Source organism: Peribacillus sp. NPDC056705 (assembly GCF_043656335.1).
This window is the reverse complement of the sequence record NZ_JBHTYI010000005.1, coordinates 115,343-294,831: the sequence shown is the minus strand read 5'-3', so window position 1 is coordinate 294,831 and position 179,489 is coordinate 115,343. Positions and strand designations below refer to the sequence as shown.

At 39.9% G+C, this 179,489-nt stretch carries 173 protein-coding genes, 1 other RNA gene and 2 riboswitches (1 of these 176 cut by a window edge); of the genes, 154 read left to right on the top strand and 20 right to left on the bottom strand.

The features are described from left to right. The 10 genes from ACFRAK_RS09910 to ACFRAK_RS09865 form a co-directional block, all read left to right on the top strand. On the top strand, positions 1–422 hold a 422-nt coding region (locus tag ACFRAK_RS09910; RefSeq protein ID WP_394571691.1), incomplete at its 5' end, for a hypothetical protein. A gap of 177 nt (positions 423–599) precedes the next feature. Next, entirely contained in the window at positions 600–824 is a 225-nt protein-coding gene (locus ACFRAK_RS09905; protein WP_394571690.1) for a hypothetical protein, read from the top strand. After that, positions 825–2,339: an AAA family ATPase gene (locus ACFRAK_RS09900; RefSeq protein WP_394571689.1), complete on the top strand. Its 1,515-nt coding sequence runs from the start codon at positions 825–827 to the stop codon at positions 2,337–2,339. After that, positions 2,336–2,494, top strand: a complete 159-nt coding sequence (locus ACFRAK_RS09895; protein ID WP_394571688.1) for a DUF6906 family protein — start codon at positions 2,336–2,338, stop codon at positions 2,492–2,494. Before ACFRAK_RS09900 ends, ACFRAK_RS09895 begins: the two co-directional genes overlap by 4 nt. Next, positions 2,487–2,705, top strand: a complete 219-nt coding sequence (locus tag ACFRAK_RS09890) for a YqaI family protein (RefSeq protein WP_394571687.1) — start codon at positions 2,487–2,489, stop codon at positions 2,703–2,705. Before ACFRAK_RS09895 ends, ACFRAK_RS09890 begins: the two co-directional genes overlap by 8 nt. 14 nt (positions 2,706–2,719) lie before the next feature. Further along, positions 2,720–3,619 carry a RecT family recombinase gene (locus tag ACFRAK_RS09885; RefSeq protein ID WP_394571686.1) on the top strand — a complete coding sequence of 300 codons (900 nt, stop codon included), beginning with the start codon at positions 2,720–2,722 and terminating at the stop codon, positions 3,617–3,619. A gap of 10 nt (positions 3,620–3,629) precedes the next feature. Further along, positions 3,630–4,367 (top strand): MBL fold metallo-hydrolase, encoded by a 738-nt coding sequence (locus ACFRAK_RS09880; protein WP_394571685.1) that lies wholly within the window; start codon positions 3,630–3,632, stop codon positions 4,365–4,367. A gap of 9 nt (positions 4,368–4,376) precedes the next feature. Further along, positions 4,377–5,264, top strand: a complete 888-nt coding sequence (locus ACFRAK_RS09875) for a conserved phage C-terminal domain-containing protein (RefSeq protein ID WP_394571684.1) — start codon at positions 4,377–4,379, stop codon at positions 5,262–5,264. Further along, positions 5,245–6,537, top strand: a complete 1,293-nt coding sequence (locus tag ACFRAK_RS09870) for a replicative DNA helicase (protein ID WP_394571683.1) — start codon at positions 5,245–5,247, stop codon at positions 6,535–6,537. The genes ACFRAK_RS09875 and ACFRAK_RS09870 overlap by 20 nt, the downstream gene beginning before the upstream one ends. A 105-nt stretch (positions 6,538–6,642) precedes the next feature. Then, the gene (locus ACFRAK_RS09865) at positions 6,643–7,215 is read left to right on the top strand and encodes a hypothetical protein (RefSeq protein ID WP_394571682.1); all 573 of its coding nucleotides are present in this window, start codon (positions 6,643–6,645) and stop codon (positions 7,213–7,215) included. 195 nt (positions 7,216–7,410) lie between these two features. Here the strand turns inward: ACFRAK_RS09865 and ACFRAK_RS09860 are convergent, their stop codons facing one another. Continuing rightward, entirely contained in the window at positions 7,411–8,340 is a 930-nt protein-coding gene (locus ACFRAK_RS09860; protein ID WP_394571681.1) for a hypothetical protein, read from the bottom strand. A 325-nt stretch (positions 8,341–8,665) separates the two neighbouring features. On the opposite strand from ACFRAK_RS09860, the gene ACFRAK_RS09855 reads away from it, so the two are divergent. From ACFRAK_RS09855 to ACFRAK_RS09840, 4 genes are all read left to right on the top strand, one after another. Further along, a complete protein-coding gene (locus tag ACFRAK_RS09855) occupies positions 8,666–9,130 on the top strand; it encodes a hypothetical protein (RefSeq protein ID WP_394571680.1) in 465 nt (154 codons plus the stop codon). A 116-nt stretch (positions 9,131–9,246) separates the two neighbouring features. Next, entirely contained in the window at positions 9,247–9,699 is a 453-nt protein-coding gene (locus ACFRAK_RS09850) for an ArpU family phage packaging/lysis transcriptional regulator (RefSeq protein WP_394571679.1), read from the top strand. Positions 9,700–9,701: 2 nt separating this feature from the next. Then, complete coding sequence (locus ACFRAK_RS09845; protein WP_394571678.1) at positions 9,702–9,899, top strand: DNA-binding protein; 198 nt, start codon at positions 9,702–9,704, stop codon at positions 9,897–9,899. Between the two features lie 217 nt (positions 9,900–10,116). Next, positions 10,117–10,253, top strand: a riboswitch (FMN riboswitch). Between the two features lie 164 nt (positions 10,254–10,417). Continuing rightward, positions 10,418–10,999 (top strand): ECF transporter S component, encoded by a 582-nt coding sequence (locus ACFRAK_RS09840; protein WP_192205378.1) that lies wholly within the window; start codon positions 10,418–10,420, stop codon positions 10,997–10,999. A gap of 123 nt (positions 11,000–11,122) precedes the next feature. Here the strand turns inward: ACFRAK_RS09840 and ACFRAK_RS09835 are convergent, their stop codons facing one another. Then, positions 11,123–11,371, bottom strand: coding sequence for a ferredoxin (locus ACFRAK_RS09835; RefSeq protein ID WP_034308087.1), 249 nt, complete (start codon positions 11,369–11,371; stop codon positions 11,123–11,125). Positions 11,372–11,661: 290 nt separating this feature from the next. Between ACFRAK_RS09835 and ACFRAK_RS09830 the strand changes: the two genes are divergently transcribed. The 20 genes from ACFRAK_RS09830 (at position 11,662) to fni (ending at position 30,487) form a co-directional block, all read left to right on the top strand. Beyond that, positions 11,662–12,723 (top strand): YpbB family protein, encoded by a 1,062-nt coding sequence (locus ACFRAK_RS09830; protein ID WP_387597702.1) that lies wholly within the window; start codon positions 11,662–11,664, stop codon positions 12,721–12,723. Between the two features lie 2 nt (positions 12,724–12,725). Then, positions 12,726–14,231, top strand: a complete 1,506-nt coding sequence (locus tag ACFRAK_RS09825; RefSeq protein ID WP_387597699.1) for a RecQ family ATP-dependent DNA helicase — start codon at positions 12,726–12,728, stop codon at positions 14,229–14,231. Next, a complete protein-coding gene (locus tag ACFRAK_RS09820; protein ID WP_387597696.1) occupies positions 14,221–14,847 on the top strand; it encodes a CPBP family intramembrane glutamic endopeptidase in 627 nt (208 codons plus the stop codon). The genes ACFRAK_RS09825 and ACFRAK_RS09820 overlap by 11 nt, the downstream gene beginning before the upstream one ends. Beyond that, positions 14,825–15,607, top strand: coding sequence for a LysM peptidoglycan-binding domain-containing protein (locus ACFRAK_RS09815; RefSeq protein ID WP_387597693.1), 783 nt, complete (start codon positions 14,825–14,827; stop codon positions 15,605–15,607). Before ACFRAK_RS09820 ends, ACFRAK_RS09815 begins: the two co-directional genes overlap by 23 nt. Before the next feature lie 142 nt (positions 15,608–15,749). Beyond that, on the top strand, positions 15,750–16,208 hold the full coding sequence (locus ACFRAK_RS09810; RefSeq protein ID WP_387597690.1) for a YpbF family protein: 459 nt from the start codon (positions 15,750–15,752) through the stop codon (positions 16,206–16,208). Positions 16,209–16,303: 95 nt separating this feature from the next. Continuing rightward, positions 16,304–17,119 carry a metallophosphoesterase gene (locus ACFRAK_RS09805; protein WP_387707419.1) on the top strand — a complete coding sequence of 272 codons (816 nt, stop codon included), beginning with the start codon at positions 16,304–16,306 and terminating at the stop codon, positions 17,117–17,119. Positions 17,120–17,217: 98 nt separating this feature from the next. Next, complete coding sequence (locus ACFRAK_RS09800; protein WP_387597684.1) at positions 17,218–18,111, top strand: MerR family transcriptional regulator; 894 nt, start codon at positions 17,218–17,220, stop codon at positions 18,109–18,111. A 91-nt stretch (positions 18,112–18,202) separates the two neighbouring features. After that, positions 18,203–18,778: a genetic competence negative regulator gene (locus ACFRAK_RS09795; protein WP_098370799.1), complete on the top strand. Its 576-nt coding sequence runs from the start codon at positions 18,203–18,205 to the stop codon at positions 18,776–18,778. Positions 18,779–19,032: 254 nt separating this feature from the next. Beyond that, on the top strand, positions 19,033–20,310 hold the full coding sequence (locus tag ACFRAK_RS09790) for a Glu/Leu/Phe/Val family dehydrogenase (protein ID WP_192205370.1): 1,278 nt from the start codon (positions 19,033–19,035) through the stop codon (positions 20,308–20,310). Positions 20,311–20,461: 151 nt separating this feature from the next. Continuing rightward, entirely contained in the window at positions 20,462–21,430 is a 969-nt protein-coding gene (locus tag ACFRAK_RS09785; RefSeq protein ID WP_260286055.1) for a YpdA family putative bacillithiol disulfide reductase, read from the top strand. Between the two features lie 27 nt (positions 21,431–21,457). Next, the gene (locus ACFRAK_RS09780; protein WP_387708202.1) at positions 21,458–22,423 is read left to right on the top strand and encodes an asparaginase; all 966 of its coding nucleotides are present in this window, start codon (positions 21,458–21,460) and stop codon (positions 22,421–22,423) included. A gap of 97 nt (positions 22,424–22,520) precedes the next feature. Then, positions 22,521–23,207 (top strand): glutamic-type intramembrane protease PrsW, encoded by a 687-nt coding sequence (gene prsW / locus ACFRAK_RS09775; protein WP_192205367.1) that lies wholly within the window; start codon positions 22,521–22,523, stop codon positions 23,205–23,207. 125 nt (positions 23,208–23,332) lie between these two features. Beyond that, a complete protein-coding gene (sleB, locus tag ACFRAK_RS09770; RefSeq protein ID WP_387597676.1) occupies positions 23,333–24,172 on the top strand; it encodes a spore cortex-lytic enzyme in 840 nt (279 codons plus the stop codon). Between the two features lie 14 nt (positions 24,173–24,186). Beyond that, positions 24,187–25,542 carry a germination protein YpeB gene (ypeB, locus tag ACFRAK_RS09765; protein WP_387597673.1) on the top strand — a complete coding sequence of 452 codons (1,356 nt, stop codon included), beginning with the start codon at positions 24,187–24,189 and terminating at the stop codon, positions 25,540–25,542. 160 nt (positions 25,543–25,702) lie between these two features. Continuing rightward, positions 25,703–26,365 carry a flagellar brake protein gene (locus ACFRAK_RS09760; protein WP_394571677.1) on the top strand — a complete coding sequence of 221 codons (663 nt, stop codon included), beginning with the start codon at positions 25,703–25,705 and terminating at the stop codon, positions 26,363–26,365. Positions 26,366–26,431: 66 nt separating this feature from the next. After that, positions 26,432–26,617, top strand: coding sequence for a YpfB family protein (locus ACFRAK_RS09755; protein ID WP_192205363.1), 186 nt, complete (start codon positions 26,432–26,434; stop codon positions 26,615–26,617). Positions 26,618–26,808: 191 nt separating this feature from the next. After that, positions 26,809–27,483: a (d)CMP kinase gene (cmk, locus tag ACFRAK_RS09750; RefSeq protein ID WP_192205362.1), complete on the top strand. Its 675-nt coding sequence runs from the start codon at positions 26,809–26,811 to the stop codon at positions 27,481–27,483. Between the two features lie 2 nt (positions 27,484–27,485). After that, on the top strand, positions 27,486–28,067 hold the full coding sequence (locus tag ACFRAK_RS09745; RefSeq protein ID WP_260286092.1) for a lysophospholipid acyltransferase family protein: 582 nt from the start codon (positions 27,486–27,488) through the stop codon (positions 28,065–28,067). A gap of 214 nt (positions 28,068–28,281) precedes the next feature. Further along, entirely contained in the window at positions 28,282–29,421 is a 1,140-nt protein-coding gene (rpsA, locus tag ACFRAK_RS09740) for a 30S ribosomal protein S1 (protein WP_260286050.1), read from the top strand. A 19-nt stretch (positions 29,422–29,440) separates the two neighbouring features. Beyond that, on the top strand, positions 29,441–30,487 hold the full coding sequence (gene fni, locus ACFRAK_RS09735; RefSeq protein ID WP_387597665.1) for a type 2 isopentenyl-diphosphate Delta-isomerase: 1,047 nt from the start codon (positions 29,441–29,443) through the stop codon (positions 30,485–30,487). A 65-nt stretch (positions 30,488–30,552) separates the two neighbouring features. Here fni and ACFRAK_RS09730 read toward each other — a convergent pair whose 3' ends face one another. Further along, a complete protein-coding gene (locus tag ACFRAK_RS09730; RefSeq protein WP_192205359.1) occupies positions 30,553–30,684 on the bottom strand; it encodes a YpzI family protein in 132 nt (43 codons plus the stop codon). Positions 30,685–30,795: 111 nt separating this feature from the next. On the opposite strand from ACFRAK_RS09730, the gene ACFRAK_RS09725 reads away from it, so the two are divergent. The 32 genes from ACFRAK_RS09725 to ACFRAK_RS09570 all read left to right on the top strand — a co-directional run bounded on the left by ACFRAK_RS09725 (position 30,796) and on the right by ACFRAK_RS09570 (position 63,676). Further along, positions 30,796–31,416 carry a YphA family membrane protein gene (locus tag ACFRAK_RS09725; RefSeq protein ID WP_387706855.1) on the top strand — a complete coding sequence of 207 codons (621 nt, stop codon included), beginning with the start codon at positions 30,796–30,798 and terminating at the stop codon, positions 31,414–31,416. A 499-nt stretch (positions 31,417–31,915) separates the two neighbouring features. Further along, the gene (gene der, locus ACFRAK_RS09720) at positions 31,916–33,226 is read left to right on the top strand and encodes a ribosome biogenesis GTPase Der (RefSeq protein ID WP_192205357.1); all 1,311 of its coding nucleotides are present in this window, start codon (positions 31,916–31,918) and stop codon (positions 33,224–33,226) included. Between the two features lie 16 nt (positions 33,227–33,242). Further along, entirely contained in the window at positions 33,243–34,295 is a 1,053-nt protein-coding gene (locus ACFRAK_RS09715) for an NAD(P)H-dependent glycerol-3-phosphate dehydrogenase (RefSeq protein ID WP_387597658.1), read from the top strand. A 385-nt stretch (positions 34,296–34,680) separates the two neighbouring features. After that, positions 34,681–36,018 carry an APC family permease gene (locus ACFRAK_RS09710; RefSeq protein ID WP_394571676.1) on the top strand — a complete coding sequence of 446 codons (1,338 nt, stop codon included), beginning with the start codon at positions 34,681–34,683 and terminating at the stop codon, positions 36,016–36,018. Positions 36,019–36,790: 772 nt separating this feature from the next. Further along, the gene (locus tag ACFRAK_RS09705) at positions 36,791–38,896 is read left to right on the top strand and encodes a sigma 54-interacting transcriptional regulator (RefSeq protein WP_394571675.1); all 2,106 of its coding nucleotides are present in this window, start codon (positions 36,791–36,793) and stop codon (positions 38,894–38,896) included. A 299-nt stretch (positions 38,897–39,195) separates the two neighbouring features. Continuing rightward, entirely contained in the window at positions 39,196–40,569 is a 1,374-nt protein-coding gene (locus ACFRAK_RS09700; RefSeq protein WP_260286040.1) for a putrescine aminotransferase, read from the top strand. 222 nt (positions 40,570–40,791) lie between these two features. Continuing rightward, positions 40,792–40,989: a DUF2768 domain-containing protein gene (locus ACFRAK_RS09695; protein ID WP_048681698.1), complete on the top strand. Its 198-nt coding sequence runs from the start codon at positions 40,792–40,794 to the stop codon at positions 40,987–40,989. Positions 40,990–41,002: 13 nt separating this feature from the next. Further along, positions 41,003–41,728: a hypothetical protein gene (locus ACFRAK_RS09690; RefSeq protein WP_387597651.1), complete on the top strand. Its 726-nt coding sequence runs from the start codon at positions 41,003–41,005 to the stop codon at positions 41,726–41,728. A 232-nt stretch (positions 41,729–41,960) separates the two neighbouring features. After that, positions 41,961–43,439, top strand: coding sequence for a stage IV sporulation protein A (spoIVA, locus tag ACFRAK_RS09685; RefSeq protein ID WP_214789416.1), 1,479 nt, complete (start codon positions 41,961–41,963; stop codon positions 43,437–43,439). Between the two features lie 505 nt (positions 43,440–43,944). Beyond that, positions 43,945–44,217, top strand: a complete 273-nt coding sequence (locus ACFRAK_RS09680; protein WP_034308023.1) for an HU family DNA-binding protein — start codon at positions 43,945–43,947, stop codon at positions 44,215–44,217. A gap of 306 nt (positions 44,218–44,523) precedes the next feature. Continuing rightward, positions 44,524–45,090 carry a GTP cyclohydrolase I FolE gene (gene folE, locus ACFRAK_RS09675; RefSeq protein ID WP_076365641.1) on the top strand — a complete coding sequence of 189 codons (567 nt, stop codon included), beginning with the start codon at positions 44,524–44,526 and terminating at the stop codon, positions 45,088–45,090. Positions 45,091–45,110: 20 nt separating this feature from the next. After that, on the top strand, positions 45,111–45,359 hold the full coding sequence (gene mtrB / locus ACFRAK_RS09670) for a trp RNA-binding attenuation protein MtrB (protein ID WP_076365643.1): 249 nt from the start codon (positions 45,111–45,113) through the stop codon (positions 45,357–45,359). A 247-nt stretch (positions 45,360–45,606) separates the two neighbouring features. Continuing rightward, positions 45,607–46,437, top strand: a complete 831-nt coding sequence (locus ACFRAK_RS09665; protein ID WP_387597646.1) for a heptaprenyl diphosphate synthase component 1 — start codon at positions 45,607–45,609, stop codon at positions 46,435–46,437. A 3-nt stretch (positions 46,438–46,440) separates the two neighbouring features. Then, entirely contained in the window at positions 46,441–47,151 is a 711-nt protein-coding gene (locus ACFRAK_RS09660) for a demethylmenaquinone methyltransferase (RefSeq protein ID WP_098370781.1), read from the top strand. 34 nt (positions 47,152–47,185) lie between these two features. Continuing rightward, a complete protein-coding gene (gene hepT, locus ACFRAK_RS09655; protein ID WP_387597643.1) occupies positions 47,186–48,148 on the top strand; it encodes a heptaprenyl diphosphate synthase component II in 963 nt (320 codons plus the stop codon). A gap of 96 nt (positions 48,149–48,244) precedes the next feature. After that, entirely contained in the window at positions 48,245–48,691 is a 447-nt protein-coding gene (gene ndk / locus ACFRAK_RS09650) for a nucleoside-diphosphate kinase (protein WP_076365651.1), read from the top strand. Positions 48,692–48,877: 186 nt separating this feature from the next. Continuing rightward, a complete protein-coding gene (locus ACFRAK_RS09645) occupies positions 48,878–49,651 on the top strand; it encodes a CheR family methyltransferase (protein WP_387707568.1) in 774 nt (257 codons plus the stop codon). Positions 49,652–49,906: 255 nt separating this feature from the next. Then, entirely contained in the window at positions 49,907–51,079 is a 1,173-nt protein-coding gene (gene aroC / locus ACFRAK_RS09640) for a chorismate synthase (RefSeq protein ID WP_387597636.1), read from the top strand. Positions 51,080–51,082: 3 nt separating this feature from the next. Beyond that, positions 51,083–52,162 carry a 3-dehydroquinate synthase gene (aroB, locus tag ACFRAK_RS09635; protein ID WP_394571674.1) on the top strand — a complete coding sequence of 360 codons (1,080 nt, stop codon included), beginning with the start codon at positions 51,083–51,085 and terminating at the stop codon, positions 52,160–52,162. A 25-nt stretch (positions 52,163–52,187) separates the two neighbouring features. Further along, positions 52,188–52,556 carry a chorismate mutase gene (gene aroH, locus ACFRAK_RS09630; RefSeq protein WP_394571673.1) on the top strand — a complete coding sequence of 123 codons (369 nt, stop codon included), beginning with the start codon at positions 52,188–52,190 and terminating at the stop codon, positions 52,554–52,556. An 84-nt stretch (positions 52,557–52,640) separates the two neighbouring features. Next, positions 52,641–53,753 (top strand): histidinol-phosphate transaminase, encoded by a 1,113-nt coding sequence (gene hisC / locus ACFRAK_RS09625; RefSeq protein WP_192205344.1) that lies wholly within the window; start codon positions 52,641–52,643, stop codon positions 53,751–53,753. Between the two features lie 47 nt (positions 53,754–53,800). Beyond that, entirely contained in the window at positions 53,801–54,904 is a 1,104-nt protein-coding gene (locus tag ACFRAK_RS09620; protein ID WP_387597623.1) for a prephenate dehydrogenase, read from the top strand. A 23-nt stretch (positions 54,905–54,927) separates the two neighbouring features. Next, positions 54,928–56,214, top strand: a complete 1,287-nt coding sequence (gene aroA, locus ACFRAK_RS09615; protein WP_394571672.1) for a 3-phosphoshikimate 1-carboxyvinyltransferase — start codon at positions 54,928–54,930, stop codon at positions 56,212–56,214. A 369-nt stretch (positions 56,215–56,583) separates the two neighbouring features. Beyond that, positions 56,584–57,855: a tetratricopeptide repeat protein gene (locus ACFRAK_RS09610; protein WP_387597617.1), complete on the top strand. Its 1,272-nt coding sequence runs from the start codon at positions 56,584–56,586 to the stop codon at positions 57,853–57,855. A gap of 41 nt (positions 57,856–57,896) precedes the next feature. Beyond that, on the top strand, positions 57,897–58,448 hold the full coding sequence (locus ACFRAK_RS09605) for a ReoY family proteolytic degradation factor (protein WP_063233222.1): 552 nt from the start codon (positions 57,897–57,899) through the stop codon (positions 58,446–58,448). Between the two features lie 161 nt (positions 58,449–58,609). Continuing rightward, positions 58,610–59,071 (top strand): YpiF family protein, encoded by a 462-nt coding sequence (locus ACFRAK_RS09600; RefSeq protein WP_394571671.1) that lies wholly within the window; start codon positions 58,610–58,612, stop codon positions 59,069–59,071. A 160-nt stretch (positions 59,072–59,231) separates the two neighbouring features. Beyond that, positions 59,232–59,738 (top strand): QcrA and Rieske domain-containing protein, encoded by a 507-nt coding sequence (locus tag ACFRAK_RS09595; RefSeq protein ID WP_260286015.1) that lies wholly within the window; start codon positions 59,232–59,234, stop codon positions 59,736–59,738. Between the two features lie 3 nt (positions 59,739–59,741). Further along, a complete protein-coding gene (gene qcrB / locus ACFRAK_RS09590; RefSeq protein ID WP_034307974.1) occupies positions 59,742–60,416 on the top strand; it encodes a menaquinol-cytochrome c reductase cytochrome b subunit in 675 nt (224 codons plus the stop codon). A 56-nt stretch (positions 60,417–60,472) separates the two neighbouring features. After that, entirely contained in the window at positions 60,473–61,240 is a 768-nt protein-coding gene (locus tag ACFRAK_RS09585) for a menaquinol-cytochrome c reductase cytochrome b/c subunit (protein ID WP_192205337.1), read from the top strand. A 176-nt stretch (positions 61,241–61,416) separates the two neighbouring features. Then, a complete protein-coding gene (gene lhaT / locus ACFRAK_RS09580) occupies positions 61,417–62,010 on the top strand; it encodes a lipoprotein heptaprenylglyceryl N-acetyltransferase LhaT (protein WP_387597610.1) in 594 nt (197 codons plus the stop codon). A 120-nt stretch (positions 62,011–62,130) separates the two neighbouring features. Then, positions 62,131–62,916, top strand: coding sequence for a sporulation protein YpjB (gene ypjB / locus ACFRAK_RS09575; RefSeq protein ID WP_192205335.1), 786 nt, complete (start codon positions 62,131–62,133; stop codon positions 62,914–62,916). 85 nt (positions 62,917–63,001) lie between these two features. Then, complete coding sequence (locus ACFRAK_RS09570) at positions 63,002–63,676, top strand: zinc metallopeptidase (RefSeq protein ID WP_387597607.1); 675 nt, start codon at positions 63,002–63,004, stop codon at positions 63,674–63,676. A gap of 137 nt (positions 63,677–63,813) precedes the next feature. Here ACFRAK_RS09570 and ACFRAK_RS09565 read toward each other — a convergent pair whose 3' ends face one another. Further along, positions 63,814–64,686 (bottom strand): YitT family protein, encoded by an 873-nt coding sequence (locus tag ACFRAK_RS09565; RefSeq protein WP_260286012.1) that lies wholly within the window; start codon positions 64,684–64,686, stop codon positions 63,814–63,816. A 167-nt stretch (positions 64,687–64,853) separates the two neighbouring features. On the opposite strand from ACFRAK_RS09565, the gene ACFRAK_RS09560 reads away from it, so the two are divergent. The 21 genes from ACFRAK_RS09560 to ACFRAK_RS09460 all read left to right on the top strand — a co-directional run bounded on the left by ACFRAK_RS09560 (position 64,854) and on the right by ACFRAK_RS09460 (position 85,587). After that, complete coding sequence (locus tag ACFRAK_RS09560; protein WP_076366321.1) at positions 64,854–65,213, top strand: nucleotide pyrophosphohydrolase; 360 nt, start codon at positions 64,854–64,856, stop codon at positions 65,211–65,213. After that, a complete protein-coding gene (gene dapB, locus ACFRAK_RS09555; protein ID WP_098370765.1) occupies positions 65,206–66,006 on the top strand; it encodes a 4-hydroxy-tetrahydrodipicolinate reductase in 801 nt (266 codons plus the stop codon). Before ACFRAK_RS09560 ends, dapB begins: the two co-directional genes overlap by 8 nt. 18 nt (positions 66,007–66,024) lie before the next feature. Continuing rightward, positions 66,025–66,450 carry a methylglyoxal synthase gene (locus ACFRAK_RS09550; protein WP_192205332.1) on the top strand — a complete coding sequence of 142 codons (426 nt, stop codon included), beginning with the start codon at positions 66,025–66,027 and terminating at the stop codon, positions 66,448–66,450. Next, entirely contained in the window at positions 66,434–67,147 is a 714-nt protein-coding gene (gene bshB1, locus ACFRAK_RS09545; protein WP_192205331.1) for a bacillithiol biosynthesis deacetylase BshB1, read from the top strand. Before ACFRAK_RS09550 ends, bshB1 begins: the two co-directional genes overlap by 17 nt. Positions 67,148–67,151: 4 nt before the next feature. Beyond that, a complete protein-coding gene (gene bshA / locus ACFRAK_RS09540) occupies positions 67,152–68,291 on the top strand; it encodes an N-acetyl-alpha-D-glucosaminyl L-malate synthase BshA (RefSeq protein ID WP_387597601.1) in 1,140 nt (379 codons plus the stop codon). A gap of 13 nt (positions 68,292–68,304) precedes the next feature. Next, positions 68,305–69,486 carry a CCA tRNA nucleotidyltransferase gene (locus tag ACFRAK_RS09535; protein ID WP_387706707.1) on the top strand — a complete coding sequence of 394 codons (1,182 nt, stop codon included), beginning with the start codon at positions 68,305–68,307 and terminating at the stop codon, positions 69,484–69,486. Continuing rightward, on the top strand, positions 69,471–70,451 hold the full coding sequence (locus ACFRAK_RS09530) for a biotin--[acetyl-CoA-carboxylase] ligase (protein WP_387597595.1): 981 nt from the start codon (positions 69,471–69,473) through the stop codon (positions 70,449–70,451). The genes ACFRAK_RS09535 and ACFRAK_RS09530 overlap by 16 nt, the downstream gene beginning before the upstream one ends. 331 nt (positions 70,452–70,782) lie before the next feature. Then, positions 70,783–71,619 carry a 3-methyl-2-oxobutanoate hydroxymethyltransferase gene (gene panB, locus ACFRAK_RS09525; RefSeq protein WP_387597592.1) on the top strand — a complete coding sequence of 279 codons (837 nt, stop codon included), beginning with the start codon at positions 70,783–70,785 and terminating at the stop codon, positions 71,617–71,619. Beyond that, positions 71,616–72,464 carry a pantoate--beta-alanine ligase gene (gene panC / locus ACFRAK_RS09520; RefSeq protein ID WP_387707985.1) on the top strand — a complete coding sequence of 283 codons (849 nt, stop codon included), beginning with the start codon at positions 71,616–71,618 and terminating at the stop codon, positions 72,462–72,464. The genes panB and panC overlap by 4 nt, the downstream gene beginning before the upstream one ends. Positions 72,465–72,490: 26 nt before the next feature. Continuing rightward, complete coding sequence (panD, locus tag ACFRAK_RS09515) at positions 72,491–72,874, top strand: aspartate 1-decarboxylase (RefSeq protein WP_260286003.1); 384 nt, start codon at positions 72,491–72,493, stop codon at positions 72,872–72,874. Between the two features lie 160 nt (positions 72,875–73,034). After that, complete coding sequence (gene dinG, locus ACFRAK_RS09510; protein WP_387597585.1) at positions 73,035–75,815, top strand: ATP-dependent DNA helicase DinG; 2,781 nt, start codon at positions 73,035–73,037, stop codon at positions 75,813–75,815. Positions 75,816–75,970: 155 nt separating this feature from the next. Further along, entirely contained in the window at positions 75,971–76,141 is a 171-nt protein-coding gene (locus ACFRAK_RS09505; RefSeq protein ID WP_065310840.1) for a YpmA family protein, read from the top strand. Between the two features lie 18 nt (positions 76,142–76,159). Beyond that, complete coding sequence (locus ACFRAK_RS09500; RefSeq protein ID WP_387597581.1) at positions 76,160–76,636, top strand: cell wall elongation regulator TseB-like domain-containing protein; 477 nt, start codon at positions 76,160–76,162, stop codon at positions 76,634–76,636. 19 nt (positions 76,637–76,655) lie between these two features. Then, complete coding sequence (locus ACFRAK_RS09495) at positions 76,656–77,840, top strand: pyridoxal phosphate-dependent aminotransferase (protein WP_394571670.1); 1,185 nt, start codon at positions 76,656–76,658, stop codon at positions 77,838–77,840. A gap of 197 nt (positions 77,841–78,037) precedes the next feature. Further along, positions 78,038–78,715: a GntR family transcriptional regulator gene (locus ACFRAK_RS09490; RefSeq protein ID WP_394571669.1), complete on the top strand. Its 678-nt coding sequence runs from the start codon at positions 78,038–78,040 to the stop codon at positions 78,713–78,715. Between the two features lie 108 nt (positions 78,716–78,823). Next, on the top strand, positions 78,824–79,741 hold the full coding sequence (gene hpaI / locus ACFRAK_RS09485; protein ID WP_260285998.1) for a 2,4-dihydroxyhept-2-ene-1,7-dioic acid aldolase: 918 nt from the start codon (positions 78,824–78,826) through the stop codon (positions 79,739–79,741). Between the two features lie 78 nt (positions 79,742–79,819). Further along, positions 79,820–81,334 (top strand): 5-carboxymethyl-2-hydroxymuconate semialdehyde dehydrogenase, encoded by a 1,515-nt coding sequence (gene hpaE, locus ACFRAK_RS09480; protein WP_387597572.1) that lies wholly within the window; start codon positions 79,820–79,822, stop codon positions 81,332–81,334. Positions 81,335–81,365: 31 nt separating this feature from the next. Then, positions 81,366–82,349: a 3,4-dihydroxyphenylacetate 2,3-dioxygenase gene (gene hpaD, locus ACFRAK_RS09475; RefSeq protein WP_387597569.1), complete on the top strand. Its 984-nt coding sequence runs from the start codon at positions 81,366–81,368 to the stop codon at positions 82,347–82,349. Between the two features lie 220 nt (positions 82,350–82,569). Continuing rightward, complete coding sequence (locus ACFRAK_RS09470; protein ID WP_394571668.1) at positions 82,570–83,451, top strand: cytidyltransferase; 882 nt, start codon at positions 82,570–82,572, stop codon at positions 83,449–83,451. A gap of 228 nt (positions 83,452–83,679) precedes the next feature. After that, positions 83,680–84,018 (top strand): DUF485 domain-containing protein, encoded by a 339-nt coding sequence (locus ACFRAK_RS09465; RefSeq protein WP_387706923.1) that lies wholly within the window; start codon positions 83,680–83,682, stop codon positions 84,016–84,018. Positions 84,019–84,021: 3 nt separating this feature from the next. After that, entirely contained in the window at positions 84,022–85,587 is a 1,566-nt protein-coding gene (locus ACFRAK_RS09460) for a solute symporter family protein (RefSeq protein WP_387597560.1), read from the top strand. A 178-nt stretch (positions 85,588–85,765) separates the two neighbouring features. Here ACFRAK_RS09460 and ACFRAK_RS09455 read toward each other — a convergent pair whose 3' ends face one another. Then, a complete protein-coding gene (locus tag ACFRAK_RS09455) occupies positions 85,766–86,635 on the bottom strand; it encodes a LysR family transcriptional regulator (protein ID WP_387597557.1) in 870 nt (289 codons plus the stop codon). Between the two features lie 165 nt (positions 86,636–86,800). Between ACFRAK_RS09455 and hpaB the strand changes: the two genes are divergently transcribed. Next, on the top strand, positions 86,801–88,273 hold the full coding sequence (gene hpaB, locus ACFRAK_RS09450) for a 4-hydroxyphenylacetate 3-monooxygenase, oxygenase component (protein WP_387597554.1): 1,473 nt from the start codon (positions 86,801–86,803) through the stop codon (positions 88,271–88,273). A 78-nt stretch (positions 88,274–88,351) separates the two neighbouring features. On the opposite strand, the gene ACFRAK_RS09445 is transcribed toward hpaB, so the two are convergent. Genes ACFRAK_RS09445 through ACFRAK_RS09435 form a run of 3 tightly spaced genes read right to left on the bottom strand, consistent with a single transcriptional unit; the run spans position 88,352 to position 90,329 of the window. Continuing rightward, a complete protein-coding gene (locus tag ACFRAK_RS09445) occupies positions 88,352–88,738 on the bottom strand; it encodes a 5-carboxymethyl-2-hydroxymuconate Delta-isomerase (RefSeq protein WP_387597551.1) in 387 nt (128 codons plus the stop codon). Between the two features lie 17 nt (positions 88,739–88,755). Further along, positions 88,756–89,544 carry a fumarylacetoacetate hydrolase family protein gene (locus ACFRAK_RS09440; protein ID WP_387597548.1) on the bottom strand — a complete coding sequence of 263 codons (789 nt, stop codon included), beginning with the start codon at positions 89,542–89,544 and terminating at the stop codon, positions 88,756–88,758. Further along, positions 89,541–90,329: a fumarylacetoacetate hydrolase family protein gene (locus ACFRAK_RS09435; protein WP_394571666.1), complete on the bottom strand. Its 789-nt coding sequence runs from the start codon at positions 90,327–90,329 to the stop codon at positions 89,541–89,543. Before ACFRAK_RS09435 ends, ACFRAK_RS09440 begins: the two co-directional genes overlap by 4 nt. A 204-nt stretch (positions 90,330–90,533) precedes the next feature. On the opposite strand from ACFRAK_RS09435, the gene ACFRAK_RS09430 reads away from it, so the two are divergent. The 6 genes from ACFRAK_RS09430 to ACFRAK_RS09405 all read left to right on the top strand — a co-directional run bounded on the left by ACFRAK_RS09430 (position 90,534) and on the right by ACFRAK_RS09405 (position 97,655). After that, positions 90,534–92,048, top strand: coding sequence for a 4-hydroxyphenylacetate 3-hydroxylase family protein (locus ACFRAK_RS09430; RefSeq protein WP_387597542.1), 1,515 nt, complete (start codon positions 90,534–90,536; stop codon positions 92,046–92,048). Positions 92,049–92,218: 170 nt separating this feature from the next. After that, positions 92,219–94,078 carry a XylR N-terminal domain-containing protein gene (locus ACFRAK_RS09425; RefSeq protein ID WP_394571665.1) on the top strand — a complete coding sequence of 620 codons (1,860 nt, stop codon included), beginning with the start codon at positions 92,219–92,221 and terminating at the stop codon, positions 94,076–94,078. A gap of 257 nt (positions 94,079–94,335) precedes the next feature. Further along, positions 94,336–95,628 carry an asparagine--tRNA ligase gene (gene asnS / locus ACFRAK_RS09420; protein WP_260285978.1) on the top strand — a complete coding sequence of 431 codons (1,293 nt, stop codon included), beginning with the start codon at positions 94,336–94,338 and terminating at the stop codon, positions 95,626–95,628. 116 nt (positions 95,629–95,744) lie between these two features. Then, positions 95,745–96,440, top strand: a complete 696-nt coding sequence (locus tag ACFRAK_RS09415; protein ID WP_192205307.1) for a DnaD domain-containing protein — start codon at positions 95,745–95,747, stop codon at positions 96,438–96,440. A gap of 22 nt (positions 96,441–96,462) precedes the next feature. After that, positions 96,463–97,119 carry an endonuclease III gene (gene nth / locus ACFRAK_RS09410; protein WP_076365732.1) on the top strand — a complete coding sequence of 219 codons (657 nt, stop codon included), beginning with the start codon at positions 96,463–96,465 and terminating at the stop codon, positions 97,117–97,119. Next, the gene (locus ACFRAK_RS09405) at positions 97,116–97,655 is read left to right on the top strand and encodes a YpoC family protein (RefSeq protein ID WP_394571664.1); all 540 of its coding nucleotides are present in this window, start codon (positions 97,116–97,118) and stop codon (positions 97,653–97,655) included. The genes nth and ACFRAK_RS09405 overlap by 4 nt, the downstream gene beginning before the upstream one ends. Before the next feature lie 40 nt (positions 97,656–97,695). Here ACFRAK_RS09405 and ACFRAK_RS09400 read toward each other — a convergent pair whose 3' ends face one another. Continuing rightward, positions 97,696–100,434 carry a PBP1A family penicillin-binding protein gene (locus tag ACFRAK_RS09400; RefSeq protein ID WP_394571663.1) on the bottom strand — a complete coding sequence of 913 codons (2,739 nt, stop codon included), beginning with the start codon at positions 100,432–100,434 and terminating at the stop codon, positions 97,696–97,698. 26 nt (positions 100,435–100,460) lie between these two features. Beyond that, the gene (gene recU / locus ACFRAK_RS09395; RefSeq protein ID WP_076365738.1) at positions 100,461–101,072 is read right to left on the bottom strand and encodes a Holliday junction resolvase RecU; all 612 of its coding nucleotides are present in this window, start codon (positions 101,070–101,072) and stop codon (positions 100,461–100,463) included. A 144-nt stretch (positions 101,073–101,216) separates the two neighbouring features. On the opposite strand from recU, the gene ACFRAK_RS09390 reads away from it, so the two are divergent. From ACFRAK_RS09390 to ACFRAK_RS09375, 4 genes are all read left to right on the top strand, one after another. Next, positions 101,217–102,164: a DUF2515 family protein gene (locus tag ACFRAK_RS09390; protein WP_387707071.1), complete on the top strand. Its 948-nt coding sequence runs from the start codon at positions 101,217–101,219 to the stop codon at positions 102,162–102,164. A 355-nt stretch (positions 102,165–102,519) separates the two neighbouring features. Beyond that, positions 102,520–102,795 carry a hypothetical protein gene (locus ACFRAK_RS09385; RefSeq protein WP_260285968.1) on the top strand — a complete coding sequence of 92 codons (276 nt, stop codon included), beginning with the start codon at positions 102,520–102,522 and terminating at the stop codon, positions 102,793–102,795. Positions 102,796–102,864: 69 nt separating this feature from the next. Beyond that, positions 102,865–103,233, top strand: coding sequence for a YppE family protein (locus ACFRAK_RS09380; RefSeq protein WP_192205301.1), 369 nt, complete (start codon positions 102,865–102,867; stop codon positions 103,231–103,233). 77 nt (positions 103,234–103,310) lie between these two features. Further along, on the top strand, positions 103,311–103,895 hold the full coding sequence (locus tag ACFRAK_RS09375) for a YppG family protein (protein ID WP_387707074.1): 585 nt from the start codon (positions 103,311–103,313) through the stop codon (positions 103,893–103,895). Positions 103,896–103,964: 69 nt separating this feature from the next. Here the strand turns inward: ACFRAK_RS09375 and ACFRAK_RS09370 are convergent, their stop codons facing one another. Further along, entirely contained in the window at positions 103,965–104,417 is a 453-nt protein-coding gene (locus ACFRAK_RS09370) for an Hsp20/alpha crystallin family protein (RefSeq protein WP_387597524.1), read from the bottom strand. 141 nt (positions 104,418–104,558) lie between these two features. Here ACFRAK_RS09370 and ACFRAK_RS09365 point away from each other — a divergent pair, with 141 nt between their 5' ends. The 13 genes from ACFRAK_RS09365 (at position 104,559) to ACFRAK_RS09305 (ending at position 120,197) form a co-directional block, all read left to right on the top strand. Further along, positions 104,559–105,320 carry an alpha/beta fold hydrolase gene (locus tag ACFRAK_RS09365; protein WP_394571662.1) on the top strand — a complete coding sequence of 254 codons (762 nt, stop codon included), beginning with the start codon at positions 104,559–104,561 and terminating at the stop codon, positions 105,318–105,320. Positions 105,321–105,442: 122 nt separating this feature from the next. After that, positions 105,443–107,719, top strand: a complete 2,277-nt coding sequence (locus ACFRAK_RS09360; RefSeq protein ID WP_394571661.1) for a DEAD/DEAH box helicase — start codon at positions 105,443–105,445, stop codon at positions 107,717–107,719. A gap of 36 nt (positions 107,720–107,755) precedes the next feature. Next, positions 107,756–109,012, top strand: coding sequence for a ribonuclease H-like domain-containing protein (locus ACFRAK_RS09355; RefSeq protein ID WP_394571660.1), 1,257 nt, complete (start codon positions 107,756–107,758; stop codon positions 109,010–109,012). Between the two features lie 449 nt (positions 109,013–109,461). Further along, entirely contained in the window at positions 109,462–109,968 is a 507-nt protein-coding gene (locus tag ACFRAK_RS09350; RefSeq protein ID WP_387597514.1) for a CotD family spore coat protein, read from the top strand. Positions 109,969–110,034: 66 nt separating this feature from the next. Further along, positions 110,035–110,586 (top strand): SLOG family protein, encoded by a 552-nt coding sequence (locus ACFRAK_RS09345; RefSeq protein WP_387597511.1) that lies wholly within the window; start codon positions 110,035–110,037, stop codon positions 110,584–110,586. 202 nt (positions 110,587–110,788) lie between these two features. Next, positions 110,789–111,103 (top strand): cell division regulator GpsB, encoded by a 315-nt coding sequence (gpsB, locus tag ACFRAK_RS09340; protein WP_192205295.1) that lies wholly within the window; start codon positions 110,789–110,791, stop codon positions 111,101–111,103. 81 nt (positions 111,104–111,184) lie between these two features. Further along, positions 111,185–111,574, top strand: an RNA gene (gene rnpB, locus ACFRAK_RS09335) — RNase P RNA component class B. 864 nt (positions 111,575–112,438) lie between these two features. Further along, positions 112,439–113,587, top strand: coding sequence for a THUMP domain-containing class I SAM-dependent RNA methyltransferase (locus ACFRAK_RS09330; protein ID WP_387707824.1), 1,149 nt, complete (start codon positions 112,439–112,441; stop codon positions 113,585–113,587). A gap of 193 nt (positions 113,588–113,780) precedes the next feature. Beyond that, positions 113,781–113,981, top strand: coding sequence for a cold-shock protein (locus tag ACFRAK_RS09325; RefSeq protein ID WP_034307871.1), 201 nt, complete (start codon positions 113,781–113,783; stop codon positions 113,979–113,981). A 223-nt stretch (positions 113,982–114,204) separates the two neighbouring features. Beyond that, positions 114,205–116,121 carry an ATP-dependent DNA helicase gene (locus tag ACFRAK_RS09320; RefSeq protein ID WP_387597503.1) on the top strand — a complete coding sequence of 639 codons (1,917 nt, stop codon included), beginning with the start codon at positions 114,205–114,207 and terminating at the stop codon, positions 116,119–116,121. A gap of 133 nt (positions 116,122–116,254) precedes the next feature. Then, positions 116,255–117,772, top strand: a complete 1,518-nt coding sequence (locus ACFRAK_RS09315) for a carboxypeptidase M32 (protein WP_387597501.1) — start codon at positions 116,255–116,257, stop codon at positions 117,770–117,772. Positions 117,773–118,029: 257 nt separating this feature from the next. After that, a riboswitch (purine riboswitch) is annotated at positions 118,030–118,131 on the top strand. Positions 118,132–118,291: 160 nt separating this feature from the next. Beyond that, positions 118,292–118,891 carry a xanthine phosphoribosyltransferase gene (locus ACFRAK_RS09310; RefSeq protein ID WP_387597498.1) on the top strand — a complete coding sequence of 200 codons (600 nt, stop codon included), beginning with the start codon at positions 118,292–118,294 and terminating at the stop codon, positions 118,889–118,891. After that, positions 118,884–120,197, top strand: a complete 1,314-nt coding sequence (locus tag ACFRAK_RS09305; protein ID WP_387597496.1) for a nucleobase:cation symporter-2 family protein — start codon at positions 118,884–118,886, stop codon at positions 120,195–120,197. Before ACFRAK_RS09310 ends, ACFRAK_RS09305 begins: the two co-directional genes overlap by 8 nt. A gap of 421 nt (positions 120,198–120,618) precedes the next feature. Here ACFRAK_RS09305 and ACFRAK_RS09300 read toward each other — a convergent pair whose 3' ends face one another. Beyond that, positions 120,619–120,783 carry a hypothetical protein gene (locus ACFRAK_RS09300; RefSeq protein ID WP_387706826.1) on the bottom strand — a complete coding sequence of 55 codons (165 nt, stop codon included), beginning with the start codon at positions 120,781–120,783 and terminating at the stop codon, positions 120,619–120,621. A 366-nt stretch (positions 120,784–121,149) separates the two neighbouring features. Between ACFRAK_RS09300 and ACFRAK_RS09295 the strand changes: the two genes are divergently transcribed. The 8 genes from ACFRAK_RS09295 (at position 121,150) to ACFRAK_RS09260 (ending at position 129,963) form a co-directional block, all read left to right on the top strand. Then, positions 121,150–122,238: a type III polyketide synthase gene (locus ACFRAK_RS09295; protein ID WP_387597493.1), complete on the top strand. Its 1,089-nt coding sequence runs from the start codon at positions 121,150–121,152 to the stop codon at positions 122,236–122,238. Continuing rightward, positions 122,238–122,768, top strand: coding sequence for an isoprenylcysteine carboxyl methyltransferase family protein (locus tag ACFRAK_RS09290; protein WP_387597491.1), 531 nt, complete (start codon positions 122,238–122,240; stop codon positions 122,766–122,768). Before ACFRAK_RS09295 ends, ACFRAK_RS09290 begins: the two co-directional genes overlap by 1 nt. Positions 122,769–122,918: 150 nt before the next feature. Then, the gene (locus ACFRAK_RS09285) at positions 122,919–123,077 is read left to right on the top strand and encodes a hypothetical protein (RefSeq protein ID WP_260285944.1); all 159 of its coding nucleotides are present in this window, start codon (positions 122,919–122,921) and stop codon (positions 123,075–123,077) included. Positions 123,078–123,268: 191 nt separating this feature from the next. Continuing rightward, a complete protein-coding gene (locus tag ACFRAK_RS09280) occupies positions 123,269–126,982 on the top strand; it encodes a dynamin family protein (protein ID WP_394571659.1) in 3,714 nt (1,237 codons plus the stop codon). 16 nt (positions 126,983–126,998) lie between these two features. Beyond that, complete coding sequence (locus ACFRAK_RS09275; protein WP_394571658.1) at positions 126,999–127,760, top strand: nucleotidyltransferase domain-containing protein; 762 nt, start codon at positions 126,999–127,001, stop codon at positions 127,758–127,760. Positions 127,761–127,772: 12 nt separating this feature from the next. After that, positions 127,773–128,600, top strand: a complete 828-nt coding sequence (locus ACFRAK_RS09270) for a sulfurtransferase (protein ID WP_394571656.1) — start codon at positions 127,773–127,775, stop codon at positions 128,598–128,600. An 85-nt stretch (positions 128,601–128,685) separates the two neighbouring features. Next, positions 128,686–129,561 carry a 5'-3' exonuclease gene (locus tag ACFRAK_RS09265; RefSeq protein WP_387598195.1) on the top strand — a complete coding sequence of 292 codons (876 nt, stop codon included), beginning with the start codon at positions 128,686–128,688 and terminating at the stop codon, positions 129,559–129,561. 120 nt (positions 129,562–129,681) lie between these two features. Beyond that, on the top strand, positions 129,682–129,963 hold the full coding sequence (locus ACFRAK_RS09260; protein WP_228467451.1) for a DUF6123 family protein: 282 nt from the start codon (positions 129,682–129,684) through the stop codon (positions 129,961–129,963). A gap of 44 nt (positions 129,964–130,007) precedes the next feature. On the opposite strand, the gene ACFRAK_RS09255 is transcribed toward ACFRAK_RS09260, so the two are convergent. Continuing rightward, entirely contained in the window at positions 130,008–130,916 is a 909-nt protein-coding gene (locus ACFRAK_RS09255) for a DMT family transporter (RefSeq protein WP_387597478.1), read from the bottom strand. Beyond that, a complete protein-coding gene (locus ACFRAK_RS09250) occupies positions 130,900–131,313 on the bottom strand; it encodes a reverse transcriptase-like protein (RefSeq protein ID WP_260285938.1) in 414 nt (137 codons plus the stop codon). Before ACFRAK_RS09250 ends, ACFRAK_RS09255 begins: the two co-directional genes overlap by 17 nt. A gap of 220 nt (positions 131,314–131,533) precedes the next feature. Here ACFRAK_RS09250 and ACFRAK_RS09245 point away from each other — a divergent pair, with 220 nt between their 5' ends. The 3 genes from ACFRAK_RS09245 to ACFRAK_RS09235 all read left to right on the top strand — a co-directional run bounded on the left by ACFRAK_RS09245 (position 131,534) and on the right by ACFRAK_RS09235 (position 133,431). Continuing rightward, on the top strand, positions 131,534–132,205 hold the full coding sequence (locus tag ACFRAK_RS09245; RefSeq protein ID WP_394571654.1) for a reverse transcriptase-like protein: 672 nt from the start codon (positions 131,534–131,536) through the stop codon (positions 132,203–132,205). Between the two features lie 5 nt (positions 132,206–132,210). Then, the gene (locus tag ACFRAK_RS09240; RefSeq protein ID WP_387597471.1) at positions 132,211–132,396 is read left to right on the top strand and encodes a zinc-finger domain-containing protein; all 186 of its coding nucleotides are present in this window, start codon (positions 132,211–132,213) and stop codon (positions 132,394–132,396) included. A gap of 84 nt (positions 132,397–132,480) precedes the next feature. Continuing rightward, positions 132,481–133,431 carry an HD-GYP domain-containing protein gene (locus tag ACFRAK_RS09235; protein WP_387597468.1) on the top strand — a complete coding sequence of 317 codons (951 nt, stop codon included), beginning with the start codon at positions 132,481–132,483 and terminating at the stop codon, positions 133,429–133,431. A 15-nt stretch (positions 133,432–133,446) separates the two neighbouring features. On the opposite strand, the gene ACFRAK_RS09230 is transcribed toward ACFRAK_RS09235, so the two are convergent. Further along, complete coding sequence (locus ACFRAK_RS09230; protein ID WP_076365790.1) at positions 133,447–133,911, bottom strand: RrF2 family transcriptional regulator; 465 nt, start codon at positions 133,909–133,911, stop codon at positions 133,447–133,449. A 171-nt stretch (positions 133,912–134,082) separates the two neighbouring features. Here ACFRAK_RS09230 and hmpA point away from each other — a divergent pair, with 171 nt between their 5' ends. The 13 genes from hmpA (at position 134,083) to ACFRAK_RS09165 (ending at position 151,223) form a co-directional block, all read left to right on the top strand. Beyond that, complete coding sequence (gene hmpA / locus ACFRAK_RS09225) at positions 134,083–135,291, top strand: NO-inducible flavohemoprotein (protein ID WP_394571653.1); 1,209 nt, start codon at positions 134,083–134,085, stop codon at positions 135,289–135,291. 334 nt (positions 135,292–135,625) lie between these two features. Continuing rightward, positions 135,626–136,714 carry a glutamate 5-kinase gene (gene proB, locus ACFRAK_RS09220; protein ID WP_387597461.1) on the top strand — a complete coding sequence of 363 codons (1,089 nt, stop codon included), beginning with the start codon at positions 135,626–135,628 and terminating at the stop codon, positions 136,712–136,714. 37 nt (positions 136,715–136,751) lie between these two features. After that, a complete protein-coding gene (locus ACFRAK_RS09215) occupies positions 136,752–137,999 on the top strand; it encodes a glutamate-5-semialdehyde dehydrogenase (RefSeq protein ID WP_394571652.1) in 1,248 nt (415 codons plus the stop codon). A gap of 80 nt (positions 138,000–138,079) precedes the next feature. Further along, positions 138,080–138,514, top strand: coding sequence for a general stress protein (locus ACFRAK_RS09210; RefSeq protein WP_192205276.1), 435 nt, complete (start codon positions 138,080–138,082; stop codon positions 138,512–138,514). A gap of 665 nt (positions 138,515–139,179) precedes the next feature. Further along, the gene (locus ACFRAK_RS09205) at positions 139,180–141,114 is read left to right on the top strand and encodes a sigma 54-interacting transcriptional regulator (RefSeq protein WP_394571651.1); all 1,935 of its coding nucleotides are present in this window, start codon (positions 139,180–139,182) and stop codon (positions 141,112–141,114) included. Between the two features lie 200 nt (positions 141,115–141,314). Further along, positions 141,315–142,277 carry a hydroxyacid dehydrogenase gene (locus tag ACFRAK_RS09200; RefSeq protein ID WP_387597450.1) on the top strand — a complete coding sequence of 321 codons (963 nt, stop codon included), beginning with the start codon at positions 141,315–141,317 and terminating at the stop codon, positions 142,275–142,277. Positions 142,278–142,369: 92 nt separating this feature from the next. After that, entirely contained in the window at positions 142,370–142,552 is a 183-nt protein-coding gene (locus ACFRAK_RS09195) for a DUF3311 domain-containing protein (protein WP_370662591.1), read from the top strand. Then, a complete protein-coding gene (locus tag ACFRAK_RS09190; protein ID WP_387706914.1) occupies positions 142,552–144,045 on the top strand; it encodes a sodium:solute symporter family protein in 1,494 nt (497 codons plus the stop codon). The genes ACFRAK_RS09195 and ACFRAK_RS09190 overlap by 1 nt, the downstream gene beginning before the upstream one ends. Positions 144,046–144,129: 84 nt before the next feature. After that, positions 144,130–145,794 (top strand): thiamine pyrophosphate-dependent enzyme, encoded by a 1,665-nt coding sequence (locus tag ACFRAK_RS09185; protein ID WP_394571650.1) that lies wholly within the window; start codon positions 144,130–144,132, stop codon positions 145,792–145,794. Between the two features lie 80 nt (positions 145,795–145,874). Next, positions 145,875–147,050 (top strand): Glu/Leu/Phe/Val family dehydrogenase, encoded by a 1,176-nt coding sequence (locus tag ACFRAK_RS09180; protein WP_387597441.1) that lies wholly within the window; start codon positions 145,875–145,877, stop codon positions 147,048–147,050. Positions 147,051–147,149: 99 nt separating this feature from the next. Further along, positions 147,150–148,583, top strand: coding sequence for an amino acid permease (locus ACFRAK_RS09175; protein ID WP_394571649.1), 1,434 nt, complete (start codon positions 147,150–147,152; stop codon positions 148,581–148,583). 99 nt (positions 148,584–148,682) lie between these two features. Further along, the gene (locus ACFRAK_RS09170; RefSeq protein WP_394571648.1) at positions 148,683–150,125 is read left to right on the top strand and encodes an aldehyde dehydrogenase family protein; all 1,443 of its coding nucleotides are present in this window, start codon (positions 148,683–148,685) and stop codon (positions 150,123–150,125) included. A gap of 66 nt (positions 150,126–150,191) precedes the next feature. Further along, entirely contained in the window at positions 150,192–151,223 is a 1,032-nt protein-coding gene (locus ACFRAK_RS09165; protein ID WP_387597432.1) for an aromatic ring-hydroxylating oxygenase subunit alpha, read from the top strand. Between the two features lie 180 nt (positions 151,224–151,403). Here ACFRAK_RS09165 and ACFRAK_RS09160 read toward each other — a convergent pair whose 3' ends face one another. Further along, complete coding sequence (locus ACFRAK_RS09160; protein WP_387597429.1) at positions 151,404–151,850, bottom strand: DUF5392 family protein; 447 nt, start codon at positions 151,848–151,850, stop codon at positions 151,404–151,406. Between the two features lie 508 nt (positions 151,851–152,358). Here ACFRAK_RS09160 and ACFRAK_RS09155 point away from each other — a divergent pair. After that, on the top strand, positions 152,359–152,739 hold the full coding sequence (locus ACFRAK_RS09155; RefSeq protein ID WP_228467446.1) for a hypothetical protein: 381 nt from the start codon (positions 152,359–152,361) through the stop codon (positions 152,737–152,739). Continuing rightward, the gene (locus ACFRAK_RS09150; RefSeq protein WP_394571647.1) at positions 152,729–153,199 is read left to right on the top strand and encodes a hypothetical protein; all 471 of its coding nucleotides are present in this window, start codon (positions 152,729–152,731) and stop codon (positions 153,197–153,199) included. Before ACFRAK_RS09155 ends, ACFRAK_RS09150 begins: the two co-directional genes overlap by 11 nt. Before the next feature lie 242 nt (positions 153,200–153,441). On the opposite strand, the gene ACFRAK_RS09145 is transcribed toward ACFRAK_RS09150, so the two are convergent. Beyond that, positions 153,442–154,017 carry a DUF2238 domain-containing protein gene (locus ACFRAK_RS09145; protein ID WP_387597423.1) on the bottom strand — a complete coding sequence of 192 codons (576 nt, stop codon included), beginning with the start codon at positions 154,015–154,017 and terminating at the stop codon, positions 153,442–153,444. A gap of 20 nt (positions 154,018–154,037) precedes the next feature. Then, positions 154,038–154,607 (bottom strand): DUF2238 domain-containing protein, encoded by a 570-nt coding sequence (locus ACFRAK_RS09140; RefSeq protein WP_394571646.1) that lies wholly within the window; start codon positions 154,605–154,607, stop codon positions 154,038–154,040. A 1,957-nt stretch (positions 154,608–156,564) separates the two neighbouring features. Between ACFRAK_RS09140 and ACFRAK_RS09135 the strand changes: the two genes are divergently transcribed. From ACFRAK_RS09135 to ACFRAK_RS09110, 6 genes are all read left to right on the top strand, one after another. Next, on the top strand, positions 156,565–157,518 hold the full coding sequence (locus tag ACFRAK_RS09135) for a 2-hydroxyacid dehydrogenase (protein WP_387597418.1): 954 nt from the start codon (positions 156,565–156,567) through the stop codon (positions 157,516–157,518). Positions 157,519–157,541: 23 nt separating this feature from the next. Next, entirely contained in the window at positions 157,542–158,708 is a 1,167-nt protein-coding gene (locus ACFRAK_RS09130; RefSeq protein WP_394571645.1) for a saccharopine dehydrogenase family protein, read from the top strand. Between the two features lie 460 nt (positions 158,709–159,168). Further along, positions 159,169–160,536, top strand: a complete 1,368-nt coding sequence (locus tag ACFRAK_RS09125; RefSeq protein ID WP_349728119.1) for an MFS transporter — start codon at positions 159,169–159,171, stop codon at positions 160,534–160,536. A gap of 1,156 nt (positions 160,537–161,692) precedes the next feature. Further along, positions 161,693–162,409, top strand: a complete 717-nt coding sequence (locus ACFRAK_RS09120) for a FadR/GntR family transcriptional regulator (protein ID WP_394571643.1) — start codon at positions 161,693–161,695, stop codon at positions 162,407–162,409. A gap of 1,038 nt (positions 162,410–163,447) precedes the next feature. After that, positions 163,448–164,641, top strand: coding sequence for a M14 family zinc carboxypeptidase (locus tag ACFRAK_RS09115; protein ID WP_387597410.1), 1,194 nt, complete (start codon positions 163,448–163,450; stop codon positions 164,639–164,641). Positions 164,642–164,893: 252 nt separating this feature from the next. Next, positions 164,894–165,958: a M14 family zinc carboxypeptidase gene (locus ACFRAK_RS09110; protein WP_387597407.1), complete on the top strand. Its 1,065-nt coding sequence runs from the start codon at positions 164,894–164,896 to the stop codon at positions 165,956–165,958. Between the two features lie 186 nt (positions 165,959–166,144). Here ACFRAK_RS09110 and speB read toward each other — a convergent pair whose 3' ends face one another. Next, positions 166,145–167,113, bottom strand: coding sequence for an agmatinase (speB, locus tag ACFRAK_RS09105; protein ID WP_387597404.1), 969 nt, complete (start codon positions 167,111–167,113; stop codon positions 166,145–166,147). A gap of 416 nt (positions 167,114–167,529) precedes the next feature. On the opposite strand from speB, the gene ACFRAK_RS09100 reads away from it, so the two are divergent. The 5 genes from ACFRAK_RS09100 to ACFRAK_RS09080 all read left to right on the top strand — a co-directional run bounded on the left by ACFRAK_RS09100 (position 167,530) and on the right by ACFRAK_RS09080 (position 171,295). After that, positions 167,530–168,876, top strand: a complete 1,347-nt coding sequence (locus tag ACFRAK_RS09100) for an APC family permease (RefSeq protein WP_387597401.1) — start codon at positions 167,530–167,532, stop codon at positions 168,874–168,876. A gap of 106 nt (positions 168,877–168,982) precedes the next feature. After that, positions 168,983–169,177: a hypothetical protein gene (locus ACFRAK_RS09095; RefSeq protein ID WP_387707437.1), complete on the top strand. Its 195-nt coding sequence runs from the start codon at positions 168,983–168,985 to the stop codon at positions 169,175–169,177. A 249-nt stretch (positions 169,178–169,426) separates the two neighbouring features. Beyond that, complete coding sequence (locus ACFRAK_RS09090) at positions 169,427–170,704, top strand: Glu/Leu/Phe/Val family dehydrogenase (RefSeq protein ID WP_387597398.1); 1,278 nt, start codon at positions 169,427–169,429, stop codon at positions 170,702–170,704. Positions 170,705–170,738: 34 nt separating this feature from the next. Next, a complete protein-coding gene (locus tag ACFRAK_RS09085) occupies positions 170,739–171,029 on the top strand; it encodes an SAV0927 family protein (protein ID WP_387597395.1) in 291 nt (96 codons plus the stop codon). A 17-nt stretch (positions 171,030–171,046) separates the two neighbouring features. Next, positions 171,047–171,295, top strand: coding sequence for a biotin/lipoyl attachment domain-containing protein (locus ACFRAK_RS09080; protein ID WP_141993502.1), 249 nt, complete (start codon positions 171,047–171,049; stop codon positions 171,293–171,295). A 76-nt stretch (positions 171,296–171,371) separates the two neighbouring features. On the opposite strand, the gene ACFRAK_RS09075 is transcribed toward ACFRAK_RS09080, so the two are convergent. Next, the gene (locus tag ACFRAK_RS09075; RefSeq protein WP_387597392.1) at positions 171,372–172,112 is read right to left on the bottom strand and encodes an IclR family transcriptional regulator; all 741 of its coding nucleotides are present in this window, start codon (positions 172,110–172,112) and stop codon (positions 171,372–171,374) included. A 175-nt stretch (positions 172,113–172,287) separates the two neighbouring features. Here ACFRAK_RS09075 and ACFRAK_RS09070 point away from each other — a divergent pair, with 175 nt between their 5' ends. The 6 genes from ACFRAK_RS09070 to ACFRAK_RS09045 form a co-directional block, all read left to right on the top strand. Further along, complete coding sequence (locus ACFRAK_RS09070) at positions 172,288–173,166, top strand: dimethylarginine dimethylaminohydrolase family protein (RefSeq protein WP_387598192.1); 879 nt, start codon at positions 172,288–172,290, stop codon at positions 173,164–173,166. Further along, positions 173,163–174,779 (top strand): M20/M25/M40 family metallo-hydrolase, encoded by a 1,617-nt coding sequence (locus tag ACFRAK_RS09065; protein WP_394571642.1) that lies wholly within the window; start codon positions 173,163–173,165, stop codon positions 174,777–174,779. The genes ACFRAK_RS09070 and ACFRAK_RS09065 overlap by 4 nt, the downstream gene beginning before the upstream one ends. A gap of 166 nt (positions 174,780–174,945) precedes the next feature. Continuing rightward, entirely contained in the window at positions 174,946–176,289 is a 1,344-nt protein-coding gene (locus tag ACFRAK_RS09060) for a YfcC family protein (protein ID WP_387598190.1), read from the top strand. Positions 176,290–176,337: 48 nt separating this feature from the next. Then, complete coding sequence (locus ACFRAK_RS09055) at positions 176,338–177,519, top strand: amidohydrolase (RefSeq protein ID WP_387597386.1); 1,182 nt, start codon at positions 176,338–176,340, stop codon at positions 177,517–177,519. A gap of 225 nt (positions 177,520–177,744) precedes the next feature. Then, positions 177,745–178,506, top strand: coding sequence for a dimethylarginine dimethylaminohydrolase family protein (locus ACFRAK_RS09050; RefSeq protein WP_394571641.1), 762 nt, complete (start codon positions 177,745–177,747; stop codon positions 178,504–178,506). Between the two features lie 50 nt (positions 178,507–178,556). Next, a protein-coding gene (locus tag ACFRAK_RS09045) for an amino acid permease (RefSeq protein WP_387597380.1) crosses the window boundary here: on the top strand, positions 178,557–179,489 show its 5' portion. It continues 483 nt past the right edge of the window; the window shows 933 of its 1,416 coding nt (coding positions 1–933); it begins with the start codon at positions 178,557–178,559; the stop codon falls past the right edge of the window.

Genomic DNA, 179,489 nt, shown 5'->3' with positions numbered 1-179,489 from the left:
ATATACCGAAAATTATGCGAGAACGCAATGATTTTGTTATGCGTGCTCGATGTATTTTTGGCGTTTTTCAATTGTTTTTGGAAAAAAAAACGATATTAATATTGCGTTCGCATAAGTATTTGGTTTATGATTTGTTCAAGGAGGTGAAAAAAATGGAAGAAAGACCAACTAAAATTTCAATCAGATTGAATAAGAAAGAACTAAGAAAAGCTGCATTTGATTCTGAATTGGAAACGCGCGCTCAAATAGCGGAACATATCGGTGTGAGTGTAACTCAATTATACAGGGCTTGCTTATCACCTGATCATCCAAATTATAACTCTCCAGGTCCAACTTTTATTGCGGGTGTTCTTAAAGCTTTTGGGGAACCATTCGAACGATTCTTTTTTTTAGATGAAAATTATGCGAGGACGCATAACTAATAAACTAAGGGCAAATGTTTTAGGTTTAAGTTCTCAAACTGTGCAGGAGAGGTGGTGAGTAAGTTGAGGATCATCCCTAATGAATGGCTATCTATGTCAAAGGTAGAGCGGTACATGGAAATTTATCGAGCTTATATCCGGAATCAAAAATTTCAACAATAAAAGGAGCAGAATAATATGGGTGAAAAAGTAATCAAATCTTTTGAATTAATTGCTGAAGCGACTACTCCTTTTATTTATAAAATTGAGGTTGGTAAGGAGTTCGGTGGAGAAGTTGTGGCCGACATTATCGAGCATGATGGAGTATTCAAATTGTTTAATCGTCATGACGAACTAATCACAGAATTTTTTTTACCTGTTGTCGTTATTGAATACGAACATCTAGTAAGTGAGGTGCTGTAAATGCGGGTGATTTTTAAAACACTGACACTTGTAAACTTTAAATCCCTCCGCGATATCACTGTTAACTTTGGCGAGAGAACAGATATCACGGGGGACAATGCAATAGGAAAAACTTCTATAACAGAAGCTATCCCATGGTTATTGTACGGCATGGATGCCTTAGGAAGCAAATTGGATCCTACTCCAATTACTTACGAAGCAGAAGAAACAAAGGTTTCACTTCTGTTAGAAGTTGATGGGAAAGAATTAATGCTTGGTCGTAGCCTGAAGAAAAATAAGACCAGCTACTATGTAAATGATGTTCCATCAAAAGCTGGAGAATTTAATGAAGTTGTAGCAAGACTTTTTGACAAAGACTTGTTCCTTTCTCTTTACAACCCTAATTATTTTCCATCAATGCATTGGGAAAAACAGAGGTCTATGCTTCTGCAGTATGTCACATCACCAGTAAATAAAGAAATATTAAAGCATATGCCGGACGAGCAAAGAAAAAGCCTATCTGCACTATTAAAAAAACATAGTTTAGAAGATATAAAGAAAATCCATGCTGAGAATAAAACCAACTTGGATAAAAAATATATTGCTGCACAAAGCAAGACAAAGACATTAAAAGAACAGTTGGACTATATATCTCCGACAGTTGCTCTTGATTCGTTGAAGGTGGAAGAAAGTCAGCTACTTAAACAGATTAAAGAGATTGAGAAGGTTACAGATTCCGCAGGAGACATTAATCGGAGAATAAATACTCTCAATACTCGGATCAGTTCAATGTTAGCTGAACGTGACCAGATGAAAGATGATTTTCAAAGACTTAAGGATGAAGAGATACAAGGCTCTTGCCGAGTATGTAAGCAACCATTAATAGAAGAATCTTTACAATCTGCTGAATTAGAAAAGCAGGAAAGAATTAAAAAGTTCAAAGAAAACTACAATGTACACGTCAAGTTGCGTAAAGAACTGGAAGAGGAACTTGCCGAGCTAGAATACATTGACGTCTCTGAACAGCTCGAAAAGGTAAGAGAACTTGAGCAAGAACGCGAGCCTTTGCTACAAGAAATCAGAAATCATGGTCAGTATGAGCAGCTTCTCTCTCAGGTTAATCTAGCACAAGCTACCGAAAATGAAACGCTAAAATCCCTAAATGAGTCCATCTTTATCCTGGACTGCGTTAAGGCATTTAAAGCCAAAGAAGCAGAGCTTCAAGCCGAAAAGGTACAGGCTCTTTTTAAAACATTGTCTGTCCGTCTTTTTGAAGAACAGAAGAATGGTGAGATGAAAAACACCTTTGAAATTGAGATGGATAAGAAGCCTTACAGGAAACTGTCATTGTCAGAAGGTATTAGGGCAGGCTTGGAACTTCGGGATGTTTTATCACAGCAGAGCGAACTTATAACTCCTGTTTTTGTAGATAATGCCGAATCGATTACTAGCTTTAAACAGCCGAGTGGTCAGTTGATTGTTTCTAGGGTTGTTGCTGGTCAGGTATTAAAGATTGAAGGGGTGGAAGCTGAATGAAATCAGGAAGAAAACCCACGTTAAATCAACGTAAAGCAATGGAATGGACTGGGGTCAAAGACACAAATCATTGGTTAGTCGTTAAAAACCTTCCCGGAGAACTGCACATTGTCCATCGGCTTACAGGTCAAATAAAGGAGTTGCCCAATGGCTAAACAACCAAAAATCATTGAACACCAAAAAGCCGGCTATGCAAATCATGTTGCACAGCCGGAACACTTTGGAACTGATTATTTTGGAAATGAAGTCCTTGTCGGTGATCCAGTTGTCGTTGATCCTAGTAACGGTGAAATGATACTAGAAGAAAATATGGAAGACTATTTAATAGAAGAAAAGAGGTTTTTATTTCAATTAGCAGGTAAATAGGAGGGAATAATATTGTGAAAAATCAATTAGCATTCTATCAAAGTTTAGTATTCGGTGAATTAACAGAACAAGACGTTGTAACTATTCGTGAAACAATTGGCAAAGACTGCAATGAGTCTCAATTCAAATTGTTTATGTCTATCTCAAAAAGTGCTGATGCAAACCCTGTGCTAAACGAAATCTATCCTGCTGTAAGAGGCGGTCAATTAACTGTACAATTCGGTATTGATTTCTATGTTAGGAAGGCCAAAGAAACACCTGGATATTTAGGTTATGATGTTCAACTGGTACATGAGAATGATGAATTTAAAATGCATCAAGAAATGGATGAGGACGGAAGATATTTCATTGTGATCGATGAGCACTCTTTCGGGTTTCCAAGAGGAAAAGTAATTGGCGGTTATACATTTGCCTATAAAGAAGGGTTAAAACCTTTTTCGGTAATTATGGAAGTTGAAGAGGTTGAACATTATAAAAAGTCTAATATCGGAATGCAAAAGACCATGTGGACAAACAACTTTAATGACATGTTCAAAAAGCATATGGTTCGAAGGGCATTGAAAGCTGCCTTTGGTCTGAACTTTGATGATGGGTCTGTAGAAAATAGGGATTCTGATGTTATTTCAGAATACAAACAAAACGAGCGCAAAGACATCACACCTTCCCCAGAGGTGATTGATAAGCCAAAGAATGATGAAACAGATGCCATCGATGAAGCTAAAACAGAACTTAATGCCAAGTTCAGACGTCTTGGAATCACTGGTAAGCAAGCTAAATCCGATTACATCAAAACGAACGCACCGGATATTAAAGGTGACCCAACTTTGTCCCAGCTGCTAGGGTTGCTTGAATTAATGGAGATGCATATTGACATGCAGGGAGCCCAGCTTTCAGATGATGACGAATTGGAATGAGGGTTGAACTATGAGAGTAGACATCTTAGCTAGTGGTTCGGGCGGCAATGTGATTGCTGTCCAATCCTCTGGCAATACCATCTTAGTTGACGTTGGAATTGCTAAAACAAAGATTGAAAAAAGGCTGCTGGAGGTCGGGATTCGTCCCGACTCCATAGATGCCATTCTAATAACTCATGCTCATTCGGACCACGTAAAAGGTCTTCCGTTAGCCAATAAATATCACATTCCTGTTTTTGCTTCAGAGGGAGAATGGAAAAGCATTAAGGGAGTTGATTCAGAGCTTAAAAGGATAATGATCAGCAATCAATTGATAAGTGATTTTGATGTAACGTCTTTTAACGTTTATCATGATGCTTTTCAACCTCTAGGATACTCAATTGTTGATAGGGTCGGTGACAAGGTTTCTGTTTGCTTGGACACTGGAAAGGTAGATTCAGAAATGATAGAGGCTATGCAATATAGTGAATTTTTTATATTTGAGTCGAATCATGAAACTGCTATGTTGGAACATTCCAATTATCCAAACAGCGTGAAGGCACGTATCCTTTCCGATACTGGACATTTAAGTAATAAACAAACCGCAGAAGCCCTTTCAAAACTTGTAAAAGGAATCGGGGAAAAGATATATCTTACTCACTTATCAAGTAACAACAACCTTCCAGAGTTGGCTAAATTAACGACAATAAGTGTGTTGTCCAAAAATGGATTCAAAGTTGATGAGGATTACGAAATTCAAGTTTTTTGAGGTGATGACATGGCGAGGCCGACAAAAGAAGGTCTTGATTATTTTCCTTTAGATACAGATATTGATCAAGATGAAAAAATAATAGTTGTTGTAGCCAAATATGGAATGAGAGGATTCGGGGTTATCATTCGATTCATGATGGAGGTCTATAAAAGCGGGTACTTCTATCGTTGGACGGAAAAAGAGCATTATGTTTTTTCTATGAAAGTCGCCGAGCCTGTCGAATTCCTAAATGAATTGGTTGAAGAGTGTTTAAAGTGGGGATTCTTTAATCAAAAAATGTTTGAAGAGTATGGGATTCTTACTTCAAAGGGGTTTCAAAAACGGTTTTTGCTTGCTTCTACTCGTCGTAAAGGACACTCAATAAAACCAGAATACAACTTAGTTAATGTAGACATTAATCATAGTTCTGAAGTGGTTAATGTTAACAATAACTCCGTTAATGGCGGGGATAATGTAGACAATAACTCAGTTTGTAGTGGAGTTAATGTGGACAATAATGCCACAAAGGAAAGTAAAGTAAAAGAAAGTAAAAGAAATAGAGATATAGGCATCTACGAAGAGATTATCTCTTTTTTAAATGACAAGACTGGAAAGAGATTCAGTTCGAAGTCAGTAGCAAATAAAAAGCTAATAAATGGTCGAATGAGTGAAGGAAGGACATTAGATGACTTTATTCATGTTATAGAAGTTAAATGTAGCCAATGGTTAGATGATTCTAAAATGAATGAGTATCTACGACCATCTACTTTATTTGCTCAAAAGAACTTTGAAAACTACGTAAACGAAAAGCCTAAAAGTGAAAAGAAGAAGTCAATAGATCCACGTGATAAGGATATAGAGTTCCAGCGCTGGATAGCAGATGGGAATGATCCAGATGAATTTACCTGGAACTAATATATCTGCTGAACAGTCTGTCTTAGGTGCAGTATTTCTGGATTCAAATGTCCTTGATGATATTGTCTTTTTGGAAGAGCGGGATTTCCTGAGCCCTAAGCATAAAGAAATTTATAAAGTAATGAGGATCTTAGAAAAGCGTAGAAAACCTGTGGATATTATTACTGTAACGGAGGCTTACGTTAGGTTTGGAAATATCGAAAAAATTGGTGGTGTTCAATACCTATCTGAATTAGCTGCATCATGTCCAACCACAGAAAATGTGAAGTTCTACGCTGAGATTATTCGCTCAAAAGCAATGGAACGTAGGATTAAGAATACAGCTCAAATTATCGAAGGAATGTCCCGAGATGATTATGAAACGGATGAAGAATTCTTTTCATATGTGGAACAGCTGGTGGCTGAATTAAGGCCAGTAGATAATGCGAAAATGTTAAGCTTCTCAGAAACAAGGGATGAATATTACACACATCTAAAAACGCCGGCAGAGTTCATAAAGACTGGATTTTCAGAATATGACAAGTGGGCACAAGGTTTATGGAGAGGTTGGCTTTTTATTAGTGCCGGGCGCCCTTCAGTTGGTAAGACTGCATTGGCCCTTCAAAGAATAAACGGGGTTGCTAAGCAAAAAGAAGGCGTCGTCCTTGTTTGGAGTCAAGAAATGAAAAGGAATTCTTTAAAGGATCGGATGGTATCTGCAGAAACAGGTATCCCATTCCGGAGGATAAAAATGAAAGACCTAAATCAAAATGAACAAAAGCTTGTTGATATGGCTTATGACAATTTTGAGTATTTACCAATCTTTATGGAGGATAGTTCAGGAGTGACCATCGATGAAATTAAGGCTACCGCAAAGCAGTTTAAGAGGAAGCACGGAAAAATTGCGATGATCGTAGTGGATTACCTTCAAATCATGAACATCCCTCAGACAAAAGGCGATACCAGGGCCCTTGCAATAGGTCGTGTAACGGGTCAAGCGAAACAAATTGCCATGGACATGAATTGCTGTTTTATGATGCTTTCCCAAATGACAAGGGAGTCGGATAAAAGGGGGAGGCCATTGCTTTCAGATTTGAAAGAATCCGGTTCCATTGAACAAGATGCAGATGTAGTTGAATTTTTATGGAGTGAGGGTGAAACCACATCTCAGGGAAAAATCATCAATCAAACCTTCGCAAAGGGTCGAGATGTTGGAGTGAATGAATTTAAATTACTTTTCCTGAATTGGAAGCAGAAATTTACTGAGGTTCCAAGGGAGGTAAAACAGTCATGAAAATAATCTAGCTAACATTCAAATTATCAAATAGCCAGGGGTGAAAATAAGATTAAAGAAATCATAGTGCAGCTGAAAGTTTGTTGCAGGAGAGGGGAAAAAAACATGCGTTTTGTAGGGATAGACCCAGCAAGCAAAACAGGTTTTGTCGCCTTAGCTGAAGCTGGTGTTGTTCTCAGAGAAAAAGAACTTACTGGTTTAGGAGATAAGGACCCGAAAAGGATGTCTACACTGATCGATGAAATTATCGCGCATATTCGCAAGGGTGACATTATTTGCATTGAAGGGTTTCCCTTTGATACTCAGAAAGCCATGTTCGCAGGTGGATTGCATTGGGGAATCCGTAACGCACTATTCAAACAAGGTTATAAATATTATGAAGCTGCTCCTAATGGTGTTAAAAAGTTTGTTAATGTTACTGGTTGGGTCGGAGAGGTAGGGCACAAAAAAAGGCTAAAAGGTAAAGATAAAAAATTAGCTATTAAGAAGGCTGTTAAAGAACATTTTGGTTTTGTTCATAAAAGTGACAACGTCGTGGATGCGTACATTCTTGCTGAAATAGCTAAGAGTTTATGGACAGTCGAAAGTGGCATTGAGTGTTTAATGAATGCAGGCTATTTTCCAAGCTATCAAGCTGAGGTTATTGATGTCATCTTAAATCCTGTTGCCAAACCATAGAAAAAGAAGGTTACTGAGGTATGAAGGAAAAGTTAAACAGCGTAAAAAAATTAAATGACAAGTAAAGCGCGTGGTAAAACATTCTTTAAAAATGTGGTAAAGCAGTTGAAGTGGTTAGTCGTAATTTCAGCTATTAGTTGTAGGAAAAATTAAAACGGACTACTTGGACAAGATAGCCCGCTTCAAATACTACTATTACTTTTTGGTTAATAAGCTGTAACGAGTAGTGTTAATAACATCAGCTAAAAAGCCGGGTGAGATTTCATCGAGTTCCGCACCAAGCCTATTTCTCATATAACTATTGAAAAATGGGTCCAAAATAATTTCTTCAGCTGTTCTACTTTTATCATCAGTCTGCCTCAAGTAATCACGTATGATTCTATGCAAATTATAAGTTGAAGAGCTGTGCCTTAATTCTTGGTCAAGTATGTCTGCGAAGTTTGTGCCATTTTCAATGTTTTTACTTTTCTTTTGGGTTGTAGTTATGGATTTTAGTTCTGATTGTAAACTATCGAGTCTATCAAGAATTATTTTTTGAGGATCGCTAACCTCTTCTTGATTTAATTTAGGAACTAGAAACCTTCCGAAATTACCCAAAAATGGCGAATAGCCATCGATATTAATAGATGCCTCATACGTTTGTTTGATCTTTATGGCCAATTCTTCTTTAAACTCTACGATTTGGTCATATCTTAAATCTTTAGGATATTCAAGTGTTTGTATGTTGCCAGTGTCAAACATGAAAGGGGTTGGGATATCCTTGATAACTATTGTCGGTTTATCAAAAGTTAAACGCATACCTAATTCAAAAAGAACATTTGGATTTCTGCCGCTAATATCACAGATGACTATATCAGAGTTATAGACGTTTTGAATAATATTCCTATGTATAACATTAGTTTCTTTTGAATCACTCACCATACTTGTTTCAAATAATAATCCGTCCACTTGTTGTGAAGCTTCAATAATTATCTTTTTAACATCTTGCCAATGTTTTTCAGTGTAGCTATCCATTGCGGCGATAGGCATTATAATTCCGCATTTTAAGTTAGGTGTTTGATTACTAACCATATTCTTATCTACTTCTTTTTGTTTTTCAATATTTCCTTTAAAATTTTCAGCCAACCATTGCACCTGCTTTCTTTTTCTAAATCTATATTACTAGAATTAACCATGTATTTGTACATTTTTTTCAATTACTAGAATTAAATAACTTGTTAAGAAAGGGGGGCAAAGAATTGGTGGTCGTAGACCATTACAGTCAAAGAACTTTTAAGGAAAAACAAGTTCTTTGAAGTAACCTCCAGGATTTATTGCAGATACAAGTACTGAAAGACTTTCTTAAGCTAGCGACGTTATATCTAGACAGTAAAGCTACAATTGTTTTTCTTTTCGAGAGTAACTAGTCTGGTTTGCATCTTAAAAACACTTAAAAAAGGAGCTAATCATTATGACTAAAACTATTTTGAATGTCTTATTCAAGAAAATGCAAAAGGATGACAAAAAAGAAATACTTCATTTTCATGTACAGGGAAACGATCTGCCAAACACTCAGGAGCTTGTCGGTTTAGCCGGATCTATTGTTATCTTAAATGTGAATGAGAGTGAAGCTGGAACTTTCAATGCAGAGTTTGTTTCTGTACAGAAGGATTCAAAGAAAACTGCACTCAAATTTAATATTAAAGGTGATTCTGATGATAAAGTAATCAAGCTTTACCCACACGCTGGAAGAAGCGTTACATTGTATATGGAGCCGTCACAAAAGTCCTTCGATGATTTCAATGAGGAAGACGAACATGAAGGTATTGAATACAAGATTAATACAGACGGTACCGCAGTTATTTCTCCAAACCAGATGAGTATAGAAGATGTGGTACCTGAGGACAAGAGTGAGGTTCTAAAATCTAAGCTTTAAGAAGAAGACGATGATCTGATTGCCGAAGTAGATCTAAGTGATGATGATTCTCTAGAATAATCTGCTTGGCCCTGGGCTTCGGCCTAGGGAACCTCTTTGAAAAATGGGGGAAAACAATGAGCTTTGAATTACCCGAATTAGACAGAAGAGAAACCCAAAAGGCAGTGGAAGAAACACTTGAGAAATATAGATTATATAAATACCTATTATATGAAGAAAGAGAACCTTCACTAACAACAAACTCAGAAATTAGATATCATGGTCCCACTAATCAAATTGGCGACCAGACAGGAAGTATAGCGATCTATAATGCTGATCAAAGGATATACAGAAAAAATTTCTGCGAGCGAATAGAACGTGCTGTCAGCCGTTTACCTAAAAAGGAGAGGTCACTGATACAAGAAAGATACATGCAGCAGGAATCGGACTATCTGACTGATTACAATGTGTACTGTTTTAAACTCCAACCACCTATTTCTGAAAAAACATATTCTAAAATCCGGTGGAAGGCTTTTTATAAATTAGCCTTAAATTTAAACTTAGCTGTCGTTAAAAATAAGGAGGATTAAAAATGGGGCTGATAAACAGAAACGACTATCCCGAGGTGCTTGAACCTAAAGAGATACAAGAAATCCTTAAGCTTGGAAGAAGACAAACCTATGAGTTATTAGCCGATGCTCCGTTTAGAGTACTAAAGGTTGGTAGGAATTATAAAATACCAAAGCATGTCTTTTTTAATTGGTTTGAAGGAAATGAAAAAAAGGATTAAGCAGGAAATTTATTTCTTGCTTTTTTTGATTTCCGTGGTAAACTCAAGTAAATTAGGTGGTTTTAAAACGGTAGGTTTTTGGTAGGAAACTTGGTAGGGAAATCGAGTTTCTAATGTGATTAGAGGAAACTTAATAAATCACCAATTCCAATAAGATGCTTATATAGAGCCACTTGAAGCACCTTTCGGAAACGAAAGGAAACAAAAAATTTTATAGGTCTATCTTCGGGGCGGGGCGCAATTCCCCACCGGCGGTGATGAAGGAATTTCTTCTTCTAAGCCCGCGAGCCTTACAAGGCAGGATTTGGTGTGATTCCAAAGCCGACAGTATAGTCTGGATGGGAGAAGATGGAGGTTCCTGAGTGCGTTTCAACAGTTATTTGCTGAACGTTTGTTTGATGTAGCCTTTAATTTATCCCTTTAATTCTATTGGAATTAAAGGTTTTTTATTGAGCATCAGCATATTTTGGAACCCAAACCTCTTTTTCAGGTAGATCGGAAAAGAAGGAGAGAGAACTATGAATAAGAACAAAGTGAAAAAAACGGTCACACTTGCGATGATGGGAAGCATTTCTTATTTATTGATGCTTTTAAATTTCCCGTTTCCAGGATTCCCGCCTTTTCTCAATGTCGATTTTAGCGACATACCGGCACTGATGGCGGCATTGATTTTCGGTCCGATGGCTGGAATTCTAGTCGAATTCATTAAAAACCTTTTGGATTTAGTCATGACTGGGACCATGACTGCTGTACCTGTGGGGCATATCGCTAACTTCATAGCCGGAATACTGTTTGTCTTGCCAACTTATTATGTATTTAAGAAAATCAATTCAAAAAAAGGGATGACGTTCGCTTTACTTGCGGGGACAGTTTCCATGGCAGTATTCATGAGTGTTTTAAACTATTTTGTCTTTTTACCGGCATATACCTTCTTTATGGGATGGGATGCAATGTCGGCGCCAGAGTCAAGAAAGTTCGTTACGACGGCAATCTTGCCTTTCAACGTGATTAAAGGCGTGCTCATCACATCTGTATTCATGTTGCTGTTCATTAAATTACAGACATGGATCAATAAACAAACATTATATAAAAATGCTTAACGGCATTGACGATAGAAATGAAAAAACAACCGGATATCCATATTCGGTTGTTTTTTTTTTATGTTTGTTATTTAGGTATGAGACAAAAGAAAAGCCATTCTCGATTGAAAATGGCTTGTACCGTTATTCGAATTTTAGTGCGTCTCCGTCAAATGCCTCGTCAGCAACTTTAATGGAATCCGTTGGGCATCCTTCAAATGCATCCATCATGTCGTCTATAAGTACATCTGGAATTTCAACGATTCCCTCGTTATCGTCAAGGGTAACAAATGCAATCCCTTCGTCATCATAATCATATATATCTGGTGCGGCTGCTCCGCAAGCTCCACAAGCTATGCATGTTTCTTTATCCACAATAGTAAATTTAGCCATGAATATAACCCCTCCTAAGTTGTTTAACAACTGATAATCTTTTTATTTCAGATTATTATCTCTTTCTTATTGTAAGACCGAATGCCAAACTTTTCAATAGAAATTGTATTGATAATAACTATCATGTAGCTGAATGTCAACGAAAAACATCGTAATAATTAATTTGGTTCTTTCCGTGGTTCGTCATTTAGTCACATATTTTTCCTTGTATTCATCATTAATAACGGCGATTTATGCAGTTTTTTGTTACAATGGGGTTATTGGTTAAATGAAACAAGGATGTGAGTCCCATGAATAATTATCTACAGGCCATCATTCTATATGCGATAAAAAAATTTCAAGGCGAACGTTCCATTTATGCTATATACCATATGCTGCAGGGTAAGAAATCGTCACAAACAATCCAGGATGCCCATTTATTCGGCTTAACGGATATTTTTGGGACAATACCCCGATTTACCCGTCAGCAATTAAATCAAAACATTGATCATTTACTTAAGCATGAGATGATTAATTTAACGGATAGATCAGATGCGTATGAAATTAGTATGCAAGGTGAGGGAATGTTAGGCGATTACTTTAAAAAATATCCTTTTCCGGCGTATATAAATGGTTGGAAGTATAACAATATAACCCCGGTTTTCTGGGGAAGGTTAAACTTACTCATTCAAACCATATCCCATATTGTCCACAATGATAGACGTTTTTATCCGATTCAACGAAATCCCAAAATCCAATTCTTCGTAAAGGAATTTTTACATGTCAATCGTCAGGATCGAACGGTGATTGCCCAACATCTATATGATGAACTGGTATTCCTTTTAGAAAGTCAAAGTGATATGAAACGAGACATTTTCATATTGAGGTTAACCGGAATAAACAGGATTGGACTTACGTTTGAACAGATTGCAAAAAGGAAAGAGGTAGAAGAAGAGTATGTTCGCTTTACATTTCTTGACACATTGCATCAAATGCTTGCGGAAATGGAATCGGGAAAGGATTACCCACTCTTGTCATCATTAACCAATGATTGGAAAAGCAGTGGGAATCCTCAATTGACACAATCTACCAATACAACTTTACGATACATCCAGGAAGGGAAAAATCTGGATGAAATAGCTGGAATCCGCAGATTGAAGGTCAACACCATCGAAGATCACCTCGTAGAAATTGTCTTATCGGAAAAGGATTTTCCGATTTCCGATTATGTAACTATCGAGGATGAGAGGGAAATTGCTGACGCTATTAAGGAACTTGATACGAAAAAGCTTAAAGCAATCAAGCAGATGGTCGATAATAAACAAATAAGCTTTTTCCAAATAAGACTTGTACTTGCGAAAATAGGTGAGTGATGATGAACATAGAACGGGTCCTCAAAGAAAAATTCGGATTTAATGAATTCCGCCCTGGGCAAAAGGAAGTGGTTGAATCATTGATGTCCGGCCGTCATACCTTAGCTATGCTCCCAACCGGATCAGGCAAATCATTATGTTACCAGCTGCCTGCTTATCTCTTAAATAAGACTGTCCTAATTGTCTCCCCGTTATTATCTTTAATGCAAGATCAAGCAGATCAGTTGAAGATGAGCGGCGAAAAAAGTGTATTGACCCTCAACTCTTTTTTGACGCTAAATCAAAAAAGGAAAGCTTTTGACCGGTTACATAGTTATCGTTTTATCTTTTTATCCCCTGAAATGCTAAGCCTGGACGGTGTGATAAAATCCTTGAAGTCCATAGACATAGGTTTATTCGTCATAGATGAAGCACATTGCATCTCACAATGGGGGTATGATTTCCGTCCGGATTATTTGAATTTAGGAGAAGTGAGGCGTGAATTGAACAATCCGTTGACTCTTGCCCTGACGGCAACTGCAACCGATGAGGTCCGGAGGGACATCGTTGGTAAACTCAACATTGGGAAGGTCAAGGAAATGGTCTCATCTGTTGATCGGGAAAATATTGCAATTATTGTCGAGCGGATGTTCAGCTACGAGGAGAAGCTAGCCCGTGTGCTGGAACTTGTCAGGAAATTTACCGGAAGCGGAATTATTTATTTTTCCTCTAAAAAAGTGGCGGAATCAGTCACTGGGTTTTTACAGGATAACGGGATCGATAGTGTCAATTATTATCATGGTGGAATGGAACAGGAGCAAAGGATGCTCATTCAGCAGCAATTCATTTCCGGCCAGTTGAAAATTATATGTGCAACAAGTGCTTTTGGAATGGGTGTGAATAAATCGGATGTCAGATATGTTGTCCATTTTCATATCCCGTCCACGATGGAAGCGTATCTTCAGGAGATAGGCAGGGCGGGACGAGATCGGAAACAAAGTGTGGCTGTCTTATTATATACCGAAGGGGATGAAGGGCTTCCCCTGCATTTGATGGAGCAACAGTTGCCTACGGATTCGCAAATCGATGGTGTATGTTCGTTCCTTAATGCATCACACAAAAATATGGCGAATTTGACCGTCGCTGAAAAAGATCGGCTGTCCCAATCCTATTCGTTGAACGAAATCCAGCTCCGGTTTTTTACGCAGCTTAGCACGGGCAATAACCTAAATCAAATGGAAGAGATGAAAGAGTATTGTCAAAAGAGAAAATCAAGGAATCAGGAAAAGCTGCATAAATTCCTTCACTGGATACATGCCCAGGAATGTCGCCGTTTAGGGATACTGGACTACTTTGGAGAAATGCATCGGGAAGTGAATCCCATCTGCTGTGATATTTGTGGGATGGATGTCGAAAAAATGGCTGATGTATGGCCGGAAGTGAAGATGGATCCGGTGAATTCCTTTTCCACTTGGAAAAAGGAATTGGCTTATATCTTATTAAAGAAGGAAAATGGCAATGAAAAATAAGCAAGCTGAAATAATTAAACAACTTACAGATAAACAGTTGCTATATAATTTGTTTCTTACGCAAATTATTCTCTTAACGTTAGCCATCTTTTTAGGTATTATTTTATTTAAAGACCGTTCAGCTTTTTTTGACTTATTTATCTTTGATGACCTGAACATTTTGCTAATTGGAATTCCCGCTGGAGTCATTGTCGTGTTATTGGACATATTGTTTATGAAAGTGACTCCATCTTCCTATCAGGATGATGGAGGTATTAACGAACGCATTTTCAGTAATTTGTCATACCCGATAATTTTTGCCGTTACTTTAGTGGTTGCGCTAAGTGAAGAAGTATTATTCCGCGGAGTGCTGCAAACACATTTTGGTTTGCTTCTTACGAGCCTAATTTTTGCAGCCGTTCATTATCGTTACCTATTTAATTGGTTTTTATTTTTAAATGTTTTGGTTTTGAGCTTCTTTATCGGTTTTCTATTTGAAATGACCAATAATCTCATCGTGACGATAACCGCTCACTTTTTAATTGACTTTATCCTTGGTATTTTAATCAGGAACAAAAAGCAAAGAGGGTTTAGCAAGAAAGGGGGTGACTTGAATGAGCCGAGTGCAAAAGAATGAAAATGAAAACGATCAGGCTGGTGAACTCCGTTCGCGAATTGAACGTCAGAAGGCAAAGTCCTCATTGCCCAAGCGGAGCAAAGTCCACCAGAATAAAAAGAAAAAAAGTAAAGTGAAGAAGTTCCCAATGATACAATTATTAGCATTATTTTTTATTTTACTTCCAATTGGTTTTTACACCCTTTATACATATATGCAGGGTAGGCCTGTACCTGATGTGAAAAGTGACCAAGTCGTCTTTAGTGAGGAATCGATTCCAACTACAGCTACTGCAGATGATTTAAAGGAAAAAGAATCGGCAAAGGCTAAAGCGGAGAAAGAAAAAGAAGAAGCTGAGGAAAAAGCCAAAGCACAGCGAGAAGCTGAAGAAAAAGCCAAAGCACAGCGAGAAGCTGAGGAAAAAGCCAAAGCACAGCGAGAAGCTGAAGAAAAAGCCAAAGCACAGCGAGAAGCTGAAGAAAAGGCTAAAGTACAGCGAGAAGCTGAGGAAAAAGCCAAAGCACAGCAAATAGCTGACGAAAAAGCAAAGAAGGCAGAAACAGAAAAGCAAAAGGCTTCCGAAAATGTTCAAGCTGCGACACCGGATAAAGAGGGATACAAAGTTGTCTTACATACTGTTCAAGGTGAAGAAACATTATTTCGCATTTCCATGAATTACTACAAATCACAGGAAGGGATTGCTCTGATCAGGGAGTGGAATGGGCTGAATGGCAATGAAATTTCCAAAGGTCAGGTATTGAAAATTCCTATCAAGAAATAACGATGGCACTCTGTCTTTATAGGCAGAGTGTTTTTAAGATTGTATGACTTAGTTCAGTTTAAAGATAAACGTGGCAGGTACTTTATCATTTTTTCCTCTGCTTTTTCATATCATGATTTGAAAGAGTAGAGGAGGAAATGCGATGGAATCGGCAATCATTTTATTGGATGAGAAAACGGATCAAGCAACAAAGCAAATGCTGCAGAATGTCGTGGATCGAAAGAAAAAATTCGAGGCACTTAAAAAGAAGCACCTTCAAAGCTTATGGGCAACTATGATCGTTGCTGCCCTTTTTATGATTTATCTATATTTTTATATCGTTGTACCCTATTCCTATTCCTTTTTCAGTATGTTTAGTGTTTTCGTCGACCATTTTAGCCATTTTCTCTTTTTGGCGGCAGCAATTGGTTTATATGGATATATGGTATTAATTAAAAAAAAGCTGGACAAAGCTGAAAAGGAGTTTCAACTGCTACGCTGTGAAATCATTAATAAAAGTAAGCAATTGTGGGAAAAAGAGGAAGAATGGAAAAGCCGCCATAAGGTTTTTGAAATGATGAAGAAGAATTATGATATTAACTTATATCATGAAAATAAATGATGATCGCGTTAAATCATATTTAATTGCGGGTAATATGGTTTTATGGTTATATGAAAGTACGTTTGGGAAAAGGATGGAAAGAAGGTTTAACTTAGATGTTATGGTTATCTGGATTATTTTTAGTCATCATTATGCTGTCATTTGCCATGATCATTTACATGTGGCGTACGGCTATGCAAGATAGGGTGATTTATCAAGACTTATATTTTAAAGACTTTCCTGAAGGCTTTGGAGATGTCCGGATCTTTTTTATATCCGATATTCATCGGAGGATCGTTGCGGATAAATTAATTGAGGAATCTCGTGACAAAGCAGATTTGGTGATAATCGGCGGTGACATTAGGGAAAGCGGGGTTCCCTTAGAACGTGTAGAAAAAAATATATTGAAATTAAAAGAACTTGGTCCCCTTTATTTTGTTTGGGGTAATAATGATTATGAGGGAGACTTCCATGAACTGGATGCGACTCTTTTGAAACATGGTGTGAAAATCCTTGATAATACAGCTGTTTCTTTTGAGTCTCAAAATGGCAGCAAAATCGCTCTTCTGGGCATTGATGATATATCGGAAGAACGTGATAGGCTTGACCTTGCCCTGTCGGATTGCGGGAATGAAGACTTTCGTATTTTGGTGAGCCATAATCCATTGGTCAAGAAACAGTTGACCCCGGAACACCATATTAGTCTTGTCCTGTCAGGTCACACCCATGGCGGGCAAATTCGTATATTCGGATTCGGGCCCTATCAGATCGGCAGCATTGAAAAAGAGGGGGACTGTTTATATATGACGAGTAATGGTTATGGGACAAGCGAAGTGCCATTAAGGCTCGAGGCAAAGCCAGAAACGCACCTCTTCACCCTGAAAAGGGGGACAGACACTAAAATAGGCGAAGCTGAGGAAAAGACCTATTAGGCTCATATTAATCGAGCATATCGGAATTTTACAGACCATGAAAAATCCACTATAATTTCAACAAATGATCGTATAGTTATTGGAGGCCTTGTAAAACCATGCAAGAAGGTAAATATAATATAAAGGCAGTTTCAAAACTGCTGGACATTCAGTCGGGAACCCTTAGGGCTTGGGAAAGGCGCTATAAATTTATCGAGCCTGTCAGGAATGAATCGGGCCACCGGCTGTATACTGAAAAACATCTGCAAATCCTTAAGTGGCTCATCAATAAAACAAAGCAAGGTTTTACAATAAGCCAAGCCGTTTCACTTCTCGAAAGTACTGGCACTCTAGCTCCTGGAGTTCCTGAAACGAACCGTAAGAATGAACAAGCGATTAAGTTATCGGAAGAATTAATCGAAGCTCTATTGAATTTCAATGAAAATAAAGCTCATATGCTGATAAGCCAAGCATTCAGTATGTATACCATCGAACAAACCATAGTTGATGTACTTGGTTCCATATTGGTTCAGATTGGGGATAAGTGGGAAAGGGAAGAAATTACTTCCGCTCATGAACACTTTGCTTCGAACATCCTGAAATCCAGGATCAGTTCAGTTATGCATACCATTCCGACTAATGGTTTTCTGCCGAAAGCCCTTACTGTTTGCGCTCCAGGTGAAAAACATGAATTTGGACTGTTGGTCTTTACCGTTTTTTTGAAGAGGAAAGGGTATGAAACCATTTATTTAGGTGAATCCATTGCTGATAATGACCTTCTCACCGTCTTAAACATCATAAAACCTACTTACCTATTCATGTCATGTTCACTGAAAGAGAATCTTGATGGAACATTTAGGCTGGTTGAAACATTAATAAAGGATTTCCCGGATTTGAAGGTGGGTCTTGGCGGTGCGGCGCTAAGCTTCATTTCCGAGGAAAACCGTACGGCCTTCAGCGGAGTTTTAATGGGGGACACGCAGTCGAAATGGGAGGAATGGCTGAAAGGTTAGCGGCCGCCTGCTTAAGAGAAATAATGGATATGCACCCTGCGACCAAGGCTTCATATGATGTATGAAGATGGTAACCAGGGGGCATTTTTTTATGAAGCTGGAGCGATTAACTAATAATAAAATCAAGATTTTTTTGACCCTTGATGATTTAATTGATAGAGGCATAACAAAAGAAGATATTTTAGGGAATTCCTTAAAGGTCCACAAGCTATTTCAGGATATGGTCGAGGAAGCGTGCGAAGAACTCAGCTTTAAAATGAGCGGTTCCATTGCAATTGAAATTTTCTCTTTGCCTGCACAAGGGTTGATAATCATTGTGACAAAGGACGAAGAGGAATTATTGACCGACGAAGAGGAATTCTTGGATTTACAAGTGAAAATAGATGACTTCCCCCATATCCTGTATGTTTTCAATGACTTTGAAGATATCGTCCAATTATGTCGTAGATTATCTTTTCAAGGATTGCTTAATAGTACTCTTTATCATTTTGAGGGAAGATATTATTTGCTTATCGAAAATGTTAAAGACACGACCTATGACACAGTCATATCTTTAGCGGCTGAGTATGGCCATGCATCTACATTGACACTAAGCCGCATCAATGAATATGGAACATGTATAATCGAAAATGAAGCGATACATGTTTTGCTCACACATTTTAGCTGATGACAAGGCAGCCACATTATGGTAAAAACAATGTGGTTTGCCTTTTATGCCTCAACTTTCCGCCGAAGAAAATATACGCTAAAAGAGTGAGAAAACAGTTTATATGATAACGTTTTCATTTTTAGAATATTTCCAACTTTTAAATTCCCATTTTTACTCTTGCATTAATGTAACGAAGGTGTATACTAGCACATGAAGAGGACTATTTGTACATTATAATTTTATATATGGAGATTTTCTAGGAGGTACTTTCAATGGAATCGGCAAAAGGCAATAGCCATGTAAATGAAGAAGAAAAACATGACGTATTGAGGTCTACCCAAACTGTAATACATAAAGCTTTGGATAAACTGGGTTACCCGGAAGAAGTTTTTGAGCTGTTGAAGGAACCATTGCGTTTATTAACGGTGAAGATACCGGTCCGCATGGATGATGGCTCGGTTAAAATTTTCACGGGTTACCGTGCACAGCATAACGATGCTGTTGGGCCTACAAAAGGTGGTATCCGTTTTCACCCGAATGTAACGGAACGTGAAGTGAAGGCATTATCCATTTGGATGAGCTTGAAATGCGGTATCGTTGATTTGCCATACGGCGGCGGTAAAGGCGGCATCGTTTGTGATCCTCGTAATATGTCATTCCGTGAACTTGAAAGGCTGAGCCGGGGCTATGTTCGCGCAATTAGCCAAATCGTGGGGCCGACTAAAGATATCCCGGCACCTGATGTATTTACGAATTCCCAAATCATGGCTTGGATGATGGATGAATACAGCCGTATGGATGAATTCAACTCGCCAGGATTCATTACGGGTAAACCGCTAGTGCTTGGTGGTTCTCATGGCCGTGAATCAGCCACTGCCAAGGGTGTGACGATTTGTATCAATGAAGCTGCCAAGAAACGCGGCATCGATATTAAAGGTGCACGGGTAGTCATTCAAGGTTTTGGTAACGCAGGTAGTTTCTTAGCTAAATTCATGCATGACGCAGGTGCTAAAGTTATTGGGATTTCTGATGCATATGGTGCTCTTCATGATCCTGAAGGATTGGATATCGATTATCTTCTCGATCGGAGAGATAGTTTCGGAACTGTAACGAAATTGTTTAAAACCACAATTTCAAATAAAGAACTGCTTGAATTGGAATGTGATATTTTAGTTCCAGCAGCAATTGAAAACCAAATCACTGAAGAAAATGCTGCTGATATCAAAGCATCGATTGTTGTCGAGGCAGCTAACGGACCTACAACGATTGAAGCGACACAAATCCTAACGGATCGCGGAATCCTACTCGTTCCTGATGTCCTTGCTTCTGCTGGCGGTGTAACGGTTTCTTACTTCGAATGGGTACAAAATAATCAAGGGTATTACTGGTCTGAAGAAGAAGTTGACGAAAAGCTGGAAAAAATCCTTGTAAAATCTTTTAATAACATTTATGAACTTGCACAATCAAGACGTGTTGATATGCGTCTAGCAGCTTATATGATTGGCGTAAGAAAAATGGCTGAAGCTTCTCGCTTCCGTGGTTGGATCTAAAAGATTCAAATCAAGTATTGATTTATAGTTAAATCATGTTCATTGCATTATCATTGAAATGATTTGTAAAAACTCCTATCATGTATTGATAGGAGTTTTTATTTTTTGGACGAACGAATTACATAGTGCATGGAAAGGCAGTGGAATAAAGATGAATGTTGAAGAAGTCATTATCATAGGTGGGGGCCCTTGCGGATTGGCTGCTGCGATCGCTCTTAAAGAAGTGGGAATACAGTCCTTGGTCATTGAAAAAGGCAATGTGGTTGATTCCATTTACCGTTATCCGACACATCAAACATTTTTCAGTTCGAGTGAAAAACTTGAGATTGGTGATATTGCTTTTATAATCGAAAACCGTAAGCCGGTCCGCAATCAGGCCCTAGCCTATTATAGGGAGGTAGTCAGAAGGAAGGAATTGCGGGTCAATAAATTCGAAAAAGTGGAAAAGGTGGAGAAACGTGAAGATGGGAAGTTTTTAGTCAAAACATCCAAAGGGGAGTATACAGCTTTGCATGTGATCATATCGACCGGTTACTATGATCATCCTAATTATATGTGCATACCGGGTGAACAGCTCCCTAAAGTGTTTCATTACTTCAAGGAGGGCCATCCCTACTTCAATTGTGATGTTGCAGTCATCGGGGGCAAAAACTCAAGTGTGGATGCAGCTCTGGAATTGGTCAAATCAGGTGCAAGGGTTTCAGTCCTTTATAGAGGATCGGAGTACTCTCCAAGTATCAAACCTTGGATTCTTCCTGAATTTGAATCATTAGTCCGCAATGGAACCATCAAGATGGAATTTAATGCAAATGTTGACAGGATAACGGAAGACAGCGTCATCTATCATGTGGGGGATGAGGAAAAAGTCATTAAAAATGACTTTGTATTTGCAATGACTGGTTACCATCCTGACCATTCCTTTTTAGCTTCAATGGGCATTACTATTGATAAGGAGACTGGAAGGCCAGCATATAATGAGGAAACGATGGAGACGAACGTTAAAGGTCTTTATATTGCAGGGGTTCTGGCAGCCGGAAATAATGCGAACGAAATCTTCATCGAGAACGGCAGGTTTCATGGTGGATTGATTGCCTATCATTTGGCTGTTAAAGAAAAGTGAATTATTTAAATGAGGAGCAGTGACCGTATGGAAAAAATATCATTAATAACCACTGGTGGGACTATTGCCAGTAAAGAAACTGTGAATGGTATGTTGGCCTCTGGTGCATTGACTGGCCATGAGTTGGCAGCACTTTGCGAATTGCCCAAAGATATCGAGGTTAAAGTGGTTGATCTTTTCCAGATTTCAAGCATGTCCATGTCCTTTGAAAAAATGCTACAGCTTAAATCAGCCATTCAAAAGGAATTGGACGATCCAGATGTTACGGGAATCGTCGTGACCCACGGTACGGATACACTTGAGGAAACGGCTTATTTCCTTGATGTCACGAGTAAGGATCAACGACCTATCGTATTAACCGGCTCCCAGCGTTCTCCTCATGAGGTGGGCACCGATGTATATTCCAATCTAAGGAATTCGATTTTATGCGCTGCGAGTGATCTTATTAGGGATGTTGGTGTAGTGGTTGTTTTTAATGAGCGGATCTATTCTGCAAAGTATGTCAAAAAAGTTCATGCTTCCAATTTGCAGGGGTTCGAATCTTTTGGTTATGGATATTTGGGGATAATTGACAATGATGTCGTTAGCATCTATCAAAAACCTTTACATAGGGAGTGTTATGATATTCAGAATCTTATCCCAAGGGTGGATATCATCAAGTGCCATACAGGCGCTGATGGCCTCTTCATTGATGCTGCGGTTGCAAATGGTGCGAAAGGCATTGTGCTCGAAGGTGTAGGAAGGGGACAAGTTACCCCTGTAATGGTAACTTCCATACAAGCTGCAATCGATGAAGGAATTACGATCATCATGACCACAAGTGCAGAAGAAGGAAAAGTTTACCCCGCATATGATTATGAAGGCAGCGCATTTGATTTAAAACAACGCGGTGTGATATTAGGTGCTGATTATGACAGCAAGAAGGCTCGAATCAAGTTAGCTGTCATTCTGGCAAGCGAAAACCTTATAGATGAGACCTTCTTTAAGAACTGAAGAATAAAATAAAATTTGGAAGACTTTATTCTTGGATTCAGTTTTTCTTCATTCCATGGTACGATTAAAGAAATGAAGATGAAAAGAGGGTCAGCTAATGCTGGTCATGTTGTCAGCTGCTATTGCGCCAGGATTGGCGTTACTGAGCTATTTCTATTTGAAAGATCAATATGAAACCGAACCGATATCGGTTGTGGTCAAAACTTTTTTATTCGGTGTATTTCTTGTATTGCCGATTATGTTCATACAGTATGTGCTCGAAACCGAACATATCCTGGATACTGATTTAGCAAATGCTTTTTTATGGGCTGCACTGCTTGAGGAATTCTTCAAGTGGTTCATACTCATTTATGTTATTTATCAGCATGTGGCATTCGATGAGCCATATGATGGGATTGTTTACGGAGCCGCAGTTTCCCTTGGATTCGCCACAATGGAGAATATTTTGTACCTGTTGGCCAACGGGGTGGAACACGCTTTTCTTAGGGCGGTACTACCTGTATCCAGTCATGCTTTGTTCGGTGTGATCATGGGATATTATTTGGGCAAGGCGAAATTTTCGGCTTCGAATAATAGGGTCTATTTATTATTGGCATTGATCATACCGATTTCGTTACATGGGGTTTACGATTATATTTTAGTTTCCCAAAAATTTTGGGTGTACTTTATTATGCCATTCATGATTTATCTATGGTGGTTAGGCATGAAAAAAGTAAAGAAAGCACGTTTGTTGTCTGACTTTCACGCAAAAAAACTTTCACAAAATCATTACCTTAGCAAATGACGAATACTATCAAAACGGAGTGCTGGCATATTTTGCCCGCTCCGTTTTTTTTATGTTGGGAATAAAAAAACCCGTAAAGAAGAAAATAGAATTACATTAATTCAAGAAAAAGAGGAGTGTTTTTGATGAAAGGAATTTCGTCAAAATGGAAATGGCTTTTGCTGTTTTCGTGTATAACTATTTGTTTCGTAATTTACCCGGAAACAAGATCAAATGCCTTTTCGGGCCAAGTCATTCAAAAAGGTGCGGTTGGGGATGATGTAATTGAACTGCAGGCACGCCTGCAAAACATCGGCTACTATAATGGAAAGATTGATGGAGCCTATGGATGGGGCACTTATTGGGCACTTCGAAACTTTCAACAAGATTTCGGACTTCCAATCGATGGTTTGGCAGGGACAACAACAAAACAGAAGTTGACGAAAGCGTCTAATTTCAATAAACAATTTGTTCACGAACAGATCAATAAAGGGAACGAGTTCACCTATTATGGGGGAGTCCCCATTGAAAAACAGGTAAAAGCGAAAGGAAATCGATCTACGTCCGGAGGGGCCGCTTCCGGAAATGCCCCTTCCAAAAAAACGACATCAGCCAATCTTCCAGGAGGATATTCTCAAAATGATATACAACTGATGGCCAATGCCGTTTATGGGGAGGCACGAGGGGAGCCATATACTGGTCAGGTTGCTGTTGCAGCAGTAATTCTGAATAGGGTGGAAAGTGCTGCCTTTCCTAATACCATTTCGGGAGTGATTTTTGAACCCGGGGCATTTACGGCTGTTGCGGATGGGCAGATTTGGCTGACACCGAACGAAAGGGCGAAAGAAGCCGTGGTGGACGCCATCAATGGGTGGGATCCAAGCGGTAATGCAGAATATTACTTTAATCCCGATACAGCAACAAGCAAATGGATCTGGTCAAGGGAACAAATTAAAAGAATCGGAAAACATATCTTTTGTAAGTAAAGAGGTGAAGGGAAATGATCAGGAATATAGTGATTGCCCTGCTTGTTGTAGTTGTTGCGGGAACTGCATTCTGGGGCTATCAAGAACATAAGGAAAAAAATGCAGTATTAATCAATGCGGAAAATACGTATCAGCGAGCCTTTCATGATTTAAGCTATCAAGTGGATATATTGCATGATAAGGTCGGCAGTACTTTGGCTATGAATTCACGTTATTCATTAAGTCCGGCTTTAACAGATGTTTGGCGTATCACTTCCGAAGCCCAAAGTGATGTCGGGCAGTTGCCATTGACCTTACTTCCTTTTAATAAGACAGAGGAATTTTTATCCAAAATTGCGGACTTCAGTTATAAAACAGCGGTACGTGATCTTGAAAAAGAACCATTGAATGATAAGGAATATGCGACTCTCCAATCCTTGTACACACAGGCAGGGGACATCCAGGGCGAGTTAAGAAAAGTGCAGTATCTAGTCCTTAAAAACAATTTAAGATGGATGGATGTCGAAATGGCTCTTGCATCAGGGAAAGAAAATTCTGATAACACGATCATAGACGGATTAAAGACTGTAGAGAAAAAAGTATCTGGGTACGGGGAAACGAATGAGATGAATCCGACCTTTACTTCTGCACAACAGAGGGATGAAAATTTCAAAAATTTGCAAGGTAAAACCATTACAAAAGAAGAAGCAATTGCTACGGCAAAAAACTATGCACACTCAAAAAGCAAGAATTTGAAGGTGAATGTGGAAGAGAACGGAAAAGGTTCCGATTTTGGATTTTATAGTGTGAGCATCCTCGATAAAGATTCCGATACCGAATTGAATATGGATTTAACAAAAAAAGGCGGCTATCCCATTTGGTATATCAATAATAGGGACGTGAACAAAACAAATATTGATTTGAATCAAGCCTATACAAAAGCCGAAGAATTTTTAAAGGAACATGATTTCAGTTCACTTGATTTATTTGAAAGTGCTCAATACGATAATATCGCATTATTGAATTTTGTAACATCAGAAAATGGTGTCAAGATTTATCCAGATTCAGTCAAGGTCAAAATTGCATTGGATGATGGATCCGTTATAGGGTTTTCAGCCGACGAGTATTTAAAATCACATAAAACCAGGGAAATAGGGAATCCGAATATTTCCGAGAAAGAAGCTAAAGACAAAATTAACAATAATGTTAAAATAATGGAAGAAGGAAAGGCGTTAATCATCAATGATATCGGTGAAGAAGTTCTTTGTTATGAATTTCTCGGTACGATTAAAGATGATACCTACCGTATTTTCATTAATGCAGATACCGGTCAAGAAGAAAAGGTGGAAAAATTAAAGAATTCCGAACCGGTATACGAGAATATAATTTAATTTAAACTATGATCATGAATCATTAGTTGTAGGGAAATGTGCTTAGTCACTTTCCCTTTTTATTATTTCATGACATAATAAATTAAATGATTATTGGATTATTTGGGAAAATCATAGGTGATATTATGCAGTTTCCTTCCGATCAAAAAGGACGTGGACGATGATGGTTAAAATTGGGGATATATTAATGCTTGAACCGAAATACTCACAACAGAAAGAAAAGTTCAATTGTATGGTTGTCGAAATGGGACCGGGTTATGTCTATACCGACTTTCCCATCAATGTAGGGACTGGAAAAATTGCATTTCTCATGGATGGGACACAGTTCAACGTCACATTTTCCAATGAAGAGCAGGCAGTTTATGTATTCGATTCAGAAGTGCTTGGAAAAGTGAAATGTAGAATACCCATGATGCAGTTATTGCTGCCCGAAGCAGAAACGTTTGTGAAAATCCAACGGAGGCAATACGTGCGCCTGGATGTAACCTTGGATACAGCCATTCACCCAGAACATTCCGAGTTTACCCCTTTTCGTGCATTAACGGAGGATATCAGTGCAGGAGGAGCTTCGATAAGACTTTTAAAAGGCACTGATATTCAATCGGTTTCGCAATTATACCTGTGGGTGGCGCTTACGTTAAAATCAGGTGAGATTCATTATTTAAGGCTGAAAAGCAAAGTCATTCGCGTTACGGAGAAAAAGCATGGAAATATGCTGCTGCACGTCCAATTTCTTGAACCTGCAAAAAATGATGTACAGACATTAATGAGATTTATATTTGAAAAGCAGGTGGATTTAAAGAAAAAAGGCTTGTATGTTTAACATGATTGAATGAAAAACAGTGATTCCATCCATACTGCTAATATAAACGGATGGAGGGTGCGGCTTATGAAAACATTTGAAAGACTATTAATTAAAGTGATCATCATCCAATTGGCTTGCTTATTTGTTTTCCAGTTCCTTTTGAGCAGGGAGGATCAAATCTTTGATTTGACCAAGCTCTCAAGGTATGAAGGTGTCACCAGCAATAATTATACGAAAATCATTGAAACATTCAATGGGACCCAAAAGTAAAAGCGGTGATCCGCTTTTTTTGTATGAAGATTTACAGGTAAAGGATAACGTTGATGGCTGTAGCGATCAAAAAAAGAACAAAGTTTATTTTGAAAGTGCACATCCCTTTTATTAATGATTTTCCCGTTAGTTGTGATAAAATGAAAGGGTATTAAATAATCAGCATGATTGTAGGATTCTTGGGAGGATTTATGGAAAAAAAATTATCAGTCGCAATCGATGGACCAGCTGCTGCTGGAAAAAGCACGGTTGCTAAAATTGTCGCAGAAAAGTTCAATTACATATATGTGGATACAGGAGCAATGTACAGGGCCCTTACCTATAAGGCTCTTAATCAAAAGATTCTTCTTGATGATGAACAAGCATTATCAAAAGTTCTCATCAATACTGAAATCGAATTAAGACCTAGTGAAAACGGACAGTTGGTGTTCTTGGATAATGAGGACGTGACAGCCCAAATCAGGAACAATGAAGTGACCGGTTCCGTTTCGGAAGTGGCAAAGCACCGGAGCATCCGGGAAGAATTGGTTCGCAGGCAGCAAACCTTTGGTGAAAATGGCGGTGTCGTCATGGATGGCAGGGACATCGGTACGCATGTTTTGCCGAACGCCGAAGTAAAGGTATTTCTAATCGCTTCTGTGGATGAAAGGGCACAGCGGAGGCATCAGGAAAATATATCGAAAGGTTTTCCATCAGATATCGAAAAATTAAGGGAAGAAATCGCAACAAGGGACAAACTGGACTCCGAACGCGAGGTATCGCCACTGAAAAAGGCGGCGGATGCTATCGAAATCGATACGACTTCATTATCGATTCAGGAAGTTGCAGAAAGAATCATGTCTTTAATAGAAGAGAGGAAAAGATGACATTGGATTTTTACACATTTGCCAAGAACGTAGTAAAAGGCATTTTAATGCCTTCGTTTAGGGTTAAAGCGCTCGGAAAGGAACATTTCCCTAAAGAGGGCGGAGTATTGATCTGTGCCAATCACATTGATAATCTGGATCCGCCCATAGTTGGTATGACATCTCCAAGGGATATCCATTTCATGGCTAAAGAAGAGTTGTTTCAAGCACCTATTTTAAAGGGTATATTACCAAGAGTAAATGCATTTCCCGTGAAGCGGGGCAATAGCGATCGGGAATCCCTTAGAAAAGGTTTGAAGCTTTTGAAGGAAGGCAAGGCGATTGGCCTGTTTCCAGAGGGGACCAGAAGCAAAACTGGTGAATTGGGAGAAGGCTTGGCGGGGGCTGGATTTTTCGCGTTGCGTTCTGATGCCGTTATCATACCGTGTGCAATCATCGGCCCGTATAAATTTTTACGTCCGTTGAAAGTCGTTTACGGTCCTCCAATAAATTTTACCGAATATCGCGAACAGAAAATATCAGCCGATGATGCTACAAAAATCATCATGGACCATATTCGGAAATTGATTTCCGAGCATAAATAGTCCTTCATACTTGACAATTTTCTGATTTTGTTAGAATTTATAAAATAAGGGTATTGTTCCTTATTGCAGATTAAAAGGAATATAACTTTATTACTCTAAAAAAACTGTTTTTATCTTTATTGGGAAAGTGTTTTTATTGAACCACTTTAAATAAAATATGTGGCCGATGAAGAGGAAATTTGCTGATCAGTCATGGGTTAAGGAGGAGTTAGTAATGACAGAAGATATGAACCAGGTAGAAGTGAACGATTACAAAGTTGGGGATCAAGTTAGGGCAACCGTTTCAAAGGTAGAAGAAAAACAGGTCATGGTCGATGTGGAAAACAGCAAGACGGATGGGATCATACCCATCAGTGAGCTTTCAAGCCTGCATGTCGAAAAGGCGTCAGATGCCGTTTCGGAAGGTGATGCATTGGAGTTGGAAGTCATTAAAGTCGAAGAAGAAGCTCTCATTCTATCAAAACGTAAAATTGATGCTCTTAAAGCATGGGATGACCTGGAATTGAAATTTGAAAATGGAGACGTATTTGAGGCAGAAGTTAAAGATGTCGTCAAAGGCGGGCTTGTTGTAGATCTAGGCGTACGTGGTTTTGTTCCAGCTTCTCTAGTAGAAGACTATTTCGTTGAAGACTTTTCTGATTACAAAAACAAAACTTTAACATTCAAGATCGTTGAGCTTGAGAAAGACAAGAATCGCTTAATCCTCTCACATCGGGCAGTGGTCCAAGACCAAAAGGAAAAGCAAAAAGCAAACGTTTTAGATAAGATTGAAAGCGGGCAAGTGCTTGAAGGCTTGGTCCAAAGGATTACCGATTTTGGTGCATTCGTGGATATTGGGGGCGTAGACGGCCTTGTCCACATTTCCCAGCTTTCCCATCAGCATGTCGACAAGGCATCCGATGTCGTTTCAGAAGGGGATAAGGTACAGGTGAAAGTGCTATCCATCGATCGTGATAATGAAAGGATTTCACTTTCCATTAAGGATACCCTTCCGGGACCTTGGGCAGGAATTGCAGAAAAAGCGGCCAAAGGCTCTACACTGGAAGGTACCGTGAAACGCCTTGTTTCTTTCGGTGCATTCGTGGAGATTTTTCCAGGGGTAGAAGGACTTGTCCATATTTCACAGATTTCGCACAAGCATATTGCCACCCCGCAAGAAGTACTTAAAGAAGGCCAGTCTGTCAAAGTGAAAGTGCTGGAAGTCAATGAAACGGATCAACGTCTATCATTGAGCATTAAGGAACTTGAAGAACCTCAGTCCAATTACAACACATCAGATTATGAGCTCCCAGAGGAATCGAAGGGCTTTCAGCTAGGTGAAATGATCGGTGATCAATTGAAAAAACTCAAATAAAATAATAATGGTGATGGCCTTGGAGAGAAAACAACGAAAATTAGATCATATAGAATTTGCGCTAAAGACAGGACAGCAAAATAAAACCGGGCTAGAAGATATTTCGTTTATTCACCAAAGCTTACCAGGTATTTCCTTGAATAATGTGAACCTCACAGCAGAAGTTGGCGAACTTGAATTAAGTTCGCCAATTTTTATAAATGCCATGACCGGAGGCGGAGGCCCTGAAACCGAAAAATTGAATGGTGACCTAGCCATTGCAGCACGGGAAACAGGAATCGCCATGGCGGTAGGATCGCAAATGGCAGCCATCAAGGATTCTGGCCAGCAAGCTTCTTTTAAAGTTGTAAGGAAGGAAAATCCTGATGGCGTGTTGATTGGTAATCTCGGTGGAGAAGCAACAGTCGAACAGGCTAAGCGAGCAAGCGAAATGATCGGGGCCAACGCCCTTCAGATTCATATTAACGTCATCCAGGAATTGACGATGCCTGAAGGGGATAGGGATTTTGCGGGTACCCTTTCGAGAATAGAAAAAATCAACAGTACGATCGGAATTCCTGTCATCGTAAAAGAGGTTGGATTTGGGATGAGTATGGAAACGGTGCGGCAATTACTTTCCGTGGGTGTTTCGATCATTGATGTAGGCGGGTTTGGCGGAACGAATTTTGCTAAAATTGAGAATGAAAGACGAGCAAAAATACTCGGATATTTTAATGAATGGGGCATACCGACAGCTGCTTCGATTGTCGAAGCTGTTAATGTTTCACCACAGCTTTCAGTCATTGGGTCTGGTGGCATTCAAAGCCCTTTGGAAATTACAAAAAGCCTGGCATTAGGAGCCAAAGGGGTCGGATTGGCCGGATATTTCCTCAAGATTTATAAAGAGTTGGGCTTGGAACAATTGATTAAAGAAATACATTACATACATGAAGATTTGAAGGTCATCATGACTGCACTCGGGTGCGATAATATCCAAGAACTAAGGAAATCAAAATTAGTCATCAAAGGAAATACCTATCATTGGTTATCTCAAAGAGGCATTGATTGTTCGGCGTATGCTAAATGAATGACCACAAAGGGAAGCATCTCAATTGAAACAAATTGAGATGCTTCTTTTTGTTCAGGGAAGACTTAACTATTCCTTTTTCGTGCCTCTTCAGGGCCTTCCATCCTTGTTGCCCCTTTATGACCCAGTGATTGGTCCCTGTCAGACTCCACGCGTTTACTTTCTTTCAATTTCTTCTCTTGCCGATCTTTTCCCATGTTCACACCTCCTTTTAATTGATAGGGGGACGGTTTTCCTCATTAAATGCCGTGCTTTATGTTTATACTTTGAATAAACAAGCCATAATGTTCCTAAAAGGGGGACGCTGTATGGATGGAATTATATTTTATTGGATTTCATGGATAGTTTGGGTCATTGTCATGTTTTTTATTCCGAAAACGGTTCCCTTTCGTTTTGATTTTCTTTTTCATCTATTAGCCATTATGGTATTAGCGGGCTACAAACTGGAGGCTCCATTAATTTCCGTTCATTTAAGCGGTCCGTACCTTTTCTTTATAATGTGTGTATATATTAGGAAGAAATCAATCCTCAAGATGATGGAACTGATCAGCGGAAGTCTTATTATCACTCTTGCTTATGCCAGCTTTCAACTTTTTTCTTTGCTTGATCCGATATGGCTCATCATGAAGCCCTCTTATCTTTTGTGTATTTTCCTGAATTATCTTATCCTATTACTTTTTAAAAATTGGAAACATCGATTGTTCGTCCTTTTAATTGGGATGATCATGGGAGATATCATATATTCTGGATTACTTGCTTACCACTCTTTACCTTATGTGGGCCTTGCTTATGCATGGCATGATAATGCAGTTCTGGTTCTGGGCGCAAACATACTGTGGAGAATATTGGAAATGGTTGGCCAATACATTTATTTAATATCCCAATCGAGATTTTTATCGAAACAAGGAAAAGAGAATTTTAATCAATGAAGAGTATAGGGAAAAATGGTAGGAAGTATTAGCCTCTTTATCAAAAGGCAGATGTATAGATGGAATCAAATGGAATTGGAAGGCTTTTATTCATACAATCATTGTTGATTGGCGAGAAATTTGTTACTATAGGATAGTTAGAGGTCTGTAGATAAATCGTAAAATGCTCTAAACAATTAAAAAGGAAGCCGTATGTCGAAGCTTTCTTCATTTTTTTGGGCTGTTTATAATCAAGTTTGAGCATGCAAGGGGTTTGGCTTCGCGTCACTTTTGGAACCGGGGCGTCAAGTGGACAAACTGCCCGTGAATACTTGATGAGTTTAACTGAACATCAGTTAGGATTTTCTTACTGATGAAAGATTCCTTTAAATGATTATAGATACAGCCTTTTCCTTTAAAAGGAAATGATGAAAATCAATAATGCAAAGCAACCGTAATATATGCATTCATGAATTTCGTGACTTTGACAGAGATATAGTAGCAGAAAGGGTGAATAGCAATGCCAAAACCGGTAATTGCGATAGTCGGTCGTCCGAACGTGGGAAAATCGACAATCTTTAATAGAATAGTTGGAGAACGGGTTTCGATTGTCGAAGACGTTCCTGGAGTAACCCGGGACAGGATTTATAGTTCTGGTGAATGGTTGACACATGATTTTAACATTATTGATACAGGTGGAATTGATATTGGTGACGAGCCGTTCCTGGAACAAATCCGCCAGCAGGCTGAAATTGCCATCGACGAAGCTGATGTGATAATTTTTATGACGAATGGTCGTGAAGGTGTAACGGCTGCAGATGAAGAAGTAGCTAAGATACTCTATAAATCGAGAAAGCCAGTTGTCCTTGCAGTAAATAAAGTCGATAACCCAGAAATGAAAGATCAAATTTATGATTTCTATGCATTAGGTTTTGGGGATCCATTCCCGATCTCCGGGTCTCATGGACTTGGTCTTGGTGACCTTCTGGATGAAGCGGCCAAACATTTCCCTAATTTCAGCGGCCAGGATTATGCAGATGATGTCATTAAATTCAGTTTGATTGGAAGACCGAACGTAGGAAAATCATCTCTGGTCAATGCATTGTTAGGTGAAGAACGTGTCATTGTAAGTGATATAGAAGGTACGACACGCGACGCGATTGACTCTCCTTATAAATATAATGGCAAAGAATATGTCATTATTGATACAGCAGGGATGCGGAAAAAAGGTAAAGTGTATGAAAGTACGGAAAAATATAGCGTACTTCGTGCATTAAGGGCAATTGAGCGTTCAGACGTTGTTCTTGTGGTCCTGAACGCAGAAGAAGGTATTCGTGAGCAGGATAAAAAAATTGCCGGATATGCCCATGAAGCGGGTAGGGCTGTCATCATCGTTGTCAATAAGTGGGATGCCATCGAGAAAGATGAAAAAACGATGAAGGATTTTGAAGAAAAGATTCGTGCCCATTTCCTATTCTTGGATTATGCGCCAATCATTTATCTTTCTGCCTTAACGAAAAAACGGACACATACCTTAATACCGGTCATTGATCAAGCTAGTGAGAATCATGCTATCCGGGTTCAGACAAATGTCTTGAATGAAGTGGTCATGGATGCGGTTGCGATGAATCCGACACCGACTCATAATGGCAACCGTTTGAAAATTTATTATACGACTCAGGTAGCGATCAAGCCGCCAACTTTCGTTGTATTCGTTAACGATCCTGAGTTATTGCATTTCTCATATGAGAGATTTTTAGAAAATCGAATTAGGGATGCCTTTGGTTTTGAAGGAACACCAATACGAATTTTTGGACGCCAGAGAAAATAGTAAAGGTGGTTATATCATGGTGAAGGATAAAGAAAGTATCGCAGTGATTGGAGCTGGGAGCTGGGGAACTGCTTTAGCGCTCGTAATTGCCGATAACCAGCATGAAGTGAGATTGTGGGGACATAATCAGAAACAAATCAATGAAATAAATCAAAATCATACGAATGAAAAATACTTGCCTGGTATTGAATTGCCTTTGGGGATTAAAGGTTATTCTTCCCTTAAGGAAGCGCTGGCCGGGATTGAAATAATTATTTTGGCAGTTCCGACCAAAGCCTACAGGGAAGTGCTTGGTCAGATTGAAGAGGCTCATGATAAACCATTGACAATCGTTCATGTGAGTAAGGGAATTGAACCTGATTCACTGCTTCGTATATCGGAAATGATTGAAGAAGTCTCTTCGTCTGAATGGCTTAAGGATATAGTGGTTCTTTCAGGACCGAGCCATGCTGAAGAAGTAAGTCTCCGTCACCCGACAACAGTTGCCGTTTCTTCAAAGAATATGAAGGCTGCCGAAAGGGTTCAGGACATCTTTATCAATAATAATTTCCGTGTATATACAAATCCGGACATGGTTGGTGTTGAAATCGGAGGGGCATTGAAGAACATCATTGCTTTGGCTGCCGGCATTACGGATGGTTTAGGCTATGGGGATAATGCCAAGGCTGCATTAATGACACGGGGATTGGCAGAAATATCCCGTCTAGGGGTGGCCATGGGGGCTAACCCATTAACGTTTTCAGGTTTAGCTGGGATTGGCGACTTGATCGTCACATGTACAAGCGTTCATTCCCGTAATTGGAGAGCTGGGAATATGCTTGGTAAAGGGCAAAAGCTTGAAGAAGTTTTGGAAAACATGGGTATGGTCGTTGAAGGTGTCAGAACCACCAAAGCTGCCTATCAACTAGCCCAAAAGTACGAAGTGAACATGCCGATCACAGAAGCCTTGTACGATGTTTTATTCAATGCGGAAGAAGTGAAAAAGGCTGTTGACCTTTTGATGAATCGTTCAAAAACGAATGAGATGGAAGAACTTTATAACATATTGGATAGCAGGCAGCAGGATTAACCTCCAATTTGTTGGTTTTCATAAAAGAATTTCATTAAATTAGGCATTTGATGATGCGCCTTGCCGTGTATCAGCATACAATGCAACGAAAGTAAACTAGTAATTTGACCTCGGCACGGGGGATTTAGTCAAATGAGCAGAAGATATCCAGATATCTTCTGCTTTTTTTTATGGTCAAAAAATCATCGGATTTCAATTAATTTATGATTATTTGAATAGATTATTCATTATTGCATAAATCATTCTACATATTTCCTTGTTTTTGGTTAAAAATCGACTATTTTTTTTGGTATGAAAATTGCGAAGTGTAATATGACCAAAAATTATTAGGGAGGCCAGAAAAGTTTGTTTACTTTTCTCGCTAAAAAAGGAAGGGGAATGATACATGCAAACAGGTAAACTGAAAAGGTCTTTAAATTTATGGCATATCGTATTGCTTGGTGTTGGATATATGACGCCGATGGTTGTTTTTGATACATTCGGCATAGTTTCCGAAAAAACGGGGGGGCATGTGCCAACCGCATATGTCATTGCTCTTTCAGCGATGTTGTTTACTGCAGCCAGTTATGGAAAAATGGTGAAAATCTATCCACAGGCAGGTTCATCCTATACTTACACACAAAAAACGATTAACCCACATTTAGGCTTCCTTGTCGGGTGGTCTTCTTTACTAGATTATTTATTTTTACCGATGGTGAACGGCATTTTAACAAAAATATACTTAACTGCTCTATTTCCGGAAGTATATCCATGGATATGGGTGGTGGCATTTGTCCTTTTAATGACATTCATTAACTTATTCAATGTTAATCTTGCAGCCAACTTTAATAGCTTCCTTGTTTTTTTTCAAATGTTGGTCATCGTTATTTTTGTGGCACTTGTGGTTAAAGGGGTCATGGGTGGAGAAGGCACTGGAGAGGTCTTGTCGATTCAGCCATTCATCGGGCCACATTTGGAAATGTCGACGCTCATATCTGGTGCTACAATCCTTTGTTTTTCATTCTTGGGGTTTGACGCAGTCACTACTTTATCGGAAGAAACATCGAATCCATCCAAAACGGTACCACGGGCCATCTTTTTGACTGCCCTTATCGGAGGGGGATTATTTGTGACGGCATCATTCTTTACACAGTTATTTTTCCCGGATATTTCCCTTTTTAGCGATCCTGAAGCAGCTTCTCCGGAAATTGCCCTTTTCGTTGGCGGGAAGTTATTTCAGGCTTTCTTTCTAGCAGGAACCTTATGCGGTACCCTTGCCTCCGGTCTTGCATCTCATGCTAGTGTTTCTAGGTTGCTATATGTCATGGGGCGTGACCAAATGATCCCGAAAAAACTATTTGGGTTTATCCACCCCAAATATAACACGCCATTTTTTAATGTCATATTTGTCGGGTCCATATCATTGGTTGCCTTATTCCTTGATTTGGTTACGGCCACTTCCCTCATAAACTTTGGGGCTTTAATCGCTTTTACCTTCGTGAATATTTGCGTAATCGTCCACGCAATAAGAAACAAAAGCTTCAGAACGATTAAAGGATTTCTTTCAACTATTCTTTCCCCGGTTTTAGGCGCGGCTTCGGTCTTCATCCTTTGGCTTAATCTCGAGATGAGTTCCTTGATTTTAGGGATTGTCTGGGCGGTAATTGGGATTGGCTATCTTCTGTATCGGACAAAATGGTTTACGGAATCCCCTCCGCTATTCCGTTTCGAAAAAGCACAGTGAATCTATTGTATTCATGAAACAAGGGTGGTTGTTATATGGCTGATGGGAAAATGAAGAGGGCGTTGCCTGTTGTTCTATGATCGTTCATGGCGTCAGCGACTTGTGTTAGTACTTATGAGCATGAATATGTCACTTGGTATGGTTCCGGGAGCCTGCTGGCTTGCTTTTATGGTGATGCTTTTCACAGCGTGCAGTTATGGAAAGATCCTTCCCTCGGCAGGTTTGGTATATGGGTATACGAAAAAAATCCATTAATCCATATTCCGGTTGTTTCCTTGCAGGTAAGTCGATACAGATGAATTTAATCATTCATTTGAATGGGTCAATTAATTGTTGTTCCGTATTTTCTTTATAGCATTACATCTGTACCCGATTATGCATCGGCGCTGAGTTTACTGATTATTTCGACGTCTTGTCAGGGGCATATTCATCGTTTCATCCATCTGTGATATTTCATACGGGACAAGGAGAAGTGACGGTATGGTGGAAGCCTCCCTATTTTTATAAAAAGCGCCCAGGGCGAGGACGGCCATCCTCGAATCATAACCAGCAGGGGTATGCTAAAGGCTAAGAAAAAGTGAGCGGTCCTATATAAAATAAATCTAAGGTGCATTCCATATTTTTAAGTCAAAAGGGTCCGTTAAAGGACCCTTTTGTTGTGGAACGAATAAAGGTAAATGATCGAAATTGGGTAATGGTGCATGTTATTTTTTATCTTGCAATTCAGAATTGTGATAAAATATAGGTTAGGTTACAAAAGGAGAGTGAAAATGTGTTATCTATTCCGGATGATAAAATAAGACCATTCATAACTATAACAATTGATCAGCCTACATTTTCAGACCAAAAAATTCATGAGATACAGGAACCTTTCTTCTTTCTTATGAAAGAGAATCAAGTGTTTGCGTATATCCGCATGGATGACCTCCCGTTAAATGAAAAAATAACGACAGTCGATCAGCTTTTACAGTATGCTTTTTCGATTGATAATGTCTGTAAATTGCACCCTAACATTTCCTTGCCGCATCTGTTTCAAATTATAGGTGAACCTATCGTACTGATAAAAACGGATGATGGCCTGCTAACCGGTTATGTAAAAAGGGAAGATGTATTAGCTGAATTATTCAAGCAGGACAGCAAACAAAATTTAGACCTGCTAAATGTGATTTTAACCTCCATTCCTATGGGGATTTTTGTGGCTGATAAAGAAAAAAATATCGTGAACTTTAATGAATCAGGCTTGAAGATGATAAAAAAGCCTTCTGATCAAGTCATTAATGAACCTGCTGCGAACATCTTCAATAAGCAGCATATACATAGCGTGTTTGCCAGCAGGAGCAGTATTCTGAATCAGTTGGAGATTACTGATGTCATGAGTGTGCTTGTCGACTATAGCCCGATTCTGAACCATGAAAAAGAAGTCGAAGGCCTGATCATCATCGTTCAGGATTTACCAATGGTTGAAGAAATGGCCATGGAAATAGAATTGATAAAAAGCTCGAATAAAGACTTGAATGCCATTTTGGCGAATATCTATGATGAAATACTTGTAGTCAATCAAAAAGGAGAGCTGCTGCGCTATAGTGACAGCATCATCTCAGGATTCTGGGGGAAGGACTTAAAAGATTATATAGGGAAGAATCTCTTGCAATTAGAAGATGAAGGGATTTTTAATCCTTCGGTCACCCGGTTAGTCCTTGACCAAAAAAAGAAAGTATCGGTTGTCCAGGATACGAAAATGAATAAGAAAGTCCTATCCGTGGGCACCCCTGTGTTTAATGAAAAAGGCGATATAGATCGAATAGTCATTGCATCAAGGGATATAACGGAAACGACCCAATTGAAATCGGAATTAAATGAAATGAGGAAAGAACTGGACTCTTTCAAAAAACAAGATCAATTTTATAAAGAGTTGGTTTTTGCAAGTCCTAAAATGGAGCAGATAATCAGCCAAGTCAAGAAAATCGCTCATTTTTCATCTACTGTATTAATCAATGGGGAGTCGGGAGTAGGTAAAGAAGTGATAGCCGAGGCCATTCATAAAATGGGCAGGCGATCTAAACGGCCTTTCCTGAAGATAAATTGCGGGGCGATTCCGGAAAACCTCCTCGAAAGTGAATTGTTTGGCTATACGAAGGGTTCCTTTACAGGAGCAGATAAAAATGGGAAGGTAGGATACTTTCAACAGGCCAATAAAGGTGTTTTATTCCTTGATGAAGTGGGTGACATGCCCATACATCTGCAAGTCAAACTGCTGCGGGTCCTACAGGAACAGGAAGTGATTCCGATTGGCAGCACCACGCCCATTTCCATTGATGTTCAAATTGTTGCAGCCACGAATAAGAGTCTGGAAAAAATGGTCGAGATGGGCACGTTCAGAGAAGATTTATTCTATCGATTGAACGTCATCCCCATACATGTGCCCCCTTTAAGGGAGAGGCCGGAGGATATACCGCCGCTAGCCTTTCATTTCCTGCAAAAACTGAATGAAAGGTATCAGCGGAATTACCACTTTTCCCCCGATGCATTAAATATACTGGAAGTCTATACCTGGCCGGGGAACATTCGTGAGTTGCAGAACATGATTGAAAGATTGGTTGTTTCTGCAGATGAAGAGACGATCGATGCTGACTTCATTCAAAGGTTCATACCTGTGGGCAGTGACTTTAAACAATCGAAACCCATCATTACGAGAATTCTTCCACTGCAGGAAGCACAGGATCATGTCGAAGAACAATTGATCATGCTTGCCATGAAACAGTATAAAACCACGACCAAAGCGGCTAAAGCGCTCGGGATAAGTCAATCGTCAGTGAGCAGGAAGTATCAAAAAGTGTTAGCTGAACAGAATAAGAAAATCGAAAACAATGCATTTTAAATAAAAGCCGTTGCAAGTGATGCAAATCACTTGTCAACGGCTTTTATTTTTATTGACGGCATTAGGGGAGCTATTGATTATTTTCAAGATGATTATGCAAAGTGAAATAACTCTATGCACATTTGCATAGAATCGGAGTGACTTATCAAAAAGAAATGCGATTTTAATGGTTAATTAACTTGGCATGGTTCTTGCTTGATTAATAAGTATAAGAAAAAAGGGAGGTAAGCATCAAAGTTTCAAAAAAAAGCAATCTTAATTAACCATCCACTAAAGTTATAAAAAAAGGAGATTAAAAAATGTCAATTAACGTAGAAAGTAAAAACACTCAAACTAACCAATCAGCAACCCAAGATTATATTAAAAAAGTGCTTCAATTAATCGAACAAAAAGAAATTTCAAAAGAAGATGCACAGTGGGTAACAAAAGAAACGGTCGAGAATTTCCGTGACCATGTAAACCCAGGGTTTTTGGAATACCGCAAGACGGTCACTAAAGACACACAATTCGCTTCGGTTGAGTGGTCTGATCAAGATTCCTGTTTTACGGATGTAAATGGAAAAAAATATATTGATTGTTTAGGTGGATTTGGAATTTATAATGTAGGCCACCGTAACCCAAAAGTTGTAAAGGCTGTAACCGATCAATTGCAAAGACAAGCCCTTCATAGCCAGGACTTACTTGATCCATTACGCGCAATGCTCGCCAAGATCCTTGCCGAAATCACGCCGGGAGATCTAAAATACTCGTTCTTTACGAATAGCGGTACCGAGAGCGTGGAGGCTGCACTTAAGCTGGCCAAAATGTACAGTGACCGACACACGATCATTTCCACGACAAAATCATTTCATGGAAAAAGCCTTGGTTCACTATCGGCAACGGCAAAAGGCATGTTCAGAAAACCGTTCATTCCATTGATCCCAGGTGTGCGTCATGTACCTTTTGGTGATGTGGATATGATGAGAAAAACGTTTGAAAGTTGTGCGTTGGTCGGTGAAGATGTTGCTGCTGTACTATTGGAGCCAATCCAGGGTGAAGGTGGGGTCATCCTTCCTCCGCAAGGTTATTTAAAGCAAGTTCGGGCATTATGTGACGAATATGATGCGTTATTAATATTGGATGAAGTGCAAACTGGAATGGGCCGTACTGGTAAAATGTTCGCTTCCGAGCTATATGATGTTGTTCCGGACATTATTTGTTTAGCAAAAGCATTTGGCGGCGGGGTAATGCCTGCAGGGGCTGTTGTAGCCAATGAGAAAGTGTTTAAAAGCTGGTTCGACAATCCATTCATGCACACTACGACATTTGGCGGAAATCCACTAGCTTGTGCTGCGGCCATTGCGACGATCGACGTACTTTTGGAAGAAAACTTACCGCAGCGTGCTGCAGAAGTTGGTGAATACTTCTTAAATGGGTTAAGGGAAGTGGCTGATGAGCACAAAGATAAGGTTTTGGAAATCCGCGGTCAAGGTTTGATGATCGGTATTGAGTTCCATAAAGATGAAGTGGGTTATGAATTCTCAAAAGCCCTCTTTGATAAAGGCATCTTGGTAGCAGGTACGCTCATAAATTCCAAAACAATAAGGATTGAGCCGTCATTGACTATTAAGTTGGATGAAGTCGATACAGTCATTAAAGCGTTTAAAGAAGTCTTGCCGACGCTGCAATCTTAATTTATGTAAGCAGAAAAACAGCCTTTGGGGCTGTTTTTTTGAATTGGAGGGAGATGGTATGGGGATTACTTACATATTTTTGTTTTATAACTGCTCCTCAGAAATTTTTTTCAAGAAAAATGAGTCATGAAAACGGGAATTACACAGATTGGACAAGGATTTAATTCCTTTAACGTAATTTGGTATGTTATAATAATTTCTGGAAAAAGGAGTGATGAAGATATGACACCTGCTCTGCAAAAAATGTGGATATCCTTTATAGCTATGGGCTTTATGGTTATCTCTATATTTCTAATCTACTTAAGCCGCTATAAATTAAAAGGTTTTTGGAGAGTCTTGACAGCAATTATCGCATACATACTTATGATTCTGGCCGGCTTGATCATCCTTATCGTTGTTCTTAGCGGGCCAACCACTTGATAGGTGAGGAGAAATGATGAGAAATTTTTTCAAAATATTATGTTTATTATGCATCTCTGTATCATTATCTGGCTGCTTATATCCGGAAAAGCAAAAAATGCAAAACCAACTGCCTTATAAAGAGCAAATACAATCAGTCCAAAGTGCAGTGGACCAATTTCAGAAAGATGAGGGCGGCATACTGCCCATCGTTACAAAAGACGCTGAAACACCGATTTATCAAAAATATGTCATAAAATTTTCTAAGATTTCACCGAGGTATATGGCTGAACCGCCAGACAATGCCTTTGAATCGGGAGGCGTCTTTCAATACATCCTCGTAAATGTTGAAAAGGATCCGACTGTAAAGCTGTTGGATGTCAGGATGGCGCAGAAGATTCAGGATGTTTCCTTGAGATTGACTGCTTATCAGCAAAGCAACGGATATCCGCCATTTAAGGAAAGGTTATCCGATAATGTCTTCACTCTTGATTATGAAAAAATGGGCCTGAAGGAAGCTCCGACGGTCACGAGCCCATTTTCACAAAAAGACTTATATCTTGTAGTCGATGGTCAAGGCAGTATTTTTGTTGATTATACCCCGGATTTACTTGAGGCATTGAAGAAGCATGAGGGGGAAATTAAGCAAGGTGAAGATATCCGGAAACTGCTGGTTCAGAGTTCGGAGTTCGTCCCTGCCTATTCATTGCCATATACAATTGATGGAAAAACAAATAATCCAATATTTCTTACAAAATAGGCATAACCCTTCTTCTGCAAAATATATTGTAGGGGAAGGGTTATTTCATTTATCTTTATTTCATCTTACTTTTAAAATAACAACCCTTATATAAAATTTCTGGTGGAGGAAGGGATTGAACCAGGGAAATAATTGGAATAAATTTTTAGGACAACATCATAGATATATAGTGTCCTAAATAAATGCAAATGGATAAACGAAATCCCAAAACTCTAATTCGGGAGGGGATACCTTGGAAAAGGTAGATATTTTTAAAGATATAGCTGAACGGACCGGTGGCGATATATACTTGGGGGTGGTCGGTGCCGTCAGGACAGGGAAATCCACATTTATTAAAAAATTCATGGAGCTAGTCGTCATTCCGAATATACCGTCAGAAGCGGACCGTGCCAGGGCACAGGATGAATTGCCTCAAAGTGCAGCCGGAAAGACGATCATGACGACGGAACCAAAATTCGTACCGAATCAGGCAGCATCGATTCAAGTAGCTGAAGGCCTCGACGTGAACATCCGTTTAGTCGATTGTGTCGGTTATACAATACCAGGGGCTAAAGGGTATGAAGATGAAAATGGTCCCCGCATGATTCACACACCTTGGTATGAAGAACCGATTCCGTTCAATGAAGCGGCTGAGATCGGTACTCGCAAAGTAATTCAGGATCATTCCACATTAGGTGTAGTCGTTACGACGGATGGATCGATAGGAGAAATTCCGCGAAGTGATTATTTAGAGGCCGAGGAAAGGGTTGTCGAAGAATTGAAGGAGGTTGGCAAACCATTTATCATGATTGTCAATTCCGTTCAGCCCCACCACCCGAATACGGTAGCACTGAAGGAATCCCTGCAGGAAAAGTATGATATCCCTGTATTGGCCATGAGTGTCGAAGGAATGCGGGAATCGGATGTTTATAGCGTACTGCGCGAGGCCCTGTACGAGTTTCCTGTCCTTGAGGTCAATGTTAATCTCCCGAGCTGGGTAATGGTTCTGCGCGAGGATCATTGGTTGAGGGAAAGTTACCAGGACGCGGTTAAAGAGACCGTCAAGGACATTAAACGCTTGAGGGATGTGGATCGTGTAGTCGGTCATTTCAATGAATTCGAGTTCATTGACCGTGCCGCGCTTGCAGGCATTGAGATGGGTCAGGGTGTTGCAGAAATAGACCTATACGCCCCAGATGAACTCTATGATGAAATCTTGAAGGAAATTGTCGGTGTAGAGATCCGGGGCAAGGATCATCTGTTATCATTGATGCAGGACTTTGCGTATGCTAAAGCAGAATATGATCAGGTGGCCGATGCATTAAGAATGGTCAAACAAACTGGATATGGTGTTGCAGCCCCATCCCTTAACGATATGAGTCTTGATGAACCGGAAATCATCCGTCAGGGAGCCCGGTTCGGTGTCAGGCTAAAAGCCGTAGCTCCTTCCATCCATATGATCAAGGTCGATGTCGAATCCGAGTTCTCGCCAATCATCGGTACGGAAAAGCAAAGTGAGGAATTAGTCCGGTATCTGATGCAGGATTTCGAAGACAATCCACTTTCCATTTGGAACTCCGATATTTTTGGCAGAAGCCTAAGTTCTTATGTAAGGGAAGGCATACAAGTGAAATTAGCGATGATGCCAGACAATGCGCGCTATAAATTGAAAGAAACACTGGAGAGGATCATTAATGAGGGCAGTGGGGGATTGATTGCCATCATCTTATAGAAAACGTTTAAAAGCTGGACCAACTCCATTTATGGATTGGTCTTTTTGCATGGGATGAACGGCAGGATCGCAGAAAAAATACCATTTATGAATGCTAATATTTGAAATGATCTGCCGTTATTTAGTATAATCTTAAAAAAACCCTGTGGTTAAGCGATTTTCAGCAATATAATAAGTTTAATTTCTATAAAAAAGGGAAATGATGAATAGCGAAAGACAAAATTTATAATATATACAATTATTAATGAAAAGATTCCCATTATTTTTTGAATTCCCTTGCTAAGCTAATAGGATTTGTGATAATCTACATACAGAAAACGCGTTATAACAGCGATTTCAACCTATTTATAGGTTTCCGGATGAATTATTTGGAAATTATTCGGGCTTGGTAATCCATGATTGCCAGGGAATGAAAATTTTTTGACCGAAACTAATATCAAATCACTATTATAGTGTTGTAATAATGATTTTTTATAAAGATCCCTTTTGGGAGGAGGTGAATGGCATGAACAAAACAGAATTAATTAATGAAGTTGTTACAGCAACTGAAATTTCTAAGAAAGACGCTACAAAAGCTGTTGATGCTGTTTTTGATACAATCTTAGAAGCTCTAAAAAACGGTGATAAAGTCCAATTGATTGGTTTTGGTAACTTTGAAGTTCGTGAACGTGCGGCTCGTAAAGGCCGTAACCCACAAACTGGTGACGAAATCGAAATTGCAGCTAGCAAAGTGCCAGCTTTCAAACCCGGTAAAGCGCTGAAAGATGCAGTGAAGTAATTCTACCATTACATACGGGTGCTTAACCGAAAAGGGCCGCGTGAAAACGCGGTCCTTTTTTTGCTTCTTAATTTCCATCTGTGATAATATAAAAGACAGTGAATATTTTTGAAACGCTAACAGATGGTAAATCCGCCACAAGGAAATGACCATCCGAATACAGCTTCCGACGAAACTGCCTTAAAGGCCGTCAATGTATGGGGGAATGGGGCGCTTTAATAATCGTAATTATCGATATCCGGGTGCAACGCCTTGGATTTTTTATCTGAATACATAATATTATTGATTTTTTAGGAGGTACAAAAAATGGCTAATGTTGATCATGCCAAATTAGAAGAAGCGGTTAAAATGCTTCTTGAAGCTGTAGGGGAAGACCCAACGAGGGAAGGACTGCTGGATACTCCTAGCCGTGTAGCCAGAATGTATGAAGAAATTTTTTCTGGACTTAATCAGGATCCAAAGGAATATTTCGATACTGTTTTTGGGGAGGACCATGAAGAACTCGTACTTGTAAAGGATATTCCGTTTTACTCAGTATGTGAACATCATTTAGTCCCTTTTTACGGGAAAGCCCATGTAGCATATATTCCGAAAAACGGAAAAGTGACTGGCCTAAGTAAATTGGCACGGGCGGTTGAGGCTGTATCGAAGCGTCCGCAACTTCAAGAGCGCATCACTTCTACAGTTGCTGACTCGATAATGGAAAAGCTCGAGCCACATGGTGTAATGGTTGTAGTAGAGGCTGAACATATGTGCATGACCATGCGCGGTGTAAAAAAACCCGGATCTAAAACAGTGACTTCCGCTGTAAGGGGAACGTTTGCGAAGGATCACCGTACTAGAGCTGAAGTGCTGGCATTCATTAAAGACTAAGGACATGGGGGCAGGAAAAAATGAATGAAAAAAAGATTCTGAATGATTTTGTCGTAATCAAAGCCATTGAGGATAGCGTGAATGTCATCGGGTTGACAAGAGGAACGGACACCAAGTTTCATCACTCCGAAAAGCTTGACTCGGGAGAGGTGATGATCGCCCAATTCACCGAGCATACCTCGGCAATTAAAATCAGGGGCCATGCAAAGGTCTATACTCCATTCGGAGAGATAGAAAGTGATTCCAAAAAGAATTCTCCTGATAAATGATAGCGTCTCAATGCCTGGTTAATTAGTAAATCAATCATCTGATATGGGTTTAACAAGCTGTAAATTTCCCGCATCCATTTTTTTGAAGAGCAAAAGACAATGGTTTCCTTATTTTTGGAAGTTTCATTTTATAAACGTTGACCATTTCATCTGATTGTTTTTATGGTATAATAATGTGTATTTGACACAGACAGAAACCAATATGTATGAAAAAAATTATCTTTCGGGGATGCAAGGGTGATCTCAATTGTTAAACATAACGGACGACATAAAGCAATTAAAACGATTAATAGAAACGAAAGCTCAACATCCATATTTATTGAAGTATATACAAAAGCCAAGCTTGGACGAAGATAAACTGATATTGCTTTGGGGATTGTTTAACGATTTGGACGTTACAAGCGAAAAACGGAATCAATATATCATTTCAACCATGTTAGTGCAAATAGCTCTGGATACCCATGAGATCGTCTCGAATTCGGGTGAAGGAATCGAGTCGCCAGAAGTATTGAAAAATCGTCAATTGCAAGTGCTTGCCGGAGATTACTATAGCGGCTTATATTATCAAGGGCTTGCCAGTGTAGGTAATGTTGACATGATCCGTATACTTTCAAGCGCGATAAAAAAAATAAATGATAATAAAATCATCCTTTACCAACAAGGTTCCATTAATGATGTACCAACGCTTTTAATGACGATAAAAGCGATCGAGGCTTCGCTGATTCATAAGCTGGGGGAGTACTATAGTGAGCCTGCCTGGATGGAACTATCGGAAGATCTGTTGCTTTTAAAACGGTTGCATGTTGAGAAAAGCAGTTATATGAAGTCGGGTCAATCGATAGTTTTTGATGTCCTAAGGGAAATGCCTTTTTATGACTCGATTGATGGGGAAGTTCCCATTTCGGAAAAAGAAGAACAGGTACGCAGCCAATTCGACAAGTGCCTGTCGGATGCCAGGCAATCCGTAGAGCGCTCGATGCGGAAGCTTGCAAAGTTGGATGATGAGCTATTGGAAAGAGTGAAGGCCATCTTGGAACAAACAGAGAGTATAGCAAATTCATATGTGAAAGAAGGGTGAAACATGGAGCAGTCTAAAGAGCAAAAAGTTCATCATGTCTTTGAAAAGATCTACGGAAATTATGACAAGATGAATTCCCTCATCAGCTTTAAACAGCATCTTAAATGGCGTAAGGCTACAATGGCCATCATGAATGTCCCAAAAGGCGCCCATGCACTGGATGTATGCTGTGGAACAGCGGACTGGACCATTGCCCTTGCTAATGAAGTAGGACCAGAAGGAAAGGTTGTTGGTCTGGATTTTAGTAAGAACATGCTGAAAATCGGCGAACAAAAGGTGAATGAACTCAATCTAGATCAAGTCTCCCTAATGCATGGGAATGCAATGGAGCTTCCTTTTGAGGATAATAGCTTTGACTATGTCACGATCGGTTTCGGGCTGCGGAATGTCCCTGATTACATGAAAGTGCTTAAAGAGTTAAACCGTGTAGCCAAGCCGGGTGGAATGGTCGTTTGCCTGGATACATCACAGCCAACGATGCTAGGCTTTAAACAGGGCTATTATTTTTATTTCCGTTTCATTATGCCCATGTTCGGCAAATTATTCGCAAAAAGCTATAGTGAATACTCATGGCTGCAGGAATCAGCCCGGGATTTCCCAGGCATGAAAAAGCTTGAAAACATGTTTAAGCAGGCAGGAATGGAAAATGTCAGTTATAAGGCCCATTTCGGTGGGGTAGCAGCAACACATTTCGGGTACAAGCCTTCAAAATAAGCAGAATAGCAATGGACAAAGCTGGGTGGAATGTATGAAATTTAAAATGATGTATTCATTTTTGAATGCAGATTTGCAATTAATAGAAAAAGAGCTGGAAGCCGCAATTGAAGCGGATTCCACGGTTTTAAGGGAAGCTTCCCTGCATTTACTGCAATCCGGTGGAAAACGGATCCGTCCGGTATTCGTCCTATTGGGTGCGAAGTTTGGCAACTATGATATTCATGTCGTAAAACATGTCGCAGCGACTTTGGAACTCATCCATACCGCCTCGCTTGTACATGATGATGTTGTGGATGATGCGGATTTACGCAGGGGATCGGCTACCATTAAGTCAAAATGGGATAATCGTGTCGCCATGTACACAGGCGACTTCATTTTTGCTCGTGCACTGGAAATGATGGCGGTTATCGAGTCTCCGCTTGCGCATCAAATTCTCGCTGATACTATGGTTGAACTATGTCTAGGGGAAATTGAACAAATAAAAGATAAGTACAATTTCGAACAGAATTGGCGGATATACTTTAGAAGGATCAAACGGAAAACGGCATTGCTCATAGCATCCAGCTGCCAGTTGGGAGCCATTTCAGCAGGTGTTGAAGAAAGGGTTCATCAAAAGTTATTTAAATTCGGATATTATGTCGGTATGTCCTATCAAATCACCGATGATATATTGGACTTTACGGCTTCGGAAGAAGAGCTTGGGAAACCAGCCGGCAGTGATTTGATTCAAGGTAATATCACTTTGCCCGTTTTGATTGCTATGGAAGATCCAAAGTTAAAAAAGCTTATCGAAACAGTTCGGGAAGATACGCCAAAAGACGAAATGTTCCATATAATCAATGCGATAAAAACTTCCGGTGCCATTGAACAGGCGGCGAGGATCAGTGATATGTATTTAGAAAAGGCTTTTACTGAATTGAAAGGCCTTCCTGCCATTAAAGCTAGAAAAACGTTATCGGACATCGCGAAAAATATCGGAAAAAGAAAGTTTTGATAATGGGAGTTGCGAAACTCAGCAAACAATGGTAATATTCTAAAAGTATTGCCTTATATAGACAAAATACAATGATACATATTAGGAGTGACATTCATGGAAAGAACATTTTTAATGGTTAAGCCTGACGGCGTTCAACGCAATCTAATCGGTGAAATCGTTTCCCGTTTTGAAAAGAAAGGCTTCCTTCTTGCAGGAGCAAAATTAATGGTGATTTCTCAAGAATTGGCCGAGCAACATTATGGCGAGCACAAAGAACGTCCTTTCTTTGGCGAATTAGTGGACTTCATTACTTCAGGTCCTGTCTTCGCAATGGTTTGGGAAGGTGAAAACGTAATCGCTACTGCACGTCAAATGATGGGTGCGACTAATCCTAAAGATGCAGCAGCAGCAACAATTCGTGGCGACTTTGCCGTAACTGTCGGCAAAAACATCATTCACGGATCTGATTCAGCTGAAAGCGCTGTACGTGAAATCGGTTTATTCTTCAAAGAAGAAGAAATTGTTGAGTATTCTAAACTTGTAAGCGAGTGGGTTTATTAATTAATACGATCACTCTATAAAAAGCGGGTTCCATCGTCATTATGCGATGGAACCCGCTTTTTTTGTATGGCTTTTTTAGTTTCCCGGCAAGGTGAGGAATTATTTTAGTTTAAAGAAAATATGGCACTCTCCGATATATATAGGGAAGGACCACTTTAAATAATTATGTGCAGGGGAGTCGTAGGAATGCCTCAAGAATATGAAGAGTTTATTCGTAATATCAAAATGTTGACAGGCATTGATTTGGCATTATATAAGGAAGGGCAAATGAAAAGGCGGCTAACAACTCTATATGAAAAAAGAGGATATCATTCATTTCGTGAATACTATAAAGACATTCAAACCAATTCCGGAGTTTTAAATGAGTTTTTGGATAGAATGACAATCAATGTTTCCGAATTTTATAGAAATGCGAAAAGGTGGGAAGTGTTGGAGCGTAAAATCCTTCCTGGATTATTAGCAAGCAAAAAAAAGTTGAAAATTTGGAGTGCAGCCTGTTCAACTGGCGAGGAACCATATACGATTGCAATGATATTATCCAATCTGGTTCCGCTTAGCCAGATAGAGATATTGGCGACGGATCTGGATGAAAATGTATTGGCGCGAGCGAAATTGGGGTTGTATCCTGAACGTTCCTTAAATGAAGTACCTGAAGAAATCAAAAGGAAATACTTTGAAAAAAGGGATGAGTTTTATCGTGTCGATGATGAAATCAAGAGAAGTGTGACATTTAAAAAGCAAAACCTTCTCGCTGATCGGTTCGAACGGGAGTTCGATTTAATCGTTTGCCGCAATGTTTTAATTTATTTCACTGAAGAAGCCAAAAATTTATTATATGAAAAATTCAGTGCATCACTAAAAAGTGGCGGGGTCTTTTTTGTAGGAAGTACAGAGCAAATATTCACCCCAGGAAAATATCAATTTGAAACGGTCGACACATTTTTTTATAAGAAAAAGTAAATACTTTGGATAAAAAGGGACTGATTCTGTACATAAGCATTCAGTCCCTTTTCGTTTGTCGTGAAAAGGCAAATCCAGTAGAACTCAAATTTGAAAGATTAAACTATATCGAAAATGTTTAAGTACTTGTAAAATAGAGAGAAAAGTGATTAAATTCAAACAATATGGTTTTTACGTTTTACATATACCCATATTTCATAAAATTGTGGTATATTGATACATATACACTTTAAAGTGCTAAAAGGGGGCTGGAAGATGAGATATTTAACAGCGGGAGAATCACATGGTCCGCAACTGACTACTATCATTGAAGGGTTACCGGCAGGAATGCCGATATCGAATGAGGATATTAATCAAGAGTTAGGGCGCCGGCAAAAAGGGCATGGACGTGGAAGAAGGATGCAGATCGAGAAAGATCAGGCATTCATTTCTTCGGGAATCAGACATGGCTACACACTCGGTTCACCGGTTGCTTTGGTGGTTGAGAACGATGACTGGAAGCATTGGACAAAGATTATGGGAAGTGAAGGGCTTTCTGAAGAGGAAGCTGAAGAAATTAAACGTAAAATCACCCGGCCTCGTCCTGGTCATGCCGACTTGAACGGCGGGATTAAATATGGGCACCGCGATTTGAGAAATGTTCTGGAACGCTCTTCAGCCCGTGAAACGACAGTTAGGGTGGCTGCAGGTGCTGTCGCTAAAAAGCTATTGTCTTTATTGGGGATAGAAGTGGCATCGCATGTTTTGGAAATTGGCGGAGTGAAGGCAGAACCGCCAAAATACGAAACGATTCAGCAATTGCAACAAGTAACGGAAGAATCTTCTGTTAGATGTTTTGACAAAAACGTAGAGCAACAGATGAAGGATGCAATTGATGAAGCTAAACAAAAAGGAGATTCCATCGGCGGAATCGTTGAAGTCATTGTAGAAGGAATGCCTGTAGGTGTGGGAAGTTATGTGCATTATGACCGTAAGCTTGATGCAAAACTAGCCGCAGCGATAATGAGCATCAATGCTTTTAAAGGTGTGGAAATAGGTCTTGGATTTGAAGCGGCCCATCTATTCGGCAGTGAGGTCCATGATGAAATCGCATGGGACGAAGATCAGGGTTATTACCGGAAAACCAATCGCCTTGGCGGTTTTGAAGGCGGTATGACAACTGGAATGCCGATAGTTGTACGCGGTGTGATGAAGCCGATCCCGACTTTATATAAACCTTTGAAAAGTGTTGATATCGATACGAAGGAAGTGTTTGAAGCAAGTGTCGAGCGTTCCGATAGTTGTGCGGTTCCTGCTGCAGCGGTAGTTGCTGAAGCGGTAGTGGCATGGGAGCTGGCGGCTGCCATCATTGATCAATTCCCTTCAGATCGGTATGAGCAATTAGCAGAATACATGAAATCATATCGGGAAGAAGTAAAGGGGTTTTAAATCATGGAATCCATCCAAATAAAAACGGCTTCCAAGCAATATCCGGTTTTAATTGGCAAGAGGGCAATAAATGAATTGCCAGAATTAATAACACACGAATTAAATCATCTAAACAAGATTCTGATCATAACTGATGAGAAAGTGGCGGCACTTCATTTGGAAACTGTGAAAAACGCTCTGATCAAGACGGGAAAACCGGTCCTGCATCATGTAGTGCCAGAAGGGGAGCATGCTAAAACTTTCGATGTGTTTTATGAATGCCAAAGCTTCTGCTTATCCCATCAGATTAATCGCAAGTCATTGATTATCGCCCTTGGCGGTGGTGCAGTCGGTGACTTGGCTGGATTCGTTGCGGCCACTTTTATGAGAGGGATTCCATTTATACAGGTTCCGACCACTTTGCTCGCCCATGATAGTGCAGTGGGCGGCAAGGTTGCCATCAATCACCCGCTGGGGAAAAATATGATTGGGGCCTTTCATCAGCCTGAAGCGGTCATTTATGATCTTGAGTTTCTTAAAACTTTGCCTCTTAAAGAATTAAGGTCAGGTTTTGCGGAAGTCATTAAACATTCCTTGATAGCAGATAATGAGTTTTATCTATGGTTAAAGTCGAATATTGTTGATTTGAATGATCTAACGGATGAGCAGTTCCTGACAATGATTACAAAAGGAATTGGCATTAAAGCTAAAATTGTCGAAGAGGATGAGAGGGAAAACGGCATTCGTGCCTTTTTGAATTTTGGTCATACTCTTGGACATGCAGTGGAAAGTTCAATGGGATACGGAAACTTTACGCATGGTGAATCAATTTTAATCGGGATGGTATATGCTCTTAGATTAAGCAGAAAAAAAGTGGATCTCGATTTTAAACTAGATGAGTTTATTGACTGGGTTTCTTCTTTAGGTTATCAAATAATCATTCCAACCCGACTTGAACATGCAATGCTACTTGATTTAATGAAAACAGACAAAAAATCGGTCAATGATTCAGCTACCTTTGTTCTGCTAAACGAAGTGGGGTCACCGCTATTAATGGATATAGCCGACTCTAAGCTGATAGAGGAAATGGCGGATATGATATAGAGTTCTAAAGAAGGGGGGACTATGTGTGATAAGAGGAATAAGGGGTGCCACTACAGTAGAGAGAGACACAGAGATGGAAGTGATTTCAGCTGTCGAAAAGTTGATGGCGGAGATCATTCGGGTCAACGAGATTGATCCGGATATGGTAGCTTCTGTATTTTTTTCTGCGACGGAAGAGATTCGTTCTGTCTTCCCCGCCAAAGCCTTGAGGAAATTCGAAGGCTGGACTTATGTACCGGTTACATGCATGAAAGAAATACCGGTGACCAACTCCCTGCCATTTTGCATCCGGGTCATGATCCACGTAAATACGACGAAACCTCAAAAAGAAATACATCATGTATACCAGGCAGGGGCTACGGTATTACGGCCAGATTTGACAAAGCAGATATAAGATGATTTTAAATCTATGAATATGATATACTACTTTCGCACTTTGTTACTTTAAAGTGATAAAATATATATAGAGGTGATTGACATGAAATGGAATGAAGCGGTCCTTTCCTTGAAGTCTTATCAACCGGGAAAATCCACTGATGAAGTGAAAAAATTATACGGGTTGGAAAAAATCACGAAATTAGCTTCAAATGAAAATCCTTTTGGCTGTTCGGAAAAGGTCAAGGAATCCGTTAGGAATTCAACCCATTCGTTTGCCATCTATCCGGATGGATATGCCACGATGCTTAGGGAAGCTGTTGCAAAACATACAGGTGTGAAAGAAACTCAGCTTATTTTTGGAAATGGATCTGATGAGAACATTCAAATCATCTCCAGAAGTCTATTGGGAGCAGGAAAGAATACGGTCATGGCAACAGGCACTTTTTCGCAGTATCGCCATAATGCCACGTTAGAAGGTGCGGAAATCAGGGAAGTTCCCCATATTGATGGTGCTCATGATCTAGAAGGAATGCTTAAAGTAATAGATGAAAAAACAGCGGTAGTCTGGCTTTGTACACCAAATAATCCAACTGGTAAATACATTTCGGAACAGGACTTAGTATCGTTCATCGAAAAAGTGCCGGAAGATGTTCTTATCGTTTTAGATGAAGCTTATTGTGAATATGCAACAGCTGAGGATTACCCGAGAACGAATCAATGGATTAATAAATATAAAAATTTGATCATACTCCGGACATTCTCAAAAATTTATGGACTTGCCAGTTTTAGGGTAGGGTATGGGTTGGCGGATGAAGATATTATTCAGAAACTAGATCCATCCCGGGAACCATTCAATGTGAACACATTTGCACAGAATATTGCTATCGTCGCTTTGGAAGATCAAGCCTTCATTGAAAAATGCAAGGAAGAAAATCAAAAAGGGCTCAAGCGGTACTATGAATTTTGCAATAAGGAAAATTTAGCTTATTACCCGTCACAAGGTAATTTCATCTTTATCCATTTTAAACAGGATGCCGACGTGGTGTTTCAATATTTGCTTGAACGCGGGTACATCGCAAGGTCGGGGAAATCTTTCGGTTTTCCTAACAGCCTGAGGGTAACGATTGGCTCCACTGAAGAAAATGAAGGAATGATTAATGCTATTAAAACTTTTTTGAATGAAGCTGAGGCACCTTCTGATTCGCTGCTTTAACGTTTCATCAAACCTAGAGGAGCATAAAAGATGCGGGGGAGAGAAGAGTGAAGGGTAAGGTTTTTGTAATAGGTTTAGGTCTAATTGGCGGATCACTGGCCATGGCTGTACGCCATGCACATCCTGAAGCCGTGATTGTTGGTACGGACCTAAGTGAAAAGAATGTTCAACTATCGACGCTATTGGGGATCATTGATGAGTCTGTATCATCTTTGGAAGCGGGAGCACGTGAAGCTGATTTGATTCTACTTGCTGTGCCTGTCAATGAAACCGTGAAGATTTTAGCTCAATTGGCTGATATGGATTTAAAAAGTGATGTCCTCATATCGGATGCAGGAAGTACGAAGGATACAGTCGTAAAGGCAGCAAAACCATTGATAGATAAAGGGGTGGCCTTCATCGGGGGGCACCCTATGGCTGGTTCCCATAAAAGCGGTGCTGCGGCAGCCAAATTGCATTTATTCGAACACGCATTTTATTTGCTTACTCCCGGCGATTCCATTGAAGAAGAAAAAGTTGAGCAGCTTAAACGCTGGCTGCAAGGGACAAGAGCTAACTTTCTGGTTGTGAGTCCTGCCACGCATGATAAGCTGACTGGGGTCATTAGTCATTTTCCGCATATTGTCGCATCGGGGCTCGTTAAGCAGGCAGAACATTACAGTAAGGAAAACAAGTTGATTTCAAGGCTTGCAGCAGGCGGATTCCGAGATATTACAAGAATTGCTTCAAGCAGTCCGGAAATGTGGCGTGACATTTTGTTACATAACCGGGATGTGCTACTTGAATTAATGAATGATTGGCTGAATGAAATGGAGCATATAAAAGGTCTGGTTGCTAGTGAAGATAGTGAAGAAATCCTTCGATTCTTTACCGATGCCAAGATTTTCAGGGATGATTTGCCTACACATGCAAAAGGCGCCATACCAGCGTTTTATGATTTATATATCGATATACCGGATTATGCCGGAATAATTTCTGAGATTACCGGATACTTGGCTCAAGAAGGTATCAGCATTACAAACATAAGGATCATTGAAACCAGGGAAGAGATATACGGTGTGCTGGTCATCAGCTTCCAAACGGATGTTGATCGAATTAAAGCTGCGGAGTGTATTTCTAGACATACAGATTATGAAACGATCCTGGCATAATATTGATAGGAAAGGATGGTTTTATGAATTCAAAAAAATTACAAACAAACATCCGAACTTTACGTGGTTCGATTGCCATACCTGGAGATAAGTCGATCTCCCATCGTTCGATAATGTTCGGAGCGCTTGCCGAAGGGGAAACGACAGTCACTAATTTTCTTCCAGGAGCCGACTGTTTAAGTACGATTTCCTGTTTTAAGCAGCTTGGAGTCCATATTGAACAAGATGGCCAGAACGTCAAAATTGAAGGCAAAGGTTTTAATGGGTTAAAGGAACCTGAATCTGTACTGGATGTCGGAAATTCTGGTACTACGATCAGGTTAATGATGGGCATTTTGGCAGGCCAGCCATTTTCGGCCGTTTTGGCAGGTGATGAATCGATAGCCAAACGTCCAATGACCAGGGTAGTCAACCCTCTTCGTCAGATGGGAGCAGTCATTGATGGCCGAAAAGGAGCGGAATACACCCCGCTCTGCATAAGAGGTGGCAAATTAAAAGGGTTTCGCTATGAATTGCCTGTAGCAAGTGCGCAGGTAAAATCAGCGATAATCTTGGCTGGTTTACAGGCGGAAGGCGAAACGGTCATTATCGAACCGGAAGAGACCCGTGATCATACAGAACGAATGATCCAAGAGTTTGGCGGGAAAATCGAAAAGGACGGTCACACGATTAAAGTAAGCGGAAACCAAGTCTTCAAAGGGACTTCCATCCATGTGCCGGGTGATATTTCTTCGGCGGCTTTCTTCATGGTGGCTGCAGCGATTACGGAAAATAGTGAAGTGGTGTTAAAGAATGTGGGCCTTAATCCGACAAGGACAGGAATCATCGAAGTCATGAAATCGATGGGGGCGGATATTACGATAGAGAAGAAGACGAGCGAGGGTGAACCAGCAGGAGACATCACTGTCAGAAGTTCCCGACTAAAAGGGACGACCATCAGCGGTGATTTAATTCCCCGACTCATCGATGAAATACCGGTAATTGCACTTCTGGCAACACAGGCTGAAGGGATAACGACAATCAAGGATGCAGCAGAACTTAAAGTGAAAGAGACGAATCGAATTGATACTGTTGCGAATGAGCTCTCCATCCTTGGGGCAGATATAACCCCGACAGCAGATGGATTGATCATCAAAGGACGTAAAGCCCTTAATGGAGGTAAGGTTACAAGCCATGGAGATCATCGTATCGGGATGATGCTTGCTGTAGCGGCTATGATAACGGATGGGGAAGTGGAACTTGCTGACCCTGATGCCATAGATGTATCATATCCACAATTTTTTGGGCATTTGAGTCAATTGATAAAGTAAATATAAAAAAAGTTTACATACCTTATTTGGTCTGTAAACTTTTTTTAAATGCTCAAAAGTGTTGAAAGCGCTAACATTCGGGCTTTTTTTACCTGTATGGTCATGAAAATAATGAAAAAGGGGTTCATGATCAAAAAGGAGATTCACCATAGCGTGGAGAATTAACTAGTAACCTTTTTTTAATGAGAATGGGAGGGGACTTCATCAATGGAATACAGGGCTACAGTGTGGTAAACTAATGAATACTGTTTACTATGCATCTCGCGTATACAAGGTATTTTGTTCTTAATGGAAGAATATGTTACATTATGGCGTGAGTGTGTGTATGACTAGGGACCAAGTCTATCTTGCAAAAGGAAGGATTCAACAATGAACACAGTGGAACAAGTTATACAGCATTTAAAAAAAGGGGAATTAACAGAAGCTCTTAAACATATAAATCGAATTAAAACATCAGAGTCAGCAGAGGACATATTGTTGCTGGCCGAAGAAATGCTCCAGCTTGGTTTTGCGGAGGAGGCAAAGGATCTTTTTGAACATCTGCTGCAGCTCTATCCCAATGAAGGAGAATTGATTGTTTCGTTGGCGGAAATCCTTATTGACATGGACCAGGAAGATGAAGCGATGCTGTTGCTTGAAAAAGTAAGTGCAGATGATGAAGTATATCCAAGTGCTTTGCTTTTGGAAGCGGACCTTTATCAATTACAGGGGATGGATGAGGTCAGCGAACGGAAATTACAGCAAGCCAAGGAAATGCTTCCAGATGAGATCATCATTGATTTTGCACTAGCTGAACTGTTCTTTCATCAAGGCAGGGATCAGGAAGCCATTGCAAATTACATAAAAGTTTTGAAACAGGAACAAGAAATCGCTGGTGTTAATGTCAATCAGAGGCTTGCTGAAGCATTAAGCAGTTCAGGAAAGTTCGAGGAGGCCCTTCCCCACTTTGAAAAGGCCTTACAGGAAGGACTTGAAATCAATACCCTATTTGAATATGCATTTACAGCTTTTCAGGCAGGTCTTTATGAGACAGCCGTACGAAAGTTTATTGAACTGAAAGAATTAGATCATGAATACCATTCTCTATATTTGTACCTGGCAAAGAGTTATGAACATCTTGAAGATCTGGAAAATGCCTTGAAAACGGTCAAAGAAGGAATCAAGGCTGATGAATTCAATAAGGAACTTTACTTCTTCGGAGGAAAAATAGCCTTGAAAAGCGGGCTTGATGAAGAGGCGGAAAATCTATTTAAAGAAGCACTTGCCATTGATCCGGGATACCTGGAAGCTGCACTCACCCTATTGAAATTATATATGCACCACGAAAGGTATGAAGATGTATTGGAATGTATTGGTGAAGTAAGGCGATATGGAGAGGATGATCCGCAGTTTGAATGGATAGCTGCTGTATCTTATCAGCAAACCGAACAATTTAAAGAGTCATTAACCAGCTATCATAAAGCATATAATTCATTCAAGAACAATCAAGATTTCCTTGAAGATTATGGTTTCTTTTTAATTGAAGAAGGAGACAGAGCGACATCTAGAGAAGTATTTAATAAGCTGCTTGAGATGAACCCGGCGAATGATGAGTATGCAATGATTTTGGAGCGGCTAGGTGAAAGCACGGATGAAATGTAGATAAGTGAAACAACACTAAATCAAGACAGAGGAGGGAATTCATGGTGGCTGCCCCTGTTTCTGTGAATGAGAAGAAGGATTTTATTCGGTGGTTTTTAAATCATTATCAACTGAAACGAAGAGAATGCGTATGGATATTGAATTACTTAATGAGTCATGATCAATTAATGAAAAAGGTTCATTTTGTAGAAAATGCACAATATTGCCCACGTGGACTGATCATGTCGACACATTGTGTGGATGAAGTCCCTTTCAGGTTCTATAAGTCCAATATCATGACGACCGATGCAGAGAAATCTTTTCATGATATCCGTTTAAATCGGGATGAAGACATTTATATTCAGCTCAATTTTAAATCGTCTTACTCTTCCTATCAATATGCAGCGGTTCTCGAGCACAATCCCTTCATGCCGAAATCAACTGCATCGAATGAAAAAGATCAGCTGCTGGCTGAACAATTTTTAGAAAGAAGCATGTTGTATTTCCAAAGGGACCGTTTGCTTAAGGAAATCGATGAAGCACTTGATAAGCATGATGAACAAGCATTTAAGAACTTAACAGAACAATTGAATCAATTAAAAGTACTTGGATAAAGTAAATTGACCTTTCCGTAATCAGGAAAGGTTTTTATTTTTTATGAAATATTGATAAAATCCACATTTTTGTAAAGACTATGGGTATATGGTAAAGATGTTATAAAAAAAATGGTAAAATGAAAAGGAGTTGATTCAAAAAATCGGGAGTGAAGAAAAACATGAAGTGGACAGCAAAAGATCTTGACATGTATAAGCAGTCAAAAGAGTTCGTGGATACCGTATTGATTCCTTTGGTTCCCCTATCTTTTAAAGGACAAATGAAGCAATCGGGCTCAATGAATGAATTTCTTACCATTTTAAGCTTGGAAATTGAAAAGCAGATGAAAGGAAGAATTCTTTTATTGCCAACATTTCATTATATAAGTGATGAAATGGATAAGGTTGAGCGGTTAAAGCGTTGGGCCAATGAAGTGAAAGAAAATGATTTCGAGCATGTTTTTTTTCTTACATCGGATTTTGAGTGGAAAAAGGAAGAGCGGGAATTAGACAATAATTTAGTATGGATTCCTGCCATCCCCCTCGATGGGCTTGAAATTGAACAAGCAAGGGAAATGATTAACCAGCAAGTTCTCCAAATCCTTGATATTTTCTCTTATAATTGGAAAAATGAAAAAAAGTAGGATTTTTCGCATAATTTGACACATAGTTGCCACCTTTTGGGTTTTACAAATATTGACCTTGGTAAATTATTGAGATATCATGGAAATGTCCTAGTTTTATAGTGTCGCTATTTATTGGTCCTTTGGGCTCTCAGTATAGTAATAGAGGGGGGGAAAACGCATGAGCAAGCGTAATGTTTCACGACGTCAATTCCTTAATTACACACTTACTGGCGTTGGTGGATTTATGGCGGCCGGTATGTTGATGCCTATGGTTAGGTTTGCAATTGATCCTGTATTATCAGCTGATAAAGGCGGGGATTACGTTGCAACTAAACAGAAGGTAAGTGAACTGACTACCGAACCAACCCGTGTCGACTTTAGTTTTAAACAGGTCGATGGGTGGTATGAGTCTGAAGAAACAAATACAGCATGGGTTTACAAAACGGATGATGGTAAGATCGTTGCTTTATCTCCAATCTGTAAACATTTAGGCTGTACGGTAGGTTGGAATACGGATAAGACTAATCCGAATCAATTTTTCTGTCCTTGCCATTATGGCAGGTATACGAAAGATGGGATGAATGTGAAGGGGACACCGCCGGTTTCACCATTGGATGTCTTTGACACGAAAGAAAAAGATGGAATACTTTATTTGGGTCAACTAAAACCGCATGGGGAGGCGTAAACATTGCTAACAAAGTTATATGACTGGGTGGACGAGCGTTTAGATATTACGCCATTATGGCGGGATATTGCTGACCATGAGGTTCCAGAACATGTTAACCCCGCACATCATTTTTCTGCATTCGTATATTGTTTTGGTGGGTTAACTTTCTTTATTACGGTCATCCAAATATTGTCAGGTATGTTCTTGACGATGTACTATGTCCCGGACATTAAAAACGCTTGGGAATCTGTTTATTATTTGCAAAATGAAGTTGCCTTCGGTCAAATTGTCCGTGGTATGCATCACTGGGGAGCAAGTCTAGTTATCGTTATGATGTTTTTACATACTCTTCGTGTCTTCTTCCAGGGAGCTTACAAAAAACCGCGTGAATTGAACTGGATGGTCGGCGTGTTGATTTTCTTCATCATGCTGGCATTAGGCTTGACTGGTTATTTATTGCCTTGGGATATGAAAGCGCTATTCGCAACGAAAGTTACTTTGACAATTGTCGAATCGGTACCATTGATGGGGCCGGCACTCAAGACATTGATAGCAGGAGATCCAACCATCGTTGGAGCACAGACATTGACACGATTCTTTGCAATCCATGTATTCTTCCTGCCAGCAGCATTATTTGCTTTACTAGCGGCTCATTTCCTGATGATCCGAAAACAAGGTATTTCAGGCCCGCTATAAAAGAATGGTGAACCAAAAACCAAATAAACCTTTTCATAAAGGAGGGGAATTGTTCAATGCATCGTGGGAAAGGTATGAAATTCGTAGGTGACTCGCGTATCTCCGCGGACCGTAAACCGAATATTCCGAAAGATTATTCAGAATATCCTGGGAAAACTGAAGCATTTTGGCCTAATTTCCTTTTAAAAGAATGGATGGTAGGAGCTGTATTTCTTGTAGGTTATCTTTGCCTGACAATCGCGCATCCGTCACCATTGGAAAGGATAGCAGATCCTACAGATACAGGGTATATTCCGCTGCCGGACTGGTATTTCCTATTCCTTTACCAATTACTTAAGTATACTTATGCTTCAGGTCCTTATAATGCAATCGGGTCCATGGTAATACCTGGTTTGGCTTTCGGGGCATTGCTGTTGGCACCTTTTCTGGATCGCGGTACAGAGCGGAGCCCGGCGAAACGTCCTTTTGCTGTAGGCTTCATGTTATTGGCAATGGCCGGCGTTTTCTATTTAACATGGGAATCCGCAGCCCATCACGATTGGGAAGCTTCCAAGAAGCAAGGAGCGATCGTGGAAGGTGCAGACATTGATAAAGAGAGCGATGGGTATAAATTGATGGATTCTAATGGGTGTATCAGCTGTCATGGAGCAGAATTAACTGGTGGAGCAGGAGCGCCAAGCTTAATTGACACTGGTTTAAAGCCAGAGGAAATCTCTAAGATCGCAGTCAAAGGCCAGGGCGCCATGCCAGCTGGCATGTTCAAAGGTACAGATGAAGAATTGAAAACATTAGCTGAATTTGTATCAGGTTTATCGACAAAATAATATAGCCATCAACAGATTTTCTTTCATATGCTGCAAAAGAAGCTGACGACCACGGTTGTCGGCTTTTTTATTGGTAAATTGAAGCGTTAATGAGAAGAAATTGAAATGAATACTTGGTTTTCTGGTTGATGGCCTGTAAAATGAGTATACATGAGAATGTAAGTGAGGGTAAAAGAATGAATATTATCTACAGTTGGCTTGCAAATCGGCAAATGCTCGTTTTGTTATTATTAATAAATATATTCGGAACAGCCTATGGATATTATTGGTATGGTAGTCAATTGGAAAACACTCCGGCGATTTTTTTGGCATTTGTACCGGATAGCCCGACTGCCAGCCTGTTTTTTGTATTTGTTTTAACGGGTTTCCTATTAAGAAGGAATTTCGGACTTATGGAAGCATTGGCGATAATGACACTATTCAAATATGGCATATGGGCAGTTGTAATGAATTTGATGACCTACGTGACAACAGGTTCATTGCCATGGGAAGGTTATATGTTAATGGCTTCTCATTTGGGGATGGCGATTCAAGGTATATTATATGCACCATTTTATCGAATAAAACCTTGGCATATGATAGTGGCAGGGATTTGGACCATACATAATGACATAATCGATTATGTTTTTGAAATGATGCCAATATATCGTGATTTATTGGTATATATGAATTCGATAGGTTATTTCACTTTTTGGCTCAGCATACTTTCCATTTTTGTCGGCTGGTACTTTGGATATAGAAATAAGCGAATCACCCTATCCTTCCCTTAAAAAAGTTTACTCTAAATACGGCTTTGTAAAAGCAGGGTTAACTTTTTTATGTTGAACGAGGTCTACTCATGTTTTTTCTTTCATATCGTTTTAGTAGAGATATGAGGAGGGACGAGTAGCATGTTGAAAAAATTCATATTAACCATTGCTGTTTTATTTGTCGTCTTACATTTCCCTGTCTATGCAGAATCCTCTTCAAGTTTGGAGCAATTAGATGACATTTCCGATAGAGCCTTGGAAATGACCAAGTTGAAGCGATATGGAGATTCGGAAAAGATGCTGACGTTTTTTTCTGACCGGTTTTTAAAAGAGACAGCAAAAGAGCAGATCCTTGACATGGACGAACTTCGAATTATCACTGTAGCTCATAATGAGGCCTTGATGACAATAAAGGATATGAACAAGGGAGATTCCGAAAAGGTTAATTCTGTTACAAAGTTCCGGCTTGTAGTTGATGCGGTCAAGTCTACCCATCAGCCCCTTTGGACAGAGATGGAAGATCAAATGATGAATTCTTTCCAGCAAACAAAGAACGCCGCGATCAATCAAGACACAATTACATTCAATAGCCAATTGAACTTATTCCTATCACAATATGAAATGATATATCCAAGCTTGAAAGTCGACCTTTCTAAAGAAACGATGCAGCAACTGGACACGAGGATCCAATACATAAACCAATACCGTCCGGAGGTAATCAGTGATGGAGAAAGTCAAAAGGAACTGGATGCGCTGCAAAACGAATTGAGCACCATTTTTGATGAAATGGGGGAAGATGACACAGATCCTTCCCTTTGGTGGGTCATCATATCGACAGGCTCAATCATTATCATGACGCTTTCTTATGTAGGCTGGAGAAAATATAAAGGTGATAGGGAAAAACCAAGGAAAGAACATAATGATTAAAAAGACACGGGAAGAGAACACTATATTTGACACGGTTGCCTTCATTCCATAGAATTAAGAGTAATAATAGTTATAGGAGGATACCATGTATTTCATTTATTTGGCGATTATCATTTTAATCCCGATTTATGCACAAATGAAAGTGAAAAGCACGTATAAAAAATATTCAAATGTATCGGCCTCTTCTGGCATGAATGGTGCTGAGACGGCACGGGCCATCTTGGACCAAAATGGACTGTTCAATGTCAGGGTCGAAGAGACACCTGGAATGCTTTCGGACCATTATGACCCAAGGGATAAAACGGTGCGTTTATCATCTGATAACTATCACGGCCATTCAGTTGCCGGTGTAGCGGTTGCAGCCCATGAAGTTGGACATGCGATTCAAGACAAAGAAGCATATGCATTCTTGCGTTTTCGCCATGCATTAGTACCGGTAGCTAATTTTGGCTCTAACATATCATGGATTTTGATTTTAATCGGGGTGTTAGCCAGAATTCCAGGCTTATTAATAGCAGGTATCGTATTTATGGCTGCCGCTGTATTGTTCCAAGTGATAACCCTGCCTGTTGAATTCAATGCTTCTTCTCGGGCAATGGATCAACTCGTTTCCGTTGGGGTCATCCGGAATGATGAAGAACGGGAAACGAGAAAAGTATTAAGTGCTGCTGCGATGACTTATGTTGCTGCCGCTCTTGTAGCCGTACTGGAATTAGTTCGTCTTCTGCTTATGTATACAGGAATGAGGGAAGAGGATTAATTTGAAAAAGGACTCCATCTTGGGATGGGGTCCTTTTTTATTTTTAAAAGTATTTGCTGCACATGGCTAATAAAATTCAGTTAATAGGGCAACATTCATAAGGATTGCATTCTATCGGTATGCCACAAATAAAAGGATTACCTTTCAATGGGATTTTTGTTTTCATCAAGGGTAAAGCCCTCACCCAATACATCATGCACTTCACTTACAGATACAAATGCATGAGGATCCACCGATGTTATGGCAGTCTTTAAGCGGACCAGTTCATTTTTACCGACAACACAGTAGAGTACTTCCCGGTCATTGCGGGTAAAGGACCCATATCCCCTTAATACGGTTACGCCCCGCTCCATATCATTCATGATTTTTTCAGCAATTTGCTTGTTTTTATCACTAATGATCATTGCACCCCTAGCTGCATAGGCTCCTTCTTGCATAAAGTCGATCACTCTGGCACCTATAAATACGGCAACAAGGGTATACATCGCTTGCCGGTAATCAAGGTAGGTTAAGATGGACAGGCCAATGACGACGGCATCAAAGATGAACATGGTCCGTCCCATTCCCATCCCCAAGTAACGATGGGCAAAACGGGCGATGATATCCACTCCGCCTGTTGTCCCGCCGTAACGAAAGATGATGCCCAGCCCGACACCAACAAAAACCCCGGCAAACAATGCCACAAGCATCAAGTCGTTTCCGAGATCGATTTCGATTTGGTATCTTTCGAAAACCCATAGCCAAACGGAGAGGCCGACCGTTCCGATAATCGTATAAAAGAAAGAAGTTCGTCCTAAATATTTCCACCCTATTAAAAATAAAGGAATATTCAAAATCAAATTAGAATAAGAAGGATTTATTCCGATAAGTTGATATATAATCAAGGTGAGACCGGTGAATCCGCCTTCGGCCAAGTTGTTCTGCATGTTAAAATGCACGAGGCCAAAAGCGAATATTCCAGCCCCAAAAAGGATGAATATAATATTTTTCAATTTTAAGCCCAAAAGCATGTCCCATACCTCCAAAGGTTTGCCTATCATTAATTTACTTATTATAACTAATTAACCAACTATGGGCAATTCTGATTCACGAACGTATCTGTTGTCTTCTGTTTCACTTTTAGCTAACATGGAGAAGGTATGATGCTTGAAAACGAAAATCAAGAATGGGTGACGATATGGAAAAGCATAAGACGATCCAACAGATGCAAGCGGAAGTCGACCAATACATAGGACAATTTAAAGAAGGATATTTCAGCCCTCTGGCCATGCTCGCCCGCATGTCTGAAGAACTTGGGGAATTGGCTAGGGAAGTCAATCATTACCATGGTGAAAAACCAAAGAAGGCAACAGAGGAAGAGAATACGATTGAAGCGGAATTAGGGGACATGCTTTTTGTTTTGATTTGTTTTGCCAATTCTTTAGGGATTGACCTTCAAAACTCGCATGATTTGGTCATGGAAAAGTTTACAACCCGTGATAAAGATAGATGGACAAGAAAAGAAGAGAAAATGGAGGAGGAAGGTAAAGATGAGTAAAGTCAAAGTGATTGTAGCTGGTCCACGTGGCAGAATGGGAAATGAAGCGGTGAAGCTTGTACATAGGACAGAAGGGTTTGAATTGGCAGCTGTCATAGATCGCAAGCATAACGGGGAAAGCATATCTGCGATAGAAGGTTTTCACGGTATTGAAGCACCGGTTTTCTCGGATATAAATGAATGCTTTTCTTCTATAAAGGCGGACGTATTGATAGATTTGACCACACCTGAAGTGGGGATGTTCCATACCGAAACGGCACTTAATCATGGTATCCGCCCTGTAGTGGGAACGACAGGTTTTACTAAGGAAGATTTAGCGAAGCTGGATTCATTAACAAAAGAAAAGGGCATTGGTTGCATCATCGCGCCAAACTTTGCAATTGGAGCCATTTTGATGATGAAGTTTTCCCAAATGGCTGCAAAGTATTTCCCTGATGTAGAGATCATAGAAATGCACCATGATCAAAAACTGGATGCACCTTCTGGCACTGCTTCCAAAACGGCAGACATGATTGCAGCGGTACGTGAAACAAAACAACAGGGGCACCCTAATGAAAAAGAAACCATCCAGGGGGCAAGAGGTGCAAATGTAGATGGCATGCATATCCACAGTGTTCGGCTACCGGGACTGGTTGCCCATCAACAGGTGCTTTTCGGAAGTGATGGAGAGCTATTGACGGTTCGGCATGACTCCTTTAATCGAGCGTCCTTCATGTCAGGAGTCAAACTTGCCGTCGATACCGTCATGAAATTGGATGTTCTTGTATACGGCCTTGAAAATATTATCGAATAGGGATCAGGAGGATTTACGATGAAAATTGCCTTAATTGCCCATGATAAGAAAAAAGAAGATATCATTCGATTTGTAACAGCTTATAAAGCTGTATTTGAGCAGCATGAATTATTTGCAACAGGTACGACCGGGAAACGAATCATGCAAGAAGTATCACTGCCCGTCCATCGTTTTCATTCAGGACCTCTTGGCGGGGATCAGGAAATAGGTGCAATGATTGCACGCGGAGAAATGGACATGGTCCTATTTTTCCGCGATCCTTTGACATCACAGCCACATGAACCTGATGTATCGGCGCTTATACGACTATCAGATGTATATGAAATTCCCTTGGCGACAAATATGGGCACGGCAGAAGTGCTGATACAAGGATTGAAACATGGGTATATGGATTGGCTAAAACTACGGCAAAAACAAGGTGAGATAAATGAAAAACAAAAGTAACATAGATATCCTGGCTTTTGGCGCACATGCTGATGATGTTGAAATCGGTATGGGCGGCACAATCGCTAAATATGTGCAACAAGGCAGGGAAATTGTCATTTGTGACTTGACAAAGGCTGAAATGTCATCCAATGGTACCGTTCCATTGCGGCAAGAGGAAGCGCAGAAGGCTGCTGAAATCCTTGGGGTGAAGAGGATTTCCCTTGATCTACCCGACCGGGGACTATACATGAAAGCGGAATACATAAATCAAATCATTACGGTCATTCGCCAATATAAACCTGCCCTTGTATTTGCACCATTTTTGGAAGATCGCCATCCCGATCATGGTAATTGTGCAAAATTAGTCGAGGAAGCAGTTTTTTCGGCAGGAGTAAGAAAGTATATGGAAGAAGAAGGCCTGGATTCTCATCGTGTCCAAAATATGTACTATTATATGATCAATGGGTTTCACAAACCGGACTTCGTCGTGGACATCACTTCTACAATATCGAAAAAGCTGGATAGCCTTAGGGCATATGGCAGCCAATTCGATAAAAGTCAAATATCTGTAGAAACACCGCTAGTTAATGGCTATATCGAGACTGTAGAGGCACGGGAGCGGATGTTCGGTAAAGAAGTGGGTGTCGCCTATGCGGAGGGATTCATGACAAAAAAACCGTTACTGATCGATGCCGACTTGTTAGGAGAAAAATAAGCTTATGAAATTAAAAATTGGAATTACCTGCTACCCTACAGTTGGGGGTTCGGGTGTCGTAGCAACTGAATTAGGTAAGATGCTTGCAGAAAAAGGACATGAAATACATTTCATTTCTTCAAGCCTCCCTTTTCGCTTGAATAAGATGTACTGTAATATTTTTTATCACCAGGTTGAAGTGAATTCTTATTCAGTCTTTCAATATCCACCATATGACCTGGCTCTTGCCAGCAAGATAGCAGATGTCGTAAAACGGGAGAAGTTAGATATCCTTCACGTTCATTATGCAATTCCACATGCTGTTTGTGCGATCCTTGCAAAGCAGATGTCAGGTAATGAAGTTAAGATCGTAACCACGCTGCATGGTACGGACATAACCGTATTAGGCCATGATCCCTCATTGACCAATTTGATAAAATTCGGGATAGAGCAATCAGATGTCGTTACTGGAGTATCTAAATCCCTTGTTCAGCAAACGCACGAATTAATCGCACCGAATAAGGAAATCAAAACCGTCTATAATTTTATTGATGAAAGAGATTACCATAAATCAAATTCAGATTACCTTAAGGATGAATACGGAATCAGTGAAGATGAAAAAGTGATCATACATGTTTCGAATTTCCGTACGGTCAAGCGAGTGAAAGACGTCATCCAGGCGTTTTATTTAACTCAAAAGAAAGTGCCCGCAAAGCTTTTGCTAGTAGGAGACGGGCCGGAAGTGACAACCGTATTGAAATTGGCTAAAGATCTTGGAGTCGATGATTCGGTCTTGTTTCTTGGTAAGCAGGATAACCTTGCCGAATTATATTCAATCAGTGATTTGATATTCCTGTTATCGGAAAAAGAGAGTTTCGGACTTGTGCTGCTCGAGGCGATGGCATGTGGAGTTCCTTGTATCGGGACGAATATCGGGGGAATTCCTGAAGTCATCGTTGATGGGAAGACTGGTTATATTTGTGAATTGGGAGATGTCGATATGGTTGCTGAAAAAGCGGTGGGACTTTTAAGTGACCCGATTTTACATAAACGCTTTTCTGAAGCTGCGCTGGAAAGGGCTAATACTGATTTCCACTCCGATACGATCATGTCAGAGTATGAAGCCATCTACATTCAAGCAATTGAAGGTAAATCCATAGAATAGGGAGGGGATGCTGATGGATCGATTATTCTTAAAATCAGTACCCATTCTGGAAGTGATAGAAGAAGCAGGCTACGAGGCTTATTTCGTCGGCGGCTCTGTAAGGGATTATATCCTTGGCAGGCCCATAAACGATGTGGACATCGCCACTTCCGCAACACCCCAGGAAATCAAAAGGATTTTTCCTAATACGGCTGACATCGGAATCGACCACGGAACAGTGCTTGTCATTACGGATTCGGGTACATACGAAATTACGACGTTTAGAACGGAAAGCGGGTATTCGGACTTTCGCAGACCCGATTCTGTACAATTTGTCCGTTCTTTGACAGAGGATTTGCAAAGAAGAGATTTTACGATGAATGCAATGGCAATGGATAAGACCGGAAAAATCATAGATCCATTTAATGGTAAGCGTGATTTGGCAGAAAAAAGGATTATCACGGTTGGCAACCCGCATGAAAGGTTTCATGAGGATGCATTGAGAATGATGCGTGCATTAAGGTTCGTAAGTCAACTTGATTTTGATCTGGATCAAGAAACCTTTCATTCCCTTAAAGAGAATGCTCAAATCATCAGTGAAATCGCTGTCGAAAGAATCCTGGTTGAATTTGAGAAGCTAGTGGCCGGCTCCAATAAGATAAGGGCTTTCTCACTCTTGCTGGAAAGCGGATTATATCAATATCTGCCTCTATTCTCGAGTAAAAAAGATCATTTGACGGACTTACTGGACCTGCCGCTTCATCAGCTAAAAGCGGCAGAAATATGGTCTATAATCATGGTTCACACAAAGGATCAGGAACTCGAAAAGTCTTTGAGGGCATGGAAGCTGCCATTGAAAACGATAAGAAACATTCAACGTACGATACAGCTAGTGAAGAAAGAACCATCAGCCATCGATGTATTTCAGGCAGGTCATGGCGTAACAGTACAAGCTGCTAAAGTCAAGGCGGCACTGACTGGCGGTAATGTATCGGATGCGGAGGAGAATGCACATCAGCGTTACAATGGACTTATTATAAAACAAATGTCGGATCTTGCCGTTACAGGAACGGATTTATTGAATTGGCATCAAGAAAAGCCAGGTCCATGGGTCAAAGAATACTTGGAAAAAATATTGAAGGCTGTCTTGAATGAAGAATTAAGAAATGATAAAGAAGAAATAAAGAGGTGGCTGGCGAAATGCAATCTGAGTTAAGAACAAAGCTGATGGAAGCTCTATCAAAAGCGGATGGTGCGTTCATATCCGGTCAGGAAATTGCTGAATACATTGGCTGTTCGCGCACAGCTGTCTGGAAGCATATAGAAGACCTGCGCAGTGAAGGATATAACGTGGAAGCCGTTAGGAAAAAAGGCTACCGGATCATATCAGCTCCGGAAAAAGTATCAGAGAGCGAAATACAACTTGGCTTGGAAACAAAAACGATCGGCAAGATGATCCACTATCAGGAGACTGTAGAATCCACTCAAAAAATAGCGCATCAACTAGCAAATGAAGGCGTTCAGGAGGGAACCCTCGTCGTTGCCGAGGAGCAGTTATCCGGAAAAGGAAGGCTAATGAGATCTTGGCATTCCCCGAAATTCAGCGGCATCTGGATGAGTCTGATCCTAAGACCGAAAATCCCGATTCATGAGGCTCCGCAACTTACATTATTGGCCGCAGTCGCTGTGGCTCAGGCTATGGAAGATATCACTGATTTGAAGCCACAAATAAAGTGGCCGAATGATATTTTGGTGAATCGCAAGAAAGTGGTGGGAATCCTGACGGAGATGCAGGCGGAGTCAGATAGAATCCATTCCGTCATTGTCGGAATTGGGATGAATATCAATCAGCAATTGGAGGATTTTCCTGAAGAACTGCAGGAAAAGGCTTCTTCCCTTCTCATAGAAAGTGGAGGGATAGTGTCAAGGTCCAAGGTCATTCAACGAGTATTGTTCCGTCTCGAAAATTTGTACGAACTCTATTTAGATCAAGGCTTCATGCCAATAAAGGATTTATGGGAGAGTTATGCGATCAGTCTAGGCCAGGTTATCAAAGCCAGTACGGTTAATGACACGATTGTCGGAAAAGCATTGGGCATAACGGATTCAGGCGTTTTACTTCTTGAAGACGGAAAGGGAACCGTACACTCGATATATTCTGCAGATATTGAAATTCAGTAGATTTTGTCAAATTCGTGAAAATTAAATAGAAATTTTTAATTTGGCTTGATATAATGCAAGTGGGCAGTATCTAATGTGAACTGCACCCCCATAAATACCAAATTATTTGAAAATCTGCCTTGATCCAGAGAACTGGACGGGGACGGAGGGATGAAACTTCTGATGAAACAAAGATTGACTAAAAGATAAGTCTGTGTCGATATTTGGCTTTTTAAGCCATTTTTCGTAGCAAAACAGATACTTTTTTAGTCAGTCTTTTTTTTGCGCATGAATGTATAGACACCAGTTTTCGCTGATGTTTTCATCTCCTCCATCAAAAGGAGGAAACGTAATGAAATTGTCCGGAGATTTTTTGAAAATGAAACAAAATCAAGAGAAAATTGTCATGCTGACGGCTTATGATTACCCGTCAGCAAAGTTAGCCGAACAATCAGGTGTAGACATGATTTTAGTCGGCGATTCTTTAGGAATGGTCGTATTGGGATATGAATCAACGATTCCAGTTACGGTGAATGACATGATCCATCATACAAAGGCAGTAAAACGCGGTGCACCAGATACATTTGTCGTGACGGACATGCCCTTTATGAGCTATCACCTATCTATGGATGAAACACTCAAGAATGCAGCCCGAATCATGCAGGAAGGTCATGCCGATGCCGTGAAGCTCGAGGGCGCGGATGATGTTGTTGAAAAAATATCAGCATTGACCAAGGCCGGCATCCCGGTTGTAGCCCATCTTGGCTTGACTCCTCAATCAGTCGGCGTTCTGGGCGGCTATAAAGTGCAAGGTAAAGATGCTGAAAGTGCAGCACAGCTCTTGGAAGATGCGAGAAAGTGTGAAGCGGCGGGAGCGATGGCAATTGTATTTGAATGTGTTCCATATCAAGTGGGGGAACTCGTTACACGGAACCTGGAAATTCCCACCATCGGAATTGGGGCAGGCGCAGAAACGGATGGTCAAGTCCTCGTTTACCATGATGTCATCAAGTATGGGGTAGACCGGCTAGCGAAATTCGTAAAAGTTTATGGAGATGCAAATGAACTGATTGGTCAATCTATTACAAGCTTTGTGAATGAAGTGAAATCTAAAGATTTTCCGTCGAAAGAACATACTTTTACAATGAAAGAAGAGCAGCTTTCTGAACTTTATGGAGGGAAAAGATGAAAACTTTTACATCAGCTGCTGATTTGCAACTGGCACTCAAAGAGGAAAAAAACAATCACAAAAGCATAGGCTATGTAGCGACGATGGGGTTTTTACATGAGGGGCATGCAACCCTTTTGGAAAAGGCTCGCAACGAAAATGATATTGTGGTATTGAGTATTTTTGTGAATCCGATGCAATTTGGACCTAATGAGGATTTTGAAACATATCCGCGGGATTTGGCGCGGGATGAAAATGTCGCAGCAAATGGCGGAGTGGATTATCTCTTCTATCCGACAGTCCACGAAATGTACGGTGAAGAACCATCTGTGAAGGTTGTTGTCCAAAGCAGGACGGATGTTTTATGCGGGAGACAAAGACCTGGACACTTTGATGGTGTAGCGACGGTCTTAACGAAATTCTTCAATATCATCCTTCCTGATAGAGCTTACTTTGGTAAGAAGGATGCCCAGCAAGTCGCAGTGATAGATGGACTGATCAAAGACTTTCATTTCCCTATCCAGCTAGTTGCTGTAGATACCGTTCGCGAAGAAGATGGGTTAGCGAAGAGCTCGCGAAATGTTAACCTATCAGATCAAGAACGCATGGAGGCTAAAGAACTGTACCAAAGTTTATTAAAGGCCAAAGAGGCGGTTGAATCAGGTGAAAGAAATGCAGCAACCGTCACGGCCTTAGTAAATGAACATATTGCTGTCCACACAAGTGGAGTGATCGACTATATTGAAATCTATCAATATCCGGAACTTAAACCACTTGAATCGCTGGCAGGAAACGTCATCATTGCAATGGCTGTAAAGTTCAAGCATGCAAGACTAATTGATAATATCACCTTATATGTGGAATGATTCATGAGAAATTAGGGGGAATTGAGATGTTTCGAACGATGATGAATGGGAAAATTCACCGTGCACGAGTAACTGAAGCTAATTTGAATTATGTAGGCAGCATTACGATTGATGAAGACATAATTGATGCGGTGGGTATTCTGCCTAACGAAAAAGTCGCCATCGTGAATAATAATAATGGTGCACGACTTGAAACGTATGTGATTGCGGGTGAACGGGGGAGCGGTGTAGTGTGTTTGAATGGAGCGGCAGCCAGACTGGTGCAGCCGGATGATATCGTGATAATCATTTCTTATATAATGGTTTCAGAGGATAAACTGGGGGAACACAAACCAAAAGTTGCGATCATGGATGAAAACAACAAAATCATTGATTTGATTTCAAACGAACCAGCAGCTACCATCATGTAAGCGAGGGGCCGGCACATATGCATGAATCATGCATACAGGTGCCGGCCCTTTTAGTCTTTTGATGAACGGCTTGTTTCCTTTATTACGATTATTATGGTATAAAAAAGATAAGAGAATTCCATCAGGAAGTGGAGAAAGCGAAGTTTGAGGTGTACAATTCATGATGCAACGATATGTAGTGGTTGATTTGGAAACGACAGGGAATTCTCCAAAAAAAGGAGATAGGATAATACAATTTGCTGGCGTGGTCATCGAAAATGACCAAATTGTGGATGAATACTCGACATTCATCCACCCTGGACAGGAAATTTCCTTGTTTATTGAAGAATTGACCGGAATAAGCAACGAGACGGTAAAAAATGCACCTGACTTTGAAGATGTTGCAGAAAATATTGCCCGGCTTATAGAAGGGGCTTGTTTTGTTGCCCATAATGTTTTATTTGATTTATCTTTTTTACAGGAAGAACTAGTACGATGCGGGTTTGAGCCGTTTTATGGTTCCACCCTTGATACAGTGGAGTTAGCGAAAATATTAAAACCAACATCCGATGGATATAAGCTGCACCAGCTGGCTAAAGAAGAAAACCTGGATCATTCCAGGCCCCATCAAGCGGATAGTGATGCATATGCCACCGCTTTATTATTGTTGGAGTTGAAAAAAAAGCTGATGTACCTTCCAGTCATGACACTTAAACAGTTATATCGATTATCTTTTTCCTTACAAAGTGAGGTTTCCGAATTAATAGATGTTTGCATTGCAAGCAAACTTGCTAAAGCAGAAGTCCATTCACCTGATCTTATTACGTATAGGGGTCTTGCATTTAAAAAGGCCGAAAACGAAGGTGATCATAAAGACACGGAGTCGAAATTCCCGCTCGACGATGAGGAAAAAATAGCCATGCTTCAAAGTGCATTTCCTGCCTTTGAAGCAAGAAGCGGACAACTTGATATGATGAACATGATTCACCATTCCTTCGAATCCAGCCAGGATGCAATCATAGAAGCTGGGACAGGTATTGGAAAATCCATAGGCTATCTGCTTCCGGCTGTTTATTTTGCAAAAAAACATCATAAGCCTGTCGTCGTTTCGACGTATACGCTTCAGCTACAGGATCAACTTCTACAAAACGAGGTTCCTAAGCTTAAGAAAATTCTTCCCTTTACATTTCAAGCTGTTTTACTAAAGGGGAGAAGTAATTATTTGAGCTTGGCAAAGTTCGAAAGGGCATTGCGTGAAAAGGAAGATAATTATGAAACGGCATTAACGAAAATGCAGATATTGGTTTGGCTTACTGAAACCGTAACAGGCGATAAAGATGAATTGAATCTCACAAGCGGGGGGCAGCTATTTTGGAATAGGCTTCAAAGTGATGGCCTTACATACGCCGGTTTAAAACAGCCCTGGCTTGAATTGGATTTTTTTGAACGGGCAAAAAGAACAGCTGCCAAAGCGGATATCATCATTACTAACCATTCGTTTTTAATGACGGATCTGCTTACAGAAGACGCCTTGATTCCAAAAAAGGGGTATTTGGTTCTCGATGAAGCACACCATTTGGAACAAGCTGCATCTAAACAGCTTGGGAGCAGGCTTAATTACATTTCGGTGAAGACGGTTTTGAACAGAATGGGGACATCAGATCAAAAGCAATTATTATATAAATTGGACAGGATGCTCTTAAATAATGGATTGACGGATGGGAAGTCCATGCATGAATTAGATCAAAAGCTTAGTGATTTTTCGTATGAATTCGAACAGCTTTTTTATTATATTTCCAATCAGGCGGAAAAACTTTCACGTTCCATGAGTCCGAAACGGCTTTCATTCAAAATCGATGATGGAAGATGGGGTAAAGCGATTCTGGTCGCTGAGCGATTGGTCGATTTATTAGGATACATCATCACGGAGATAGAGAAAAGATTGGCTCTTTTATTGAATAATGAGTCCCCCTTAGGAAAAAATTCATTATTTCACTTGAATGATATTGAGGTGCTGCTTGGACATTTACAGGATACCAGGGACTCCTTGCATGAATTTTTCATCAAGCCGCATGAAGAAAATATTTATTGGCTGGATTATACGAATGCAGCACCCCAGCATGGGGTGACTTTGACGGTTCAGCCGATTGCAGGAAGTAAACGGCTTTGGGATTCCTATTTCGGGCGTCAAAAGAGTGTGGTCATGACATCGGCAACCCTCGTGGTGAAGAATTCTTTTAAGTATTTTAAAGAACAGCTCGGTTTAGAGAACGAGCCAATGCAGACGGCAAGTTTACCTTCACCCTTTCCTTATAAGGAACTCGTAAAGGTACTGGTGCCAAATGATCTACCAGATATCAATTGCTTATCGGTGGAGGAATTCTCCGAAACAGCGGCAAATCATATTATTGCTGCCGCTCAGGCAGCGAAAGGGAGAATGATGGTATTATTCACCTCGCATGAAATGCTGCGGGCCACCTATCATTCCATCAAAGACAGTGGCGTACTGGATGAGTTCACGCTGTTTGCCCAAGGGATTTCTGGCGGAAGCCGGATGAGGCTGCTCAGGAATTTCCAAAACTTCGAGAAAGCCGTCCTATTTGGGACAACCAGCCTATGGGAAGGCGTCGATATCCCCGGTGAGGATCTATCTTGTTTAATCATTGTCAGGCTGCCATTTTCGCCACCGGATGAACCAGTGACAGCTGCAAAATGCCAACTTCTCGAAAAACAAGGGCGCAATCCTTTCTCTGCGTATTCATTACCTGAAGCCTTATTAAGGTTCCGGCAAGGTTTCGGCAGGCTTATACGAACTCCAGAAGATAAAGGGATTTTGGTAATTCTTGACCGCCGCATCATCACTGCCAAATATGGACCTGAATTTCAAAAAGCCATTCCGGCTGTGGACTGGCACCAAGCCTCAATAACAGAAATGGCTGAAATGATAGAAGAGTGGATTTAAAGAATCTTTAAATCCTTCTTAATCTATAATGAATTTTTAATAATTTATAAAGAAAAATTACTTTTGAGCTGGTATAATGTGATAGGTGGTAAAGCCTTCAAATCCTATTCATACCAGTGGTTGTTGACAAATTATTAAAATGGAGGGGCGTTTTCATGGAAAGTAAAATTGAAGTAATTTCAACAGTCAGGTTGCAACATTCTCCTGATCTGTATAAAATTGTGGATTCTTTGAACCGAACATTGAAAAAAGATGACTTAATGTTCGGTCTGGCACTGGATTCCCAAGATCAAGAAAAAGCGATATTTACAATTTATCGTACATAGAAAGAAGGAAAAGCAGCTTTGAAAAAATGGTTGATTATTGCTTCTATCCTGGTCCTTTGTTTTATCGGATTTGTCAGCGGGGCATATATTAAAGCGTTGCAGCCTAAAAAAGAGGCTGGTAATGAGGCTTTCCAAAAGGCAAAGGAAGAGGGCGGCCTTGTGACGATGGAAGAATTTTACCCTTATAATGGGCAGGATTCATACTCCGTAATCATTGGTAAGGGAGAAAAAGGGACTAAAAAAATAGTCTGGCTTCCTGAGGATAAGAAGAAAGAAATGGTAGTGGAAAACTATAAAGATGGTAAATCAAAAAAAGAGATCTTAAACATTGTCAATGAACAGCTTAATCCCCAAAAAATCATTTCTGTTAAGCTAGGCATGGAAAAGAACGTTCCGCTTTGGGAAGTAACGTATCTTGATGAATCCAAGCGTTTTAACTATGACTATTATGATTTTAAAACTGGGGAATGGCTGAAGTATTATCGAAGCATTTAGAATGGAGGATTAATTTAAAATGAAATTAGCGAAGCGCGTTCAGTCATTAACGCCATCAACAACATTGGCCATCACGGCAAAAGCAAAGGAACTTAAGGCCCAAGGTCTAGATATAATTGGTTTGGGTGCTGGTGAACCAGACTATAATACGCCAAAACATATCATAGATGCAGCCCTTCTTTCCATGAATGAAGGTCAAACTAAATACACGCCATCCGCTGGTCTGCCGAAACTAAAAGAAGCAATTGCGGCTAAATTGAAGCGTGATCAAGGCTTGGAATACAAACCGTCTGAAATTGTAGTTGGCTCAGGTGCAAAGCACGCGCTTTACACATTGTTTCAAGCTATCCTGGATGAAGAAGATGAAGTCATTGTTCCGATACCATATTGGGTGAGCTATCCTGAGCAAATCAAGCTTGCTGACGGTAAGCCTGTTTATGTAGTAGGTACGGAAGAAAATCAATATAAAATCACTAAAGAACAATTGGAACAAGCAATCACCGAAAAAACGAAAGCGGTTATCATCAACTCTCCAAGCAATCCAACGGGCATGCTTTATTCCAGGGAAGAATTGGCGGCTATCGGGGAAGTTTGCCTGGCTCATGATATCTTGATCGTTTCCGACGAAATTTACGAAAAATTGGTTTATGGAAATGCTAAACATACATCCATTGCAGAGATTTCACCAGAATTGAAAAAGCAAACGATCATCATCAACGGTGTTTCTAAGTCGCATTCGATGACTGGCTGGAGAATTGGTTATGCAGTCGGTGATGAGTCCATCATTAAAGCAATGACGAACCTTGCAAGCCATAGCACATCCAACCCTACCACAACTGCTCAATATGGTGCGATTGCCGCTTATGAAGGTACACAGGAGCCTGTTGAAGAAATGCGTCAGTCATTTGAAGGCCGTTTGAATACGATATATGATAAATTGGTTGAAATTCCAGGGATCAGCTGCATTAAACCGCAAGGGGCATTTTATTTATTCCCGAACGTTAAACGTGCAGTTGAATTAACAGGGTTCAGCAATGTCGAGGAGTTTACGACTGCGTTGCTGGAAGAAGCGCAAGTGGCTGTTATTCCAGGATCAGGTTTTGGTGCACCTGATAACATCAGGCTCTCTTATGCAACTTCATTAGAGTTGCTGGAAGCAGCAGTTGAAAGAATACATTCATTCGTTAAATCAAAAATGGCATAATTTTTCAAAAACCTGCAGACTACCTGGCTACATCAGGGTCTGCAGGTTTTTTTTCGATTATATTTCGATAAGGTACTTTCGCGAAGAAGACATGATAAGCGTTTTGCAAAACAAACTTGTAAAGAAAAGTGAAAATCATATATGATTTTTAATAAAAATCGATTGCAATCATATATGATTTCATATATGATGAAAATATGGAAGAGAAAAACAAAAACCCCAGCAAAAAGCAAATAGCATATGAGCACCTTCGTAAATTAATTTTGGATGGAACATATGGTTCTGGACAGCGGATCATTATCGATCAAACGGCAAAAGAACTTAGTTTAAGTCCGATTCCTGTCAGGGAAGCGATCAGGCAACTGGAATCTGATGGTCTTATTCAATATAAGCCTTATAGCGGAGCGGTGGTTACAAGCATTAATGAGAGCGAATACATTGAAACTCTTTCTGTTTTATCTTTGCTTGAAGGATATGCAGCCGCCCTCAGTTCTTTAACGATGAATGATCATGATTTTGAAAATCTAATTAATTTAAACAAAGAAATGGAAAAAGCCCTCCATAACTTTGAATTAGAGCTGTTTGGTAAGTTAAACGAATGTTTCCATGCGGAAATTTATGAAAAGTGCGGAAATTCCTTTTTAAAGGAGGAAATTAAACAGGCGCAACAAAGAATGAATAGAGTCAGAAAATCCATGTTCACCATGGTTCCGCAGCGCGCAGTCCAATCGATTCGCGAACATGAAAGCATCATAAAGCTTCTAAAGGAAAAAGCACCTTTTGAAGAAATTGAATCATTGGTGAGAAAGCATAAACTGAATGCCATCAGCACATTCAAGCAGAGGGCGGAAACTAATCACAATCAGGCACTTTGATGACCTTGGCTTTGTTTTATAATAGTCGATCGATTATTCATAAAAGCAAAGCCAATTTTTCGCTTATATTATTCCGAATATTCAAATAATGAAAGGGCGGTAGAAAAAATGTACGAGGAAATCAAAAGTCGTTTAAGAGGATCCATCGCTCCCGTTATCACTCCGTTTGATGACAAGATGGAAGTGGATGTAAAAGCAATTGAAAATCTGGTAAACTGGCACATTGAAAGCGGTTCACATGGAATCTCGGTATGCGGTACTACCGGGGAGCCGAGTTCATTAACGATTAAGGAACGGGAATTAGTGATGGAAACGGCTATTAAAGCAGCAAAAGCCCGTGTTCCAGTTGCACCAGGTACTGGATCTGCCAATCAGAAAGAAACGTTACATTTAACAAAAATGGCACAGGAAATGGGTGCGGATGCTGCTTTAGTCATCGTTCCTTATTACAATAAACCGAATCAACAGGCACTTTACAATCATTTTAAAACGGTAGCCGATTCTGTTGATATTCCGATTATCGTTTATAACATTCCTGGAAGAACGGCGACGAATTTAGAAGTGAAGACATTGGCACGTCTTGCTGAAGATTGTGAAAATATTATTGGTGTAAAGGAATCTAATAAAGATTTCGAACATGTGAACCGTGTCTTATTGAATTGCGGAAGGGATTTTCTCTTATATTCGGGCATCGAATTACTATGCTATCCAATGTTGGCTATTGGAGGGGCAGGACATATAAGTGCTACTGCAAATATCACTCCAAAAGAAGTTGCGGAAATTTATAACCTTTGGGTGGAGGGGGATGTGGATAAGGCACTTGATCTCCATTACAAATTAATGCCATTGAATGATGTTTTGTTTAAAGAAACCAATCCAGGACCATTAAAAGCTGCGATGGGGATGATGGGGAAAATCAATCCTGCATTAAGGCCGCCAATGGGTCCGCCTTCGGAACCATTGGAAAAAGAACTGCGTGAAACCCTTCAATCATACGGGTTGATTGACCCAATAATCCAGTCATAATTGCTAGATCGGGAAGATTGCACGAATCTAATAGATTATTGTCATCTTCCCGAATTAATTTCTAAAGGAGGATTTATCATGCAAACTTTTCCCGTGCAAGATGTCAAGCATTACATCAATGGTCAATTTGTCGATGGAATCTCAGGGAAAACATTTGGAAATTTAAGCCCTTTTAATAATCAGGCAATAAATAATGTGGCAGAAGGGTTTAAAGAGGACATCGATCAAGCGGTAGCCGCTGCAAGAGCTGCATTCGATAATGGTCCATGGAGAACGATGAAAGTGGAAGAAAGATTGAAGTACATTAATAGGATTGCTGATTTAATTGAAGAAAATGCAGAAGAAATTTCCTTTTTGGAATCCCTTGATACAGGGTTGCCGATTAGCCAGACAAAAAAACAGGCGGCAAGGGGAGCGGAGAATTTCCGGTTTTATTCTGAGATGGTGAAAAGCAGGCTAATAGGAGAGTCGTATCAAGTGGATGACACATTCATCAATTATACGATTCATAAACCGATAGGAGTGGCAGGATTAATCACTCCTTGGAATGCGCCATTCATGTTAGAAACCTGGAAGATCGCCCCGGCCCTGGCTACAGGTAATACATGTGTCCTCAAACCGGCGGAGTGGTCCCCATTGACAGCCAATAAATTGGCACAAATCATTGACCAATCGGGTCTGCCGAAAGGCGTATTCAATATCGTTCACGGTTTTGGGGAAACAGCAGGGGCGTCCTTGGTTGCCCATCCTGAAGTCCAATTGATATCCTTTACCGGGGAAACGACGACTGGCGCTGAAATCGTTAAAAATGGTGCAGATACAATGAAACGTTTTTCCATGGAACTCGGAGGTAAATCGCCAGCGGTCATTTTTGAAGATGCCGATCTAGAAAAAGCCCTGGATTCTGTGGTTTGGGGAATTTATTCATTCAATGGGGAGCGCTGCACAGCCAATTCCAGATTATTTGTCCATGAATCGATAATAGACCAGTTCGTTGCAGAATTGAAGGAACGTGTTCATAATATCAAAATTGGAAACCCAATGGACCCAGAAACGGAAATCGGACCGCTGATCCATCGTAACCATTTTAACAATGTCTCCCGTTATCTGGATATAGCAAAAGATGAAGGGGCGGAAATTGTAAGCGGTGCCATACCGAGTGTGTTCAAGGAAGGGAATTATATTGCCCCGACGCTTCTCTTGAACTGTACAAATGAGATGACGGTGGCACAGGAAGAGATTTTTGGACCAGTCATGGCAGTCATTCCTTTCAAGACTGAAGAGGAAGTACTGAGAATGGCTAACGATGTAAAGTATGGGCTCGCTGCTTATGTATGGACCAATGATATGAAACGTGGACATAGGTTTGCACAGGCTGTTGATAGCGGGATGGTCTGGGTGAATTCCCAAAACGTAAGGGATTTGCGGATACCGTTTGGAGGATCGAAATATAGTGGGGTTGGACGTGAAGGTGGCCATTATAGCTTTGAATTCTATACGGAAACACAAGTTATCCACGTAGCAATTGGTGAACATCACATTCCGAAATTTGGAGACGTAAAACAAAATGCTGTTTCTTCTGCTGAAAAATAATCCGTGTTTTATTAAAGAAGGGGAGAATACTATGAATTTTTCTATTATTCGTGTTGCGAGAACGATACTTAATGTAACAGATCTGGATAAATCAAGAGCCTTTTATGTGGATGCTTTAGGTTTCATTGAAACGGAAAGAACGAATGATCACATATATTTACGTGGTTTAGAGGAAGCGCATCATCACTCGCTTATTTTGCAAAAGGCAGAAAAGCCAAGCGTTGAAACAATAGGATACAAGGTTGAAAAAGAGGAAGACCTTGAAGAATTGGAAACTTTTTTCTTATCCAAGGGGATGAAAATGAAGTGGATGCAGGAAGGAACACAGCATGCACTAGGCAAGTCGCTACGAGTTCAGGATATTTCAGGGTTGCCAGTGGAGTTTTTCAGCAAAATGGATAAAGCCGAGAGATTGCTTCAACGATTCGATATGCATAGGGGTTCAAGGGTCCAAAGAATCGATCATGTGAATTGCTGTGTACCAAATGTGCAAAAAGCCTATGATTTTTACGTGAAAGAATTAGGTTTTGCGTGCTCGGAAGACACAGTGGATGAATCGGGCAAATTATGGGCGACGTGGCTTCATAGAAAGCAAACGGTCCATGACCAGGCATTCATGAACGGAATCGGTCCAAGACTACATCATATAGGCTTCTTTCTGCCTGACCCCCTTGCACTTATCCATGCTTGTGATGTACTGGCTTCACTGGGATATGCCCAGTCCATCGAACGCGGACCAGGAAGGCACGGTCTATCCAATGCATTCTTCTTATATTTAAGAGATCCGGACGGTCACAGGATCGAATTATACAATGGGGATTACTTAACGGCTGACCCTGATACTGAACCGATTCATTGGGATTTGAATGATCCAAGACGCCAGACATTCTGGGGAGCCAAAGCTCCGGATTCATGGTTTGATGAGGCATCTGCTGTACTTGATATAATATCAGGTGAAGAAGTTCCTCTTAAAGAACCGATTCTGGCAAAAAGCAAGCCTGAATTCATCATCTAAAGAGAAACGGATTTAGGATGAATGATCGAACGTTCGGCAAGACATACATTGACTCCCACGGTCAATTGGATAGGGCGCTAGTGCGTATAAGCCTGTTCAAAGACCAATTTTCACCATTTAAGGGAACAGAACTGGTGAGTGGTTGATGGAAACTGCTGGATTATCGAAGGTCCGTTTATTGAGTTTATAATGTAACCTTTCAAGAATCAAAGGAAGGAAGATGGATTTGGATATCATTCATGTTCAGCACCCAATTTCCAGTATATATACGGCAGTAGCAGAACCGTGTGTGCTGGCTCTTGGATTTTTCGACGGAGTTCATCTTGGCCATCAAGAATTGATACATCTAGCTAAAAGGATTGCCATACAGCAAGATTTGAAATTGGCAGTCATGACATTTTTTCCGCATCCAAAGCAAATCTTAGGAAACGCTCAACCCCAAACATATATGACTCCTTTAGAGCAAAAAGCAAAAATCATGCAAGGTTTAGGTGTAGAAACCTTGATAGTCGTGAACTTCGATTCCGCATTTGCCCATCTTTCACCTACTGGCTTTATCGAGGATTATCTATGTGGATTTAAATGCAAGCATGCCGTGGCTGGATTCGATTTCCGCTATGGACATAAAGGGGAAGGGAATATGGAAACGCTGAAAATCGAAGGTAAGCGATTTTTTGAAGTGACGGAAATGAAGAAGTTTGAAATCGATCATGAAAAAGTAAGTTCCACTAAGCTTAGAAACTTGATTGCAGAAGGTCGGTTCGCAGATATCCCGCCATTCCTTGGCACATACTTTGAAAGCCAAGGGACAATCAAATCCAAGGAAAATCAACACGTCATCGTTACATTATCGGAAGCATTCCTGACACCCCCGACAGGCGCTTATTTAATCGAAATCCAGAACGAAGGAAATGTTTATGAGGGAATTGCCTATCAAACAACGGACGGGTCCTTTCATGGGAGTTGGCACTTACTTTTCAATGATGATCTTCCCTTGGAGGGAAAGAAGATTCATATCAAATGGAAAAGTGAAAGTATAATGAAGCCGAAACAGATGATTGATATGCGAGCCAAGTCCATTACGAAAGTGCAAGCCTTCTAAAAAGATATGGTCCGGGACAGGGCAGCAGTGGGTACTTACTGCTGCCCTACCTGTAAGCGTCACGGTTAGACAATGGGAGTACGGAAAGCTTAGGGAATGAGCTTAGACCCTCTCTGTGCAGATGATTTTGTTTGGATTTTGGGATGGAAGAAAGAGGCTGATATTGGAGAGGCTCAATACTACTAGTGCCGCCCTTGTAAAAATAAATATCAGAAGAGGTGTATAGAGATGGTTCGGTTGGAAAAAAAACTTGATGAATCGGAACAAACTAATCTAGTGGATTATGAAAAGATTGTTGCCTCCAAAGAGTTTCAGAATATGCTTTCCGATAAAAAGAAATTCGTCATCCCTTTTTCGATTTTCTTTATGGGATATTCCCTGCTTTTGCCCTTCTTAGTTTTTTACACAGATATCCTGGATCACTCTTTCATTGGAGACATAACCTGGGCATGGGTGTACGGTGTCTCCATTACGGTTATGTCTGTTTGGGTTTGCAGCATATATGTAAGGAAATCAGGAAGAATCGATGAACAAATAAAAGAAATCATCGAGAAAGAAGGGCTTTGAATCATGAATTGGACAGTTATTATTCTCTTTGCGCTAATGTCGATAGGAACCCTTTTCATCACATATTTCGCTTCCAAAAAAACTAAAACGGCAGGCTCTTTTTATACGGCTGGGGGAGGGTTGACCGCTAGGCAAAATGGACTTGCATTGGCCGGGGATTTTATGTCGGCTTCCACGTTTTTAGGGTTGATTGGGGCATTTTCCTTAACGGGGTATGATGGATTTTTCCTGATGTATGGAGCACTTGTTTCATTTCTTGTCGTGTTATTCCTAGTGGCTGAACCTTTAAGGAACTTGGGGAAATACACATTGGCTGATATGGTGACTACAAGGTTTAAATATAAACAGGTCAGGGGAGTGACCGCCTTTAATACCCTGGTGATATCAGTCATGTACATGCTGGGGCAACTTGTTGCGGCAGGCGCTTTATTTAAATTGCTTTTAGACATCCCGTATAATATTTCTGTCATCATCGTAGGTATTGTCATGTTGGTATTTGTTCTATTTGGGGGGATGACGGCGACGAGCTGGGTGCAGATCATTAAAGCCATCCTGTTGATAGGAGGAGTGTTTATATTATTCATGATCGTCATGTGGAAATTGAATTTTAGTTTCATCGGAATTTTCACTGATATGAAAACCGCAACACCCATGGGTGCAGATTACCTGAAAGCAGGTATTAAATATGCCAGTGGGTGGGATGCAGCTTCCTTATCGCTGGGCCTAATTTTGGGAACGGCAGGTCTGCCTCACATTTTAATACGTTTTTTGACCGTCCCGAATGCACGAGTGGCAAGAAAGTCGGTTGTTTGGGTGATGTGGATTATGGGTGCTTTTCATATCATGGTCATTTTTCTCGGATTCGGTGCTGCGAAGTTGGTTGGAACATCGAATATCATGGCCGCTAATCCAGCGGGTAATATGGCTGCACCTTTATTGGCCCAACTTGTGGGCGGGGACATCTTATTCGCATTTATTGCGGCCGTTTCCTTTGCAACGATACTCGCAGTTGTTGCGGGAATCGTTTTAACAGGAGCTACCGCATTTTCACATGATTTTTATAATGAAATATTAAAAGATGGAAAGGCGACGGAAAAACAGCAAATGACGATGGCTAGATGGGCTTCCGTTGGTGTGACTGCACTTGCAATCGTTTTATCATTAGGTCTGCAGGAATTCAATGTAGCGTTTCTGGCATCGATTGCCTTTACACTGGCGGCTAGTTCGAATTTGCCGGTAATCCTTCTTACGATCTATTGGAAAAAATTCAATAAAACCGGAGCGATAGTCGGTATGATGACAGGTCTTATTGGTACGCTTTTGCTCGTGGCTCTAAGTCCAAATGTCTGGAACCCGGTCCCCGGAGCCACCATAATGACAGGTGACCCGATTTTCCCTTTGAATTCACCAGGAATCGTTTCCATCCCGCTTGGGTTCCTCGCATGCTATTTAGGTGCCCTGTTCGGTAACCGCAGGACGGGGTTGAAAACGGTTACAAAAGACAATTATAATGAAATCCTCGTTAAGTCCAACACCGGTCATGATGTTAAGGGTGTTTTGCGACATTGAAAGATGTAAAAGCATGCCTATAAATAAAACACAGGTCATCGCACTTATGAATGGATCTGATAAAGCAGCCCTCTAATGATAGGTTGCTTTTTTCTTTACATTGGATAAAGAAATTCAAACAAATATGAAAGGTTATTAGAAAGAGGTCCAGATGCACTAATATTCAATAACTGTCCATTCATTCAGAAAATGTTTCTAGAAATTTGACGGCACCTTTGGAAAGATAGCGTTCTTCGAGCCAAATAAGGGCGGCTTCCGATTGGACTTCACAATCTGTCAATTCGATTATTTTAATACCCTGGGTTGAAAACGATTTGGATGTGGTTCGTGGCATGATTGTAGCGCCTATTCCTTCCTTCACCAAAGATAAAATCATGGCAGCATCAGGACATTCACATACAATCTTAGGTTCAAACCCATGTCTGAAGCACTCATCCACTATAAGTTCATAAGTTCCCTGTCCGCTTACCCTATGCAGCAATAGGAGGGGATAATCCTTAATTTGTTTAAATCCGATGGAGTCTGGGATGTCCCATTCTTTTGGGGTGACAAGCACAAAATCTTCCGGCGGAAGGTTAATCGATGAGAATCGCTTACCGTTAATGGGAAGCCGTACAATGGCCAACTCGATTTCCCTGTTTATTAAGCCTTCTGTCAAACGGAATGTATCACCTTCCATTAACTTGAAGCGTATGTCAGGGTATTTTACTCTAAAGGCCCTCATCCTTTGCGGAATGTAAGAAAAGCAAGTTTTTACTGACCCTATGGAAAGAGTGCCCTGTATTCCTTTACTGACTTCCTTCACTTCCAGTAGCGATTCTTCAAACTGGTTTAATAGAGCTTCGGCTTTTTTATATAGGACCTTGCCAGTTTCAGTGAGTTCAAGTTTCTTTCCATTCCGGTCGAAGAGTTTTTCACCGATTTCGATTTCCATTAATTTAAGTTGCTGGCTAAGGGGGGGTTGAGCCATATGTAATTTTTTTGCTGCTTTGGTTACTTGTTCTTCCTGAACGATCGTCACAAAATACTTTAATTGCCGGATGTCCATTATATACACCTCATACATATGATTTACATATACATATTGAATTTTTTAAGTATTATATATATATCTTAACACATGGTATATTTTGTTATAGGAATTAATTCAATTTTTGGAATTTATTTAATTGTAAGCGCTTCATTTATATTGATGCTAAAGGGGGATGTAAGAATGCCAGCTAAAACAGGTAAAGAGTATATCGATAGGGTGGATAAAGCAAAGGCGAATGTATGGATCAATGGAGAGCAAGTAAAAGATAAGATCAGTCAACACCCAGCTTTTAAAGGGGTCATGAAATCACAGGCCGAATTATATGATTTGCAGCATGATTCCTCGAAAACTGACATCATGACTTATATATCACCAACTTCAAACGAAAGAGTAGGGACCTCATTCATGCAGCCGCGGACAAAGGGAGACCTTGAAAAAAGGAGGAAAATGATTCAAGAATGGGCAAGGCATAATAATGGAATGATGGGACGTTCCCCTGACTATATCAACAGTGGGATGATGGCGTACGGCACTGCAGCTGATATGTTCGGCACTCAGGATTCGGCATTTGCTAAAAATATGAAAGATTATTATGAACTCTGCAGGGAAAAGGATTTGTCGTTGACACATACCCTGATTCAACCCCAGGTTAATAGGGGAGTTAGTGCCGCAAAGCTTCCGGACCCTTACATCGCTGCAAGGATTGCTGGCAAGAATTCAGAAGGGCTTATTATAAAGGGAGCCAGGTTATTAGCTACACAAGGTGGAATAACGGATGAAATCATGGTTTTCCCTTCAACATTGCTTAAACAATCGGAAGAGGAAAACCCTTATGCATTCGCATTCTCCATTCCAAATAATACACCAGGGTTGAAATTCATCTGTCGTGAATCATTCGACTATGGCAAATCACATTTTGACCATCCTCTTGGTTCAAGATTTGAGGAAATGGATACGATTATCGTTTTTGATGATGTAGTCGTTCCTTGGAATCGTGTATTTGCATATGGGGATGTCGGCATTTGCAACCAGGCTTATAATGAAAGTAATGCAGTTGTTCATATGACCCATCAGGTGGTAGCGAAAAATATCGCCAAAACCGAGTTCATTCTGGGGATTTTGCAACTAATGGCGGAAACCATCAATATCGGTCAATACCAGCATGTTCAGGAAAAGATTTCGGAAGTCATCATAGCGCTTGAAACGGTAAAGGCTTTCATTACAGCATCGGAGGCAAACGCGAAAGTGGATAAGTGGGGAATGATGACACCCGATTTTACACCGTTAAATATAGCCCGTAATTATTACCCGAAGATTTACCCTAGATTCAGTGAAATCATGCAGCTTCTTGGAGCTAGCGGCTTAATGGCGATACCAAATGAAGCAGATTTCAATTCGGAGCTTCGACCGGATTTGGATAAATATCTTCAAGCCGCGAATGGTGGAGCCTATGACAGGGTGAAATTGTATCGTCTCGCATGGGATGTATGCATGAGTTCATTTGGATCCAGGCAAACGCTATACGAAAGATTCTTTTTTGGAGATCCGGTCCGTATGGCGAGCGCTTTATATAACGGCTATGATAAACAGGAATATGTGGACCGTGTCAAGGAGTTCTTGAACCGTACTGAAAACCTTGCAGAAATCAACTGAGCCCGGTAGCATTGGCAAAACATTTTAATTGAAAGGCCTTCCCGATGATGAGGAAGGCCTTTCAATATGAAATCTAGTTCATTTATTATATCGGTCATGGATATTATTCTTCTTATATGTTCCAAAATCACTGAATTCCGTGAGTTCCATGGAGAGGGCAAGATATCTTTTTGAAAAGAGAGAAGCCAAATGGGCTTCCATCGTTTCGAAAAGTTGGTCACATACTTCGGTTTTATCACTGTCTTTGCGTCCAGCGCCAATTTTTAGAATGGCATGAACAAAGGCATCATCCTCTGTACCATCGGCAACACGATAATGCTTCAATTCAATGGCCCGGGATCGAATGCCGCCAATTGGAAAGATGGAGGGATAGGATATCAGTACATCATTCACCTTCCTTAATAAGCAGTCAATCTGGATTTCATCTTTGATATTATCTGTATATTCAATAATGATATGAGGCATGTTATCAGTCCCTTCCGTTAATTATGGATTTTTAGATGCGGCCGATCCCCGCCTTCAGTAAATATATCGTCACCGACTATTGTGTTAACGAGTTTCCCGATCCCTTCAATTTCAGTGATGATTTCATCGCCTACAGCAGTATCCGCCAATCCTTCAGGTGTACCTGTCAATATGATATCCCCTGGGCTCAATGTCATGAAGCTGCTAAAATATTCAATTAACTCAGCAATGCCGAAAATCATGTCTTTCGTGTTGCCTTGCTGAGTCAATTTTCCGTTGACGTAAGTTTTGATGGCAAGATTCGATGGATCTGGGATATCTTCGGCATCGACAAGCCAGGGCCCAATGGGGGTGCATGTATCGCGATTTTTGACCTTTAGGTTAGGTCGGTAGTAATTCTCCAGATAATCCCGTATTGCATAATCATTTGCAATCGTATATCCACTTACATACTTAAAGGCTTCTTCCTTTTTTATGTTCTTCGCCTTTTTACCTATGACGACTGCAAGTTCACATTCATAATGCATATAAGCTGCATCAGCAGGCCGTCTTGTCTGTCCCCGGTGGCCGATAAAGGTATTGGGACCTTTTAAGAACGCAAGGGGTTCTTCCGGTGCTTTAAAAGCAAGCTCCTTCGCATGGTCTGCATAATTCAAGCCAAGCGCGAAGACAGTTCGTGGTTCCACCGGGGGAAGCCAGACAACATCCTGCTCATTGACAATCCTGCCATCCGCCAATTGGACCTGGCCATAATATTCACTTGCTGGATGTACGGCACCTGCATAGGCTACACGTGCTCTCTTCATAAAATCCCCTCCAGTGATAGTTTTTCCTCGGAAATGATAGTATTTTCCAAATATCCGATTTCGTCTATTTCTATTCTGACATGATCATTGGCTTTTGCCAGCGGTGCGTTCTCTGGAACACCTACTAGAAGGACGTCACCCGTACTCAAAGTCATGAAGTCAGTTACATCCTCAATAAGGCGGGATATGGAGCGAATTAGATTTGCAGTTGAATTTTCCTGTCTTAACTCTCCATTTATATATACACGAATTCCTAAAGAATCGGGGTTGGAGATGAATTCCTTGGTTACGACCCATGGACCGATCGGGCAAAATCCATCACGGGCTTTATGGCGGATAGCAGGACGGAAAACACTCTCATGCGGAATGCTAATATCATTGGCGATCGTAAAACCTTCTATATAATCCAATGCATGTTCTTTCTTGACTCTTGTGGCCGTTTTACTGATTACTATTCCAAGTGCGGCCCCGATTTCCAATTCAGGTATGCCGCTTGGAAGGGGAACTGGATTTGAAAAAGAAGAAAACGTGTTTCTAGGTTTAATATAAAGGATCGGTCCTTTAGGAGGTTCATTATAAGGAGGATGGTCGACCTTTTCCTTCAATGCTGCCAATGACCCTTTATAGTTTAATAATGTTCCATATACCGTTCCTGAAATAGGGTTATCCAAGTTAATTTGTGATACCTCCAACTTATCACCGTTCATTAAAATATAGCGGCTCGACTGTATCTCTATTTCTTCTGAATAATCTGACTTTTGGAACTTCACTCTTGCTTTTGCCATGGACACTCACCCCTTGTTTTATTATCAATCATATATGATATCGTATATGATTTTTTGTATAAGTTCAACATATTTAGATTATTCAGTATAAACAGACAAAAAATGTTAGAAAAAGTATGGGTTTCAACAGATAAATGCCTTGAACATTTAGTTAGTATGAAGCTAGGAATCCAAATTGAAAGATTGTGAATGGGGGATGTTCCGATGATGAATGGTAAAGAGTATTTAGAAAGTTTACGAGATGGAAGAACGGTATTCTTGAACGGAGATAAGGTAGATGATGTGACGACGCACCCAGCATATCGCAATTCTGCCAGATCGATTGCCCAACTATATGATGCTCTCCATGAGCCGGTCACTGCACGGATTTTAACGGCTAAGACAGATGAAGGTCATACTACCCATAAGTTCTTCAAAGCCTCGAAGAACGCAACAGAGCTGCTTGAAGCAAGGGATGCGATAGCACAATGGTCAAAATTGAGCTATGGTTTCATGGGGCGTACTCCTGATTACAAAGCTGCTTTTACAGGATCATTGGGACCGTATAGCGATTTTTATAAGGGATTTGAAGATAATGCGAAAAGATGGTATGAAAAAACCACAAGGGACGTTCCCTTCTGTAACCATACAATTATAAACCCGGCAATGGACAGGAATAAACCGCTACATGAAAATAAAGAGGTATTTGTACGTACGGTGGAAGAGCGGGATGATGGGATAATCGTAAGCGGAGCCAAAATGGTTGGAACTTCTGCAGCACTTACGAATTATAATTTTGTCGCGAATTATTCTCCTGTCGATCTTGGGGAAGGAGATAGAAGCCATGCGTTGATTTTCTTTGTACCGATGAATGCATCGGGATTAAAAATGATCAGCAGACAGTCTTTTGAAGAAACGGCTGCCAAGTCAGGCACTCCTTTCGATTACCCGCTTTCCAGCCGGTTCGACGAAAATGACGCAGTCATCGTCCTTGATCATGTATTCGTCCCATGGGAGAATGTATTCGCCTATAATAATGTGGAAATCGCAAATGGGTTTAGATCCAAGACTGGGTGGATGAATCGATATACATTTCATGGCTGCACACGCTATGCGGTGAAATTGGACTTTATGGCTGGGCTTCTGATGAAAGCTACAGAAATGGCAGGAACGAATCAATTTAGAGGAGTTCAAGCCAATATAGGGGAAGTGCTTGCTTTCAGGAATATGTTTTGGGCCATCTCGACAGCGATGGCTACAGATCCGATGGAAGGGCCGAATGGCACTGTTCTACCCAATAGCACATATGCAACTGCATATAGGGTGTTCGCACCAATGGTTTGGCCAAAGGTGAAACAGATATTTGAACAGGTTGTAGCTGGTAATCTCATTCAACTCCCATCAAGCTCCAAGGATTTTTTAAACCCTGAGGTCCGTCCGTATCTCGATAAATATTATAAGGGCTCAGGTGGGGTTTCGGCAGTGGAAAGGGTAAAACTGATGAAACTCATATGGGATTCCATTGGAACGGAATTTGGTGGCAGGAATGAATTATATGAAATCAATTATGCGGGTAACCATGAAAATATTAGGCTTGAAACCATGAAAATGGCAGATTTAAATGGACAATCGGATAAATTCAAAGCTTTTGTGGACTTGGCGATGGACGATTATGACCTCCATGGCTGGACAAATGATAAGTGGATAAATGCATATGAAGACATTAATGTTGAAGTTTGATCCAGCCCCGAATGAATTAATCTGATTAAGAAAACGTGAAAAAGAATGGTTTGTATCGGACTCCCGCCGGTTTTTCAACCAATGCATAATATGAATGCGTTTACATTTATCTTGATAGGTAAGGTGTGGAAAAAGTATAATATTATGTAAAAAGAAAGCCGGGGGGAATAATGACGAATCTTTTGAATCTTAAGAATGATGATGGTGAAATTCATTTAAATGATGAGAGGATGATCCTGACTTCCTCTTCAATTTTCGGTACCTTAAGAAAGGACTTGATCGAGAATATTGGATTTGAAAGAATGAAGTCTTTTTTAATACGTTATGGCTGGAATATCGGAGTCAATGATGCTAAAAAGGCACTAAAAGGGAATATATCAACGGTTAAGGAAATACTGAGGCAAGGCCCCATTTTACATATGCTGCAAGGTTATACAAAAGTTAATACTATGAATCTGGAATTATCGATGGATAGTCAAGCGGAAGTGCATTCTGTAAAAGTGGAAGGGTTTTGGGTGAATTCCTATGAAGCAGAGGAACACATCACCCAGACAGGCATCGCGGAAAAGCCAGTCTGTTATACATTGACGGGTTATGCAAGTGGATTTTATTCAACGGTCTGCGGTCATGAAGTGATTTTCAAGGAAAGTGCCTGCAAGGGAGCAGGGCAATCAGAGTGTAGATACGAAGGTAAATCGATACATTTATGGGGCATGGAGATTCAGGATGAGTTGAAATATTATAAAACCGAACCGATTGTTCAAGAGCTTGCCGTAACATATGAAAAGCTGCTGGAGGAACGCAATAGTTTGTCAAAAGTGATGGATATTCATAATTTGCTGACAGAAGAGTTAATTAACGGAAGAAGCCTTCAATCCATAGTGAGGATGGTTTATCAGAAAACAAAAATACCTTTGTTGATGGAGAATTTCAATGGCAATCAGGTTTATCATGCTGGATTTCACAAAGGGAAGGTGAGGGAAGTCAGGAATCAGCTAAAATTAATGAGGGAATATGGTCCCGTCACTTTGGAAACCGGAAGAATCGTAAAAGATGGGATGGATCTGCTTTATACTCCCATAATGTTACAAAATAAAACTTATGGCTATTGTGCCTTTGTGCAATCTGATCAAGTCGAAGGAAAAACGAACCTGGAAATCAATCGAATGATTCTTGAGAGGGTGTCCATGACCGGTTCCTTATTCCTCTTAAATGAGAAAAGCAGTTTTGAAGCCCTTGAAAGGGTAAAAGGGTTATTTCTTGAACAAATATTAAATGGAGAGTTTGCTTCTAGAGAAGAAATAATCAAAAAAAGCATGTATGTAGCCGCTTCATTGGATCATCCTTTCACCATTGCGGTGCTGGGCTATCGCTTTTCCTCCGATCGGGGGACAGAGAATGACTATTTCATTCAGCAGAAAATCATCGAAGAGATATATAGTTTCTTTAAGAAGCGGAATCAAGTCGTCTTAACAGCATTAAGGGATGGTAATATCGTATTGCTTATACCACTGAGACCTGGAAATGAATTTCAATTCCTAACCAAGGAATGCATCAATTACTTAAATACTGTTTTCAGCGGATATAATTTTAAAATGGGGCTTAGCACAATAAGTGATGAATTGGAACGGGCTCACGATGTTTTTCAAGAAGCTTTAACCGCCTTGAATATGAATGAAGGAGCTCGGGATATTACCAAATTTGAAGAAGTCGATCTGCTATCCATTTTAATGCATACTGGGAGTACTCCAGCGGTCCTGCAAAAAGCTGAGAAAATGCTGGGTCCTTTATTGATGAAAGAAGATCCAAAAATGAATGAATTATTGAAAACGCTTTATGTATTTCTGCAATGCGGTGGAAATCTTGAATCCAGCATGAAGGAATTGAGCATTTCAATGAGTGGTTTACGCTATCGGATCAAAAAACTTGAAGAGCTGCTTTCCTGCCAAATAAGAAATCCTAAAAGTGCTTTTCAATTATATGCATCATTTGAAACCTTGTTAAAGGCGAAAATGATTACCATTGGTTGATGGGATCAATCCTTTGTTTAATAATAGAAATGTCGATCGATTCATATACCGAGATGATTTTACTGTAATTAGAGCATGGGCATTAATGAAGTAATCTACCATGCAATCATGCGAATACGCCGCAAAAACATAATGAGAGTGATACAAAGGGCTGGAACTTCCGCTTCAATTGATATATTTGCTTGTAAGCAGGGCTATGGGTATAATAAGTAGAGTAAATTCATTAGTAAGTTAAGCTATTTTTGGAGGTAAATTCCGTGAAAATTACAATAAAAGATGCTAGCAAATTCGTCGATCAAGAAGTTACCATTGGAGGCTGGCTTGCCAGCAAACGTTCCAGTGGGAAAATTGCTTTCCTTCAAATCCGTGATGGCTCTGGTTTCATTCAAGGTGTGGTCGTGAAAGCTGAAGTGGGTGAAGAAATTTTCGCTCGTGCGAAATCGATTTCGCAAGAGTCATCCTTGTATGTAACAGGTGTCATTCAAAAGGATGAACGATCGCCGTTCGGTTTTGAGTTACAGGTGAAAGATATTGAAATCATTCATGAATCAGTGGATTATCCCATTACACCTAAAGCACATGGTCCCGAATTCTTAATGGATAACCGCCATTTGTGGCTGCGTTCAAAACGGCAGCATGCAGTTATGAAAATCCGGAATGAAATAATCCGTGCTACATATGAATTCTTTAATGAAGAAGGTTTCGTTAAAGTGGATCCCCCGATTTTAACCGGAAGCGCACCAGAAGGAACGAGTGAGTTGTTCGCGACTAAATACTTTGATGAGGATGCATACCTTTCGCAGAGTGGTCAGCTCTATATGGAAGCGGCTGCCATGGCACTTGGGAAGGTATTTTCCTTTGGTCCCACCTTCAGGGCAGAAAAATCCAAAACAAGACGACATTTAATCGAGTTCTGGATGATTGAACCGGAAATGGCTTTTATCGAATTTAAAGAAAATCTGGAGGTCCAGGAGCAATTCGTTTCTTCGATCATCCAATCCGTATTGAAAAACTGTCAGCTTGAGTTAAATACACTTGGCCGTGATACATCGAAGCTTGAACAAATTCAAGCTCCTTTCCCGCGAATTACATATGATGAAGCCATTAAGTTCCTTCATGAACAAGGATTTGATGATATTCAATGGGGTGATGATTTTGGAGCTCCGCATGAAACTGCGATAGCTGAAAGTTATGATAAGCCTGTTTTCATTACTCATTACCCAACCAAAATCAAGCCTTTTTATATGCAGCCAGATCCTGACAGGGAAGAAGTGGTTCTTTGTGCCGATTTGATTGCTCCGGAAGGTTATGGAGAAATAATTGGCGGTTCAGAGCGGATTCATGATCAGGAATTGCTTGAACAGAGAATCAATGAGCATGGCTTGAGCGAAGATGCTTACAAATGGTATATGGAATTAAGAAAATACGGCTCTGTACCGCATTCAGGCTTCGGTTTGGGATTAGAACGCACCGTTGCATGGATCAGTGGAGTCGAGCATGTCCGTGAAACCATCCCATTCCCACGTCTATTAAATCGATTATATCCTTGATTCCATGATGAAGCGGTTATCCTGCCATATTTGGCAGATAACCGTTTTTTGTTAAAATTATAAACTTATTCGGAGAGCCTTATTCATGTTATACTTAATCAGAGGTGTCCAAAAACATGAATAAAGAACATTTATATGCGTGGTTTAAGGAAGGAACGATAACGATTCCATCCTTTTTGTTGACTAACTATCGTACAATGGGACTGAATGAACAAGAAATGGTCCTATTATTACAATTGCAAAGCTTTATCGATAAAGGTAACCATTTCCCTGCACCATCCCAACTTTCTGACCGAATGACATTGCAGGAAACGGAATGTCTATTCTTGATCCAGCGTTTAGTCCAAAGGGGATTTGTTGAAATGGTGGTTGAGGAAAGCCAAGAAATCGGACAGGAAAAATATTCGTTGTCCCCACTTTATGAAAAAATGATGGACTGTTTCTTGAAAACTTTGAAACAGTCAGAGTCTGCTGAAATCCAAAAAGCGGGGGAGAGCCTTTATACGATATTTGAACAGGAGTTCGGCCGCCCTTTATCTCCATTTGAATGTGAGACATTGGCAATGTGGATGGAAGACGACCATCAACCTGAGATCATTAAGTCAGCTCTGAGGGAGTCTGTCATTTCTGGAAAATTGAATTTCCGATACATTGATCGAATTTTATTCGAGTGGAAAAAGAATGGAATTAAAACCTTGGAACAAGCAAGGGAGCAAGGACAAAAATTTAGAGCTCACCAAAAGAGGGACCGAAAGACGGAGACTGCACAACCGTTGAAGGATGTGCCTTTCTATAACTGGCTCGAGCAGTAATGTAAATTGAAGGAGAACCAATATGTTGAATAAAGCTCAAATTCGATATTGTCTGGATACGATGGGTGAAATGTTTCCGGATGCCCATTGTGAGCTGAATCACTCCAATCCATTTGAATTGGTGGTTGCTGTTGCCCTGTCAGCTCAGTGTACGGATGTATTAGTCAATAAAGTCACGAAGGATTTATTTCAGAAATATAAAACGCCTGAGGATTACATAAGCGTTCCGATAGAAGAGTTGGAAAATGACATTCGCTCAATCGGTTTGTTTCGTAACAAGGCGAAGAACATACAAAAGCTGTCGCACATGCTGATCGAAGAATACGGTAAGGAAGTTCCCAGAGATCGTGATGAGCTAGTTAAATTGCCTGGCGTTGGCAGAAAGACGGCGAATGTAGTCGTTTCCGTTGCTTTTGATGTGCCAGCGATTGCTGTGGATACCCATGTAGAGCGTGTTTCCAAGCGTTTGGGATTATGCCGTTGGAAGGATAGTGTCCTCGATGTTGAGAAAACGTTGATGGCTAAGATACCGAAGGATGAATGGTCCGTTACGCATCACCGCCTGATATTCTTTGGACGCTATCATTGCAAGGCCCAGTCACCAAGATGTGAAACCTGTCCGCTTCTCGAATTATGCCGTGAAGGAAAAAAAAGAATGAAAAGGAAAGAAGCCAATTGACGCAGTCCATATCATTAAAAGTTCCTAAAGAATTGGACCATTCTTTGTTTTTTCCTGAAAAGGAATCGATTTTGGAAAAAGAGCGGTATGCAGGTTGGAGTGAAACGATCCCATTCGAGGCTTTCCCTTATGAGTTACTTTATTATAATAATGTAGAGGCGTATGCTCCTTGGACTAATGGGGCAATCCATGTAAAGGAACTTCTGGAAATATGGAAGGGAATTGATTCAGAATGCAGTTTGCTATTTTCCGAGCGAAAAGTGGGCCAGACTTTGGGACTCATGAAGAAGGGGATCGGTTTATTTTTAACCGCAGTCTACTGGATGCATGGGAAGCCAGTGGTATTGAATGATCTCCGGGTCCAAATAGAATCCTTTAACGATATTCCGGTGAATATGGATGAAAGGCTTTCATTCATCCTTGCTAGACCGGCTTTTTTTCATTCATATAGACAGCTTAGTGAGTTGTTCCGAGAATTTGAAAAACTATATGTGAAGTTCATGATCAAAAATAAGAACAGCCCAAAAAACGTCTAAGCTAAAAGCTTAGACGTTTTTTTGTCAATCCTTATAATATTTATTCCGTATCTTTATTTGGATCTGGGTCCGGGTTAGGGTCAGGATCAGGGGTTTCGACTGGTTTTTCCTCTTCTACCGTTCCTGGGTCAGTGACATTATCCCCGCCTTCGACGTCCTCATCACCCTTATTGCCATTTCCGTCATCAGTGTTGTTGCCATTATTATCATTGTTGCCATTGTTGCCATTATTGCCGCTATTGCCGTTATTGCCGTTTTCGCCATTGTTATTTTTGTCTTTATCTTTGTCTTTGTCTTTATCTTCGCCTTGTTTATCCTCTTCACCTTCAGCAGGAGTTTCTAGTTCCGGATTTTCACCTTCGGCCGGATCTTCAATCTTCTCGTCCTCAGTACCTTCAGGGTCTTCCGCTTCAGCAGGTATTGTGACAGATGTACTCGCAGGATCACTTTGTTGGTTATCAACTAGAGCTACCACTGAGAAAGTATATTTACTTCCAGGGGTTGGATTAGGGATCGTTAAACTAGTATCCTTCGATTTTTTTAATACGCTCTGTGCTCCGCCGTCCACGGACATCTTAACCTCAAATTGGGTATTCCCATTACCTTTAGGATATGACCATGATAGATTGATTTCATTGCTTTCCTGGTTGTAAGAAGCGTTAATGCCAGGTGAGTCGATTTTTTCATATTCTGTCGTCACTTGTGTTGGCTCGTGACCTTTAACATAATATTCATAAGTGATTTTACTGCTTGGTGTATATTCATTGGCTTTAACTGCTGGATTCGAACCTTTGATGACTCCAACCTTCACAACACTGTCAGGTTGATCAAAGTCTTTCGTTTCTTTTGATTGAGCCATATGTTCCATTAAATTCTTAAAGATGAATTTAGGGATCCTTTGAGATGATTCGCCCAGATATTCCATTTGCTCACCAGATGCATTATCATAACCAGCCCAAACCGCAACTGTATAATTGGTTGTATAACCCGCCATCCAGCTATCTTTTACACCGGAAGATGGGATGTTGTTCTTTGCACGCTGTTCAGGCGTGAAATTGGTTGAACCCGTTTTACCGGCTACAGGGAGACTAGGTATATTGGCTAACCTTCCTGTTCCATAAGGTTCTTTCATGACGCTTTTCAACATGTCCGTCACGATGAAAGCTGTGGAATCTTTCATGACCGGCTTTGATTCCGTCTTGTTTTTGATGGTTGTTTTATCACGTAAAACGATCTTTTTCACACTATGCGGTTCATTATAGATACCGTTGTTTCCGAATGAACTGTATGCACCGGCAAGTTCAAGTGTAGAAACATCCTTACCGCCGCCCAATGCTGCCGATTCGGTAATTTCCTTGTCGAAAGGAATGCCAAGATCAGTGGCAAAATCACGTGCCCGGTCCAATCCTACTGCTTGAAGCGTTTTTAAAGCAGGAATATTTAATGACCGTGCCAGTGCCTCACGAGTGGTTACAGTACCATAATGTCGTCCGGAAGCATTTTTAAGCGGTGTTCCATTACTGTACGTATATTCCTCATCCTTGATTTGATGGTAGGTGGACCAATTTAAATATTCTACGGCAGGACCATAATCCAGAATTGGCTTAATGGTCGAACCTGGTGAACGCTTGGCATCCGTTGCATAATTCCAGCCGCGTTTAACCGTCGTGTTCCTGCCGCCGCCCACTGCTTTAATTTCACCAGTTTCAGTATCTAGTAATGTGACTCCAGCTTGGAGATCTTTACTTGGATAATTGATGATTTCATCACTGTTCAACATTTTATAGACATATTCTTGGGCATCTTTATCAATGGTCGTTTGGATTTCCAAACCATCGGTAAAGACGTTATAGTCACCCATATCCCCGACTTCCTCAATGACCAAATCGATGAATGCATCATAAGCAGTCGTGTCTTTTTGGCTTTTATCGATTTCTTGAAGTCCTTCTGTTATATCGATGCTTTGTGCATCTTTCATTTCCTTTTCAGTGATATATCCATGTTTATTCATTAAGTGAAGGACAATATCACGGCGTTCTTTCGCGCGTTCAGGGTGTTTATAAGGGTCATAACGGCTTGGGCTTTGCGGTAAACCTACAAGCATGGCCGCTTCGTTCAATTTCAATTCGCTTAGATCTTTTCCATAATAAGTTCGGGAAGCAGTTAAGATCCCATTGGCACGGTTTGCAAAGAAAATCTTATTCACATACATTTCGAAAATTTCTTGTTTTGTATATTTTCTTTCAAGCTGTATGGATAGCCACATTTCCTGGACTTTCCTCTTAATGGTCTTATCAGGTGTTAAATAAGAACGCTTGATAACCTGCTGGGTCAATGTACTTGCACCCTCTGAGCCGAATCCGTGTTTGACGTTGGCGATGACGGCACTGCCCAGACGTAAGAAATCCACCCCATGGTGTTCATAAAAGCGGGAATCTTCCGTAGCCAGGAAAGCATTTTCGACTAGATCGGGAATGTCTTCATAATTTACATAATCCCGGTTTTCTGTTCCGACTTCAGCTAGCAATTTACCATTTTCATCGAGAATTTTGGATGTGACCGGATCTTTCAAAAGCTTTTCATCAAGTTTTGGAGCATCGCTTATAAAGTAAGCCATTGCAGCTCCTCCGGTAACCAAGCCTATAATTCCGATTGTAACAAGTATAAGGAAAATGCGCTTAAGCATATTGGTTGGCTTCTTAGGACCTTTGTTCTGTCCCTTTTTTTGAGTTTGCCCCTGCTTTCGGCGTTCTTCTCTAGTATTATATTTTTCAGCCATTACAGCTAACCTGCCTTTCTAAAAAACTAAAAATTTTCTGCGATGAGCGAATCTACTACTTTAATATAGTCAATTCTCGGTTGAAAGCCAAGAGTAATCTTTCGGGAACTGCTTTCAACCTCTTGAAGAGTGATGGATTTGCGTCCGCCTTCTTTCATTCTCTTCCAATAAAAACTCAGTTGTTCAGAACTCATTAGATATATATCTTCCATTGCGGAAAACCGGATGATGACAAACGCAATTCCGTCATGCTGAACGATATGTTTCATATGTTCAATTTGATGGTCATGAAAATTCTTCAAAGGGAACGAACTGCTGTTTTTCGTTTCCTTTGCCTCAAAATCAATGTACTTTCCTTTATAAACACCATTGTAATCGGTGGTCGATGCTTGTTTGAAGTAAGCCTCTTTAATGACTGCAGCACTTCTTTTCGGATAGTGGACATCGACAATTTGAATGGGTGTCGGTTTTTTATGGATGACGGCAATGCCGTGTGCTAAATAATACTGATTGGTTTCGTTCAAATCGTCTTCCAATGTTTTTCCCCGGTTGCTGTAACTGATTTTTTTTAGTGGGCTTTTCTTTTCTTCCATAGCCTGCGGTACAAACTTTCGTCCGTTGGGATAATGAAATGCCACTTTTACCCCTCCTTTTTTTTCACTTTTCTATATTAGCAAAAAAAGAATCCAAAATGTGAATAAAAAGAATTGTTTCTTAGAACGATAGGATTTATGTACAACTATATGTCACAATTCATCGCTATGGAAAGGCTGGACTCATAGATGCAAATGTTCAAGACGGAAAAGCAATTGCTCCAATCCATAAGAGCCCAAACCGCAAAAGGGAATAGGGATAATATATCAAGAACACAAGCATATGAACAATTTTTTAGAATGCATCCAGAAATACAATGGTCTTTTTTAGCTGGGATGGTTTCTAGGAATGCAGGCTGGAATATGTGTGATCTTGAAGGAATTTGGTTTTCCCATTTGCTTGGCCATAAATATAGGCAACACTTATTCCTAACGTATGAAGAAGCCAACTGGAGAATATTCCAAGATGCGTATCCCCAATTACTTCTCTATCATTATTCGACGAAGTATGGACGCCCTTTGTTTCACTTATGTCATTATTTTTTTATTACCAAATTCATGAAGAACGAATGGTATTCCTTTTGGAAACATGGAAATCGTGAAAAATTAGTCACTGCGCTTATCATAAATGAACAAAACATCATTCAAGAACCGGTTATTAAAAAGCAATCTTTCGTTTTTCATTCTCTATTATTTTTCCTGCAGGACTGGATGCATTTCAGCACTGTTTTATTTCCTACTTGCAATGGAGAACTGTATGGCTCGTCGGTTTCGCATTTTAGAAATTTAGATAAAAGGATTGAATTGGGGAAAAGGTTGGCTGGCCTTTTATTTTCTGAAGATTTGTTTCCGCGCTTTTTTGAATTTTCCTGCAGGACTGAACCAACGGGTGCCCGATATGATTATGAACAATATCGAAAAAAGCCTAGGTACCATGAAACCCCGATGCTGAGGGGAGTATATCCAGTGATTCAACATCAGGCAGGGGAAACAGAGCAATGGGATATGAAAAAAAGGATTAAAAAAAAATGGCTCATTGAAGCCAAATGGGAAGAAGACCCGCATTTGACCGAATGGTATGACGATAAACAAAAGCAGCTGCACATGGCTGCAATAATCAAAAATTTGATTTTATAATTGGAAACAGGGAAGGCGTAGATTAAGCCTTCCCTGTTTATCGTTCAGTATTTATGTCTCACGTAGAGGGGCGGTTTTCTCCACTAAGTTTCGGGTTTCCCGTTCCTGCCTTTTTAGTGGGCGGCTTTTGTCGTTTTTCGTTTTTTTGCTGTCTGCTTTCATTCGACTGCATAAAATCACCTCCTGTCTGTATTCTTGTTTAAAACTGCATTCTTCATTCTGCCATTGTTGTCGAAGGGCATAATAAATTAAGTGAATTGCACTTTCTTTGCCGATTCCCTTCTAGTTTTGTCAGTCATGAAGGGCTTTCAGATAAAAAAAAGAATAGTACAGGTAAAGAATGGGAGGGATCAGCATGGTCAATAAAAGTGTCGCAACAGAAGAGATATTAAGGATGATAGCTGAGATCAGTACCAGCCTGGATCGTTTGGAAATTTCATATGGGGAAACTGTAAATACAGTGCGGTGCAAACTATGGGCGGAGCAATATACATTAGTTAATGAAGCCCAGGAAGCCATTGAGAAAGCCGAGGATTATTGGGTAAATGCTGAAGGTCCAAACCACTCCTTTTCCATTGTCCCGGAAAAAAGAATGATAAAGCACAAGGTTTTCAAGGAATTGCCCGTATAAGCCGGAGGAATATCATTTTATAAAAAACTGGATTATACTAAGGGAAACAATTGTACGGAGGAATTTAATGTGCAAAAAGAAAAAATGCAGCTATTAACAGAACAATTAATACAATATACAGACAAAGCTGATGAGATTTATGAGGGTGTACGCAAGGAAGGGAAGGAAAAGGATTTCTTTTCGGAGGTCAAGCCGTTTGCAGACCTGGTCAGGACCGCATGTATCGAATGGGAAACAGGAATGAAGGAGTGGATGAAAGAAACCGATTTCAGGCATCTTTTCCCCGAGCAAATCGAACAAACCGCCCATAACCTTTCTGATGTGGCCGTTCAGGCATTTTTTCCTAAAACAAGTTATAAGCGATTTAAAAGCCACGTCCAATCGGTCGAATTCATCCTTAATAATGTAAAAACGGAAATCGATCGAATTTTATCATAAAAACGCCTACACTTTATTCCCTCTTTTTTCATATATTATCAGAACCATGTAGTGAAAAAAGAGGAGGGCTCATTGACATGATGAGATCCGGTTTTAACCAAATCTCCCCAAATCAAGGACAGTTTCCTCAACCAATGCCGGAATATTGGGGAGGGTACCAACAGCCAATGCCGTATCCTCCGCCAAATAATCATAATCATGAACAATCATTTATGTATCCATATCATCAACAGGATACAGGGGGCTATATGACACCATATCATGATCCTTATCAACAGGCGGCCTATCATCCATTTCAACAAGTCCAGCAGCAGGCGATGCCTGTGGGTGCTTATCCGGGCAACAGTGTAATGCAGCCGATGGCACAAATGTACCCGACCCACTCCAATCAGCAGCCGCAAGCTTTTAGTCCGTTCGCCAATCCGTTACAGCCAGCTAAAAGACCTCCGCAAAGTCAGCAGCAGGCCCATAATCCATATCCTAAGCAGCAGTTCATGCAAAAACCCCAGCCATCGGGTTTCAAATCGGTCATGAATCAATTCAAAACACAAGATGGCTCCATGGATATAACGAAGATGATGAACACAGCCGGACAAATGATGAATACTGTTTCTCAAGTATCTTCTATGGTCAAAGGAGTAGGGGGCTTCTTCAAAGCTTAAATAGTGAATAAAGGAAAAGCAGACTTATAAGTGACCAGCCACTTTTTTAAAGTCTGCTTTTATTCATGCCTAATGAATTTCAATCCGATTTCCCCTGACCTTGGGTAGGTTAAGCGTGAGGATGCCATCGCGATGTCGCGCGGTCACTTTGGCTTCATCAATCGGCTTTGGAAAGGAAATGGTTCTTGATAAAGTACCGGTTGTAACTTCCTTTTGGAACAATCCTTGATTTTTATGCTTTCTACCTACATGCTTTGCAGATATGGTTACGGCATGGGACAGTACATCAATTGATATTTGGCTGCGTCCAATTCCGGGCAAGGTGGCAGTAACGGTATATTCTGAATGCGTTTCGTGAACATCAACCGGAAAGCTGCGTTCTTTCGCCGAACCGAAGAAATCGTCAAGAGATTGCAGCATGCCTTTAGGGGGCCTCTCGGAAAACAGCCGATCCATTTTGTTAATGAAATGGGAAAAGGGTTCTATTCGATTCCGATTATTATTTTTTTCAGAAGAGGTCATCACGGTGCTCCTTTCTAAAAAATTCCTTTGCCTATAGGCTATGTGAGGAATGAAGAAATGTGAATGCACTGTTGGGTTTCAGATACAGGTCTATGGGGAATAACGTTACTGAATGATTAGTAAAGGAAATGAGGGATTAGTATGAAAGATAGCAAGCTTTCCTACATAGATACCGGGAAAGGTGAAGAAACTTTGTTGTTTATCCATGGATTTTGCGGAAGCCATGAATATTGGAGTGACATCATTGCTGAATTAAAGGGTGAATACAGGATTATTGCCGTTGATTTACGGGGGCATGGTGCAAGTGAGGAAATAGGAGGATCTTTCTCGATTGAAGATATGGCTGCTGATATTGCTTCATTTTTGGAAGAACTGGAAATCGGACAGGTCTATATGTTTGGTCATTCTCTTGGGGGATATGTCACCTTGGCATTCGCAGAAAGGTTTCCTGGGAAATTGTCTGGTTTTTCATTGGTACATTCCACCGCTTTCCCGGACGATGGGACAGGAAAGGCGGGGCGCTTAAAATCTGTCGAGAAAATCGAAAGTGAGGGAATCCCCGCTTTCATTGACGGACTTATACCAAAGCTATTCGCTAATTCCGATGATCCCAATATTGCCCATATAAAGGAAATCGGATATAAAACAAGTGAAATTGGGGCGATAGGGTCTTTACATGCCATGAGGAACAGAATAGACAGAAATCATGTTCTCAAAAATACGAAGTTGCCTGTCCTATTGGTTGCAGGTGAACAGGATAAGGTGATTCCCGCTGATAAAACCTTTTCTGTGAAAGGGAGCCATATCAATGAAGTTTTACTTAAGGGCAGCGGCCATATGGGAATGTTGGAAGCTCCAAGCAGACTAATTGAAGAAATCATTCGCTTTGTCGAGAAGGATTAAATGAAAAAAGGCCGAGCTGGAAACGAGATAGTGACGTTTCCAGCTTTTTTTTTTTGAAAAGGAAATAGTTTCCCTTTTGCATAGAACGTTCATTCGGTAGAATAGACGTATGAGGTGGTTATATGAAACTGCGAAAAAATTTACAAGAAGTCATCAATGATTTAAAAATAAATGAAGACTTTAAAGATAATATAGTGCATTGGCAAGTAATTGAAGCAAAAGAGGCAAAACATGTACCTTTTCCCGATGCAATGAATGATAAAATTAAGCATGCTCTTGAATTACGGGGGATAAATGGATTGTATAGCCATCAGGCAACAGCATTTGATACTGCTGTCAGTGGCAATAGCCTTGTAGCGGTCACACCTACAGCTTCTGGAAAAACATTATGCTATAATTTGCCGGTCCTTCAAAAAATACTGGAAGATGAAAAAACAAGGGCGCTTTATATTTTTCCGACAAAAGCACTGAGTTATGACCAAAAAAGCGAATTGAATGAAATGATTCATGAAATGGATGCTCAAATAAATAGTTATACATATGATGGGGACACACCTTCAAATATCAGGCAAAAAATCCGCCAGGCAGGGCATATCGTGATCACCAATCCTGATATGCTCCATTCCGGAATCCTGCCCCATCATACGAAATGGGTCTCTTTGTTTGAAAACTTGAAGTATGTGGTAATTGATGAACTTCATATCTACCGCGGCGTTTTCGGAAGTCATACAGCCAACGTCATAAGAAGGTTAAAAAGGATTTGCAAGTTTTATGGAAGCGACCCTGTATTCATTTGTACTTCCGCTACGATCAATAATCCAAAAGAATTGGCAGAAGAGCTCACGGAAAAACAAATGGTCCTTATCGATAATAACGGAGCCCCAAGTGGGAAAAAGCATTTTGTGTTTTACAATCCCCCAATAGTAAATAAACCGCTGAATATACGGAGGAGTGCGGTTTTGGAAGTCAGGAAACTGGCAAATGAATTTTTGAAAAATAAAATTCAAACGATTGTTTTTGCGCGAAGCAGGGTTCGTGTGGAAATTCTATTGACATATTTACAGGAACTTGTGTCAAAGCAATTGGGGCCAAAATCGATCAGGGGCTATCGCGGTGGATATCTGCCAACACAGCGCAGAGAAATTGAACAAGGCCTCAGGGATGGTTCCATTTATGGAGTGGTTTCCACAAATGCACTTGAGCTGGGCGTCGATATCGGCCAGCTTCAGGTTTGCATTATGACTGGTTATCCTGGATCCATATCAAGTGCATGGCAGCAGGCGGGACGAGCAGGAAGAAGGCATGGTGAAGCATTGATCATCATGGTCGGCAGTTCCAGTGCCCTTGATCAATATATCGTACAGCATCCCGAATATTTCTTTACCAGAAATCCAGAAACTGCAAGAATCAATCCAGATAATCTTTTGATTTTGGTTGATCATGTAAAATGTGCAGCATATGAGCTTCCATTTAAAAAAGGCGATACCTTCGGGGAAACAGAGATTATGGACGTTCTTGAATTCCTTACGGAAGAAAGGGTCTTACACTTAAATGGGGACAAATGGCATTGGATGAATGATGCTTTTCCAGCAAGCAATATCAGCCTGCGTTCAGCGGCACAGGAAAATGTCGTGATCATCGATCAAACGAATGCACCGGTTAATCGGGTCATAGGGGAAATGGATACGTTCAGTGCAATGACCCTCCTCCACGATGAAGCCATTTATTTGCACCAGGGAATTCAATTTCAGGTGGAAGAACTTGATTGGGATGAAAAGAAAGCTTATGTACGTGAAGTCAATGTGGACTATTATACGGATGCTAACCTTGCCGTTCAGTTGTCTGTATTGGAAGTCGATAAACAGCGAACTTTCGCTTCCACAGCAGCTGCTTTTGGTGATGTTGCAATCCGGGCGATGCCTACGATCTTCAAAAAAATCAAATTCGAAACTCATGAGAATATTGGTTCAGGACCAATCAGTCTCCCGGAGATGGAACTGCACACGAGTTCAGCCATGCTTTCCATGGATCCCGATATATTTAAGTGGGACGAAAATCGGATAGAACAAGGAATGATAGGTGCCTCCCATGCTCTTAATTACATGATTCCACTACATGTTATGTGCGATCCGCATGATATTCATGTTTATCCGCAGGTTAAGGCAGCACATAATGAAAAACCGACCATTTTTATCTATGATAGTTATCCGGGAGGCATAGGGTTAAGTGATAAAGTATATGAAAATTCTGAAGTCATTCTGCTTGAAACAATAGCAATGATTGAAAATTGCGCTTGTGAAAGCGGCTGTCCTTCCTGTATCGGGACGGAATCCGCAACGAAAACAGCCAAGAGTGATGCCAAAGAATTATTGGGTCAATTTTGTAAGCAAAAACATTAATAAATCGCAGAGATAAGTGAAAAGAGGTGTAATTTCATGTCATTAAAAAATAAATTGAACCGTATGAAAACGCATATGAACCTAGGGAAACATCCTTCTCCCGTTGAAGAAGGTGACCGGACAGTGAATGAAGAAATTCCTTACTATGAAAAGTGGCTGGAGAACGATACCGTTTCCTTTCACTTCGATGGTGACTATTGTTTCATTAGGGAAGTCCGCTACCCCATAAATCACAAACACGGGTTATATGCATTTTCCGAGCTGAAAAAGGTTGTAAAAGAGTGGAATCAAACTTCATTGGAGCATCCACTATCCGCTAGGGGCGTTAAAAGTGAAGATCTGTTTTTCTTCGATACGGAAACAACAGGGCTTGGAGGGGGAGCCGGCAATACCATTTTTTTACTTGGCTATGCTTATTTAGAAGGTGAAGAAGTAGTCGTGAAGCAACATATCCTTCCGCAGCCTGGAAGTGAAATCCCGCTTTATCAAAGCTTTCTGGAAAACATCAATTACGAAACGCTTGTCACATATAATGGTAAATCTTTTGATTGGCCCCAGTTAAAAACCAGACATACCTTGATAAAAGAGCATGTACCGAAACTACCGGAATTCGGACATTTCGATTTATATCATGCTTCAAGACGCCTTTGGAAAAACAAATTGGAACGAGTGAAATTATCAGCGGTCGAAACAGATATTCTAGGTGTTTATAGGGAGGATGATATTCCTGGATATTTGGCGCCGATGATTTATTTTGATTTTGTTGAGCGGAAGAATCCGGAAATTCTGTTTGGAATCATGAAGCATAATGAATTGGATATCTTATCATTGATCACATTGTATATTCATTTGTCCCGAAAAATCCTCCAAATCGATGGATATACGGAAGAGTCCATGGAAATTGCACGATGGCTCGCTTATTTGGGAAAAAAAGAGGAGTCAGTTGAGACATATCAAAAAATATTGGAAGCAGGAAATGAGGAAGAACGGATAATCGCTGGCCATGCCTTAGCCTTCCAGAAAAAGAAGCAAAAACTATTCAATGAAGCTTTGGAAATTTGGAAGGAAGCCGCCTTAAAAGGAAATGTGCAAATAAGGATACAGGCACAGATTGAATGTGCAAAATTATACGAACATCAATTTAAGGACGTCGGACTTGCTCTAAAATGTTCAATAATCGCACTTCAAGAGATGGTAAGCGAAGGGACCCTACCAAGGAAAAAACAGTTGGAATTGGAAAAGAGGATTCATCGGCTCGAAAAGAAAGAGCAATCTAAGGGTATTTCTATATAATATAGGGGAATTAATTGCTCTGTTAGTGCAAAAGGCTGAAAATAAAAAATATGTATACAATTATTGTGGCCTTCAACTATTATGTGTAAAATGGAAAGAGTTGAGGGTGAAATTCTGAAGCGTTCATTTCATTCCTTTACATCATAAATTCAAGGTGAAAGCGGAGCGAAGAAATGTATAAAACGACTTTATTTCTATTTTTTGTTGTCCTTTGTTTAACGATTGTATTATTTACTTCTTTAAAAGACAGTCTCTATTCCTTTTTATAGAAAATTACCCAGTATATTTGAAGGGATAGCATAAATAATAGTGTACTTTATCGACAGCCATACATCGTTTTATACTTATTCTGTATAATTAGGTCATTTCATCAGTACACGTATCCCCTTTTTTTCATATTCTGTAATGGTAAGACTAAACTTATCATGATGAAAGGGGACGTATTATAAATGTATTTTCGTAATAGTGGAGGAAATAAACCCAATGTAATGGGAGCATACGGGAACGCACCTGGAGTAATGGGCACATCAACCGGTAAACACCCCCATAACGTAATGGGCGCAGCAACCGGCAAACACCCCCATCACGTAATGGGAGCGTCAACCGGTAAAAAGTCCAACGTAATGGGAGCCTATAGTCCATCGGCTGTGTCTCCAGCGCAATATGGTCCATCGGCTGTGTCTCCAGCGCAATATGGTCCAACACAAACATTTCCATCTCAAGTTGCCCCAGCGCAAGTCTCTCCGACACAGCAATTTGTCAATACAAATGTATCTAACACAGTGATTCCTGTCGTTCATCCATCACATACTACAAATGTCAATAAACATGTGAACACGTTTAAACATTATTTCCCGCATACTCAATCCGTTGTGAACGAGTGCTATAATCAACACTTGATTTGTGGAAGGCCGCCGCAAAACCCATGCTGTCCGCCTGGACATTTCGGATATTAAAAAAATAAGGGGCTTATTAAGCCCTTATTTTCTTACATAATCATGATAAAGGAGACTAGTCAAGCTATGAAGGTTTTGTATATGACCGGCTATAAGGCTTTTGAATTCGGGATATTCAAAAATGACCATGAAGCCGTAAAATATATAAAGAAAGCGATGAAGCAGCGTCTCCTTCCATTGGCGGAAGATGGGCTGGAATGGGTGATCATCTCAGGTCAATTGGGTACGGAGCTATGGGGTGCAGAAGTGGTGTTCGAATTACAGGAGGAATATCCTCAGCTTAAATTAGGAGTGCTTACCCCTTTCCTGAAGCAGGAAGAGTCATGGAACGAGACGAATCAAGACTATTACCGATCCATATTGGCCCGTGCCGATTTTGTTGAGTCCATATTCAATAAACCATATGAAGGGCCACAACAACTGAAAATCAAAAACAAGTATATGGTCCATAAAAGCGATGCCATGCTCATCATTTTCGAGGCTGAAAAAGAAGGATCATCCCGATATCCTTATTTCGAGGCGATGAAAAAAGCCGAAACACAGCCATACCCCATCTTTCAGATAAATTTTGATGACCTACAACTGGCTGCGGAAGAAGCGAGCTGGTCCGAAGAATGATGGAGTGAAAATAATTATGGATTAAAAGTTGTTTCTAAAGCATAATCATATTATTATGAAATTTAGATACAGATTTAATGGGAATACATAACGTTCACAAAACAGTATGCATACAAAAAGGTGTTTCGTTGACAAACCCAAGCAGATTTGAAAAAATAATAAAAAGTCCATTGTATTGGCGAAAGTATTGAGGTGAAGTCTTATGCTATCCGATAAGATAAAATTAACGGCTAAAGATATTCTTGAAAAAGATTTTAAAACAGCCATGCGCGGTTATAAACCTGAAGATGTGGATCAATTCCTTGATTTGATCATTAAAGATTATGAAGTGTTCCATCAGGAAATCGAAGATCTTAAACAAGAAAATCTTAAATTGAAAAAACAAGCCGAAGAGAGTACAAAACGTCCAAATCAACCTGCTGCTCCTAGTGCCACTCCGGGAACCACTAACTTTGACATCCTTAAACGGTTATCAAACTTGGAAAAGCATGTTTTTGGTAACAAGCTTTTTGACTAAGGTTTTACATTGTAAAAGTTAAAAATTATTTTGGTATTGTTTTTTCATGAGTAATGGAGTATAATCAATTATGTTATGTTAACGTTTGGGTAATTGCTGCTGCATTTATGCAGTAGAGGAAAGTCCATGCTCGCACGGACTGCGATGTCCGTAGTGTTCGTGCCTGGCGAAAAAATAAGCTTGGGCAGCAATCTTGGATTGCTGACGGCTGGGAAAATGCCTAAGTCCTTTTGGATATGGCATGAATACCTATAAAAGTGCCACAGTGACGTAGCCTTTACAGAAATGTAAAGGGTGGAACGAGGTAAACCCCACGAGCGAGAAACCCAAATTAATGGTAGGGGCGCTTTCTTCCTTGGAATTGAACGAGGAGAAGGACAGAGGCATATGCTTCTGTAGATAGATGATTACCGCCGAAGTACGAGACGCGAGTCGCTTGCAGTACTGAGGAACAAAACATGGCTTACAGAACGTTATCATATTACACCAAAAGCACAACTCTCCTTTAAAAAGGGGAGTTTTTGTTTATGGAGATTACCTGATTATAAAAAAAGATTGGGCATTTTCATTTATTTTTTCGTTTTCTGAAACACCGCTGTGTTAAACTAAGAACTTGGCAAGTTTTTCATTCCATTTCGAAAAGTGTCAGTCGGAAGAAAATGGGTTCGAATGAAGTCAGTCGGTAACATTTTTAAAAAATAGTGTCGGAATGTAAAGCATTCCTTGATTCTGGGCATCCTATTTTTAAAAGGTTCCTTAACACTTCTGTTAGCTTTAAAATGAAGGTATCAATACGGAAAACTTCAAATATTAGGATAATGATGGGAAGCATACATAATCGGTTTCGATGATTTCAATCGTATGATTGCAGCGTGTATCTTAAGGTATATGGATAATTGAGTATTGCTTTATTTCATGTCCTTGCTACATGATCATAAAATAAGCTAAGCAAACAATAAAGAATTCTAACTGAAATATAAAGGCTCTTTTCAAAAAGATTGTTGTTTTTAAAAACTAACTATTTAAGGTTGATTGGAGCGCAAGTGCGAGACTCCTGCGGGAGCAGCGGGACAGGTGAGACCCCACAGGCGTTTACGCCGAGGAGGCTCACCGCCCGCCCCGCGGAAAGCGAGCATCTGGAGGGGAAATCAACCAAAACGCTTTACTTGGTAAATAGCAACAAAGTATGCGAAAACAGCCAATATAAAAAAGCGGTGGACCTTTTTAAAAAGGTTTATATGTAAAAAATCAATGCCTGATTCTTAAATACATAAATGAAGAAATTCGGGAAAAGGTGCCATTGATTTGGATTAATGGAAAGAAGGTGCAAGATTAATGAAACAATTCGATATTATCGCAACATCAGCAATGGGATTGGAATCAATTGTTGCCAAGGAGGTTAGGGATCTTGGTTACGATTGTCAAGTCGAAAATGGTAAAATCACATATAAAGGCGACCAATCCGCCATTGCCCGCTCTAATTTATGGCTGCGCAGTGCCGATAGGGTAAAAATTAAAGTTGCGGAATTTAAAGCATATTCATTTGATGAGTTGTTTGAAAAAACAAAGGCATTGAATTGGGAAGATTACTTATCAGCCGATGTAGAGTTCCCTGTGAGTGGAAAATCCGTTAAGTCAAAACTCTACAGTGTCCCGGATTGTCAGGCTATTGTCAAAAAGGCGATTGTTGATAGATTGAAAAGTAAATATAAGCAAGTGTCTTGGTTTGCAGAGACTGGTCCTTTGTTTAAAATTGAAGTGTCTATTTTAAAAGATGTAGTGACACTTACCATAGATACTTCAGGTGCAGGTTTGCATAAACGGGGGTATCGGACAGGGCAGGGGGAGGCACCCCTTAAAGAAACATTGGCGGCTGCCTTAATCATGCTGACCAATTGGAAACCGGATAAACCTTTCATAGATCCATTTTGCGGGTCTGGAACGATTCCCATCGAGGCAGCCTTAATTGGGCAGAACATAGCACCTGGGTTTAACCGGGAATTCGTATCTGAAACTTGGGCATGGATGGATAGCAAGGTTTGGGATGAAGCACGGATTGAAGCTGAAGATTTAGCCGATTATGATCAGTATTTGGACATAACCGGTTGCGATATTGACCATCGAATGGTCGATATAGCTAAAGCGAATAGTTTTGAAGCAGGTCTTGGTGATCTGGTTGAATTTAAACAAATGCAGGTTAGGGATATCTCGACAAGGAATGAGTATGGTGTCATTGTCGGGAACCCGCCTTATGGAGAACGGCTTGGTGAGAAAAAAGCAGTTGAGCAGATGTATAGAGAAATGGGCCAAGCTTTCAAGAAGCTTGATACATGGTCAGTATACATGATTACCTCCAATCCTGACTTCGAACAGCATTACGGTAAGCCTGCAACGAAAAAAAGGAAATTGTTCAACGGTTTCATCCGTGCTGACCTTTATCAATATTGGGGGAAAAGGCCGCCAAGACAGCCTCAAGGTGAATAAGTAGGTAGAATATAACGGAGGATTTTGATACTCAGGACGATTTATTCATAATAGGTTCCAGTCTTGCTTATCATTTCCTTTTCTGTTATTCTAATAATGAATTATTTTTGTTCAGATTTAAGGAATACCTTAATATTTTTTTGAGCAAGGATAGTAATATAATGTGTGGAGAACACACTAGGAGGCAACAAAAATGGAACAAGGTAAAGTAAAATGGTTTAACGCAGAAAAAGGTTTTGGATTCATCGAACGTGAAGGTGGAGACGATGTATTCGTACATTTCTCAGCTATCCAAGGCGAAGGTTTCAAAACACTTGAAGAAGGCCAAGACGTTACATTTGATGTAGAACAAGGTCAACGTGGACCACAAGCATCAAACGTAAACAAAGCTTAATTCAACCCTATATTATTTACAGGCAGGCTCTCTTTTGGAGCCTGTCTTTTATTTTACGAATCGGGCAACCAGGCAGCATACATAGAAAAACATACAAAATACGCTTCATTTCTGATGGTTGGTAAATATCTTGACTATTAATGTGAAATAAAGGATAATATACTTTTGCCTAAGATTGTAATGATTCGATACTATATACTGATGATAGATAAAAGGGGAGACCATGATGCTTAAAACACTGCCTTTTTCGGTAACAAAGGAAGATTCTTTTTACGATAAGCTTTCAGAATGGATCGGTGATGTTTTTTACGATATTCTTCCCGAAAAAGGATTTGAGCTGCGCGACGAACAAATCTTCATGGCTTTTCAGTTAGAAAAAGCCTTTAAAGAAAAGAATGTTAGTTTTGCTGAAGCAGGGGTAGGGACCGGTAAGACTTTGGTCTATTTACTATATGCGATTTGTTATGCGAGATATACGAATAAACCTGCAATTATTTCGTGTGCGGATGAAACGTTGATTGAACAGCTTGTCAAAGAGGAAGGCGACATCCAAAAAATCAAGAATGCTTTAGGTATTGAAGTGGATGTTCGGCTTGCCAAGTATCACGATCAATATGTATGTCTTAAGAAATTGGATTACGCAGTGAATCACGAAGATTCCGAGGGAATAGATCAGCTATATGATGAACTTCCTAAGTTTGTCCATGATAACTCATCCATGAACGCCTATACAGCATATGGGGACCGTAAACAGTATCCATATTTAAATGATGAAGACTGGTCTAAAGTTGGCTGGGATCAGCTCCAAAACTGTTTTACTTGTGATAAACGCCATCGTTGTGGGCAAACCTTGTCACGGGACCACTACCGAAAATCAAGTGATTTGATCATTTGTTCACATGACTTCTTCATGGAGCATGTATGGACTAAGGAAAAGCGTAAGCGTGAAGGTCAGTTACCATTGCTGCCTGATCATAGCTGCGTTGTCTTTGATGAAGGACACCTATTGGAATTTGCAGCTCAAAAGGCTTTAACGTATAAAGTTGGGGAACAGACCCTTGCTTCGGTTTTAGAATTGCTTACAGCCAATCAGGTTCGTGAAGAAACTTTATACATCATTGAGGATTTAATTGATATCAACGAAGAATTTTTTGATTTGTTGGATGAAAAAGCGATTCATGTCAGCGGATCTAATCGTTATGAAATTCCGATGTCCAAAGAAATAACAAGTTTCGCCCAAAAGCTTCACAAAAAGGTTGAAGAGCTAGAGGAGAACCTTGTTTTTGAAGCGGAAATGTACACGATCAATGATTATGATTTAAAAGTGACGGAAGAATATTTAGAGCAGCTGGGCTACTCCCTTTCTCTATTCGTGAAGGATGAACAGGCCGTTTCCTGGTTTGAAGAAAATGAAATGACCAAAACATTGGTCATCATGCCAAGGCTTGTACAGGATATACTGTCTGAACAGGTATTCTCTAAAAAAATCCCGTACATTTTTTCATCGGCAACATTATCGGATAATAAATCCTTCCAATATATTGCAGATAGTTTAGGGATAGAAAAGTATGACAGCTTCTCCGTTGAATCACCATTTGATTACGATGAAGTCATGAAAATGAACATGCCAGTCTTCGAAAATGGAGATCAATTGGCGAAACTTAAATATACGATGAAGTCAATTGAGGAAAATGAAGGTCGAACACTAGTATTATTTCATTCAAAAGAGGAATTGCATTGGTTCAAGGAAAACTGCCCAATATCTTCTTATCCATTTTATTTTGAAGGGGAAGCGGAAATCAGCGAGCTTGTTAAAAAGTTCCAGGAAGAGGAGCAATCTGTCCTTTTCTCCTATCATTTATGGGAAGGGCTTGATGTTCCAGGTCCTTCATTACAAAATGTAGTGATACACTCCCTTCCATTCCCGCCGCGTGATCCGGTTTTCGAGGCCAAACGCAACTCGGTTACAGACGCATTCGAAGAAGTGGATCTTCCATACATGCTCCTTCGTTTGCGCCAGGGAATAGGGCGATTGATCAGGACGAGCAATGATTCGGGAACAGTCCAGATTTTGACTGAAAAGGATCTTTCGGAACAGGTGAAAGAGAAGATTGTATCGATTCTTCCTGTAACGCTTTAACTAAAGTCCAGTCATAAATAAGAGCCAAGGTGCCCCTTGGCTCTTATTTTATTTTTATTTATTAATCGAAGTGGTTCTGATATGAAAGACTTTTGTATAATATGGTAAAGTGTAGTTGGAAGGAGCAGTGAATATGAAAAAAAAGGGTATCGATCTGATAGAAAAAGAGTTTAGAGAATATGTAAAGAAAATCTCGGCCTATAATGAAGCTCTCGCGTTAATTTTTTGGGATTTACGTACAGGTGCACCGAAACAGGGAGTTGAGCAGCGTTCCGAAGTTATCGGCGTGCTTTCCTCCGAGGTGTTTAATATGAGCACAAGTAAAGAAATGGAATTCTTCATTGCCGAACTTTCGCTGGAGAAAGCTACTCTTAGTGAAACGACGAATAAAATGGTACAAGAGTGTAAAAAAGAGTTTGAAAGGAATAAGAAAATTCCTGCCAACGAATATAAGGAATTCGTCATTTTACAGTCGCGTTCTGAAAGTGCATGGGAAGAGGCAAGGGAAAAAGCTGATTTTTCATTATTTCAACCTTATCTGGAGCAAATTGTAGCTTATACCCGTAGGTTCGTAGAGTACTGGGGTTATGAAGGGACGAAATATAATACACTTTTAGATATGTATGAACCAGGAATGACCGTAGATATACTTGACAGCGTATTCAGTGAGCTCCGGGCGAGGATCGTTCCATTGGTAAAACAGATTGCCGAAAGCGAACATAGACCTGAAACAGCGTTCCTTTATAAAGAATTTCCAAAAGAAAAGCAGCATCAACTGAACTTGGAATTTTTAAAACAGCTAGGATACGATTTCAAGGCTGGCAGGCTGGATGAAACAGTTCATCCTTTTGAAATTAAAATAAACAGGGGCGATGTACGGGTGACGACCCGATACGATGAAAATGATTTTAGAGGGGCGATTTTTGGTACCATCCATGAATGCGGACATGCCATTTATGAGCAGAATATCGCCGAAGAATTAACTGGAACACTTCTCGACGGCGGGACATCAATGGGTATCCATGAATCACAATCATTGTTTTTCGAAAACTTCATTGGACGGAATCATAGCTTCTGGAAAAATAAATTCTCCTTATTAAAAGAATATGCTCCCGAACAATTCAATGATGTGACACTGGATGAATTTTACCGGGGCATTAACGAATCAAAACCATCGTTCATCCGTATTGAAGCAGATGAACTGACGTATCCCCTACATATTATGATTCGGTATGAACTGGAAAAGGCTCTTTTTAATGGAGAACTTGAAGTGAAGGATTTACCGGAAGTCTGGAATGAAAAATACAAGGATTATTTGGGGATTGTGCCTGAAAATGATGCCATGGGCGTGTTGCAAGATGTACACTGGGCAGATGGCAGTTTTGGTTACTTCCCTTCTTATGCATTGGGATATATGTATGCAGCCCAAATCAAGCAATCGATGCTTAAAGATTTGCCTGATTTTGATGGCCTGTTGGAAGCGGGTGATATTGCTCCAATCAGGAAATGGCTTAATGAAAAGATACATAAATACGGAAAAACAAAAAAGCCTCTTGAGATTTTGAAGGAAACGACAGGAGAGGGCCTGAATGTTCAGTATTTAATAAAGTATCTTGAAAATAAATATAAAGAAGTTTATAAAATCAAATGAATCAAAAGAAGAAGGACTTGGATTGAATGCCAAGACCTTCTTTTTTTTATGGGCAGTTGTAAAAGTGACGTGTAGGATAACGGTAAATGGAACATGGAGAAGGGGTGATTCTTTCTTTTGATAGGAAAACCCTGTTGGTTGTGTGATTTCGCAATTTTCTAATAATACGAATGATGATTTAATTCTTTAAATGAAAGTTCGGTTTTTATCAAAAATACCTTTTCAAATAGAGCCAGCGTTGTTATAATTCATATATTAATGAAATATAAAGTTTCACTCGTATAATAGCAGGGATATGGCCTGCAAGTTTCTACCGGATTACCGTAAATAATTCGACTATGGGTGAGTAATAGATCTTGTTGCATAATGAAGGCTTTAGCTGATTCATTTTTCATTCATGCCCAAGAAGTATTGCTTCACTCCAAAAAAGTGCCGCAATGTTTCTTGGGCTTTTTATATGCCGGGAAATGATTGCGTGGTTTATGGGTCAATAATCATCCAAGATTGGGAGGAACCTTCATGCAACTTTTAAAGGAAAAAATATTGTCCGAAGGTCAAGCTTTATCAGAAGATATCTTAAAAGTAGATTCATTCTTGAATCATCAAATGGATCCTATACTAATGAAAGAAATTGGTAAAGAATTCGTAAAACGTTTCGAACAAAAGGAAATAACGAAAGTGCTGACGATTGAATCCTCAGGCATTGGTCCTGGTTTGATGGCTGCGTTGGAATTGGAAGTTCCGTTAATTTTTGCCCGTAAACGTAAATCACTTACTTTAACAAATGATTTAGTGACCGCGTCCGTTCATTCCTTTACAAAAAAAGAAACCAATACGATTACGGTTTCCAATAAATATATTGAAGCTGGGGATAAGGTTTTAATCATCGATGACTTCCTTGCGGTCGGACAGGCAGCCAGGGGCTTGGTAGAAATCTGTAAGCAGGTTGGTGCAGAAGTGGCCGGAATCGGCATCGTGATTGAAAAGGCATTCCAAAGTGGTGGTAAGGATCTTAGGGAACAAGGTTTTCAAGTCGAATCACTTGCGAGGATTGCTGAGTTGAAATTCGGTGAGATTACGTTCGCCGAGGAAATGGAAGGAGCAGCCCTCAATGTCTAATCAATCACCTTTAAAAGTTGCTTCTCTAGGAATACAACATGTACTTGCCATGTATGCCGGTGCAGTTGTCATTCCATTGATTGTCGGTGGGGCGCTGGGATTGACTGCAGCGCAGTTGACTTATTTAGTTTCGATAGACATTTTGATGTGCGGGATAGCAACATTATTGCAAGTGTGGAAAAATAAATTCTTTGGAATTGGGCTTCCGGTCGTCCTAGGCTGTACATTCACTGCAGTTAGCCCGATGATTGCAATTGGTACGCAATATGGAATCAACTCCATTTATGGATCCATATTGGTGTCCGGATTGATCGTCGTTATCATTAGTAAATTCTTCGGAAAACTGGCAAGGTTTTTCCCACCCATTGTCACTGGATCTGTCGTTTTGATTATTGGCATAACGCTCATTCCTGTTGCCATCAACAATCTTGGTGGAGGTCAAGGTGCTGCTGATTTCGGAGACTTGAATAATGTAGCTCTTGGTTTTGGAACTTTGTTATTCATTATATTCATGTATAAATTCTCATCGGGATTCCTACGCTCCATTTCTATTTTATTGGGACTGATCGTCGGAACATTTGCAGCTTTCTTCCTTGGAAAAGTGGATTTTAGCTCAGTGGCCAGTGCCACTTGGCTGCATATGCCTCATTTTTTCTACTTTGGAGCACCGACATTTAACGTCACGGCAATCATTACGATGACATTGGTGGCGATCGTCAGCTTGGTGGAATCGACTGGTGTTTATTATGCCCTTGGTGAAATCACGGATAAAGAGATATCAGAAGACGATTTGGCTCGCGGATATCGTGCTGAAGGACTGGCCATCATGATTGGCGGTTTGTTCAATTCGTTTCCGTATACGGCTTTTTCACAAAATGTCGGACTGATCCAATTGTCAGGCATCAAAACAAGGAATGTCATATACACAACAGCGGGCATTCTCATTTTCATAGGATTTGTTCCGAAAATTGGTGCATTCACGACAATTATCCCTTCATCCGTGCTTGGCGGTGCAATGGTTGCAATGTTCGGGATGGTAATTGCCGCTGGAATTAAGATGTTGAGCAAAGTGGATTTTGCTTCTCAAGAAAATTTATTGATCATCGCTTGTTCAGTAGGTATGGGACTTGGTGTTACGGTCGTTCCTGAACTATTTGCGCAAATTCCGGAAAGCTTTCAAATCTTAACGGAAAACGGTATTGTAGCCGGAAGTTTGACAGCCATTTTCTTGAATATCGTCTTTAACATCGTCCCTACAAAAGGGAAAGTAAAAGAAGCTCGTATTGAAGGGCAAAAAGTAGCCTGATAAAAATAGATTCGGTATATGATAGATTCAACCATTTAATGCCTAAAATCCTCAGGTGATGAGGATTTTAGGCATTTTTTCATTTATGCCGAAGCATTTCATGGATAATGAAATTGGAGTTTTGCCAGAAAAAAGGAAACTCTCTTCACTTTTTGAATATATTGATAGTATATGTTCAGGAAAGTAGTGATAGGGATGGAGAAAAAATATTGTATTCATTGTCGAACCATTTTAAGTCAGGAGTATAGGTGCAGCGTTTGTGGAAAAGAGGAGTTTCAAAATATCATTATTCAAGTGCAAAATCAATCTTCTGTAAAGAAAGAAGAATGACAGCGCCCCCTTACCGATTTTAGGTAAGGGGGTTTAATATTTCATGATTACATTTCGATAATTAAGATGATAGGAAGGGTACCTACGCCCTTTAATGACATAGGTAAATGGATTGCTTCATGAACCCATACACTTTGGTATTGCCCACAAAAACGGTGGGTGGGGTACTATCATTAAATGCATCCCCGCCCGCTAACGAATTGGCGATATTCCCGGCAAGCATGTTGCCGAGCTCTGCTGCAAAAGATTCAAGCATCTCACCTTCTAACGTCAGTTTTCACCTAATTTGCTTATTATTCTCCCACGGATACCCTGTCATGCCAATAAGGACGCTTATCGATTCCTGTTCGAAAGGCCGTTTTATGAGGTACGGCTTTTAAATGTCGAAAAAGAAGAGAATAACGGACTTGAATAGTGATTATAGCGTTGATTTCATTTTCGTTCCTCCGCTAGTATCATCATGTTCTCTATGTTATCAATTTCTTAGTCTTTTTCATCTAGTTTTTTAAGAAAAAAGAAAAAATGTTCTGAACCGTCGATAAATATGACCGTTTATCGATATGGCATAATTGATATCTTGGTGGGTATATTAACCATATCATGAATAATAAGGGGTGCAATCATGCCGTATTTATTATCCGCATCACATATAAAGCTGCCACATTTACTTTCTCAGGAGAAAATCATGGAATTTTCGAGAGAAATATTTGGGGCCTCATTTAAGAATATAGAACGGTTACTTAAAGCCTTTAAGAATGGACAAGTGGAAAATCGATATTTTTCTAATGATCTTGATTGGTTTAAAGAGGATCATTCTTTTGCCGATCGGAATGATCTATATATTCAACAGGCGGTCAAGTTTGGGAAAGAAGCTATAGAAAAATGCTTAAGCAACACAGAATTTTTAAAAGAAGAACTGCAGGCAAACGAACTAGATGCTTTCTTCTATATCTCAAGCACGGGTATTGCTACCCCGACCATTGATGCAAGGATAATGAATGAACTTCCATTTAGCCCGCATGCTAAAAGGATTCCGATTTGGGGACTTGGCTGTGCAGGGGGAGCAAGTGGCCTATCGCGTGCATTTGAATATTGCCAAGCATACCCGACCGCGAAGGTCATTGTTTTATGTGTGGAGTTATGCAGTCTGACCTTTCAAAGGAATGATATCTCCAAAAGCAATTTAATTGGAACTTCTTTATTTTCTGATGGAGTAAGCTGTGTTTTGGTTTGCGGTGATAAGGTGCCTGATGCACACTTTTCCAAAAAAGCAAGACATCTGCAATTTTTGAATTCGCAATCCACGCTAATGCCGAATTCATTGGATGTAATGGGCTGGGATGTTAAAGATCAAGGGTTATATGTGATTTTTTCAAAAGATATCCCTACAATCATCAAAGATTGGCTTAAACCGAATGTTCAAGAGTTCCTAATGGAGAATGGATTGGATCTCAGGGATATAAAAGATTTCATTGCTCATCCTGGAGGCAAAAAAGTAATTGATGCTTATCACGATGCCCTCGGGTTCGATGAAAGCATGACGGCTGAGTCAATGAGCGTATTGAGGGAATTTGGCAATATGTCCTCAGCAACTATTTTGTACGTCCTGGAGAGGTTCATGCAGCGCGGCGGGAATATAAATGAGGTGGGCTTGGCTGCTGCATTGGGGCCTGGGTTTTCATCTGAACTTGTGTTAATGAGGTGGAAGTGATGATCTTTGCCATTTTCATTATCTTGATCGCTATACAGCGCATGTTTGAATTATATATCGCCAAACAAAATGAAAAACAGTTAAAGGCTGCCGGAGCAGTGGAATATGGTGAGTCCCATTACAGTTGGATGGTTCTAATGCACCTTAGTTTTTTTATTGTTCTCATTTTTGAAGTGACCGTGCTTGATAGGGATGTGGCTGGACTATGGCCAATTTGGCTGACCCTTTTTCTAATTGCACAGTCAGGCAGGATTTGGGTAATCCGTTCTTTGGGAAAACATTGGAATACAAAAATCATAGTGGTTCCTGATGCCGAGGTAGTCATTAATGGCCCTTATAAATATTTCAAACATCCGAACTATATCATAGTGGCAACTGAGATAATGGTTATTTCTTTATTATTCAATGCATATTATACCGCTATCATCTTTAGTTTATTGAATGTTTGGATGATGATGGTAAGAATCCCATTGGAAGAGAAAGCATTAAAGGCACATACGGAATATTCTACGGTTTTTAAGGGAAAATAATAAAAAATTTTAATTTCTTATTGAAAACGATTATCGTTCGTGATAAGATTCTAAATGAAGATGAAAATTATTCTCATTCGGATTTCGATAAATTCATTTTAATAACTAACAACTAAAAGCTAATCAATATATAAGAGGATGGTGTTGGTAATGGTTTGGGTATTCATTTTATTGACAATCGCTACATATGGTTTTGTGATGAAACATGTATTGAATAATATTCAAAAACCGGCAAAGGCAGTAAAGTCTTTTACCGAGTCACCAATGGAAAACCGAACTGCTTTTAACCCCGCCCCTACAACCAGGTAAACATCCTGGTTTTTTTTTTGCATTCAAAGTCAACATGAATCAAACTGCATGAATCCACCAATCGGTGGTTTTTTTTTGAACATGGCCAGTAATGAATCATATAGTAAAAATAAAGCTGATGGTATGAATAATAAACGAAATCGTTTACAATAAGAATATCAAAATGACGATAGATTAAGGGGTATGGATTCATGATTCAAGAAACATTAAAGCAACAGTCCAAATTGGGGATTTTGACTGCCATGTATGAGAAATTTCAATCGGCAGGTGATACAGGAAATGCCGATAAACTAAAACAGTTAATCATGAAAGTGAATAACGAAGAGTTCATCATTGCTTTTTGCGGGCATTTTTCAGCGGGGAAATCTAGTATGATCAACTTTTTCCTCGGTGATCAAGTATTGCCTTCAAGCCCTATTCCAACAAGTGCAAATACGGTAAAAGTCCAAAAAGGTGAAGACTATGCCAAAGTCTTTTACCATCATCAGCCACCAGTCCTATTTCCTGCACCATATGATTTTAAAGAGGTAAAGAAATTTGCCAAGGATGGAGATTCAGTATCGGCAATAACGATAAGTTCCAATGATTTTTCACTGCCGGATTCATGCGCAATCATGGATACGCCAGGAATTGATTCGACAGACGATGCACATAGAGTTTCTACGGAATCTGCTTTGCATCTAGCTGATGTAGTCTTCTATGTCATGGACTACAATCACGTTCAATCAGAAGTGAACTTCCTATTCACGAAAGAATTGTTAGAGGCTGAAAAACCGACATACTTAATTATCAATATGATCGATAAGCATGATGAGAACGAGCTTAGCTTTCAAGACTTCAAGCTTTCCGTCACTGAGGCATTTGCGAACTGGAATGTATACCCTGATGGTATTTTTTATACATCCGTAAGAGACTTGAACAATACCGAAAATGAAATAGAAGTGGTCAAGCAATTCATATCCGACATTGCGGGCAAAGGTCTAAATGATGGGAAAGATGCCATCATGCAATCGGCTAATGCCCTGGTCGAAAGGCATCTTAATTGGCTGAAAGAGCAGTATGAAGAGGAACACGCCGATGATTTTGAAGTATTATCAGAACTTCCATATGAAGAGCGAATCCACCTGACGAATCAGGTGGACAGCCTATTGAAAGAAAAAAAATCATTAACTGGACGAATAGAGGAAATCAAGGTCCAATATGCTGATGCATTAGAAACCATTTTGAAAGGTGCATACATCATGCCCGCTGCAACACGGGACCTAGGTAAATCTTTCTTGGAATCGGCTCAGCCTGACTTTAAAGTGGGTCTGTTATTTGCCAAGAAAAAAACGGATGCCGAACGTGAGGCACGTATCAATGCTTTCTTGACCGATTTACAAGAAAAGGTGAAGACCCAGCTTGAATGGCATCTTAAAGAACTAGCAGTTAAAACGCTTAATCAAGCGGAAATCCATGATTCAACACTTGAAAGTAAGGCACAGGCACTTCAAATCGAGGTATCGGAATCTTACATAAAAAACTCTTTGAAGTCTCAAGTCGATATTACTGGTGAATACGTTTTAAACTATACGAATGATTTGGCATCAGCCATCAAAAAGAAAGCACGTGATGTATCTGAAGGATTTTTGAATAATATGATTACCGTTATGGAAGGGATAGTGGAACAGCAGTCCATATCCATCGATAAGGAACTTGAAGGTTTTTCCGAATTTGCGGAAGCCCTTAAAGTTACTGCTGCGATGAATGCGGAAATCGAGTACCAAACGGAACGATTAGAGGCCATTGCTCATCAAACTGAATCATTAATCGATGAGCGTGATATCGATATGCTTTTAACCCAATGGAATGAAGAGGAAAAAAATATTACAGTCAAAATCATGAAAACCGCTAATGAAAGTAATTCAAGGTCCGTCAACGAACAAATTGTAACGGATCATGATAAAGAAAACAAGGAAGTTGAACATTCCGTGACTGTTTCTTCATCTGATGCTACTGATTTACGCGGAAAAGAAAAGCTGATGGAGACTGCAACGAGTTTACAACAGGCTGCCAAGCTAATTCAACCTTTGAGAGGGTTTCAATCTCTTTATAAAGAATTGAAAGAGAAGGCAAATCGCTTGGAACAGCAGACGTTCACTGTTGCGCTTTTCGGTGCATTCAGTGCGGGCAAATCTTCCTTTGCCAATGCGTTGATGGGGGAGAGCGTCCTTCCTGTTTCACCAAATCCAACAACTGCAGCAATCAACAAAATCATGTCTTCAGACGCTGAGCATCCACATGGAACGGCAACCGTCAAGCTAAAGACACAAGCGATGCTGTTGGAAGATGTAAGCCTGGCCTTGGCAGCCTTTGATAAATCGGCAAAAACGCTAGATGAAGCACTTCAACTGGCAGGACAAATCATTGCGAAGGCAGGGGAAGTTGATAAGGGGAAAACTCATTTATCCTTTCTAAGGGCTTTTCATCAAGGGCTGCCCGAGTACCAAAATGAATTGGGGAATGTCGTTACGGTAGATCTTGAAGGATTTAAACGTTTTGCTGCAGAAGAGTCCAAGTCATGTCTTGTAGATCTGATTGAACTGCGTTATGACTGTGAAATGACAAAGCAGGGGATGGTCCTTGTTGATACACCTGGGGCCGATTCAATAAATGCACGACATACAGGAGCAGCTTTCGAATATATTAAGAATTCGGATGCCATTCTATTTGTGACCTATTATAATCACCCATTTTCACGGGCAGACAGAGAGTTCTTGATACAACTTGGCCGTGTGAAAGATTCTTTCGCTATGGATAAGATGTTTTTCATCGTCAATGCCGTCGATCTGGCACAAACCACTGACGAATTGGACGAAGTGATGGATTATGTCACAGATCAATTGAATGGATTCGGAATCCGTTTTCCAAAACTGTTTCCGCTTACGAGTAAGGGAGCGTTGATGGAAAAACAAACGCCTGGTTCGTTTAAGCATTCGTTCCTTCCAAATAGCGGAATCTCGGAATTCCAAGGTCAATTCGATTCTTTCATAGAAAACGATTTAACGGGACTTGCAATTGAATCGGCTCAAGCGGCTGTAAAAAGAACGGAAGAGCTGCTACGAGATGTAATTACAGCTTCCAGGCAGGATGAGAAAGCGAAACGAAATGCCCTGGAAACCCTTTCTCATGAGGCACAGTCCATTTCGGCACTCCTCTCAGTCATTAAAGGGGATGCCGAAAAGCAACGTTTGAAAAAAGAGATAGACGAATTGACTTTTTATAGTAAACAACGGGTCTTCTTCCGGTTTAATGATTTCTTCAAAGAGTCGTTCAATCCGGCTGTTTTAAAAGATGATGGAGGCGATCTGAAAATTGTCCTCAAGCAATCTATGAAGAACTTATTGGATGCTTTAGGCTTTGACCTTGCCCAGGAAATGCGGGCAACGGCTTTAAGGACGGAAATGTTCGTAAATAAATTACTGAATGAGAAACAAAGCAGTTTGCTTTTGCAAATGCAAAAAATAAGAAGAAACCTTTCATTGCAGCCATATGAACCTAATGAGAGGGAGTCCCTTGAATTTACAGGAGCTTTTGCGCAATTAGATACGGGGGAATTCAAAAAGGAATTGGCATTATTTAAAAATCCAAAATCTTTCTTTGAAAAAAATGAAAAAGCGAAAATGAGCGAAGGTCTTCAGAAGCGTTTAGATGATCCTGCCCTTGTATATGTAAAAGAGCAGGGCGGACGGATTTTCGAAATGTATAATGAAGTCCTCAATCAAGAGTTACTTGAGATTCAAAAAGAGTTTAAGACGGAAATATCGGATATCTTTGCAGGTTTACGGGCAGCATTGGAGGAAACGGTAGATTTACCGTATTATGAAAATGCCGTAGCGGAATTGGCTAAAATGCATTCGAAATAGAAACGAGGTCTCGTTCATGAAAGAAAACCTTATTTCACGATTGAGATACCTGGAAAAGAAAGAAGATATCACCATTTTGATGGCTGCTGTTACTGGCAGCCATTCTTTTGGTTTATCATCAGGCCAATCAGATTACGATGTTCGGTTTATATATGTACATAATGATAAGCGGTCATACCTTAGCTTGAGTCAGCCAGTTGAAGTCATGCAAATGAAAGAAGACCTATTTGACATGGAAGGCTGGGATTTATTTAAATCTTCACGTCTTACCTTTAAGAGTAATCCTGCTCTATTTGAATTATTTCAGTCGCCAATCAAGTTGATTACGCATCCGGATTATTATAGGAAGATGAAGGATTTGATTGCTGATTGCTATTCCAAAAAGGCACTGGGCCACCATTACTATCGGATGATGATCGATAATCTTCAACTATTGACAAAAACAAGGGGATCCGAAAGAAAAGAACTAAAAACATGGGTACAAATATACCGTTCGTATTTAATCCTTGAATATATAATTCAACTGGGTTCGCTGCCACCTTTATCAGTATGGGAATTACTTGATTTGGTTTCAATTGATCAAGAATTGAAAACCAGGATTACCCGGATATTTAAAGCAAAACAAATGGAGGAATATATAAGCAACAATGAAAGTGAAAAGAATCTTTCGATAATAGAAGGGAAATCACTTTCCTTAAAGAATGAGATAACTAGGCTAAATCAGGGAAAGAAGATGGAAACGGAGCTTAATGAATTAATTTGGACCATTTTGGAATAGGGGGTTTTTTAGATGAGTTTAATAATTGAAAAAGAAGAGCTGTTGCCGAAGTTGAATTCTCAAGAGATCAGAATTTGTGACTGCCGCTTTCAGCTAGGCTCTCCTGATGCGGGGTATAATGAATACAAAAAAGACCATATTTCCGGCGCGGTTTATTTCGATCTTGAAAAGGACTTATCGGGGCAGGTTCAAGAACATGGCGGAAGACATCCTCTTCCTGACCTGGAAACCTTTAAAAATAAACTGGAATTAAACGGAATCACCAATGATACGGTACTTATTGCTTATGATGGCGGGGAAGGTTCTTTTGCTTCCAGGTTTGCCTGGCTGCTCAGCTACCTTGGGCATCGGAAAGTTTATGTTCTTAACGGGGGCTTTCGCGCCTGGAGGGATGAGGGCTATCCAATTGACTCGAATCAAACGAAATATATGCCAACAGAATATCATATCGATTTAAATGATTCCGTTTTTGCATCTTTTCAAACAGTGAAGGATTACACTATGAATAGGACTGACGATATCGTATTAATGGATTCAAGGGAATCTAAGCGCTACGAGGGAATCGAGGAGCCGATTGATAAAAAAGCCGGACATATACCTGGAGCAGTAAATAAGGTGTGGACAAACGTTCTGGAAAATGGCTATTTTAAAAAGAAGGAAGATCTTCAGTCAAATTTTTCAGACATCGGTAAAGATAAGGGAATTATTGTGTACTGCGGTTCAGGTGTAACGGCATCACCCAATTATATTGCCCTGAAAGAAGCGGGCTTTAAAGATGTGAAGATATATATTGGCAGTTACAGTGACTGGATCTCGTATGATGATAATCCAATTGAATAATATTTTTTCCAATTAAACGATCCTTAAAAAAGGGGACAGTTATGTTAAAATGGAAGTACATCATGATAGAGGTGATAATGTGTTAATGAAAGAAAACGAGCAGCATCCTTCCTTTATGCTTGTCGATGGGATGGCGCTTTTATTTAGAGCTTATTATGCAACGGCAGTTACTGGTCAATTCATGATTAACTCAAAAGGCATCCCGACTAATGCCGTTCAAGGTTTTTTGAAGCATATGCTGACGGCGGTGAATCACTTTTCACCTAGTCATGTCGCGGTGTGTTGGGATATGGGCAGCAAGACTTTCAGAAATGAATTATTTGATGGATACAAGGCCAATCGATCAGAAGCTCCAGTCGAAATGATCCCTCAATTCGACCTAGCGAAAAAAGCGGTTGAAGCATTTGATATCCCTAACATAGGGCTCTCCGGATATGAGGCGGATGACTGTATCGGGACAATTGCCAAGGCTTCTGCCCAACATAGCCGGGTGGGTATATTGACTGGCGATCAAGATATGCTTCAGTTAATAGATGAAAACATTTCCGTGTTATTGTTAAAAAAAGGATATGGTAATTATGAAGTTCATAATCCCGATAGCTTTTTTGAATGGAAAGGGATCACACCAAGACAAATGATCGATTTAAAAGCTTTAATGGGTGATACAGCTGATAACTATCCCGGAGTTAAAGGAATAGGTGAGAAGACAGCGTTGAAATTATTGATCCAGTATCAAAGTATCGAAGGGATTCTTGAAAATGTTGCTTCATTGACGAACGGGCAACGAGCTAAAATTGAATCCGCCGTCGATATGCTTCATTTATCCAGGAAGCTAGCAGAAATAAAATGTGATGTACCAATTTCTTGTTCTTTGGACGATGCGGTCTATCAGTATGATCGGGAGAAGGTCAAAAATCTGGCTAGTGATCATGAATTCAGGGCTTTACTGCGAATGATTTAATACAATAAGCGGAGCTTCCAATGGGAGCTCTTTTATTTTGTACGGTGATTTTTTTGTCGAAAAATGGATAGTCAAAATCTTTGATATACGGTAAGATGAAAATAAGGCATGAAGTATGGAGTGGATGCAGAAGTGGCGAAATCAACTGAAGAGTATGTTAGTTTTTTAGAGGGAAAAGGATTCACTTTTGGTAATGACGCTATTGGTTTTATTTATTTTGGCAAGCGGTACACGGATGCGAGTGATATTTTAGTCAATGCAGCAATAGAATTGACATTGAAGGTACAAAAGAACTTTGATGGCAGCTTTTATATCTCCTTTTTGGAAAACTTAAAACAAAACGGCATTGAAACGCGTAGTGCAGCGGTATCTTTTGCAAAAGAACAGGGGCTGCTTAAATAAATCGGACTTCGTAACTGGAAGTCCGATTTATTTTATTGGCCTTTTCATGTAAACTCCTGTGTCACGGTTTTCTTTTTCTTAACAGGCAGTTCAGCGAAGATCATCCCCAAGAATATGAATGCGCAGCCGATGATGGAGGCGGTAGTCAGTTTTTCCCCTATCAATATGTATGAAGATAACGCGGCAAAAACCGGTTCCATTGAAAAAATCAGCGCTACTCTTGTAGGTGTCGTATAGGCTTGGAAGAAGGTTTGTGCAAAAAAGGCGAACGCAGTGGCAAGGGCTGCCGTAACCAATAAAGCAGTCCATACGTCCTTTTGTAACATGACCTCTGAGCTGAAGATGACGGAATGATTCTCTTTAAAAATGAAGGCTGAAACAAATGATAATAAAGATACTGTGGAAACCTGAATCAGCGTCAATGGTAAAGCGGGTAAGGTCTTGGCATATTTAGCCGTTGTAATGATCTGCATGGCAAAACTGATTGCGCAAAAAAATACCAGTAAATCACCAATATTCAAATTGGAGCGGTCAGCGAAAGTCATTAAATAAAGCCCGATGGTTGCGGCTGCGACACCTATTATTGTATTGCGGGAAAGCCTATGTTTTAAAAGCAGCAGGGAAAACACGGGTACCATGACGACACTTAAACCTGTTATAAAGCCTGTCTTCGCAGGAGTTGTATAATTCAATCCGATCGTTTGAAGCCCATACCCCAAAAAAAGCCAAACCCCAATATGAAACCCAGCTATAAAAAGACCCTTGTTCCAAGTTTTCCCTTTTTTGTGTAAAGTCGATATATAAGGGATGAGCAAGAAAATGAAAGCCATGAAGAAACGGACCGCATTAAACGTGAAGGGGTCTAAAAAAGATAGGGCATTTTGAACCATGACAAAAGTGACGCCCCAAATAAATACAACGAATAGTAATGAAAAATCAGCTGTCTTGTTCATGATTTTCCTCGGAATTATTCATTCGAATGGCCCGTCTAGCCAACTCATCCGCGGACTTGTTTTCGAGATTTGGAATCCATTTCATGAAAAATAATTCAAGCTCATCGGAAAGCTTTAGCGCCCGTTCCAACAAAATGGCATACTTATTCTTTGCAAATCTTTTTTCAATGGCCCGGTTGATGGCTTGTGAGTCAGTACGAAAAGAAACGATTTGATACTTATTGGCTACACAAATTTCCAATGCTTTGATTAAAGCATGGTACTCCGCTTCATGGTTTTCCATATTACCAAGCGGAAAGGCATGCCGCTCGACCACACCATTATTATTTATGAAAACACCTGCGCCGCTCGGCCCTGGATTGCCTGCACTGGCACCATCAATATACACTTCGATCAAGATGTGCTCCTCCTCGAGTTTAACTGTCAATATGCTATTATAAAAAAACGTTTCATATAAAATAAGATTGAAACATGAGAATTTCAGGCTGATATGGGAACTATAATTAAAAAAGCGATACAAATGCTTACAATATATTATAAAGGGTAAGACGAAAAAAAGGTATGAAAATTGTAAGCTGTTCTGCATGAATGGTGAATGGATAAGGAGCTGGAAATCTTTGAAGGTAATTATGCAATGGACATATCATGCATCAAAAAAACCATCTGCCGATTTCGTTTCGGATTGGCTTGATGCCGGGGCTGCTCTGGTCATTACGGAAGATCTTGAAAAGGCAGGAAGGCTGAAGGAAGTGGAGTTCAAGGATGAATTCGATACAACCTGGACCAAGAAGGAACTAAAGAAGCTCCTGACGGAAGTGGAGGAAGAACCGCATGATGTGACTGTTTTTTTTGATGGCGGTTTTCAAAAAGGTGAAAAGGTGGCAGGAATCGGTGTTGCCATTTATTTTCGCCAAGGTAAGAAGTTCTGGCGGTTACGCACCAACTTGAAATTGGAGCAATTTGAATCCAATAATGAAGCGGAATATGCTGCCTTTCATGAAGCGGTCAGGCAGATGGACGAACTTGGAATCCACCATCAAAGTTGTGTCTTTAAAGGGGATTCCCTAGTTGTCTTAAATCAACTTTCCGGTGAATGGCCTTGCATGGAAGAAAACTTAAATAAATGGCTTGACCGCATTGAAGCGAAACTGGATAAATTAAAGATCATTCCGGTCTGCAAGCCAATTTCTCGAAAGGAAAACCAGGAAGCCGATCGCCTGGCAACACTTGCACTGCAGGGAAAAGCCATTTTCAGCAAAATGGAAATTGCTGAGTCAAAGGAGCCATAACAACAATGAACAGGAAAAAAATATATGAAGAAGTGGAAGATGTTCTCGCTTCGTTTTGTCAAGATTGTTTTTTAAGGAAGCATTTTCGAAAAGAGAAGGGGCGGACGTATGCCCATCAGTTCTGTATTTCAGAATGTACGGTTGGTGAAAAATTAAAACAGCTGGGCAATGAACTTATTGACCGATCTTAAGTCCCCCAAAATTGCTTTCATTATGACACAAGGCCATGAAGGATATGGTATCATAGGTAAAAAATAGAGAAAAGTGTGAGAGCAATGAAAAATAGAAGAGGGAAGATTAATAATAAAGCGAATACGCCTCTTACCATCCCTGAAAAAGGTGGATATTCATTAACGGAAAATCATGTACAGCCTAACGTAATGATTCATGAAAGAATCAACGAAGCTTCTCTTCAAATGAAAAACATTTTTCAAGATATACGTAAGGAAGGAAAAATACAGCTTGATAAGATTGAATTGATTAAAGCCGAAGTAGCACCTGTCATTACAGAAGCTGCAAAGAATCCTGATATTTATTACCTTTTCGATGAGATGCAAGCAAAAAACGAGTACACGTATAGTCATAATATCGGGGTCGGAATCATTGCCACTTATCTGGGGATGAAGCTTGGATTATCGAAAGAAAACCTCTCAGCCCTAACATTGGCAGCCACGCTGCATGATGTGGGTAAAATAAGGATTTCGGATAGTATATTGGAAAAACCGGGTAAACTGTCTGCGACAGAATATGAAGAAATGAAGCTCCATACCATTTATGGGTATGAATTACTTAAAAATATCCCTGGAATCCTTCCGTCGATTGCATTAACAGCCCTACAGCACCATGAACGGGAAGATGGGCAAGGCTATCCACTTGGACTGAAGGGGAATGATATCGATCATCATGCGAAAATCGTCGCAATAGCTGATGTTTTCCATGCGATGTCCTCAAATCGTGTATATCATCAGGCCATGCCGTTTTATAAGGTGATTGAACAAATGAACAGCGATATGTTCGGTAAATTCAATCCGGAAATCCTGTTGGGATTTGTAAATCGTTTAATGTCCACATTGGTCGGAAAAGAAGTCATCCTTACTAATGAACGAATCGGGACGATCGTTATGATCAATCCATACGATCCCCTTAAAGTTTTATTGAAAACCAGTACGGGGATCATGGATTTGCGAATGGAAAAGGAATGGCAGATCGAACGAATCATCGGTTAATGAAAAAGAGCCCGATCATAAAAAATCGGGCTCTTCGTCATTCTTTTTTACCGAATCGAAATAGGTTTTGAGCATCACTTTATTTTCGCTGAAGTCTGCAATCGTATATTGATCAAGGACCTTTAGAAAAGCATCCAAGGCATTATTAAGAACAAATTTCAATGAACAAACGGGAGAAATCACACAGTTATCGTGATCTTTAAAACATTCCACCAGATAAAAATCCTCCTCGGTTCGTCGTACAAGTTCCCCTACATTTATTTCAGCGGGTGATTTTGCAAGCCGAAATCCGCCATTTCTTCCACGAATCGTCTCGATATAGCCTAACTTTCCAAGATTATGAACAATCTTCATCAAATGATTTTTAGACAGTTGATAAACTTCAGAAATCTCTTTAATATTTGATAATTTGCTTTGGTCGTGGGAAGCCAGGTAAATCAACACTCTAAGTGAGTAATCGGAATAACTCGTCAACCTCATGTTTATCGCCTCACATTCTATCCCCATTTGACTATATCATAAATGTGAACATTTTATAAACATGAAAGCTTATACTTTGAAAAAGATGTATAAAATATATTGCTTTTAATGCAGTTAGGTTCTATTATAAACATGTATTTAAAATACTTGTTTATGAAGAGGGGTTTACCTATGCTATCCCAAAAAACTATTGATGTTATCAAATCAACTGTACCTGTATTAGAAGTGCATGGTACAACAATCACAACTGTATTCTATAAAAATCTTTTCGAAGCACATCCTGAATTATTAAATGTTTTTAATCACGCCAATCAAAAAAAGGGGCGTCAGCAAAATGCACTGGCCAACACAGTTTTGGCAGCAGCTAAATATATAGATCAACTCGAAACGATATTACCTGCCGTGAAGCAAATAGCACAAAAACACAGAAGTCTTGCCGTTAAAGCCGAACATTATCCTATTGTTGGAGAATTTCTATTAGGTGCAATCAAGGAAGTGTTGCAAGATTCAGCTACAGAAGAAATCCTCCAAGCTTGGGGAGAGGCCTATGGAGTCATTGCCGATGCTTTCATTAGCATCGAAAAGGAAATGTACGACGAAGCTTCCAATCAGGTCGGTGGATGGTCTGATTTCAAACGATTCACAGTGGCGGAAAAAGTACGGGAAAGTGACGTAATCACATCCTTTTATTTAAAACCTTCAGATGGAGAGAAGGTTCCATCATTTCTTCCTGGACAATATATTACCATTCGGATCGAGATACCGGGTGAACGCTATCTATTCAACCGTCAATATAGTTTGTCTGATGTTCCGGGAAAAGATTATTTCCGGATTTCCGTTAAAAAAGAAAAGCCGGGAACCTCTCCTGATGGAAGGGTCTCCAACTACTTGCATGAATCCATTCAGGTGGGTGACAGTATTGACGTAACGGCTCCTGCAGGTGATTTCACCATCGATTTGGAAAAACGAACACCGGCAGTATTCTTGAGCGGAGGCGTTGGCATAACACCTTTCATGAGTATGGTCCATGAGATAGCTGAACAAACACCCGAGCGTCATGTACAATTCATTCATGCTTCCGATAATGGTCGGTTACAGCCGTTCAGAATGGAACTGACAGAACTAGCCCAAAAGCTTACCAGCTATCAATTATCCTTTGTCTTTAAAAATCCGGGCCAGGATGATAAGAACCTGCCGAATTTTAAAAAGGCAGGGTATATCGATAAGGAATTATTGAGCGGTTTTGTTAAACCTGAAGCTGATTATTATGTGTGTGGCCCTGTTCCATTCATGAAGGCGATCATTACTTATTTAAAAGAGCTGGGGATAGATGCGGATAAAATCCACTATGAGTTCTTCGGCCCGGCAATCGCGTTATAAGGTTCATACATCGTAGGAATGTTATTGACATCAAGCAGATAATTTTGCATACTATATTAAAACAATGAACGTTGAGAGAAGATTAGTATGCGAGAATCACTGTGACAGAGAGCGGCGTCAATTGCTGGAAGACCCGCGACAGGAAAACGCAGAACCTGCTTCTTGAGTCCTATGCAAAACATAGGCGCAAATCCTGGCGTTATCAGGCAAAGTGGAATGCATGAACTTGCATTCAATGAAGGTGGTACCACGGAGAGCAGCCCTTTTCGTCCTTATTTCAAGGATGAAGAGGGCTTTTTTTCATGTCTTAGATATTTATTGGAGGAAGTAATCGATGGAAAAGAAACGCATCGTTGTAAAGATAGGAAGTAGTTCTTTGACCAACACAAAAGGTGAAATCGACCAAAATAAATTTTCCGATCATATCCAGGCAGTGGCAGCTTTAAGGAAAGCGGGACATGAAGTTGTCCTTGTTTCATCAGGTGCTGTAGCAACAGGTTTTCGCAAGCTCGGCTATCCTACGAGACCTGTCACTCTCAAGGGAAAACAAGCTGCTGCAGCGGTTGGGCAAAGCCTATTGATTCAATCATATATGGAACAATTAGGTCATTTTGGAATCGTTCCTGCGCAGATTTTGTTAACAAGGAAAGATTTCTCGAAAAAAGATAGATATAAAAATGCATATGCGACATTGATGGAATTGCTTGAACGCGGCATCCTTCCGATTATTAATGAAAATGATACAGTATCGGTCGAGGAGCTGACTTTTGGTGATAATGATATGCTATCCGCCTTAGTAAGCGGACTGGTCCACGCCACCAACCTGATCATATTAACGGACATTAATGGGCTCTATGATTCCAATCCACAGACAAATCCAGGGGCGAAACGATTTGATAAGCTAACCGAAGTAACAGCGGATTTATTGCAAATGGCAGAAGGTGCAGGATCCAATGTTGGAACCGGGGGGATGAAATCTAAGTTGATTGCAGCCCAAACTGCATTGTCTCTTGGGGTGAAAGTATTCATTGGTTCTGGTTATGGGAGTGATAAACTTCTAACCATCCTCGAAGGCAAAGGTGACGGCACGTATATTGGGAATGATGTCTTGATGACGGTAACGAAAAACAAACAATGGATATCCCTTCATTCACAAGTATCCGGGAAAATTTTCGTTGATGAAGGTGCCGAGAGGGCTTTAGTTTCAAATGGCAGCAGTCTGCTGCCAGCTGGAATTTACGAAATTAAAGGAGTCTTCAATAAGGGGGATGTTGTCGAAGTCTATGGTGCAAATGGATTATTGGGGCGGGGTGAGGTCCTATACTCCGACGAAGAATTAAAACAGGCGATGGGAAAGAGGACATCCGAGCTTGTGATCACTTCCATAGAAGTGATTCATCGCGATAAATGGGTGAAAGCATAAAAATCAATTTTTGTGAAGGAAAAGGGGGCATTTGAAAATGAATGAAGTGAAGGCGAAAGGAAAGACAGCCAAAGAAGCCAGTTATCAGTTAATAGGATTGAGTACGGAACAAAAGAACGAGGCACTTGGGAACATTGCTAAGCAACTTATTATCGATAAAGATTTCTTGATAGAAGAAAACCAAAAGGATCTGGAAGAAGGCAGGAAAAAAGGCTTCAGTGAGTCTACATTGGATAGAATTATGTTAAATGCTAACCGTATTGATGACATGGCTGAGGCCATTATGCTTTTAATCGAATTAAATGATCCAGTTGGGGAACAATTGGAGACGATCGAAAAAGAGAATGGTTTATTGATTAAAAAGTTACGGGTGCCGATCGGTGTAATCGGGATGATTTATGAAGCCAGGCCTAACGTGACCATCGATGCAGCTACATTGTCCTTGAAAACGGGGAATGCCGTTATATTAAGAGGCAGCTCGTCAGCCAAAAACTCCAATATGGCTCTAGTATCATCCATTCATAAGGCATTGGAGTATACGGAAATTCCTGTAGAAGCTGTTCAGTTGATCGAGGATACGAGTCGAGAAACCGCTAAGGAACTTTTTCATCTTAATGAGTATTTAGATGTTTTGATTCCACGAGGCGGAAAGAATTTAATTGAAACGGTCATTAAGGAGTCCACTGTTCCGGTTCTTGAAACAGGAGCAGGCAATTGCCATATCTTCATCGATGAGACCGCAGATATCACGATTGTCGAGAAAATTGTCTTAAACGGTAAAACTCAGCGTCCATCCGTATGCAATGCTATCGAGGGGCTTCTGATTCATGAAAAATGGTTTGAAGAAAACGGAGTGCGTATTTTGGAACTCCTGGACGAAAAGGGTATTGAAATATATGGGGATGAAGCGGTTTGCAGCTCCTTTCCAAGAGCCAAAACGGCTACGGAGGAAGATTGGTCAACGGAGTACCTGGCTTTAAAAATCAGCGTGAAAACTGTCAAAGGTGTATTCGATGCGATTGAACATATTAACCGATACGGTACCAAGCATTCTGAAGCAATCCTGACGAGGGATGAACAAAACGCTTCCGCATTTTTGAATAAAGTAGATGCCGCAGCAGTTTATCACAATGCTTCCACCCGTTTTACCGATGGCTTTGAATTTGGTTATGGTGCAGAAATCGGCATTTCGACACAAAAGCTGCATGCACGTGGACCAATGGGTTTACCTGCCTTAACATCAAGCAAGTACTTCATTTACGGCCAGGGGCAAATCCGGGAATGAAATTCATTTCCTTCATGGAAGGTTATTAAAACTCAATTAAGGGTATTGTATAATACATTACTTTTAAAGGAGCAGATACCATGGACAAGAGGTTTATAGCAATATATGAAAATGCAAATGAAGCGATTTCAGCAGTGGAAAACCTAAAGACACAAGGATATACATCCAATCAAATATCAGTAGTGGCAAAAAACATTGATCAATTACCCAGTGAAGCCGAGGAAGTCGCCCCGGCAAAGACTGATGGATTAGTAGCTGGGGCAGCAGCCGGCGGAGCTGTCGGATTAACAGGCCTGCTAATTGGAATGAGTGCATTGGCCGTACCAGGAATTGGTCCGATATTGGCAGCAGGACCTATTTTCGCAACTTTTGGCGGAGCCGCTGCCGGGGCAGCATCGGGAGCAGGCGGATTGAGAAAGCCATTATTGGATATTGGACTAGAGGAATCCGAAGTCGATCAATATGTGGAGGATATTAAAGCAGGGAAAATCCTTGTCATCGCCGATCCTTTTTAAGTCCGTAAGTAAAACCACCTTGAATGTTATAAAGTTTGATAACTGCTAGAATGCCCGCAAAAAATAAAAATTTATTAAAAACCCCGTTCAGGATTTCTTGAACGGGGTTAATATGTTTGTAGACTAATTTTATTGTCTGTACCGATAAAATCAAAAGGAATTCCACATTTGTATGAAGAATAAAAGGAATATAGTCCTGTTACAGAGAAAGGAAGGGGAATTATGGAAAAAAGTAGATGATCATGCCGCTTTAAGAAATTAAAAAGGATTTTTCATGATGATTTTCACCTAAAGAATCATTATACTGATGTTAATGTTAAAAGTATATTCCAGTGATGAAAAAAAAGTTTTAATGGTGATGACCTGAATGACCATATTAAATACCAATCGAAATCCTTATGATGAAAAAACCCACGATAACAGGGTTTTTTATTTTTCAAAGTCATTAATAAAGTGAAATATCTAATATCTAAATATAATGCAGAAATACTATTTTAGAAGTTTCACATGGCTTTTCTTATTGTGGCTTTGAATGAAAAACTTTGCGGCATTCTTAGCTTGCCAGGTTATATCCAGTCCTTGTATAACAAGGTCTGGAATAAATTACAGGTTACTTTTAGCTTTTATCCAATAAACCAAAATGATTTACGTTGGAGGTGGGTGTTTTGATAAAAATAAAACTCGTTGTTCCTCGAAAAGGGTATATTACGGATGCTTTTGAAAGGTTTGAGGAATTCAACAAGTTGGAAGAATCGGACAACAATGATAACGGTTCAGTGAAGTTTGTTTTAGAGGAGGTGGTTGAGGATGCCGATAAGATTGGGAAGTTGAAGTTGGATGCTGATGTGATCATTTCAAGGGGTTTGATCACGAAACTATTAAAAGAAAGCAATGAATTCATTCCAATCGTCGATATACCTGTCCAAGGGATTGACCTCATTCGTTCACTATATGATTGCAAGGCACGTTTTGGCAGTAAAAAAGTGGCCGTTATAGGAGCGTTAAACATGATTTATGGGGTGGAAAACCTTTCGGATATTGTTGATTTGCCAATTCAGTCCTATATATTAAATGATATCGAGTCCTCAGTCAGTTTAGTGGATTTGGCAGCCAGAGAAGGTTGTGAGGTGGTGTTAAGTGGTTTAAGTACCTGTAAATATGCTGAAGAGATAGGGTTGGGAGCCATTCTGGTTGACACGGGAAAGGAATCATTTCGGCAGGCGTTGATTGAGGCGAAAAGAGTAGCTCTTGTCAGCAGAAGGGAACAGGAGAAGACCAAGCGTTACCAAACGATTCTTAATTATGCCTATGAAGGGGTTATTGCTATAGATTTAAAAGGGCAAATATCTGTATTCAATACGGCGGCTCAGGAGATATTATCGATTTCCAAGGGGAGCTTAATTGGAAATTCTATATACGATATAATAAAGCCCGGGAGATTTCGAAATATGCTTTTAAGCGACGGTGAATACGAAAAAGATACCGTTGCTTACCAAACGATTCAATTATCGGTAAAAAAAGTTGCGATATTTTTAAAGGGTAAAAAAGTGGGGGATATGGTAGCCTTTCAAGATGTTACCCGCATTCAAGAGATGGAAGGGAAGTTCGTTAGAAAACTTCATTCACGCGGACATGTGGCCAAGTACACATTTGATGATATATTGTATCGAAGTCCCGAAATTAAGAGGACGATTGAAACAGCCCAACGTTATAGTGAAGTAGATTCAAATATTCTTATAATTGGAGAAACTGGAACGGGCAAGGAAATATTCGCCCAAAGCATACATAATCATAGCAACCGGAAAAATAACCCGTTTGTAGCCATTAATTGCGCGGCGCTTCCCGAAAATCTATTGGAAAGTGAGCTTTTCGGATATGCAGAAGGAGCTTTCACGGGAGCTATGAAAGGCGGAAAGCTAGGATTTTTTGAACTGGCTCATAGAGGTACGATTTTTTTAGATGAAATAGGGGAAATCTCCCCAAAAATGCAAAGCCGGCTGCTACGTGTCCTCCAAGAGCGGGAAATCATGCGTATCGGTGATGATAAAGTAATTCCCGTTGATGTGAGAATTGTGTCTGCAACGAACAAAGACCTCATGCAAATGGTGAAAAGTAATGACTTTCGGGAGGATCTGTATTATCGCTTGAGTGTACTGGACCTTGTATTGCCTCCACTTCGGGAACGCAGAGAAGATATTCCGGTATTGGTGAATGCTTTTATTCAGAAAGGTCATTCGGATCAAAAACAAATTAAGATTACGGAAAATGCCATGAAAAAGCTGAGCGAAGAGAATTGGGAAGGGAATATTCGCCAATTGCAAAATTTTTGTGAGCGATTATGCGCTCTTTATAAAGACAAGTTAATTGATGTGTACGATATTGAAATATATTTTCCCAATAGAAGTAAAAAGAAAATACAGCTATCGAAACAAGACGAAGAGATGGATATGTCCCCTGGGATGCATTTATCCGAACGTGAAAGAATTGTTCAAATGTTAATTAAGGTTAATTTTAATAAAGGAAAAGCTGCCTTTGAGTTAGGGATGAGTCGCACGACTTTATGGAGAAAGATGAAAAATTTGAATATTGAAACAGATTGAAACGTAATGAAACTAAATAATTCATTTTGAAACAATTTGTTACATTTATTTATGTCTTGATATAAGGGCTAATTGGCTTCTTTCTTGAATAAACTGATGTTTTTTATGTTGGCACAATAATTGTATATATAACCATGCAGTAGGAAAGATATTTCCTTCAAGGTTAACATGAAAGGGTTGGTGTGAAGGTGAGTCATGTAGTGTATATTCCTCAAGATATTGAGAAAGAGGGGAAAAGTTATTTAGTGGAAAAAGGCTATAAGATTAAAGTAGGGTCTGATTTGTCGCAAGAAATTCTTATGGAAGAAATCAAGGGTTGTGATGCAGTACTAACGAGATCAACGGCTGTAATAAATAAAGAAGTCATTCAAGCAGCTGAAAACCTCAAAGTGATTGCCAAGTATGGTGTGGGCTTGGACAATATTGATATCGAAGCTGCTACAGAGCGAGGCATTTATGTAACGAATACACCAGAGGCAAATGCGAATTCTGTAGCTGAACATGTAATGGCATTAATTTTATCATTGTCCAAAAACTTAAGCTTGGCTGATAAAGAACTGCGCAGCGGGAATTTTGCTATTCGTAATCAACTTTTTGGCATGGACTTGGAAGGCAAGACTTTGGGGATTATCGGACTGGGGAGAATCGGCAGAATACTGGCAAAAAAGGCTTACCAAGGCTTTGATATGAAAGTGATTGGCTACGACCCCTATGTTACAGCCAAAACGAATTCGGAGTTGGAGATAGTAGCAGATTTAGAATGGGTATTCAGAAACTCTGATGTTATTAGCCTGCATCTGCCATTAACGAAAACAACAAAAGGGATAATAGGTAGCCGTGAGTTTTCCTGGATGAAACCTTCTTCCTATTTTGTAAACGCTTCCAGAGGCGGTGTGGTGAGGGAAAGTGATTTAGTAAATGCTTTGCAAGCGGGCCAGATTGCCGGCGCTGGAATAGACGTATTTGAAGTTGAACCTCCTGATAAATGGAACCCCCTTTTTAAATTGGATAATGTGATTGTCAGTCCTCATAATGCGGCATTGACGAAGGAAGGCTCGATACGCATGGCTGTACATGCAGCAATGCAAGTGGAACAAGTTCTAACAGGCCTGAAACCGAATTGGGCTGTAAATGAGCCCTTAACTAAAAGGCTATCAATGTAATAATACAGAAAAAAATATCTGTTTTTTCAGAAAACAGGTGATTGGGTGGTTCAATGGCATTTGTTGATAAGGATGGTGAACAAATGAAGAAAATGATCTATGTGATAAGTGCAATACCGGCACTTGGCTCGCTTGTGGTTATCAATCGGATTGAACCTTATGTTTTAGGGATGCCATTTGTTCTTTTTTGGGCCATTTTATGGGTTTGTCTTACATCAGTGTTTTTAATAATTGCTAATAAACTTGATCCTGCAACCGAGGAGGAAGAAGACTGATGAATGAAGCCCTGCTTGTTATCCTTTTCTTTTTGGTTCTGTGTATTTGGTTAGGGCTTCAAGCTCGAAAAGGTAAGAATATGAGTTTGGAACAATGGGCTATAGGCGGAAGGGGTTTCGGCAGCTTTTTGCTCTTCTTCTTGATAGCAGGTGAAATGTTTACGACATATACGTTTTTGGGGGCAAGCGGCGGTGCATATAGATCTGGTATGCCTCCTGCCTTATACGCTTTCAATTGCTTCTATTTTGTAATCGCCTATTGGCTTTTGCCGCCTATTTGGAGATATGCCAAAAAAAATAATGTCATATCTCAATCTGATTTTTATGATAAAAAGTACAATAGTCCGGCTTTAGGAGTTCTTGTGGCGGTAATTAGCGTCATTTCAATTATTCCATATCTGATCATGCAGTTGAAAGGGTTAGGAATTATCGTATCGGAAGCCTCCTATGGGTCCATTTCGCCAAATGTGGCCATAGTTGTAAGTGTCATTGCGATCACAATTTATGTAACTGCTTCAGGGATGCATGGGGTGGCGTGGACCGCGGTCATTAAAGATATCATGATTCTGACTGTAGTCGTCATCATGGGGATTTATTTTCCTCTTCATTATTACGGTGGTTTACAGCCCATGTTTGAAGCAATCGATACAGCAAAACAAGGTTTGTTGATTTTCCCGGAACAAGGTTTGAGTATCTCTTGGTTTATTTCAGCTACGATCATGACAGCACTGGCATTTTATATGTTTCCTCATATGTTGGCGGGAGTATTCTCTGCAAAAAGTCCAAAATCACTTCGTTGGAATGCTGGGGTTATGCCAATTTATCAAGTAATCATCATTTTTTCGTTATTTATTGGTTTTTCTGCGATTCTCCAAGTTCCGAATCTACAGGGGGCAGAAGCAGACTTAGCTTTATTTAAAATGGCGAAAATGTCATTTGATCCCTGGTTTGTTGGGGTTATTGGTGCATCAGGGGCGATGGCCGCCCTTATACCTAGTTCACTCGTGTTGACGGCAACTGCCACGATACTTTCCAAAAATGTATATAAGGTGTGGAAGCCGAATACATCGGATGAACAGCTTCAAAGACTGAGCAGGATGTTAGTACCTGCCATTTCCATAGTGACTCTATATTTTACGTTTAATGGCGGGGAGTCGATTTTTACGTTGTATCTAATGGCATATAGCTTCATGGCACAGTTATTTCCCGCATTATTTTTTAGCTTGTGGAAAAAGAATCCTGTTACCGTTCAAGGAGCTTTTGCCGGAATGATAGCTGGAATTCTAATTGTAATATACTCGACTACTTCAGGTACGACACTTGCTACTTTATTTCCATCCCTGCCGCAAGTCATACAAGATCTTGATGTAGGGTTAGCCGTATTACTCATCAACATTGCAGTAACTTTGGGAGTGAGTGCCGTTACAAGAAAAACATCAATTGGAATGGAAGAAGATAATAAACAAGCTTTAGGAATGGACAAAACTAGTTAAATGATGGTGGGAATGAGTCCAATTTTTAATATAATCATAAATTACTAGAACAAAAACACGTACTTGAAAGCGGGAGGCTTGATTATGAAAGTAAGTGGAGGAAGAGCAATCGTAGAAGTAATGGCTAAAGAAGGGGTAAAAAAAGCTTTTTGTGTACCAGGTGAAAGTTATCTAAGTGTAATGGATGCACTATATCAACATCCTGAAATAGAACTTATTTCTGCAAGGCATGAAGGGGGTGCCTCTTTTATGGCGGAAGGGTATGCCAAGGCTTCGGGAGAGGTAGGTGTTTGTATGGCAACGCGTGGAGTGGGGGCTACAAACTTAGCTATCGGCATTCATACTGCTGCCCAAGACTCGACCCCTTTGGTTGCGCTGATTGGCCAAGTCGAACGCCCTTTTAAAGAAAAGGAAGCATTCCAGGAAGTGAATTTGACGGGTTTTTTCAGTCATTTATGTAAATGGACGGTAGAAATCGATCGTGTGGAAAGGATCCCGGAATTATTGCAACGGGCGTTCCATATTGCGCGATCGGGGCGTCCGGGCCCTGTATTGGTGGCTTTGCCGCATGACATGTTAGAAGATGAGGCAGAGTTGAACATAAATCCAACTTATCGCTCGCTTCCTCCTCAACCACATATGGAAGTTGTGAAGCAGGCGATGGATATGATACGAAACGCGGAGCGTCCCGTATTGATTGCTGGCGGGGGTGTAATTCATGCTAAGGCCAACAGGTTGCTTGTACAGTTTGTGGAGGCAATGAAACTTCCTGTCATTACAGCTTTCCGGCGATTTGACGCGTTTCCGAACTCACATCCTTGCTATGCTGGATGGCTTGGGTTTGGGACACCACAATATTTACTTGATGCAATCCGCGATGCAGATGTAGTTTTGGCATTAGGGACACGATTCTCTCAAGTAGGAACACAAGACTACACGTTGATTTCTGAAAATTCAAAACTGATCCATGTGGATATTTGTCCCGATATTTTTGGTAAAGTGTATCCACCTTCACTTGCCATTGAAGCAGATGCCAAGAGCTTCTTGGAACAAGCACTGCAAGCGCCAGAACCAGGATCTATTATTTCAAGCGAAGACCATTTGAAAGAATTGCATGATAAATATATGGAATTTTCTGAACCGAAGGCCGATTACACAGAAGAATTTGTGGATATGGACGGATTGATGCATGATCTTGCCGTCTGTCTGCCGAAAGATACCATCATTACAAATGATGCCGGCAACTTTTTCGGGTGGCTATCCAGATATTACCGTTTCGAGCAAGAAAACACATACGTAGGGCCAACGTCGGGTGCGATGGGATATGGACTGCCTGCTGCTATTGGGGCAAAGCTGGCGCAGCCTCACAAACATGTTGTATCCATTTCAGGAGATGGAGGCTTTATGATGACTCTCCAAGAGATTGAAACCGCTGTACGGTATAAAATTCCGACCATATCAATTGTTGTCAACAACAATATTTACGGAACAATTCGAGTACATCAAGAAAGGCATTTTCCAAATCGGGTCGTTGGAACTGACTTGTCCAATCCTGATTTTGCCGAATTGGCCCGCTTATTTGGAGCGCATGGTGAAAAGGTTGAAAAAAATAGTGATTTTGCGCCAGCCTTGCAAAGGGCGATTGCTTCAGGGCTGCCGGCTGTAATTGAAGTTGCAGTCAATCCAAAGATTCTATCTGTAGGCCAAGATAAGAAGGAAGTACACCAAAGTCTATTGTCCAACAAATAGTTGTGGGGCATATAACTTTGACATTGTTTTTGCATTAGAAGTTAGTAGGAATAATAAAAGATTCTGGGGAGGTTTCACAGATGTTAAAACCATATTTAGTTGTGGAATGGAATGATACGGAAACAGATGCTCAAGGTTGGCTGGTCGTGCATAACTTTGTTAAAGGCTACGCAGGCGGCGGTACAAGAATGCATCCAACTGTCACAAAAGAAGAGGTCGAAAGGTTAGCTGAGGCGATGGCTTATAAGTATGTAGCCGGTGAATCTGAGACGACTGGCGCATGTAAAGCGGGTATTGCCTATGACTATAAAGCGCCAGACGCATATGCGGTGTTAAGAAGATTCCTGATTGCGATGATGCCTTATATAGACATCGGGGTATCTTTAGGCAGTGATTTAGGTACCAAATATGAAGATGTGCTCAAAATATTTAATGAATTTGGTATTGATATCCCTCTTACGAAATCAATGAAGCAGAATCCGAATGTACTACAAGGGATAAAGGACTTTGATGCACTGTTGAAAACAAAAATTGACGGGTTGTTTTTAAACGATGTCGTAACAGGCTATGGTGTAGCATTTTCGGCAGATGAGGCCTGGAAATTTAAAACCGGAAAAGATGGAGCGAGAGTTGTCATTCAAGGATTCGGCTGTGTAGGAGCAAGCTGTGCATTGAAAATGTCCCAGTTAGGTTATAAAGTTGTTGGAATTTCTGATGCAACCCTTTTGGTAACGTGTGAAGAAGGATTAGATGTCCAAAAGCTCATTGATCATAAGAATGTGTACGGAGAAATGGATAAAGACTTTTTTGAACCGCATTATAATGTAAGGTCAAACACGGAATGGCTCGATATAGATTGCGACATTTTAATTCCGTGCGCACTAGAGGATGTCATCCACATATCCAATGCAAAAAGCGTAAAAGCAAGCTTAATTGTGGAAGCGGCAAACATTCCCATTTCTTCTGAGGGAGACGAAATCATAAAACAAAGAGGAATTGATGTTGTTAATGATTTCGTTGCCAACCTGGGGGCGGTAAGGTTTTATGATGTGATTATTTTCGGACTAGTTAAACCAGATCCGCAAGCTGTAGTTGATGATATCGAAAAACTCTGCAGGAAAAATACGTTTCAGTTGTTTACAGAAGCAAAAAACCAAAATAAATATCAAAGAGAAGTAGCTTATGAAATATTTAAACCGACAATCAGTGACTTGCTAGAGTATGCTGAGCCTTCCGAAGCGTTATCTGCACAATAATAATGTGGTTTAATTTCAGAATAATGGGAACTCTCGTTATCTTGTGTTAATCATAAAAATGTATAGAGCAGTTTATCGATTAGAAACGGGGGGGAATTCATGCAAACAGTACATGAAAATCAGCCAAAAGAATTACAGCGTTCGATGAAGAGCAGACATTTATTTATGCTCTCCTTAGGTGGGATTATTGGAACAGGTCTCTTCCTGGGATCAGGTTATGCGATTGGTGAAGCCGGACCCGCAGGAGCGATTGTTGCCTATTTGTTCGGTGGTTTATTAATGTACTTGGCGATGATTTGTCTCGGTGAATTATCGGTAGTGATGCCGGTGTCTGGTTCCTTTCAGGTCCATGCAACGAAATTTATTGGTCCCGCCACTGGATTTGTCATTGGATGGATTTACTGGCTGAGTTGGGCTCTTTACGTAGGCTTAGAATTTGTAGCGGCTGGTTTGCTTATGGCTAGATGGTTTCCAAATATACCAGTATGGGTATGGTGTATGATATTTACCGTACTTTTGTTCACAATAAATGCCTTAACAACGAGAAGTTTCGCTGAGACTGAGTACTGGTTCGCAGGGATTAAAGTACTTACTGTTATTCTGTTCATCATTATCGGTGCGGCAGCGATGTTTGGATTGATTCATATGGATGCACAACCTGCTCCGTTTTTATCTAATTTTATGGGTGATGGACTATTTCCTACAGGATTCACGGGTGTGTTTATATCGATGATGACGGTCGTATATGCATTTCAGGGATCAGAAATCATGGGGGTTGCAGCAGGCGAGACGGAAAACCCGCAACAAAGTATTCCGAGAGCGATTCGAAGCATCGTAATACGTGTTCTGCTTTTCTATGTACTGGCAATCTTTGTTCTATCGGCAATCGTTCCGTGGCAAGAAGCTGGGGTGCTGGAAAGCCCATTTGTTACCGTGTTTGAAATGGTAGGTATTCCTTATGCAGCTGACATTATGAATTTCGTAATTTTGACGGCGGTCCTCTCTGTAGGGAACACGGGTCTGTTTGCTTGTACCAGGATCCTTTTCTCCCTTTCTCAAAACGGAATGGCGCCCCCTTTATTTGGAAAGCTAAACCGGCGCGGTGTACCTATTAATGCCTTACTCATCACCTTGCTCTTTGCCTTACTGTCTTTACTTACAAGTGTAGTAGCAGAAGAAACGCTATTTGTTGTGTTACTTTCTATAAGCGGGGTTGGAGGGGTACTTACTTGGATGGCGATTGCGTTCGCACAGTACAGATTCCGTAAGCAGTATATCAGAGAAGGAGGAAAGGTTGAAAATCTGAAGTTTAGAGTACCTTTCTTCCCGTTTGTCCCGATTCTCTGCATCCTTATGTGTCTAGGTATTTTCGTGTTCACCGCTTATGATTCGACACAGCGCAATTCGTTGTATTGGGGATTAGGTTTTGTCGCTGCTTGCTATATATTTTACTATTTTAGATATGCGAGAAGAAAAGTAAAAGTGGAGGTGCCAGCCTTAACAAATGATCAGCCTAATGATTTTGTTCAATAGAGGTTCTAGTAGGAAGCGTTGAAGGATCCATTTAGAAGTTCCCAGTTATAAGCAAAACTATAATTTAGAAGTAGAAAAATAGAATACGGGGGAAATATTATGCGTTACTTAAATTATATTAACGGAAAATGGCAAACACCAACTACAGGGGAGTATAAGGAAAACCTGAGTCCCCATAATGGAGAAAATTTAGGGGGATTTCCATCCAGTGCGGCCGCAGATTTGCATGATGCAGTGGCTGCCGCAAAAAATTCATTTCCTGCTTGGAAAAAACTATCGTTTCAGCAAAGGGCTTCATACTTACAGAAAGCAGCTGATATTTTGAAAAAGAATATGCAGGAAGTGGGGCGGGATTTGATAAAGGAAGAAGGAAAAACATTTCTGGAAGGGATGGGGGAAGCCAATCGAGCTGCCAGCATTCTTGAATATTATGCTGCTGAAGCCCGGCAGCCACTTGGAGAAGTGATTCCTTCAGCGAATGCCAATACATTTTTGTACACAACCCGTACTCCGCTCGGTCCGGTGGGGTTGATTACACCATGGAACTTTCCAATAGCTATCCCTGTGTGGAAACTGGCGCCTGCCCTGATTTACGGGAATACAGTCGTGATTAAACCGGCTGATCTTACACCTAAGTCGGTCTATCATGTGATAAAGGCATTTGATGAAGCTGGTCTTCCGGCTGGAGTCATTAATTGTGTATTCGGAAGGGGTTCGGTCATTGGTTCTGCATTAGTGGAACATCCAGATGTGAAGGCTATATCTTTTACCGGTTCGAATCAAGTAGGTCAGCAAATTCAAAAACAAGCGATTGAACATGGGAAGAAAGTGCAAACAGAAATGGGAGGGAAAAACCCGCTCGTCGTACTAGCTGATGCTGATCTAGAAAAAGCAGTGGAAATTGCTGTAGGCGGAGCCTTTAAGTCCACAGGGCAAAAATGCACAGCCACTAGCAGGGTGATTGTCGAAGAAGGAATATATGAAGCATTCCGTGACCGTCTTGTCGCCCGGACGAAAGAATTAAAAGTGGGAGACCCGCTCAACGAAGAAACATATATTGGTCCCGCTGTATCTAAATCACAACGCGATGGCGTGCTTGAAATGATTGATACTGGGAAATCAGAAGCAACGCTATTGTGTGGAGGAGAGATTCCGACTGAAGAGGAATTGGCGAACGGATATTATGTCCGACCGGCTATCTTTGAAAATGTTGCTCAGGATGCCCGCATAGCACGTGAAGAAATCTTTGGACCAGTCATTGCACTTTTCAAGGCAGGAAATTATGAGGAAGCAGTTAAGATGGCAAATGATACAGAGTATGGATTGAGCGCAGCGATTTGTACCAATAATTTAACGGCGGCTCAAAGGTTTATTGAAGATGTCGAAGTGGGTCTTGTCCATGTCAATTCGGAAACAGCAGGAACCGAACCGCAAATGCCATTTGGCGGATGTAAAAAATCAAGTGCAGGCAGCCGTGAACAAGGGAAGAGTGCCGTTGAATTCTATACTGAAGTTAAGACAGTCTATATGGATCGAATATAACAACATATTAAACCGTTCGTTTTTCAAACTTTTAAATTAGAACATAATTCAGGAGGGATTTTCAATATGTCCACTAAAGAAAATGTACAATTCAGCCCTACACTCCCTTATTCACGGTATGTCGATCCAGAGGTATTCAATGAAGAACGGAAAAAAATTTTTAGAAGGAGCTGGATATTAGCAGGACATGCAAGCCAAGTTGAAAAAGTGGGCGATTTCATGACATTGGATATCGCCGGGGAGCCTATTATCGTTTCTCACGGTACCGATGGTGAACTGCGTGCTTTCTATAATATTTGCCCTCATCGCGGAATGAAAGTAGAAAACTCCGATAAAGGAAATAAAAAAGTTTTACAATGCGGATATCATGGATGGACGTTCAAATTAGATGGAAGTGTATATAGAGCTCCTAATTTTAAAACGAATGAATTGGGCATACACAGCTGTATGAAATCCATACGCTTAGAAGTTCAGAATGCTATGATTTTTGTCAATCTAGACAAAAATGCACCTTCCATGGCAGAAGCATATCAGGAATTTTTAGAGGAAATGAAAGAGTATCCCTTCTTTGATTCACTGAATCTAGTTAGGGAAACTCGCCGTGTAGTTAAAGCTAATTGGAAAGCTGTTGTTGACAATTACCTTGAATGTGATCATTGTTCCATTGCCCATCCTGGCTTTGCGAAATCTTTTGATTTATCAAACTTTTGCACAACGACACACGACAAATTCACCTATCAATATATGACGGTAAGCAAGAATGGTGAGGGTGACCAAGCACGTTTTTATTGGGTTTGGCCAAATATGATGATTAACGTTTATCCAGGAGATGGGAATGTGAATACCATTCAAGTAATTCCTGTTGATTCTGAGACGTCGTTAGGTATTTATCGTGATTATGCCCTCGATGAAAAAACAACAATAGAAAAAGAAGAATATTTTAAATTTGTTGATCAAGTACGGCAGGAAGATTTTGAACTGGTGGAAAAATTGCAAAAAGGATTAAGTTCCGAGGCATTTACAAATGGTATCTTTTCTCCAACTGAACATGCTGCAGTTTATTTTCATGAACTTATTGATAAGAACCTCCAGAATTAACTACTGAGCTGGAAATTGGAATCCACTTAAAGAAGAATCATTCATAGTGAAGTTAAATGTATTAGCTCTTAAGCAACCAACCAGTGTGATTCGGTAATCTACCGGAGCATACTGGTTGGTTGTTTTATTTGTGATGACTTTTTTTGCTTATTTGCACAACCGATAAAGTTAGCCTTTTATTTATTCCGGGTGTGAGGATTTGTTCTTCCAATGTTGTTCTTCAGCAAGAAACTCAAAAAAAACATTCATGGCAGTAAGCGGATGCTCATTTATTCTCTTAAAGTAGTTACTTTTTCTGGCATCTGATAAATAGCCGCTTTTTTTGATTCTTTCCAACATATATTTTTGACTCATTTTCACTATTTCCCTTTGGTTGTGTTTGTTTTCTTTTAATAAAGCAAATCCTACAGCTCCCACCAATGCATAGATTCCAAGTGCGATTTTCGAGATGGGTAAAGATTCGTTCTTAAATAAAAGAAAAAAAAGATTAATGATGGAAAAGCCTATCATCACCGTCGAAAAAAAACCGTATTTCATATTTTTCTTCAACAATGGGGACAATGTTGATTGAAGTTGTTCGAGTTCGGCTTGCATGAAGCCCGGTATATTATTTATTTTGATATTCATTGTTTCCTCCTTATTATCTTGGATGAATCCAATAAGTATATGGCACTAAAAAAAATGTACCTATTTAATGAAACAGGAAAAGGAACCTGATAATATATATCTTATCGTTTGGAAACCTGTTTGTCATTTAATATACCCCATGAACTTTTTTAGGGAAAGTAAACGAAATTGATGTATGTGGGTGATGAATGAAATGCCTAATTATATGTGTTGAACTAACTCAGATAGACAGCGTTCTTGCAGTATGAGGATGCCAAATAAAGATCATTTGCCTTAATATATTAGTAATGGTATAAATGATGAATGGATTATGGTAAAATGGTCCTCAAATGGAAGTCATTTTTTCTTTTTTTCATCATTAATCGTTATGGATGGCCACCCTGCGCCTTTTTTTGTCATAAATACGTGACTATTGTGGTATTTTGTTCTTTTAAATCGAGTTTTGGAACGAATCAATATATAATTAGAAAGCGAGATATTAGATTCAAAGATTAAGGAGGGACATAGAATGATGGAATGGGCTCTGATCATTTTGTTTGCTGCAGCAGTATTACTGTTCATTTTATCGTTTATTAAAAAGGATTCTGTAAAAGTGGACAGTCAATTGGAACAGGTTGCTATCACTTTTGGAGATGAAATGAATGTATTACAGGAAAAAATCAGGAACATCGAGATAGATGCTGAAATTACGGTGCAAGAGGCAGGCGTTCTAGCAATGTCTTCCGAAACGCGGATCTTGTTGCGTGAAGTGCTCGACCTACATAAGCGAGGCTATTCATTTGAAAGCATCGCACTGAAGACAAAACAGCCGGAAGATGAAATAGAACGCATGCTTACTCCTTACATAAAAACGAAGAATGAAAGGAGAACTGTGGCCAATGACATCTAAATCAATGCGCAGCTTTGCCGGAGGCATTGTTGTTGCGGCAGGATTGTGCGGTGCAGTGTACTTCTTTGGTCCAAGTGAAGCGACCGGCACATCGGAGAAACTATCAGAAGATGAGATGAAAGAATCTCTGGTTTCTGAAGGGTATGTCATACATTCAGAAAAAGAATGGGAAGATCAGATTGCTGAAGCAAAGTCGATTAAAGATAAAGTGGAAGCTGAAAAAGAAAATGTAAAAGAACCAACAGAGAAAGTCATATACCGTACAGTTCTGAGGGTGTCTAAAGGCTCGACAAGCATCGATGTTGGTAAAACCCTTCAAAAAGCAAAAGTCATTAAGAATGCCAATGATTTTTCTAACGAGGTTGAAAAGAAAGGCAAGGCCAACGGATTACGACCTGGAACGTATGTGGTAGATAGTGCGATGACGACGGAGAAAATAATTTCCATCATATTTAAATGAACATAGAAACGACCATCGATAAGATGGTCGTTTTTGTTTGTCTACAAAAGGGTGTCAGGAATGGTTGCATCCCGAACCCTTTTCGTTTTATATGGAATGAAATCTCATTAGATTGAAGAAATTTGCGGCACTCCTGCCGAATAACTGGCTAGCCGTGACCCCGCTACATGCTTACGGCGAGTTGTTTTGGCAGGCAGTCGGCGGAAAGGGAGCGGATTTCTGAAATCAACTGGAACGTTTTTTCATGTTTTCTTTAACTTAATCTTTGTCCGCACTCCGGCCCACACTGCAATGATAAGTCCCCCAATAGTATCCGCAATTAAATCTATCATTGTATCTTTATTCCCTCCGCCTTGTAGTGTCATCCCGAATAATTGATCAGAACTGAATTCGTAGATCTCCCATATGACACCACCAAGTGCTGAGAAAGAGAGGGTAAACAAAAAGACAAACCAAGGGGATATCTCTTTGCCTGCATTTCTGTATACCAGTCGTTCATATAAAGCAATACCCGTAAAAGCTAGAAGGGAACCGCTTAGTAAATGTAATAATGTGTCCCACCACCCCAGTCCATACCAACCTAAAATAGAACCTAAAAATTGTGAACCGAATAAGAAGATTAAATAGGAAATGATAATTGGCAGGTTGAATTGAAGCTTGGTAAATAAGGCCAGTAAAAGGGGAATTGCCCCACATACCACACCGCCTATCGAAACCAGTGATTTGAAAGTTTCATCGGCTGAATAGAAAAAAATAGATAAAGCAGCCATAAAAAGGACATACACTAAACTTAATGAAATAACTAGCTTACGATTCATATGATTACCTCAACAAATTATCATAATTTTATTTTTTGTACACTAGAATAAATGGAAATAAGAAGACCACCAGTAAGACCGAAAATTAGATCGTACATAGTATCTTTATTACCGCCTCGCTGCATGGTTTGAGTAAAAGTCAGGTCTCCTGAGAACTCATAGATTTCCCAAAGAACAGAGGCAGTGACTGAAAGCGAGAGAACAAATAGAAAGATGACCCACCTTGAAATATCTTTTCTCGCCGATTGAGGGATGTATAGTTTATAAAGAGCAATCCCAACAAAACCTACGAGGATACCTTTATAAAAGTGAAGGGTAGAGTCCCACCACTTAAAATCCACATAAAAATTTGCGATTGAACCTAAAAATGTCGTACAGAAAACAAAAATATAATAACCAATAATGATCGGAATGTTAAAGGGATTATGTTTAACAAATAATAATGAAATGGGCAAGGCACTTACCAATATTCCCCCAAGAGCTACCATCCATCGGGAAGAATCATCTTTAATGAGGTAAAAGATGAGTAAAACAGTCATAAATACTACAAAGACTAAACTAAGAATAATGATTATTTTATGTTTCACCATACCACCCCATTCATAACATTCATTGGATCATATCCTATTGTATTCAACCCAAATTCAACCGTGAATATGGATTTTATATCGAAGTTCTAGCATATATTTATGATGATTTTTTATGCCGCCAACTCGCATTATTTTAATCATTTTGGCTACCTAAGCGTTTATGGGCTTAATAGTGGCCCAAAAACCAAGATATCCAGAATTAAAATGATTCCTCTGATCAATGTCAGTATAAAAAGCTTTTTCTCCTTCTATTCTTTTAGTGAACTTTGAAGGGGAAATCATTAAAAAATTTAATGATTTTGGTGAAACCTTCCAATGTTAGCTAGGTGTTTTGTATATTACTTGAGGAATGAAAGAATTTTTTAAATTAGTAAGTTATATTAAAACAGATATGTAGAAAATTTCCAGCGTTCGTGTAACAGTTTCAATACCAAAGCGAACGTTCAAGACAACACTACAGCTAACAAAATCAGCTAAAGAAGAAGGGGAATGTAAAATAACCGTTCCAACTAAATACAAATGATTAAATGTTGAAGCGTTCAGGCATTCACCTTTTTGCTTTCTTAATACATCTTATTTTTGGCCATTCATGTTCAAGTTATTCATATAGTTAAATTAATTTGAATCGTCACTGTCATCATTGGTGCTAAAATACCCATTATCAACGGTTTAAAGTTCTCCAAAAATAACAGATAATCATCTCTTCACTTAATAGAGTTGGAGCGTTTGAGACGATGCTGAAGACTGGGGAAATTTTTATTGCCGAGGAAACGGGGTTTGATCGCAATACAGTCAGTAAATATATAAAGGAAAATCAAGTACTTCAATCAACTATGTGAAAGGGGGAGAGTAAATTCGGAACATTTAAGAGCCTTATGCTCTGCAAAGAATTCAAGAAGGAACGACAAATAGTATGGTCCTTTTTGAAGAAATTCAGACTTTGGGTTATGAGGGGAAAACAACGATTCATTGAGAATTTGTTAAACCCTTATCGGGCTCAGCCGAAAAACAAGCTACAGTAAGATTTGAAACTCCACCGGGAAAGCAAGCTCAGATGGATTGGGCGGAAGTAGGAATGTATGAGGTGAATGGAAAGTTCCAAAAATTGTATTCATTCATCGTGGTTTTAAGTTATTCCAAATGAAAAATGTGGAGTTTCCAACGGATATGAAATTAGAAACACTGATGAATTGCCATATGAATGCCTTTCCCTGCTTTAAATGGGCTGCCGGAACAGATTCTCTACTGCAATATGAAAACAGTCGTATCGTCCTCTAATAAATCATTTATTGAATGGGAAAAGTAGACCGGTATTGACAAGGCACAGTAGTAAAGGATTAAAAGCTCTTGTCAAAGCCAATTCTATGACTACTTTTTATATTTAACTTTTGTCTTTGTAAATAATATGCCTGCGTTACAAATTGGTTTCATTTCTATTAATATGCTTTCTAGTCGATTGCCCTATTGGATTGTTAAATTCCCCTCCATGTTCTAATGATTTCTCCTTCCTTGAAAAATAGCATCTTCACGATGCAGCCCCAGCGACTTCTCGTTTTTGTATCAAATATGCTTCCCTATATTAATAACTAGCGGGTAGTTCAAAGGGAAATATTATGTTAATTATATTAGTTGATTAAAAATTTAAAATATTTTGACTAATGTAAATTTCTGTTATATAATAATGGTATTCCATGGTCAGACCAACCTTAATGTAAACGCTATCATTTTAAATTTCCACCTTGAGAGGGGTTGATATATTAAAGAAAACGGGAAAGTCCATTTTTTCACCTATTCAGGTTTCCCTTCTAACCTATGATGTAAAACAAGAAGAAAAGGATATTGTACTATATCTAAAAAGAAAGCCTGAAAACATAGTACTTAAAGACTGCCATTTCAGTTATATCTGCTAATTAAAGTTTCCTAAATTAATAGAGAAATTGGTAAGGGGGTGATAAAGGTGTTAATAGTATATCCAGATGCAGATCCGCAATTTAAAAAATTACTAACGGATGAACTTCTCGATCCATTACAACAATTTGCCGAAATTCGTGTTTATGAAGGAAGACCTGAAACTCAAGAAGAGTTTGTAAACAGGGTAAAGGATGCCGATGGGATACTTCTGGGATGGTCAATACCGAATGAAGTTATTGCTAAATGCCCTAAATTGAAAATCATTTCATTTACCGGGATTGGTGCTTCTAATTTCATTGATTTGAAATTTGCAGCGTCTCGAGGTATTACAGTTACAAATACCCCTGGATATGCAGATAATTCAGTTGCAGAACATGCATTAGCATTAATGTTTTCGCTAGCAAAAAATATTAACCGGAATCACCAAAATGTAACAAGAGGGATTTGGGATCAGTCCAATATGATCATGGAGATAAAGGGAAAAACAATCGGTTTGATTGGATTGGGTGGAATAGGGCAGAAAATGGCTGAATTATGTAAGGTACTTGGCATGAATGTCATTTGTTGGACTTTTAACCCAAATAAAGAAAGAGCCCTAAAATTAGGTGTAACATTTACTAGCTTAGAAATGCTTCTAGAACAATCAGATTTTGTTTCACTTCATCTGCCGTTAACGGAACAAACGAGGAAACTATTAGGCGAAAGGGAACTTTCACTGATGAAACGAGAGTCATATCTAATTAACACATCAAGAGCAGAATTAATCGATACAATTTCATTAGTTGAATTTCTTTCTTCATCACGAATTGCAGGCGCTGGTATTGATGTTTTTGATGAAGAACCTATTTTGGAAAATAACCCTCTGCTATCAATATCAAATGTAGTTCTTAGTCCGCATATTGCATTTAATACACCCGAGGCTTCAAAAGAAATTTTTATTATAGCAATAAATAATCTAGTTCAATTTTTTAATGGAATCAATCAAAATGTTGTTATTTAATTTATTAAGAGAGGGGAATTAAGATGAAAATTATAGTTATTGGTGGAGCAGGAATCCAAGCATTAGGGACAATTTATGATTTGTTAGAAAATGATGAAGTTACAGAGGTTATGGTTGCTGACATTTTAATTGAAAAAGCAGAAGAAAGAGCTAAGCAAATCGGAGATCCACGTTTAACAGCCAAGCAGATTAATGTCCTTAACGAAGAAGAAACTGCCAATGTCATTAAAGACTTTGATGTTATTATCAATAGCGGTCCAGCTTTTCTATGTCCAAATGTAACCAGGGCAGCATTAAAGGCGGGAGTCAATTATGTAGACCTTGGTGCTTGGCCAAAAGAAACTGCAGAACAACTTGAATTGACAGAAGAATTTGAGGCAAACGGGATCACAGCCGTCCTTGGAATGGGAAGTGGCCCTGGAATTTCAAATATGATGGCATTAGCTGGGGTAGAACAGTTAGATACAGTATCTGATATTGATATTACAATTGCCATGAAGGATTTTACAGAATACTCTTCTCCGTTAGTTACACCATATATGCTAGATACTATTATCGACGAGTATACTTTAAATCCGGTTATTGTGAAAGATGGTGAAATAACTAAAATTGATCCACTTATTTCAAGGCCCGTTGAATTTAAGGAACCGATTGGCCTTGCAAATCCTGTATATACAATTCATCCTGAACCCGTTACACTCTATGATTCATTTAAAGACCAGGGTTGTAAAAATACTACCTTCAGCATTGCTCTTCCAAGGGAGTTCCATGAGAAAGTGGAGTTTTTAGTTCAGCTTGGATTTGGTAGTAAGGAACCTATTAATATGGGTGGGGTTGAGGTATCTCCAAGGCAAGCATTACTAACTGTTGCTAATCAACTAATACAACCAAAAGTGGATAAAGATCAGTATAGTGTAACTCGTGTTGACGTAACAGGTGAAAAAAATGGTCGGAAAGAGAAAGTTGTAGTTGAGGTTTATGTTGGGAGTGAAAAGAAATGGAATATTCCTGCTGGAGCATTGAAAACATCTGTACCTCCTTCCATTGTGGCTCAAATGCTTGCAAAGGGCCAAGTTAAACGAAAAGGTGTGTATCCTCCGGAAAAATGTATTGAAACGGCTACATTCTTTAAAGAATTAGCGTTAAGAGGTATGGAAGTATACTCGAATAAGGTTGAACATACTTTGTAAATAGAAAATATTAAATACAACATGGTTCTATTACGTTTTTACGATATTAGTAAAAATGAGTTACCGGGAGATAACGTATTTAATTTGATGTACTGAAAATCGCTTTGCTTTGCTTTGGTTCAATATCATTGGAAATAATTATATGTGGGTGCTCAGTTTGGTATTTTACCAATAATTCGTTGATATTTTATGGGTTTTCGTTAAAAATGCGATTTTGTTTGTCAATTTAATAACGAAAATCCTTCATCCAGTAAAGCATTACTTTTCCTTCTTAGTTCTTCATAATGTATTTCTAAATTATACAAGCTATTGAGAGTGTTGTAATTCTTGACAATTTGCAAAATTCATTTTAACCATCTTTCATCCAGGCAGATTTTTGAAAAATGGGAACAAAAAAGAAATGAAGCGCAAATTATTATGAAGAAAAAAAGAAACCTTTTAATCAAAGGGGGAAATAGTAATGTCAACCAAAGCGCGTAATATTGTTGATGATTCACCATTAACGAAATTCCACATGAAATTAACAATATTTACAGCAGGTGGTCCTTTTCTTGATGGTTATATACTTAGCATCGTTGCAATGGCTTTAATCCCATTAAATCAATCATTTGAGATCAATGGTTTATGGAACGGGCTACTGGGGTCTTCTGCTTTAATTGGAATATTCATTGGTGGAATAATATTCGGCTATCTAACGGATAGGATTGGCCGAGAAAGCATGTATCGTTTGGATCTAATAGCATTTCTTGTTTTATCCATACTTCAAATATTTGCAACAAATGTCGAACAGCTATTCATTATCCGAGTGTTGTTAGGTATAGCCATAGGGGCTGATTATCCAATTGCCACCTCGTTGTTAACGGAATTTGCACCTAAGAAATATCGAGGGAAAATGATCGGATTCCTTACTATATCTTGGTATTTGGGTGCAACTGTCGCTTACTTTGCAGGCTACTTTTTATTAAACTTAGGACCGGATGCTTGGAAATGGATGTTAGGATCAAGTGCTATACCTACATTAATTGTTATATTTATGCGTTTAAATACTCCTGAATCACCAAGATGGCTTTTAAGCAAAGGACAGAAAGAAAAGGCATTACGAATCATGAAAAATATCTATGGGGAATCCACGACACTAGAAGATATTCCTTCAGGGCCAGTTCAAAAACCAAGTCTCATGAAACTCTTTTCGCCCGCCTATCGAAAACGTACGATTTTTGTCATGCTATTCTGGAATTTTCAATTAATCCCGATGTTTGCGATTTATACATTTGCACCAACTTTGTTAGAAACCTTTAATTTAAATAAGGGGGATTTGTCCCATATTGGATCGGCATTAATTTCATTCATGTTTTTAATTGGGTGTACGGTCTCTATGTTCTTTATTGATCGCATTGGACGGAGATCTCTCTGTATCGGGGGCTTCTTTTTTACCACAATCGCCCTGCTAGGTCTGGGGTTAGCACCTGAAGCAAGCGGTTGGATCATCGTTAGTTTATTCTTTATGTATGCATTTTTCGCAGGAGCTCCTGCTATTCTTGAATGGGCTTATCCAAATGAACTATTCCCGACAGAAATTAGAGGAACTGCAGTTGGCTTTGCTACAACAGTAACCAGAATCGGTGCCTCAGTCGGAACATTCGGTTTACCAATTGCTTTAGCAACATATGGAGTTGGACCCACGATGCTATTGGCAGCAGGATTGAACGTTATCGGATTACTGGTATCCGTCTTTATGGCACCTGAAACAAAGAACCTTAGCTTAGAAGAAGCGAGCCATGATGAAGCGAGCAAAATGGATGAAAAAGAGGATGTATCAAACTATTAAAAGAAACGTAACTTTAAAAAAATTTTGAAAGTAAAAAATGAAAAATGAAGTTACATGGCAGACTATAAAAGAAGTCTGCTTTCTCTATTTTTATAAAGATAGATTAACACTTTATCATTATTCAAAAAAATTAGGAGTCTTCTTAACATAGTAGCCATACAAAGCTATTTTATAAGTTTAGGATGACTCCTTTTTATATGAAAATTTTGATTCGGAATGATACTCCCTAAAAGGGGGGAATCCTGGTTGTAAAGCACTAACTAAAGCGGCATTCGTTACCGTGATATGTTCAAGTTCTATTAAAAGGAGTACGTTATAACCCTCCCACTTTGGCTTTTTGCTAAAATAAGTAATTATTAATAATAAAACCAATGTTACAACCAACGTGCGAAAGTGGTCCAGATTGGTGACATCTACGAAAAGATAGAGGTTCCAGAAATAAAATTACCTGCCCAAAAATAGTTGGCCAGTAAATAAAAAGGGCACCTTTTTTATATTTAGTATAAAAAACTCAGACAAGCTTCCCTGTATCAATATAACTAATACTCCTATTATTGTGATGACCAACAACAATTGAGATACTCCTCTTTATGTAAGGATGTGATACTTGTGAGGAATATTAGAGTTGGATCTGCCTAATCAGTGGCAAAATAATTGGAATTAGCTATATGATTATTTTCCCGTGTGCATTTTCTTATTTATTACGGAATGTATCAGTTTGAGAAATCGGAATCGGACTAAATGAGTCAGGAGAGTTTCTTTTGATTTTAATTTCTACCTTTACTGCAATTTCTTGCTTTTTTTATTGGTGGGTGAAATAACGAATGAGCAAATATTTGGCGGCTTATTTGTGCTTTTGGTGTTTATTTAACTGCAGGAATACTTGATCAGAGGATTAAAATGATCAAGGAAAACAAGCAAATATAATATAAAAGTTATTTCATAAAAAAATCTAGAAATAGTTTGAATAATATGAAATACTTTGAAATATCACTAGATGTCTCGTATAATAATTGGGAATAACTCCCTGGTCTGGCCGGAAGTTGAATTTGTTTATAGCTAAAAACTATAGAAAGATATTTTATTAAGAGAGTAAAAGGGGGTACTGAAAATTAAACTAAGTAAAGAGTCTCCAGTAAAGTCGTACGTAAAAATAATGGAGGAAATTAGACACTTAATTCTTGAAGGTGGGTTATCACCAGGAGATAGATTGCTATCTGAACGCGAATTGTCTACACAGTTAAAGGTTAGCCGGACAGTAATAAGAGAAGCTTTAAAGTCATTAGAAATGCTTGGCATGGTTGAAGTGAAGGCTGGTGGTACCTTTATTAAGGAACCTGAGTTGAAAGGGATATATCATACCCTATCCTATACAATGGCTTTGGATAGTGTCACTATATTTGATTTGTTAGAAACTAGGAAAATCATTGAGGTTCAAGCAATAAAATTAGCATCAATCCGGAGAACAAGTAATGACCTGGCGATCATATCTGAAATATTAGAAGAAATGAAAAAGGCATTCATTGAAAATGATTTTCAGAAGAGTGTAGCTGCAGATCATAAATTTCATTCTTATATAGTAAAGTCCAGTCAAAATAAGGTTCTCTCAATAATGATGGAAGCGGCATCTGATTTATTTAGAGAGGTCTTATTTATCACAAGAGAAAAATTAGGTCAATACAGTGGAATGGATAAGGCAATTTATGCCCAACATTTTTCAATCTTTAAAGCAATTAAAGATCAAGATGCTGAATATGCAGAGAAAATCATGACAGAACACTTAGATTCATTAGAAAGTGAATTGAAAATGATTTTCCAAGGTATCGAACCAGAACTTCCAAGAATAGATGAAGATGATTTAGATGATCTTTAAATCTTTATAAATAATTCTAATTTTGTGCATTTTATAATATGCATTTTTACTGCTACTACCTTTCTGACCCGGTTGAGAATCATTGGGTAAGCAAGGAACGGGAAATTTTACTTTTAGATATTCCTAGCGGAAAGAAGAAATAAAGGGTGATAATTCTTGGCCAATCTTATTTAAGCATGTCAGAATTTGAACTTTTTTATGTAGCAATTGGAACTATGTTTACTATCTTGACATTTTAGTCTAGTAGCCGAAAAACAGTCATAAACTTTCTTGAATGATCAGATAAAAATAATAGCAATTAATCTTAGAAAGAGTAACCTAAATGGTTACTCTTTTTTTGGGAACATTAGGGAGTTGGGCGTTAAAAAGACGAACTTTAATGAAGCAATACGAAAGTAGTTTAAAATTAGTACTACTTACTAAAAGAAGAAACTCATCAAAAAAGTATTCGGGAGAAAAATTATATTGTATAAATGGAATTTTTATTAATACCTATGGATTCTTCAACCACTAAGACTCTTTTCCATTACATCTGCGTATAATTTTTGTTATAAAGTAAAACTATGTTTGATCAAACATATCGTGTGAATCAGCGTTTTACGGCTTACAAAAAAACCAAAGCATTCATTTTAAGCAAACTTTATTAATAACGGTTCAACTTTTTTATAAAGTTGCAAACATTATTGAAAAGCTACATTCATAACCCTTATTCAAAACTTCAAACTTTCATGGGCAGGATATTTTAGGTGCAAAAAAGGCTATACGTCATAGGGGAGTATAAGAAGCGAAAATAAAATATAGTATAGCCGACTTTTTTTGAATTTATTGATGAGTATCAAGGCGTTGAAATCATTCCAATGTAATATATTCAGCACCCTGTTCTTTTGCCCAATTTTGTATATAACTGAGCAGGCTATATCCAAGGCCACTAGGCCGATCATTAAAATCCATAATACGACATCAAATTCCAACATATTTCTACTTTGCCCTTTTGTATAATGAGATAGAATAATATTTTTAGGGAGTGATTGTTGTAATATGAAAAACAGGAAAATTGTTTCAACTCTAGGAGTTGCCGTTTTATCGGCGAGTATTGCGGTACCAACATTTGCAGCTAATGAAACGTCCCCAGGAACACCCATTCAACAAACTTATTCGGTTTCAGGTTTTACAGATCATGCTGAATTAGGGAAAAAGCTAAAACAAATTGCGAGTGCTAGCCAAGGTAAGGTGAAAGTGGATATAGCTGGATATTCCAATAGAAATAGAGAAATCTATAAAGCAACCGTGGGAACAGGTGACAAAGTCGTTTTAATTCAAAGTGAGATTCATGGAAATGAGAAAACTGGTACGGATGCCATCTTGAATGTCTTGAAATTTTTGGGGACCAATTCTCCTGAAGCGGAGAAAATTCGTAAAGAAATTACCTTGGTGGCTTTGCCTAAAATGAATCCGGATGGTGCTGAATTGAACCGCCGGGGAAATGATATGACCTGGTCAGAGGTCGTGGAACAGTTTCCACAGTTAGCAGGAGTGAATCCATCTTGGAACTATTATACATACAAAAATGAATCATTCGATTATGAGTCCAATCCTGGTTTCGATGTCAATCGTGACTTTAATCCTGATTTAAATTATACTCCTCAAGCTAAAGACTTCCCTGGAAAATCATCCACCCCTGGTTGGTTCATAACACCTGAATCACAAACGACGCGTGATGTTTACAAGTCTCTCCTGAAGCAATATGGAAAGGTGGAGGTTTTTGTGGACTTGCACCACCAAGCTCCCTATTATGAAATTGATGGAACGGATGATCTAGTCACATACTCGCTTTCCGCTCAATTTGTTCCTGATCCTAGCTCGCCTTCAGGACAAGAGTATGCCAAATATGCAAAAAACTATAATTATGATTTTTCCAGACAATTGAATGTAGCGGTATATAATGCTATGAAAGAACAAGGTAATTCTCCATATGGAAATATATCATTATATCCGCAAAACCAAAATCTTCCTGGGACGGCTTTAGGAGCCTTTGCTTTAAACGGAAGTGGGACAGTGCTCTTTGAAGTTAGAGGCCAGACACAGTCTTTTGGCCAAAAGAAAAAAGGCATGCTTATTAAAGCAGTGGAAAGAGGGTTATATGGAATAATTGATGGAGTTACTGATGGCTCAGTATATAAAATCAATCCGGAACAATACAAGTCAATTCCACTGACAGAGGGCAGGCAATAATAAAAATTGATAGTTTCATCAACTTAGTAACCAGACGGGTACCCGCCTGGTTTTTCTTCCTGATCGGTTACGGCAAACAGAAAATGCCTTTTTGAATATCGCGTTAGTAGAAGTAATTCCTTTCAAGTTATATGGTGCAGAAGAAAATGATTTGAAACATAGTTATTTTTCACTATTAACATAAAGTGTTAAAGATGTCAGAATATTAATAATAGTTACTTTTTTGTAATTAAATTTTAAGGAGGGTTTTTATTGAATTTTAAAAAGAAAGTCCTATCAGTTTCATTATCTAGTTTAATGACATTAAGCGCAGTTACAGCTGTTGCGCTGCCAGTCGGAGCGGTTGGAAATGGTCCCAGTGCTGGAAATGGTCAAGTGACAACTTCAAAACTTCATACATATGAAAGCCTGGTAAGCTATCTTAAAACGCAGGATGCTAAACAAGAAAGGCTAGCATTGGAAGTAATCGGCGAAACGGTAAAAGGGAGGGATATTTACTTAGCGAAATACATTTCAAATCCTAAGAATCCTACTATACTATTTTTAACCCAACAGCACGGAAATGAACAACTGACTACTGAAGGTGCACTCGAATTCATTAAACATCTAGGCACGAATAAGACTAAAGGTTTATTGGAAAATGTTAATATACTGATCATTCCCATGTTAAATGCAGATGGGGCAATGGGAGATGTTAATTTCCCTCTTGATGACTATTTAGCAAAAGGAGATCGACATTTAACACGGGCGAATGCAAATGGGATAGACTTAAACCGTGAGCATGATAAAAAAACTGATTCCATGCAAGTGGAGGTAAAGGCTTTACACGAAAATGTATTTGCGAAATACGATATAGATTACATGATAGATCTACATCATCAGGGAACGTTAAGCGAAACAGATGGTGAACTTGTTTCAGGTTCAATTCTTTATCCTACTAACGCTAACGTAAAGCCTGAGGTATTAGAAGCGTCAAAAAAACTGGGTGCTGTTGTATATAACTCCATTGAACCAACTGGTTGGGGGCATATTGGTAAGTATGATGGCGGTTCTGGAGAAAATATTGGCCGTAATGGTGCAGCCGTTCGTTATGATATTGCCACACTGCTCTTTGAGATGCGAGGTATGTCGGACCACAATATCGAGTCAGTGGCGCTTGGACAAAAAAGTAATGGCTATTTAATAAAGCAAACAATAACCACTTTGGATGCAGCTGTCAGAGCTATCGCCGATGGTTCAATAGAAACTGTTGATTCTAGCTTTTGGAATACCCTGCCAACACAATCCAATCGTCCTGAGTCAGAATCGGACGAATAAAATGATGACACATCCCATTCTTTTAGAGGGGATGTGTTTTTTTATTTTTTCCCACACCGATAGCTCGAACTTGTTTTTCAGTTTATAGAAATGATTTATAAAGGATGCAGGACAGAATAAAAGATGATATAGAAAAAAAGGCATCTGAACTACATGCAGATGCCTTTTCAACGAAACTGTTTGCTTCTATAAACTTTTTTCGGCTGAATTTTCCTCGTTTTGTTCTTCTTTTAGCTGTAAGGCTACTAAACTGGCAAAGTCATGTATTATGGTGGCTGCCAATAGTGATGTAATTTGTGTTGGATCGTATGGCGGGAGGACTTCCACCAGGTCAAATCCAATAAAGTTGAATCCTTGCAGAGAGCGTATCATCTCTAGGGTTTCAAAGCTATTTAGACCGCCGACCTCCAAGGTGCCAGTTCCAGGAGCACATGATGGATCTACAAAATCAATATCAAAGGTCAAGAAACATGGTGTATCCCCTATGGTTTTCTTGACTTCCTTCACGACATCTTCGATTCCTCTTTTCTTCAGTTCAGGCGTAGTTATCACATTGTAACCTAGATCTGTACTTGAATCTATATCTCCTGGATGATTGAGCGTACCTCTGATGCCAATCTGGAAAACTTTATCCGTTTGGAGCAAGCCTTCCTCATATGCACGGATAAACGGGGAACCATGCCAGTATTTTTCATCATAATAAGTATCCCAGGTATCTGTATGTGAATCAAAATGAAGAAGAGCAACAGGACCGTGTATTTTGGCGGCAGCTCTTAGATTAGCCAATGTTACTGAATGATCACCTCCGATGCCTATTGGAATGATACCGTTTTTCATCAAGTCTGCCATAGCCTTTTCAATTAACTCATAGCTTCGATGTATATTATGGGGAATCACCGAAACGTCCCCAATATCAATTGCATTACATTCGTCAAACGGAAATACCTTGTGAATCGGATGATAAGGAAACAACGTCATGGATGCCTGGCGGACTGCCTGCGGAGCAAACCGGGCTCCTACCCTGAATGAAGCAGCTGTATCAAAAGGCATGCCTACCACTGCCAATTTGGCATTTTCTCTTGTAGAAGGTAAGCGCATAAATGATCCGGTGGTACAAAACTCTGGTTTAACATCAGGGGATAAAGGATATTTCATAGTTCTATTCCTCCATTTTCTTATAACGATAATAGTTTTGAAACTCATATAAATGAATTCCTATGGATGATTAATTATGCAATTATCATGCCAGGGTCACAGTAAGTGATTTAATGAGGATTTTTACGCATATCATTTGCTTGCGTTATGCAAAGGCGAATAATTTATGGGGAATTGAATCGCCGATGAAGAGATGCTCCAAGACTTCATTTCTTTAAATCAATCATGTGCCGGTAAGAATACAGGAATTAAGTAGCGTTTTTGGCGTTTTTCGTTTGTCGAGTAAACCGAAATTATGTGGCACAGTATTTGCATTAAGGTATACAGGTAAAACTTTTAAAAGAGGGAGGCATGAAGATTTATCTATTTAAGAAATGGACCACTGATTTGAAAGCGGTTTCAAGGAGGAATGATAGGTGGAAAATGAGGTTACATTGAAAAGATCACTGAAATTATGGCAAATCGTTATGATGGGGTTAGCATATATGACCCCCATGGTCGTATTTGATACATTTGGAATTGTATCTGGGATTACGGGCGGCCATGTGCCGACTGCCTATATCTTTGCATTGGTGGGGATGCTTTTTACAGCTGCAAGCTATGGAAAACTTGTAAAGGTTTTTCCTGCTGCAGGTTCTGCATATACTTATACGCAAAAGGCCATAAATCCGCATTTAGGATTCCTGGTGGGATGGTCTTCGTTGTTAGACTATTTGTTTTTACCTATGGTCAATGCATTGTTGACCAAAATTTATCTCACAGCATTATTTCCAGGGGTTCCTACATGGATTTGGGTAGTATTATTCGTAGCAATCGTCACCATTCTCAATCTCCGGAGTGTCAATGTACTTGCTAACTTTAATGCGCTTTTTGTTTTAATTCAGATTGCCATCATGGCAGTGTTCATCATTCTTGTTGTCAAAGGTTTAAATGATGGAGAAGGTACAGGAGAAGTGTTTACGATAAAGCCTTTCGTAAATGAAGGAATGGAAGTTTCGGCAATAATAACCGGGGCCACGATCCTTTGTTTTTCCTTTTTGGGATTCGATGCGGTAACGACACTATCTGAGGAAACGCCAGATCCGAAAAAAACGATTCCAAAAGCGATATTTTTAACTGCACTTTGGGGTGGAATCATCTTCATTACCGCATCTTTCTTTATTCAGCTCTTTTTTCCGGATATATCCCGTTTTAAGGAACCGGATGCTGCATTACCGGAAATCGCCCTTTATGTAGGTGGGAAGCTATTCCAATCCATTTTTCTTTGTACGACTTTCGTCAATACGCTAGCCTCGGGACTAGCATCGCATGCCAGCGTTTCCCGTCTTTTGTATGTTATGGGACGTGATAAAGTGTTTCCGGAAAAATGGATTGGGTTTATTCACCCTAAGTGGAAGACTCCAGCCATTAATGTACTCATAGTTGGAGTCATTTCCTTGTCTGCTTTATTCTTCGATTTAGTGACAGCGACTTCACTGATCAACTTTGGTGCATTAATGGCATTTACCTTTGTAAACCTTTCAGTGATCAGCCATTTTATCATTCGGGAAAAGAAACATCGAACGATAAAGGGGTGTATTCAATACTTAATAATGCCTTTAATTGGAGCTATAGCAATTGGCATTCTTTGGATCAACCTTGAGATAAGTTCCTTAATAATGGGAATAAGTTGGTTCATTATTGGTTTTTGTTATCTATTATATATCACAAAGGCATTTCGGAAGGCTCCGCCTCAATACCATGTTGAAGAAATTCAGCTTTGAGACTTTGCTAGTAAAAACTGATCCGATAAGCCAAAAAGGTTTTGGAATAGTTTCATTCCAAAACCTTTTTGGTTTTTTATTTGAATGAAGCATGTATGGAGAATAGTTGACCACGGCCCCTTGCCAAGTCCAGGTGGCCTTCTTCTTTACATTCATCGCAGCAATCAACAATATTTTACGTCTCCTTGTTGTCCGGATTGAAAGCATTCCGAACCTCCAGGGGAGACCAGCAGGGCAAAGCGAAGAGGGCGGACCGCCCGCGGGTGCCTGGAGGCAACGTTCAAATTGTACAATCCCTTAAATGACTGTAGACAAATTTGATTGTCACCGACTGACACATCTTAATAAGGATGCGTTTTTTTATGTATTTAATCATCGCTGTTTACATATGCAAACCTGAATTGATTATGAATTCATACATATTTCCTGATGATGGTATGTGTGATAGTGATGATTGCAAATGGCGGTATATGGCTATCCCACATGATATCTTCAAAGCTGGCATGAAAGTTGCTTAAGTAAGATATAAGAATAAAAGTGAGGTGCTAAAATGACAGGGGAAATTAAGGTGATTGAAAAACTGCAATTGGATAATCCATTGCAAGAATTCCAGGATATCTTAGAAGAAGCGATTCATGTTTTGGGCTATCCAGATCAGGTTTTTGATTTTTTGAAAGTACCAATGCGTTTTCTGGAAGTCAGTATTCCTATTCAAATGGATAATGGGGAGACAAGGATGTTTCAAGGGTATCGGGCTCAACATAATGATGCAGCCGGTCCAACGAAAGGGGGGATTCGGTTTCACCCGGATGTCACTCCTGAAGAAGTAAAGGCATTGGCCGGATGGATGAGCTTGAAATGCGGAATAACTGATCTTCCATATGGAGGGGCAAAAGGTGGCATTGTGTGTGATCCCAGACAGATGAGTTCATCTGAGCTAGAACGATTAAGCAGGGGGTATGTCAGGGCAGTAAGTCAAATAGTGGGCCCTACAAAAGATATTCCGGCGCCTGATATGTATACGAATTCACAAATCATGGCCTGGATGCTGGATGAATACGATCACATCAGGGAATTCGATTCACCCGGATTCATTACGGGAAAGCCTCTGAGATTAGGAGGATCGAAGGGCAGGGAAAAGGCCACTTCCAAGGGAGTATTGTACACACTTCAAATGATATGTGATTTAAGGGGGATTCCTATTGAAGGCATGCGGGTAATCATTCAGGGGTTCGGGAATGTTGGCAGTCATTTAGCGTTGTATTTACATGAAATGGGGGCTAAGGTTGTCGGAATTGCGGATGAGCTTGGAGGCTTATATAATCCGGATGGCTTGGATATTCCTTACCTTTTGGAGAACAGGGACTCTTTTGGGGTCGTTACGAACTTATACAAAGATTCATTATCCAATCAAGAATTGTTGGAAAAAGAGTGTGATGTGCTGATTCCAGCAGCTATTAGCGGAGTGGTGAATAATGAAAATGCAAAACGATTAAAATGTGAAATCCTGATCGAAGCGGCAAATGGGCCGACAACAAAGGAAGCGATCAAGATTCTCGATGATAAAGGTATAGTGCTAGTCCCGGATATTTTGGCGAATTCAGGAGGGGTGATAGTCTCTTATTTTGAATGGTGCCAGAACAACCAAGGTTATTACTGGACGGAAGAGCTTGTGGATGAACGATTGAAGGAAAAGATAACGGCCAGCTTTTTGAATGTCTACCATACTTCACAAAAATATTCCGTGAACATGAAAGTGGCTGCATATATTGAAGGGATTCGCAAAATAGCAGAAGCATCCCAGCTTCGAGGTTGGGTCAGGTTCTGAGCGAATTAGGGTTTACAAGAAAGGAGGCAATCCGTTGAATTTTGACATTCTTTCCGAAAATAAAGAAAACCAGGCTATTCATCATTATTGCTTATTGTCACAAGATTATAGATATGATGTGACCATTGTATATTCGGCCCAGTTTTTCGGTAAAGCAATGGTCACTTCCATGCAAAGCGGAAGAATGATCCTGCTTTGTGCCAATGATATTAATTTAGATCAATACTGGGCTCCGGCCCTTGGGATTGAACAAGAAGATATACATGAGTTCCAAAACTTTCTCAAGTTGGTATTACAAACCCCATTTCATTTAGAAGAATACTGAAGGAAGGAATGATGTAAATGTACGTTGATGTGATTCTTAGCCCATGTGAAGGCAGGATTGAAAAAATTTCAATATCCAAAAATTCGAGATTTTACGAATGGGAACAATTATTTCAGATTAAGAAGGCAGATGGACGTGTGGAAATCATAGATATTGGTGTCAGCGGGAAAATAGAATCATTGGAGGTATTGGAGGGTGAACCAGTCGTGGCCGGCGAGGTACTCGCCTATTTTAAAGAAGATTTATTTGTGACCGGCAGCGATTAATATAAAAACGAAAAAGAAGATGAAATGACTCATCTTCTTTTTCGGCTTATCCGATAATCCTTCACTGTTCTCTTATTCATATTCCCCTATACCCCAATTTTGCAGAAACCCGATCGCCAGTTTCCATAACATTCTTAATGAGGAAATCAAGTCTTTCATCTGTCAGGTTAAAGCTGACAAAACCTATGCTCACTGCACCGTGAACTTCCCCAAAATGGTTCAGTATCGGCACGGCAACAGAACATGTTCCCTCTGTTCTCTCACTGTGGCTGATTCCATGTCCCTTCATTTTAGTTTCTTGCAATATATCCCAAAAAGCTGCTTTTTCTTGAATTGGCACAAGAGCATCCACGATTTTTTTGGCTTGATTATATGGCATATAGGCAAGCATCACTTTATTGGCAGCCCCAATATGCATAGGTACTCTTGAGCCAAGCTGGTCATAAACCCGGATTTGGCTTTTTTCACTGTCGATTCGTTCGATAACGAGTGATTCCATTCCTATTGGCTGGCTAAGATAGACGCTTTCCTCGACTTCGTTCATCAGCCTTTCCAGTTCAGGCCTTATTTGGCTGATGTAATCCATTTTGTCATACATACGTAAACCATATTCGAGCCAAATATTCCCTAAACCATATTGTTTGGATTGCCCGTCTTGTTGGATTAATCCATGCAAGGACATCGCTTTTAACAAACGATGCATGGAGCTGACAGGAAGATCACATTCTTGGGAAAGTTCCGTAATTGACAGCCAGTTTTCCGATGAATTGGAAACCAGCACCTTTATAACGTTCATGGCACGGTCGATCGATTGCATAAACAAACCACCTATCTTTCATTACAAGTTGAACAAAACCTTAAGTTATTTGAAAATTTAAAACATATTGACATTATACCAAAGTTGATTTTATAATAAAAGAAAAATTCCTATTAGCGGAAACGTTTTCCACTATGCGGAAAAGGAGGGGGAGGCAGTGACATATTGTTCGTCCATGTACAATCCATTGGAACGTGTCATTGTAAAACATCCGAAAGAAGCATTTATTAGTCAAGAGCATTTAAGCCAAGCATGGCGGAACTTCAATTATGCGGAAGAGCCAGATTTCAACGAAGCATTAAAAGAGTATGGTGACTTTATTTCCATTTTGGAGAAATATGTTCCAAACATCGATTATTTGCCAGCATCTTCGGTGGTCGGCATTGACTCCTTATATGCTCATGATCCGGTCAAATTCACTAGCCAAGGAGCCATTATTTTAAAGTCCGGGAAAGAATTGAGACAGCCTGAAGCTAATGTATACAAAGAATTTTGTAGGGAAAAGAACATCCCGATTATTGGGTATTTAACGGGTGATGCGGTTGCGGATGGCGGTGATATCGTTTGGCTTGATGATAAGACCCTAGTTGTCGGACATGGTTATCGTACAAACGCTGAAGCCATTCGGCAATTAAAAGAAATGACCGCTCATCTTGTGGATGAATTCATCGTAGTTCAGCTTCCGCATGATCAAGGAGAGGGAGAGTGTCTCCATCTTATGTCTTTAATCAGTATGGTCGACCAGGATTTAGCAGTTGTTCACTCCCGACTTATGCCTGTCTTTTTCAGAAATATGCTGATTGAACGAGGCATACAGCTTATCGAAGTGCCAGTTGATGAGTACTTGACCTTGGGCTGTAATGTTCTTGCCATTGCTCCGCGGGTTTGCGTGATATCTTCTGGTAACGCTTACACAAAACAAAAGCTTATTGATGCGGGAGCAACGGTTTATGAATACAAAGGAACTGAGATCAGTTTCAAAGGCACAGGCGGTCCAACTTGTTTAACCTGCCCGGTGGTGCGTACAAATATCAATGAAGGGGGATTGGAATGAGTCGATTACTATGGGGTACTCCAGAAACGCTCCGTGCTTTGTTATGTGAACTTGTTAGCTGGGATAGCCGTACTCTTACACAAGGAGAACAATTGTTTCCGTATAAAGTGCAAGAGAAGTTGAGGGAGCTTGATTATTTTAAAAGGAATCCGGCGCACTTATCGCTTCACGAGGCTGATTTAGGGAGGAATTTTGTCAATGCCTTTTATAAACATCCTGATAGCAAGGAGACTGTTGTATTAATTAGCCATTTTGATACGGTTCATACTGAAGAATACGGTGATCTTGAGACTCTTGCATTTCAGCCAGAGGAGCTCACGAAAAAACTTCATGACAGGAAAGGTGAACTGCCGGAAGAAGCGCGCATTGATCTTGAATCAGGAAAGTACTTGTTTGGCAGAGGAACGATGGATATGAAAATGGGTCTTGCCCTTCATATGGCTATCATCGAAAAGGCAAGCATCGAACAATGGCCGATCAATCTCCTGCTGTTAACGGTTCCTGATGAAGAAGTGAATTCCGCGGGAATGAGGGCTGCAGTTAAAGAACTTGTGACTTTACGTGATAAATATGGCCTTTCCTATAAAATGTTTTTTAATAGTGAACCGTCTTTTTCACAGAAACCGGGCGATAATAGACATTATATTTATTCAGGAACTTTGGGGAAAATCATGCCCGCTGCACTTTTTTATGGGAAAGAAACTCATGTAGGTGAGCCATTAAAGGGCATGACAGCTAACTATATAGCCTCTTTCCTCACGCAGCTTATGGAGTGGAACACTCTTTTTCAAGAAAGTGATCTTGGTGAGGAAACACCTTTACCGGTATCGCTTCTGCAAAAAGATCTAAAACTACAATATTCAACACAGACACCTTATCGGGCAGCCGCGCTTTATAATGTGTTCATTATGAAAAGGACAGCTGCAGAAATAATGGACCTATTCGAACAGGTTGCTAACGAAGCAGCGATGAAATGCAATGAATCTTATAAAGGGCTTTGCCTTCGTGAACAAATTGAAGGTGTAGGTGAAGTACAAGTATTGCGTTACGAAAAGTTACTTTCATATGCCGAGGGCAAATTTGGCGGGAGTTTTGTTGAGCAAATAAAGAGTGAAGTTAAAGGAAACATGGAATTGGATGAGCGGGAAAAATCAGTGCGGATCGTTGAAAAATTGATGATACAATGTCAGGAGCTTTCACCCGCCATTGTATTGCTGTTCGCACCGCCATATTATCCAGCCGTCAATACGTCCGATGATCCGCTTATCATGGAATCTGTGAAATTAATGAAGGAAACTGCGAGCATGCTTGGTGAGGAAGTCAGCCAAATTCATTATTTTAATGGCCTTTGCGATTTAAGCTATGTTCATTATAATGATGAGTCTGATGGCTGGACAGCTTTTGAAAAAAATACACCAGTCTGGGGCGATACTTACAGCATTCCTTTCGCGGATATGCAAAAACTTCAGGCACCCGTACTTAATGTGGGTCCTTTCGGCAAGGATGCCCACCAGCGTACAGAGCGCCTTCACATCGATAGCGCCTTCGTCCATACGCCCGTCATGCTGGAGAAGTTAATTAAGAATATGTTTAAGTGTTTGGTTGAGAAGTGATGGTCCGTCAGGAGAACTGGAATAAAAGTATATAACTTTAACTGGGGGAATTTAAATGAATGACCTGCCTAATGGTCAAATCACTTCCGAGCCGATTAGTCAGAAAAATAAGCCGCTTAACCAACTGACGGAGCTACCGGAAAAAGGGATTAATCCTTTTGTATTAATGTTTATCGTAATTGTAATCGTGACGGTTTTAACCTATATCTTACCCGCGGGCCAATATGAAAGAATTGAAAAGGATGGCCGAAGTGTAGTTGATCCCACTTCTTTTGAATTCGTTGAATCAACACCAGTGGGATTATTGGAAATGTTCAGCAGCATTCACGCAGGGATGATTGAAGGAGCGTCAATTATCTTGTTCGTCTTTTTGTTTGGCGGAGCACTGGGAATCATGCAGGCAACAGGAGCACTGGATTCTTTCATTAAGTTTGTGGCTGTCCGATTCGGAAAAAAAGAGAGATTGCTTATTCCGTTGATGGTATTAATCTTCGCATCATTAGGGACACTGATCGGCTCTGCTGAAGATTCATTAGTTTATATCGCAATCATTGTTCCGATGACGATTGCATTGGGCTTTGATGCCCTTACAGGCTTTGCGATCGTCATCCTTGGAACATTGGCGACTGGATTCATCTCGGGCATTACGAACCCTTTTAATGTAGGGGTTGCCCAAAGCATTGCAGAACTGCCCATGTATTCGGGAATGGGATTGCGGATCGCTCTTCTTGCAGTGTTTTATGTCGTTACAGTATTGTACATCTATTTCCATGCAATGAAGGTTAAAAGAGATCCTGAACAGGGGGAGTATGGGAAATTCAGGCGTGAAGAACATGCACATCTTGATAAAAATTTTAGGATGAGTAAAAGACATAGCGCTGCTTTAATTATTTTATTGGTGAATTTCATCCTATTAGTATATGGAGTTATTAAATTAGGATGGTATATAAGTGAAATTGGCGGCTTGTTTTTATTAAGCGGGATCATAATGGGCCTGATTGGTGGCTTGACTCCATCCAAGATGGCTAATGGTTTTATTTCAGGAGCGGGCGAAATGGTTTCCGGGGCATTGATAATAGGCATTGCGCAGACAATCTTGGTCATCATTACAAGTGGCGGAATGCTGGATACGATTTTATATTATGCTGCGGGATTGGTTGAGCAGCTTCCTCCCGCCATAAATGCAATCGGAATGTTCATTGTCCAATTGTTTCTTAACTTCATTGTTCCATCCGGAAGTGGACAAGCAGCATTGACGATGCCGATAATGGCTCCATTGGCGGATTTGATGGGTGTGACAAGACAAACGGCAGTGTTAGCTTTCCAATTAGGGGATGGGATTTCGAATATGATATTTCCGACTTCTGGAGTGCTATTGGCTGGACTGGCAGTGGCAGGCATATCTTTTACGAAATGGGTAAAATGGGTGTTTCCGTATCTTTTGATTCAGGTTGCGGTAGCAATTATCTTTTTGATCATTGCTCAAAGCATACAGTATGGCCCTTTTTAAAGACTTTAAAAATCTGAATATTGGCACTAAATGATCAGGGAGGCATTTATGATGAAGACAATACAGGAGACAGTTGTCGATGAAGTGATTTCATGGCGACGTCATTTTCACGAAAATCCGGAGCTCTCATATCAGGAGTACCAGACTTCTGAATTCATCTATAGGAAATTAAAAACCTTTACAGGATTGGAAGTGACGAGACCTACCGAAACGAGCGTTTTAGCGGTTCTCAAAGGAGCTAAAAAATCTGCCCGAAAATCGAATACCATCACCTTTCGTGCCGATATTGATGCACTCCCGATTCAAGAAGAAGCAGAAATTGATTATCAATCAAGAAATCCCGGGATTATGCATGCATGCGGACATGATGCACATGCTGCGATGTTATTAGGTGCTGCTAAAGTCCTCTCTGGGAAAAAAGATGCGATTGATGGAGAAGTCAGGTTTATTTTCCAACACGCCGAAGAGGTTCTGCCAGGGGGAGCTCAGGAATTGGTGAAAAAAGGGGTCATGGAAGGAGTGGATTATGCATTTGCACTGCATGTTACTCCTTATGAACGAACAGGTACGATATGTTTAAGGGAAGGGGTATTCTGTGCAGCAGCCGATGATTTTGAAATTAAAATCATTGGGCAGGGCGGTCATGCGTCGACTCCGGAATTAACGGTAGATCCGCTGCTCATTGGTGCAGAAATTACTACGAATCTTCAACATATCGTTTCGAGAAAAATTTCAGCTCTTAGGACACCCGTCATTTCAGTCACTCAATTCCATTCAGGTAGTGCGCTGAATGTCATACCTGAATATGCAAAAATCGGTGGTACCATTCGTTCCTTAGACCCTGATAGCCGATTGAAAGCAAGGGAGTATCTAGAGCAAATCGTTAAGGGGATTTCAGAAACACATGGGGCAAAATGTGAAATTACTTGGTATTTAGGGTATCCAGCCGTGGTAAATGATAAAGCAGCTGTCGATATTTCAAGAACGGTCATGGAAGGTATTTTTGAAGGAGATAATATCATCCGGGTTGATGATCCTATGTTCGGGACAGAAGATTTTTCGGCTTTTTCCGAAATCGTACCCTCTTCCATGCAATTTCTAGGCGTTCATAATGATGAGTTTGGAAAAGCTTACCCTTTACACCATCCTAAATTTAAAATCGATGAGAAGGCTTTAGGGTATGGAGTAAGATATTTTGTAAATATAGCGGATAAATTATGCGGTGATTAAAATAATTGAGCAAGCATTGGGCTGGAAAAGACAAACGTTATAGTTTAAAAGAAAACTTACGGTGTCTTTTCTCCCTATCATGACTGGTTTTTTCCATGGTTTCCGCTTCTGGAATAGTTAAGTGAGCAAAGTGATGAAAAGAAATTTCATTTAAAGAACTTCTGGTTCAAAAAGGTTAATAGCCTACATTTTAAAAAATAAACTACCTATTTAGGAGGAATATAAATGTTTAAACACGCGATTGTAAGAAAGATTGGAAAAAGTTATGTAAATGGCTTAACAACATCGGATTTAGGAAACCCGGATTATGAAAAAGCTCTTATACAACACGATGCTTATGTAGAAGCATTAAAACGCTGCGGTGTGAAAGTGACCGTTCTCGAACCGGATGAGAGATACCCTGATTCCACGTTTGTGGAAGATACAGCCGTGTTGACGCCAAAATGTGCCCTTGTAACCAATCCTGGTGCAGAAAGCCGGAATGGTGAGATTAATGAAATGAGAGAAGTTTTAAAGAACTTTTATGACACAATCGAATATATTCAATCTCCAGGTATGTTGGATGGCGGAGATGTAATGCAAGTTGAAGATCACTTCTATATTGGTCTTTCAACTAGAACAAATGAAACAGGTGCTCTTCAGTTCAAAGATATTATGGCTAAATATGGATATGATACGACGATCATTCCCCTTAAGAAGTTCTTTCATTTAAAAACGGGTGTCAATTACCTGGGAGACAATAATTTATTAGTGGCCGGGGAATTCATTAATAACGAGGCTTTTTCTGGCTTCAATCAAATAATCGTAAAACAGGAAGAGGAATATTCGGGTAACTGCGTAAGAATGAACGACTGCGTTATTGTCCCTAAAGGGTTTGAGGATACAAAGAAAAAAATTGAAGATTTGGGATACACTGTGATTGATGTGGAGGTGACTGAATTTCAAAAACAAGATGGCGGACTTAGTTGTCTCTCTTTGAGGTTCTAAGATAGTTTAGGAGAAGGATAGGTTAATAGATAAGATAAGGAAGTGTTTATATGGGGTATGGACTGGAGAATAATGATCAGCTGCAGCGCTCAATGAAAAGACGCCATTTATTTATGCTTTCACTTGGCGGCGTAATCGGTACAGGTCTTTTTTTAAATGCAGGCTATACCATTAACCAAGCAGGGGCAGGAGGGGCCCTTGTCGGTTATCTAGCCGGCGGTCTTATTTTGTACATGGTAATGGTCTGCCTTGGCGAGCTGGCCGTTCATATGCCGGTTACAGGTTCATTCCAGAAATATGCTGCCGAATATATAGGGCCTTCCGCTGGTTTCTCTCTAGGATGGATGTATTTCGTAGGTTCAGCCGCCACTGCAGGAGTTGAGTTCACGGCAGCAGGAATATTGATGAAACAGTGGTTCCCCCATAGTCCTACCTGGATTTGGTGTGCTGTGTTCATAGTGCTTTTATTTACTTTGAATGCATTAACGACAAGAGGTTTTGCAGAGGCGGAATATTGGTTCGCTGGAATAAAAATCGTTGCAGTGATTTTGTTTATCTTGATTGGAATCGCTGGCATCTTTGGTTTTGTCTCTTTATCTGATCGTCCAACCCCATTCTTTGAGAATTTGGCTCCTTCTGGTCTATTTCCAGCAGGGGGGATTACCATTATCTTTGTGACAATGATGAATGTAATATTTTCTTATCAAGGCTCAGAACTAATAGGAATAGCGGCAGGGGAAAGTGAAAAGCCCGAAGAGAATATCCCTAAAGCCATTCGAAACGTACTATTTAGAATCATTGTTTTCTACATTTCGTCCATCATCATCCTTTCCGCCATATTCCCTTCTTCGGAATTAGGCTTATTGGAAAGCCCTTTTGTAACTTTGATGAAGATAGCCGGGATTCCTTATGCAGCAGGTATCATGAATTTTATTATTTTGACAGCCATTCTTTCTGTGGGGAATTCATGTCTTTATGCATCC

Bases quoted from the DNA above. Each gene is read 5' to 3' on its own strand.
- ACFRAK_RS09905 (WP_394571690.1), top strand. From the start codon at position 600: ATGGGTGAAAAAGTAATCAAATCTTTTGAATTAATTGCTGAAGCGACT.
- ACFRAK_RS09900 (WP_394571689.1), top strand. From the start codon at position 825: ATGCGGGTGATTTTTAAAACACTGACACTTGTAAACTTTAAATCCCTC.
- ACFRAK_RS09895 (WP_394571688.1), top strand. From the start codon at position 2,336: ATGAAATCAGGAAGAAAACCCACGTTAAATCAACGTAAAGCAATGGAA.
- ACFRAK_RS09890 (WP_394571687.1), top strand. From the start codon at position 2,487: ATGGCTAAACAACCAAAAATCATTGAACACCAAAAAGCCGGCTATGCA.
- ACFRAK_RS09880 (WP_394571685.1), top strand. From the start codon at position 3,630: ATGAGAGTAGACATCTTAGCTAGTGGTTCGGGCGGCAATGTGATTGCT.
- ACFRAK_RS09875 (WP_394571684.1), top strand. From the start codon at position 4,377: ATGGCGAGGCCGACAAAAGAAGGTCTTGATTATTTTCCTTTAGATACA.
- ACFRAK_RS09870 (WP_394571683.1), top strand. From the start codon at position 5,245: ATGAATTTACCTGGAACTAATATATCTGCTGAACAGTCTGTCTTAGGT.
- ACFRAK_RS09865 (WP_394571682.1), top strand. From the start codon at position 6,643: ATGCGTTTTGTAGGGATAGACCCAGCAAGCAAAACAGGTTTTGTCGCC.
- ACFRAK_RS09855 (WP_394571680.1), top strand. From the start codon at position 8,666: ATGACTAAAACTATTTTGAATGTCTTATTCAAGAAAATGCAAAAGGAT.
- ACFRAK_RS09850 (WP_394571679.1), top strand. From the start codon at position 9,247: ATGAGCTTTGAATTACCCGAATTAGACAGAAGAGAAACCCAAAAGGCA.
- ACFRAK_RS09845 (WP_394571678.1), top strand. From the start codon at position 9,702: ATGGGGCTGATAAACAGAAACGACTATCCCGAGGTGCTTGAACCTAAA.
- ACFRAK_RS09840 (WP_192205378.1), top strand. From the start codon at position 10,418: ATGAATAAGAACAAAGTGAAAAAAACGGTCACACTTGCGATGATGGGA.
- ACFRAK_RS09835 (WP_034308087.1), bottom strand. From the start codon at position 11,371: ATGGCTAAATTTACTATTGTGGATAAAGAAACATGCATAGCTTGTGGA.
- ACFRAK_RS09830 (WP_387597702.1), top strand. From the start codon at position 11,662: ATGAATAATTATCTACAGGCCATCATTCTATATGCGATAAAAAAATTT.
- ACFRAK_RS09825 (WP_387597699.1), top strand. From the start codon at position 12,726: ATGAACATAGAACGGGTCCTCAAAGAAAAATTCGGATTTAATGAATTC.
- ACFRAK_RS09820 (WP_387597696.1), top strand. From the start codon at position 14,221: ATGAAAAATAAGCAAGCTGAAATAATTAAACAACTTACAGATAAACAG.
- ACFRAK_RS09815 (WP_387597693.1), top strand. From the start codon at position 14,825: ATGAGCCGAGTGCAAAAGAATGAAAATGAAAACGATCAGGCTGGTGAA.
- ACFRAK_RS09810 (WP_387597690.1), top strand. From the start codon at position 15,750: ATGGAATCGGCAATCATTTTATTGGATGAGAAAACGGATCAAGCAACA.
- ACFRAK_RS09805 (WP_387707419.1), top strand. From the start codon at position 16,304: ATGTTATGGTTATCTGGATTATTTTTAGTCATCATTATGCTGTCATTT.
- ACFRAK_RS09800 (WP_387597684.1), top strand. From the start codon at position 17,218: ATGCAAGAAGGTAAATATAATATAAAGGCAGTTTCAAAACTGCTGGAC.
- ACFRAK_RS09795 (WP_098370799.1), top strand. From the start codon at position 18,203: ATGAAGCTGGAGCGATTAACTAATAATAAAATCAAGATTTTTTTGACC.
- ACFRAK_RS09790 (WP_192205370.1), top strand. From the start codon at position 19,033: ATGGAATCGGCAAAAGGCAATAGCCATGTAAATGAAGAAGAAAAACAT.
- ACFRAK_RS09785 (WP_260286055.1), top strand. From the start codon at position 20,462: ATGAATGTTGAAGAAGTCATTATCATAGGTGGGGGCCCTTGCGGATTG.
- ACFRAK_RS09780 (WP_387708202.1), top strand. From the start codon at position 21,458: ATGGAAAAAATATCATTAATAACCACTGGTGGGACTATTGCCAGTAAA.
- prsW (WP_192205367.1), top strand. From the start codon at position 22,521: ATGCTGGTCATGTTGTCAGCTGCTATTGCGCCAGGATTGGCGTTACTG.
- sleB (WP_387597676.1), top strand. From the start codon at position 23,333: ATGAAAGGAATTTCGTCAAAATGGAAATGGCTTTTGCTGTTTTCGTGT.
- ypeB (WP_387597673.1), top strand. From the start codon at position 24,187: ATGATCAGGAATATAGTGATTGCCCTGCTTGTTGTAGTTGTTGCGGGA.
- ACFRAK_RS09760 (WP_394571677.1), top strand. From the start codon at position 25,703: ATGATGGTTAAAATTGGGGATATATTAATGCTTGAACCGAAATACTCA.
- ACFRAK_RS09755 (WP_192205363.1), top strand. From the start codon at position 26,432: ATGAAAACATTTGAAAGACTATTAATTAAAGTGATCATCATCCAATTG.
- cmk (WP_192205362.1), top strand. From the start codon at position 26,809: ATGGAAAAAAAATTATCAGTCGCAATCGATGGACCAGCTGCTGCTGGA.
- rpsA (WP_260286050.1), top strand. From the start codon at position 28,282: ATGACAGAAGATATGAACCAGGTAGAAGTGAACGATTACAAAGTTGGG.
- ACFRAK_RS09730 (WP_192205359.1), bottom strand. From the start codon at position 30,684: ATGGGAAAAGATCGGCAAGAGAAGAAATTGAAAGAAAGTAAACGCGTG.
- ACFRAK_RS09725 (WP_387706855.1), top strand. From the start codon at position 30,796: ATGGATGGAATTATATTTTATTGGATTTCATGGATAGTTTGGGTCATT.
- der (WP_192205357.1), top strand. From the start codon at position 31,916: ATGCCAAAACCGGTAATTGCGATAGTCGGTCGTCCGAACGTGGGAAAA.
- ACFRAK_RS09715 (WP_387597658.1), top strand. From the start codon at position 33,243: ATGGTGAAGGATAAAGAAAGTATCGCAGTGATTGGAGCTGGGAGCTGG.
- ACFRAK_RS09710 (WP_394571676.1), top strand. From the start codon at position 34,681: ATGCAAACAGGTAAACTGAAAAGGTCTTTAAATTTATGGCATATCGTA.
- ACFRAK_RS09700 (WP_260286040.1), top strand. From the start codon at position 39,196: ATGTCAATTAACGTAGAAAGTAAAAACACTCAAACTAACCAATCAGCA.
- ACFRAK_RS09695 (WP_048681698.1), top strand. From the start codon at position 40,792: ATGACACCTGCTCTGCAAAAAATGTGGATATCCTTTATAGCTATGGGC.
- ACFRAK_RS09690 (WP_387597651.1), top strand. From the start codon at position 41,003: ATGATGAGAAATTTTTTCAAAATATTATGTTTATTATGCATCTCTGTA.
- ACFRAK_RS09680 (WP_034308023.1), top strand. From the start codon at position 43,945: ATGAACAAAACAGAATTAATTAATGAAGTTGTTACAGCAACTGAAATT.
- folE (WP_076365641.1), top strand. From the start codon at position 44,524: ATGGCTAATGTTGATCATGCCAAATTAGAAGAAGCGGTTAAAATGCTT.
- mtrB (WP_076365643.1), top strand. From the start codon at position 45,111: ATGAATGAAAAAAAGATTCTGAATGATTTTGTCGTAATCAAAGCCATT.
- ACFRAK_RS09660 (WP_098370781.1), top strand. From the start codon at position 46,441: ATGGAGCAGTCTAAAGAGCAAAAAGTTCATCATGTCTTTGAAAAGATC.
- hepT (WP_387597643.1), top strand. From the start codon at position 47,186: ATGAAATTTAAAATGATGTATTCATTTTTGAATGCAGATTTGCAATTA.
- ndk (WP_076365651.1), top strand. From the start codon at position 48,245: ATGGAAAGAACATTTTTAATGGTTAAGCCTGACGGCGTTCAACGCAAT.
- ACFRAK_RS09645 (WP_387707568.1), top strand. From the start codon at position 48,878: ATGCCTCAAGAATATGAAGAGTTTATTCGTAATATCAAAATGTTGACA.
- aroC (WP_387597636.1), top strand. From the start codon at position 49,907: ATGAGATATTTAACAGCGGGAGAATCACATGGTCCGCAACTGACTACT.
- aroB (WP_394571674.1), top strand. From the start codon at position 51,083: ATGGAATCCATCCAAATAAAAACGGCTTCCAAGCAATATCCGGTTTTA.
- hisC (WP_192205344.1), top strand. From the start codon at position 52,641: ATGAAATGGAATGAAGCGGTCCTTTCCTTGAAGTCTTATCAACCGGGA.
- aroA (WP_394571672.1), top strand. From the start codon at position 54,928: ATGAATTCAAAAAAATTACAAACAAACATCCGAACTTTACGTGGTTCG.
- ACFRAK_RS09610 (WP_387597617.1), top strand. From the start codon at position 56,584: ATGAACACAGTGGAACAAGTTATACAGCATTTAAAAAAAGGGGAATTA.
- ACFRAK_RS09605 (WP_063233222.1), top strand. From the start codon at position 57,897: ATGGTGGCTGCCCCTGTTTCTGTGAATGAGAAGAAGGATTTTATTCGG.
- ACFRAK_RS09600 (WP_394571671.1), top strand. From the start codon at position 58,610: ATGAAGTGGACAGCAAAAGATCTTGACATGTATAAGCAGTCAAAAGAG.
- ACFRAK_RS09595 (WP_260286015.1), top strand. From the start codon at position 59,232: ATGAGCAAGCGTAATGTTTCACGACGTCAATTCCTTAATTACACACTT.
- ACFRAK_RS09585 (WP_192205337.1), top strand. From the start codon at position 60,473: ATGCATCGTGGGAAAGGTATGAAATTCGTAGGTGACTCGCGTATCTCC.
- lhaT (WP_387597610.1), top strand. From the start codon at position 61,417: ATGAATATTATCTACAGTTGGCTTGCAAATCGGCAAATGCTCGTTTTG.
- ypjB (WP_192205335.1), top strand. From the start codon at position 62,131: ATGTTGAAAAAATTCATATTAACCATTGCTGTTTTATTTGTCGTCTTA.
- ACFRAK_RS09570 (WP_387597607.1), top strand. From the start codon at position 63,002: ATGTATTTCATTTATTTGGCGATTATCATTTTAATCCCGATTTATGCA.
- ACFRAK_RS09565 (WP_260286012.1), bottom strand. From the start codon at position 64,686: ATGCTTTTGGGCTTAAAATTGAAAAATATTATATTCATCCTTTTTGGG.
- ACFRAK_RS09560 (WP_076366321.1), top strand. From the start codon at position 64,854: ATGGAAAAGCATAAGACGATCCAACAGATGCAAGCGGAAGTCGACCAA.
- dapB (WP_098370765.1), top strand. From the start codon at position 65,206: ATGAGTAAAGTCAAAGTGATTGTAGCTGGTCCACGTGGCAGAATGGGA.
- ACFRAK_RS09550 (WP_192205332.1), top strand. From the start codon at position 66,025: ATGAAAATTGCCTTAATTGCCCATGATAAGAAAAAAGAAGATATCATT.
- bshB1 (WP_192205331.1), top strand. From the start codon at position 66,434: ATGAAAAACAAAAGTAACATAGATATCCTGGCTTTTGGCGCACATGCT.
- bshA (WP_387597601.1), top strand. From the start codon at position 67,152: ATGAAATTAAAAATTGGAATTACCTGCTACCCTACAGTTGGGGGTTCG.
- ACFRAK_RS09535 (WP_387706707.1), top strand. From the start codon at position 68,305: ATGGATCGATTATTCTTAAAATCAGTACCCATTCTGGAAGTGATAGAA.
- ACFRAK_RS09530 (WP_387597595.1), top strand. From the start codon at position 69,471: ATGCAATCTGAGTTAAGAACAAAGCTGATGGAAGCTCTATCAAAAGCG.
- panB (WP_387597592.1), top strand. From the start codon at position 70,783: ATGAAATTGTCCGGAGATTTTTTGAAAATGAAACAAAATCAAGAGAAA.
- panC (WP_387707985.1), top strand. From the start codon at position 71,616: ATGAAAACTTTTACATCAGCTGCTGATTTGCAACTGGCACTCAAAGAG.
- panD (WP_260286003.1), top strand. From the start codon at position 72,491: ATGTTTCGAACGATGATGAATGGGAAAATTCACCGTGCACGAGTAACT.
- dinG (WP_387597585.1), top strand. From the start codon at position 73,035: ATGATGCAACGATATGTAGTGGTTGATTTGGAAACGACAGGGAATTCT.
- ACFRAK_RS09505 (WP_065310840.1), top strand. From the start codon at position 75,971: ATGGAAAGTAAAATTGAAGTAATTTCAACAGTCAGGTTGCAACATTCT.
- ACFRAK_RS09495 (WP_394571670.1), top strand. From the start codon at position 76,656: ATGAAATTAGCGAAGCGCGTTCAGTCATTAACGCCATCAACAACATTG.
- ACFRAK_RS09490 (WP_394571669.1), top strand. From the start codon at position 78,038: ATGGAAGAGAAAAACAAAAACCCCAGCAAAAAGCAAATAGCATATGAG.
- hpaI (WP_260285998.1), top strand. From the start codon at position 78,824: ATGTACGAGGAAATCAAAAGTCGTTTAAGAGGATCCATCGCTCCCGTT.
- hpaE (WP_387597572.1), top strand. From the start codon at position 79,820: ATGCAAACTTTTCCCGTGCAAGATGTCAAGCATTACATCAATGGTCAA.
- hpaD (WP_387597569.1), top strand. From the start codon at position 81,366: ATGAATTTTTCTATTATTCGTGTTGCGAGAACGATACTTAATGTAACA.
- ACFRAK_RS09470 (WP_394571668.1), top strand. From the start codon at position 82,570: ATGGATTTGGATATCATTCATGTTCAGCACCCAATTTCCAGTATATAT.
- ACFRAK_RS09465 (WP_387706923.1), top strand. From the start codon at position 83,680: ATGGTTCGGTTGGAAAAAAAACTTGATGAATCGGAACAAACTAATCTA.
- ACFRAK_RS09460 (WP_387597560.1), top strand. From the start codon at position 84,022: ATGAATTGGACAGTTATTATTCTCTTTGCGCTAATGTCGATAGGAACC.
- ACFRAK_RS09455 (WP_387597557.1), bottom strand. From the start codon at position 86,635: ATGGACATCCGGCAATTAAAGTATTTTGTGACGATCGTTCAGGAAGAA.
- hpaB (WP_387597554.1), top strand. From the start codon at position 86,801: ATGCCAGCTAAAACAGGTAAAGAGTATATCGATAGGGTGGATAAAGCA.
- ACFRAK_RS09445 (WP_387597551.1), bottom strand. From the start codon at position 88,738: ATGCCTCATATCATTATTGAATATACAGATAATATCAAAGATGAAATC.
- ACFRAK_RS09440 (WP_387597548.1), bottom strand. From the start codon at position 89,544: ATGAAGAGAGCACGTGTAGCCTATGCAGGTGCCGTACATCCAGCAAGT.
- ACFRAK_RS09435 (WP_394571666.1), bottom strand. From the start codon at position 90,329: ATGGCAAAAGCAAGAGTGAAGTTCCAAAAGTCAGATTATTCAGAAGAA.
- ACFRAK_RS09430 (WP_387597542.1), top strand. From the start codon at position 90,534: ATGATGAATGGTAAAGAGTATTTAGAAAGTTTACGAGATGGAAGAACG.
- ACFRAK_RS09425 (WP_394571665.1), top strand. From the start codon at position 92,219: ATGACGAATCTTTTGAATCTTAAGAATGATGATGGTGAAATTCATTTA.
- ACFRAK_RS09415 (WP_192205307.1), top strand. From the start codon at position 95,745: ATGAATAAAGAACATTTATATGCGTGGTTTAAGGAAGGAACGATAACG.
- nth (WP_076365732.1), top strand. From the start codon at position 96,463: ATGTTGAATAAAGCTCAAATTCGATATTGTCTGGATACGATGGGTGAA.
- ACFRAK_RS09400 (WP_394571663.1), bottom strand. From the start codon at position 100,434: ATGGCTGAAAAATATAATACTAGAGAAGAACGCCGAAAGCAGGGGCAA.
- ACFRAK_RS09390 (WP_387707071.1), top strand. From the start codon at position 101,217: ATGCAAATGTTCAAGACGGAAAAGCAATTGCTCCAATCCATAAGAGCC.
- ACFRAK_RS09385 (WP_260285968.1), top strand. From the start codon at position 102,520: ATGGTCAATAAAAGTGTCGCAACAGAAGAGATATTAAGGATGATAGCT.
- ACFRAK_RS09375 (WP_387707074.1), top strand. From the start codon at position 103,311: ATGATGAGATCCGGTTTTAACCAAATCTCCCCAAATCAAGGACAGTTT.
- ACFRAK_RS09370 (WP_387597524.1), bottom strand. From the start codon at position 104,417: ATGACCTCTTCTGAAAAAAATAATAATCGGAATCGAATAGAACCCTTT.
- ACFRAK_RS09365 (WP_394571662.1), top strand. From the start codon at position 104,559: ATGAAAGATAGCAAGCTTTCCTACATAGATACCGGGAAAGGTGAAGAA.
- ACFRAK_RS09360 (WP_394571661.1), top strand. From the start codon at position 105,443: ATGAAACTGCGAAAAAATTTACAAGAAGTCATCAATGATTTAAAAATA.
- ACFRAK_RS09355 (WP_394571660.1), top strand. From the start codon at position 107,756: ATGTCATTAAAAAATAAATTGAACCGTATGAAAACGCATATGAACCTA.
- ACFRAK_RS09350 (WP_387597514.1), top strand. From the start codon at position 109,462: ATGTATTTTCGTAATAGTGGAGGAAATAAACCCAATGTAATGGGAGCA.
- ACFRAK_RS09345 (WP_387597511.1), top strand. From the start codon at position 110,035: ATGAAGGTTTTGTATATGACCGGCTATAAGGCTTTTGAATTCGGGATA.
- gpsB (WP_192205295.1), top strand. From the start codon at position 110,789: ATGCTATCCGATAAGATAAAATTAACGGCTAAAGATATTCTTGAAAAA.
- ACFRAK_RS09330 (WP_387707824.1), top strand. From the start codon at position 112,439: ATGAAACAATTCGATATTATCGCAACATCAGCAATGGGATTGGAATCA.
- ACFRAK_RS09325 (WP_034307871.1), top strand. From the start codon at position 113,781: ATGGAACAAGGTAAAGTAAAATGGTTTAACGCAGAAAAAGGTTTTGGA.
- ACFRAK_RS09320 (WP_387597503.1), top strand. From the start codon at position 114,205: ATGATGCTTAAAACACTGCCTTTTTCGGTAACAAAGGAAGATTCTTTT.
- ACFRAK_RS09315 (WP_387597501.1), top strand. From the start codon at position 116,255: ATGAAAAAAAAGGGTATCGATCTGATAGAAAAAGAGTTTAGAGAATAT.
- ACFRAK_RS09310 (WP_387597498.1), top strand. From the start codon at position 118,292: ATGCAACTTTTAAAGGAAAAAATATTGTCCGAAGGTCAAGCTTTATCA.
- ACFRAK_RS09305 (WP_387597496.1), top strand. From the start codon at position 118,884: ATGTCTAATCAATCACCTTTAAAAGTTGCTTCTCTAGGAATACAACAT.
- ACFRAK_RS09300 (WP_387706826.1), bottom strand. From the start codon at position 120,783: ATGCTTGAATCTTTTGCAGCAGAGCTCGGCAACATGCTTGCCGGGAAT.
- ACFRAK_RS09295 (WP_387597493.1), top strand. From the start codon at position 121,150: ATGCCGTATTTATTATCCGCATCACATATAAAGCTGCCACATTTACTT.
- ACFRAK_RS09290 (WP_387597491.1), top strand. From the start codon at position 122,238: ATGATCTTTGCCATTTTCATTATCTTGATCGCTATACAGCGCATGTTT.
- ACFRAK_RS09285 (WP_260285944.1), top strand. From the start codon at position 122,919: ATGGTTTGGGTATTCATTTTATTGACAATCGCTACATATGGTTTTGTG.
- ACFRAK_RS09280 (WP_394571659.1), top strand. From the start codon at position 123,269: ATGATTCAAGAAACATTAAAGCAACAGTCCAAATTGGGGATTTTGACT.
- ACFRAK_RS09275 (WP_394571658.1), top strand. From the start codon at position 126,999: ATGAAAGAAAACCTTATTTCACGATTGAGATACCTGGAAAAGAAAGAA.
- ACFRAK_RS09270 (WP_394571656.1), top strand. From the start codon at position 127,773: ATGAGTTTAATAATTGAAAAAGAAGAGCTGTTGCCGAAGTTGAATTCT.
- ACFRAK_RS09265 (WP_387598195.1), top strand. From the start codon at position 128,686: ATGAAAGAAAACGAGCAGCATCCTTCCTTTATGCTTGTCGATGGGATG.
- ACFRAK_RS09255 (WP_387597478.1), bottom strand. From the start codon at position 130,916: ATGAACAAGACAGCTGATTTTTCATTACTATTCGTTGTATTTATTTGG.
- ACFRAK_RS09240 (WP_387597471.1), top strand. From the start codon at position 132,211: ATGAACAGGAAAAAAATATATGAAGAAGTGGAAGATGTTCTCGCTTCG.
- ACFRAK_RS09235 (WP_387597468.1), top strand. From the start codon at position 132,481: ATGAAAAATAGAAGAGGGAAGATTAATAATAAAGCGAATACGCCTCTT.
- ACFRAK_RS09230 (WP_076365790.1), bottom strand. From the start codon at position 133,911: ATGAGGTTGACGAGTTATTCCGATTACTCACTTAGAGTGTTGATTTAC.
- hmpA (WP_394571653.1), top strand. From the start codon at position 134,083: ATGCTATCCCAAAAAACTATTGATGTTATCAAATCAACTGTACCTGTA.
- proB (WP_387597461.1), top strand. From the start codon at position 135,626: ATGGAAAAGAAACGCATCGTTGTAAAGATAGGAAGTAGTTCTTTGACC.
- ACFRAK_RS09215 (WP_394571652.1), top strand. From the start codon at position 136,752: ATGAATGAAGTGAAGGCGAAAGGAAAGACAGCCAAAGAAGCCAGTTAT.
- ACFRAK_RS09210 (WP_192205276.1), top strand. From the start codon at position 138,080: ATGGACAAGAGGTTTATAGCAATATATGAAAATGCAAATGAAGCGATT.
- ACFRAK_RS09195 (WP_370662591.1), top strand. From the start codon at position 142,370: ATGATCTATGTGATAAGTGCAATACCGGCACTTGGCTCGCTTGTGGTT.
- ACFRAK_RS09190 (WP_387706914.1), top strand. From the start codon at position 142,552: ATGAATGAAGCCCTGCTTGTTATCCTTTTCTTTTTGGTTCTGTGTATT.
- ACFRAK_RS09185 (WP_394571650.1), top strand. From the start codon at position 144,130: ATGAAAGTAAGTGGAGGAAGAGCAATCGTAGAAGTAATGGCTAAAGAA.
- ACFRAK_RS09180 (WP_387597441.1), top strand. From the start codon at position 145,875: ATGTTAAAACCATATTTAGTTGTGGAATGGAATGATACGGAAACAGAT.
- ACFRAK_RS09175 (WP_394571649.1), top strand. From the start codon at position 147,150: ATGCAAACAGTACATGAAAATCAGCCAAAAGAATTACAGCGTTCGATG.
- ACFRAK_RS09170 (WP_394571648.1), top strand. From the start codon at position 148,683: ATGCGTTACTTAAATTATATTAACGGAAAATGGCAAACACCAACTACA.
- ACFRAK_RS09165 (WP_387597432.1), top strand. From the start codon at position 150,192: ATGTCCACTAAAGAAAATGTACAATTCAGCCCTACACTCCCTTATTCA.
- ACFRAK_RS09160 (WP_387597429.1), bottom strand. From the start codon at position 151,850: ATGAATATCAAAATAAATAATATACCGGGCTTCATGCAAGCCGAACTC.
- ACFRAK_RS09155 (WP_228467446.1), top strand. From the start codon at position 152,359: ATGATGGAATGGGCTCTGATCATTTTGTTTGCTGCAGCAGTATTACTG.
- ACFRAK_RS09150 (WP_394571647.1), top strand. From the start codon at position 152,729: ATGACATCTAAATCAATGCGCAGCTTTGCCGGAGGCATTGTTGTTGCG.
- ACFRAK_RS09145 (WP_387597423.1), bottom strand. From the start codon at position 154,017: ATGAATCGTAAGCTAGTTATTTCATTAAGTTTAGTGTATGTCCTTTTT.
- ACFRAK_RS09140 (WP_394571646.1), bottom strand. From the start codon at position 154,607: ATGGTGAAACATAAAATAATCATTATTCTTAGTTTAGTCTTTGTAGTA.
- ACFRAK_RS09130 (WP_394571645.1), top strand. From the start codon at position 157,542: ATGAAAATTATAGTTATTGGTGGAGCAGGAATCCAAGCATTAGGGACA.
- ACFRAK_RS09125 (WP_349728119.1), top strand. From the start codon at position 159,169: ATGTCAACCAAAGCGCGTAATATTGTTGATGATTCACCATTAACGAAA.
- ACFRAK_RS09120 (WP_394571643.1), top strand. From the start codon at position 161,693: ATGGAGGAAATTAGACACTTAATTCTTGAAGGTGGGTTATCACCAGGA.
- ACFRAK_RS09115 (WP_387597410.1), top strand. From the start codon at position 163,448: ATGAAAAACAGGAAAATTGTTTCAACTCTAGGAGTTGCCGTTTTATCG.
- speB (WP_387597404.1), bottom strand. From the start codon at position 167,113: ATGAAATATCCTTTATCCCCTGATGTTAAACCAGAGTTTTGTACCACC.
- ACFRAK_RS09090 (WP_387597398.1), top strand. From the start codon at position 169,427: ATGACAGGGGAAATTAAGGTGATTGAAAAACTGCAATTGGATAATCCA.
- ACFRAK_RS09080 (WP_141993502.1), top strand. From the start codon at position 171,047: ATGTACGTTGATGTGATTCTTAGCCCATGTGAAGGCAGGATTGAAAAA.
- ACFRAK_RS09075 (WP_387597392.1), bottom strand. From the start codon at position 172,112: ATGCAATCGATCGACCGTGCCATGAACGTTATAAAGGTGCTGGTTTCC.
- ACFRAK_RS09070 (WP_387598192.1), top strand. From the start codon at position 172,288: ATGTACAATCCATTGGAACGTGTCATTGTAAAACATCCGAAAGAAGCA.
- ACFRAK_RS09065 (WP_394571642.1), top strand. From the start codon at position 173,163: ATGAGTCGATTACTATGGGGTACTCCAGAAACGCTCCGTGCTTTGTTA.
- ACFRAK_RS09060 (WP_387598190.1), top strand. From the start codon at position 174,946: ATGTTTATCGTAATTGTAATCGTGACGGTTTTAACCTATATCTTACCC.
- ACFRAK_RS09055 (WP_387597386.1), top strand. From the start codon at position 176,338: ATGATGAAGACAATACAGGAGACAGTTGTCGATGAAGTGATTTCATGG.
- ACFRAK_RS09050 (WP_394571641.1), top strand. From the start codon at position 177,745: ATGTTTAAACACGCGATTGTAAGAAAGATTGGAAAAAGTTATGTAAAT.